At 57.5% G+C, this 230,686-nt stretch carries 219 protein-coding genes and 3 tRNA genes (1 of these 222 cut by a window edge); 185 read left to right on the forward strand and 37 right to left on the reverse strand.

Annotation, left to right across the window (positions count from 1 at the left end; translation table 11 throughout):
- Positions 1–366 (forward strand): hypothetical protein (locus J2Z49_RS00005; protein WP_307398684.1); only part of this gene is annotated, 366 nt, incomplete at its 5' end.
- A gap of 1 nt (position 367) precedes the next feature.
- Here the strand turns inward: J2Z49_RS00005 and gyrA are convergent.
- The 6 genes from gyrA to dnaA all read right to left on the reverse strand — a co-directional run bounded on the left by gyrA (position 368) and on the right by dnaA (position 8,887).
- Positions 368–2,794 carry a DNA gyrase subunit A gene (gene gyrA, locus J2Z49_RS00010; RefSeq protein ID WP_307398686.1) on the reverse strand — a complete coding sequence of 809 codons (2,427 nt, stop codon included), beginning with the start codon at positions 2,792–2,794 and terminating at the stop codon, positions 368–370.
- A 29-nt stretch (positions 2,795–2,823) separates the two neighbouring features.
- On the reverse strand, positions 2,824–4,719 hold the full coding sequence (gyrB, locus tag J2Z49_RS00015; protein WP_307399135.1) for a DNA topoisomerase (ATP-hydrolyzing) subunit B: 1,896 nt from the start codon (positions 4,717–4,719) through the stop codon (positions 2,824–2,826).
- 96 nt (positions 4,720–4,815) lie between these two features.
- Complete coding sequence (gene remB, locus J2Z49_RS00020) at positions 4,816–5,070, reverse strand: extracellular matrix regulator RemB (protein ID WP_307398688.1); 255 nt, start codon at positions 5,068–5,070, stop codon at positions 4,816–4,818.
- 4 nt (positions 5,071–5,074) lie between these two features.
- Entirely contained in the window at positions 5,075–6,184 is a 1,110-nt protein-coding gene (gene recF, locus J2Z49_RS00025) for a DNA replication/repair protein RecF (RefSeq protein WP_307398690.1), read from the reverse strand.
- Positions 6,185–6,212: 28 nt separating this feature from the next.
- A complete protein-coding gene (gene dnaN, locus J2Z49_RS00030) occupies positions 6,213–7,322 on the reverse strand; it encodes a DNA polymerase III subunit beta (protein WP_307398692.1) in 1,110 nt (369 codons plus the stop codon).
- A gap of 224 nt (positions 7,323–7,546) precedes the next feature.
- Positions 7,547–8,887 carry a chromosomal replication initiator protein DnaA gene (gene dnaA, locus J2Z49_RS00035; protein WP_307398694.1) on the reverse strand — a complete coding sequence of 447 codons (1,341 nt, stop codon included), beginning with the start codon at positions 8,885–8,887 and terminating at the stop codon, positions 7,547–7,549.
- 354 nt (positions 8,888–9,241) lie between these two features.
- On the opposite strand from dnaA, the gene rpmH reads away from it, so the two are divergent.
- From rpmH to J2Z49_RS00095, 12 genes are all read left to right on the forward strand, one after another.
- Positions 9,242–9,376 (forward strand): 50S ribosomal protein L34, encoded by a 135-nt coding sequence (rpmH, locus tag J2Z49_RS00040; RefSeq protein WP_013824550.1) that lies wholly within the window; start codon positions 9,242–9,244, stop codon positions 9,374–9,376.
- Between the two features lie 72 nt (positions 9,377–9,448).
- Positions 9,449–9,787, forward strand: coding sequence for a ribonuclease P protein component (rnpA, locus tag J2Z49_RS00045; RefSeq protein ID WP_307398698.1), 339 nt, complete (start codon positions 9,449–9,451; stop codon positions 9,785–9,787).
- Between the two features lie 6 nt (positions 9,788–9,793).
- Entirely contained in the window at positions 9,794–10,003 is a 210-nt protein-coding gene (gene yidD / locus J2Z49_RS00050) for a membrane protein insertion efficiency factor YidD (RefSeq protein ID WP_307398700.1), read from the forward strand.
- Between the two features lie 16 nt (positions 10,004–10,019).
- A complete protein-coding gene (locus tag J2Z49_RS00055; protein WP_307398702.1) occupies positions 10,020–10,706 on the forward strand; it encodes a YidC/Oxa1 family membrane protein insertase in 687 nt (228 codons plus the stop codon).
- Positions 10,681–11,301, forward strand: a complete 621-nt coding sequence (gene jag, locus J2Z49_RS00060) for an RNA-binding cell elongation regulator Jag/EloR (protein WP_307398705.1) — start codon at positions 10,681–10,683, stop codon at positions 11,299–11,301. Before J2Z49_RS00055 ends, jag begins: the two co-directional genes overlap by 26 nt.
- Positions 11,302–11,370: 69 nt before the next feature.
- Positions 11,371–12,756, forward strand: coding sequence for a tRNA uridine-5-carboxymethylaminomethyl(34) synthesis GTPase MnmE (mnmE, locus tag J2Z49_RS00065; RefSeq protein WP_307398707.1), 1,386 nt, complete (start codon positions 11,371–11,373; stop codon positions 12,754–12,756).
- 12 nt (positions 12,757–12,768) lie between these two features.
- Entirely contained in the window at positions 12,769–14,673 is a 1,905-nt protein-coding gene (mnmG, locus tag J2Z49_RS00070; protein WP_307398709.1) for a tRNA uridine-5-carboxymethylaminomethyl(34) synthesis enzyme MnmG, read from the forward strand.
- A gap of 59 nt (positions 14,674–14,732) precedes the next feature.
- Positions 14,733–15,452 carry a 16S rRNA (guanine(527)-N(7))-methyltransferase RsmG gene (rsmG, locus tag J2Z49_RS00075; RefSeq protein WP_307398710.1) on the forward strand — a complete coding sequence of 240 codons (720 nt, stop codon included), beginning with the start codon at positions 14,733–14,735 and terminating at the stop codon, positions 15,450–15,452.
- 98 nt (positions 15,453–15,550) lie between these two features.
- Positions 15,551–15,703: a DUF1540 domain-containing protein gene (locus J2Z49_RS00080; RefSeq protein WP_307398712.1), complete on the forward strand. Its 153-nt coding sequence runs from the start codon at positions 15,551–15,553 to the stop codon at positions 15,701–15,703.
- A 106-nt stretch (positions 15,704–15,809) separates the two neighbouring features.
- Positions 15,810–16,571, forward strand: coding sequence for a ParA family protein (locus J2Z49_RS00085; protein WP_307399138.1), 762 nt, complete (start codon positions 15,810–15,812; stop codon positions 16,569–16,571).
- A complete protein-coding gene (locus tag J2Z49_RS00090) occupies positions 16,564–17,439 on the forward strand; it encodes a ParB/RepB/Spo0J family partition protein (protein ID WP_307398714.1) in 876 nt (291 codons plus the stop codon). The genes J2Z49_RS00085 and J2Z49_RS00090 overlap by 8 nt, the downstream gene beginning before the upstream one ends.
- A 107-nt stretch (positions 17,440–17,546) precedes the next feature.
- Positions 17,547–17,891 (forward strand): hypothetical protein, encoded by a 345-nt coding sequence (locus tag J2Z49_RS00095; RefSeq protein ID WP_307398715.1) that lies wholly within the window; start codon positions 17,547–17,549, stop codon positions 17,889–17,891.
- Between the two features lies 1 nt (position 17,892).
- Here the strand turns inward: J2Z49_RS00095 and larC are convergent, their stop codons facing one another.
- Positions 17,893–19,092, reverse strand: a complete 1,200-nt coding sequence (larC, locus tag J2Z49_RS00100; protein ID WP_307398717.1) for a nickel pincer cofactor biosynthesis protein LarC — start codon at positions 19,090–19,092, stop codon at positions 17,893–17,895.
- A gap of 143 nt (positions 19,093–19,235) precedes the next feature.
- Between larC and J2Z49_RS00105 the strand changes: the two genes are divergently transcribed.
- Together J2Z49_RS00105 and J2Z49_RS00110 are read left to right on the forward strand one after the other, a co-directional pair.
- Entirely contained in the window at positions 19,236–19,883 is a 648-nt protein-coding gene (locus J2Z49_RS00105; protein ID WP_307398719.1) for a phosphoribosyltransferase, read from the forward strand.
- A gap of 121 nt (positions 19,884–20,004) precedes the next feature.
- Positions 20,005–20,238, forward strand: a complete 234-nt coding sequence (locus J2Z49_RS00110; RefSeq protein WP_307398721.1) for a YkuS family protein — start codon at positions 20,005–20,007, stop codon at positions 20,236–20,238.
- Between the two features lie 27 nt (positions 20,239–20,265).
- Here the strand turns inward: J2Z49_RS00110 and yyaC are convergent, their stop codons facing one another.
- Entirely contained in the window at positions 20,266–20,871 is a 606-nt protein-coding gene (gene yyaC / locus J2Z49_RS00115; RefSeq protein WP_307398723.1) for a spore protease YyaC, read from the reverse strand.
- 125 nt (positions 20,872–20,996) lie between these two features.
- On the opposite strand from yyaC, the gene J2Z49_RS00120 reads away from it, so the two are divergent.
- From J2Z49_RS00120 to J2Z49_RS00200, 17 genes are all read left to right on the forward strand, one after another.
- Positions 20,997–22,076 (forward strand): YkvI family membrane protein, encoded by a 1,080-nt coding sequence (locus tag J2Z49_RS00120; protein WP_307399140.1) that lies wholly within the window; start codon positions 20,997–20,999, stop codon positions 22,074–22,076.
- 77 nt (positions 22,077–22,153) lie between these two features.
- Entirely contained in the window at positions 22,154–22,756 is a 603-nt protein-coding gene (locus J2Z49_RS00125; RefSeq protein ID WP_307398725.1) for a CvpA family protein, read from the forward strand.
- Between the two features lie 82 nt (positions 22,757–22,838).
- Positions 22,839–24,233: an aminopeptidase gene (locus J2Z49_RS00130; RefSeq protein ID WP_307398727.1), complete on the forward strand. Its 1,395-nt coding sequence runs from the start codon at positions 22,839–22,841 to the stop codon at positions 24,231–24,233.
- Between the two features lie 18 nt (positions 24,234–24,251).
- Complete coding sequence (locus J2Z49_RS00135) at positions 24,252–25,145, forward strand: mechanosensitive ion channel family protein (protein ID WP_307398729.1); 894 nt, start codon at positions 24,252–24,254, stop codon at positions 25,143–25,145.
- Entirely contained in the window at positions 25,123–25,332 is a 210-nt protein-coding gene (locus J2Z49_RS00140) for a DUF951 domain-containing protein (RefSeq protein ID WP_307398731.1), read from the forward strand. Before J2Z49_RS00135 ends, J2Z49_RS00140 begins: the two co-directional genes overlap by 23 nt.
- A 467-nt stretch (positions 25,333–25,799) precedes the next feature.
- Positions 25,800–26,087: a 30S ribosomal protein S6 gene (rpsF, locus tag J2Z49_RS00145; protein ID WP_307398733.1), complete on the forward strand. Its 288-nt coding sequence runs from the start codon at positions 25,800–25,802 to the stop codon at positions 26,085–26,087.
- A gap of 78 nt (positions 26,088–26,165) precedes the next feature.
- Positions 26,166–26,585, forward strand: coding sequence for a single-stranded DNA-binding protein (locus J2Z49_RS00150; RefSeq protein WP_307398735.1), 420 nt, complete (start codon positions 26,166–26,168; stop codon positions 26,583–26,585).
- Between the two features lie 26 nt (positions 26,586–26,611).
- Positions 26,612–26,845, forward strand: coding sequence for a 30S ribosomal protein S18 (gene rpsR, locus J2Z49_RS00155; RefSeq protein ID WP_013824528.1), 234 nt, complete (start codon positions 26,612–26,614; stop codon positions 26,843–26,845).
- 217 nt (positions 26,846–27,062) lie between these two features.
- The gene (locus J2Z49_RS00160) at positions 27,063–27,386 is read left to right on the forward strand and encodes a MazG-like family protein (protein ID WP_307398739.1); all 324 of its coding nucleotides are present in this window, start codon (positions 27,063–27,065) and stop codon (positions 27,384–27,386) included.
- A gap of 4 nt (positions 27,387–27,390) precedes the next feature.
- On the forward strand, positions 27,391–28,371 hold the full coding sequence (locus tag J2Z49_RS00165) for a YybS family protein (RefSeq protein WP_307398741.1): 981 nt from the start codon (positions 27,391–27,393) through the stop codon (positions 28,369–28,371).
- Complete coding sequence (gene rplI / locus J2Z49_RS00170) at positions 28,371–28,820, forward strand: 50S ribosomal protein L9 (RefSeq protein WP_307398743.1); 450 nt, start codon at positions 28,371–28,373, stop codon at positions 28,818–28,820. Before J2Z49_RS00165 ends, rplI begins: the two co-directional genes overlap by 1 nt.
- Before the next feature lie 704 nt (positions 28,821–29,524).
- Positions 29,525–31,438, forward strand: coding sequence for a Lon family ATP-dependent protease (lonC, locus tag J2Z49_RS00175; protein WP_307398745.1), 1,914 nt, complete (start codon positions 29,525–29,527; stop codon positions 31,436–31,438).
- Between the two features lie 113 nt (positions 31,439–31,551).
- Positions 31,552–33,309, forward strand: coding sequence for a replicative DNA helicase (gene dnaB / locus J2Z49_RS00180; RefSeq protein ID WP_307398748.1), 1,758 nt, complete (start codon positions 31,552–31,554; stop codon positions 33,307–33,309).
- A gap of 383 nt (positions 33,310–33,692) precedes the next feature.
- Positions 33,693–35,087, forward strand: coding sequence for an NAD(P)/FAD-dependent oxidoreductase (locus J2Z49_RS00185; protein ID WP_307398750.1), 1,395 nt, complete (start codon positions 33,693–33,695; stop codon positions 35,085–35,087).
- A 7-nt stretch (positions 35,088–35,094) separates the two neighbouring features.
- Positions 35,095–36,378, forward strand: coding sequence for an adenylosuccinate synthase (locus tag J2Z49_RS00190; RefSeq protein WP_307398752.1), 1,284 nt, complete (start codon positions 35,095–35,097; stop codon positions 36,376–36,378).
- A gap of 197 nt (positions 36,379–36,575) precedes the next feature.
- Positions 36,576–36,651 (forward strand) — tRNA-Lys (locus tag J2Z49_RS00195).
- Positions 36,652–36,771: 120 nt separating this feature from the next.
- Positions 36,772–36,847, forward strand: a tRNA-Glu gene (locus J2Z49_RS00200).
- A 115-nt stretch (positions 36,848–36,962) separates the two neighbouring features.
- On the opposite strand, the gene asnB is transcribed toward J2Z49_RS00200, so the two are convergent.
- From asnB to J2Z49_RS00230, 6 genes are all read right to left on the reverse strand, one after another.
- Positions 36,963–38,807, reverse strand: coding sequence for an asparagine synthase (glutamine-hydrolyzing) (asnB, locus tag J2Z49_RS00205; RefSeq protein ID WP_307398754.1), 1,845 nt, complete (start codon positions 38,805–38,807; stop codon positions 36,963–36,965).
- A 213-nt stretch (positions 38,808–39,020) separates the two neighbouring features.
- Complete coding sequence (locus J2Z49_RS00210; protein ID WP_307398757.1) at positions 39,021–39,695, reverse strand: class I SAM-dependent methyltransferase; 675 nt, start codon at positions 39,693–39,695, stop codon at positions 39,021–39,023.
- A gap of 42 nt (positions 39,696–39,737) precedes the next feature.
- A complete protein-coding gene (locus tag J2Z49_RS00215; protein WP_307398759.1) occupies positions 39,738–41,321 on the reverse strand; it encodes a glycosyltransferase in 1,584 nt (527 codons plus the stop codon).
- Positions 41,321–42,820, reverse strand: coding sequence for a glycosyltransferase family 2 protein (locus J2Z49_RS00220; RefSeq protein WP_307398760.1), 1,500 nt, complete (start codon positions 42,818–42,820; stop codon positions 41,321–41,323). Before J2Z49_RS00220 ends, J2Z49_RS00215 begins: the two co-directional genes overlap by 1 nt.
- Positions 42,817–44,595, reverse strand: a complete 1,779-nt coding sequence (locus J2Z49_RS00225; protein WP_307398761.1) for a tetratricopeptide repeat-containing glycosyltransferase family 2 protein — start codon at positions 44,593–44,595, stop codon at positions 42,817–42,819. The genes J2Z49_RS00220 and J2Z49_RS00225 overlap by 4 nt, the downstream gene beginning before the upstream one ends.
- A complete protein-coding gene (locus J2Z49_RS00230; RefSeq protein ID WP_307398763.1) occupies positions 44,592–46,568 on the reverse strand; it encodes a tetratricopeptide repeat-containing glycosyltransferase family 2 protein in 1,977 nt (658 codons plus the stop codon). Before J2Z49_RS00230 ends, J2Z49_RS00225 begins: the two co-directional genes overlap by 4 nt.
- Before the next feature lie 130 nt (positions 46,569–46,698).
- Between J2Z49_RS00230 and J2Z49_RS00235 the strand changes: the two genes are divergently transcribed.
- The 63 genes from J2Z49_RS00235 to J2Z49_RS00545 all read left to right on the forward strand — a co-directional run bounded on the left by J2Z49_RS00235 (position 46,699) and on the right by J2Z49_RS00545 (position 108,827).
- Positions 46,699–47,571 (forward strand): DUF6385 domain-containing protein, encoded by an 873-nt coding sequence (locus J2Z49_RS00235; protein ID WP_307398765.1) that lies wholly within the window; start codon positions 46,699–46,701, stop codon positions 47,569–47,571.
- A 91-nt stretch (positions 47,572–47,662) separates the two neighbouring features.
- Positions 47,663–48,148, forward strand: coding sequence for a DUF6385 domain-containing protein (locus J2Z49_RS00240; RefSeq protein ID WP_307398767.1), 486 nt, complete (start codon positions 47,663–47,665; stop codon positions 48,146–48,148).
- Between the two features lie 46 nt (positions 48,149–48,194).
- Positions 48,195–49,013: a glycosyltransferase family 2 protein gene (locus J2Z49_RS00245; protein ID WP_307398770.1), complete on the forward strand. Its 819-nt coding sequence runs from the start codon at positions 48,195–48,197 to the stop codon at positions 49,011–49,013.
- Between the two features lie 165 nt (positions 49,014–49,178).
- Positions 49,179–49,586, forward strand: a complete 408-nt coding sequence (locus J2Z49_RS00250) for a carboxypeptidase-like regulatory domain-containing protein (protein ID WP_307398772.1) — start codon at positions 49,179–49,181, stop codon at positions 49,584–49,586.
- A gap of 90 nt (positions 49,587–49,676) precedes the next feature.
- The gene (locus J2Z49_RS00255) at positions 49,677–50,543 is read left to right on the forward strand and encodes a glycosyltransferase family 2 protein (protein WP_307398773.1); all 867 of its coding nucleotides are present in this window, start codon (positions 49,677–49,679) and stop codon (positions 50,541–50,543) included.
- 22 nt (positions 50,544–50,565) lie between these two features.
- Positions 50,566–51,471, forward strand: coding sequence for a glycosyltransferase family 2 protein (locus J2Z49_RS00260; RefSeq protein ID WP_307398774.1), 906 nt, complete (start codon positions 50,566–50,568; stop codon positions 51,469–51,471).
- A gap of 60 nt (positions 51,472–51,531) precedes the next feature.
- On the forward strand, positions 51,532–52,194 hold the full coding sequence (locus J2Z49_RS00265; RefSeq protein WP_307398775.1) for a glycosyltransferase family protein: 663 nt from the start codon (positions 51,532–51,534) through the stop codon (positions 52,192–52,194).
- 1 nt (position 52,195) lies between these two features.
- A complete protein-coding gene (locus J2Z49_RS00270) occupies positions 52,196–53,317 on the forward strand; it encodes a glycosyltransferase family 4 protein (RefSeq protein WP_307398776.1) in 1,122 nt (373 codons plus the stop codon).
- 87 nt (positions 53,318–53,404) lie between these two features.
- Positions 53,405–54,208 carry a glycosyltransferase family 2 protein gene (locus J2Z49_RS00275; RefSeq protein ID WP_307398778.1) on the forward strand — a complete coding sequence of 268 codons (804 nt, stop codon included), beginning with the start codon at positions 53,405–53,407 and terminating at the stop codon, positions 54,206–54,208.
- Positions 54,209–54,223: 15 nt separating this feature from the next.
- Complete coding sequence (gmd, locus tag J2Z49_RS00280) at positions 54,224–55,234, forward strand: GDP-mannose 4,6-dehydratase (RefSeq protein ID WP_307399142.1); 1,011 nt, start codon at positions 54,224–54,226, stop codon at positions 55,232–55,234.
- A 97-nt stretch (positions 55,235–55,331) separates the two neighbouring features.
- The gene (locus J2Z49_RS00285; protein ID WP_307398780.1) at positions 55,332–55,985 is read left to right on the forward strand and encodes a phosphoadenosine phosphosulfate reductase family protein; all 654 of its coding nucleotides are present in this window, start codon (positions 55,332–55,334) and stop codon (positions 55,983–55,985) included.
- A gap of 15 nt (positions 55,986–56,000) precedes the next feature.
- Complete coding sequence (locus J2Z49_RS00290; RefSeq protein WP_307398782.1) at positions 56,001–57,197, forward strand: sulfatase; 1,197 nt, start codon at positions 56,001–56,003, stop codon at positions 57,195–57,197.
- 27 nt (positions 57,198–57,224) lie between these two features.
- Positions 57,225–57,875 carry a class I SAM-dependent methyltransferase gene (locus J2Z49_RS00295; protein WP_307398784.1) on the forward strand — a complete coding sequence of 217 codons (651 nt, stop codon included), beginning with the start codon at positions 57,225–57,227 and terminating at the stop codon, positions 57,873–57,875.
- Positions 57,876–58,071: 196 nt separating this feature from the next.
- Positions 58,072–58,146, forward strand: a tRNA-Gly gene (locus tag J2Z49_RS00300).
- A gap of 155 nt (positions 58,147–58,301) precedes the next feature.
- Positions 58,302–58,802 (forward strand): CBS domain-containing protein, encoded by a 501-nt coding sequence (locus tag J2Z49_RS00305; protein ID WP_307398785.1) that lies wholly within the window; start codon positions 58,302–58,304, stop codon positions 58,800–58,802.
- Positions 58,803–58,997: 195 nt separating this feature from the next.
- Entirely contained in the window at positions 58,998–59,147 is a 150-nt protein-coding gene (gene scfA, locus J2Z49_RS00310) for a six-cysteine ranthipeptide SCIFF (RefSeq protein ID WP_307398787.1), read from the forward strand.
- A gap of 53 nt (positions 59,148–59,200) precedes the next feature.
- The gene (gene scfB, locus J2Z49_RS00315; RefSeq protein ID WP_307398789.1) at positions 59,201–60,556 is read left to right on the forward strand and encodes a thioether cross-link-forming SCIFF peptide maturase; all 1,356 of its coding nucleotides are present in this window, start codon (positions 59,201–59,203) and stop codon (positions 60,554–60,556) included.
- Positions 60,557–60,817: 261 nt separating this feature from the next.
- Positions 60,818–62,212: a M23 family metallopeptidase gene (locus J2Z49_RS00320; protein WP_307398791.1), complete on the forward strand. Its 1,395-nt coding sequence runs from the start codon at positions 60,818–60,820 to the stop codon at positions 62,210–62,212.
- A gap of 206 nt (positions 62,213–62,418) precedes the next feature.
- On the forward strand, positions 62,419–62,997 hold the full coding sequence (locus J2Z49_RS00325; RefSeq protein WP_307398793.1) for a tetratricopeptide repeat protein: 579 nt from the start codon (positions 62,419–62,421) through the stop codon (positions 62,995–62,997).
- A 270-nt stretch (positions 62,998–63,267) separates the two neighbouring features.
- On the forward strand, positions 63,268–64,188 hold the full coding sequence (locus tag J2Z49_RS00330) for a peptidase MA family metallohydrolase (RefSeq protein ID WP_307398795.1): 921 nt from the start codon (positions 63,268–63,270) through the stop codon (positions 64,186–64,188).
- A gap of 91 nt (positions 64,189–64,279) precedes the next feature.
- Positions 64,280–65,593 carry a UDP-N-acetylglucosamine 1-carboxyvinyltransferase gene (gene murA / locus J2Z49_RS00335; protein ID WP_307398798.1) on the forward strand — a complete coding sequence of 438 codons (1,314 nt, stop codon included), beginning with the start codon at positions 64,280–64,282 and terminating at the stop codon, positions 65,591–65,593.
- A 26-nt stretch (positions 65,594–65,619) separates the two neighbouring features.
- Positions 65,620–66,099: a 23S rRNA (pseudouridine(1915)-N(3))-methyltransferase RlmH gene (gene rlmH / locus J2Z49_RS00340; RefSeq protein ID WP_307398800.1), complete on the forward strand. Its 480-nt coding sequence runs from the start codon at positions 65,620–65,622 to the stop codon at positions 66,097–66,099.
- Positions 66,100–66,362: 263 nt separating this feature from the next.
- A complete protein-coding gene (locus J2Z49_RS00345) occupies positions 66,363–66,548 on the forward strand; it encodes an ATP-binding protein (protein WP_307398802.1) in 186 nt (61 codons plus the stop codon).
- Positions 66,549–66,671: 123 nt separating this feature from the next.
- Positions 66,672–68,087, forward strand: a complete 1,416-nt coding sequence (dsrA, locus tag J2Z49_RS00350; RefSeq protein ID WP_456151677.1) for a dissimilatory-type sulfite reductase subunit alpha — start codon at positions 66,672–66,674, stop codon at positions 68,085–68,087.
- Positions 68,088–68,108: 21 nt separating this feature from the next.
- Entirely contained in the window at positions 68,109–69,296 is a 1,188-nt protein-coding gene (dsrB, locus tag J2Z49_RS00355; RefSeq protein ID WP_307398804.1) for a dissimilatory-type sulfite reductase subunit beta, read from the forward strand.
- 83 nt (positions 69,297–69,379) lie between these two features.
- Positions 69,380–69,616: a dissimilatory sulfite reductase D family protein gene (locus tag J2Z49_RS00360; RefSeq protein ID WP_307398805.1), complete on the forward strand. Its 237-nt coding sequence runs from the start codon at positions 69,380–69,382 to the stop codon at positions 69,614–69,616.
- Between the two features lie 98 nt (positions 69,617–69,714).
- Entirely contained in the window at positions 69,715–70,341 is a 627-nt protein-coding gene (locus tag J2Z49_RS00365) for a tetratricopeptide repeat protein (protein ID WP_307398806.1), read from the forward strand.
- Between the two features lie 23 nt (positions 70,342–70,364).
- On the forward strand, positions 70,365–70,610 hold the full coding sequence (locus tag J2Z49_RS00370; protein ID WP_307398807.1) for an FmdB family zinc ribbon protein: 246 nt from the start codon (positions 70,365–70,367) through the stop codon (positions 70,608–70,610).
- Between the two features lie 19 nt (positions 70,611–70,629).
- On the forward strand, positions 70,630–71,739 hold the full coding sequence (locus J2Z49_RS00375) for a DVU0298 family protein (RefSeq protein ID WP_307398808.1): 1,110 nt from the start codon (positions 70,630–70,632) through the stop codon (positions 71,737–71,739).
- Between the two features lie 182 nt (positions 71,740–71,921).
- A complete protein-coding gene (locus J2Z49_RS00380) occupies positions 71,922–72,728 on the forward strand; it encodes a respiratory nitrate reductase subunit gamma (protein ID WP_307398809.1) in 807 nt (268 codons plus the stop codon).
- Positions 72,729–72,742: 14 nt separating this feature from the next.
- A complete protein-coding gene (gene dsrK / locus J2Z49_RS00385) occupies positions 72,743–74,125 on the forward strand; it encodes a sulfate reduction electron transfer complex DsrMKJOP subunit DsrK (RefSeq protein WP_307398810.1) in 1,383 nt (460 codons plus the stop codon).
- Between the two features lie 212 nt (positions 74,126–74,337).
- Positions 74,338–74,655 carry a TusE/DsrC/DsvC family sulfur relay protein gene (locus tag J2Z49_RS00390; RefSeq protein WP_307398812.1) on the forward strand — a complete coding sequence of 106 codons (318 nt, stop codon included), beginning with the start codon at positions 74,338–74,340 and terminating at the stop codon, positions 74,653–74,655.
- Positions 74,656–74,882: 227 nt separating this feature from the next.
- Complete coding sequence (locus J2Z49_RS00395) at positions 74,883–76,289, forward strand: cobyrinate a,c-diamide synthase (RefSeq protein ID WP_307398814.1); 1,407 nt, start codon at positions 74,883–74,885, stop codon at positions 76,287–76,289.
- Positions 76,290–76,484: 195 nt separating this feature from the next.
- The gene (gene sleB, locus J2Z49_RS00400; protein ID WP_307398816.1) at positions 76,485–77,204 is read left to right on the forward strand and encodes a spore cortex-lytic enzyme; all 720 of its coding nucleotides are present in this window, start codon (positions 76,485–76,487) and stop codon (positions 77,202–77,204) included.
- Positions 77,205–77,221: 17 nt separating this feature from the next.
- Positions 77,222–78,583 carry a germination protein YpeB gene (ypeB, locus tag J2Z49_RS00405; RefSeq protein ID WP_307398818.1) on the forward strand — a complete coding sequence of 454 codons (1,362 nt, stop codon included), beginning with the start codon at positions 77,222–77,224 and terminating at the stop codon, positions 78,581–78,583.
- Between the two features lie 334 nt (positions 78,584–78,917).
- The gene (locus J2Z49_RS00410) at positions 78,918–79,403 is read left to right on the forward strand and encodes an Lrp/AsnC family transcriptional regulator (protein ID WP_307398821.1); all 486 of its coding nucleotides are present in this window, start codon (positions 78,918–78,920) and stop codon (positions 79,401–79,403) included.
- A 118-nt stretch (positions 79,404–79,521) separates the two neighbouring features.
- Positions 79,522–80,802 (forward strand): aminotransferase class I/II-fold pyridoxal phosphate-dependent enzyme, encoded by a 1,281-nt coding sequence (locus J2Z49_RS00415; RefSeq protein ID WP_307398823.1) that lies wholly within the window; start codon positions 79,522–79,524, stop codon positions 80,800–80,802.
- An 82-nt stretch (positions 80,803–80,884) separates the two neighbouring features.
- Positions 80,885–82,399, forward strand: coding sequence for a sodium:solute symporter family protein (locus tag J2Z49_RS00420; protein ID WP_307398825.1), 1,515 nt, complete (start codon positions 80,885–80,887; stop codon positions 82,397–82,399).
- A complete protein-coding gene (locus J2Z49_RS00425) occupies positions 82,396–83,700 on the forward strand; it encodes a phenylacetate--CoA ligase family protein (protein WP_307398827.1) in 1,305 nt (434 codons plus the stop codon). Before J2Z49_RS00420 ends, J2Z49_RS00425 begins: the two co-directional genes overlap by 4 nt.
- 346 nt (positions 83,701–84,046) lie before the next feature.
- Positions 84,047–85,840 (forward strand): indolepyruvate ferredoxin oxidoreductase subunit alpha, encoded by a 1,794-nt coding sequence (gene iorA, locus J2Z49_RS00430; protein ID WP_307398828.1) that lies wholly within the window; start codon positions 84,047–84,049, stop codon positions 85,838–85,840.
- Positions 85,833–86,426 carry an indolepyruvate oxidoreductase subunit beta gene (locus tag J2Z49_RS00435; protein WP_307398830.1) on the forward strand — a complete coding sequence of 198 codons (594 nt, stop codon included), beginning with the start codon at positions 85,833–85,835 and terminating at the stop codon, positions 86,424–86,426. The genes iorA and J2Z49_RS00435 overlap by 8 nt, the downstream gene beginning before the upstream one ends.
- 50 nt (positions 86,427–86,476) lie before the next feature.
- Positions 86,477–87,994 (forward strand): SLC13 family permease, encoded by a 1,518-nt coding sequence (locus tag J2Z49_RS00440; RefSeq protein WP_307398832.1) that lies wholly within the window; start codon positions 86,477–86,479, stop codon positions 87,992–87,994.
- Positions 87,995–88,405: 411 nt separating this feature from the next.
- A complete protein-coding gene (locus J2Z49_RS00445) occupies positions 88,406–90,058 on the forward strand; it encodes an IS1634 family transposase (protein WP_307398834.1) in 1,653 nt (550 codons plus the stop codon).
- 39 nt (positions 90,059–90,097) lie between these two features.
- Positions 90,098–90,664: a CBS domain-containing protein gene (locus J2Z49_RS00450; RefSeq protein WP_307398835.1), complete on the forward strand. Its 567-nt coding sequence runs from the start codon at positions 90,098–90,100 to the stop codon at positions 90,662–90,664.
- A gap of 229 nt (positions 90,665–90,893) precedes the next feature.
- Positions 90,894–92,213, forward strand: a complete 1,320-nt coding sequence (locus J2Z49_RS00455) for a sulfite exporter TauE/SafE family protein (RefSeq protein WP_307398837.1) — start codon at positions 90,894–90,896, stop codon at positions 92,211–92,213.
- Positions 92,214–92,244: 31 nt separating this feature from the next.
- Complete coding sequence (locus tag J2Z49_RS00460) at positions 92,245–92,952, forward strand: hypothetical protein (protein ID WP_307398839.1); 708 nt, start codon at positions 92,245–92,247, stop codon at positions 92,950–92,952.
- A gap of 347 nt (positions 92,953–93,299) precedes the next feature.
- A complete protein-coding gene (locus J2Z49_RS00465) occupies positions 93,300–93,473 on the forward strand; it encodes a hypothetical protein (protein ID WP_307398840.1) in 174 nt (57 codons plus the stop codon).
- A 286-nt stretch (positions 93,474–93,759) separates the two neighbouring features.
- Positions 93,760–94,182, forward strand: coding sequence for a DUF1934 domain-containing protein (locus J2Z49_RS00470; protein WP_307398842.1), 423 nt, complete (start codon positions 93,760–93,762; stop codon positions 94,180–94,182).
- A gap of 10 nt (positions 94,183–94,192) precedes the next feature.
- Entirely contained in the window at positions 94,193–95,869 is a 1,677-nt protein-coding gene (argS, locus tag J2Z49_RS00475; protein WP_307398844.1) for an arginine--tRNA ligase, read from the forward strand.
- A gap of 69 nt (positions 95,870–95,938) precedes the next feature.
- Positions 95,939–96,112 (forward strand): XapX domain-containing protein, encoded by a 174-nt coding sequence (locus tag J2Z49_RS00480; RefSeq protein WP_307398845.1) that lies wholly within the window; start codon positions 95,939–95,941, stop codon positions 96,110–96,112.
- A 205-nt stretch (positions 96,113–96,317) separates the two neighbouring features.
- Positions 96,318–97,928, forward strand: coding sequence for a CTP synthase (locus J2Z49_RS00485; protein ID WP_307398847.1), 1,611 nt, complete (start codon positions 96,318–96,320; stop codon positions 97,926–97,928).
- A gap of 56 nt (positions 97,929–97,984) precedes the next feature.
- On the forward strand, positions 97,985–98,953 hold the full coding sequence (gene sppA, locus J2Z49_RS00490) for a signal peptide peptidase SppA (RefSeq protein WP_307398849.1): 969 nt from the start codon (positions 97,985–97,987) through the stop codon (positions 98,951–98,953).
- Positions 98,954–98,985: 32 nt separating this feature from the next.
- Complete coding sequence (locus J2Z49_RS00495) at positions 98,986–99,714, forward strand: Yip1 family protein (protein ID WP_307398851.1); 729 nt, start codon at positions 98,986–98,988, stop codon at positions 99,712–99,714.
- 104 nt (positions 99,715–99,818) lie between these two features.
- A complete protein-coding gene (locus tag J2Z49_RS00500) occupies positions 99,819–100,226 on the forward strand; it encodes a response regulator (RefSeq protein WP_307398854.1) in 408 nt (135 codons plus the stop codon).
- Between the two features lie 51 nt (positions 100,227–100,277).
- Positions 100,278–100,925 carry a hypothetical protein gene (locus J2Z49_RS00505; RefSeq protein ID WP_307398856.1) on the forward strand — a complete coding sequence of 216 codons (648 nt, stop codon included), beginning with the start codon at positions 100,278–100,280 and terminating at the stop codon, positions 100,923–100,925.
- A 109-nt stretch (positions 100,926–101,034) separates the two neighbouring features.
- Positions 101,035–101,895 carry a class II fructose-1,6-bisphosphate aldolase gene (locus J2Z49_RS00510; RefSeq protein WP_307398858.1) on the forward strand — a complete coding sequence of 287 codons (861 nt, stop codon included), beginning with the start codon at positions 101,035–101,037 and terminating at the stop codon, positions 101,893–101,895.
- A 65-nt stretch (positions 101,896–101,960) separates the two neighbouring features.
- The gene (gene fsa / locus J2Z49_RS00515; RefSeq protein ID WP_307398860.1) at positions 101,961–102,608 is read left to right on the forward strand and encodes a fructose-6-phosphate aldolase; all 648 of its coding nucleotides are present in this window, start codon (positions 101,961–101,963) and stop codon (positions 102,606–102,608) included.
- A 17-nt stretch (positions 102,609–102,625) separates the two neighbouring features.
- On the forward strand, positions 102,626–103,081 hold the full coding sequence (locus J2Z49_RS00520; RefSeq protein WP_307398863.1) for a DUF2062 domain-containing protein: 456 nt from the start codon (positions 102,626–102,628) through the stop codon (positions 103,079–103,081).
- A 182-nt stretch (positions 103,082–103,263) separates the two neighbouring features.
- Entirely contained in the window at positions 103,264–104,580 is a 1,317-nt protein-coding gene (gene rho / locus J2Z49_RS00525; protein WP_307398864.1) for a transcription termination factor Rho, read from the forward strand.
- Between the two features lie 493 nt (positions 104,581–105,073).
- Positions 105,074–105,436: a hypothetical protein gene (locus tag J2Z49_RS00530; RefSeq protein ID WP_307398866.1), complete on the forward strand. Its 363-nt coding sequence runs from the start codon at positions 105,074–105,076 to the stop codon at positions 105,434–105,436.
- Positions 105,437–105,673: 237 nt separating this feature from the next.
- The gene (locus J2Z49_RS00535) at positions 105,674–106,684 is read left to right on the forward strand and encodes a polysaccharide deacetylase family protein (RefSeq protein WP_307398868.1); all 1,011 of its coding nucleotides are present in this window, start codon (positions 105,674–105,676) and stop codon (positions 106,682–106,684) included.
- A gap of 24 nt (positions 106,685–106,708) precedes the next feature.
- Entirely contained in the window at positions 106,709–107,428 is a 720-nt protein-coding gene (locus tag J2Z49_RS00540; RefSeq protein ID WP_307398869.1) for a response regulator transcription factor, read from the forward strand.
- Positions 107,403–108,827 carry a sensor histidine kinase gene (locus tag J2Z49_RS00545; protein ID WP_307398871.1) on the forward strand — a complete coding sequence of 475 codons (1,425 nt, stop codon included), beginning with the start codon at positions 107,403–107,405 and terminating at the stop codon, positions 108,825–108,827. Before J2Z49_RS00540 ends, J2Z49_RS00545 begins: the two co-directional genes overlap by 26 nt.
- Position 108,828: 1 nt before the next feature.
- Here the strand turns inward: J2Z49_RS00545 and J2Z49_RS00550 are convergent, their stop codons facing one another.
- Complete coding sequence (locus tag J2Z49_RS00550; protein ID WP_307398873.1) at positions 108,829–110,670, reverse strand: APC family permease; 1,842 nt, start codon at positions 110,668–110,670, stop codon at positions 108,829–108,831.
- A 506-nt stretch (positions 110,671–111,176) separates the two neighbouring features.
- On the opposite strand from J2Z49_RS00550, the gene J2Z49_RS00555 reads away from it, so the two are divergent.
- Positions 111,177–112,079: a peptidoglycan DD-metalloendopeptidase family protein gene (locus J2Z49_RS00555; protein ID WP_307398875.1), complete on the forward strand. Its 903-nt coding sequence runs from the start codon at positions 111,177–111,179 to the stop codon at positions 112,077–112,079.
- Positions 112,080–112,214: 135 nt separating this feature from the next.
- Positions 112,215–113,459 (forward strand): radical SAM protein, encoded by a 1,245-nt coding sequence (locus J2Z49_RS00560; protein WP_307398876.1) that lies wholly within the window; start codon positions 112,215–112,217, stop codon positions 113,457–113,459.
- Here J2Z49_RS00560 and J2Z49_RS00565 read toward each other — a convergent pair.
- Entirely contained in the window at positions 113,443–114,759 is a 1,317-nt protein-coding gene (locus tag J2Z49_RS00565; protein ID WP_307398878.1) for a diguanylate cyclase, read from the reverse strand. The genes J2Z49_RS00560 and J2Z49_RS00565 overlap by 17 nt on opposite strands.
- A gap of 332 nt (positions 114,760–115,091) precedes the next feature.
- On the opposite strand from J2Z49_RS00565, the gene rpmE reads away from it, so the two are divergent.
- The 4 genes from rpmE to prmC all read left to right on the forward strand — a co-directional run bounded on the left by rpmE (position 115,092) and on the right by prmC (position 118,485).
- On the forward strand, positions 115,092–115,292 hold the full coding sequence (rpmE, locus tag J2Z49_RS00570; protein ID WP_013824439.1) for a 50S ribosomal protein L31: 201 nt from the start codon (positions 115,092–115,094) through the stop codon (positions 115,290–115,292).
- 127 nt (positions 115,293–115,419) lie between these two features.
- Complete coding sequence (locus J2Z49_RS00575; protein WP_307398882.1) at positions 115,420–116,322, forward strand: DUF1385 domain-containing protein; 903 nt, start codon at positions 115,420–115,422, stop codon at positions 116,320–116,322.
- Positions 116,285–117,358 carry a peptide chain release factor 1 gene (gene prfA / locus J2Z49_RS00580; RefSeq protein ID WP_307398884.1) on the forward strand — a complete coding sequence of 358 codons (1,074 nt, stop codon included), beginning with the start codon at positions 116,285–116,287 and terminating at the stop codon, positions 117,356–117,358. Before J2Z49_RS00575 ends, prfA begins: the two co-directional genes overlap by 38 nt.
- A 224-nt stretch (positions 117,359–117,582) precedes the next feature.
- Complete coding sequence (gene prmC, locus J2Z49_RS00585; protein WP_307398886.1) at positions 117,583–118,485, forward strand: peptide chain release factor N(5)-glutamine methyltransferase; 903 nt, start codon at positions 117,583–117,585, stop codon at positions 118,483–118,485.
- Here the strand turns inward: prmC and J2Z49_RS00590 are convergent.
- Positions 118,463–119,143, reverse strand: a complete 681-nt coding sequence (locus J2Z49_RS00590; protein WP_307398888.1) for a nickel/cobalt transporter — start codon at positions 119,141–119,143, stop codon at positions 118,463–118,465. The two genes, prmC and J2Z49_RS00590, sit on opposite strands and share 23 nt — an antisense overlap.
- A gap of 171 nt (positions 119,144–119,314) precedes the next feature.
- On the opposite strand from J2Z49_RS00590, the gene J2Z49_RS00595 reads away from it, so the two are divergent.
- The 4 genes from J2Z49_RS00595 (at position 119,315) to J2Z49_RS00610 (ending at position 122,554) form a co-directional block, all read left to right on the forward strand.
- Positions 119,315–119,740 (forward strand): Fur family transcriptional regulator, encoded by a 426-nt coding sequence (locus J2Z49_RS00595; RefSeq protein ID WP_307398889.1) that lies wholly within the window; start codon positions 119,315–119,317, stop codon positions 119,738–119,740.
- A gap of 187 nt (positions 119,741–119,927) precedes the next feature.
- Positions 119,928–120,878 (forward strand): metal ABC transporter substrate-binding protein, encoded by a 951-nt coding sequence (locus J2Z49_RS00600; protein WP_307398890.1) that lies wholly within the window; start codon positions 119,928–119,930, stop codon positions 120,876–120,878.
- Positions 120,875–121,618, forward strand: coding sequence for a metal ABC transporter ATP-binding protein (locus J2Z49_RS00605; protein ID WP_307398891.1), 744 nt, complete (start codon positions 120,875–120,877; stop codon positions 121,616–121,618). The genes J2Z49_RS00600 and J2Z49_RS00605 overlap by 4 nt, the downstream gene beginning before the upstream one ends.
- A gap of 51 nt (positions 121,619–121,669) precedes the next feature.
- A complete protein-coding gene (locus J2Z49_RS00610) occupies positions 121,670–122,554 on the forward strand; it encodes a metal ABC transporter permease (RefSeq protein WP_307398893.1) in 885 nt (294 codons plus the stop codon).
- A 70-nt stretch (positions 122,555–122,624) separates the two neighbouring features.
- On the opposite strand, the gene J2Z49_RS00615 is transcribed toward J2Z49_RS00610, so the two are convergent.
- On the reverse strand, positions 122,625–123,395 hold the full coding sequence (locus tag J2Z49_RS00615) for an ABC transporter permease (RefSeq protein WP_307398895.1): 771 nt from the start codon (positions 123,393–123,395) through the stop codon (positions 122,625–122,627).
- Complete coding sequence (locus J2Z49_RS00620) at positions 123,392–124,357, reverse strand: ABC transporter ATP-binding protein (RefSeq protein WP_307398897.1); 966 nt, start codon at positions 124,355–124,357, stop codon at positions 123,392–123,394. The genes J2Z49_RS00615 and J2Z49_RS00620 overlap by 4 nt, the downstream gene beginning before the upstream one ends.
- A 224-nt stretch (positions 124,358–124,581) precedes the next feature.
- Here J2Z49_RS00620 and J2Z49_RS00625 point away from each other — a divergent pair, with 224 nt between their 5' ends.
- The 24 genes from J2Z49_RS00625 to J2Z49_RS00740 all read left to right on the forward strand — a co-directional run bounded on the left by J2Z49_RS00625 (position 124,582) and on the right by J2Z49_RS00740 (position 144,035).
- Positions 124,582–125,673, forward strand: coding sequence for an L-threonylcarbamoyladenylate synthase (locus J2Z49_RS00625; RefSeq protein WP_307398898.1), 1,092 nt, complete (start codon positions 124,582–124,584; stop codon positions 125,671–125,673).
- Between the two features lie 50 nt (positions 125,674–125,723).
- Positions 125,724–126,257 carry a manganese efflux pump MntP gene (locus tag J2Z49_RS00630; protein WP_307398900.1) on the forward strand — a complete coding sequence of 178 codons (534 nt, stop codon included), beginning with the start codon at positions 125,724–125,726 and terminating at the stop codon, positions 126,255–126,257.
- Between the two features lie 30 nt (positions 126,258–126,287).
- A complete protein-coding gene (locus tag J2Z49_RS00635; protein WP_307398901.1) occupies positions 126,288–126,860 on the forward strand; it encodes a low molecular weight protein arginine phosphatase in 573 nt (190 codons plus the stop codon).
- A gap of 104 nt (positions 126,861–126,964) precedes the next feature.
- Positions 126,965–127,426 carry a ribose 5-phosphate isomerase B gene (gene rpiB, locus J2Z49_RS00640; protein WP_307398902.1) on the forward strand — a complete coding sequence of 154 codons (462 nt, stop codon included), beginning with the start codon at positions 126,965–126,967 and terminating at the stop codon, positions 127,424–127,426.
- Between the two features lie 37 nt (positions 127,427–127,463).
- Entirely contained in the window at positions 127,464–128,705 is a 1,242-nt protein-coding gene (locus J2Z49_RS00645) for a serine hydroxymethyltransferase (protein WP_307398903.1), read from the forward strand.
- 362 nt (positions 128,706–129,067) lie between these two features.
- Positions 129,068–129,505 carry a deoxycytidylate deaminase gene (locus tag J2Z49_RS00650; protein WP_307399145.1) on the forward strand — a complete coding sequence of 146 codons (438 nt, stop codon included), beginning with the start codon at positions 129,068–129,070 and terminating at the stop codon, positions 129,503–129,505.
- 66 nt (positions 129,506–129,571) lie between these two features.
- On the forward strand, positions 129,572–130,225 hold the full coding sequence (locus tag J2Z49_RS00655; RefSeq protein WP_307398905.1) for an HAD family hydrolase: 654 nt from the start codon (positions 129,572–129,574) through the stop codon (positions 130,223–130,225).
- The gene (locus J2Z49_RS00660; RefSeq protein WP_307398907.1) at positions 130,216–130,824 is read left to right on the forward strand and encodes a hypothetical protein; all 609 of its coding nucleotides are present in this window, start codon (positions 130,216–130,218) and stop codon (positions 130,822–130,824) included. Before J2Z49_RS00655 ends, J2Z49_RS00660 begins: the two co-directional genes overlap by 10 nt.
- Before the next feature lie 95 nt (positions 130,825–130,919).
- Positions 130,920–132,077: a non-hydrolyzing UDP-N-acetylglucosamine 2-epimerase gene (wecB, locus tag J2Z49_RS00665; protein WP_307398909.1), complete on the forward strand. Its 1,158-nt coding sequence runs from the start codon at positions 130,920–130,922 to the stop codon at positions 132,075–132,077.
- Between the two features lie 234 nt (positions 132,078–132,311).
- Positions 132,312–132,512, forward strand: a complete 201-nt coding sequence (locus J2Z49_RS00670; protein WP_307398911.1) for an AtpZ/AtpI family protein — start codon at positions 132,312–132,314, stop codon at positions 132,510–132,512.
- A gap of 6 nt (positions 132,513–132,518) precedes the next feature.
- Complete coding sequence (locus J2Z49_RS00675; protein ID WP_307398914.1) at positions 132,519–132,950, forward strand: ATP synthase subunit I; 432 nt, start codon at positions 132,519–132,521, stop codon at positions 132,948–132,950.
- 17 nt (positions 132,951–132,967) lie between these two features.
- Complete coding sequence (gene atpB / locus J2Z49_RS00680) at positions 132,968–133,708, forward strand: F0F1 ATP synthase subunit A (protein WP_407650022.1); 741 nt, start codon at positions 132,968–132,970, stop codon at positions 133,706–133,708.
- A 70-nt stretch (positions 133,709–133,778) separates the two neighbouring features.
- Positions 133,779–134,015, forward strand: coding sequence for a F0F1 ATP synthase subunit C (atpE, locus tag J2Z49_RS00685; RefSeq protein ID WP_307399149.1), 237 nt, complete (start codon positions 133,779–133,781; stop codon positions 134,013–134,015).
- A 109-nt stretch (positions 134,016–134,124) separates the two neighbouring features.
- Complete coding sequence (atpF, locus tag J2Z49_RS00690) at positions 134,125–134,619, forward strand: F0F1 ATP synthase subunit B (RefSeq protein ID WP_307399151.1); 495 nt, start codon at positions 134,125–134,127, stop codon at positions 134,617–134,619.
- Positions 134,613–135,155 carry a F0F1 ATP synthase subunit delta gene (locus J2Z49_RS00695; RefSeq protein ID WP_307398916.1) on the forward strand — a complete coding sequence of 181 codons (543 nt, stop codon included), beginning with the start codon at positions 134,613–134,615 and terminating at the stop codon, positions 135,153–135,155. Before atpF ends, J2Z49_RS00695 begins: the two co-directional genes overlap by 7 nt.
- A gap of 25 nt (positions 135,156–135,180) precedes the next feature.
- Positions 135,181–136,716: a F0F1 ATP synthase subunit alpha gene (gene atpA / locus J2Z49_RS00700; RefSeq protein ID WP_307398918.1), complete on the forward strand. Its 1,536-nt coding sequence runs from the start codon at positions 135,181–135,183 to the stop codon at positions 136,714–136,716.
- Between the two features lie 50 nt (positions 136,717–136,766).
- A complete protein-coding gene (atpG, locus tag J2Z49_RS00705) occupies positions 136,767–137,633 on the forward strand; it encodes an ATP synthase F1 subunit gamma (RefSeq protein ID WP_307398920.1) in 867 nt (288 codons plus the stop codon).
- 57 nt (positions 137,634–137,690) lie between these two features.
- Complete coding sequence (atpD, locus tag J2Z49_RS00710) at positions 137,691–139,094, forward strand: F0F1 ATP synthase subunit beta (protein WP_307398921.1); 1,404 nt, start codon at positions 137,691–137,693, stop codon at positions 139,092–139,094.
- Position 139,095: 1 nt separating this feature from the next.
- The gene (locus tag J2Z49_RS00715) at positions 139,096–139,497 is read left to right on the forward strand and encodes a F0F1 ATP synthase subunit epsilon (RefSeq protein ID WP_307398923.1); all 402 of its coding nucleotides are present in this window, start codon (positions 139,096–139,098) and stop codon (positions 139,495–139,497) included.
- A 281-nt stretch (positions 139,498–139,778) separates the two neighbouring features.
- Positions 139,779–140,753 (forward strand): stage II sporulation protein D, encoded by a 975-nt coding sequence (spoIID, locus tag J2Z49_RS00720; protein ID WP_307398925.1) that lies wholly within the window; start codon positions 139,779–139,781, stop codon positions 140,751–140,753.
- Between the two features lie 50 nt (positions 140,754–140,803).
- Entirely contained in the window at positions 140,804–141,535 is a 732-nt protein-coding gene (locus J2Z49_RS00725) for a M23 family metallopeptidase (RefSeq protein ID WP_307398927.1), read from the forward strand.
- Between the two features lie 404 nt (positions 141,536–141,939).
- Positions 141,940–142,188 carry a sporulation transcriptional regulator SpoIIID gene (spoIIID, locus tag J2Z49_RS00730; RefSeq protein ID WP_072869423.1) on the forward strand — a complete coding sequence of 83 codons (249 nt, stop codon included), beginning with the start codon at positions 141,940–141,942 and terminating at the stop codon, positions 142,186–142,188.
- Positions 142,189–142,354: 166 nt separating this feature from the next.
- Positions 142,355–143,398, forward strand: coding sequence for a rod shape-determining protein (mreB, locus tag J2Z49_RS00735; RefSeq protein WP_307398930.1), 1,044 nt, complete (start codon positions 142,355–142,357; stop codon positions 143,396–143,398).
- Between the two features lie 85 nt (positions 143,399–143,483).
- Positions 143,484–144,035, forward strand: a complete 552-nt coding sequence (locus J2Z49_RS00740) for a Uma2 family endonuclease (protein WP_307398931.1) — start codon at positions 143,484–143,486, stop codon at positions 144,033–144,035.
- Here the strand turns inward: J2Z49_RS00740 and J2Z49_RS00745 are convergent.
- Positions 143,980–144,333: an AbrB/MazE/SpoVT family DNA-binding domain-containing protein gene (locus J2Z49_RS00745; RefSeq protein WP_307398932.1), complete on the reverse strand. Its 354-nt coding sequence runs from the start codon at positions 144,331–144,333 to the stop codon at positions 143,980–143,982. The genes J2Z49_RS00740 and J2Z49_RS00745 overlap by 56 nt on opposite strands.
- Positions 144,334–144,720: 387 nt before the next feature.
- On the opposite strand from J2Z49_RS00745, the gene J2Z49_RS00750 reads away from it, so the two are divergent.
- Together J2Z49_RS00750 and J2Z49_RS00755 are read left to right on the forward strand one after the other, a co-directional pair.
- The gene (locus J2Z49_RS00750) at positions 144,721–149,112 is read left to right on the forward strand and encodes a S8 family serine peptidase (RefSeq protein WP_307398934.1); all 4,392 of its coding nucleotides are present in this window, start codon (positions 144,721–144,723) and stop codon (positions 149,110–149,112) included.
- Between the two features lie 113 nt (positions 149,113–149,225).
- The gene (locus tag J2Z49_RS00755) at positions 149,226–149,780 is read left to right on the forward strand and encodes a Uma2 family endonuclease (RefSeq protein ID WP_307398936.1); all 555 of its coding nucleotides are present in this window, start codon (positions 149,226–149,228) and stop codon (positions 149,778–149,780) included.
- Between the two features lie 34 nt (positions 149,781–149,814).
- Here the strand turns inward: J2Z49_RS00755 and J2Z49_RS00760 are convergent, their stop codons facing one another.
- From J2Z49_RS00760 to J2Z49_RS00770, 3 genes are all read right to left on the reverse strand, one after another.
- Positions 149,815–150,102, reverse strand: coding sequence for a DUF2442 domain-containing protein (locus J2Z49_RS00760; protein WP_307398937.1), 288 nt, complete (start codon positions 150,100–150,102; stop codon positions 149,815–149,817).
- A 253-nt stretch (positions 150,103–150,355) separates the two neighbouring features.
- On the reverse strand, positions 150,356–151,723 hold the full coding sequence (locus J2Z49_RS00765) for an anti-sigma factor family protein (RefSeq protein ID WP_307398939.1): 1,368 nt from the start codon (positions 151,721–151,723) through the stop codon (positions 150,356–150,358).
- A gap of 22 nt (positions 151,724–151,745) precedes the next feature.
- Positions 151,746–152,402, reverse strand: coding sequence for a sigma-70 family RNA polymerase sigma factor (locus tag J2Z49_RS00770; RefSeq protein ID WP_307398941.1), 657 nt, complete (start codon positions 152,400–152,402; stop codon positions 151,746–151,748).
- A gap of 391 nt (positions 152,403–152,793) precedes the next feature.
- Here J2Z49_RS00770 and J2Z49_RS00775 point away from each other — a divergent pair, with 391 nt between their 5' ends.
- Positions 152,794–156,108 carry a S8 family serine peptidase gene (locus J2Z49_RS00775; protein ID WP_307398943.1) on the forward strand — a complete coding sequence of 1,105 codons (3,315 nt, stop codon included), beginning with the start codon at positions 152,794–152,796 and terminating at the stop codon, positions 156,106–156,108.
- Positions 156,109–156,412: 304 nt separating this feature from the next.
- On the opposite strand, the gene J2Z49_RS00780 is transcribed toward J2Z49_RS00775, so the two are convergent.
- Both J2Z49_RS00780 and J2Z49_RS00785 read right to left on the reverse strand, forming a co-directional pair.
- The gene (locus J2Z49_RS00780) at positions 156,413–156,781 is read right to left on the reverse strand and encodes a nucleotidyltransferase family protein (protein WP_013824393.1); all 369 of its coding nucleotides are present in this window, start codon (positions 156,779–156,781) and stop codon (positions 156,413–156,415) included.
- Positions 156,771–157,289 (reverse strand): ribonuclease toxin HepT-like protein, encoded by a 519-nt coding sequence (locus J2Z49_RS00785; RefSeq protein ID WP_307398945.1) that lies wholly within the window; start codon positions 157,287–157,289, stop codon positions 156,771–156,773. The genes J2Z49_RS00780 and J2Z49_RS00785 overlap by 11 nt, the downstream gene beginning before the upstream one ends.
- 224 nt (positions 157,290–157,513) lie before the next feature.
- Here J2Z49_RS00785 and J2Z49_RS00790 point away from each other — a divergent pair, with 224 nt between their 5' ends.
- The gene (locus tag J2Z49_RS00790; RefSeq protein ID WP_307398947.1) at positions 157,514–157,990 is read left to right on the forward strand and encodes a hypothetical protein; all 477 of its coding nucleotides are present in this window, start codon (positions 157,514–157,516) and stop codon (positions 157,988–157,990) included.
- A gap of 50 nt (positions 157,991–158,040) precedes the next feature.
- On the opposite strand, the gene J2Z49_RS00795 is transcribed toward J2Z49_RS00790, so the two are convergent.
- The 4 genes from J2Z49_RS00795 to J2Z49_RS00810 all read right to left on the reverse strand — a co-directional run bounded on the left by J2Z49_RS00795 (position 158,041) and on the right by J2Z49_RS00810 (position 161,323).
- Positions 158,041–158,664 carry a Uma2 family endonuclease gene (locus J2Z49_RS00795; RefSeq protein WP_307398949.1) on the reverse strand — a complete coding sequence of 208 codons (624 nt, stop codon included), beginning with the start codon at positions 158,662–158,664 and terminating at the stop codon, positions 158,041–158,043.
- 353 nt (positions 158,665–159,017) lie between these two features.
- Positions 159,018–160,295, reverse strand: coding sequence for a transposase (locus J2Z49_RS00800; protein ID WP_307398951.1), 1,278 nt, complete (start codon positions 160,293–160,295; stop codon positions 159,018–159,020).
- 50 nt (positions 160,296–160,345) lie between these two features.
- The gene (gene tnpA / locus J2Z49_RS00805; protein WP_307398953.1) at positions 160,346–160,747 is read right to left on the reverse strand and encodes an IS200/IS605 family transposase; all 402 of its coding nucleotides are present in this window, start codon (positions 160,745–160,747) and stop codon (positions 160,346–160,348) included.
- A 309-nt stretch (positions 160,748–161,056) separates the two neighbouring features.
- On the reverse strand, positions 161,057–161,323 hold the full coding sequence (locus J2Z49_RS00810) for an AbrB/MazE/SpoVT family DNA-binding domain-containing protein (RefSeq protein ID WP_307398955.1): 267 nt from the start codon (positions 161,321–161,323) through the stop codon (positions 161,057–161,059).
- Between the two features lie 534 nt (positions 161,324–161,857).
- Between J2Z49_RS00810 and J2Z49_RS00815 the strand changes: the two genes are divergently transcribed.
- Positions 161,858–164,182 carry a copper amine oxidase N-terminal domain-containing protein gene (locus J2Z49_RS00815; protein WP_307398956.1) on the forward strand — a complete coding sequence of 775 codons (2,325 nt, stop codon included), beginning with the start codon at positions 161,858–161,860 and terminating at the stop codon, positions 164,180–164,182.
- Between the two features lie 312 nt (positions 164,183–164,494).
- Here the strand turns inward: J2Z49_RS00815 and J2Z49_RS00820 are convergent, their stop codons facing one another.
- Complete coding sequence (locus tag J2Z49_RS00820) at positions 164,495–164,893, reverse strand: DUF4351 domain-containing protein (protein WP_307398958.1); 399 nt, start codon at positions 164,891–164,893, stop codon at positions 164,495–164,497.
- 254 nt (positions 164,894–165,147) lie between these two features.
- Here J2Z49_RS00820 and J2Z49_RS00825 point away from each other — a divergent pair, with 254 nt between their 5' ends.
- The 16 genes from J2Z49_RS00825 (at position 165,148) to J2Z49_RS00900 (ending at position 184,240) form a co-directional block, all read left to right on the forward strand.
- The gene (locus tag J2Z49_RS00825) at positions 165,148–166,284 is read left to right on the forward strand and encodes a TolC family protein (RefSeq protein WP_307398961.1); all 1,137 of its coding nucleotides are present in this window, start codon (positions 165,148–165,150) and stop codon (positions 166,282–166,284) included.
- Between the two features lie 205 nt (positions 166,285–166,489).
- Positions 166,490–166,666, forward strand: coding sequence for a hypothetical protein (locus tag J2Z49_RS00830; protein ID WP_307398963.1), 177 nt, complete (start codon positions 166,490–166,492; stop codon positions 166,664–166,666).
- Positions 166,667–166,776: 110 nt separating this feature from the next.
- The gene (locus J2Z49_RS00835) at positions 166,777–167,238 is read left to right on the forward strand and encodes a MarR family winged helix-turn-helix transcriptional regulator (RefSeq protein WP_307398966.1); all 462 of its coding nucleotides are present in this window, start codon (positions 166,777–166,779) and stop codon (positions 167,236–167,238) included.
- A gap of 59 nt (positions 167,239–167,297) precedes the next feature.
- Positions 167,298–168,620 carry an efflux RND transporter periplasmic adaptor subunit gene (locus tag J2Z49_RS00840; RefSeq protein WP_307398968.1) on the forward strand — a complete coding sequence of 441 codons (1,323 nt, stop codon included), beginning with the start codon at positions 167,298–167,300 and terminating at the stop codon, positions 168,618–168,620.
- 13 nt (positions 168,621–168,633) lie between these two features.
- A complete protein-coding gene (locus tag J2Z49_RS00845) occupies positions 168,634–171,768 on the forward strand; it encodes an efflux RND transporter permease subunit (protein ID WP_307398970.1) in 3,135 nt (1,044 codons plus the stop codon).
- 145 nt (positions 171,769–171,913) lie between these two features.
- A complete protein-coding gene (locus J2Z49_RS00850; protein ID WP_307398973.1) occupies positions 171,914–172,576 on the forward strand; it encodes an HlyD family secretion protein in 663 nt (220 codons plus the stop codon).
- 21 nt (positions 172,577–172,597) lie between these two features.
- A complete protein-coding gene (locus J2Z49_RS00855) occupies positions 172,598–174,133 on the forward strand; it encodes a DHA2 family efflux MFS transporter permease subunit (protein ID WP_307398975.1) in 1,536 nt (511 codons plus the stop codon).
- 44 nt (positions 174,134–174,177) lie between these two features.
- The gene (locus J2Z49_RS00860) at positions 174,178–174,429 is read left to right on the forward strand and encodes a type II toxin-antitoxin system CcdA family antitoxin (RefSeq protein WP_013824370.1); all 252 of its coding nucleotides are present in this window, start codon (positions 174,178–174,180) and stop codon (positions 174,427–174,429) included.
- Complete coding sequence (locus tag J2Z49_RS00865; RefSeq protein WP_013824369.1) at positions 174,408–174,830, forward strand: PIN domain-containing protein; 423 nt, start codon at positions 174,408–174,410, stop codon at positions 174,828–174,830. The genes J2Z49_RS00860 and J2Z49_RS00865 overlap by 22 nt, the downstream gene beginning before the upstream one ends.
- A 55-nt stretch (positions 174,831–174,885) precedes the next feature.
- Positions 174,886–175,647, forward strand: a complete 762-nt coding sequence (locus tag J2Z49_RS00870; protein ID WP_307398978.1) for a WecB/TagA/CpsF family glycosyltransferase — start codon at positions 174,886–174,888, stop codon at positions 175,645–175,647.
- Positions 175,648–175,770: 123 nt separating this feature from the next.
- Positions 175,771–176,235 carry a hypothetical protein gene (locus J2Z49_RS00875; protein ID WP_307398980.1) on the forward strand — a complete coding sequence of 155 codons (465 nt, stop codon included), beginning with the start codon at positions 175,771–175,773 and terminating at the stop codon, positions 176,233–176,235.
- A 95-nt stretch (positions 176,236–176,330) separates the two neighbouring features.
- Positions 176,331–177,620 (forward strand): LCP family protein, encoded by a 1,290-nt coding sequence (locus tag J2Z49_RS00880; protein WP_307398982.1) that lies wholly within the window; start codon positions 176,331–176,333, stop codon positions 177,618–177,620.
- 112 nt (positions 177,621–177,732) lie between these two features.
- Positions 177,733–179,664 carry a DUF5693 family protein gene (locus J2Z49_RS00885; protein WP_307398983.1) on the forward strand — a complete coding sequence of 644 codons (1,932 nt, stop codon included), beginning with the start codon at positions 177,733–177,735 and terminating at the stop codon, positions 179,662–179,664.
- A 557-nt stretch (positions 179,665–180,221) separates the two neighbouring features.
- Positions 180,222–181,457, forward strand: a complete 1,236-nt coding sequence (gene csaB, locus J2Z49_RS00890; protein WP_307398986.1) for a polysaccharide pyruvyl transferase CsaB — start codon at positions 180,222–180,224, stop codon at positions 181,455–181,457.
- Positions 181,458–181,556: 99 nt separating this feature from the next.
- The gene (locus J2Z49_RS00895) at positions 181,557–183,110 is read left to right on the forward strand and encodes a stalk domain-containing protein (protein ID WP_307399153.1); all 1,554 of its coding nucleotides are present in this window, start codon (positions 181,557–181,559) and stop codon (positions 183,108–183,110) included.
- Positions 183,111–183,139: 29 nt separating this feature from the next.
- Entirely contained in the window at positions 183,140–184,240 is a 1,101-nt protein-coding gene (locus tag J2Z49_RS00900) for a PQQ-binding-like beta-propeller repeat protein (protein ID WP_307398988.1), read from the forward strand.
- Here the strand turns inward: J2Z49_RS00900 and J2Z49_RS00905 are convergent.
- On the reverse strand, positions 184,188–186,074 hold the full coding sequence (locus tag J2Z49_RS00905; RefSeq protein ID WP_307398989.1) for an FAD-dependent oxidoreductase: 1,887 nt from the start codon (positions 186,072–186,074) through the stop codon (positions 184,188–184,190). The genes J2Z49_RS00900 and J2Z49_RS00905 overlap by 53 nt on opposite strands.
- 154 nt (positions 186,075–186,228) lie before the next feature.
- Here J2Z49_RS00905 and fabZ point away from each other — a divergent pair, with 154 nt between their 5' ends.
- From fabZ to J2Z49_RS00935, 6 genes are all read left to right on the forward strand, one after another.
- Complete coding sequence (gene fabZ, locus J2Z49_RS00910) at positions 186,229–186,660, forward strand: 3-hydroxyacyl-ACP dehydratase FabZ (protein ID WP_307399155.1); 432 nt, start codon at positions 186,229–186,231, stop codon at positions 186,658–186,660.
- A gap of 166 nt (positions 186,661–186,826) precedes the next feature.
- Complete coding sequence (locus tag J2Z49_RS00915; RefSeq protein ID WP_307398991.1) at positions 186,827–187,894, forward strand: MraY family glycosyltransferase; 1,068 nt, start codon at positions 186,827–186,829, stop codon at positions 187,892–187,894.
- Positions 187,895–187,963: 69 nt separating this feature from the next.
- A complete protein-coding gene (galU, locus tag J2Z49_RS00920) occupies positions 187,964–188,833 on the forward strand; it encodes a UTP--glucose-1-phosphate uridylyltransferase GalU (RefSeq protein WP_307398993.1) in 870 nt (289 codons plus the stop codon).
- Positions 188,834–188,908: 75 nt separating this feature from the next.
- Complete coding sequence (locus J2Z49_RS00925) at positions 188,909–189,850, forward strand: SDR family oxidoreductase (RefSeq protein WP_307398995.1); 942 nt, start codon at positions 188,909–188,911, stop codon at positions 189,848–189,850.
- A gap of 271 nt (positions 189,851–190,121) precedes the next feature.
- Positions 190,122–190,859 (forward strand): YetF domain-containing protein, encoded by a 738-nt coding sequence (locus J2Z49_RS00930; RefSeq protein WP_013824355.1) that lies wholly within the window; start codon positions 190,122–190,124, stop codon positions 190,857–190,859.
- A 173-nt stretch (positions 190,860–191,032) separates the two neighbouring features.
- Positions 191,033–192,451, forward strand: a complete 1,419-nt coding sequence (locus J2Z49_RS00935; RefSeq protein WP_307399157.1) for a phosphoglucomutase/phosphomannomutase family protein — start codon at positions 191,033–191,035, stop codon at positions 192,449–192,451.
- Positions 192,452–192,478: 27 nt separating this feature from the next.
- On the opposite strand, the gene J2Z49_RS00940 is transcribed toward J2Z49_RS00935, so the two are convergent.
- The 3 genes from J2Z49_RS00940 to J2Z49_RS00950 form a co-directional block, all read right to left on the reverse strand.
- On the reverse strand, positions 192,479–192,625 hold the full coding sequence (locus tag J2Z49_RS00940) for a YvrJ family protein (protein ID WP_013824351.1): 147 nt from the start codon (positions 192,623–192,625) through the stop codon (positions 192,479–192,481).
- A 180-nt stretch (positions 192,626–192,805) separates the two neighbouring features.
- The gene (locus J2Z49_RS00945; RefSeq protein ID WP_013824350.1) at positions 192,806–193,039 is read right to left on the reverse strand and encodes a DUF2922 domain-containing protein; all 234 of its coding nucleotides are present in this window, start codon (positions 193,037–193,039) and stop codon (positions 192,806–192,808) included.
- Between the two features lie 504 nt (positions 193,040–193,543).
- Positions 193,544–193,768, reverse strand: a complete 225-nt coding sequence (locus tag J2Z49_RS00950) for a DUF1659 domain-containing protein (protein WP_307399000.1) — start codon at positions 193,766–193,768, stop codon at positions 193,544–193,546.
- Between the two features lie 275 nt (positions 193,769–194,043).
- Between J2Z49_RS00950 and metK the strand changes: the two genes are divergently transcribed.
- From metK to J2Z49_RS01030, 16 genes are all read left to right on the forward strand, one after another.
- Positions 194,044–195,234, forward strand: coding sequence for a methionine adenosyltransferase (metK, locus tag J2Z49_RS00955; protein ID WP_307399002.1), 1,191 nt, complete (start codon positions 194,044–194,046; stop codon positions 195,232–195,234).
- A gap of 131 nt (positions 195,235–195,365) precedes the next feature.
- Complete coding sequence (locus tag J2Z49_RS00960; protein ID WP_307399004.1) at positions 195,366–195,854, forward strand: hypothetical protein; 489 nt, start codon at positions 195,366–195,368, stop codon at positions 195,852–195,854.
- 68 nt (positions 195,855–195,922) lie between these two features.
- Complete coding sequence (locus tag J2Z49_RS00965; protein ID WP_307399006.1) at positions 195,923–197,611, forward strand: GGDEF domain-containing protein; 1,689 nt, start codon at positions 195,923–195,925, stop codon at positions 197,609–197,611.
- A 41-nt stretch (positions 197,612–197,652) separates the two neighbouring features.
- Positions 197,653–198,555 (forward strand): ComF family protein, encoded by a 903-nt coding sequence (locus J2Z49_RS00970; RefSeq protein WP_307399008.1) that lies wholly within the window; start codon positions 197,653–197,655, stop codon positions 198,553–198,555.
- Positions 198,556–198,900: 345 nt separating this feature from the next.
- Positions 198,901–199,098 (forward strand): cold shock domain-containing protein, encoded by a 198-nt coding sequence (locus tag J2Z49_RS00975; RefSeq protein ID WP_121450239.1) that lies wholly within the window; start codon positions 198,901–198,903, stop codon positions 199,096–199,098.
- 126 nt (positions 199,099–199,224) lie between these two features.
- Positions 199,225–199,746 (forward strand): ribosome hibernation-promoting factor, HPF/YfiA family, encoded by a 522-nt coding sequence (gene hpf, locus J2Z49_RS00980; RefSeq protein ID WP_307399011.1) that lies wholly within the window; start codon positions 199,225–199,227, stop codon positions 199,744–199,746.
- Between the two features lie 134 nt (positions 199,747–199,880).
- The gene (gene secA, locus J2Z49_RS00985; RefSeq protein ID WP_307399013.1) at positions 199,881–202,520 is read left to right on the forward strand and encodes a preprotein translocase subunit SecA; all 2,640 of its coding nucleotides are present in this window, start codon (positions 199,881–199,883) and stop codon (positions 202,518–202,520) included.
- A gap of 30 nt (positions 202,521–202,550) precedes the next feature.
- Positions 202,551–203,652, forward strand: a protein-coding gene (gene prfB / locus J2Z49_RS00990) for a peptide chain release factor 2 (protein WP_307399014.1) whose coding sequence is annotated in 2 segments (ribosomal slippage) — positions 202,551–202,619 and positions 202,621–203,652 — 1,101 coding nt in all. Because the reading frame shifts where the segments join, the coding sequence is not laid out codon by codon here.
- A 250-nt stretch (positions 203,653–203,902) separates the two neighbouring features.
- On the forward strand, positions 203,903–204,568 hold the full coding sequence (locus tag J2Z49_RS00995; protein ID WP_307399016.1) for a response regulator transcription factor: 666 nt from the start codon (positions 203,903–203,905) through the stop codon (positions 204,566–204,568).
- On the forward strand, positions 204,565–205,944 hold the full coding sequence (locus J2Z49_RS01000; RefSeq protein WP_307399018.1) for a sensor histidine kinase: 1,380 nt from the start codon (positions 204,565–204,567) through the stop codon (positions 205,942–205,944). The genes J2Z49_RS00995 and J2Z49_RS01000 overlap by 4 nt, the downstream gene beginning before the upstream one ends.
- Positions 205,945–206,071: 127 nt before the next feature.
- Complete coding sequence (locus tag J2Z49_RS01005) at positions 206,072–207,505, forward strand: HlyD family secretion protein (protein WP_307399019.1); 1,434 nt, start codon at positions 206,072–206,074, stop codon at positions 207,503–207,505.
- Positions 207,506–207,646: 141 nt separating this feature from the next.
- Positions 207,647–208,402 carry an ABC transporter ATP-binding protein gene (locus J2Z49_RS01010; protein WP_307399022.1) on the forward strand — a complete coding sequence of 252 codons (756 nt, stop codon included), beginning with the start codon at positions 207,647–207,649 and terminating at the stop codon, positions 208,400–208,402.
- A complete protein-coding gene (locus J2Z49_RS01015; RefSeq protein ID WP_307399024.1) occupies positions 208,399–209,616 on the forward strand; it encodes an ABC transporter permease in 1,218 nt (405 codons plus the stop codon). The genes J2Z49_RS01010 and J2Z49_RS01015 overlap by 4 nt, the downstream gene beginning before the upstream one ends.
- Before the next feature lie 47 nt (positions 209,617–209,663).
- The gene (locus J2Z49_RS01020) at positions 209,664–210,827 is read left to right on the forward strand and encodes a TolC family protein (RefSeq protein WP_307399026.1); all 1,164 of its coding nucleotides are present in this window, start codon (positions 209,664–209,666) and stop codon (positions 210,825–210,827) included.
- Between the two features lie 257 nt (positions 210,828–211,084).
- Positions 211,085–213,166 carry a diguanylate cyclase gene (locus J2Z49_RS01025; protein WP_307399027.1) on the forward strand — a complete coding sequence of 694 codons (2,082 nt, stop codon included), beginning with the start codon at positions 211,085–211,087 and terminating at the stop codon, positions 213,164–213,166.
- Positions 213,159–214,724 carry a methyl-accepting chemotaxis protein gene (locus tag J2Z49_RS01030; protein WP_307399028.1) on the forward strand — a complete coding sequence of 522 codons (1,566 nt, stop codon included), beginning with the start codon at positions 213,159–213,161 and terminating at the stop codon, positions 214,722–214,724. Before J2Z49_RS01025 ends, J2Z49_RS01030 begins: the two co-directional genes overlap by 8 nt.
- 123 nt (positions 214,725–214,847) lie before the next feature.
- Here J2Z49_RS01030 and J2Z49_RS01035 read toward each other — a convergent pair whose 3' ends face one another.
- Complete coding sequence (locus J2Z49_RS01035) at positions 214,848–215,324, reverse strand: CBS domain-containing protein (protein ID WP_307399029.1); 477 nt, start codon at positions 215,322–215,324, stop codon at positions 214,848–214,850.
- Positions 215,325–215,845: 521 nt separating this feature from the next.
- Between J2Z49_RS01035 and J2Z49_RS01040 the strand changes: the two genes are divergently transcribed.
- From J2Z49_RS01040 to J2Z49_RS01085, 10 genes are all read left to right on the forward strand, one after another.
- Positions 215,846–216,703: a YitT family protein gene (locus J2Z49_RS01040; protein WP_307399031.1), complete on the forward strand. Its 858-nt coding sequence runs from the start codon at positions 215,846–215,848 to the stop codon at positions 216,701–216,703.
- 158 nt (positions 216,704–216,861) lie between these two features.
- Complete coding sequence (locus J2Z49_RS01045; RefSeq protein ID WP_307399159.1) at positions 216,862–217,680, forward strand: transketolase; 819 nt, start codon at positions 216,862–216,864, stop codon at positions 217,678–217,680.
- Between the two features lie 20 nt (positions 217,681–217,700).
- Positions 217,701–218,645 (forward strand): transketolase family protein, encoded by a 945-nt coding sequence (locus J2Z49_RS01050; protein WP_307399033.1) that lies wholly within the window; start codon positions 217,701–217,703, stop codon positions 218,643–218,645.
- 145 nt (positions 218,646–218,790) lie between these two features.
- Complete coding sequence (gene ftsE, locus J2Z49_RS01055; protein WP_307399161.1) at positions 218,791–219,477, forward strand: cell division ATP-binding protein FtsE; 687 nt, start codon at positions 218,791–218,793, stop codon at positions 219,475–219,477.
- Positions 219,467–220,354 carry a permease-like cell division protein FtsX gene (gene ftsX, locus J2Z49_RS01060; protein WP_307399035.1) on the forward strand — a complete coding sequence of 296 codons (888 nt, stop codon included), beginning with the start codon at positions 219,467–219,469 and terminating at the stop codon, positions 220,352–220,354. Before ftsE ends, ftsX begins: the two co-directional genes overlap by 11 nt.
- Complete coding sequence (locus tag J2Z49_RS01065; RefSeq protein ID WP_307399037.1) at positions 220,347–221,507, forward strand: murein hydrolase activator EnvC family protein; 1,161 nt, start codon at positions 220,347–220,349, stop codon at positions 221,505–221,507. The genes ftsX and J2Z49_RS01065 overlap by 8 nt, the downstream gene beginning before the upstream one ends.
- Before the next feature lie 170 nt (positions 221,508–221,677).
- The gene (locus J2Z49_RS01070; RefSeq protein ID WP_307399163.1) at positions 221,678–222,838 is read left to right on the forward strand and encodes a S41 family peptidase; all 1,161 of its coding nucleotides are present in this window, start codon (positions 221,678–221,680) and stop codon (positions 222,836–222,838) included.
- A gap of 21 nt (positions 222,839–222,859) precedes the next feature.
- Positions 222,860–224,101, forward strand: a complete 1,242-nt coding sequence (locus tag J2Z49_RS01075; RefSeq protein WP_307399039.1) for a PDZ domain-containing protein — start codon at positions 222,860–222,862, stop codon at positions 224,099–224,101.
- A gap of 97 nt (positions 224,102–224,198) precedes the next feature.
- A complete protein-coding gene (locus J2Z49_RS01080) occupies positions 224,199–224,390 on the forward strand; it encodes a CooT family nickel-binding protein (RefSeq protein ID WP_013824306.1) in 192 nt (63 codons plus the stop codon).
- Between the two features lie 141 nt (positions 224,391–224,531).
- Positions 224,532–225,170: a uracil-DNA glycosylase gene (locus tag J2Z49_RS01085; protein WP_013824305.1), complete on the forward strand. Its 639-nt coding sequence runs from the start codon at positions 224,532–224,534 to the stop codon at positions 225,168–225,170.
- Between the two features lie 139 nt (positions 225,171–225,309).
- Here J2Z49_RS01085 and J2Z49_RS01090 read toward each other — a convergent pair whose 3' ends face one another.
- The gene (locus J2Z49_RS01090; protein ID WP_307399043.1) at positions 225,310–225,603 is read right to left on the reverse strand and encodes a DUF2508 family protein; all 294 of its coding nucleotides are present in this window, start codon (positions 225,601–225,603) and stop codon (positions 225,310–225,312) included.
- Between the two features lie 222 nt (positions 225,604–225,825).
- On the opposite strand from J2Z49_RS01090, the gene J2Z49_RS01095 reads away from it, so the two are divergent.
- From J2Z49_RS01095 to uvrB, 3 genes are all read left to right on the forward strand, one after another.
- Entirely contained in the window at positions 225,826–227,325 is a 1,500-nt protein-coding gene (locus J2Z49_RS01095) for a sugar ABC transporter substrate-binding protein (RefSeq protein WP_307399045.1), read from the forward strand.
- 156 nt (positions 227,326–227,481) lie between these two features.
- Positions 227,482–228,174: a YkgJ family cysteine cluster protein gene (locus tag J2Z49_RS01100; RefSeq protein ID WP_307399047.1), complete on the forward strand. Its 693-nt coding sequence runs from the start codon at positions 227,482–227,484 to the stop codon at positions 228,172–228,174.
- A gap of 42 nt (positions 228,175–228,216) precedes the next feature.
- On the forward strand, positions 228,217–230,259 hold the full coding sequence (gene uvrB, locus J2Z49_RS01105) for an excinuclease ABC subunit UvrB (protein ID WP_307399048.1): 2,043 nt from the start codon (positions 228,217–228,219) through the stop codon (positions 230,257–230,259).
- A 1-nt stretch (position 230,260) separates the two neighbouring features.
- On the opposite strand, the gene J2Z49_RS01110 is transcribed toward uvrB, so the two are convergent.
- A protein-coding gene (locus J2Z49_RS01110; RefSeq protein ID WP_307399050.1) for a Uma2 family endonuclease crosses the window boundary here: on the reverse strand, positions 230,261–230,686 show its 3' portion. The gene runs 138 nt beyond the window's last position; the window shows 426 of its 564 coding nt (coding positions 139–564); its start codon lies off the right edge, out of view; the stop codon is at positions 230,261–230,263.

Here is a 230,686-nt window from a genome sequence, read left to right on the forward strand (position 1 = left end):
CCAGGATCAAACTCTCCATTAATTCTTCAAGTCCGTCCATGCTCCTTCGGAATTACTGCTCGCCTTTCCTGCAAGGTTCAGGCCGCTTCCGCACCTCTTAAAGGCGCTTCCGCCATACCTTCCCCTTTCCTTCTTCCTCCCTGTTTAGTTTTCAAGGACCACTACCCGCGCTCAACGCGCAAGTGTAATTGTATCATAGCTTTTTTAGTTAAGTCAACAGGTAATTTTTATTTTTTTTATGGTCCTGCCGGTTACCCTTTTATAGGGCAACCCGGCGGACCCTATTTAGCGAGTGCAGGTTTAAATATACCACAGGGCCAAATGGCTGTCAACAATCAAATTAAGTTTTCGTTAAAAATATATTAAGTTATTCTTCGACGCTCACCAGGGCCGCGGCCACCAGTTTATCCCCCGGCGCTAAACGCATGAGCATTACGCCCTGGGTGGCCCGCCCCATGGTGGAAATGTCGCTGGCCTTGAGCCGGATAATAATCCCCTCGGCGCTGATCACCATGATTTCCTCGTCCGGTTTGACCACCTGCATGGCCACCACCGGGCCGTTGCGCTCGGTCACCCGGGCGCTGATGATCCCCTTGCCCCCCCGGGACTGGAGGCGGTAATCGGATACGGGGGTGCGTTTGCCGTAACCGTTGGCCGTGACTACCAGCACGTCCCCGTCCGGGCGAACGATGTCCATGGCCACCACCGTATCCCCCGGTTCCAGGGTAATACCCTTTACACCCCGGGCGTTGCGCCCGTGGGGATGCACTTCCTCCTCAGGGAAGCGAATAGCCAGCCCCTGGCGCGTGCCCAGGATAATTTCTTCCCGGCCGCTGGTAAGCTTTACCTCCACCAGTTCGTCCTGATCGTCAAGCTTGATGGCGATAATGCCGTCCCGGCGGGAAGTGTCGAACTGCTCCAGCTCCGTTTTCTTCACCACGCCAAAGCGGGTGGCCATGAAAAGATACAGCCCATTGCTGAATTCCCGAACCGGGATAACTGCGGTGATCCGCTCCTGCTGGCCGATATAGATCAGGTTGACCAGGGCCGTTCCCTTGGCCTGGCGCCCGGCTTCGGGAATTTCGTGCACCTTCAGGCGGTATACCTTCCCTCGGTTGGAAAAGAATAGGAAGTAGTGGTGCGTGCTGGTGATAAACAAATGGCGCACAAAGTCCTCTTCCTTGGTGCCCATGGCGGTGATGCCCCGGCCGCCGCGCTTCTGGCTCCGGTAGGTGTCCAGGGGCATGCGCTTGATGTAACCCTGGTTGGTAATGGTGATTACCACTTCTTCTTCCGGAATCAAATCCTCAGCTTCCAGGGTGGTGTCCTCGTCACTGATCACCGTGCGGCGGGGATCGGCAAATTTCTGCCGCATTTCGGTGAGCTCGTCTTTAATAATCTGCAAGACCTTCCGTTCATCGGCCAGCACACCCCGCAGGTAGGCAATCCTGTCCAAAAGCTCTTTGTATTCCTCTTCCAGCTTATCCCGCTCCAGGCCGGTCAGGCGCTGCAGGCGCATGTCCAGAATGGCCTGGGCCTGTTTTTCGGAAAGGCCGAATTTTTCCATAAGGGCATTTTTCGCTATTTCCACCGTCCGGGAGGCCCGGATGGTGTTGATGACCTCGTCAATGTGATCCAGGGCAATGCGCAGCCCTTCCACAATGTGCGCCCGGGCCTCGGCCTTTTCCAGATCAAAGCGGGTGCGCCGGACGACCACTTCCTTCTGGTGCTCCAGGTAATGGCCCAGCATCTGCCGCAGGTTCAATACCTGGGGCTGGCCGTCCACCAGGGCCAGCATGATTACCCCGAAGGTTTCCTGCATCTGGGTATGCTTATAGAGCTGGTTGAGGATCACCCGGGGCTTGGCATCCCGCCGCAGCTCAATGACAATGCGCATTCCTCGCCGGTCCGATTCGTCCCGCAGGTCGGTAATGCCGTCGATTTTCTTTTCCCGGACCAGCTCGGCAATTTTTTCAATCAACCGGGCCTTGTTTACCATAAAGGGCAGTTCGTGAACGATAATGGCGTTCCTGCCCCCGCCAATTTTTTCCATCGTGGCCTGGGCGCGCACCTTAATGGCCCCCCGGCCTGTCTGGTAGGCCTCCCGGATGCCCTGGCGGCCCATAATCTTCCCGCCGGTGGGGAAATCGGGTCCCTTGATTACCTGCATCAACTCCGGGATGGTGATGTCCGGGTTGTCGATCAGCTTGATCACGCCGTCGATTACTTCCCCCAGGTTGTGTGGCGGGATATTGGTAGCCATGCCCACGGCAATGCCCGAGGAGCCGTTCACGAGCAAGTTGGGTACGCGGGCGGGCAATACCGTAGGTTCCTCGGTACTGCCGTCGTAATTGGGGATGAAGTCGACCGTATTTTTTTCAATATCCGCCAGCATGGCCATGGTGATACGGGCCATGCGGGCCTCGGTATAGCGCATGGCCGCCGGAGCGTCGCCATCAACGGAGCCAAAGTTGCCGTGGCCGTCCACCAGGGGATAGCGGCTGGCAAAGTCCTGGGCCATGCGCACCAGGGCATCGTAAATGGCCATATCCCCATGGGGGTGGAACTTGGACATTACTTCACCCACAATGTGGGCGCTCTTGCGGTGGGGACGGTCGGGGGTAAGCCCCAGTTGGTGCATGGCGTAAAGAATGCGCCGGTGCACGGGTTTTAGACCGTCCCGCACATCGGGCAGGGCCCGACCCACGATTACGCTCATGGCGTAATCCAGGTAGGAATGCTTCATTTCCTCGTTGATGTCGATGGGAATTACCTTGCCGATGTTAACGGACAACAATGGTCACCTCAAAAAGTTATTTTTGCTTAGACATCCAGATTGCGCACGGCCCGGGCGTTCTGCTGGATGAACTCCCGGCGGGGCTCAACCCGGTCCCCCATGAGCATGGAAAAGATGGCGTCCGCTTCTATGGCGTCCTCTATGCTCACCTTTAAAAGGGTTCGCTTTTCCGGGTTCATGGTCGTTTCCCAGAGCTGCTGCGGGTTCATTTCACCAAGACCCTTGTAGCGCTGAATGGAAACCCCGTCGCGCCCGATTTCCTTGAGGATTTCCTCCAGCTCGGCATCGCTGTAGGCATACCGGTCAACCTTGCCCTTGCGAATGCGGTACAGGGGAGGCTGGGCAATATAAACGTAACCAGCCTCCAATAGAGGGCGCATGTAGCGATAAAAGAAGGTTAAAAGCAGGGTGCGGATATGGGCCCCGTCCACGTCCGCATCGCTCATGAGCAAGATACGGTGGTACCTGGCCTTGCTCAAGTCGAAGTCTTCCCCAATTCCCGTGCCCAGGGCCGTGATCAGGGCCCGGATCTCCTCGTTGGCCAGGATCTTGTCCATGCGCGCCTTTTCCACGTTCAAGATTTTTCCCCGCAGGGGCAGGATGGCCTGGAACCGCCGGTCCCGCCCTTGTTTGGCCGAACCGCCGGCCGAGTCCCCCTCCACCAGGTACAATTCAGTCCTGCTGGGGTCCCGGTCGGAGCAGTCGGCCAGCTTCCCGGGCAAAGAAGCGCTTTCCAGGGCGCTCTTGCGCCTGGTCAACTCCCGGGCCTTGCGGGCGGCTTCCCGGGCCCGGGCGGCGGTAATGGCTTTGTCCAGTATCCTGCGGGCAATGCTCGGGTTTTCCTCCAGGAAGGTGGCCAGCCCGTCGGCCACCACCGTATCCACAATCCCCCGCACTTCGCTGTTCCCCAGCTTGGTCTTGGTCTGGCCTTCAAACTGGGGCTCCGGTACCTTGACGCTGATCACCGCCGTGAGCCCTTCCCGGATATCCTCCCCTGTGAGGGCCGGGGTGCCGTTTTTTAAGAGGTTGTATTTTCTACCGTAGTCATTGACCACCCGGGTGAGGGCGCTTTTAAAACCGGCCTCATGGGTGCCCCCGTCCACGGTATGAATGTTGTTGACGTAGGAAAACAGGCTTTCCACGTAGCCCTCAGTGTATTGCAGGGCCACCTCCACCTGGACGTTTTCCCGTTCGCCAAAAACATAGATGGGCCGGTTGTGCAGGACTTCTTTATTTTTATTCAGGTAGCGCACGAAATCCCTGATGCCGCCGTCGTGCTGGTAGACGACCTCCTGGTCCGTCCGTTCATCCCGGAAGATAATTTTAATGCCCCGGTTTAAAAAGGACAATTCCCGGAGGCGCTGGCTTAAGGTTTCGTGGTTGAACACCAGCTCTTCAAAGATTTCTGCATCCGGCTTAAAAGAAACCTTGGTGCCCGTGGTCTTAGCCGTGCCAATGGTTTTCAACGAGGTAACCGCTTTCCCCCGTTCGTAACGCTGGTGATAAACGTGCCCGTCCCGGCAAATCTCTACTTCCAGCCACTCGGAAAGGGCGTTTACCACCGACACCCCTACCCCGTGCAGCCCCCCGGAAACTTTATATACGGTGCCGCCAAACTTTCCCCCGGCGTGCAGCATGGTGAGGACCGTTTCCACCGCCGGCAGGCCGGTTTTGGGGTGAATGTCCACGGGAATGCCGCGGCCGTTGTCAATAACGGTCACGCTGTTGTCCTTGTGGACAACCACTTCTATCCGGTCGCAGAAACCGGCCATGGCTTCGTCTATGCTGTTGTCCACCACCTCGTAAACCAGGTGGTGTAGACCCCGGGGACCGGTGCTCCCGATGTACATCCCTGGGCGGCGGCGGACAGCTTCCAATCCTTCAAGAACCTGGATTTCTTCCGCGCCGTAGCGATTGTTCATCTCCTGTTCCAGCAAGGCCGGGACCTCCATTTCTCAAAAACGAGTCTCTTTCCAACGCCTGTCACTAAAATTATAACCTTATTCTGGCATCTTCAGCTAATCTACAGTAAAAATTATCGCTTCCGCCCTTTTCTTTAAGGTGGAACAGGAAATAGGGGATACATATATTTGCTCACGGGTGAGTACATAGGATTTTTCCTTACCCTTTTCCGCGATTATCTGGATCGTCTTTTCGCCCCTGGCAATTTCCAGAAACTCCTGGGTGATGGGTGAGTGCTGTGCGCGCACATTTAATATGGCAATCACATCTTTTTTAGGAATGATCACATCGCCGCCGAGATGTACAAACAAAAATCTAACCCCCTTCATGAAGTACGTGCTCCCGGACGGTTATTAGCCGTCCGGAAAGGCCAGCAATATCCCAACCGGCGGATTGGCTGGTCGTCACGAAAACTTGCGTTTTCTTGCGGATGTGCTCGACCAACTGTTGCCTCCGGTATTGATCCAGTTCGGAAAAAACGTCATCCAGGAGGATGACGGGGTAATCCCCCGCAAAACGCCTTCCCAGTTCCAGCTGGGCCAGCTTCAGGGCTAACACCATGGTGCGCTGCTGCCCCTGGGAGCCAAAGCGACGGACGTCCTGGCCGTTGATGGTGGTGCCCAGGTCGTCCCGGTGGGGTCCAATTAGAGTTTGCCCCCGGGTTACTTCCTCGTCATACCGCCTGGATAATTCCCCCATAAAGCGCTCGCAGATTTCCGTTTCTCCCATTGGCCGTTCCAGGGGGAGGGATGAAAGGTAGGAAAGACCCGCCTTCTCGTCCCTTCCTCCTATTTGGCCGTAAATCTCCCGCACTATGGGTGAAAGCTCCGCCAGCAGGCGGCAGCGCCAGGCAATAATTTTGGCGCCAAAAGCCACCAGTTGCTGGTTCCACGGCTCCAGTTCCTGCCTGGTGCGTTGCTTTACCCTGATCCTCTGCAATAAATTGTTCCGCTGGGCAAGTACCTGCTGGTAGCGGCGAAAACAGGCCAAATAGCCCGCTTGCAGGGGCCCGAGTTCCTGATCCAGCCAGCGGCGCCGCACGGCAGGACTTCCCTTGATCATCAGCAGGTGATCGGGGGTAAACACCACGGGCAGCAGGACCGGGTCCGTAACCCGACCCGTGTTTGTGTTCAGGGGCTTCCTCTGTTTTTTTCCTTCGGCGGTCAGAAAAATAACCGTAGAGTTTTCCTGTTGCCCGGACCGGAAATTTATTTCCACCCGGCAAAAGGAACTGCCCCAGCGGATCATTTCCCTGTCCCGGCTGGTCCGGAAGGAGTGCCCGGTGAAACCAAAAAAAATAGCCTCCAGGAGGTTGGTTTTACCCTGGGCATTACCTCCCGTGATGACATTTATCAAGGGGTCAGGTTGCCAGTGTAACAGGGCATAGCCACGGAAATTTTCCAGACTGATGCGATCTATATGCACCTGATTCCTCCCGGGCTTCTGGCGCCCGCTACTCTTTAGGCGGTTTTGCCGGCAGCAGCAGGGACAGGTAATTCTCCTCCCCTGCCGGCCTTAGTACGGCCGCACTTAAGGAGCCGGTCAATTCCAGGCTCAATTCCTCGCTGCCCATGGCTCGCAGGCTTTCGACCATGTACCGGGCGTTAAACCAGATTTCCAGGGGTTTTCCTTCCACTATCCCGCTTACTTCTTCCCGGATCCAGCCGGCCTGGGTCTGCACGGAAACCACGCAGCCGTTCTCCTGTAGTGAGAATTGTACCACCGGAGTTCCTTCGCGCACAAGCAAGGAGGCCCTTTCCGTCGCCTCCAGTATTTCCCTGGTCGCCAGACGCGTGCGTGTGATGAACTCCCGGGGAATGACCTGTTCGTAAGGAGGATACTGGCCGGCAATTAACCGGGAGGCTATTTGAAGTGTTCCGGTGAGGAAGAAAATATGATTTTCCCCGCAGGCGATGGTTATTTCTTCCTCATCGCCGCCGATTAACCTGGCCACCTCGTTTAAAGTTTTCCCGGGAATGACGACGTTGATTTGTTGTTCCGGTTTCCGTTCCAGCTGAAAGCGGCGCACGGCCAGGCGGTAGGTGTCGGTGGCCACCAGCCGCAGCTGGTCTTCCTCTATCTGCATTAAAACGCCGGTGAAGATGGGACGCGTTTCGTCGCTGGAAACGGCAAAAAGCACCTGCCGTAACATCTCTTTAAGTATATCCTGGGCCAGGGAGAAATTGACTCCTTTTTCCACCGCCGGCAGACGCGGATATTGCTCGGGCTCGAACCCGTGAATGTTTACCTGGGAGGCACCGTAGATAATGGTAGTACTGGTGCTTTCCGGCAGGTTGTTGAACTGGATGGGCACGTCCGGCAGGTAGCGGACCAGATCCGCAATGTACTTGATGGGTAGGACTATCGATCCTTCTCTTTCCGTTTCCACGTTTACCGTGCACTGGATGGTTAGTTCCGTGTCCGACCCGGTGACAGTTAGCTGGTCGCCATGCACTTCAAAAAGGACGCCTGAAAGGATTGGCAGCGGCGAGCGTGGGGATACTGCCTTTTGCACCGTTCCTATGGCATGGGTGAGCGTCGATTTGTTGGTGGTAAATTTCACGGGTTTTCCCTCGCAATCATGATCGAGATCATCTTAATTTCTTTTACAGTAGTACAATATAGTTATGGCTGTGCACTTGTGGATAAGTACCGCTTTCTTTGGAAGACGGGTTAATAAATATATTTCTTGTCCTGTGGATAAATCCTTGTTAATTTTCAACCGGTTGTGATTGAACCGTAACTTGATTGATCAAACTCCTGGGGCCTGGTTGCGTTCAAATACCGCTATACTTCTTCTTTAATTTTTTGTCTTATTTCTTTGATGGCTTCTTCCAGCAGTGTGTCGGTAGCCATCTGGGCACTTATCTTCTCGCAGGCATGAAGTACTGTGGTATGGTCCCTTCCCCCGAAGGCGTCCCCGATTTGCGGCAGGGAGAGATCCGTTAACTCGCGGGTCAGGTACATGGCGATCTGGCGGGGAAAGGCCACGTTGCGGCTGCGCCTTTTGGACTTGAAATCGTCCGGTTTAAGACCGTAATAGGCGGCTACCTTTTCCTGGATTAACTGCGCCGTAATTTGTTTGGGCGACTTTCTTGGCAGGATGTCCTTCAGGATATCCCGGGCCAGCTGGGTGGTGATTTGCTGCTTGTACAGGGAGGCGTAGGCCACCACCCGGATAAGCGCCCCCTCCAGCTCACGTATGTTGGACGTGATTTGTTGCGCTATGTATTCCAGTGTTTCGTCGGGTACGTTGACGTTGTCCAGGTGGGCCTTTTTCCTCAGAATGGCAATTCTCGTTTCCAGGTCCGGCGGTTGGATGTCTGTTATCAGGCCCCATTCAAAGCGCGAGCGCAGCCGGTCTTCCAGCGTTGGTATTTCCTTGGGCGGCCGGTCGCTGGAAATGACAATTTGTTTGTTGGCTTCGTATAAAGTATTAAAAGTATGGAAGAATTCTTCCTGGGTGCGTTCCTTTCCGGCCAGAAATTGGATGTCGTCAATGAGCAGAACGTCCATGCCCCGGTACTTGTTGCGGAATTCCACCGCCCGCTTTTCTGCGATGGCATTGATCAGCTCATTGGTGAACTTTTCTGAAGTAACGTAAACTATACGGTTTTGGGTGCCCCGCTTCAGGATGTAGTGGCTTATGGCGTGCATCAGATGTGTTTTCCCCAGCCCAACCCCCCCGTAAATGAACAGGGGATTATAGGTTTCCGCTGGAGATTCGGCTACTGCCAGGCAGGCTGCATGGGCGAACCGGTTGCTGTTGCCCACCACGAAGGTATCAAATGTATAACGGGGGTTGAGGGTGCATGTTTCCGTGGCCACGGAAGGCGTTGATTTGCGTATTCTGTTGAGCAATCTTTCATTAACTTCTTCGGCGGGTAAAAATTGTACTTCGATTTCGTCCCTGGTGATTTCCTGCAGGTAATTTTTGATTATGGACGCATAGCGGGTGACCAGCCAGTCCCGGTAAAACTGGTTGGGGACCTGGATGAAAAATGTGCTCCGGTGAAACCCCAGGGGGAGAACCGATTCCTGCCAGATCTCATAGGTTTCGGCATCCAGACGCGGCTGGATATGGGCCAGGAGTTCGTCCCAAATCTCGGAGATATGAGTTTTTACCATATGAGGTGACCCCCACGCTCACAGTCGTTAATTAAAAATTTAAAAAAAGCCTCCGTAAACGACTTGACGGGGCTTGTCCCTTGGATTTTTTAGCATAAATATCGACAGCTTTATGCCCAACTTTACCCACAACCTGTGGATAATTTTTTCTCCGGTTGCTGGCGATTCAATGATATCAAATTTGTCGGTGCTAATCAACCGATAAAATGGCATCCTGTGGATAATTGTGTATATTGTGGACGGGCTATTGCCGTCCAGGGTTTTTTCTTGACTTAGGAAGGGTTTTTCCTATATAATAACTTGTGATGTGTCTGGTTTTTCCAGTCCGGGATGGTGGTGAGGAGGTGTGATGGGTTGAAGCGCACTTATCAGCCGAAAAACAGGAAGCGCAAAAAGATTCACGGATTTTTAAAGCGCATGTCCACCAGGGCAGGCCGCAATGTAATTAAGAGGAGAAGGCTGAAGGGAAGAAAAAGACTTACCGCATAAGGCCGCTTAATAAAAAGGTGGCCTTTTCGTAATTTGGTCGGGTGGTTTTGTGAGCGGGATTGATCCGTGGTCATGGAGATTTTAAAAAAGAAAAAAGATTTTCAACGGGTTTACCGGCGGGGTCATTCCGTGGTCAGCGGTGCCCTGGTGTTGTATTTATCCCGTAATCGAGGACGGGGCCGGCGCTTTGGTTTTTCCGTGAGTAAGAAAACGGGCAAGGCTGTTGTCCGGAACCGCGTACGCCGTGTTTTGCGCGAGATCTGCCGTCTCAATGAGGATTGGTTTCCACAAGATCATGATGTTGTGATCATCGCCCGCAGGGAGGCCGTGGGGAAAAACTTTCATGACCTGGCGGGACAGCTTTATAATCTAGCCCGGCGGGCCGTTCGCAAGATGACGCCGAAAGGTTGATCGCCCATGCGCGCTCTGGTTATCGCCGGACTGCGTTTTTACCAGCGTTTTATTTCGCCTTTAAAGCCGCCCAGTTGTCGCTTTTACCCTGTATGTTCCGAGTATGCCGTACAGGCCGTGGCTAAATACGGTGTGGCCCGCGGTTTGCTTTTAGCCCTGTGGCGTCTTTTGCGCTGCCATCCCCTTTGCCGGGGTGGCTATGATCCGGTTAAATAAGCAAGGAGGGGATGGTTTGTTTCAAGCTTTAGTTGATGGCATGACCGCTCTGTTAAACTGGCTGTATCACCTTACAGAGCTGGCTCATGTGGCAAATTACGGCCTGGCGATCATTTTACTTACCATTCTCATTAAGATTGTCCTTTACCCCCTGTCCGTCAAACAGATGCGCTCTATGGTGATCATGCAGCAACTGGCGCCCAAGGTTAAGGAGATTCAGGAGCGCTACCGCAATAAAGATCCCCAGAAGATGCAGCAAAAAATCATGGAACTGTACCGGGAACATAATGTAAACCCTATGGCCGGGTGCCTGCCCCTTTTGATTCAGATGCCCATTTTAATTGCCCTCTATCGCGCGCTTTTGCACTTTAATTACGCGGATCCTGCCCATGCCCGGTTCTTGTGGGTGAAAAATCTCAGTCAGGTGGGAGATCCTTATTTTATCCTCCCCCTTTTAGCCGGTTTGACTACCTATGTCCAATCGCGCATGACCACCAACATGACCGATCCCACCCAGCGCACCATGCTGATCGTCATGCCCATCTTTATTGCCTGGATTAGTGCTACCGTACCTGCAGGCCTGGCTTTATACTGGGTGATTTTCAATGCCGTTGGTATTGTCCAGCAGTATTTTGTGAACAGGCATACCCAAGGTTTGAAGGAGGCGCTAAACACCGGTGGAGGGAGTAGAGAAAACCGCTAAAACAGTGGACGAGGCGGTTTCCCTGGCGCTGGCTCAACTGGGAATTTCCCGCGAAGAAGCGGAAATTGAGGTTTTAGAGGAACCTTCCAGGGGTTTTTTGGGCCTGCTGGGCTCGCGACCGGCTCGGGTCAGGGTACGGGTCAAGGATACGCCATCGCGCCGGGCAAAGGAATTGCTCGATAAGCTTCTAGGGGCCATGAACCTCCCCGTAGACATGGCCATCGAGGAAAAGGAAAATAATGTGTTCATTGATATAGAGGGACGGGATGTGGGCATACTGATCGGCAGGAGGGGAGAAACCCTTGATGCCCTCCAGTACCTGTTAAATCTTTACGTCAACAAGAACAAAAGCCAGCGCTGCAAGGTATTTCTGGACGTGGAGGGGTACCGCCGGCGGCGGGAGGAAACCCTGCAGCGTCTGGCCCTAAAACTGGCCGAAAAGGCCAAACAGCGAGGCCGGAATGTGGTCCTGGAACCGATGACTTCCCATGAGCGCAGAATCATCCATACTGCCCTTCAGGGAAGGGACGATATTTATACCTACAGCGAAGGCGAGGAACCTTACCGCAAGATAATCATCTCCCCCAAAAAATAATAGTTTTCTCTGCCGTAGACCCAGCCGGTCTTAGCCGGGCTGGGTTTTTTCAAATGGTGGTGGTTTACCGTGTTGAATGATACCATTGCAGCCATTGCCACTCCCCTTGGCGAAGGGGCCATCGGTATCGTGCGTGTTTCCGGTCCCGGGGCCGTTGCCATAGCCGAAAAATTGTTTGTCAGCCGCACGGGCGCGGACTGGCGGAAGCAGGGCAGCCATCGCCTGTTTTACGGTGTGGTGGTGGATCCGGCCACCGGTCAGCCGGTGGATGAGGTTTTGCTGGGGGTGATGTATGCCCCCCGGACTTTTACCCGGGAAGATGTGGTGGAGTTTAACTGCCACGGGGGTATCGTGCCCCTGCGGCGGACCCTGGAACTGGTGCTGCAACACGGCGCCAGGCTGGCCGAGCCCGGCGAATTTACCCGGCGTGCTTTTTTGAACGGCCGCCTGGATCTGGCCCAGGCTGAATCCATTCTGGATATTATCCGGGCAAAAACGGAGGATGGCCTTGCGGTGGCCATGTCTTTGCTGGCCGGGGAGCTTTCCTCCCGGGTACGTGCCTTCCAGGATCAGTTGTTGGGCCTGGTGGCCCGGGTGGAGGCAAGCATCGACTTTCCCGAAGAGGGGATTGAAGAGGCCACCCGCGAGGATATGGTGAAATCGGTGCGCGCCGTCATGGGCGAGCTGGAGGAGCTCCTCCGGCAGGCCCGGTACGGAAAGGTTTACCGGGAGGGATTGCGCACTGTCATTGTAGGCCGGCCCAATGTTGGTAAATCATCCCTGCTCAACTCCCTCCTGCGGGAAAAACGGGCCATTGTTACCGAAATCCCCGGCACCACCAGGGATATCATCGAGGAAATGGTAAATATCCGGGGTATACCCATTCGCCTGGCCGATACGGCCGGGCTGCGGAATACCGACGACATTGTGGAAAGGATCGGCGTGGAGCGTTCCAGGGATCTGGTAAAAATGGCCGACCTGGTGCTGGTGGTTCTGGACGCCAGCACGGGATTGACGCCCGAGGACCGTTCCGTCCTTGAGCTGGTGCGGGAGCAGGCGGGGATCGTTCTGGTGAACAAAAGCGATATTGGCGATGGTGAGGCCCTGGCGCGGCAGGTGGGCCGGCTTTTCCCGGACAAGCCCGTAAAGGTGATCTCGGTAAAGACCGGCGAGGGACTGGACCAGCTGGAAGAGGCCATCGAAAAAATGGTTCTCGACGGCCGGGCGGTGACCTCACAACTGCCCCTGGTCAGCCATGTCCGCCACAAGCAGGCCCTGGCGCGCTGCTACGAACACCTGCAGGAAGTGCTCCGCGCTTTATCAGCCGGCGAAAACCTGGATTTGGCGGCCATTGATTTGAGGGCCGCCTGGGAAGCTTTGGGCGAAATTACCGGCACCACGGTTGCCGAGGATATCGTGGATCGGATTTTCCGGGATTTCTGTATAGGGAAGTGAGGTCTGGTTTGCGTGGAATACCTGGCAGGAAAATATGATGTGATCGTTGTGGGGGCGGGCCATGCCGGCTGTGAGGCAGCCCTGGCCGCGGCCCGCATGGGCTGCCGCACCCTGGTCCTGACGTTAAATTTGGATAATATAGCCCTGATGCCCTGTAACCCGGCCGTGGGCGGGCCGGCCAAGGCCCAGTTGGTGCGGGAGGTGGATGCCCTGGGGGGCGAGATTGGGCTCAACACCGACCGTACGGCCATTCAGATGCGCCTGTTAAATACCGCCAAGGGGCCGGCGGTGCGGGCCCTGCGGGCCCAGGCTGATAAGAAGCGCTACCAGTGGAGCATGAAGAAAGTTTTGGAAAACCAGGAGCGCCTGGACGTGAAGCAGGTCCTGGTGGAGCGTTTACTGGTGCGGGGCACTCGCGTGGAAGGGGTCGTGGGAACTACCGGAGCCAAGTTTCTGGCTCCGGTGGTGATCCTAACCACCGGGACCTATCTGAACGGCCGCATCATTATTGGTGACCTGGCCTATACCGGCGGTCCCAACGGCCAGTTTGCCGCCGTGGGATTGTCCGATTCCCTGCGGGAGCTGGGGCTGGAACTGGGCCGCTTTAAAACCGGCACTCCCGCCCGGGTGGACCGGCGGACCATAGATTTTAGCAAGCTGACCATCCAGCCGGGGGACGACCGCCTGCTGAACTTTTCATTTGTTTCCCCTGTGACCCGCCGGGAGCAGGTGCCCTGCTGGCTTACCTATACCACCGAGGAAACCCACCGCATTATCAGGGAGAACCTTCACCGCTCTCCCCTGTTCAGCGGTTTCATTAAGGGGACGGGTCCCCGCTATTGCCCTTCCATTGAAGACAAGGTCGTGCGATTTGCCCACCGTCCCAGCCACCAGGTGTTCATTGAGCCAGAGGGTCTGGATACGGTGGAAATGTACGTGCAGGGCATGAGCACCAGCCTTCCCGAGGATGTCCAGCTGGCCATGCTGCGCTCATTGCCCGGCCTGGAAAAGGTGGAGATTATTCGCCCGGGCTATGCCATCGAGTATGATTATCTCATTCCCACCCAGTTGAAGCTTTCGCTGGAGTGCAAGACCATAAGCGGTTTGTTCAGCGCCGGGCAGATTAACGGCACTTCCGGGTACGAAGAGGCAGCCGCCCAGGGCATTATCGCCGGCATTAACGCCGCCCGTTTCATCCAGGGTAAAGACCCGCTGATCCTGTCCCGCTCTGAAGCTTATATTGGCGTGCTGATCGACGACCTGGTCACCAAGGGTACCAACGAGCCCTACCGCATGCTTACCTCCCGGGCCGAATACCGTTTGCTTTTGCGCCAGGACAATGCTGACCTGCGGCTCACGGAAAAGGGTTACGAGGTGGGACTGGTAACTCCCGAACGGTACCGGGTCTTTGAAAAAAGGCGGCGCCTGATTAATGAAGAAGTTGACCGTTTGCGTCGCACCATGGTCGCGGTGGACGAAAGGGTGCAGGCGATACTGGAAGAGGCCGGCAGTTCCCCGCTGCAACAGGCTGCTTCGCTGGCCGCGTTATTGCGCCGGCCCGAGATTACCTACCGGCATATTAAGGAAATCGATCCGGAAGCCCCCGGGCTGCCTGAGGATGTGGAAGAAGAAGTGGAGATCCAGATTAAGTATGAAGGCTACATTAAAAAGCAGCAGGCCCAGGTGGACCGGTTTGAAAAGCTGGAAAACCGGCGTATCCCCGATGACATAGACTACTCTGTCATCAAGGGGCTGGCCACCGAGGCAAGGCAAAAGCTGGAGCAAATTCGACCCCGTTCCATCGGCCAGGCTAGCCGCATATCCGGGGTCAATCCCGCCGATATCGCCGTGCTCCTGGTGTACCTGGAGAGCCGCCACCGGGCGCAAAAGGCAGGAGAAGGTAATGAAAGACTATAGTAGCCATCGCCCATGGCCAATATCGTGCCTTTTGCGGCTTTTTAAGGGGGTAGTGCCGTTTGCATGAATTCAAGCGGTTGCTTCGTGACGCCGCCGGCGCTTTGGGCCTTTCCCTGACGGAAGCCATGTGTGAACGTTTTTTTCTTTATTACCGTTTGTTGATCGAGTGGAATGAAAAGTTTAATTTAACCTCCCTGGTGGAGCCCCGGGACGTGGCCATAAAGCATTTTATAGATTCTTTGACCTGCCTGCTGGTCCACAGCCCCGCTTATGGTGCAAGGGTCGTTGATATAGGAACCGGTGCGGGCTTTCCCGGTTTGCCGGTGAAAATAGCGCGCGGCGATCTGCACTTCACCCTGATTGAGTCGACGGGTAAAAAGGTTGCGTTTTTGCGCCACGTGGCCGGTGCTTTGGGTATGGCGTATATGGATTTGGCCTGCGGCCGCGCCGAGGTACTGGCCCGTCATGACCGTTACCGGGCCTCCTTTGACCTGGCTCTTGCCCGGGCGGTAGCTCCGCTGCCCGTTTTGCTGGAATATGCCCTTCCCTTTTTAAAAATGGGAGGTCATTTTATTGCCTTAAAGGGCCCGGCGGTACAGGAGGAACTGCCTGCTAGCAGCAATGCCTTGAATGTTCTGGGTGGTAATCTAAAGGTGGTTAAAACAATTTTTTTACCTTTAACCGGTGACGAGAGGAAACTGGTCTTAATTGAAAAAACAGAACCCACCCCGGAAAAATTTCCGCGGCGGCCGGGCATCCCGCAGCGCCGTCCGTTATAGTTTGTTCTGCGGTATCCTTGATTATAAAAATTTGTTTATCATACATACATAAACTAATGCGTGGTGGGGCAACTTAAATATTGGAGGTGAGGAGCCTTATGCCACAACAAATTAAATGTTCGGTTTCGGAGTGCCAGTACAACAGCGATTTGGCATGCGACGCTCCAATGATTCAGGTGGACCGCAACGGTGTAAGCAAGGCCAGTCATTCTCCTCAAACAAAATGTGAAACTTTTAAACCACGGGGTTAACACCGGGAATGGCCGCTGTTTTAGACAGCGGCCATTTTCTTGCAGGAACAGCCGCCGGTTCTGTTGAATATTTGCCCACATGAACCAGTTGAAGGAGTGGTTATCGTTGGGAAAGACCATTGCCATTGCCAATCAAAAAGGAGGTGTGGGCAAAACAACCACGGCAGTTAATCTAGCGGCATGGCTTTCCCTTATGGGAAAACAGGTCCTTTTAGTGGATGTTGATCCCCAGGGCAATGCCACCAGCGGCCTTGGCATTGATAAAGACCGGCTGCAGCTTTGCATTTACGATGCCATCATTGGCGGGCGGGATCTGGCCGATGTTTTTGTGGACTCCTCCGTGCCGGGTTTAAAAATAGTCCCGGCCACTATTGAGCTGGCCGGTGCCGAAATTGAGCTTGTATCCATGGCCGACCGGGAGCGCGTCCTGCGCAAGATAATTCAACCAGTACGGGAGCGATTTGATTTTATTTTTGTGGATTGTCCTCCTTCCCTTGGTTTACTTACCCTTAATGCCCTGGCAGCCGCAGACTCGGTTTTAATTCCCATTCAATGCGAATATTATGCTCTCGAGGGGGTTGGTCAGTTAATGAATACCATTCACCTGGTCCAAAGACGTTTGAACCCCCAACTGGAGCTGGAAGGCATATTGTTGACCATGTTTGACGGGCGGACCAACCTGAGCATTCAGGTGGTGGAAGAGGTAAAGAAATTTTTCCCGGGCAAAGTTTATAAGACCATAATTCCCCGCAATGTTCGCTTGAGTGAGGCCCCCAGTCACGGGCAGCCGATCATGATTTACGATCGCCGTTCCCGTGGGGCGGAGGTTTATCATGAGCTGGCTAAGGAAGTGATGGGCGTTGAGTAAAAAACGCGGTCTTGGCAGAGGGCTGGGCGCTTTAATCCCAGTGGTGCAATCTGAAGGTGAGGGTTCGCTGCAGGAGATCCGGGTGGACGATGTGCAGCCAAACCCCCGCCAGCCACGCCAGGCCATTGATCAGGAAAAAATTCAAGAGCTTGCGCTTTCCATCCGGGAGCACGGCGTTGTCCAGCCCATTGTGGTTCGGCCCATTCCCGGCGGCAAGTATGAGATCATAGCTGGAGAGCGTCGCTGGCGGGCCTGCCGCATCCTGGGCATGGAGTATATCCCGGCCGTTATCCGGGATTACGGCGATCTGGAGGCTTCAGCCATTTCCTTGATTGAAAATGTGCAGCGGGAAGACTTGAGCCCGCTGGAAGAAGCGATGGCCTACCGCAGGTTAATTGACGAGTTTGGGCTTACCCAGGAAGATATCGCCAGGCTGGTGGCAAAAAGCAGGCCTTTTATTGCCAATACCCTGCGTTTATTGAGCCTTCCCCCGGAAGTACAGGAAATGCTCAACGCGGGTCTGATTACAGCCGGCCATGCCCGGGCCATCCTTTCCCTGGATGATGCGGCCACCCAAATTGCCGCGGCCCGGGAAGTGGTTTCTGGTGGTTTAAATGTTCGTGAGACCGAGGAGCTGATCCGCCGTTTTTCCGCCGGAGATGATAAAAACCATTTGTCTGCCCCAAAACAGACATCTCCTTTTTCCCGTAGTAATGATGAGGAATTGGAATCTATGGAGGATATGCTTGGTGGTGCTCTGGGTACAAAAGTGCGTATCCGTTCCCGGCGGGGTGGCCGGGGAGTTATTGAAATTACCTTTGAGAGCCGGGCACAGTTGGATGAAATTATTAACCTGCTTATGAATTGATTTATTTTTTATTTTAGTTCTTGCAACAGGTCAATGAAACAATTTAAGGGTTTTAAAAATGTTTCACGTGTTACATGACGGTGAAACAACAATGCGGGGGATAGAGTATGGATGATTTTAAACTCGGCTTTTTGCTCGGCCTGCTGGTGGGAGAGGGCCATTTTGGCGGTGACGGCAGGCAACCACAGATAACCCTGCGCATGCACGCGCGGCACCACCGTCTTTTTGAGTGGCTGACTCAGAACGTTCCGGGCTCGCGCCTGTACGGTCCGTATACCCATGGCGGCCGTAACTACTACCAGTGGATGCTCAGGGGCGAAAGTTTGAAAAAAATATTACCCCTCCTTGATACGCTTCCGATTGCTGAAATTTCTCCAGTTACCTATGCCCGTTACGAAAAGATGAAGGCAGAATACGGCCTTTCCAGTGATCAAAAAACAAAGGGGTCTTAAACTAATCGTGAAGTTTATCCAGGGCCGCCTGCCGGGCGGCGTGGTAGATTTCCTGGATGGGGCGGCCCGAGCTCCCGGCCAGCCGGCGGCAGTCCTCGTATTCCGGACTGAGCTGCAGGGGATTATCCGGCTCCACATAGGCCACCTTCACCCCGACCTGCCCCCATGGTGTCTGCACCTGAATCTGATGCCGGTTGAGAACGCGTCGCCGCTCCTGCCTGATCCGTACCCCCAGGGTGGTTGTTTCCCGGAAAATAATGCCCAGCAGGGCTTCCTCCAGGGCGGGAGGGCAGAGAACCGTTAAACGGGTGCCGGGACGCCCTTTCTTCATGATGGTGGAAATAAGAAACACGTCCAGGGCGCCGGCCTGCCGCAACAGGTGATCCACGTACGGAAAAAACTCGGGATTCATATCGTCGATGTCAGTTTCTATGACCAGCACCGTATCGTCGCTACCGGGCGTTCCAGTGCTTGAGCCCTGGATGTCCTTCTTGCCCACAAATACCCGCAACAAGTTAGGAACAGGAAAACTGTGGGCGCCGATGCCGTAGCCGATGCCGGCAATTTGCATGGGCGGCAGCGGGCCAAATTCCGCAGCCAGCGTGGTGGCGATGGCTGCGCCGTCAGCAGTAACCAGTTCCCCTTCAGCATCTACCGTGTATACGGGAACCCCCCGCATCAACTCTGCCGTGGCCGGGGCCGGGACGGGCACAACGCCACCGGCACTAATCAGGGGGCCGTGGCCCACCGGCAAGGGGGAGCAGTAAACCCGCTCCACCTGTAGCATGAAAAGGGCCAGGCAACTGCCTGTTACGGCCAGGACGGATTTTATGAATTGCCCACCCTCAAAACAAACCTCCCGGGGGGAGATCCCCCGCACCCTGGCTTCGGCACAGGCAAGGCGCTCAAAAATGCGGACGACAGTATTTTTAATTGGCGCAGGCAGGGAACTTGAGGCAATGAGCCCCAGGACGTCGCCAAGCTGGTAAGAAGACCGGAACGGTGTATCCACGGAAAACAATAACCGGATCCCCCGCCAACCCCCCTTTATTTCTTCTGTGACCCTGACTTCAAAGCCGCTGAGATGCAGAAGATTGAGCTGGCTTATCAGCTCCCGGGCGTTTGCTCCCCCGTCCATTAAGGCCGCCAGGAGCATCTCCCCGCTGATACCACCCACACAATCAAGGTAGGCTATGTTCACGGCCTGAAAACCATCCTTTCACAGGGTTTTTTTGTGCGTTCACTTTGGTAAAAAATTTACGTTTGATTACCCCCGAATTTAAGTATACTCAAATCAGTGACATCGGCGATAGGTCCAGGATAAAAAAAGGTGGTGGCAGCCAGATGATTTTTTCCGACCGTGTTGAAGCGGGTAGAAAGTTGGCCAAAGAAATGGCTGGCGCCTGCAAGAACAACGGATTGGTGCTGGCCATACCCCGGGGAGGGGTGGTGGTGGGGGCGGAAATCGCCCGGTCACTGGGCATGCCCATCGACGTGATTATCCCCAGAAAAATTGGGGCGCCGCACAATCCAGAGGTGGCCATCGGAGCAGTGACGCAGGACGGAACAACCTTTTTCAACCATTCATTGCTTGCTTTTCTGGGGTTGGAAGAAAAAGATCTGACCGGTCTCGTGGAAGAACAGAAAAGGGAAATAAAAAGGCGGATGATCCTGTACCGGGGCGGGGTTGAATACCCGGATTACAGCGGGCGGTGCATTATCGTTGTTGACGATGGCATAGCCACCGGCTACACGGCGCAGGCAGCCCTGCGCTGGATCCGGCAAAAATTTAAGCCCCAGAAGCTCATTTTGGCCGTTCCGGTGGCGCCGCGGGACACCCTGGACCGGCTGGAAGACGAGGTGGACCATCTGGTGGTACTGGCAGTTCCGGACGATTTTTACGCCGTGGGGCAGTTTTACCGGGATTTCAGCCAGACCACCGATCAGGAAGTGATCCAGATATTAAAAGAAGGAACGGCTCAACAGGCGTAAAATCACCCGCTCTTTGCCCTCGTTTCGCGAGCAGGGATGGCAAAAGGCGGGAACTTCCCGGCGGGGTGAGTTAAAAAAGCATCTACCGGTCATACTAACAGAGAACGGGAGGTGCTTGAATATGGCCAAAAAAATTGCTGTGGAAGAAACCTTAACGGGGTTAAGGGAGCTCCTGCGGGAGCAGGGTTATACGGTGGTAAACCCCGGCAGCAATGAAAATGTCCTGGCCACGGTGGTTACGGGGCTGGATATCAACACCATGAACATGCAGGACATTACCACAAAGGTACCGGTGATTGATGCGGCCGGTAAAACACCGGACCAGATTTTATCAAGAATTAAAGAACTGGAATAATTAAAAACATCATAGAAGAAACCCGGGTCAAATTTCCCGGGTTTCTTTTTTAGTACAGAGGGATACGGTCTGCAATATCCCCTGGGTAATAACTTCGGCCATGCGCATAACCAGATTCAGCCTGGTGTTCTGCAGGACCAGGTACTCCATAAAACCGCCCACGTTAACAATGCCGGTGATATGAATCTCACCCACCGGAGGCAGTTTTTTATTTACTCCGGCTCCCGGGTGCAGGGCACCATCCCCTATGGTAATAAAGCCTACGCTGTCCACACTGCCCAGGGATGCATCCACGGCGATTACCAGGGGATTCTGGTGCACCCGGTAGATTTCATCCATCTTTTCCCGCAAATTGCGGGCATGCACCGGCTGGTCCAGGGTGCCGTAAACGGCAAAAAGATCCTGGCTGGTGGAGGCCAGCCTGGTGCCCACCAGCGGCCCGAGACAGTCGCCGGTTGACCGGTCGGTACCAATACACAAAAGAACCAGAGGCTGGCCGGACAGCCCGCCGTTTCGCTCCAGGCGGGCTAAAAGATCATAACCAAATTTTTTCGCCGCCATGGGATCTTCTATATGAACCCTTGTCTTTCCGCCGGCCATAAAATCCTGTATATCCTGGGCCTTGTCAACCATCTTGAATTCCCCCTGATTTGCCAATAACTAGTATATTTATTTCCCCCCAGGCCCGGAATTATTCCCGGGAAGTTTAATTTTGGTCAACCTGTCACCACCGATGCATAAGAATGGAAAAGGGGGTGGTGGACTTGCCGGGAAACGGTTGGTTCCGGCAATGGTTTCAGGTCAGTGCCCTTTATGTTGGCACGGTGATTGGTGCCGGGTTTGCCTCCGGACAGGAAATCATGCAGTTCTTTATTATTTATGGAGAAAAAGGGCTCTGGGGCGTCATTTTAGCAACCCTGCTCTTTGGCATACTGGGATTTCAGTTGATGACCTTCACTACGGCCCTTGGGTGCAGCAGTTACGCGGAACTGCTCCCGCTCTTGACGGGGCGCGGGCTGGCCCGGGTGGTAGATTGGCTGAGCCTGGCCATGTTGCCGGGAGGACTGGCCGTAATGCTGGCCGGTAGCGGTGCCTTAATCAATGAACAATTCGGCCTTCCCACGGAACTGGGGGCAATGCTGGCCGCACTGATCACGGCCCTGGTCATTTTGGGCGGGCTGGAAGGGGTACTCGTGGCAAACATGATCCTGGTGCCGGTGAAAGTATGCATTATCGCCCTGGTTTGCCTTCTCGCCGTTATTCACCACGGCGGGTGGCCTGAGCTTGCGGAAGCAGGCAGGCCACTGGCCGGTGCAGGCCGGCACTGGCTCTGGTCCAGCATACTTTACGTGTCCTACAACATGGTTGTGCCGCTGGCCGTATTGTCCTCACTGGGGCGCAGTGTGGAGCAAAGGCCGGGGGTTGTGGGAGGGTTTACCGGCGGGATTGCCCTGGGCATCACGGCAACTCTGGTCACCCTGGCGGGGCTGTTTTTTTATCCCCAGATAATACGCTACCAGGTGCCGCTTTTGTGTATTGCCGGCGGCCTCGGGGAAGGCTGGCGGCATGGGCTGGGTATGTTGATCTGGCTGGCCATTATAACCACCGCCATTGCGGACGCCCATGGCTTTGCCAGCCGGCTGGCTCCCGGCGGGGGCCGGTCCTACCGCCTGGTGGGTCTGGGGACTATTTTACTCACCCTTCCCCTGGCCAGGATGGATTTTACCCGGCTGGTACAAATACTTTACCCACTGTTTGGTTATGCCGGCCTGGTGATCACGGCTGGCCTCCTGATCACGCCCTTTAAGTTAAAGTGGCTCCTCAAGGACTGGAAATAGGGAGGAATCGGACAGGTGATGCGAGAAAAAAGATCTCCAAAAATAAAACGGGCAAAAAGAAAGGGCGGTTTGGTTTATTGAACTGGCTTGATTTGATTCTGCTGTGGATGATTGGCTGGTCGACATGGCGGGGCGTTCAAACCGGCCTGGTGGCCGGCCTGGCCAGGCTGTGCGGCCTGCTTGTAGGCCTGGTCCTGGCCAGGGAATTTCAGGCCCCCCTGGCGACATACCTCAGGCAGCAATGGCCCCTGGAGCAATGGCTTAATTCCTGGATTGCCTCCCCTGCCATTGGTTTGGTTCCCGGGCCCCTGTCGGGATGGAACCGGTATCTGGCCCAGGGCCTGCTTGAAGTACTGTCATTTGTGGTCATTCTGCTGGTTGTGGCCCGCTTGATCGGATGGCTGGGACAACTACTGGCCGGGGCAGCCAGGTTCAGCTTTCTCGGTCCCGTGGACCGCGCCGGCGGGCTGTTCCTGGGCATTGTCCGGGGGATCGTGGCGGCGGCTATATTATTGGCCGTGATCTTTGCCCTTCAGAATGCAGCCAGCTCCTGGCTTCCCGGTGAGCCCTTCCCATGGCTTGCCCGGGCAGTTGAGTCATCTCGCCTGGTTCAATTCCTGACCCCCGTTGTTGAAGCGTTACAAAAGCTGATACCCGTTTTTATGGCCCGCTATACCTAAAAAAGGGCCATGAAATGCTAAGTTGCCGGCAGTGGGGAAATAATACCTTCGTCTGGAGTACATTGATAGGGGGAGTGAAAAAATGACACAGAACAAAAAGAATCAATCCGGCACAACTCCGGTTTGGGCAAAGCTGAACAGCTCGGAGCGGGAGGAGGTAATGAACCTGGCGGAAGATTATCGACAGTTCGTCTCCGCCGCTAAGACGGAACGGGAAACCATCGACCTGGCTGTTACGACGGCTCAAAACAGGGGGTTTGTTCCGCTGGAACAAAGCGCCGCCCTGCAACCGGGAGAGCGGGTTTTTACCACCTGGCGGGGCAAATGCATGGCCATGGCCGTCATCGGCAGCGAACCCCTGGAAAAAGGTTTGAACGTTGTGGGCGCCCACGGGGACAGCCCCCGCCTGGATTTAAAACCGATGCCGCTTTACGAAGAGGCGGACCTGGCCCTGTTTAAGACCCACTACTACGGGGGGATTAAAAAGTACCACTGGGTTGGCATTCCCCTGGCCCTGCACGGGGTGGTGGTAAAGGAAGACGGGCAGGTGATCAAAGTAGTCATTGGAGAAAGGGAAACGGACCCGGTCTTTACCATAGCCGACCTGCTCCCCCACCTGGCCAGGGACCAGATGGAGAAAAAAATGGGTGAAGGGATTACCGGAGAGGGATTGAGCCTTTTGGTGGGCGGCCTGCCGGTAGCCGGCGGGGAGGTGCAGGAAAAAATCAAGCAAACCGTGCTCGATTATCTGAACCGGGAATACGGGTTGCAGGAGGAAGATTTTATCAGCGCGGAAATTGAAGCCGTGCCGGCCTGGCCGGCCCGGGATGTGGGTTTGGATGGGAGCATGATTGGGGCCTACGGCCAGGATGACCGGGTGAGCGTTTTTACCACCCTGAGGGCCATAGTGGACTTGCCGGCCCCATCGCGAACGGCGGTAGCCCTCTTCGTGGACAAGGAGGAAATCGGCAGTGTGGGCAATACCGGGATGTACTCGGCCTTTTTCACCAATTTTGTGGCCGAGCTGGCCGCCCGGATTGTTCCCCGGTACAGTGAGCTGGTTTTGCGACGGATCCTGGCCAGCTCCCGGGCCCTTTCGGCCGATGTGAATGCCGGGCTCGACCCCAATTATCCCGATGTAATGGATAAACTGAATGCCGCCCGGCTGGGGCACGGCGTGGTTTTGACCAAGTACACGGGCTCCGGAGGTAAAAAGGGGGCCAGCGATGCCCACGCCGAGTTTATGGGCCTGGTGCGACACCTGTTTAACCGGCATGGTGTGGCCTGGCAGAGCGGCCTTTTAGGAAAAGTGGATCAGGGGGGCGGCGGTACCATTGCCTATCTGCTGGCCATGCATGGCATGGACGTGGTGGACTGCGGGGTTCCCCTGCTGGGGATGCATTCACCCTTTGAGGTGGCCCACAAGGTGGACATTTACATGGCTTACCGGGGATACCGGGCATTCCTCGGGGCTTAAAGACGGAGGGTCGTTGCCATGGAAAGTATTTTAGGTTCACCAATGATGCAAGTGGTCCTGGCCCAGGTGGCCGCCGTTGACTGGGGTAAAGTATTAGGTACGGCCATCAAGATTTTACTCATCCTCGTGCTGGCCTTCGTGGTCATGCGCCTGGGCGACGCGGCTGTGGAACGTTTTTTCAATAACTGGAACAAGATTGGCCCCGTTGACGGCCGGCGGGCACAGACCCTGCGCACCCTGCTGAAAAGCGGCCTTCACTACACCGTCTACTTTATCGCCATGGTTACCATTTTGAACCTCTTCGGGGTGCGGGTCGAAGCCATCCTGGCCGGGGCCGGCGTGGTGGGCCTGGCCGTTGGCTTTGGCGCCCAGAACCTGGTCCGGGACGTGATCACCGGGTTTTTTATTCTGCTGGAGGACCAGTTTGCCGTCGGAGACTACATTACCGCGGCCGGGGTAAGCGGTACGGTGGAAGAGATGGGCCTGCGGGTGACCCGCCTGCGGGATTTTGGCGGGGAACTGCACATCATCCCTAACGGCCAGATTACTCAGGTCACCAATCACAGCCGGGGCAATATGCGGGCCCTGGTGGAAGTGGGCGTTGCCTACGAGGAAGACCTGGACCGCGTTACGGCTGTGCTGCAACAGGTCTGCGAGCAGGCTGCCCGGGACATGGCCGATATCATAGCCGAAGGCCCCCATGTGCTGGGGGTGGTAAATTTCGGTCAATCGGATGTGGTGTTCAGGATCATTGCCTACACCAAACCCATGCAGCAATGGTATGTGGAGCGGGAGCTGCGGCGCCGGATCAAAGAAGCCTTTGACCGGGAAGGCATCGAAATACCTTATCCCAGGCGGGTGGTGTTGAGCATGAGCGGAGGTGCAAGGCGTGATCAGGTATCAGGTTGGTGATGTGGTAAGAACGCGCAAGCCCCACCCCTGCGGAGGTGACCAATGGGAAGTGATGCGCACCGGGATCGATTTTCGTATCAGGTGCCTCACCTGCGGGCGGGTGGTCATGATCCCCCGGCCGAAGTTCGAAAAAAGCGTGCGGGCAATTGTGCGCTCGGGTCGGGATGATAATCAAACAGGAAAATAATGGGCTATACTATTTGCTCCATAGAGAACCGGATCTCTTCTCGGGGCCAAGGTATCTGAGATTGTACAGAATGGCTGCAGGTTGAGTTATCCCCACATTCCAACTACCCTGTTTTGGCTCCCGCTCGCTCCGGTGAGCCTCGCGGGCCAAACTAGTGCTCAGCTCAAAGCTCCGGCAGGCTTCCCGGCAAATTCGGCATCCTGCCTCAGTTGCCGGCCTCGGGCATCCAGCCCTCGGGCCTGCCTTCGCTTTTCGCCTCGCAAAGTTTGGCTGGCCGCTCGGCTCAAGTCGCTCGCTACCGAACCAAAACAGGGGCTTTAAAAAACTGGGGATACTTCAGTGGCTGCAGGTTGTTGCTATTTGGACATTATTATGCTATAATCTTCAAGTCAAATTTTTAACGTCATCCGCCCTGCTCTACCCCCAGGAGGGTAGGGCCAGCAGTCCAAAGGGAGGAGGTGTGTTCAGTGCGCAGCTATGAATGTGTTTTCATTCTGCGCCCGGATCTTGACGATGAAAGGGCCGGCGAGGTGGCGGAAAAGTTCAAATCTCTCGTAGAAAACCATGGCGGGGAAGTCACCAGGCTGGAGAAATGGGGCAAGCGCCGCCTGGCCTACGAAATCGCCCACACCCGGGAAGGCCTGTACATGATCATGCATTTCAATGCCGCTCCGGAGGTGGCCCAGGAGCTGGACCGGGTACTCAAGATCACGGAAGACGTGCTGCGTCACATCATTGTGCGCCAGGCGGCTTAAAAAATCTCCCGACAACCGACCGGTTTTAAAAACCGGCCTGCCCTGCCGGGGGGAGAATAAAACCGAGGCGGTGGAAAGATGCTCAATAAAATCATTCTAATCGGGCGACTGGTCAGGGAGCCCGAACTGCGGTACACGCCCAGCGGTGTGGCGGTGGCCAGATTTACCATAGCGGTGGACCGCCCCTTTGCCAACCGGCAGGGGGAGCGGGAGACTGATTTTATTGACATCGTGGTCTGGCAGAAGCAGGCGGAAATTTGTACGCAGTACCTGGGTAAAGGTCGGTTGGTGGCCGTGGAAGGCCGCCTGCAGATCCGTTCCTATGACGACAGCCAGGGAGTGCGGCGCAAGGCGGCCGAAGTGGTGGCCGAACAGGTGCGCTTCCTGGACCGGCCCCGGGAGGGCCAGGCTACTATAGGCGCCGGGAGCAATGACATTGCACTGGCTGAAAGTGGATACAGCGAAGTTAACTTCAGCGAGGACGATATACCCTTTTAAAAGCTATGCGGTAAGGGGTGACTTCATTGGCGAAGAGGGAAAGGGGACGCCGGGGCAAGAAACGCATTTGCAACTTCTGCGTGGATAAAATAGACATTATCGATTACAAGGATGTACCCCGGCTGAAAAAATACATTACCGAGCGGGGTAAGATTTTACCCCGGCGCATATCCGGGAACTGTGCCCGGCACCAGCGGATGCTGACCGTGGCCATTAAAAGGGCGCGAAACATAGCCCTCCTGCCTTTTACAGCCGAGTAAAACACGAAGGGGAACTGCCGGTTCCCCTTAATTTATTTGCGCCTGCTTAAGTTCTGTCTTTTATGTTAGAGAGTTGCTCCGTCATCAAAAGGTACCTGCCTTTAAAATGCCCTGCCAGCGAGGCCAGCAAATAACAGGCCCAAGTTAAGTGAAGGGGGCAGGAAAAGCAAGGTCGCTTCGCGAATTTACACCTGGATTACGCTAAGGGGGGCAGCCCATGTTCGGACCCCATCACCATCATGATACGGATATCGCCAAAAACATACGGGTAATTGAGTGGTTGAAGGCAGATTTACTGGCTTCCCTCTCTGCTTTGTTCAAAGCCATGCTGCGGGGTAATGAAGAACGGCTCATGGACGCCTTTAGCAGCATTATTATTACCTGTTACGTACTGGGGCGCCGGCTGGGGATTAGCTTTACCCGGATGGATCTCAAGCTGGAGTCCAAACTGCGCCAGGGTATAGAAGAGGAACACGAAATGGAACGGTGGTACGGGGATCTCTCCGCCCTGCTGGCCCACCTGGTAGAAAAAAAGAGGTGATCCCTTGGGTTCCCGGTTGCGCCATGACGCTCTGGTGGAGGGGGCGTTTTTTGCCGGCCTGACGGTGGTCATCGCCCTCCTTGGTCTTTTTATGCCACCGCTGTTTCTTTTGAGCAACCTCATCACCCCCTTGCCCCTGGCCGTGCTTGTGCGGAGGCAGGATCTCAAAACCGGTGCCTTAGCCCTGGCGGTGGCGACGGCGCTTTTATTCGTGCTTTACGGGCGACCGGTTACCGTGCTGATGCTGGTCATCCAGCTGGGCCCCCTGGGCCTTTTACTGGGGCTGCTTTTTAAAAACCACGTGCGGGCCGGTCCTGCCGTAGCGGTAGCCGCCGTGGTTGCGGCCGGGTTGACCCTGGTGACCCTTGTTTTGGGCTTTTTAATTACGGGTATTAATCCCCTGGCCATCGGGTCCCAGATGCACCAGGACGCAGACCATCTCCTCGGGTGGTACCGCCAGCAGGGCTTTATCGAGCCGGGGATGGAAGAGGAGCTGCGCCGCCTGCTCCAGGAAATGATGCAGCTGGCCGCTCTTTTGCTGCCGGCTAACCTGGTTATCTGGTCACTGGTTTCCACCTTCATCACCTATTACCTGGGGCAAGTGGTTTTCCGGCGCCTGGGATACGTGGTTACGCCCCTGCCTCCTTTCAGACAATGGCAATTTCCCTGGTACCTTGTGTGGGTCCTGATCCTGGGGCTGGCCTTTTTCATGGGGGGTGATGCCCTGGGGAAGCAAGTTTTTTCCGCTATCGGAAAGAACCTTTTATACATTGGGGCTTTTCTTTACCTGGTTCTGGGGTTGGCTGTGGTCAGCTTTTATTTTGCCCGCTGGCAGCTCTCCAGGGCGGTAAAAATCCTGCTGGCCGTGACCCTGCTGCTGTACTGGCCCTTTGCAGTCCTTATGCTGATCACCCTGGGTTTACTGGATTCCCTGTTGAATATCAGGCATTCAGGTCGTCACGGTGATAAAGGAGGGGATAAATAATGAAGGTTATCTTGCTGGAAGACGTGAAAAATCTCGGCCCCAGGGGTGCCGTGGTGAATGTTAGCGACGGCTATGCCCGGAACTTTTTAATACCCCGGCGGCTGGCGGTGGAGGCTTCGCCGGGGAAAATGAAGGAGCTGGCCCAGCAAAAGGCCGTCGAGGCCAGGAAAAAGGAAGAGGCCGAGGCACGGGCCAGGGAGCTGGCCGCCCGGCTGGATGGGCTCACCGTACAGGTAAAGGCAAAGGTCGGCGAGGGCGGCCGGTTGTTTGGCGCGGTAAACAGCAAGGATATCGCCGAAGCCCTGGAACGGCAGCACCAGATTGCCGTAGACAAGAAAAAGATCCTGCTCAAGGAACCCATCAAACAGCTGGGTGAACAAACCCTGGTGGTTAAACTTCACCCCAACGTACAGGCACAGGTCAAGGTAGCAGTAATTCCCGCAGAATAATGGTAAATATTTCAGTAAAACCGTTATGAGGAGGATGCGGCGCTGTCCGGAGCGAACGACGCAGCACACGCCGGTAACAGCACCCGGTGAACCCAGCACTCACTGGCAATAAAGCTCTTTCCAAGCCTGCTGTGACAAGATAGTAAGTTGTAATCTTTCCAGTATAGCATTTTCAGTGAGTGCTGGGCGGCTCGGCTCTCGAGGACGCCAAACGAAAGCAAATGGAAGAACACCTGTTGGTGACACATCGGGCAGTTTAATATGGTCGGGAGGTAATAGTGTCGATGGTAATCCGCAGAAGACCCAGCACTCACCGGCAATGATGTTCTTTCTAAGCTTGCTGTAACAAGATAGTAAGTGCAGAGCTTTCCAGTATAACTTTTTCAGTGAGTGCTGGGCGGCCCGAAGCGAGTATGGCAGCGGCATCGATTGTTTTTAGGCAATGCAAGCTTTTTCGGATGCCGCTGCGGCGAGAATTATTAGCTTTTGCGATAGATACTATTCTTGTCGGCGCGGAGCACTGGAGTGAGCGGGGACCCAGCACTCACTGAATTATTAGCTCTTCCCAAAACTTGATGTATCAATTAAACCTGAAACAGCGGGACCAGAGTCATATTTAGGTGAGTGCTGGGCCGCATCCAACCGGGTTCACTGAATATTTATGAATAATGCAGCAAGGCACGTAGAAAGGAGTAACCGGGGCAATGAAAGTTTTTTTGCATAAGTTCAAAGGCAGCAAGGAAGAACCCGGTGCCAGGCTCAAGGGAGTGGAACAACTTCGCCGCCAGGTGAACGCCCTCTATGGCCTGGTGGCCAACATCTATGGTTCGGATAAACTGGTTTTGCGGGCCGGGAAACTGAATGTCCTGCATTTAATGCGCTCTGAACGCCTGGAAGACAGGGTTCTGGCCCTTCAGAAGCTGGTGTTTGAGGATCCCACCCTGGATACCGTGCCCTGTATAGAGGAGATTCCGGCTATTTTAGAGCAAATCGAAGAGGAAATTGCCGATATCCTGGCCCGCCGTACGGTGGAAGATGAACTGGAGAAAAAAATCAGTGAAAAGCTGCAGCAAAGGCACGAAGAGTATGTAAAAGAAATTAAAATGCAGGTGCTCAAGGAAAATGCCGGTCCGGAAAATGCCCAGACCTTGAAGAAGCTCGCCATTTTGGAGAAGCTGGAGCAGAAGAAACTGGCCCGTTCGGCAATGGAAGTACTCCGCCCGGGGAATTTTTCGGAACTGGTGGGCCAGGAGAGGGCCGTGAAGGCGCTGCTGGCCAAACTGGCCTCCCCCTTTCCCCAGCACATTATTTTGTACGGGCCGCCCGGGGTGGGTAAAACTACCGCTGCCCGGCTGGCTCTGGAAGCGGCCAAGAACATCACCGGTTCTCCCTTTGCCAAGGATGCTCCTTTTGTGGAAGTAAACGGCACCGCCCTGCGCTGGGATCCCCGGGAGGTAACCAATCCCCTGCTCGGTTCGGTGCACGACCCCATTTACCAGGGTGCGCGGCGGGATTTAGCCGACAGCGGCGTGCCCGAGCCCAAGCTGGGCCTGGTTACCGAGGCCCACGGGGGTGTCCTTTTCATTGATGAAATTGGCGAAATGGATCCCGTGCTGCAGACCAAGCTGCTGAAGGTGCTGGAAGATAAAAGGGTCTTTTTTGACTCCCCCTATTACGATTCCCATGATCCCGCGGTGCCCCGGTACGTGCGCAAGCTTTTTGAGGAAGGGGCGCCGGCGGACTTCATTTTAATCGGGGCCACCACGCGGGAACCGGAGGAAATTAACCCGGCCATCCGCTCCCGCTGTGCGGAGGTTTATTTTGAACCCCTGACGCCGCAGGACATCGAGCGCATCATCAGGCAGGCGGCGGAAAAACTGGGGGTGCGGATGGACGAGCAGGTTCCCGGGGTGATCAGCCAGTACACCATTGAGGGGCGAAAGGCCATCGGTATCCTGGCCGACGCCTACGGCCTGGCCTGCTACCGGGGCGGGGGAGAAGTGGGGGAAGAAGGCATTACCTTGCAGGATGTCCATGAGGTAATTCAGGCCAGCCGCCTGAGCCCATACGTCCTGCGCAAGGCCTCCCCGGAGATGGAGGTAGGCAAAGTTTTCGGCCTGGGGGTAATGGGCTTTGTGGGTTCCGTGCTGGAAATTGAAGCGGTGGCCTTTCCGGCCCGTAACCAGGGCCAGGGTACCATCCGCTTTAACGATGCGGCAGGGAGCATGGCCCGTGATTCCGTTTTCAACGCCGCTTCCGTGCTGCGCAAAATTACCGGCGAGGACCTGGCCAGCTACGACGTGCACATTAACGTGGTCGGGGGAGGGCGCATTGACGGCCCTTCCGCCGGTGCGGCCATCTTCCTGGCCATTTTAAGCGCCATCCAGGAAAGACCCATTCCCCAGGACGTGGCCATTACCGGGGAGCTGTCCATTCAGGGGCGCATTAGGGGCGTGGGCGGTATCGTGGAAAAAATTTACGGTGCCCGCCAGGCCGGGATGCGCCGGGTGATTATCCCCGCGGAAAACAAAGGTGACGTCCCGGCCGGCCTGCAGGGGATAGAAGTCATTCCGGTGACCACGGTGGAGGAAATGCTGCAGCATATTTTCACCAGATAGCCAGTTGGACAAGGGCGGCAGTAGCCACCAAAGGAGCGGCTTGAAAAACTGCCGCCCGGGTATTTTCCCCAACGTCTTTTTAGTTTACTTACCAAGCGGACAGGTGAAGGACTGTGAGTGAAAAAAGACCGCCGCAAAACATAGATGCGGAACAATCGGTGCTGGGGGCCCTGTTCCTGGACCGGGAGGCCATACCCCGGGTGGCCCGGTTGCTCAAGCCCGAGGACTTTTACCTGGAGGCCCACCGGAAAATATATGAGGCCATTCTCGCCCTGGATGAAGCTGGCAAGCCGGTGGACCTGCTCACCGTGACCAACTACCTGCAGGAAAAGAAGCTCCTGGAACTCATCGGCGGGGTTACCTATGTGGCCTCCCTGGCCAACGTGGTTCCTACCGCAGCCAATGTGGAATACTATGCCCGCATTGTCGAGGAAAAGGCCATCCTGCGCCAGTTAATAGAAGTGGCCGAAAGGATCGCGGGCCTGGGCTACGAGGGCGGCGAAGACGTGGAGCGGCTGATGGACGAGGCCGAAAGAATGATCCTGGAACTGGCCGCCCGCCGTTCCACCGGCCTGTTTGTTTCCATAAAAGAAATACTGCAGCAAATTTTCGAGTACATCGAAGAGCGTTACCGCAACAAGGGAACGGTCAGCGGCATCGCCAGCGGGTTTACCGACCTGGACCGGTTGCTCTGCGGCTTTCAGCCCGGGGACCTGATCATCATAGCCGGCCGGCCGGCCATGGGCAAAACCAGCCTGGGCCTCACCATCGCCCACCAGGTGGCTTTAAAGCACCAGGTGCCGGTGGCCGTCTTCAGCCTGGAGATGTCCCGGGCCCAACTGGTGCAGCGGATGCTTTGCGCAGAAGCCATGGTGGACCAGCAAAAGGTGCGCAGCGGCTATTTATCCGCGGAGGACTGGGCCCGCCTTACCCAGGCGGCGGCCCGCCTGGCCAGGGCACCCCTGTACATAGACGACACAGCCATCCTTTCACCCCGCCAGCTGCGGGCCAAAGCCCGCCGGCTGCAGGCGGAAAAGGGCCTGGGGCTGATCCTGGTTGATTACCTGCAGTTGATGCAGGGCAGCCGCCGGGCGGAAAACCGCCAGCAGGAGATCGCGGAAATCTCCCGCTCCCTGAAAGGGGTGGCCAAAGACCTGAACGTGCCCGTACTGGCCCTGGCCCAGCTCAGCCGGTCGGTGGAGCAGCGGCAGGACAAAAGGCCCATCATGTCCGATTTGCGGGAGAGTGGCTGCCTGGCCGGTGAAACACTGGTGCAATTAGCCAGTGGACACCGGGTTCCAATCAAGGATTTAGTTCGGGAAAAGCAGCCTGTAAAGGTTATGGCCCTTAATGAAATAACATGGAAATTAGAGCCTGCCGCGGTTGGCAAGGTGTGGTGTACAGGGGTAAAACCTGTATTTCGACTTTGTACCCAGCTTGGTCGTGAAGTGCGTGCCACGACAAACCACAAGTTCCGCACTTTAGAAGGGTGGAAATGCTTAGGCGAGCTACAGCCAGGAGAGTTCATTGCATTACCCAGGTCGCTGGAAAGTGATGTTTTTTGGGATCGAGTGGTAAGCATTGAGCCCGATGGTATTGAAGAGGTATATGACCTTGAGGTTCCAGGACACCACAATTTTGTTGCGGCCGATATCATAGTGCATAATTCTCTCGAGCAGGATGCGGATGTGGTCATGTTTATTTACCGGGATGAGTACTACCGGCCCGATACGGAAAAGCGGGGCATAGCGGAAATTATTGTGGCCAAACAGAGAAACGGCCCCACGGGGCTGGTGGAGCTGGCTTTCCTGAAGGAATTCACCAGGTTCATGAACCTGGCCAAAGAGGAAGCACCGGGAGGGCCTGAATAGCAAGGTGTTCCGGTTGTAAAAAAAGGTTCCCCTTGCCCTGGCCCCTGTCATCTTCGCTGGTGATAACCGGGGAACTGTCGTTGAGCGGCAAATACCCACCACTGCGTCACTTCCGTGAACTGGGTGCGGTCCAGGGCCGGGAGATGCGTGTATCCCGGGCGCTGGTATTTCCTTTTTTAAATTTAATATGATAAAATAGTAGCGGATTAGGGGGTTTTTGGCGGTTCCAGTTTAAAAAGGAAAGGGCGTTTCTCTTGACATACCCCTGTCGCTTTGCTAAAATCAGTGTGTTTGGCATGGTGACCCGGGCAGTTGGGTTCTTTTTATGTTCTGAATGGTGAAAAAACGAACATGCCCGGGGGTTTGCTCAAGGAGGGATGAAAATGGAACAGGTTTACGATGTGATAATTGTCGGTGCAGGTCCCGACGGCATTTTTACTGCCCTGGAGCTGATCAGGCAAAAAAGCGGCTTGAAAATCCTCATGCTGGAAAAGGGGCGGGATTTGGAACAGCGCAAATGTCCCTCCAGAGAAAAAAATAACGCCTGTTTTCACTGCAATCCCTGCTCCACCATCTGCGGTTGGGGTGGCGCCGGAGCCTTCAGCGACGGCAAGCTGACCCTGTCCACTGAAATTGGGGGCAGCCTGGAGCAATATATCGGCGAAGAAGCTCTTGGCGAGCTGATTGATTATGTGGATAGAATCTACCGGGAATTTGGGGCGCCGGAAATGGTCTACGGCCTGGAGCATGCGGAAGCCATCGAGGAGTTTCAGCACCGGGCCGCCCAGGCCGAACTGAAACTCATCCCCGTGGCCATCCGCCATCTGGGTACCGGCCGGTGCCAGGAGATCCTGGCCCGCATGAAACAATACCTGCTGGCCGCGGGAGTGGAAATCCGCACCTCTTATCCGGTGGAGTCCATCCTGGCAGAAAATAATGAAGTACGGGGCATAATTACCGCCGGGGGAGAAATCATTTACGGTTGCCATGTGGTTCTGGCCCCCGGCCGGGAAGGAGCCGAGTGGCTGGCCAGGCAGGCCCAGATGCTGGGGCTGACCACGGTGGTCAACCCGGTGGATATCGGCGTGCGGGTGGAAGTGCCGGCGCCGGTGATGGAACCCCTGACCCGGGTCTTCTATGAAGCCAAGTTCATTTATTATTCCCGGGCCTTTGACGATAAGGTGCGCACCTTTTGTATGAACCCCTACGGTGAGGTGGTCATGGAGAATAACGACGGCCTGGTAACCGTCAACGGCCACACCCATGCCTACCGTAAAACCGGGAATACCAACTTTGCGGTCCTGGTCAGCAAAACCTTCACCGAGCCCTTTAAAGAGCCTATTGCCTACGGCAAGTATATCGCCAGCCTGGCCAACCTGCTGGGGGGCGGGGTTATTGTCCAGCGGCTGGGCGACCTCCTGGCCGGGAGGCGGAGCACGGAAGAAAGGATGCGCAAGTGCCTCACCGTTCCTACCCTGACTAGGGCCACGCCGGGAGACCTGAGCCTGGTCTTTCCCTACCGGCATCTGGTGGCCATTGTGGAAATGTTGAAAGCCATGGACGAAGTCGCGCCGGGAATCTATTCCCGTTACACCCTCCTTTACGGGGTGGAAGTGAAATTTTATTCTTCCCGCCTGGCCCTGACCCAGGGGCTGGAAACCCAGGTACAGAATCTCTTTGCCGCCGGAGACGGGGCAGGAGTAACCAGAGGTCTGGCCCAGGCGTCGGTGTCCGGGATCGTGGCGGCGCGGGAGATCCTGAAAAGAGTGGGGGGGTAAATAGAGCATGTCAACGTTAGTGCTGGTGGGTGCCCAGTGGGGAGACGAGGGGAAGGGCAAAATTACGGACTTTCTGGCTGAAAAGGCCGACCTCATTGTGCGTTACCAGGGCGGCAACAACGCCGGCCACACGGTGGTTGTGGCGGGCCAGCAGTTCAAGCTGCATCTGGTTCCTTCGGGCATCCTGTACCCCGATAAACTGTGCTTGATTGGAAACGGTGTGGTGGTTGATCCCGAGGTCCTCCTGAATGAGCTGGATAACCTGGCCGCCCGGGGGATTTCCACGGCCAACCTGCGCATCAGTCCCCGTGCCCATGTCATTCTCCCCTACCACCGGCGGCAGGACCAGTGCGAGGAAGAAAGAAAGGGCGACCGGCGCATCGGCACCACCTGCCGGGGCATCGGTCCGGCTTACACAGATAAGATTGCCCGGGTGGGCATTCGCATGGCCGAGCTGGTGGATGAGGAAGAATTTCCGGGCCTGCTGGAACGGAATCTCGAAAACAAGAACCAGATCTTCCGGGAGATTTACCATAGCAAGGAATTTAAGCTGGAGGACATTTTGCCCACCTATTTAAGCTATGGCCGCAGGTTGAAACCTTTCGTGGCCGATGTGTCCGTCATCGTGAACGAAGCCATTGAGCAGGGCAAGAAGGTCCTTTTTGAAGGTGCCCAGGGGACCCTCCTGGACGTGGATCACGGTACTTACCCCTACGTAACCTCGTCCCATCCCGTGGCCGCAGGGGCCTGCACCGGTGCGGGCATTGGTCCCACCCGCATTGACCGGGTGATGGGTGTGGCCAAGGCCTATGTCACCAGGGTAGGTGAAGGCCCCTTCCCCACGGAGCTAAAAGATGCTCTGGGGGACCATATCCGCACCCGGGGTGGGGAATTTGGCACCACCACCGGCCGGCCGCGCCGCTGCGGCTGGTTTGACGCCGTGGTGGCCCGTTATGCGGTGCGGATCAACGGCCTGGACTACCTGGCCATCACCAAGCTGGATGTACTTACCGGTTTGGAGACCATCCGCTTGTGCACCGCCTACCGCTACAAAGGGGAAATCTTAACCGAGTTTCCGGCCACCCTCAAGGTGCTGGCGGCCTGCGAGCCTGTTTACGAGGAATGGCCCGGCTGGCAGGAAGATATCAGCCGGGCCCGGCGCTATGAGGACCTGCCTGCCAGTGCCCGGCGGTACCTGGAGCGCATCACCGAGCTGGTGGGCGTTCCCATAGCCATAATTGGCGTCGGTCCCGGGCGGGAGGAAACCATTATTACCCGGGAGGTATTCTAATTCCCTTTGCCCGGTGGAAAAATATGAGGCCGGCGGCGACGATAACACCCCGCCGGTCTCAATAACATGAAAATCGCCATCATTTTAATTGTTAAAACTTAATGAACGACACTCCGGCCATGCAACAAGCAACCATAAAATTTTGTGTTGACACCGGTGTCCATCTATAGTATTATATCAACCGGTAATGCTCTTGTGAGCCATTAGCTCAGCTGGTAGAGCACCTGACTTTTAATCAGGGTGTCGGTGGTTCGAGTCCACCATGGCTCACCAAAATGGAAGTCAGAGGTCGGAAGTTGGAGGTCGGAGAAATTTTTGATTTTGTTATTGCCGGACAGTTGTGGTCGGCAATAAATCTGACTTCTGACTTCCGACGACTGACGACTGTTCTCTGGCCCCATGGTCAAGCGGCCTAAGACACCGCCCTTTCACGGCGGTAACGCGGGTTCGAATCCCGCTGGGGTCACCATTTTTTAAGCCCCGTGAATAAAACACGGGGCTTAAATTTTTTCTATTGCTTCTAAAAGTCAAGTAAGCCCGGGAGTTAGAAGACACGGCTAGACCGGACATTTACGCGATAATAGCTACCGCACCACCACCCGGTACTCCCTGAGCCAGGTATCAACCTGAATAAGGTAAGCCAGGAGCTGCGGCCCGCGCATCAGTTGGCCGTACCAGGGCCTGTTCATGGCCGGCGCATCCAGCCGGGCAAACTGGCGCACGGCCTCAACGTTGATAAAGGGCAGCAGGGGGGAGGTGGGGTCGTCCAGAATATCCAGGAGCCACCGGCGGACGGCCGCGAAATAGGCCGGGTGATGGGTCTTGGGGTAAGGGCTCTTGCGCCGCAGGAGCACCTCCTGGGGCAGCACCCCCGCCAGTGCCCGGCGCAAGATACCCTTTTCCATCCCCCCGCAGCTTTTCATCTCCCAGGGGATGTTCCAGGCGTATTCCACCAGGCGGTGATCGCAAAAAGGCACCCGCACTTCCAGCCCGGTGGCCATGCTCATACGGTCTTTGCGGTCCAGGAGGGTGGCCATGAACCAGTTGATATTCAGGTAAAATATTTCACGTATGCGTGCTTCACGGGGGCTTTCCCCCGGAAGGCGCGGTACTTCGGCCAGGGTATCCCGGTAGCGCTGCGCCACGTATTCCTCCGGCCGGATCATGGCCAGCAGTTCCGGTGACAACAAACGGGTCCGCTCTCCAGTATCAAGCGCCCAGGGGAAGGTTTGGGCGGCCAGGGCATCCTCCCTCCGGAACCAGGGATATCCGCCGAAAATTTCGTCGGCGCACTCGCCGGACAGGGCCACGGTGGCTTCTTTTTTGACCTCCCGGCAGAAGAGCAGAAGGGAAGCGTCCACATCGGCCATACCGGGCAAATCCCGGGCCCGCACGGCAGCGCTTAGCGCCTCCACCAGGTGTGGCGTGTCGATCAACACGGTCCGGTGGTGGGCGCCCAGAAAGTGCGACACCCGTTCTATCCACCGGGCATCGGAATCGGGCTCAAATTGATTGGGCCGGAAGTAACGGTCGTTCTCCACATAGTCCACTGAAAAGGTCCGAAGTCGCCCCGTACCGTTTTGCTGGAAAGCAGCCGCGGCAAAGGCTGAAATGGCGCTGGAGTCAAGGCCGCCGGAAAGCAGGGTGCAGACGGGCACATCGGCCACCAGCTGCCGCCGGACCGCATCCTGCAAAAGCCGGCCCACCTTATGGGCGGTGGTCTCCAGGTCGTCAGGATGGGGGTGGCTTTCCAGGGCCCAGTACCGGTAAATGTGCATACCCCGGCGGTTATAAACCAGGCAGTGGCCTGGCCTCAGCTCCTTTACTCCCCGGAAAACGCCGTGTCCCGGCGTGCGTCCGGGGCCCAAAACAAAGATTTCGGCCAGACCTTCGGCGTCCACCTCCGGTTGCACGCCTGGATGGGCAAGGAGCGCCTTCAATTCCGAACCAAAGATAAAAGCGCTACCCCTTTGGGTATAAAAAAGGGGTTTTACTCCCAGACGGTCCCGGGCCATAAAGAGGGTTTGATCCGCTTCACTCCAGATGGCAAAGGCGAAAATACCGTTCAAGCGCGGCACGCATTCTTTGCCCCACTCCATATAAGCCGTGAGTAACACCTCCGTATCCGAGTGGCCCTGGAAGCGATAACCCCGGGCTTCCAGCTCCGCCCGTAGCTCCGGGGTGTTGTACAGTTCACCGTTATAAATGATTATGTACCTGTACTCTCCCTTCCGGCGGGTCATGGGCTGCCCCCCGCCTGCGGGATCAACCACGATCAGGCGGCGGTGGGCCAGGGCGGCCCTGGGAGACAGCCACAACCCGGCGGCGTCGGGCCCGCGGCAGGCCAGGGCTGCCGCCATGTCCTCCAAAGTGGGGCGCTGGTGGGTGAGATCCACATCCCAGTCTACCCAGCCGGCAATGCCACACATTTGACTTTCCCCTCCCAATTTAAGCTCGTGCGAGCCAGCGAAATTCCAGCCGGGAAAAGGAAAGCGCCCTTCCGCAGCAGCTGATGTATGTACTGCGGGGGGCGCCTTTGCCCGGCCCGTATTAAATACTGTGGCAGCCCGTACGGCAGGTTCCGTACTCAAGCTCATATTATGCGGGGAAGCCTTGAAATGTGTCGAAGTGTTACGAAAAAATTACCTGGAGCTCGGGACAGGGCTTATGTCCTCTTTTCTAAGGACGGCTCTAAAGCAGTATAACCCGTAGGTTTCGGAATATAAAGCGTTCTCAGACAGCTCAAAGGATACGTCACCTGCAAAAGCCAGCCCGGTCTCGTATAAAACGCTTCTCAGGAATGCTAAATCAACGCTTGGATAATCAAGAGTCAATAATAGCAGCCCGTCGTCCTTAAGAGTTCTCCTGAATTCCTTCAGGGACAGCATAATGTCTTTTAAAGGTAAATGTTCAATCACAGAGATACAATAGATCTTGTCAAATTTTTTGTCTTCATAGGGCAGGTCTGTGATTGACGCCTTAACGTAGGATATACGTTTAAAGTACTTCATCGGAAAAAACCGTGCTGCGTCATATCCAAAATCTTTTAATATATCGCTCAGGATTGCTCCGGGAGATAAAATTCTTTCGTCAATATCACAAGCGTGAACTTCACGGCATACATCCGCCAAATAAAATTTAAACGGATGGCAAATACCGCAACCAGCATCCAAGGCGACATCGGCAGGTTCACAAAATTGTCTTGCCCATTCATATTCATAAAACCTACTCCACCAGTATGGTGGTAGCGGAAAGACAAGCTGCTCAATACGCGGGTCGTTCCGTAAAAAAAATCTGGATAGGAATTTACCGGACACCTTATCATCCCTTCCTTAACTTATCTTTACCGGGCCATGCACTTAAAGGTCTTCGGTCCAGCCCACCAGGTTTGGTTTAGGGTCAAGGATGGACAGATATTGACCAATTAGTCCGTACTGCCCCAGTGGGTCCAGCTTTTTGTAACGGTAGTATTTGGCCAGCCGGTCGGCAGGTTTTATCCATCCCAGGTGTTTCACCCGCAATGAGCTGGTGGCACCTCTAAGCTCAGTGATGTTATGGGGAAATCGCCCGCAGTGCTGGGGGGTTTCCCGCCACTGGTAGGGGAAACCGGGAACATACCTGACCATGAAGGGTCTGTAGTAGTGGTGGGCCTTCCAGTATTCGTCCTCGCGGTAATGATCTTCATCCCACATGTCGTAGAGGCGGAAATAATAAACCTCAATTTCCGGATTGGCAGCCAGGGACCTTAGCTCCTTTACCGCGCGCTCTTCAAAAATTTCATCGGCGTCTAAAACTAAAATCCAGTCCGGACCGGTTCCCACCGCCAGCTCCCAGAGCTGCTTGCGCAGGATGATTTCGTTATGAAAAGAGGGCTGCTTGTTGGAAACCAGGGTCAAGGGAATGTTTTGCAGGGTTTTTTTACACACTTCCACTGTATTATCCTCGCTGGCATCGTCTAAAATCACTGCACAATCGATGTACTGCGCCGCGTGCTTGAGAACCCTCTCAAGGTATCTCCCGGCTTCGTTTCTTACCAGCATAGCAAGGGTAATTTTACTTCCCCGTGTACCAGTCTCTTCATCAGCAGTTTGCAGCATGGCCGCGCCGGTCGGTGTATCCTTGCCGGCCGGAAAATATTTCTCTTTATACGCCTTCAAGCCCGCAAAATCAGACTCCCGGTATATATGGAACGGCGGGTAATGGGTGTCGGCATAGAGCTCCAACCCCAGGGCAGCCGCCCGAATGCAAAAATGCCGGTCCTCCCCGGTAAAACCCAGGTTATATATTTCGCTGAAGGAGACCCCCAACAGAATTGCCCTGCGGCTGATCAGGGTACAGGCACCCAGGCCGCCTACTTTATAAACACCGGGCTTTTGCAACGTCTCCAGAAATTCTTTCACCCGCCGGGCGATCTCCTTTTCGTCGAGCATCTCGCCCCGCTGCATGTGATACAGCCGGTACTGGTCGGCTACCCAGACCTGAGGAAGAGGGGTCATATCCGGTTCCCACCTGGTCCAGTAGACCTCGGAAACGATATCCTTTCCCAACCCCACCAGGTGGACCAGCGTTTTCGGGTGCAGCACCAGGTCCGAATCAACCAGAAACAAGAAATCAAAGCCACTGTTCCGGGCCAGATGGATAAAACGGTTCTTATATCCGGCCACTTTCCAGATTAAATCTTCCCGCCAGTGGTGGGTGTGCTCGTCACAGTGGTAAGCGTGCCCTGCACCGTTGCCGGGGAAGATATGAACGTTTTCTCTCCCGGCGGCAAACTCCCGCAGCAGGGTACTTTCCCTTTCGTTATCATCAATAAACGCGTATTCAACTTCTAGACCCGTGGTCTCCAGGTGCGAGAGGGACCACAGGAATTCTCTTAGTATGGACGGTTTCTGCCGGACTGGACTGGCGATGAGCACCCTTTGCATCCAGATCAATCCTTTCATCAAACGTTAAGGCTATTCAGTAGAGCAGGTGACCAGGGAGGACACAACCCCATGACCACCAGTTCCAGGGCGGATGAGGCCAGCCTGAGAAGTCCCTGGACGAAGGAAAACAATCCACACTCCAGATTCCGCTGCACCGCGCTGGCGTATAAAAGCATCCCGCTGGCGCCGGTAAGAAGGTAGTTGCCCAGCGGTTCTTGCCCGGGCCGGCTGGCCAGATACTGTTCCACCATAAGCTGGTATTCCCGGCAGGTCTCTATTAATTCCCGGCAGTTTCTGGAGTTAGACGGTTCGACCAGTATAAGCAGCGCCAGAACCATCGCCAGAGGTAACTCGCCAAGTTTGCACAGCTCTTTGTACAGGGCTTTTTTTCTGGATGGGGAAGCAAACCGGCTTAATGCCTGCCATTGGAGCCTGCCCCGACCCCGCTGTTTTAAACCCAGTATTTGGGTCAGCGGGTACAACATGTGCGGTGCAAGGAGTAAGGCGTGAAAGTACTCATCTTCTGCTTCCCCATACTGGCCCAAAAGATTATAGCTGTCCCCAAGCAAGGCGTGGATGTGGTAAGGGGGGAGAATCTGGGCTCCCGCAGTAAGGGCAAAACGCAGTTCCTCGATGGCCGTGTCGCAGCGGCCGTCATGCAGGGCCAAAAGTCCTTTGACCAGGTGCAGGTCCGGGTCGGCGGGCAGCATGGATAGGGCCCCGTCAAGCAAAAATGTTAACCTGTCCCTTTGACCGGTTCTGAAAAGCCCCAGGCACAGCGTGAGCAACAAATCACGGAAATAACCCTCGTTTCCGCGCATGAAAACCAGGGCTTTCTCCATGTGTTCAATGCCTTTTTTGATTTCCCCACACTGCAAGTGTTCGATGCCGAGGCTGTATAAAAGAAAAGGGTCATCAGGTTTATCATCCAGGGCCTTTTTAATTACGCAGATGTTACGCTGGTGCTTGTTTTTGACCTGCAAGTGCCGGTCGAGATAGCCAAAGTGGTAGATTAACAGATCCGAAAAGGCGAGGCCCCCTCCGGCGTTATGCTTTTTGATTGCCCCGGCTACCTGTTCATGGATGGCTCCGGTAAAACGATAGGCGGGTTTATTTCTAAACAACCGCACCACCTGGTCCTCGGCCATCCCTTCACCGTTTCCCAGGTAGCTGCGGATTTTCACGAAATACCCTTCTACACCCGGTGCGTCAAGGAGTCTGGCGAATTCCTCTAATTTAACTGGGGCCAGTATTTCATCAGCATCCAGGATCAGGATCCAGTCACCTGTGGCTTTACTAAGGGAGTAGTTTCTTGCCGCCGCAAAATCATCGCACCAGTGAAAGGTAAAAACCCTGGCTCCACTTTGGGCGGCCACTTCCTTCGTCCGGTCGGTGGAGCCCGTGTCGACCACGACGATTTCCTGCACCAGGTGCTGCACACTTTGGATGCAGGAGGCAATCCAGTGTTCTTCGTTTCTGGCAATCATGCACAGGCTCACCGGTAACCCGCTGCTCATGAAAATAACCCCCTGGCCGGGCCGCATTTGTAGTCCAGCATGTGACGGGCGGCGCTGGCTTTTTCTTTAAGGTAGGCACACAGGGCCATGCATCCCCTGGGAGACAGGCTGGTTAAAAGCTTTATTGTCTCTTGCGCCAGCCGGTGGTACCCCAATGAAACGCGGGCATTACCTGGTTCCAAAGGCCCGGGCCGGTAGCGCAGGCAGTTCTCCAGGATGGTCAGGGCCGTTTCAATGACTGCCGGCTCGCGGTTTTTTTCCGGCCGGCCGCACCTGGAACCGTTGCCGAGCAGCGAAATCAGGTTCAATAACGCCCAGGCCGGGCTACGCCCTTGTGGCCGCCGCCACAGGGAAATGGTCCTTATTTTCGCCAGGCGGTAATCTTCTTTGAGCATCAGGGCAACGATCTCGTCGACTGCCAGGGAGGGATCTATCTCACCACCGGCGTGCCGGATACGCTCCATAAGGGAAAGGGCATGCTCAAACCGGCCTGCATACACGCAAAACCGTGCCAGGCGCCGGACATGGCCTTCAGTTGGACTGCCGGCACCTGGGCCGGTTTCTTCAAAACACGCACAGGCCAGATCCGGAAAACCGGCCTCGAAGAACAGGTCGGCCAGCACTACTACCTGTTGGGGGTGGTTGAGGTGCCCGGCGGCTTTGAGATGGTCGAAGGCACCCTGTGGTCCCTTTTCAGCCAGGTGGAGCAGGAACAGGTTGTAGAGCGGATAAAGATAGGCAGGGTTTAATGCCAGGGCCTTCTCGTAACAGTTTTTAGCTTCTTTAAACCTGGCCAGTTTTTCGTGGCAGTAGCCCAGATGATATAACGACAGGAAGCTCTCCGTGCCGTTGGTATGGCTAAACAGGGGTGGCGGTTGGCCGAGATGCAGGGCCTCTTTAAACCATTTCAGGGCTATTTCATACTCCCCTTTTTCCTCGAACAGGATTCCTCCGTCGAAAAATAGATCGGTGTAAAAGGGATAGCGCTGGCTTTCTTCCATACATATACAGATGGCCTCATCAAGGTTCCCCAGCGCCCTCAAGCAGGCAATCACTAAACGGATGGCCGGCGCCCGGAACAGGATGTGCCCGTCCGTCAGCTGTTTTAAGGCTTCTTGAAGGTACGGGAGCGCCCGTTCAGCCTTGCCCAGGCCCAGCCATTCCACCCCCAGGTAATACTGTAAGAAGGGATTGGCGGGATCCGCAGCTACCGCCTGCCGCAGCAGGGCCAGATTGCGCCCTCGCTTGCGGTTGCGTTCTCTTTTGGATAAAGGCCTGTGCCAGATAACCGGGCCCTGTGCTGTGCCTACCGCTTCCGGGCGGCTAATCACCACCTGCTCATGGATGACCCCCTGGAAGCGGTAGCCGGCCTTGTTTCGAAACAGTCTGAGGACGAAAAACCGGTTGTAGTCACCGGGATTTTCAGTGGCCCGGTTATGGAGGGGCAGGAAAAAGGCCTCGTAACCGCTGTTGTTGTTTATAAGCGAGCGCAGGTCGCCCGGACTGGTATCCAGTTCTTCATCGGCATCAAGGGACAAGATCCAATCGCTTTTAGCCCGGGCAAGAGCATAGTTGCGGGCGGCGCTAAAATCACCGTGCCACGGGTAACGGTAGACCTTGCCGGTGTAACGGCGGGCGATCTCTACGGTACGGTCCGTTGAACCGGTATCTACAATAACTATTTCATCGACCGCCCCCTTAACGCTATCCAGGCAGACGGCCAGGTTTGCCTCTTCGTTGCGCACGATCATCGCTAAAGCTACAGTTGGGATCATATTTCCTGGTTTGCCTCCTCAAAGAGCCTGCGCAGAACCGGTAGTTCGGGGTATTTATCAATGGCTACCCGCAGGATTTCCCGGCGCATTTTTTCATAAAGCCTGATCAGGCTGACATAATACCGCGGTTCTGCTGGATCCTGCGCCAGGGCCCGTCTATAGAGTTCCCCGGCCTCGATGCAGGCGTTTTGACGCTCTTTAATTTCTGCAAGGGTAAAGAGTGTTTCGGGGCATTCCGGATAGGCCTCCAGGTAAAGACCCAGGTAATATTCTGCGGTCTTGAGGTGGCCGTACCGGTAAAATAGCTGGCCTACGGCCCGGGCGTTCTTGCTCAGGCACTCCCGGGATAAACCGTCTAACAGCGACTCGGCCCGTTCTTTCTCGCCCAGGTCAAGGGCACGCATTAGAATATCCAGGAGAAGGGACATTCCCTCGTCGCCCAGGGTGACTCCGGGCCCTCTGCGCCTGCCCGGGTAGTTTCGCAGCAGGCTCACCACCGCCCCCGTGTCCTGGGAAAGTCCGAGGGCAAACAGTTCTTCCACCAGGGGCAGCACTTTCCGGCGTTTTCCCTGGAACCAGAAGCACAGGATTTTATTTAATTTGGCCAGCGGGTAAAGCCGGTGGCCGGGGCCGAACCCCTCAAGGATGCGCAGGGCTTCCAGGTAACGCCTCAGCTGGATCAGGCAGATTGCTTTCCATAATAGAATTTCCGGTACGGCTTCCTGCTGGTCCATGCCCCGCTCCAGGTACTCCAGGGCAAGCTTGTAGGCGGACTGGCGGAAAAGGATTTGCCCCATCAGGAGGTTGGCCTGGGGAGTACAGAATTCACAAAGCTGTTCCAGGCATTTTTTTGCATAAACCGGATCTTCTTGTGGTTTTAAGAGGCGCGTGATGCTTTCCAGGGCGGGGGTGAAGTGGGGTTTGTCCCGCAGGCTCAAGATGTAATAACGCATGGCTTCTTCGTGGTTTAAAAAAACTTCCGCCAGCTGTCCCAGCTGGTAAAGGGAACGGAAACCCCGCGTCCCGCCGAAAGGTGCGTAGTGGGCCGGCTGTTCGGGCATGGACAGCGCCCTTTGGAAGAACTCATACGCCCGCCCGTAATCTTTTTGTTCGTAGCTGATCAACCCGCCGTAGTAATAGAGGTCTGCGTAGTTAGGAAAAAGATCCAGGCCGAGCTGGACAATTTCTAAAGCCTGTTCGGGCTTGCGGGCGGCATGGTAGGCCAGGACGATGTAACGCAGGAGTTTGGGCAGGTAGATGGTGTTCGGATCGATACCATTGGCCGCCCTGACCAGTTCTGCTGCTGCTTCATCAAACCTTTCCGCCCGGTACAGCTCCACACCGTAGTGATAGCGAAGGTGGCGGTTGTCCGGATTCCGGTTTAGCTCCTGGCTGAGCAGGGCCAGATTCCGGTTCTTTTTATCCTTTGCCTCAATTTGCCGGTCCAGGTAGCCGTAATGCAGGATCACCAGGTCTTCGGCAATCTGGTACCTGGCCTGGCTGTTTCGTTCTAAGATCACGTCTGCGATCTGTTCGTGGATAGCCCCGCGAAACCGGTAGTCCTTTCGGTTTTTGAAAAGACGGAAGACCAGGTCCGGGCAGGTTTCGACCCACCCCCCGTTGCCTACGTAGTTAATTATCTTGACAAAATAACCTTCTACATTCTTTTCGTTGGCCAGCCTGCGCAGTACTTCCCTGCTTTCACCGGCCAGTTCTTCATCGGCATCTAAAAACAAAATCCAATCTCCCGTGGCCAGTTCAAGCGAGGCATTGCGGGCGTCACTGAAATTGTCATTCCAGGGGAAAGATTGGACCAGGGCGCCAAATTCCCTGGCTATTTGACAAGTACCGTCGGTAGAGCCCGTATCTACAACAATTATTTCGTCCACGGTCCCGGCCACGCTTTGAAGGCAACGGCGGATGTTTTGTTCTTCGTCCTTTACAATCATGCACAAGCTGATTCTGGACTCCATGATCTCTCATACCTCATTCAATAAAATAGTTTTTTTGTTAATTTATGCACAGGGCCTGTAACCTTCCACAACTATGAAGAATACCCTAATAGCGGAACGTAAAAATTTACCATGCGAAGGAGGACAACTTATGCCAAACTATAAAATTTTTCAAGACAATCCAGATCAAGCGCGTATAAAAATCTTTGGCAGCCAGAATGTAGCCTTGAATACCGACTCAACAGGTAACCTGAGCATCACCAGCACCGGTCTGGCCGTTACCGCACCGGCGAACGGGTTGCTGGTGACGGCGCCGGCTACCGGTTTATCGATCACGCCGCCGGCCGGGGGTTTAACCATCACCAGCACCGGCCTGGCCGTCACCGCACCGGCGAACGGGCTGCTGGTGACGGCACCGGCTACCGGTTTATCGATCACGCCGCCGGCCGGGGGCCTGAGCATCACCAGCACCGGTCTGGCCGTTACCGCACCGGCGAACGGGTTGCTGGTGACGGCACCGGCTACCGGTTTATCGATCACGCCGCCGGTCGGGGGCCTGAGCATCACCAGCACCGGTCTGGCCGTCACCGCACCGGCGAACGGGCTGCTGGTGACGGCACCGGCTACCGGTTTATCGATCACGCCGCCGGCCGGGGGTTTAACCATCACCAGCACCGGCCTGGCCGTATTATCAAATCTGGTCACCACTGACGTATCGGCCACGAGGGCAAACGTTACAGACACTGCCGGAAGCCCCGATACCAGTTACACCGTTTTGAATCTCAGGACCTGGACGTTTGGCGTTGTTAACGCCTCCACAACGATTGCTCCCGCCACTGTTAAGCTGCAGATCAGCCCGGACGGCAGCAGCTGGATCGACGAGGCCGGCCCGGTTACCCTGAACACCGGCGATGTAACTACCCTTGTGTCTGCTATTTTCTTGAAATACGCACGTATATATTATGCTGCCGTCGACTCGAACAGCGCCGTGACCCTGAATATCTTTTTCCAGGGCCAGAGCTAACAACAAGGAGAAGGCCGCGGTTTTTCCCGCGGTCTTCCCGCTCCAGTTCTGCCAATGTTGACCGGGTATCTGATTATGGAGGTCTAAGTCTATGGCAAAAATTGGTGTCATGCCGGAAGATTCCAGGTTCGCACGGCAAAAAGATAACCTTGAGCACCTGGGTGTGCTGGGCATTTTTGCCGGGATTGTGCTGGGGGCTGTCGCCATTGTCTTATGCCTTATCTTATACCGCAAGCCCGTTCCCGAATGCCCTGAACCCGAGTTCACCAGTATTGTCCAGCGTAATCTGGTTAGCCGGGATGTAGAAGGTTTTAGCAAAAGCATTGATCTTTCCCGGATCCGGACCTTTTCTTTTCTGGTCCGCAATGATGGTCCCAATCCTGTGGTGGCCCAGACCGAGCTGAGTCCAGACGGAGTGACCTGGAGTTCCTTCGGGGAATCGTCGTACGTGATCGAGCCCGGGGATAAGCACCTTTTTGTCCCCCAGTTTTTCCTGCGATATGCCCGCATTAAATTCCGGAACAAGAAGCCGGGCATGGATACGTTGATTACCGTGTGGTTTCAGGGGCAGGGTTAAGGACAACCATTTCCCAGGGCAGGTGATAGAGGATTTGCCCTTTCTGATGGAAAAGGAAAAGCTTACCTCGATTATCATTCCCACAAGGAACCAGCTAAGCCTGACCGTGTTATGCCTGGAAAGCATTTTCAAGTACACCCCGGAACCGGTTGAAATTATTGTGGTGGACAACGGTTCCACCGACGGCACCCGGGAATACCTGTGCTCAGTGCCTGGAATCCGGCTGCTGGAGAACGGTCGCAACCTGGGTTTTGCCGCCGCATGCAACCGGGGCCTGGCCGTTGCCCGGGGCGACCATCTTTTGCTTTTAAACAACGATACCCTGGTAACCCCGGGGTGGTTGTCCGGGCTCATATCCCATTTAAAAAAGTATCCCGGCGCCGGGCTGGTGGGTCCCCTCTCCAACTGTGGCGGTGTAACGCAGACCATACCGTTAGCCCTGCCTTCCCTGGACCGGCTGGAGGAATTCAGCCGCCGGCTGGCACTGCAAAACCGGGGACAGTGCCACCCGGTCCCGGTGCTCAGCGGTTTTTGCCTGCTGTTCACGCGGCGGGTTTTGAATACCATTGGCGGGCTGGACCCCCGTTTTAACCCCGGGAATTTTGAAGATGACGATTTCTGCCTGCGGGCCAGGCTGGCCGGCTTTGTGCTGCTGGTGGCCGCAGACGTATTTGTATACCACTTCGGTCAGAAAACCTTTACCGGGGAAGGCATGGATTACCGGGCGGTCCTGCGGGCCGGCTGGGAAAAGTTCCGGCTTAAGTGGAAGTTGCCGCCCAATTTTCCACCGGAAAAGCGCCACAATTCTCCCCTGATCCTGAATCAAACCTTTGATCCCTGCCGGCATACGGTTCCGCTGGAGTAAAACAGCTCTACCCTTTAGCCAGAAGGGCGCTGTGCCGGTCCCCCCAAGTATGTTGCAGGTACCCGAATGTTTCAGGAAAGTATTACCACAGGGGATTCGAGCACCATATTTTAGCCCCTTCATAGTATGTTCATAGCAGAAATCACTCAAAAAGGAGTGTCCAGGATGGCTTTTCAACTAACCAGTTTTGACCTGGTTACCCCGCCCGGCGGGAGCCAGCAGCATTACGACTTTTTCATCCTCCCCGAACCCCGGGCGCTGGCCAGCGGGGTGGTGCGCCGGCCCGATGGTACGCCCGTGCCGGGAGCCGTGGTGGTCGTGTTTCGGAAGGAAGGGGATAAGCTGGGGCCCGTTATCGGTCACACCTTCACCGATCAGGACGGGCAGTTTTTCCTGGGACCCCTGGCTCCCGGGACCGAGTACAAGGTAAAGGTATTCTACATGGAAACCGGTGCTGTGCAGGACCAGGCCCAGGTGGTGGAGTCCGGTATTTTCCCGCCGGTCTTCCCGCTGCCTCCCGTAGCTCCATTTCCCACTGTAGCCCCGTTTCCTCCAGTTGCTCCGTTGCCGTAAGCAGGCCGGATCTCTCACGTGGCGTCAGTCCGGGGTAAGCATTTTTACCTTCTTTGCCGTTATCCTTTGCGAAGGGTGGTTGCTCCTTCTGTGCTTTTTTCCGTTATAATTCCCTGCCGTAATGAAGGGGATCATTTGCGGCGGACCGTCCAATCCATGATCCAGGCCCGGGGACCGGAGCAGGAAATTGTTGTGGTGGACGACGGGTCCACCGACGGGTGCTGTGATTTCCTGCGGTCCGGTAAAATGCCCGGTGTGCGGTTGGTTGAGGGGAAAAACCTGGGGGTGGCCGGTGCACGCAATGCGGGGGCGGCCCGGGCCACAGGAAAAATCCTTTGTTTTTGCGATGCCCACCTGGAATTGCCGCCCGGCTGGCTGGCGGCTCTGGCCCGCCCCCTCGGGGAGGGTATGGCCGAGGTGGTTTGCCCGGCCATGGCCGATTCCCGCCGGCCCCACGCGGTGGGTTACGGGGTTACCTGGGGAACCAACCTGCAATGGCAGTGGTTGCACCGCCGTCCCCCGGAACCTTCCTATGTCCCTCTGGCTCCCGGGGGATGTCTTCTGGTATCCCGGCGGGTGTACGAAGCGGTAGGGGGATTTGAAAGGGGTTTTTACGGGTTTGGTTTTGACGACCAGGAATTTTGCCTCAAAATCTGGCTTTTCGGTTTCCGGGTTATGGTGCAGCCGCAGGTACAGGTGCGGCATCTTTTCCGGGAGACCCACCCCTACCCGGTAGGGGCGGGTGAACTGCTGCACAATTTTTTGCGCATGACTTTTTTGCACTTTAACCGGAGGCGTCTGGCGCGGGTAATGGAGATGGTCAGGGGGCAGCCCGGATTTGCCGGAGTGATGGCAGGGCTGCTGGACAGCGATGTTTGGGAAAAGCGTAAAATTTATTTCCAGCGCCGACACTATGACGACGATTGGTTCATGGAGCGTTTTAAAATACCCTTTTAACGCCTGGAGTGGTTTACAACAGATGCATGAAGCATCCGCAAGGGGGTCAAAAGGTCTGGCTTCGGTAATTATTATCTGCCGGGATGAACTGCCCTATCTGGAGCAAACCATCCGCTTTATGCTTACCGTGCCTTCCGGTTGTCCCATGGAGATCATTGTGGTGGATGACGGCTCCCGGGATGGGTGCGCCGACTTTCTCCGGCGGGGGGGCGAGCTGAGCCGGCGCGTGCACCTTGTCGATGCCCCCGGTTTGGGGCCGGCCCGGGCCCGGAACCTGGGAGCCGCCCGGGCCAGGGGTGAGCTCCTGGTTTTTTGCGACGCCCACATCATTGTCCCCGGCGGCTGGCTGGGCGATCTGGCCCGGGCGGTGCTGGCCGGGCAGGCCCATGCCGTTTGCCCGGCCCTGGTGCATACGGAAAACCCGCACTTGGCCATCTACGGCGGCACCTTTAATAAAGACCTTTCCTGGGTGGGGCTGACCCTGCCTCCCCGCTCTCTTTCACCCGTGCCCCTGGCCCCCGCCGGCTGCCTGGCCGTGAGCCGGGAGGTTTTTTTAGAGGTGGGAGGATTTGAAGAAGGTTTCACCGGCTGGGGATATGACGATGTAGAATTTTCGCTGAAGTTATGGCTTTTTGGTTTTGTCGTGGCGGTAATGCCGTGGGTTAAAGTTATACACATCAGCCGCCCTTTAAAACCCTACCAGAGGCCGGGGGAGAATCTCACCCGCAACCTTCTCCTGCTGGCGGCCCTGCACTTCAACCCCCACCGCCTGGCCAGGGTGGCGGCAATGGCCAGGCCCTATGCGGGCTTTTCCGAAGCCTGGGCCCGGGCGAGTGAACCGGGCGTCTTAAAAAAACGGGATGAGTATTTTCGCCGCCGGGTGCACGATGATGACTGGTTTGTGAGTACCTTTGGCATGCCGGTTTAAGTGCGAGGTCCTTTTTCACCAGCAGGGCACAATAAGCATATCCTGGATGGAGGGTCTCTTGTGGAGCATTTTGCTTTTATCATTTGCAGCCAGGACGACGCCCGTTACCGCCGCTGCCTCCAGTACCTGCTGGCGCTGGAACGCCCCGACGTCCAGATGGAGGTCCTGCGGGTGGCGTCCCGGCACAGTATTGCGGCTGCTTATAACCGGGCGATGGAAAGGAGCGCGGCTACCTATAAGGTTTACCTGCACGACGATGTATTTATTTTAAACCGTCACTTCTGCCGGGACGTTTTGAAGATTTTTCGGGCGGACCCCTCCATCGGCCTTATCGGCATGTGCGGGTGCAAAAAGATACCGCCCAGGGGGATGTGGTGGGAGGGGAAAAGTTACGGCAAAGTTTCTCATGGGGACCCACCCCGGGTGCTCCTCTTTAACCAGCCCGCGGGCCTTTACGAGGTGGTGCAGGCGGTGGATGGCCTGCTCATGGTCACCCGCTACGATGTGCCCTGGCGGGAGGACATAATCGACGGTTTTCACTTTTACGATCTTTCCCAGTGCCTGGAATTTGCCCGCCGGGGATACCGGGTGGTGGTGCCACGCCAGGAAGAACCCTGGTGCTACCACCGGAGTCCGGGCAGGATTGATGCGGAATATGAGCGGTTAAGGCAGGTTTTCTTAAGGGAGTATGCCAAGGAATTATCTGGCAATCAGGTGGGGTAAGATGGCCAGCGTGTTGTTTATTGACGGAGTTCTTCCCTCATTCCCCCATCCCGAACGGGGATGGCGCGTTTTGCGTATTTTAAAAGCTATTGCAGAAGCCGGGCACAGGGTGGTTTACCTGTTGCTCCAGGGAGAGCGGTACGAAATCTACCGGCCAGTTTTTGAGGAAGCCGGTATTGAGTTTATGGTGGAAAAAGGAGCCCGGATCTGCCGGCAGGGTCCGGTGAAGTGCCGGGTGGTAGGACTGGACCAACTGGTGCAGGAAGTCCCCTTTCACCTTGCCTGCATTCATTTTGCGGCCAACGCCCTCGCGTGCATTCCGGTAATCCGCCGCCATTCCCCCCGCACCAGGATTGCCGTGGATACGGTGGATCTCGCCCATATCCGGTTGTGGCGGGAGGCCCTGGTTACCGGGCGGCGGGAGACGGTTGTAGAAGCCTACCGCCACTGGGAAATGGAAACGGCCGTTTTCCGGCAGGCCGATGCGGTTATTGCCGTTACCCCTCTGGAAGCCAAAATGATTTCCCGCCTGGCACCAGGTGTCAAAACAGTGGTCATTCCCGTTATTGCCGATGCCTGGCCACAGGTCAACCCCTTTTCCAGCCGCCAGGGCCTGCTTTACGTGGGAAACTTTTTTCACCCGCCCAATGCGGATGCCGTGTTTTACCTGGTCGATCACATCTGGCCCCATTTGCAAAAGGCCCTCCCCGGGGTGGACCTCTACATTGTGGGCCACAACCCCCCGCAGGAGATCCAGGCTCTGGTAAATGACGGGATAAGGGTGGTCGGCTATGTGCCCTCACTGGCTCCTTACTTTGAGCAGTGCCGCCTGATGGTAGCCCCCATCCGCTACGGGGCGGGGATAAAGACCAAGATAGTGGAGGCCATGGCCGCCGGTTTGCCGGTGGTGACCACCAGCATGGGTGCCGAGGGTATGGAGCTGCAGCCCGGTGAAAACGTGCTGGTGGCCGATGATCCCGTCTCCTTCAGCCGGGCGGTGGCCGCCCTTTATCAAAACCAGGCCCTGTGGGACCGCCTGTCTCAAAAAGGACGGGAGCATGTGCGCCGCCATTACAGTTTTCCCGTGGTGGCCCCGGCTATTTACAGTTTGCTGTCAAGCTGACATACCAGGCCGGTCAGGCGCTCATTAACAGATTGGCCAGCTAAAGAGAAAGGTAGGGTAAGATACAGGGATTCGAGGAGTGATGCCATGCTGGTTTCCATCATCATAGCGGTACACAACCAACTAGAACACATCCAAAACTGCCTGCGGGCATTGTGGAAAAACACCAGCCGTGTCTTCCCCTGGGAACTGATCATCGTGGACAACAACTCGGATAAACAAACGGCAGCCTGGCTGAAAACACTGGGGGGTGAGGTGCGCCTGGTTTCCAACTCCATAAATCTGGGCTTTGTCCATGCCTGCAATCAAGGGGCGGCAGCGAGCCGGGGCAAATACCTTCTCTTTTTAAACAGCGACACCCGGCCCCTCCCCGGCTGGCTGACGGCCCTGGTAGCTGCTTTGCAGGAAAACCCGCGGGCGGGGGCGGCGGGTGCCAGGCTGCTTTACCCCGACGGGAGGCTGCAGGAGGCCGGCGCCATCATCTGGAGGGACGGCACCGGCTGGAACTACGGCCGGGGCGACAATCCCGCCCTGCCCAAGTACAATTACCCCCGCCCGGTGGATTACTGTTCCGGCGCCTGTCTTATGGTCAGGGCGGACCTCTTCCGGGTCCTGGGGGGTTTTGATCCCCGCTATGCTCCCATGTACTACGAGGATGCCGATCTTTGCTTTGGCCTGCGCCAGGCAGGATGGGCCGTGCTTTATGTTCCGGGGGCTGCGGTCATCCATTACGACGGCGGAACCGCTGCAGCCGGCAACGGGGGATGGCGGCATTACATGGCCGTGAACAGGGAAAAATTCGTGGCCAAATGGAAGGATGTCCTGCGCTATCATTACCCGCCTTCCCCGGAGAACGTGGAGCGGGCCTGCTGCCGCCCTCTGGACGCATAAGGGGTGAGGGTAAAAGTGAAACGGGCATTGATTACGGGCATTACGGGCCAGGACGGCTCTTACCTGGCCGAGTTTTTACTGGAGAAGGGATACCGGGTTTACGGGCTGGTGCGGCGTTCCAGCGTGGGCAACCTGGAGAGAATCAAACACCTGGAAAAGGACCTGCGGCTCATCCCCGGCGATTTGACGGATCAGAATTCCCTGATTGCTGCCCTGGTGGAAGCCCGGCCCGATGAAGTTTACAACCTGGCCGCCCAGTCCTTCGTGGGAGTTTCCTGGCAGCAGCCGGTGCTTACAGCCCAGGTTACCGCCCTGGGGGTTACCCGCATGCTGGAGGCCATCCGTACCGTAAACCCGCGCATTCGCTTTTTCCAGGCCTCCAGCTCGGAAATGTTCGGCCGGGTACAGGAAACGCCCCAGTCCGAAAACACGCCCTTTTACCCCCGCAGCCCTTACGGCGTGGCCAAGGTTTACGGCCATTACATCACCGTGAACTACCGGGAGAGTTACGGCCTTTTTGCCTGCAGCGGTATATTGTTTAACCACGAATCGCCCCGGCGGGGCCTGGAGTTTGTTACCCGCAAGGTCAGCGACGGGGTGGCCCGCATCAAGCTGGGCCTGGCCGGTGAGCTTCGCCTGGGGAACCTGGAAAGCCGCAGGGACTGGGGTTATGCCGGGGATTACGTGCAGGCCATGTGGCTGATGCTGCAGCAGGATGAGCCCGATGACTACGTTATTGCCACCGGGGAAACCCACTCGGTGCGGGAACTGGTGGAGATTGCCTTCAGCCACGCCGGCCTGGACTGGCGGAAATACGTGGTTGTGGATCCCCGCCTTTACCGCCCGGCAGAAGTGGATCTGCTCCAGGGGGACTATTCCAAAGCCCGGTCCAAACTGGGCTGGGAGCCCCGGGTTTCCTTTCCCGAACTAGTGCGCATGATGGTGGATGCAGACCTGGCCCGCTGGGAAAAGATTCTGCGACAGGGCGTGCCGGAGGACACGGTTCGGGAAAAGGGGAAACCGTGACCTGGAAAATAACCTGTTCGGTAATTATACCCGGTGTTTGCGGTCGAAATGGTAAAAAGCTAAAAAATTTGGGTTGGATTTTCCAAGGAGGTACCCTATGCTCACGGAAAAGATTGAGCGTTCCAAAGAAATCATTGCTGCCGCGCTGGAGCAGGCCAAAGGGGCCATGGCGACCTTTTCCGGCGGTAAGGATTCCCTGGTGCTGCTTCACCTGATCCGTACCGTTCAAGGCGGTAAGATAGCCATACCCGTATTAAACATTGACACCGGGGTAAAGTTTCCGGAAATTTACCGGTTTATTGACAAGATGCGGCGTCTCTGGGGGTTTAACCTGGTGCGGGAAAACAACATCGGGGCCATTCCCCCGGAAGAAATTGGCCGGGACCAGGTTCAATGCTGTTACCGGCTGAAAACCGTTCCTTTAAAGCGGGCACTGGAAAAATACCGCGTCTCCCACCTTTTCACAGCCATCCGGCGGGATGAGCACCCGGCCCGGGCCGGCGAGGATTATATTTCCCCAAGGGAAGACCACATCCGCGTGCAGCCCCTGCTGCATTTCACCCGGGAGGATATCTGGGCCTACATCCGCCTGCACCACCTGCCCTACTGTTCCCTTTATGACCGGGGATATGTCAGCCTGGGCTGCCGGCCCTGCACCAGCCCGGCCGGTTCCGGTGAAGCGGAGCGCTCCGGGCGGGCTGCGGCCAAGGAAAGGGCTATGCCCGATTTAAGGCAACTGGGGTATTTTTGAGCGGGAGGAGTCTATATGTTCTTTTCCATACTGATGATTACCATTGATACCCTGCGGGCGGATCACCTGGGGTGCTACGGTTATCAACGGGAAACCTCGCCCCACCTGGATGCGCTGGCCCGGGAAGCCATTCTTTTCCGCCGGGCTTACTCTCCCTGTTCCTATACATTGCCGGCCCACGCTTCCATCATGACGGGGAAGTATGTGCCCCATCATTCAGTTGGTTACAAGCAGGGGGACGGAAAAATGGATCCCGACCGGGAAGTGACCCTGGCCGAAATCCTCCTGAGCCTGGGCTGGTCCACCGCGGCCTTTGTCGGTTGTGCCGTTCTGGATGGCCACCGGGGGCTTTCCCAGGGATTTGTCCTGTATGACGACGAGATGACCAGGGGAGAAGAAAATAGACCCCATGAGCTGGTGCGGGACGGCCCCCTTACTACGGCGCGGGCACTGGCATGGTTAAAAGACAACACCGGCAAACCGTTTTTTGTCTGGATACACTATTTTGATGTACACGGTCCCTATATACAACCTGCTCCTTTTAACACTTTTTTCAGGCCGGAGGACTACGGGAAAAGCCCCCTCTTGTTGCCGGTTGTGGACGAAGGAGAAACCGGGGGAATTCCCCGTTACCAGCTGCTGGCCGATGATTCCGACGGTGTGGCCAAACACCAGCATGATGTCCGTTTTTACCTGGCTCGATATGATTGCGGTATCCGGTATGAAGATCACATCGTGGGTGACTTGCTCCGTACCCTGAAGGAAATGGGCCTCTGGGATGAACTGATGGTCATTGTCACTGCCGATCACGGCGAGGCCCTGGGGGAAAACGGCGTCTACTTTTACCACGGTCTCACTTTGACCCCCGACCAGATTCATGTGCCCCTGATCGTCAAGATGCCCCGTTCCACTGGTCCGGCCGGCGTGCAGGTAGGCGTGCCGGTGAGTACGGTGGATATTATGCCCACGGTCCTGGAATTAATGGGGCTCGATTACAGCCACCTGGCTTTAGACGGGTTGCCGCTGCAGTATGCTTTAAACACACCGGACCTTGTGGCCCAAAGGGCCGTCCATAGCGATCTGGAATGCCAGGGAGCGCTTATCTGCGGAAAGGAGCTCCACCTCTGGCCCCGCACCCCCACCATAACCTCACCTGGCTATCTATATAACCCGTCCCTGGTTTCTGAAGAGATAAAAATTTACCTGTTCTGAATTCATACTGGAAGGGAGTATCAACCAATGAGCAATCCCGTGATAAGCGGTGAAAGGGCGGTTCCCGGGTTTAGTGACCCGGTTACCATGGCCGAACACCTGGCCCGCTACGAGTTTGCCCTGGCTTTTGTGGCCAGCCGGGAGGTGCTGGATGCGGCCTGCGGGGTGGGTTACGGCAGCCACATGATGGCCGAACGGGCGAAGAAGGTGGTGGGGGTGGATATTGATCCGGACTGCCTTGAGTATGCCCGGGACAATTACGCCCATCCCCGGGTTGTTTACCAGCAGGGGGATGTCTGCGCCCTCCCTCTTCCCGGCGGGAGCTTTGATGTGTTGGTTTCCTTTGAAACCATCGAACACGTTGCCGACGGGGAGGCCTGCGTCAGGGAGGCCTGGCGGGTGCTGAGGCCGGGAGGTCTCTACCTGGTTTCCACGCCCAACCGGCTGCTCATTTCGCCCGGCCGGGGACCCCAGGCCCCCCCGGTTAACAGCTTCCACGTCCGGGAGTACACCCTGGAGGAATTTCAAGAACTGGTAGGGAGCTATTTCCAGAACCTGCAACTTTTCCGGCAGAATCTCGAGGAAGAGGGGCGGGGCCGGGACCCGGCCGTAAAACCCCTTTTGCCCGGGGAGGGCGCCTGGTTTTACGTTATTGTCGGCGTCAAGGGGGCTGAATAAGGCGACGTCCAATCGTTTCAAAATGGGCTGGCGAAAATGCGCCATCCCTGGCCCGGACGGCCTCCGGGCCTTGCTTAGATTGGACGTGATGTGTTGCTCCCTGGGAACCTTTGTGAATGATAATCTGGCCAGGCCGTAAAGCCTGCCGCAATGATCTCTTGACTATTTTTTTGGAATTGCTATAATAAAAAAGTAAGCGGGTGTAGCTCAATGGTAGAGCATCAGCTTCCCAAGCTGAGGGCTGCGGGTTCGATCCCCGTCACCCGCTCCAATTTTTTATAAAGAAAAGGTTTAAGCCTCCCGTTCAGGCGGGAGGTTTTTTATAGCAGGCTATTATGCAGGCTAATCCATGTCAAAAGGCGGGGCCGGTGAGTTGCGGTAAGGTGCGGTAAAAGGCACATGATGAATAAAAAAGGAGGGGGCCGTATGCCTGAAACGAAAAAAGTTGGGGAGATCATGGTGCCGCTGTCCGAATACCCGGTGGTGTATGAGACCGATACCTTGAAGGATGCCATTAAGGTGCTTAGAAATTACCGCGCCGCCGGCCACGAGCACCGTTCCTTGCTGGTCTTCAGCAAGACCAGGAAAGTAGGGAATGAGGAGCAACTGGTGGGGATTCTTACCACCCGGGACATCTTGAATGCCATTAAGAAAAACCGCATGCTTTACGACAATACTGAACTCTTCACCATGTCCTGGGCCTTTTTCTACCGCAGGGAACCCCTCAATGAGCTTACCGTGACCAGGGTGGGGCAGGCCATCCGGCCCCTGGTCGATGCTTACGTGCAGGCTGACGATACCGTAACCAGGGCCATCGAACTGATGATGACCAAAAACGTGAATATCCTGCCCGTGTTCGAGGGTAAAAAAGCCGTTGGCATCATCAGGGCGATAGACCTCCTGGACTACATCGCCGGGATGCTGTAACGGATTCCAAATTTTACCTGTGACCCCTTTAAAGCGCCGCTTGACCGCCAGCTTTCACTGCGTTGAGCCTGCCTCTTGGTGCATGCCGCCCGTTAGTGGCTTCTGCCAAACTAAAGGCATCAGAATCTTGTCTGGCTGGCCTGGACCGGGGTATAATGTAAAAAGGATTAACATAAGGAGGCGGATTTGAATCCTATGGGCAAGCACATCAAAACCATCGGCCGCCCCTCCCTGGGCAAGACTGTTCAGGGCAGGGGTTGCGGGGAATGCCAGACTTCCTGCCAGTCGGCCTGCAAAACCTCCTGCACTGTGGGCAACCAGGCCTGCATGAAGGAGGACAAGTAATTAAAAAAACCTGATCCCGTCCGGGATGAGGTTTTTTTCTTGAGGGAAGGACTATGATCCACAAGTTTATCTTTGACGATCACCGCATTGTACTGGATGTCAACAGCGGTGCTGTGCACCTGGTGGATGAACTGACCTGGCACCTGCTGGACGATTACCCCCTTCATAATCACAGGGATTTGGCGGCCAAGTATTCCCATTGCTACCCGCCGTCTGAAGTAGAGGAGGCCATTGGGGAAATCGAAGAGCTGGTCCGGGAAGGCCTGCTGTTTTCTCCCGACCCCTTAAACGGCCATTATGAACCGGCGGGTAACGAGGTGGTCAAGGCCCTTTGCCTGCACCTGGCCCATGACTGCAACCTGGCCTGCCGCTACTGCTTTGCCGGGCAGGGTCATTTCGGCGGCTCAAGTGGGCTGATGCCTTTCGAAACGGGGCGGCGGGCGCTGGATTTCCTCCTTGCCGCTTCCGGCTCCCGGCAGCATGTGGAAGTGGATTTTTTTGGGGGAGAGCCGCTGTTGAACTTTTCCGTCCTGCAGGCGCTTGTGGAGTACGGCCGGCAGAGGGCTGCCCAACTGGGCAAGGTTATCAAGTTTACCGTGACCACCAATGCTTTGCTCCTCACCCCGGAGGTAGGCCGCTACTTAAACGAGCATGATCTGGCGGTGGTGCTCAGCCTGGACGGGCGGCAGGAAGTCCACGATGCCATGCGCATCTTTCCCGGCGGCAAGGGTTCCTACGGGCGGGTGCTGGATAATATCAGCCGCTTCGTTTCCTCCCGGCCGGGGGGTGAGTATTATGTGCGGGGCACCTTTACCCGCCATAACCTGGATTTTTCCCGGGATGTGCTGCATATGGCCGGCCTGGGATTTGAGCACATTTCCGTGGAGCCGGTGGTGGCGCCCTATGACAAGGAGTATGCCTTAAAGCCCCGGGACGTCCCCCGCATTTGTGCGGAATATGAAGAACTCACCCGGCAAATACTTGCCCGCGCCCGGAAGGGCCAGCGGATCAACTTTTTCCACTTTAACATCGACCTGGACGGGGGACCGTGCCTGCCCAAGCGCTTGACGGGGTGCGGGGCCGGGCGGGAATACCTGGCCGTCTCGCCGGAAGGAAAACTTTATCCCTGCCACCAGTTTGTGGGCCGACCGGAATACTGCATGGGGGACGTGGAAAAGGGTATCGTCCGCCCCGAACTGGTGGAAGAGTTTAGGGCCGCCCATGTGTACAACAAAGATGCCTGCAGGGACTGCTGGGCCCGTTTTTACTGCAGCGGCGGCTGCCATGCTAATGCCCATGCCTTTCACGGCAATATCTTTACGCCCTACGAAATTGCCTGTGCCCTGATTAAAAAGAGGATTGAATGCGCCCTGTATTTGAAGGCGGCTATGGCGAACGAAGATGCTTAAATCGCGGATCTCCCCCTGGCCCGGTATCAGCCCGGGCTACAATTATCGGCATAAATCTATAAAAATAAAAGCAGATTAGACCAAACTTACCTTATCTCGATCATAATTAGCTTTAATGGACAAAATTCATAGTGTTATTATACCCTTATCAGTTATATACTTATGTAGTGTTGGTGCGGCCTGACAAGCAACCTGTCTTTTGTATCCGGGTTGCCGGTTGTCAGGTTGTGCAGGAGTTTTTCACCAAAGGAGTAGACACTCATGACGCTTTCAGCGCCACCAACAGAGGATGGAAATGGCCGCAACGGCATTAAACAAGCGGTGCACCGGTTGCTGTTCGAGGATCCCCTGACTCCGGCCCAGGTAATCTGCCTGGTGGCCATTACCGTGGTGGTAATGGCCTACGGTTCTCTTATAACGCATGCTTCCGGCGGCTGGGCCCTGCTGGTGGACGACCGGGTGGTGGCCGTATGTTCCGACCGGGAGACGCTGGAGACAGCCATCCATAAAAAGTTCTATTTTGGGGAGTCTACCGGTGATCTCCTTCAGAGGGTGACCATCCGCCCAGCCGCTGTGGGAGAGGGACCGCTGTTGTTGTCGAACCGGCAACTGGAGGATACCCTTGCCCGGGCTTTGGGGGCCGGAGACAGGGGCACGGCGCTGGTAGTGAACGGCGCGATTAAGCTGGTGGTAGCCGACCGCGAAATGGCCAGCCGGTTGTTGGAAAAATTAAAAGAGCGGTACAGCGTTCCCGGGGCGGATGTTCGCCTGATGGAAGAGGTGAGCTTTAAAGAAGTGCGGGCGCCGGCACATGCCATTTTAGGGTTCGAGCAGGCCCTTGATTTCGTTTGCACTAGTGGGCGCCAGCTTGACCGCTACACCGTTCGGGCCGGAGATACCCTGTGGACCATTGCCGCCGGGGCAGGCATGACGGTGGAAGAGTTGCAGGCGGCGAACCCGGGTTTGACTCCCGAGAGACTGCAGGTAGGCCAGGAGCTCAATTTATCCCGCGCTGTGCCGGTGATCAACGTTCTGGCTACCGCGCGGCGCACCGAAAAGCGGGAAATTCCCTTCCCGGAGGAACGGCGGCGGGATAACAGCATGTATCGCGGCCAGCAACGGATTATACAGCCGGGGAAGCCCGGCCTGGAGGAGGTTACCTACCAGGTCGCCTACTTAAACGGCCGGGAAGTGAGCAGGGACGTACTGGACAGGCGGGTGATCAGGAAATCCGAGACCCGGGTGGTGGCGGTGGGTTCGCGGATGTTGCTGGCTTCCCGTTCCGGGACGGGGGGCAGGCTGGCCTGGCCCACGGTGGGGGCCATCGAGTCGCCCTTCGGGCCGCGCTGGGGACGGCTGCATGCAGGAGTGGACATAGCTGCGGGTACCAGCGCCCCGGTACGGGCCGCCGAGTCGGGACGGGTAGTCAGCGCGGGCTGGAATGGCGGCTACGGCTTGATGGTGGACGTTTACCACGGAGATGGGGTGATTACCCGTTACGCCCACCTGTCCAGGATTGAGGTGCGGGTCGGCCAGCGGGTGGAACGCGGCCAGGTGCTGGGACGGGTGGGGAGCACCGGCAATGCTACCGGGCCCCACCTGCACTTTGAGGTGCTGGTCAACGGGCGACCGGTGAATCCGGCGCGGTTCCTGTAAGGTATATTTTTAGCCACGTGGGTTATTAGCAGGGCGAAATCCCGTGTTTTAAAGGGATTACGCCCCTCCTTAACTGGATAACCTTGAGGAGGGGCGTTTTTTATGGGAAGTGGTGGGATTGGAAAAAATGATTGTTCCTTCAGTGCTATAAACAATTGTGGTATAATGGTCCGTAAAAATAGTTTGCGTGAAAGAGGGTTATAATCATGGCTTTTTCTTACCGTGAACGCAAGAAAAGGCGCCAGCAAATTGCCTTTATTATCCTCACCGTTTTTCTTTCCCTGGGTTTATTGGGGACTTCTATCGGCTGGTTTTTTAGCCTTCCTTCTACCAGCTCACCTTCCGGGGCGGAGCAGCCGTCCCCGGAAAAAATAATTGCGGATCTGGAGTCCCGGGCCAAAGCAAATCCGGAAGATGCTGGCATTGCCGCCCGGCTGGCCCGGGCCTACCTGGATGCGGGAAAGATGGATCAAGCTCTTAAAACCTACGAAAAAGTCGTACAACTGAAACCGGAAAACAGTGATTTTCGCATCGAGCTGGCCCTGGTGCAGTTTTTGCTTGGACGTTACGACGAGGCTGCAGCCAATTTTAAAGAGGAAATCAGGCGTCACCCCGGCAATGCCCGGGCCCACTATTATTACGGACAGGTGCTGGCCCTGGGGAAGGGAGACTACCAGGGCGGCATCCGGGAGCTGGAAAAATTTATTCAGCTTGCCGGTAAGGGGGATGACGTGGCCCAGGCGCGTAAAATGATCGAGGAGTGGAAGACGCATCTCAAAAAGTAAATATGCCGGGAACCGCCCATTACGACTGGAGCATGGTGTATCAACCGGTAACTGGCTTTCGGATAACGCCAGGCCCCGGCGGTTTAGAAGATCAGGTGACTGGCAGACCCGCGGGTTTGCCTTTAGTTTCCTCTAGGAGGAGGACTCCGCTGACGTTATAATTAATAAAGAGAAAAATCTAAAATAAGGGCCCCGGCAGGAGGCCCTTGTTTTTTAACTGGTTAATGAGCTAAATAGCCAATGGTAATTATTAATGGGAGGTAGGCACCTGTGAACATTTACCCCCTGATTAAGACGCAGCCTCCCCCCGGTACGGGGCGGCTTTTGCTCTGGATCTGGTTAAAAATAATGGCCGTTTTTATGGCCCTCGCGTTTGTCCTCGTCATACGGGTACCTGGACAAATACGCGGGTATATTTACAATATCTTTCGCGAGGCGGCCCGGGCGCAGGTGATGATCAGCACCCGCCATATGCTCACCCTTTCTGACGATCATTTCGTAGTGCGCTACTATCCCGGGGACGCCGACGGTGCCCTGCTGGTGTTAAAGACCGCCCGGGAGTTTTACCCGCTCGTGTCGCGGGACTTTCGTTTTTCCTCAAAGAAAAAGATCCCCCTGGTTGTCCATCCCACCCGGGAGTCGCTGAACGCCAGTTTTGGCTGGCCGGCCAGCGAAAGTGCCATGGGCGTGTACTGGGCGGGGGTGATCAGGGTTCTTTCACCCAACGCCTGGATAGATGCCCGGGACCCCCGGCAGGTGGAAGAGGTCTTTGTTGCCTCGGGGCCGGTGGCCCATGAGTTAACCCACCTGGTGGTGGACTATATCACCCGGGGCAACGTGCCCCGCTGGTTCACCGAGGGGGTCGCCCAGTACGAGGAATACAGGCTGACCGGCTTCCGCTTCGCCAGAACCGGGGATTTTGCGGGGCAGCCGCTTTATGACTTTGCGGAGATGGAGCGGGGTTTTGAACGGTTGCCCAACCAGACCCTCGCCTACTGGCAGTCCCTGGCGGCCGTGGAATACCTGGTGGAAGTCTATGGCGAGGAAAGCCTGCATAAAATTTTAGCAGCGCTGGGACAGGGACGGGATATGGATGGTGCCCTGCAACAGGTTGCCGGACAGGACCTCGACCAGTTCGCCGCCGGCCTGGGGTCCTGGCTGGGGCAAAAGCGGGATGGCAGGAGCAATTGATTGTTGGAAAAGCTGATTTTGTGGCAGGAATTGTGGAGGGGGATCGAGAATATAGGTTTAGTTTTTTTATGACGGGAGGAAAATGTTTCCTATGGATAAATTAGTTGTTGCCGGGGGAATATCCCTGCGGGGGCGGGTTGCCATTAGCGGGGCTAAAAACGCTTCCCTGGCTATTTTGTGTGCGGCCATCATGGCCAATGAACTGGTAACCCTGGAAAATGTCCCCGACATCAGGGATGTACAGGTAATGGTGGAGATCCTCCGTTCCCTGGGGGCCCAAATACACCGCACCACTCCCAGTGGCAGCTTGCGCATGCTCATGGCAAGCCCGCCTGCCCAAATGCCCCCCTACCACCTTGCGAAACAACTGAGGGCTTCCAATTTGTTGCTGGGTCCCCTGGTGGCCCGTTTTGGCCGGGCGGAAATCCCCCTCCCCGGAGGGTGCAACATTGGGACCAGGCCAATGGATTTACATTTCAAAGGCTTGACTGCCCTGGGAGCGCAGCTTTCCCTTGAACGGGGCACGGTGATTGCCCGGGCCGCCAGGCTGGAAGGGAACCGGGTATACCTGGATTTCCCCAGTGTGGGAGCCACGGAAAATATCATGATGGCTGCGTGCCTGGCGCAGGGACAGACGGTGATCGAAAATGCCGCCCGGGAGCCGGAAGTGGTTGATCTGGCCAACTTTTTGAACTGCCTGGGGGCCAGGGTGCGGGGAGCAGGCACCGATGTGATCAAAATCGAGGGCGTGGACTCCCTGGGCGGTTGCCTGCGCTATGCAGTTATCCCCGACCGCATTGAAGCGGGCACCTTTATGGTGGCGGCGGCTGCCACCCGGGGAGACGTGGTTTTAGAAAATGTCATCCCCCGTCACCTGGAACCATTGATTGCTAAACTGCGGGAGGCCGGGGTGGAGATAGGGGAAGAGGAGGACCGCATCCGGGTCAGGGCCAGTGGCCCTTTAAACCCCATCGACATTAAGACCATGCCCTATCCGGGGTTCCCCACGGACATGCAATCCCAAATGATGGCCCTGCTGTCCACCGTTCCCGGTACCAGCGTGATCGTGGAAAATATTTTTGAAAACCGTTTCAAAGTGGCCGATGAACTGAAGCGTATGGGCGCTCGGATCAAGGTAGAGGGCCGCCTGGCCGTGGTGGAAGGTGTGGAGCGGCTGCAGGGGGCCTGCGTCCGGGCTACGGACCTGCGGGCGGGGGCTGCCCTGGTGGTGGCCGGGCTCATGGCTGAAGGTGAAACCATGATCGGCAACGTGGCCTATATAGACCGGGGCTATTTCAAATTGGAAGAAAAACTGAAGATGCTGGGTGCCCGGGTCTGGCGTACTTCATCCGAAGCGGATGCCCCGGCGCAAAGCGGAACTACCAGGAAAAGCGCCCTGGTTTAAAAACTACAGGTTAACGGGAAGAGTCGATGCAAATTACGCTGCTGTGTGTTGGAAAATTGAAGGAAGATTTCCTGCGACTGGCCCAAAGGGAATACCTCAAGCGGCTGCAGTCCTACGCCCGGCTTGAGGTGGTGGAAACCAGGGAAGAGGCTCTGCCTCCAAGCGGTGAAAAGGGGGCAGTGGAGGCAGTTCTGAAAAAAGAGGGGGAGCACCTGTTACAGAGGATTCCGGACAACGGCTATGTGATCGCCCTGGACAGGGAGGGAGTAATGCTTTCCTCCGAGGAATTTGCCGGTTTTCTGCAAAACCTCCGTTTGCAGGGGCAGAGCAAGTTGTATTTTGTCATCGGAGGGAGTGCAGGGCTGGCCGGGACCGTCCTGGCCAGGGCCTCCATGCGGCTTTCCTTTTCTAGATTCACTTTTCCGCACCAGTTAATGCGCATTATCCTGCTGGAACAACTGTACCGGGCCTTTAAAATCATCCGTGGCGAGAAGTACCACCGTTAGGGATACAGGCCGAAAAAACGGATGACCAAAATGGAACCGGATTACAGCAGGAATATATCATTTTTTATTGAACTAAAAGAATAAGGAATTTAAGTTTTCTTTTGTTAAAGTTTTTTATCGTTAAATTGAGGTTTTTCGGGAGGAATAGGTTAAAACGCATCGAATTACTTAGTGTTGGAGGCCCGGTACAAAAAAGCCTGTGAGAAAGCTCGTGAGCAAAGGGACAAGTTTTTATTTCTAAAAATTTAAAGGAGGTTGGCGTGATGTACGTAGTAACTGTGGATCGCGACAAGTGCGAGGGTTGTGGCGAGTGCGTGGATTCCTGTCCGGGCAGCGTGCTGGAGATGAAGGATGGCAAGGCATTCGTGGCCAATTCCGATGATTGCCTCGGATGCGAAACCTGTGTTTCCGTTTGCCCGTCGGGAGCGGTGACGCTGGAAGAAAGATAGGTAAATTTAGCGGAAGAGGGGTGAGAGGGGAGAAGGGTGTTCTAGCTTTAGTTTCAGGTAAATTCAAGTATGGGAACTGCACAGGGCAAAGATACATTTAGCGTTAGTAAAGGAGGCGTGCTGATGTTTGAACCAAAGAGGCCTCAAAGAGAACTAAAGTATGAAGAGCTCCGGATTTATACTGATGAGGAACTGAACAACTTTACCGAAGAAGAATTAAAAGAATTTAAAATAAAGCACGAAATTCCCGCCGTGGAAGAGCTGGAAAGGGGACCCTGGCCCAGCTTTGTGGCCGATGCCAAGCAGGAGGCCCTGCGCCGCAGGAAGCTTGCCGACGACAGGATCATGATTGACCGGTACGTGGTGGAAGACCTGCTGGGTCAGTTGGAGCTTTCCTTTAAGGACGGCGAGACCCACTGGAAGCACGGCGGTATTGTGGGCGTGTTTGGCTATGGCGGTGGCGTCATCGGGAGATACTCCGATGTGCCGGAAAAGTTCCCGGGCATTGCCCATTTCCATACCATCCGTGTCAACCAGCCAGCCAGTAAGTTCTATAAGACCGACTTCCTGCGTGCCCTGTGTGACCTGTGGGAATACCGGGGCAGCGGTCTTGTGAATATGCACGGTTCCACCGGGGATATTATCCTTTTGGGAACCACCACCGAACAACTGGAGCCCATTTTCTACGACATGACCCATGAACTGGATCAGGACCTGGGCGGCTCCGGCTCCAACCTGCGGACACCCTCCTGCTGTATCGGTAAAGCCCGCTGCGAATGGGCCTGCTACGACACCCAGGAAATGTGCTATGAGATGACCATGCATTATCAGGACGAGCTTCACCGCCCGGCCTTCCCGTACAAGTTTAAGTTCAAGTTCGACGGCTGCCCCAACTGCTGCGTGGCTTCCATTGCCCGTGCCGATATTGCCTTTATCGGCACATGGCGTGACGACATCCGCATCGATCAGGAAGCCGTGAAGGCATATATTGCCGGCGACATTGTGCCCAGGGGCGGCGCCCACAGGGGCAGGGACTGGGGCAAGTTTGACATCCAAAAGGAAGTCATTGACCTTTGCCCGTCCCAGTGCATGTGGATGGAAGACGGTAAGCTGATGATCGACAACAAGGAATGTGTGCGCTGCATGCACTGCATTAACGTGATGCCGCAGGCGCTCAGGCCCGGCACGGATACCGGCGTGAGCATCCTGGTGGGTGCAAAAGCCCCCATCCTGGAAGGCGCACAAATTTCGCAGGTGATCGTGCCCTTCATGAAAGCGGAGCCGCCTTATGATAACGTTAAGGAAGTTATCGAGAAAATCTGGGAATTCTGGATGGAAGAAGGAAAGAACCGCGAGCGTGTTGGAGAGCTCATCCAGCGTGTTGGCTTGCCCAAGTTCCTGGAGGTAATCGGCCTGCCGCCTGCACCACAAATGATCAAGGCGCCGCGTGCCAACCCGTACATCTTCTGGAAGGAAGAGGACGTACCCGGCGGATTCACCAGAGATATCAAAGAGTTCCGGGCCAGACACAAGAGGTAAATAATTAAGGGGGTTTGTTGGATGGCTCTTTCCACTGGGAAATACGGTAAATTCGATCCGCAGAATCCAACCAAAGATAGGATTACGGATATTGGTCCGCGCCACTACTGGGAATTCTTTCCTCCCAGCATTCAAAAGAACTACGGCAAGTGGCTATACCACGAGATCCTCGAGCCGGGCGTGCTGGTACACGTTTCCGAAACCGGGGACAAGGTCTACACGGTCAGGTGCGGTTCGCCCCGCCTGATGACCGTACAGCACGTGCGGGAAATCTGCGATATTGCCGACAAATACTGCGACGGCTATGTGCGTTTCACCACCCGCAATAACATCGAGTTTATCGTTGACAGCCTTGAGAAGGTGGAAGCCCTTAAAAAGGATCTGTGGAGCCGCAAGTTTGTTTCCGGAAGCTACAAGTTCCCCATTGGCGGCACTGGGGCCGGCGTAACCAATATCGTGCACACCCAGGGATACGTACACTGCCACACCCCGGCCACTGATGCTTCTTCCCTGGTCAAGGCCGTGATGGACGAGCTGTTCGATTACTTCACGGGCATGACCCTGCCGGCCAAGGTGCGGGTGGCGGTGGCCTGCTGCCTGAACATGTGCGGTGCGGTTCACTGCTCGGACATCGCCCTGCTCGGCATTCACCGGAAGCCCCCCATCGTCGACCACGAAGTCATTGATCAGGTCTGCGAGCTTCCCCTGGTCATTTCATCCTGCCCCCTGGGCGCCATTTCGCCCGACAAGACCGAAGAGGGCAGGAGAACGCTCAAGATTAAGGTTGAGCGTTGCATGTTCTGCGGCAACTGCTACACCATGTGCCCGGCGCTGCCCATTGCCGACAAGGAGGGCGACGGTGTGGCCATACTGGTGGGCGGCAAACTCTCCAACGCGATCAGCGAGCCCAAGTTCTCCAAGGTAGTGGTGGCTTACCTGCCCAACAACTTCCCGCGGTTCCCGGAAGTGGTCCAGACCGTGAAGAAGATTGTGGAGGTTTATGCTGCCGATGCCCGGAAGCACGAGCGTCTGGGCGACTGGGCCGAGCGTATCGGCTGGGAGAAATTCTTTGAAAAGACCGGTATACCGTTTACCGAGCACCTCATCGACGATTACCGCCTGGCCTACGACACGTTCCGGACCAGCACCCAGTTCAAGTTCACGGAGGCGGCCTGGAACGTTTGCAGGGCGGCCGGTGGAATTGACTAAGTTCTGTGGCGGGCAGGCGTTCTTTAAAAACGCCTGCCCCGGTCACTTCTATTTATAGCAGGAGGAAAGGGTGGGAATTACCTATGATGGATGAGATTAAAAAAGCGATTTTAGAGTTTGCCGGCGCCAGCAAGAAAACCAGGTTCTACTTCAAGGATATGGAAAAGGCGGTGCAGGAAAAGATTCCCACTGCCAAGGCAAGGGAAATTAAGAAGGCTGCCAGCGAGCTGATCAATGAGGGCACGCTGATTTACTTCTCTACCGGCAGCACAACCATGTACGGCTTGAAGGATAGGTGCGCTTCCGACGAGCCACAATAAAAAAGCCTGATTATCCTTGTTTTGTTCTGATGGCGCTCGGAACGGCTTGCTATTCGCTACGAGTAGCGGCCTTAATTTTTGTAAAGTAGGGGGGTACGATGGAAAAAACTAACGACACGCAAGCATTTGTGGAAAAGCAGGTGAGCATGCTGCAGGAAAACCCCGGTTGTGCCAGCGCCAAGTACAACCTGGGCGTAATGCTCATGCAGCAGGGCAGGTTGGATGAAGCAAAAATTCTCTTTGAAGAAGCCATTGCCGACGGCACCAGGATGTTTGAGGCTTACGTTAACCTGGGCTATATATACTTTAAAAAGGGCGATCTGGATAAGGTCGAAGAGTGCAACCGCAAGGCGGTAGAAATAGAGCCCCGTTATGCCCGTGGTTATGCCAATCTGGGGTTTGCCTACCTGCAGATGGAAAAAACCGATGAAGCCATCGAAGTGCTCCACAAAGCCATCGAATTAAACCCCAGGATAGTTCAGGCGTGGTGCAACCTGGCCAACGCCTATCTCCAAAAAGGCGAACTGGATCAGGCCATAGAGACCAACCAAAAACTGCTGGAAATGGCACCGGATTTTTCACTGGGTCACAATAACCTGGCCTACGCCTACTACTTGAAGGGTGATATGGACCGGGCCGCCGAGCACCTGAAGCGGGCCCTGGAACTGGGATTTGAGGCGCACCCGGATTTTTTGAAGGAGATGGAACCATACCTCAAAAAATAAAAGGATGACAGGGGGAACTGCCTGTGCCCATCTACGAGTTCAGATGCCTGAATTGTGGCGGTCTTTTCGAAAAACTGTTTTTGAACCCCAATGAGCAGGTGGAAATTCGCTGCCCCCAGTGCCAGTCCGACTCCTTCGAGCGTGTGATCAGCCGGGTCAATTACGTGGACAAGACGGGAGCGGGCAGGAGCGTGCCGAAAGTGGTCACCAAGTCGTGCAGCCCGGGGAATACCTGCGCGACCTTTGAAATACCGGGGCCGGGTGAATAATAAACGCGGGGAGTCGATCATGAGGGGAAGACCTCCTTTAAAGGACTATATTCAAATACCCAGGTGTCCTTTCTGCGGCATGAACATTGAACGGCCTCAAGAGGTGGTGGCCACAGCAAACTCGCCCGGAGTGCCCGTGGGTTCCTGTACGTGCGGCGCGGTATATGCCTTTGACGTTTCGGGTCGGAACCTGGGTTCCGCCTTCATAGAGGCACTGGTGTTTGCGTGCAACATGGACTGGGATATGGCCTGGGGGCTGCTTCCGGATAAAGACTACCGGGAAGAGATCGTCAAAAATTACGACCCGCAAAATCACCTGATCATTCCGGGAGGTTTTTTTGAAGGCAGGAAAATTGCCGGAGCCCTTTATTTCATCAGGCTGAACAGGGATATGCTCGAGGTTACCCGCCGGAGTGTCACGAAGTTGCTGGACAGGCCCGCTATATCTCATGTGTCAGGGGAAAAGGCAGATTTTAATGAAGGGAAAAAAGTTTCCAAAAAAGAACTGGAGGCCTGGGTAAAGGAGTACCGGGTGGAAAGCGTGCTCCGGGCCGCCCGTCAGGACCACAAGATTCTCTGGCTGTTAAGGCGGTTGCTCTGTGCCGGTGACCCGCTCATCCGGATGCGGGCGGCGGATCTGATGGGCAAGGCGGCAAAAATAATTGTCCTGGCAAACCCCGGTATAGTATCCGAGCTTTTGAAAGCGCTGATAAATTCCCTGGCCGATACCGGTGCGTCGAGCTGGGCAACGCTCGATGCCGTGGGGGAAATTATGGGCAACTCTATAGATACATTTTCCGGTTACCTTCCCGCCTTACTGCCGCTTTTGCATGAGGACCATCTGCAGGCGGATGTCCTGAGGGCCCTGCACAGGATTGCCGCCGCAAACCCGGAACTGCTCAGGAAGTTTTCGTCCCTTTTTATCTCCTTCCTTGGCGACTCCAACCCGGAAGTGCGGGGTTATGCAGTCCTGATCCTCGGTGCCCTGGGGGAAACCGGCGCAAGGACGGAACTGGAATCATTGCGGGGGGACAACTCGGAAATAGCCCTGTACGAGAGCGGCCGGTTAATTAAAAAATCTGTTGGCAGGCTTGCGGAAGAAGCTTTAAGGGATATGAACCAGCTATAAGTAATTTTTTCTTGGAGCAGGAATCGCCAAAAGCCATGCCGAATAATCAATCGTGAAAGCTATTTTTTTCTATATAAAAGGCTATTAAGTCACACCGGTAGAAAGGGAGGGGTTTAATGGCGGGTCATTAAATAAAGCAGATACGGGCTGTGGGGGAGAAGTAAAAGAGGAGGTGTCGATTTGTGACCTACTTTATTGCCCAAATACTGCCCTATATAACGGTTACCGTTTTTGTTCTCGGGGTTGTTTACCGCCTCTGGCGCTGGGCGGCATCGCGGATCGTGCACAACATTACCCTTTCGCCCTTTCCCCAGACCAAAACAGAGGTTGCAGGCATTTACCTGCGGGAAATCCTGCTTTTTCGTAACGTCTTCAACTTCGACCGCCCGCTGTGGGTAGGCGCCTGGCCCATGCATATAGCTTTGCTCAACGTGATTGGCGGTCACGTGGTGGGCTTTTACTTCCTGGGCAAGCAGTTTGTTTACCTGGGGGCCTCTGAAGCCCTGAGCAAGTATTTATCCAACCTGCTGGGAACGGTTTTTGGAATAATCCTGCTGGCCGGGCTGCTGTACCTCTTGTACAGGCGGATTGCCATTGACAAGGTCAGGCAGGTGTCCAACCCGAGCGACTATCTCATGCTGCTTTTGCTCATTTCCATTGTATCCATAGGCAACTTCATGCGCCTGGTTCCGGAATACGGCATGCACTACGAACCGGTGAAGGAGTATTTTACCACTCTTATCCTGTTCCAGCCGGCAGCGATTCCCGAAGGTAATCCTTTCTTCATCGCCCACTTGTTGCTGGCCCAGATCCTGATTATGATCCTCCCCTTCAGCAAGCTGATGCACCTGTTTGGCATGTTCGGCATGCGCTGGATTGAAAACCGGGTCTATAAGGAGCCGGCACCCGGGTTGCCCAACGTAGACGTGGCCGCTGGCCGGGCCAGGGGAACCGGCCTTTCGTCCGCCGGCAGCACAGACGTGGCTTAGAGGGGGTGTAACAGTTGCCAGAGTACAAGGGTTTGAAAATGCCGGCAAAAGCCACAGCCGAGGAGATGCGCCAGATACACATCGAGCCGGTGCCCGATGATCAAAAGGTTGAAAAGGCCATCCAGTACCTGGACGAGATGCGCAAGAAGTTCCGTTCTTTCGTGCTGGCCATGGAGTCGTGCGTGAAATGCGGCCTGTGTGCCGAGAACTGCCATACCTATCTGGGGACCAGGGATCCAAACAATATTCCCACCAACCGGGCGGAGCTGATCCGGAAAATATACCGGCGTTACTTTACCCTGGAAGGGCGCTGGTTCGGTAAACTGGTGGGGGCGGAGGACCTGAACCTGGACATCATCGAACAATGGTATTCTTACTTTTACCAGTGCAACGAGTGCCGGCGTTGTGCCCATGTCTGTCCCTTTGGCATCGATACCTGCGAGGTGACCATGATTGGACGCCAGATCCTCCACTGGCTCGGCATTGTGCCCAAGCTTCACGCCAGTGTGGGGGCGGCCATGGAAAGGACGGGCAACCATACCGGCCTGACCAAGCCGGCCATTGTGGATACCCTGGAGTTTCTTTCCGAGGAAATTAAAGATGAGTTCGGCGTCGATGTGGAGTTCCCCGTGGATAAAGAGGGGGCAGACATCATGTACGTGCCTTCCTCCGCCGACTTCTTGCTCAACCCGTATACGTTGATGGGTGCGGGGATGTTCTTCACGTATATCGGCGCCAACTGGACCATACCCAGCACCATCACCGAGGCGGGTAATTTCGGCCTGCTTTTCGACCAGCAGCACACCATGCGGCACAACTTCACACGCCTTTTGCATGCAGCCCAGAAACTTGGCGTCAAGAAGATCGTCTGGGGCGAGTGCGGTCACGGCTGGCGGGCATGGAAGATGTACCTCCCGGGTATGGCCGATTTGCCCATCCGCTGGCCCATTACCCATATTCACGACGAAGTGGCCTACTACATTCGCACCAACCAGTTGAAGCTGGATCCCTACAAAATCGGCCGGCCGGTAACCCTTCACGACCCCTGCAACTACGTGCGGGCCTGCGGTCTGGCTGAAACAATGCGTACGGTGATCCGGGCATGTGTGGCCGATTTCCGGGAAATGTATCCGAACAAAGAAAACAACTTCTGCTGTGGCGGCGGTTCGGCCATACTCTTCGATGACCCGGAAATGTACCAGCTGCGCATAAAATTCTCCGCGAAAAAGGCCGAACAGGTCCGGGCCACCGGGGTGGGCAGGGACGGGAACGGCATCCTGTGTGCTCCCTGTTCCATCTGCAAGGCCCAGCTATATCCAATGGTAGAAGAGCACGAGCTGGGGGTTGAGGTTAAAGGTTTAATCGACCTCGTGGGTATGGCGCTGGTCTGGAAGTAAGCTGGAAAAAAACGAGTTTTCTTAAATCATTGACTTGTTTATTGAGGAATGATATTCTTTTAAGGGGGTGGTCGAGCTTATCTAAGCTCCTCAGGCGCCCGGCGGGGTTATTAGTAAATGCGGGTTATTAGTAAAACCGTATGATCTTTTTAGGGCCAGGGAAAAGTTAAATGTTAAGCACATATTGATAAACTAATGGAGGTGTTAACTGCATGCCATCCATCAATGTAAATGGCGTGGAAATCGAGCAGGACGAGGACGGATTCATTGTCGACCCGGGTCTTTGGAACGAGGACGTAGCCAAGGCGCTCGCTGCTCAAGAAGGTATCTCCGAGTTGACCGATGAGCACTGGAAGGTAGTCAACTACCTGCGCAACTACTACCTGCAGTTCCAGATCGCCCCCATGATCCGCAAGCTCTGCAAAGAGACCGGTTTCAGCCTTAAGAAGATCTACGAGCTGTTCCCATCCGGTCCGGCTAAAGGTGCCTGTAAAGTGGCCGGGTTGCCGAAACCAACCGGTTGCGTATAATAGCGGCAATACCAAAAACTTGCGTTTGTTGTTGATTCATTTGATGCGGTCGCCCGGCTTCAGGGCGACCAATGTATCTGCGAACTTCTTCCGGGGCACGGACTTAAGCATGAATGCCGGCAGGCGACGGTTTATCCGGCAGTTGTAGCTTATGGCTGTGCCCATTTCCTGGTACGGGGTGCTCTGCGTGAGGCATGGCATCAGTGCTATGAGGGATGTGAAACAAAATGCGGCAACAAAATATACCTCGCCTGGTGATTGGCGCACCCCGGGGTCGCTCTGGAAAAACCACGGTAACCATTGGCCTGCTGGCTGCCCTGGTCTATGCCTTAAAGCTGGTGGTGCAGCCCTTTAAAAAGGGACCGGACTTTATTGACCCCAGCTGGCTTAGTCGCGTAACCGGCCGGGCGTGCCGTAACCTGGATGGTTTTCTCATGTCCCGTGAAACAATCCGGTCTTCCTTTGTTCGCCATAGCCGTGATGCCGACGTGGCCGTGGTGGAAGGGGCCATGGGACTTTTTGACGGCGTGGACCTGGAGGGGAACGGCAGCACCGCGGCTATAGCCAGGGCTATAGCCGCGCCGGTGATTCTGGTGGTGGACACCACCAGGATGACCCGCAGTGTGGCACCCCTGGTACAGGGATTTATGCATTTCGAGCCCCAGGTAGCAATAGCCGGGGTAATCTTGAATCAAGTGGCCCGCCCACGCCACGAACAGATACTGCGCGGGGCCCTGGAAAAATACTGTGGAGTTCCGGTTCTGGGCGTAATCCCCAAGGGTAAAAAGTTAATCATTCCCGACCGCCACCTGGGATTGATTCCCGCCGGGGAGCGGGACGAACTGCAGCAGGCCCTGGTGGAAATTGCCCGGGTGGCCCGGGAATGTTTGGACCTGGAGGGTATTTTAGCCGTTGCCCGCCAGGCCCCACCGCTGGAAGTTAATTCTGGTGAAACGGGAGTTGTCAGGGAAGTATCGCGCACCGGTGGTCCATTGATCGGCGTGTTTCGCGACCGGGCCTTCTCTTTCTATTACCCGGAAAACCTGGAGGCCCTGGAGGAGGCGGGGGCAAGGCTCATTTTTATCGACTCCCTGCAGGATCCGGCGTTGCCGGAAGTGGACGCCCTGTACATTGGGGGCGGATTTCCCGAGGTATTTGCCGGGCAGCTGGAGACAAATGAGGGTTTACGGAAAGACGTGTGCCGGGCCGTTGAAGCCGGCCTGCCGGTGTATGCGGAGTGTGGCGGGTTGATGTATCTGGGCCGCCGGCTGACCTGGCAGGGCCGCACCTACCAGATGTGCGGCGCTCTGCCCTTTGATGTCGTGATGGATGATAAGCCCTGCGGCCACGGGTATGAAGTGGTGGAAGTTAGCGGGGAAAATCCCTTTTTCCCCACCGGCAGCCTCATCCGGGGGCATGAATTTCACCACTCCCGCCTGGTGAACATAGATCCGGGGTTGCGCTATGCCTTCCGGGTGGTGCGGGGTTGCGGCATAGACGGGGAAAAAGACGGTCTTACCTATAAAGGTGTTCTGGCGGCCTACAACCACATCCATGCCCTGGCCGTCCCCCAGTGGGCGGAAGCGCTGGTGAGCCGGGCGCGGCAGTGGCGCAGGACAACCAGTGCGACTTAATAGAAAAAAGCGGGGATAAGGGAGAGGCGAAATGGCGCCGCAGAGGGTACTCTGCGGCGCAACGCTTTTTCTGGGCGGGCACCAATGGGCCGGAATAATCAGGAGAAAGTCTGTGATTAAATTTTCCCGATCATGTTTTAATTAATTTCGGCTCATACTAAACTAACAATTTTACCAAAAAGGGGCTGGGGCAGGATGACGCTGGCGCTCGTTTCCTTCCGCCGTTCCGCTTTATTATTGCTGGTCCTGGTTGTTCTGGCCACGGGGCTGGTAATGGCCGCCGGGCAATCGCCGGCCCAGGAGCGCGCCCTTTACTTGGGGCTGAGTGGGGATGATGTGATCAGGGTGCAGCAGCGCCTGCTGGACTGGGGGTTCTATGACGGGCCGGTGGACGGCTTCTACGGCAGCGAAACCCAGCAGGCGGTGGTGGATTTTCAGTTGAACAACGGTCTCGTTCCCGACGGCGTGGTCGGTCCGGATACCTGGGCCGCCCTGGGCTTTCCCCCGGCGCCCGCGGCAGCACCACCCCCGGAACCAACGGCAGTCTCCCGGGGGGTGACCAACCGGGATGCGGTTTACCTGCTGGCCAGGGTTATTGAAGGGGAGGCGGCCGACGAGCCCTTTGAGGGTAAAGTGGCCGTGGGAGCGGTGATTTTGAACCGCACCAGGAGTGCGGCCTTTCCCCACAGCCTGGCGGGAGTCATCTTTCAGCCCCATGCCTTTGAATCGGTGAGCAACGGCCAGTACAACCGCCCGGTGAGCGAGGAGTCCCTGCGGGCAGCCATGCTGGCCATGAGCGGATGGGACCCGACGGGGGGAAGTCTTTACTTCTGGAATCCGGCCAAACCGGTGAACCCGTGGATCTGGACCCGGAACATCGTCACCCAGATCGGCCGGCACGTTTTTGCCCGCTAAAAGGAGGATCAGCGTTAATGAATAAGAGGTTTATGCTGTTGCCTTTAGTGGCCGGGGTATTGCTGGTGGGTGCCCTGGGGTACTGGGGCTACCAGCAGTTCACCGTGCGCCAGCGCCTGGAAACGGCTTTAAATAACAAGTACTACCGGGCCCTCTATGACCTGACGGAAAACGTCCAGAACATGGAAGTGCTGCTTTCCAAGAGTTTGGTGGCCGGTACGCCGGAAGCACAAAGCACCCTTTTTATGGAGCTCTGGCAGCGGGCCACGGCGGCCCAGGCTGATTTAAACCAGTTGCCGGTAGCCGACGCCCTCACCGGACGTACGGCCAAGTTCCTCACCCAGGTGGGTGACTACGCCCATTCCCTGCTCCAGCAGGCGGCCAGGGGGGAGATTGGGTCCGACCGGCAATGGGAAACCCTGAACCGCCTTTACCGGCAGTCCGCCGATTTAAACCTGGCCCTGCACGACCTGGAAGGCCGCATTGCCGATGGGCGGCTTTACCTGAACGAACTGGTGCGGGAAGGCGGCCGCACCCTGGGCCGGGAGGGCCCGCGCCTGGCCAACTCTAACTTCCAGGCCATTGAGAAGTATATGGAGAATTTCCCCACCCTGATCTATGATGGCCCTTTCTCCGATCACCTGGAAAAACGAACGGCCCGGGGCCTCACCGGAAAGAACATTGACAGGGACGAGGCCCGCAGGCGGGCGCTGGAACTGGTAGAAGGCAAGGGCAACTACACGGTGGAGCGGGTGGGAGAAGCCCGGGGCAAAATCCCCTCTTACCTGGTGGAACTGCGCCCTCAAAACGGCAATGGGGGAGGCAACATCACCGTGGCCATTACCCGGCAGGGCGGCCACCTGAACTGGATGACCAACGGACGCCAGATTGGCCGCCCCACCTGGAGCATTGAAAAGGCCAGGCAAAAGGCCCGGGAATACCTGGCTTCCCTGGGCTTCAACAACATGGTGCCGGTGTATCATGAACAGCAGAACGGCGTTGCCGTGTTCAACTTTGCCGCCATCCAGGACCGGGTGGTCCTCTACCCGGATCAAATTAAGGTGACTGTGGCCCTGGACAACGGCCAGATTCTGGGTGTGGAGGCTTCGGGCTATTTGATGAACCACACCCGCCGCGAACTGCCCCGCCCCCGGATCAGCCCGCAAGAAGCCCGGAGAAAGCTCAACTCCCGGCTGAAGGAAGTTAAAGGAGGCAGGCTGGCCCTCATCCCCGTCGGCCCGGATAAGGAAAAGCTGACCTATGAGTTTCAGGCCCGGCTGGACAGGGATCTCTTCCTGGTCTACATCGATGCCATGGATGGCAGCGAAGCCCAGGTACTGCGGGTAGTGCGCAACCCGGAGGGCATTTTGACGCTGTAAACCAATTACCTGTTGACAGCGGGGCAACCACATGTTAGTATTTTACTTAAACTTGATATGGCAGTAAGGGCCGTGAAGGGGAAGATGGGCGCGTTAACCATGCCAGCGAGCCGGGGAGGGTGCAAGCCCGGCTGGGGAAGTGCCCGTGCCGCCCCGGAGCCGGGGACCCAAAGGTGACCCCACCGAGTATGTCCTTTCCGGCAGCCCGCCGTTACCGGGCCCAGAGAGGGTCGCCTTTTTGTTGTGGGCGGCCAAATTGGGTGGTACCGCGAGACCGGGCTCTCGTCCCATTGGGGCGAGAGCCCTTTAACTTTGAAAGACAAGGGGTGAAGAGGTGAATACACTGGAATTGCTCGAGCTTCTGGAAGATAATGCCAGGCTTACACCGGAAGAAATAGCCGTCATGCTGCAGGCGGATGCAGGGGAAGTGCGCCGGGCCATCCAGGAGCTGGAACAAAATAAAACCATCTTAAAGTACATGACCCTGGTGAACTGGGAAAAAGCAGGCGAGGAAAAGGTTTCCGCCATGATTGAGGTGCGCATTACGCCCCAGCGGGATGTGGGCTTTGACGCGGTGGCCCGGCGCATTTGCCGGTTCCCGGAGGTGCGCAGCGTGCGCCTGATGTCCGGTGCCTACGACCTGGCCGTGTTTATCGAGGGGCGCACCATGCGGGAGGTAAGCCACTTCGTGGCCACCAGGCTGGCTACCATTGAAGGAGTGATCAGCACCACCACCCACTTCGTCCTCAAAACCTACAAACAGGATGGGGTTATTGTGGAAGATAGCGAGGAAGACCGCCGCCTGATCGTGTCTCCCTAGGTTGACGGGGTTTGTAAGCCCGGTTTTCGAGTGGCGGCTGCCACCGGAGGGTTTTGAGCGCAATGGGCGGTCGGCGCCCTTGAGTACATAACTGACTAAATGACGGGGAGGTACGTTAATGAACAAAACCTGGTGCGAGCGGATTAATCCCGTGGTACGGGATATGCCGCCCTCGGGCATTCGCCGCTTTTTCGATATGGTGGCCGAAACCAAAGGGGTAATTTCCCTGGGCGTGGGTGAACCGGACTTTGTCACGCCCTGGCACATCCGGGAGGCCTGCATTTACTCCCTGGAGAAGGGGTACACCATGTACACCTCCAACAGCGGCCTCCTGGAACTGCGCTATGCCATCGCCCGGGACTTGGCCGAAACTTACGGCGTAACCTATGATCCCAAAAGCGAGATTCTGGTGACGGTGGGGGTAAGCCAGGCCCTGGACCTGGCCTTAAGGGCACTGGTTTGCCCGGGTGACGAGGTGCTCATTCCGGAGCCTTCCTATGTGTCCTATGCCCCTACGGTGACTTTAGCCGGGGGAAAGGTGGTTTCCCTGCCCACCGGCATGGAACAGGGCTTTTGCCTGCGCGCCCACCAGGTGGAGGCGGCCATCACGCCGCGCACCAAGATCCTGCTGTTATGCTATCCCAACAATCCCACCGGGGCGGTGCTGGACCGGAAAACCCTCCTGGAAATTGCGGAAGTGGTCGTAGCCCACGACCTGATTGTTATTTCCGACGAGATTTATGACAAGCTGACCTACGTGGGCCAGCACACCTGCGTGGCCAGCCTGCCGGGGATGAAGGAGCGTACCGTTCTTTTAAACGGATTTTCCAAGTCCTACGCCATGACGGGCTGGCGGGTGGGTTATGCTTGCGGCCACGGGGATTTCATTGCCGCCATGACCAAAATCCACCAGTATACCATGCTTTGTGCGCCCATTACCGCCCAGATGGCCGCCCTGGAAGCGCTGAAAAACGGCCGGGCGGGGATGGAACGCATGGTACGGGAATATAACCGGCGTCGCCACCTGGTGCTGCATGCTTTCCGGGATATGGGGCTGCCCTGTTTTGAACCAAAAGGGGCTTTTTATGCCTTTCCGGAGATCAGGGTTACCGGCCTGACCTCGGAGGAATTTGCCGAGATCCTGCTGCAGGAGGAAAAGGTGGCCGTGGTTCCGGGTAACGCTTTCGGATCCAGCGGCGAAGGTTTCGTACGCTGTTCCTACGCCGCCTCGCTGGAGGATCTGGGTGAGGCCCTGCGGCGTATGGCTCAGTTGGTGCGCCGGCGGGGTGTCAGGCCGCGGGTGATTTCCACTCCCTCACGGCATCTCCCGGCGCGGGACGCGGGCGTGAGTGCAGCGGGCGGTGCTTCTTCCCGAATTTTTCACCCGGGCAGGAATTAATGCCCTGATGTAGAAATATTAAAAACTATGCCGGAACTTTAAGCCGGCGAAAATAAAAAAGCAGGATGGGAGGACGGCAGGAATGAAACTGCTGCTGTTGGGTCTTTTTGTGGGCGTGTTGCTTTACAGCGGCTACAGCAGTATGAGGCGCAACCGGACCTTGGGCGACTTCTTTTTAGGCGGGCGGGCCATGGGTCCCTGGCTATCGGCCTTTGCTTACGGCACCACCTATTTCTCGGCGGTAATTTTTATTGGCTACGCCGGCAAGGTAGGCTGGGGATTCGGTACGGCCGCCCTCTGGATTGTTCTGGGCAACACTCTGGTGGGAAGCCTGCTGGCCTGGCTGGTCCTGGCCCGGCGGACCCGGATTATGACCGCCCGGCTGGGGGCCATGACCATGCCGGAGTTTTTGGAAGCCCGTTATCAAAGCCGGGCCATGAAAATATATGGGGCTCTGGTGATTTTCCTGTTCCTGGTGCCATACTCCGCGTCAGTGTACATGGGTTTAAGCTATCTATTCAATCAGGTATTTGGCGTCCCGTACTTATATGCAGCATTGTTGATGTGCCTTCTGACGGCCCTGTATCTGGTTATGGGCGGATACCGCGCAGTAGCCCTAACCGATGTGATTCAGGGTATAATCATGCTGGCCGGAGTGGGCGTATTGCTTTACTATGTTCTGGGGGCCCCCCAGGTGGGAGGGTTGCTTCAGGGGCTCCACCGGCTGGCAGAAGTTGACCCCGGCCTGGTAAGCCTGGCCGGACCCCAGGGTCGCTGGCTGCCCCTGGCTACCCTGGTGATCCTGACCAGTCTCGGCACTTGGGGCATGCCCCAAATGGTGCAGAAGTTTTACGCCATCAAAGATGAAAAGGCCATCCGCCCGGCCATGGTGGTGTCCACCCTCTTTGCACTGGTGATTACCTTTGGAGCCTATTTCACCGGATCCCTCACGCACCTGTTCTTTGACAAATTGCCCGTGGACCCGGCCACCGGCAAGCCCACTCCCGACATGCTCATGCCGATCCTGATTCACAACACCCTCCCCGAACTGGGAGCCACGCTCATCCTCCTTCTGGTGCTCTCGGCGTCCATGTCCACCCTGGCGTCCCTGGTGCTGGTCAGCAGTTCGGCCATTTCCATAGACCTTGTACAAAGCTTGTGGCCCCACTGGGCTAAGAAATACGGCGTTTTCATCATGCGCGTGTTATGCTGCCTTTTTATTGCCCTTTCCCTGATCATCGCCTTGGTCAAGCCGGCAATTATCTTAAGCCTGATGGCCATGTCCTGGGGCACGGTGGCCGGAGCATTCCTGGCGCCCTACCTCTACGGCCTGTTCTGGCGGGGTACCACGCCTGCGGGGGCCTGGGCCGGCACTTTAACCGGACTGGTTTGTTCCGTAATCCTGTCCCTTTATTACCGGCTTGATCCGGGGGTTATTCCGCTGGTAGGATCGCTGGCCATGCTCATTCCCCTGGTGGTGGTACCCGTGGTGAGCCTGGTTACGCCTCCCCTTCCGGCACAGGCGGTGGAAAAGGCCTTTGGTCCGGTCAGGGAGGGACAGACATTACTGAAATGTAAGGAAGTGGAGAGTGCATGATCTGGGATCCAGAACATGAATGCATGGACAGGGAGAAGCTTCAGGCACTGCAGCTGGAGCGATTGAAGGAGACACTGCACCGGGTTTACCGGCGGGTACCCTACTACCGCCGGCTCTTTGACGCCCACGGCGTTCTGCCTGAGGATTTGTGCACTTTAAGAGATATCCAAAAATTTCCTTTTACCACCAAGGCAGCCCTGCGGGATAACTACCCGTACGGGCTCTTTGCTGTTCCGTTAAAAGAAGTGGTGCGGCTGCACGCCTCGTCGGGCACGACGGGGAAGCCCATCGTGGTGGGTTATACCAGAAGGGATCTGGAAACCTGGAGCGAACTGGTGGCCCGGGTTGTCACCCAGGCCGGGGTTACCGATGAAGATGTGGTGCAGATTACCTTTGGCTACGGCTTATTTACCGGCGCCTTCGGTCTGCACTACGGCCTGGAAAAGGTGGGAGCCACCATTGTCCCCGCCTCGGTGGGCAACAGCGAAAAACAAATCATATTGATGAAGGATTTCGGTACCACGGTGCTCGTGGGCACCCCGTCCTACGTGCTGCACCTGGGAGAAACCGCCCTTTCCATGGGTATTGATCCCGCGAGCCTGAAGGTACGGTTGGGGCTGTTTGGCGCCGAGGCCTGGAGCGAGGAAATGCGGCGGGAACTGGAGAAAATGTGGGGCATGAAGGCTACCGACAACTACGGCCTTTCGGAAGTGATGGGTCCGGGAGTGTGCGGGGAATGCACGGTGGCCCCCGGCCTGCATATTGCCGAAGACCATTTCCTGGTGGAAATTATCGATCCCGAAACCGGCGAAGCCCTGGATTACGGCCGGGAAGGGGAGGTGGTCATCACTACCCTGACCAAGGAGGCCTTCCCCGTAATTCGCTACCGCACCCGGGACATTTCCGTGATCAACCCGGAGCCCTGCCCCTGCGGGCGTACTACCGCCCGCCTGCGCCGGATTGCCGGGCGCACCGACGACATGCTGATCATTTCCGGGGTAAACGTTTTCCCCTCCCAAATTGAAAGCGTGTTGATGGAAATCGAAGGTATCTCACCCCACTACCAGATTGTAGTGGATAAGAAGGGTTATCTGGATTACCTGGAAGTGCAGGTGGAGATGACGGAGCAGGCCTTCACCGGCAGCTTCCGGGACCTGGAGGTCATGGAAGAAAAAATTCGCCGCCGGCTTCAGGCGGTGCTTTCCATCAACCCGCGGGTGCGCCTGCTGGAACCCCATTCCATTGAGCGCAGTCAGGGCAAGGCCAAACGGGTTATTGATAAGCGACCTAAAAAGCAGTAGCAGTTTGTATATAGCGTCGCAAAAAGGAAAGGGGCATGGGCGGCGGTCGTCGCTAAGGAGCACTGGAGTGACGGGAGACGACCGCCGCCTGAATGGTAAATGTTCAGTAAAACCGCTACCATAGGCAAGGTGCCGCGTTGTCCAAAGCGAACGACTTGCGGAGCACTGGTAACAGCACCCGCCCATCACTCACTGGAATACTAGGTCTTCGTAAAACCAGAGGTATCAATTGAACCTGAAATCTCAGGAGCAGAGCAATATTGTGGTGAGTGCTGGGCGGTACCAAAGCGGGTTCATTGAACATTTACTCCAAAGGATATGCGACAGTAACACATGGAGGTTTATCATGAAGGAACTAATGACGGGTAATGAAGCCATCGCCCGGGGAGCCTACGAACACGGCGTTACCGTAGGGGTTGGCTATCCGGGTACACCCAGCACCGAGATTTTAGAAAACTTCGCCCGCTACCCGGGGATAAAAGCCCAGTGGGCACCCAACGAAAAGGTGGCCCTGGAAGTGGGCATGGGGGCTTCCCTGGCCGGGGCCCGGGTGCTGGTGACCATGAAGCACGTGGGGGTAAACGTGGCGGCCGATCCCCTGATGACCGCGGCCTACACCGGTGTAAACGGCGGCCTGGTCCTGGTCTCCGCCGACGACCCCGGGATGCACAGTTCCCAGAACGAACAGGACAACCGTTTTTATGCCCGCTTTGCCCGGGTGCCCATGTTTGAACCGTCGGACAGCCAGGAAGCCCTGGATATGGTGGGGCTGGCCCTGCAGGTGAGCGAGGAGTTTGATCTGCCCGTCATCCTGCGCACCACCACCAGGGTGGCCCACTCCCAGAGCCTGGTGGAGCTTAAGGAGCGCAGGGAGGTGCCTTTAAGGCCCTACCGCAAGGACCCGAAAAAATGGCTCATGGTGCCCGCCTTTGGCCGCCTGCGCCGCCAGGCCCTGGAAGATCGGCTGCAAAGGCTAAAGGCCTACACCGAGATCACGCCGGTAAATTTCATTTCCTGGGGCAACCGCCGGGTGGGAGTAATCACCAGCGGCATCAGCTACCAGTACGTGCGGGAGGTTATGCCCGGGGCCTCCATCCTCAAGCTGGGGATGACCTTTCCCCTGCCACAAGGCCTGATCCGCCAGTTTGCCGCCGGCGTGGAGAGGCTTCTGGTGGTGGAAGAGCTGGACCCTTACATTGAAGAGTTCGTCCGGGGTCTTGGCCTCGAGGTAACGGGCAAAAGGATTTTCCCGGCCTGGAACGAGTTTACCCCCGGCCTTGTCCGCCGCAAGCTAAGGGAGGCGGGGATACCGGTGTTTTCGCCTGGTCCCGGGGAGGGTACGGCCGCCTGTCCCCTGGGACCCGGCGGTGAAATGGAGGAATTGCCTCCCATCCCGGGACGCCCGCCTGTGCTCTGCCCGGGGTGCCCCCACCGGGGAGTCTTTTATGTGCTGCATAAATTAAAGCTTCTGGTCACCGGGGACATCGGCTGCTATACCCTGGGCGGCCTGCCCCCCCTGGAGGGTATGGACACCTGCGTTTGCATGGGGGCCAGCATTGGCATGGCCCACGGCTGCGAACTGGCCGATTCCTCGCTGGCCCGCCGTACCGTGGCCGTCATCGGTGACTCCACCTTTTTCCATTCCGGCATCACCGGCCTCATGCACATGGTTTACAACGGGGGCCAGGGTACGGTAATTATTTTAGACAACCGCACCACGGCCATGACCGGCCACCAGGAACACCCCGGCACGGGCAAAACGCTCATGGGTGAACCCGCCCCCGCGGTGGATCTGGAAGCGCTGGTGCGGGCGCTGGGGGTCGGCCGGGTGCGGGTGGTGGATCCCCTGGATATCGCCGGGCTGAAGCAGGCCATCCAGGAGGAAGTGGCCGCCGGCGCCCCGTCGGTGATTATCGCCCGCCGGCCCTGCGCGCTGTTACAAAGGGAAAACCGCCCGCCGGTCCGGGTGGACGGCGAGGCCTGCACCGGCTGCAAGAGCTGCTTAAAGCTCGGCTGCCCGGCCATTTCCGTGCAGGACAAGAAGGCCGCCGTCGATTCCATTATCTGCACCGGCTGCGGGCTGTGCGTGCAGGTTTGCAAGTTTGGCGCCCTGAAGGAAGGGGGGGAAAACAATGGCTGAGGCACCTGGTGCGGCCCTGGCGCCGGTGGACATACTGATGGTTGGTGTAGGGGGCCAGGGAATCATCCTGGCGAGCAGGATCCTGGCCCACGCCGCCCGGGCGGCCGGGTACGATATTAAAGTATCGGAAATACACGGTATGGCCCAGCGGGGCGGCAGTGTGGTTACCCAGGTGCGCCTGGGGGAAAGGGTTTATTCTCCCCTCATTCCCGAAGGGCAGGCCGATATCATCCTGGCCTTTGAACAACTGGAAGCCCTGCGCTGGTTGGAGTGTGTGAAGGGCGGGGGTACAATCATTGTCAATAGCCAGATCATCCTTCCGGTTCCCGTACTGGCCGGAAGTGCCCGCTATCCCGAAAATATTATCACCCACCTTTCCCGCCGGGCCCATACCCTGGTGGTGGACGCCCTGGGCAAGGCCCTGGAGTGCGGTAATGCCCGGGCGGCAAACGTGGTGTTGCTGGGCAGCCTGGCCAGGCGAATGCCCATCCCGCTTTCCTGCTGGCTCAATGCCATCGAGAACTGTGTCCCCGCCCGTTACCTGGAGGTCAACCGGGCCGCCTTCCAGAGCGGTTTTGCCCTCTGAGTTAATGTTTTCGCCTTAAGCAACTACGAAAATGCCTGGGGTCGGGACTTATGGGCAAGCAAAAGGTTTTAAAGCTAAACGAATACCGGAAAAAGGAGAGGACGGTAACGGGCCTTGAACCCCTGGACAGCGGGGATGGGCGGAACCGCTACCATGCGCCCCTGGGGCGGCTAAAGACGTTTTTAAGAGAGCGAAAGTGGCTTCTGCTGGCGCTGCTTTTAACGGCCGTCATCTGCCTGTTACCCACCCCCGGGGGCCTGACCGTGGAGGGAAAGTATGCCCTGGGCCTTTGGGCTTTCGTCATCGTCTGTTTTCTGACCGAAGCGGTGCCCCTGCCCATGACCGCCATGCTTATCGGCTGCTACCAGGTTTTCACCGGCATCGCCAACTTTAGGGAGACTCCCCGCACCTTTATGGACGATGCCGTGGTTTTCATCATGGGCGTGTTGATGATGGGCGCCATGCTGATGAAATACAATATCCACAACCGGGTGGCCCTCTTCATGCTCAAATTATGCGGCACCCGCATTGAAAGGGTTATTCTGGGCATTGTGGCCTTTTGCGCCGTCAGTGCCGGCTTCATTACGGAGCACGCCGCGGTAATGATCATGCTCCCCATCGGGGTGGGCATTATCTCCTTAAGCGGTGGCTACAAAAAGGTGCCCAATTTGGCCAAGCTGATCATGCTTTCCATTTCTTACGGCGTGATCATTGGTGGTGTCTCTGCACCATCGGGGGGTGCCCGCAATGCCCTGATGCTGGGCTTTTTGAACAGCCTGGGCATCAATGTGGGCTACGGCCAGTGGATGCTCATGGTCATGCCCTTTACCCTGATCATGATCCCCATAGTTACTTACTGGCTACTGAACCTCTTTTCTCCGGAGATTACCGATCTGGCCGGGGCAATCCAGGCCATCAGGGAGGAAATGGAGGCCGATGGTCCCATGACCAGCCAGGCCCGGATGGCCCTGGCCATTTTTCTGGCGGTGGTGGCCGGCTGGATCTTTGCCAGCCAGCGCTTTGGGGTGGGCAACATTGCCATGGTGGGCATTCTCCTGGCGGCGGTATTGCGCCTGATCGACTGGAGCTACCTGCAGCAAAAAACCCAGTGGGGAGTGGTATTGCTTTACGCCGGGGCCATTTCCATGGGTAAGATGCTCATCACCACCGGCGCCGCTTCCTGGCTGGCCGGGCAACTCCTGCACCTGGCGGCGGCTGCCGAGGTGACCGAGGGGGTTTCCCTGCTGGCGGTTACCGCCACGGTAACCGCCCTGGTGACCAATACCATGGCCGACGGGCCCACGGTGGCCGTCCTCGGTCCCATATTTTTGAAGGTGGCCGAACTGTCCCAGACCTCACCCCTGGTCATTGGCGTGGCCACCTCCCTGGCTTCGGCCTTTTCCTACCTCCTGGTGATTGCCACTCCCGCCAACGCCATCGTTTACGGTCCCGGTTATTTGCAGGCTCAGGATTTTTTAAAGGCCGGGGGCGTGCTCTTTCTCATCTCCCTGGTCTTCACCGTTGTCTTTCTCGGCGGTTTCTGGTGGCACGTGCTGGGCGTCTGGTAGCCGTGGCTGTTCCTGGAACAGCCAGATTACACTCCCGTTCAAAGTAAAGCAATTGATGGAAGATTTTTAATTTAAAAAATAACCAAGTGAAATATTGCACAATGAACAGGAGTGTGTTATACTTGAAACAAAGCAAGGGAACAAAACCCAAAATGTGAATAATAGTACAACCTGAAATTAACGGCGCATTTTGTAGTGAACAGATGTGGTGAAAAGCCAGTAAACACAAGGGTTTTGGACCCTGGCGGATCGGAGCAAAAAGAGGATAAATGGAGTATGTGAACGCTGTAGCAATCCTGGGGAAATGCGCTGTTGTGTAGTGACAAATGACCCCCCTTACCGGCCGGGTTGAGGTTGGGGGGTACGGGTTCATTGAATATTTTACCAGGTTGACTTGGGGGTGATGTGCCCATGTTTTTCCGAAAAGTTACCAGCCGCAGCGGGGGGAAAGAATACACCTACCTGAAACTCATTGAAAACTACCGGGAAGGGAACAAGGTTAAACAGAGGGTAATCGCCAACCTGGGCAACCTGGAGAACCTGACGCCGGAAAAGGTGGAAGGCCTGATCGACGGCCTGGCCCGGATATGCGGTGTTTCCCGGCGGCCAGCCAGCATCGAGGCGAAGAAGGTTCTGCGCTACGGCGAGGTGCTGGCCATACACCGGGTGTGGGAGATGCTGGACGTGGGGGGAGCCGTGGAGGCCGCTTTTTCCGGTGAAAGGTACGACCCGGATACCGCCCTCCTGTTGGAACTGATGGCCATCAACCAGGTCATCAAGCCCCCAAATAAACAGGCCATTAGCGATTGGTACCGCTGCCTGTATTTTCCCGGAATGCAGGGCAAGGAATTTTTAGACCACCATTTTTACCGGGCGCTGGACGGCGTGGCCGGCGTAAAGGAAAGGCTGGAGGAGGAAATTTTCCGGAGGTTGTGTGCCTTTACCCGGATCAGCCGGGAGGTTGCTTTTTGCCTGCTGACCACAGCCACCGTTGAGCCGGCTCCCCGCAGTGAGCTTGACCATTCGCCCTATGGGCGTTATATTTTGGAAGCACCACTGGAGGAGCAACTGGTGTACCTGGGCATTCTGGTCAGCCGTGAGGGAATGCCCTTTGGGCACCGCATTTTGCACGAGGTGCCCGAAGAGGGGGACTTCCGGGAAATTATGCATCACCTGCAGACCGGGCACGGCACCCGGCAGTGTATCTTTGTGGGTGACCGCCGGCTGGTGGCCGGCCCTCACCTGGAGGTTCTGATGTCCCACGGCTACCATTACCTGGTTCGTCGCAAGGTCCAGTCGGAGTGGGAGTTAAGGTTATGTGAGCGGGAACTGGTGAATAACAAGGCGGAATTTAAAGAAGTGGACGGGGATCTATGGTATAAAGAAGCCGTGGAAGGGGGGGTGCGGTACCTGGTGTGCTACAGCCCAGCGGCGGCAAAGGAAAAGGTGATTGCCCTTGCGGAACGCCTGGATGAGGTGGAGGAAGAATTACGGAAACTGCAAAAAACGGTTGCGTCTGAACACCGTTCAGGCAAGAGGACCCTTCCCAGGGGTGCTGCCGTCCTGAAGGATAAATATTGCCGCCGCTATTTTGACTGGCATTACAACGAGGCCACCGGGGAGCTGACCTGGCGCCGCAAGGAAGACGTGATCACCCGGGAGGAGAAAACGGCGGGGGCCTTCCTGCTGGAAACCAACGCCACCCTGCTGGACGGCCGGGAATTACTGCTGGCATACACCCGCCTTGGCCAGCTCGGGGAATCCTTTAAAGAAATCAGGAGTTTTGAGGCCAGGCCGAAAGAATTCTACCGCGAACGAAACCTTTCCGCCAGTATTTTCGTATGCGTACTGGCCGCCATGCTGGAGAAGACCCTGGAAGGATTGCTCAGACGGGCAGGCATACCTCTTACCTCCCGCCAGGCCCTGGAATTGCTGGAGGAAGTGAAGGTGGCCATCAACCGGGTGGACGATGTGGAGCTGAAGTCGGTGACGAGCATAGAAAAAACCCAGGAAGAAATCCTGCAGGCCATCGGGGTGCCCGACCCCAGGGCGGTCGTGGTTTAGCCGCACCGGCCTGGCTCCCCGACGGGAGGAGGTGGACCCATGGAAAAAAAGGTTGGGGACATCATGGTGCCGATCGTGGAATTTGCCACGGTGCCCGCGGAATCAACGGTTAAAGATGCAGTGGCCGCCCTCAAAGCCTGCCGGGGCTACCCGCTGGTGCTGGTTCTGGAAAATGACAGGGCGGCCGGGATGGTCGGGCTGAAAGAAGTTCTCCGGGGGCTGGATCCGGTGATGTTCAAGAAAGCCACTTACGGTGGCTGGACCATCAACCCCGGCTGGAGGGAGCCCGTATTGTTCACGGGTCACATCCAGGAGCGTTGCGCGGCCCTGGCCGAACGGCCGGTTAAAGAAATCATGATACCCCTGCCGCGCCAGTTGAGGGCCCGGGACGGCATCGTTAAAGCTGCGCACATCATTCTCAGCACCGGGCAGGAACCGGTGCCGGTCTGGCAGGAAGACCGGCTGGTAGGCATGGTGGGTATGAAGGAGATTTTTGCCGAAATGGTGCGGGAGCTGGACAGAACCCGGGGTGGATCGCGAAGTAAAGTGATCTTTGCGGATCAATTCCGCCGGAAGGCCGGGGTAGTGACAAAAAATTACCCATGATAGTGATACATTTCACAATCTCAAAAAGCGGAGATGTCGAAGCCCTCGTGCTTGCGTCTTTGGAAAATGTCACTACGGTTTGTAGTGATAAAAAGATAGGGGGTGAGAGGGCCGGTGCGGAGAAGGGCAAAGGAACCGGCCGGGCCGGGAGGATCAAAAGAGAACTGGCAAGGCGGAATGTAGTGGTTGGAACGCTGGTTTGGGGGACTAATTTAAGGAGGTATCATCTATGGAAATGTTTAGAAGGGTTGCCGGGGGCGGTCTGGCTGCCGGTGAATTCCTGACCGCCCTGTCCCGGAAACAGGCCCAGTGGGAACTGGAAATGAGCCGGGTGATTTTGGGCCGGCGCTGGAAGCTCCTGCTGGTGGCTCTGTTCCCCGTCCTTTTGGGCCTGGGGATGGAGATGGCTTTGGCGGCCGGCCTCCCCGGGTACATCGGCGGGGATAAAGCCTACATGCCCAGCTTTGCCACCACCCAGATGTTTATCGGTCCGATCTTTGTCGGGGTTATGGCAGGCCTGATTACCGGCGTCATTGGTGCAGGCGGCGGCTACGTCCTTACCCCGGCGCTGATGAGCATCGGGGTGAAAGGGATTATGGCCGTGGGTACCGACCAGTTTCACCTCTTTGCCAAGGCAATCATGGGTACGGTCATTCACCGCAAGATGGGTAACGTGAACTTCTGGATTGCCGCGTGGTTCGTCCTGGGTTCGGTGACCGGGGCCTCCGTGGGCGGCGTACTGAACAGGGCCATCTACCAGAAAAGCCCCGCTTTAAGCGATGCCTTCATCAGCGCGGTATACGTGTTTATGCTGGGCATTCTAGGGATCTACGCCCTGGCCGACTGGCTCAGGATGCGTAAGGGTACCGCTGCCGGTGCCAGGTCTTCCGGTGCCGACGCCACCACCAAATTTGCCCGGTGGCTGCAGTCCATTCCTTTGAAGCCGCGGGTGAAGTTCGACGAGCACATTGTTCCCGGCGGACGGAGCATCGCCGTATATCCGATTATCATCTGCGGCTTCATCGTCGGCTTTGTCGCCGCCATCATGGGTGTGGGCGGCGGTTTCCTGACCTTCCCCATGATGGTTTACGGCCTTGGTGTATCCACCTTTACCACCGTGGGCACCGACATCCTGCAGATCATCTTCACCACCGGCTACTCCTCCATCACCCAGTATGCCATTTACGGCTACGTATTCTACACCGTGGCCATGGGCATGCTCCTGGGGTCCCTGGTGGGTGTGCAGATGGGGGCTCTGGTGACCAGGATGGTGAAAGGGGTTACCATCAGAGCCTTCTACGCCCTGACCATCCTGGCCGGTTTTGTGAACCGCATCTGCGCCCTGCCGGGCAAGCTGAACCAGGTTGGCTGGATCAGCATGAACAAGGCTACCGCTGCTTTGATCAACAGCGTGGGTACGGTGATCTTCTTTACCCTGGTAGGCATTTTCTCCCTGTGGATCCTGGCCGTGTTCTTCAAGGGCGCCGGTAAGCTCCGGGAAGCCGAGAGGCAGGCCCTCATGGCTGGCGGTGCAGGTGTAGGGCACTGAGGTAGCCCGTAAAAAAGGAGTGAAATCCGGTATGATTATACGGAAAAGGGAATTCTTTATCGGAATGGTGCTGCTCATCTCCTTCCTCGTGGTTCTGGCAGTAATGATGAGCCCGGTAATGAACGGCAGAACGGTCATCGGCTATGCCGACGACCTGTTTAACCAGTTGACCAAGGGTTCAACTTACCAGATTCCCGGTATAATGGGCAAGGCGAAGAAGTTTGAAGGCAAAAACTTTCAGGTATCCCTGAATGCCGGAAGTAAAGAAGAAGCGGAAAAAATGACGCGGCTCTTTACCGCTGCCGGCGCCACAGTGGTGGCACAGGGGCAAAAGCTGACGGTCAGCGGGGATCTGGGTAGGGTGGCCCGGGCGGCGCTGGCCGATGCGGATGTGGAGTTTAAAAACCAGGGCGACCGGATCAAATACCGTTACGGCCTGGAGTCCCGGGAAGTGATCTACTACTGGTGGAACCTTTTCAACGCTCTCCAAAAGCGCTACAAACTGGAAGCCCGCGCCAGCGAGATGTCCTTTGCGGGATCAGTGATGACCAAGGCCCTGGAGCCCGCCTATAACTTTGAAGGAATCCAGGCAGCCAAAGTGGCCGATAAAGCCGGCGTGACCACCTTCATGCTCGCCTTTTACGTCATCTACACCATGTGGTACGGTTTTGCCATGATGTTCATCTTCGAGGGGCTGGGCATTTCGGCCTCCGCCCACGGTGAAAAGGCAGAGGCCTGACGCCCGGCTCCGGGAGCCCGCCGGGTCGACGGCTGTACGTACCCGCGGGTGTTAAATAGAAAAAGAGCTTCAACAGGCGGTGCCTTCAACGGCACCGCTTTGTTTTTTTTGCTCCGGCAGAAATTAATGGAAAACGGGAGAACTTATTTTGTGCTTGTGAATCCTATCTTTTTGTCATCTGCCTATTGATTTCTGAAAATTTGGGACTATAATAAAATCAATAAAGCGCATATATAGTGCTTGTTAAATTTCGTACAAATTGTCACTACATATAAACCTTAGTTTTGTCACCACAAATCTTTTGCCAGGAAAAGCCCCACTTTAATTTTTAAACGGGGGGTATGAAAATGAACAAGGATCAATTACCGTCTTTAAGGGAGGAACCCCGGTGGCTGGAAAACCTGGGCCTGGCGGTAGACATCCTGGGAGTGGGCGCTATTATCAACCTGACCGCTTTGCTGGTGGTAAAAGTATTTATGAATGACTTTTACAACAGCGTAGTAGCCTTTCTCTTCCGTTAAAAGGGAGAGGTGTTGACTCACAGTCACGCGTATCTCACGGTTTGGCGGCAAAACAGGCATCAGTGGGGGGCCTGTTTTTGTTTTGCTCCAAAAACTGTAAAGAAAGTGTGCTGGCGGGAGCCGTTGAGGCCCTGCTTTTTGTTTTGCACCGGCCGTCCTGAAGCGGCCAAATTTTCAGCCGGAAAAAATAAATACCCTCTTTTTGCCCGGCGGAAAACAGGATATAATATTTAAAATTTAGTTAAGATGCCCTTGCCCGGCTCTTAAGGTGAAAGGATGATTGGTATTGCGCAAAGAGGTGCTGGTAACCATCCGTGGAACGCAGACCAATGACCTGGGGGAGCGGGAAACCATCGAACTGGTGACGAAAGCCAACTATTATCAGAAAAACCGTTCTTTTTACATCGTTTACAATGAGTCTGAAATTTCCGGCCTGGCCGGAACCACTACCTCTCTGAAGGCTGAACCCAGCCGGGTTACTTTAAACCGCATGGGTACGGCCGAAGTAAAGCAGGTTTTTGAAGAAGGAATTCACCATGAAACCAGTTACGTGACGCCTTACGGGTCAATGTGGATCCGGGTTCTGCCCTGGAAAGTAGAGGTGGACTTGACAGAGGTGGGCGGAAGTATTAATCTGGAATACGAGCTGGAATTATGCCGGCAAAGGATCGGTTACAACGAATTATCCATTACCGTGCAGGAGGTCTAGTTTCTAAAAGATGAAAGGTCTAGTCCAGGAGGTACGGGAACACCTGGCCGGTGCTCTGGAAAGGGCACTGGCTTCTGCTGTAAGCAGGGGTTTGCTGCCCGCGGTCACTCCCCCGGCATTTGTGGTGGAGGTACCCCGGGAAAAGGAGCACGGAGATTTTGCCACCAATCTGGCCATGCTCCTGGCCAGGTCGGCCCGTCTCGCACCCCGCAAGATTGCCGAGGCCCTGGTGGCCCATTTAGACCTGACCGGGATTTCGGTGGAAAAGGTAGAAGTGGCCGGACCCGGTTTTATTAATTTCTACCTGGCTCCCCGGTGGGTGCTGGCCGAGCTGCCCCGCATTATTGCGGCGGATCGCGACTATGGGCGGGTGAACCTGGGCAACGGTTCCCGGGTTCAGGTGGAATTTGTCAGCGCCAACCCCACCGGGCTTTTGCATATGGGCAACGCCCGGGGGGCGGCCCTGGGGGACAGCATTGCCGCCATTTTAGATTTTGCCGGTTACCGGGTAACCCGGGAGTACTACATCAATGATGCTGGCAACCAGATCGAAAACTTCGGGCGGTCCCTGGAAGCCCGCTACTTCCAGCTTCTCGGCCTGCCGGCTCAAGTGCCCGAGGAGGGCTACCACGGGGAAGATATTATCGACACGGTAAGGGGCTTTGTGGAGCGTTTCGGCGATCAATATCTGCACACTCCGGAGGAAGAAAGGCGTCGGGCCCTGGTGGATTACGCCCTGAAAGAGAAGCTGGCCGCCATCAAAAAGGCCCTGGAGGATTTTGGCGTCCATTATGACGTGTGGTTTTCCGAGAAGAGCCTCCATGAATCGGGGGCGGTACAGGAGGCCATCGATATCCTGCGCCGCCGGGGGTACCTCTATGAATATGAAGGTGCGCTCTGGTTTAAGGCAACGGAGTTCGGGGTGGAGAAAGACGAGGTGCTGGTGCGCAGCAACGGTGTGCCCACCTACTTTGCGGCGGATATCGCCTACCACCTGGACAAATTCCGCCGCGGCTTTGACCGTGTCATTAACATCTGGGGAGCGGACCACCACGGCCATGTGGCCCGCATGAAGGGGGCGGTGGCCGCCCTGGGCTACAACCCCGATGCCCTGGAAATTGTGATCATGCAGCTGGTGCGCCTGTACCGGGGTGGCGAGCTCGTGCGCATGAGCAAGCGTTCCGGCCAGTTTGTCACCCTGGAGGAACTGGTGGAGGAGGTCGGCAGGGATGCGGCCCGTTACTTTTTCGTGCTGCGCAGCGCCGACAGCCACCTGGATTTTGACCTGGACCTGGCCCGGGCGCAAACCAACGAGAATCCGGTCTATTACATCCAGTACGCCCACGCCCGCATCTGCAGCATTTTGCGCCAGCTTGACCGGGAAGCCCCTTTGCCGGAGCAGGTGGACCTGGGGCTTTTAAAGGAAGAGGCAGAACTGGCCCTGGCCCGCAAGCTGGCCGATTTCCCCGAGGAGGTGGCCCTGGGGGCAAAGGATCTGGCCCCCCACCGCATGGCCCGCTACCTGCATGAAGTGGCGGGACTGCTGCACAGCTTCTACAACAGCCACCGGGTGATTACCGGGGACGAGGCTCTGACCGCCGCGCGGCTGGTGCTGGTGGACGCCACCCGCATCGTCCTGCGGAACGGACTGCGCCTGCTGGGTCTCTCCGCCCCGGAACGGATGTGATTGTATTCTGGTTGCGGTGATTGCTGGGGAACGGAGCGAGCGCGTGCAAATGGCAGGCAAGTTTGGGGAGTGTGCTTGTTGTTAAAGGAACCTGTTCTGGCATTGATAACGGGTTTTTTGGCCGGTGCGGCCTTTGCCTGGTTAAAGTTGCCCGTGCCCGCACCCCCTACCATGGCGGGGGTCATGGGGGTGGTGGGCCTTTTCCTGGGCTACCTTGTGGTGACCCGCCTGGTGATCCGTTAGATCTGTTGACATGTCCTCTTGCCACGGCTAGAATAGGATAGGTATGAGATACCGTCGCAGGAACCGGGAAAAATTTCCGGCTGCCCTTTGGATAATCGTTGTAGCGGGTACAACCGCCGTGCCGTAAAAAACTTAGCCCGGGTTTTTCTGGCATATATTGCATATATCGTAAAAATTACAGCAATAATGTTGACAGGAGGCTATCATGGCCAAATTTATTTTTGTCACCGGTGGAGTAGTATCATCATTGGGCAAAGGTATTACTGCCGCTTCCCTTGGCCGCCTGTTGAAAAGCCGCGGCCTGAAGGTGGCCATTCAAAAGCTGGACCCTTATATCAATATTGATCCCGGTACCATGAGCCCCTACCAGCACGGGGAGGTTTTTGTTACCGAGGACGGGGCGGAAACCGACCTGGACCTGGGACACTATGAACGCTTCATCGACAGCAACTTGAGCCGGAGCAGCAATGTGACCACCGGGGGCATCTACTGGTCGGTGATCACCAAGGAACGCCGTGGCGACTACCTTGGTGCCACGGTGCAGGTAATTCCCCATATTACCAACGAGATCAAGGAGAGGATCCTGCGGGTTGCCGACGAATCCAATCCCGACGTGGTTATTACGGAAATTGGGGGCACCGTGGGCGACATCGAGTCCCTTCCCTTTCTGGAAGCCATCCGCCAGTTGCGCACCGACCTGGGCCGGGAGAACGTCATGTACATCCACGTTACCCTGGTGCCTTATCTCAGAGTAGCCAACGAGTTAAAAACAAAACCCACCCAGCACAGCGTGAAGGAGCTTCGCAGCATCGGCATACAACCCGACGTGATTGTCTGCCGTACGGAGCGCCCCCTTTCCCGGGAAATGGAAGAAAAAATAGCCCTCTTTTGCGATATTGACCCCCATGCGGTAATCCAGGCGGTGGACGCCCCCTCCATTTATGAGGTACCCCTGATGCTGGAGAGGGAGGGCCTGGGGGAAATAACGGTACAGCGCCTGGGCCTGGAATGTCATCCTCCCGAACTGACCGAATGGGAAGATATGGTCAACCGCATGAAAAACCTGCGGGAGAAAGTTACCATCGGCCTGGTGGGCAAGTACGTCTCCCTGCCCGACGCCTATTTCAGCGTGGCTGAAGCCCTGCGCCATGCCGGGCTCTACCATGGTGTCGCGGTGGACATTCGGTGGATCAATTCCGAGGAACTGGAATGCAAGCCGGTTGAAGATTATCTCCGTGATGTGGATGGGGTGCTGGTTCCCGGGGGATTCGGGGACCGGGGCATCGAGGGGAAAATCAAGGCCATCAAATTTGCCCGGGAGAAAAGAATCCCCTTTTTGGGCATTTGCCTGGGGATGCAACTGGCGGTGGTGGAATATGCCCGCCACGTTTTAAACTGGCCCGGGGCCAACAGCTCCGAATTTGATCCCCGCACCCCGTATCCGGTTATCGATTTGTTGCCGGAACAAAAGGAACTGGACCGCCTGGGCGGCACCATGCGCTTGGGTCGTTATCCCTGCCGCCTGGTACCCGGAACCCTGGCCCACAGGGCCTACGGAGAAGAAATTATTTACGAAAGGCACCGCCATCGCTACGAACTGAACAACACCTACCGGGACGAACTGTCCCGGGGAGGGCTGGTCTTTAGCGGTACGCGTCCGGACGGCTACCTGGTGGAAATTGTCGAACTGCCGGGGCATCCCTGGTTTTTGGGCACGCAGTTCCATCCCGAGTTTAAGTCCAGGCCCAACCGGCCCCATCCCCTTTTCCGGGACTTTGTCGGTGCTTCCCTGGCCTACCGGGGAAGCCGTGCTTAGCCCTGCATGGGATCAACCGGCCGGGTAAAGAATAGGCCTGTGGGAGGTTTTCTGGTGTGAAGAGAAGGATCGTGGCTGCCGTGGTGTGTGTAGCGGTTTTGTTTTCCCTGGGTGCCGGGCTGGTAAGTGTGCTTTCCCGTCAGGACAGGGGAATAAAAGTTCCCCGTGGAAACGGTGCGGTGGCCATAATTCCCATTACCGGTACCATTGTCAGCGGGCGGGCTACCCCGGGATTCTTTGGTTCAGGGACAGGCTCGGAGGATGTGATGGAGCGGCTGCGCCAGGCAGAGCAGGACCCGGCGGTTAAGGCCGTGGTGCTGCGGTTAAACAGCCCGGGGGGCACCGCTGCAGGCGCCCAGGAGATTGCCGCGGAAGTGGATAACCTGCGCAAAAGCGGCAAGAAGGTGGTGGCCTCCATGGGGGATGCCGCGGCCTCCGGGGCTTACTGGATTGCCAGCCGGGCAGATAAAATTGTGGCCAACCCCGGCACCCTTACCGGCAGCATTGGTGTAATCATGCAGACCCAGGACCTGCAGGGTTTGTACAACAAGCTGGGCATCAACACCCGTACCTTCAAAAGCGGCCCCTACAAAGACATGGGCTCGCCAAGCCGGCCGGTAACCCCCGAGGAACGGGACATCTTTCAGGGTATGGTTGATGACATTTACGACCAGTTTCTGCGTGCCGTATCTGAAGGCAGGAAGATGGAGCTGGACCGGGTGAGAAAACTGGCCGATGGGCGGGTCTATACCGGCCGGCAGGCTCAAAAACTGGGGCTGGTGGATGAGCTGGGCAACCTGCGGGATGCCGTGCGCCTGGCCGGCCGTCTGGCCGGGTTGGGTCCCAACCCCGTGACCACCGAGCTGGGTCCCCGCGGTTTCTGGTCGGAAATCCTGTCCGGGACGCTCTTACCCGGAGGGTTGGGCAGCGCTTTTCCGGACGACAAAACAGCCATCTGGCTGATCTGTCCCCCCTGCCTCCCCCCTGGCTCGGGGGGCGATGCGCTACGCTTTCCCGGTTCTTAAGGGGGACATTTTGAAAACGGAGGTGGTCATTGGTGGAAGAGCGCACCCGGACTCCCGGCGGGGTCTTTCCCCCCGGTGAAGATGTTCATGGCGTCCCGGTGGAAAATACGCTTCCCCCGGAGCCCCCGGTGGGCTTTCTGGATATCATTTACGGGGTCTTTTTTGACCCCCGGGCTACTTTCAGGCGGCTGGCCGACCGCCCGCCCCTTGGCCTGGCGGTTTTGATCTTTACCCTGGTCAACCTGGCCGGCGCCCTCATGGGAGCCCTGGTGGGGTACCGCCTGACCCTGTCGCCCGGCCATCCAGCCATGGGCATGAACTGGCTTGCGCCGGCCGCCCCCCTTGTGGTGGTGGGAGGCCTGGTCTTTCAGTATGTGAAGTGGGTGGTGGTAAGCGCCCTGCTGCACCTGACCGCCGGGTTGCTGGGCGGACGGGGCAAGGCTCCCGGAATTTTAACCGTAACCGCCCTGGCGGCATTGCCGGCACTGGCCATGATACCCGTTGATTTGCTGCTTTTGCTGCTGGATACCCGGGGCATGGCCTTAACCGTGATCACGGCGATTTCCGGACTGGCTGTTTTTATATGGGGTGTGGTGCTGGTAGTTCTGGGACTGATGGAGGTATACCAGTTTTCGGCGGGCCGCGCTTTACTTACGGTGCTGCTGCCACCAGTCGCTATTATCCTGAGCGGTATTGTTTTACTGGTGCTTTTTGCCGCGGGCCTTTCTGCTTTGTTTCCGCTGAACGGCGCACCCTGGTAAAAATTTTTTTCCGGTGGAAGGGATTTCTTACCCCCTGCCGAAACACTTCTTTAGCGTATTGCACCGTCAGGGTAAAGCCAGCTGCAGGCAGGGGGGGTTAGAGGTTGACGAGTTGCCGGTATCACCTGTTGGTAGTAGATGACCAGGCTGGAGTGCGCCGGATGCTCCTGGAGGCATTTAGCAGTGACGGATATGAAGTGGGCCTGGCCGTTTCTGGACTTGAGGCACTTCAGAAGCTTAAGCAAGGTGGTATAGACCTGGTGTTGCTGGACATGAAGATGCCCGGAATGAGCGGACTGGACACCCTGCGGGAAATTCGCAGGCTGAATCCTGATCTACCGGTGATAATGATGACCGCGTACGGGGAGCTTGAGCTGCTTGGTGAGGCAAAAAGGCTTGGGGTGCGGCATTATGTGAGCAAGCCTTTTGATCTCCAGGAAGTGCGTTATCTCGTCCGGGCTCTTCTGGCTGACAGGCGTCCAGCCAGGAGATACCTGGAGGTCATCAGTTAAAGGGAGTCAGCCAGAAGTTTTGCGAGGTTGCCGCGTGGGGGTTTGGTTTGAGTGGTCATTAATACCGAGACAACCCTGGTGATGCGTTGTCCGGAGTGCGGCAGGTTGGAGCGTCATAGGATATCCAGTTTTAGTCTTGTGGGCGATCGTTCCTCGCTGCGGATCAACTGTTCCTGTGGTGCGCTTAAGTTGTTGCTCACTATCCGGGGTAAGAAAGTGAACCTGCAAGTTCCCTGTGTGGTTTGCGGGGCCAGGCACGCCCGTTTGGTTAATGCCCGCACTCTTTGGCTTAGCGGGGACATCGACCTATTTTGCCAGGCCACCGGCCTGGAGCTGGGGCATCTGGGATCGGAGGACCGGATGCGCGACCGGGCCTGCGTGGATGAAGCCCTGGATGAGCTGGATTTTATGGCTGACAGCTTTTTTCATAACCGGGAAGTGATGTATGCAATTTTGAACCACGTGAACAACCTGGGTAGAGCCGGGAGGCTTTACTGCAAGTGTGGAAATCACCGCATTGAAGTGGATATCTTCCCCGATCGCCTGGAGTTACATTGTAGCCGTTGCGACAACCTTTACATAGTTTATGCGGAAACCAAAGAAGATCTGGATGCAGTAGGGCGTATCTGGAAAATAGAGCTGGTCGGGCATACTTTCACCCATCTGGGGCAAACCAGGAAAACGCCGCCGCAGCCGTGATTGGTAGCATTGTCCCCGCCGTAGCAAAGGCAGGGCGTGTGGTAACGGCGACCTGTATTAAGAAATTTTTCCCGGGGTATAATGGGAAAAAAAGAAGGGCGGGAAGGAAATGTCCCTTGTTCCGGTAAGTGTGCTGCTTAAGACGGCCGAGGTGGAAGGCTATGCCGTGGGAGCCTTTAACTGCAATAACCTGGAAATAGTTCAGGCCATCGTGGCCGCTGCCGAGGCGGAAAATGCACCGGTGATTATGCAGGCCAGTCAGGGGGCCATTAAGTATGCCGGCGTTGACTATATTGCGGCCATGGTACGGGTAGCCGCCCGGGGAGCCAGGATACCGGTAGCCCTCCACCTGGACCACGGTACCAGCTTTGACCAGGTCATGCGCTGCCTGGTGGCCGGTTTTTCCTCGGTGATGATCGATGGTTCCCACCTGCCCCTGGAGCAAAATATTGCCCTTACCCGCCGGGTGGTGGCGGCGGCCAGGCCGGTGGGGGTTTCCGTGGAGGCCGAGCTGGGCAGGATTGGCGGCGTGGAGGACGACATCGCGGTTACCGACCGGGAGGCCTTTTTTACCGACCCGGAGGAGGCCCGCTATTTTGTAGAACAAACGGGTGTAGATTCCCTGGCGGTGGCTATCGGCACGGCCCATGGCCGCTACAAAGGCGAGCCCAGGCTGGACTTTGACCGCCTGACCAGGATTAAAGAGCTGGTGCACATTCCCCTGGTACTGCACGGGGCTTCCGGCGTGCCCGACGAGGCCATCAGGGAAGCCGTCCGCCGGGGAGTGCGCAAGGTAAACATTGATACCAATATCCGGGAAGCCTTTGTGGGGGCGGTCCGCCGTAAGCTCGACGAAAATCCCCAGGAAATCGACCCCCGCAAGATCCTGGGGCCGGCCCGGGAAGCGGCCATAGAAGTAATCCGGGAGAAGATGCGGGTTTTTGGCTGCTCCGGGAAGGCCAGGGGATAAATAGCTATTAATTATCATTATTAATTATGAAGACAGATATTGCTAGCATTCAAGGAGGACTTTCCATGCAGCTTTTTCTCGACACAGCCAACGTGGAAGAGATCAAAAAAGCCTACGCCCTGGGGGTAATCAGTGGCGTAACCACCAACCCGTCCCTGATTGCCAGGGAGGGCCGGGATTTTGCCGAAGTGGTGCGGGAAATTACCGCCATTGTGGACGGGCCGATCAGCGCCGAAGCGGTGAGCACCGAAGCTGAAGGCATGATTGCAGAGGCAGAGGAACTGGCGGCCATCCATCCCAACATCGTGGTCAAAATCCCCATGACCGGAGAAGGGCTCAAAGCGGTGAAGTTCCTTTCCTCCAAGGGGATCAAAACCAACGTTACCCTGGTTTTTTCGGCCAACCAGGCTCTTCTGGCCGCCCTGGCCGGGGCTACTTATGTCAGCCCCTTTGTGGGCCGGCTGGATGATGTCGGCCACGACGGGCTGGAACTGATTCAGGACATCATGGCCATTTATAGCAATTACGATTTCCCGACCAAGGTTATTGCAGCCAGCATTCGCCACCCGGTGCATGTGGTCATGGCCGCCCGGGCCGGTGCGGACATCGCCACCGTGCCTTATAAAGTGCTCATGCAAATGCTCAAACACCCCTTAACCGATACAGGTATTGAAAAATTCCTGGCCGACTGGGCCACGGTTCCTAAGAAGTAAGATATCCCGAACAAACCATGCTCATAGCGCGCGTCAAGGTAAAGCTTCTGGGTTGGAAAAACTACCTGGCCGAAAAATATCATCAAGTAATGAACCTTCCCGACGCCCCGCACAAAATTGCCCACGGGGTCGCCCTGGGTACGGCTCTGGATTTTTTCCCTATTCCCCTGATCAGCATCCCCGTGGCTTACCTGCTGGCCCGGTCCTTAGGGGTAAACGCCATTGCAGCCGCCCTTTCGGCCACCTTTTTTAAGTGGGCCGTACCCTTCTTTTACGCCCTGAATTACCTGGTGGGCAGCACCGTCATTGGGGACATCCCGGCGGTTCCCGCCGGGGGTTCCCTGTCCACTTTCAAACAAATGGGATACCCCTTTTTAATTGGTGCAGTCATAGACGCTGCCCTCGCGTGGATCTTGATTTACTTCCCCGTACGCCGTCTGCTGGAAGTACGGCGGCTCAAAAAACGTTCCTGAGCACGTTTCCCCTCCTTGTGGATTCCCGGGTCAGCGGGGTTCCACCAACCAGGCCGGTTTCCCCTTAACTGCCTTAAAAGTTTATTATCAAACTTCATTTGTTTATAATGCGGTACAACTGGTTAGACGGCGGTCGTCCCGGGCCGCTCCTTAGTAAGTATTTGGAAAGGAAAGGATGCAGTGTGAATTATTCGGAACTAGAAGGCAAAACCATGCAGGAGTTGTACAAAATAGCCCGGGAGCTGGAGCTTACCGGGTATTCCCGCCTGCGCAAGCGGGAACTGATCTTTGAAATCATCAAAGCCCAGACGGAAAAAAACGGGCTCATTTACGCCCAGGGGGTGCTGGAGATACTCCCCGACGGCTACGGGTTCCTGCGGCCCTTCCAGTACCTGCCCAGCCACGATGATATCTACGTGTCTTCCTCCCAGATCCGCCGGTTTGACCTGCGTACCGGCGACCTGGTGGCCGGCCAGGTGCGGGGGCCCAAGGAAAACGAGCGCTACTATGCTCTGTTGCGGGTGGAACAGGTTAACGGTGTCGATCCGGAGAAAGCCGCCGAGAGATTGCATTTCGACGGCCTCACCCCCCTTTATCCCCAGAATCGGCTCCGCCTGGAGACCCAGCCTGACAAGATTGCCACCAGGATCATCGACCTGGTTGCCCCCATCGGAAAAGGACAGCGGGGTTTGATTGTGGCGCCGCCCAAGGCGGGCAAAACCATGCTCTTAAAAGAAATTGCCAACAGCATCACCCGGAATCATCCCGAAATTTACCTGATTGTGCTCCTCATTGACGAACGGCCGGAGGAAGTTACCGATATTGAACGCTCGGTGGACGGGGAAGTAGTGAGTTCCACCTTTGACGAGCCGCCGGAAAACCATGTGAAAGTGGCGGAAATGGTGCTGGAACGGGCCAAGCGCCTGGTGGAACACAAGCAGGATGTGGTGATCTTGCTGGACAGCATCACCCGGCTGGCCCGGGCGCACAACCTGGTGATCCCCCCCAGCGGGCGTACCCTGTCCGGGGGCGTCGACCCGGCCGCGTTGCACAAGCCCAAGCGTTTCTTCGGTGCCGCCCGCAATCTGGAGGAAGGGGGCAGCCTGACCATCCTGGCCACCGCTCTCATTGAAACGGGCAGCCGGATGGATGACGTGATCTTTGAAGAGTTCAAGGGTACGGGCAACATGGAGCTGATTTTGGACCGCCGGCTGGCGGAACGGCGCCTGTTCCCGGCCATTGACGTGCAGCGTTCCGGCACGCGCAAGGAAGAACTGCTGTTGTCCCGGGATGAACTGGAGTGGATCTGGTTTTTCCGCAAGGCTACCGTGGGTATGGCCCCCTGGGAGGCCATGGAGATGCTCGTGGAGCGCATGAAAAAAACCAGAACCAACGAAGAGCTCCTGCGCCTCTTCCGCACTGCCCGTAAAAGCGGTCCGGTGGTTCCCCCCGACAGGCCCCCCGATGTGCGCCGGGATATTACCCCCGAAAGCCAGTGACAGTTCGCTGCCCTCCAGCCTGTGGTACTTCCCCCTGCACCGGGGTAATTATTTCGTTTACTGGTGCCGCCCGGCACTCACCAGAATAAGGCTCTGCTCCTGGTATTTCAGGTTTAATTGACACCCCGGTTTTAGGAAGACCTACTATACCAGTGAGTGCTGGGTCCCCGCTCTCTTCCTGGCTTCCGCGCAAGATGCGCACCCCGGCTTGCTCCGGGCCGGCGCTTTTTTTTTGTCTCCCGGAGAAAAAGGGCGGTCGTTTTTTAGCCGCGCCGTGCCACTCGATCCGGGTTGTTTGTGCTTCTCCTGGTCCAGGATGAACGTTGCCCCCTGGTTTTCCAGCAGGGAAAGTTCGCTTACGAAGTGCCGGGTGGTGCCGGCCGGCCTGCGGACGGTAACCAGGTCTAAAGTTTTTACACTTTATTTACAAAACTGAGATGGAACATTAAAAAAGCATGTTTAGAATAGGGGGCAAGGGAGGGGGTGAGGAAACATGAACTTAAGGGAGAAACTCATCAAAGGTATAGCGCTAATCTCAATGGCCGCCTTTACTGCTGTTGCTCCGCTTGGCACGGTAGCCATGGCGGCGACGGCAAAACAACCGGTAAAACCTGTGGTGACGGCAACCAGGCGGGGAGCAGTACCGGCCAAACCGGCCAATCTCAAAGCAGGGGTGAAGAAGGCTGCTCCTGCGGTACCGGCAGCAAAGGCCAAGACGAAGTCAAACGTCAAGAAAAAGGTTGCAACCGGTAAGCCGGTTGCCGGAAAAAAAGTTGTACCCAAGAAGCCGGCCGTCCATAAGAAAGGGGTGGCGGTGAAAACCCCTGCAGTAAAGAAAACCGGGACTAAAAAATAGCCGCTGTTCAGTGCGGTGGTGAGGATGGGTTGATGAAACCTGTCCTATTTTTCTTTTTTACTTCTGACGTGGCTGAATCCAGGTTTGTCGCTTTTCTTCGATACCGGGGAGTTGTAAAATAAGAGCCAGATGGGAGTTTAATTCAGAGGTAGCCAGGGAATGAAAACCGAATTGATTTCCTGGCTTCCACAACTCCAGGTACAATAATTATATAAGGTAAAGCGAGAGAGGCGACAGATGAACCTTTTAGGAATGATCAGAACATTGCTCCTTCTCTTTACGCCGGGACTGATTCCCCTCTTCTTTCCAACCCATTCCAGCACCGTCAGTTTCCATCCGGGTTATCAAAATCATGTGGCCGTGCTCATGTACCATCACATCAGCAATACCGACCGCGGTTCGGCGGTAATCACTCCCCGGCTTTTTCGGGCACACCTGGATATTTTGCAAAAGGAAGGTTACCATGTCATTTCCACGGAAAGGCTGGCCCGGTTTCTGTCCGGAAAGGATAACGTCCCTCCAAAGGCGGTAGTCATCACCTTCGACGACGGGTATGAATCCTTCTATACATACGCCTACCCGGAATTAAAAAAAAGGAATATACCGGCCACCTGTTTTGTCATCGTGAAGTCTGCAGGCGACACGAAAGGCAGCCCGGGCTCCAGGCTTATCTGGAAACAAGTACCGAAGCTTACCTGGGAACAAATGCGGGAAATGCAGGCCCACGGCATGAGTTTTTATCCCCATTCCTATGATAGCCACTACCTGGCCAGGTTCGCCCCGGGTGTGCCCGCCGCCCGGCACATAAGGCCCGCCCTGGCAGGCCCGATCTGGCTGGATAAGCAAAACCGGCGGGAAACACGGGAAGAATATGAAGCCCGGGTAAGGGCGGATCTCCTCAAGGCAAAAGAAGTAATGGAAAAGGAGCTGGGGCGTCCCATGGACCAGTTTTGCTGGCCCTACGGGGTGGACAGCCCTACCGCGGCCAGGATTGCCCGTTCCCTCGGGTATAAATACCTCTATTATACCAGCAGGGGGTTGAACGGTTCCTGCATCACCGGCGGTCGCATCAGGCGCATCAATGCGGGCAGCCCTGATATCACCCCGGAAATTTTGATCCGTAAGATTGAACAATATGCGCTGCTTGCTTACGCTCAGCAGTGGTGCCCTTCCTTCATATTCCTCGATCCGGCGTTGCTTGAGCCGGCCTGTGTGGCCCTGGAGTTCTGGCAAGAAAGATTTTCGTGACAATGTTCCGGAGGTGATTGAAAATTGAAGTCCAGCCCCGAGGCAAATGTTTTAATTGTTGAGGATGATAGCAATATCGCCGAGTTAATCCGGCTGTACCTGGAAAAACACGGTTTTTCCAGTGTGATTGCTACCGGCGGTATGGAAGCTTTGAAAATCCTGAGCGGCAAAGATTCCGGTATCGACCTGGTAATCCTGGATTTAATGCTCCCCCTTATAGATGGGTGGGAGGTCTGCCGCTGGATACGGCAGCATTCGTCTTTACCGGTAATTATTCTTACCGCGAAAGGAGAGTTACAGAATAAACTGCGCGGTTTCGATCTGGGTGCCGACGATTATATCGTGAAACCCTTCGACCCACTGGAGCTGGTGGCACGGGTCAAGGCGGTTTTGCGCCGGACCGGAAACAAAGCCGAGCGTATAGAGTTGCCCGGTATAGTTATTGATTTGAGCAGCTATGTGGTAAAGGTGGGGGACGAGAGGGTGGAGCTGACTCCCCGGGAGACCCAGCTTTTATATCTTCTGGCCTCCCATCCCAACCGTGTCTTTACCCGCGAATCCCTCCTTCAGCAATTGTGGGGATTTAACTTTGAGGGTAATACACGAACTGTAGATGTACACATCAATCGAATTCGAGAAAAACTGGAGCGGTTCTCATGTGCCTGGCGCATCAAAACCGTATGGGGTGTGGGATATAAATTTGTCCTGGAGGGAAAAGATGCGGAAGTGGAGCATTTTTACTAAAATTCTCGTTTTCGGGCTCGGTATAGCACTATTTACTGCTCTGATCTTGAGCCTGGTTCTCTCTTCCCTGTTTTCCTATTACTTTTACCGTCAATATGAAGCTTCTTTGAAGGAAGACCTCCAGGAGGCTGCAAATTTAACCACAAAATACCTTCAAGGACAAATGGGGGTTAATGCTTATCATCGGGGAATGGACCTGATCACCCGTGTTGGGGGGACCAATTTTTACCTCCTGGACGCGCATGGCGCGGTTTCTTTTAAAACAGAAGGGAGCAGTGATTTTGCCCCCGGACAAAATGTACTGGCCGATTTGGTACAGCACGCCCGGGGAAACCAGATATATACCAGAATAGTAAGGGATCAAAAAGAACATTCTTTAGATATCGTGGTAGCGGCCACAAGACTTCCGGAAGGTACCATCATCGGCTTTTTCCCCGTGGCCGATATCAGGGAACCCGTTAGAGAAGTCATTCGTCTGGTCTGGCTGGCCGCCCTGGGAACTTTCACCCTGGCCGTCGTTCCGGCGCTCTTCTTTTCACGACACTTTACGCGACCTCTTGTCCAGATGAGCCGGGTTGCTTTGCTGATGGGGCAGGGGGACTTCAGCGCGCGTATTCAGGTGGAACAGGAGCGCCATGACGAAATCGGGCAACTTGCCCGGGCTCTAAACTTCATGGCGACACAACTTGAAGCACTTGAAAGAACCCGCCAGGATTTCCTGGCCAATGTTTCACACGAGTTAAGAACGCCGCTTACATCGATTCGCGGTTTTGTCCAGGGAATGCTGGACGGAACTATCCCGCCGGCAGGCCGGCCTGCTTACCTGGCCAGAGTTTTTGCCGAAACCGGGCGCCTGGCGCACATTGTGGATGATCTTCTCACCCTGGCCCGGCTGAAGAGCGGCCACCTGCGCTTTAACTGGGAGGACGTTTGTCCCGGGACAATACTTGCAGAAGTTGTGGAAATACTGACTCCACTGGCAGTCGAAAAAAAGGTGACTCTCGATTTCTCCACCAGTGTTGAAGGGTACATGACCCTCCGCGGCGACCGCTGCAGGCTGGCCCAGGTTTTTACCAATATAATCGACAACGCCATCAAGTTTTCGCCCGAAAACAGCAAAGTTATCGTGAGAGGCGAATGGAAAGCCAGCGGTTTTCTTGTCCGGGTGACAGATGAAGGGCCGGGCATACCACCTGCAGAACTACCTTATATTTTCGAACGCTTTTACACAGGCAACCTTTCTTCCGACCGGGAGTACCCAGGTACGGGGCTTGGCCTGGCCATAAGTAAACTCCTGGTGGAAAAACACGGGGGAAAAATAACCGCCGGCAACCGGCCGGGCGGCGGATGTGAGTTTAGCATTTTCCTTCCCGCACGCGGGCCGCAGGTTGCAGCCTGAACTACTTCTGCAGGTGGAAAGGCACCACCGAAACCACCACGTCCTGGTGGAAGATGAAATAAGTCCGCAGGAACCAGCCGGTCTGGTTGTGTAGTAAACGGTGCCACCACCTGCGGGTTTCAAATTCCGGGATCAGTATGGTAATAAAGTCGCCGGGCTGGCGTTTTTCACGCAACTGGTTAACAAAGTCGACTATAGGTTCCAGAATTGTACGGTATGGCGAATAACGGACAATCAGTTCCACGCCCGGATCCCAGCGCTGCCACTTTTCACGAACTTCCCGGCTGCTTTCTTCGTCCACACCTACATACAGGGCAATGATTTCAGAAGAGATGAGACGGGCATAGGCCAGGGTGTTCTCCACCACCCGGTTGACGCCGGCAACGGGCACCACCACCAGATTCCTGCCGGCAGGATGCCTTCTACTCCCTCCCCCGTAGCTTTCCCGGGGCAACCTCAATTGTTCCCGCATGTCCTGGTAGTGGCGGTAGATCTTTCGAAACATGGCAATCAATAGCGGAATGGCAACAGCCACCAGCCAGGCTCCGTAAATGAATTTGGTTACGGCGATAATGATCACCACAATGGCGGTGGTAACGGCACCAATGCCATTGATCAGTGCCCGGATCTGCCAGCCGGTGCCTCTTTCACGCCGCCAGTGGATAACCATGCCCGTCTGGGCGATGGTGAAGGAAAGAAATACGCCCAGGGCATAAAGGGAAATCAGGTGGCCGGTGTTGCCGTAATAGGCGAGGATGAACATGGCTGCCACTATGGAAAGCAAAACAATGCCGTTAGAAAAAACCAGGCGGTCGCCCCGGGCCGCCAGGTAGCGCGGCATGTAGCCGTCCCGGGCCAGCAGGGAAAGAAGCGGCGGTAAGCCGTTGTACGCAGTGTTTGCCGCCAGATAGAGGATCAACATGGTGGTGAACTGGATATAGTAGTAGCTCCAGTTATGGCCCAGTATGGCGAATGCCAACTGGGAAAGCATGGTTTGATTGGCCTGCGGCAGGAGATGATAGCGCATATACAGGAAGGTAATGCCGCCGAACATCAATCCCAGAATCAGGGCCATAATAAAAGTAGTCTTACGGGCGTTTTCCACCTCCGGGGGCTGAAACATGGTCACGCCGTTAGAAATGGCTTCCACCCCGGTCATGGAGCTGCACCCGCTGGCAAATGCTCGTAAAATGGCAAAAAGGGTGAAACCGTCCCAGGCAAACTTCATCGAAGCAGGAGGCAGAAAGGCCTCTCTTCCTGCAAGAGCCTGATAAACCCCAGCAGCCACCAGGATCAAAATGCCAAATATAAAACCATAGGTCGGGAACACAAAGACCGTTGATGATTCCCGGACACCGCGCAGGTTGATTAACATGAGCAGGCCAAAAAGCACTCCCAGGTCAATGGCAGTGCGGTAAGGAACAAGCAACGGGAAGGCCGAAATGATGGCATCAGTACCGGATGAAATACTCACGGCCACGGTCAAGGTGTAATCGATAAATAGAGAAGCTGCGGCAACAAGAGCAACGGTTTCACCCAGATTTTTTTTAGCCACCGAGTAAGAACCGCCGCCGCCCGGGTTGGCCCGGGCCACCTGGGCGTATGAGATACTGACAATGACCAGTAAAACGAGAATGGCAATGGCAATGGGAGCTGTAAACCCGTATAAGGCGGCTCCGGCGGCCGTCAAAACGGCAATGATCTGCTCCGGCCCGTAGGCCACCGATGAAAGGGCGTCCGACGAAAAGATGGCCAGCGCCTTCCAAACGGGCAGTTTCTCCCGTACCAGACTCTGGTTGGGCAGCGGCGCACCGATTAATAACCTTTTTAAAGTTCTAAACATCTCTCCGGTTAACCCCTCACTTCTACTCTCATTTGGACAAAAAAACCCCCCGCACACAACCACCGCTTTTCACCAACGAAACCGGCTTTAAAGCCTTGCGCCTCCCCCTCCTGCATTAAAACAATATCTATTCCAGTTCATTTTAGGACCGCGTTCTCGAACAGTCAAAAGCCGGAAAACAACCCAGCACAGTCCGGTCCAAACGCGGCTGCGGGAAAAAGGAAAATATCTGCCCATCTCAACGGGGGGCGTTATTTTTCAAATATTTTTATCACCGGCCAATTTCAACGCACTAAAACTGCAGGTTCTAACAGGCCACCGCCTGCCCCTGCCCTGCGGTACGCTGTTATTGGTTTTCTGTAATCCGGCCCATCTTTAAGCGTCACCTTTTCCTTAAAACTTTATACTGGCCCCTCATGTATAAAACGGCCCGCTTTTGGGCAATCCTCTTTTTTAGACTGCCTGATAACAAAACGGGATGAAGCAGTTGGAGGAGAGGACTGCACATGGGCAAGTTAGTTAAAAAGCGTCTGCGCAAATTAACCATATTGCTCGCAGCCGGGGCCGTCCTGGCGGTGTGCCTGCTGCCCGGGAGGGTGCCTCTCTATGCCGCGCCCGATGAGGCCATTCTCACCGGCGTGTCCTACGGCAACCTTCCCCGGGTAGAAACGGGCCCGCCTGCCGGTGACCGGCACGTGTACCGGGTGCGGCCCGGGGACACCCTGGAGGCAATTGCCGGCCGTTTCGGCCTGCCGGTAACCGCCCTGCAGGAAGCAAACGGCATCCGGGACGCCGACCTGATCGTGGAGGGACGGGTACTGCAAATTCCCGCCGGGGTACTTACACATACGGTATTGCCCGGCGAAACCCTTTCGGACATTGCCCGGCGCTACCAGATGCCGTTGGCCCGGCTGGTGGCCGTCAACGATTTATTGAATCCGGACCGGCTCGTTCCGGGACAGCAGGTGACCATCCCGGCGAGTTACCGGGACGACCTGGCGGCAAGAGCCGTCACGGCCGCCCTGCCGGTGGATCAACTGGCCTGGCCCGTGGTGGGGTGGGTAAGCTCCCCCTTTGGCTGGCGGGACGGCCGGCCCCATGAGGGGGTGGACATTGCCGCCGGGGAAGGCGAGCCCATCCGGGCGGTCCGCTCCGGCCGGGTGACCTTTGCCGGCCCCCGGGGAACTTATGGCAACACGGTCATTATTGATCATGGTGACGGCCTGGAAACCCTTTACGCCCACGCACTTCGGGTGCTGGTGGAGCCGGGACAGTGGGTGGAGGCCGGGGAGGTCATTGCCCTGGTGGGCAGCACCGGACGTTCCACCGGTCCCCACCTGCACCTGGAGGTACGCTTAAACGGCATACCCTATGACCCCCTGTTATGCCTCACCCGCACCAGGGTGTAAAGGCCCGCGGACAAAGCGGGCCTTTCGTTCGCCTGCAAATGGGTGTACGCCGGGGCTTTGTCATTGACCGGCCCCGGCCCCGTTGCTTATAATGGGGGGTGGTTTGGGGAATGTATTTCACGGGGGTTTTCAAGTGTGTATCGTCTGGTTTATGCCGACGCCGGGGGGCGTTTTTACGATCATCCTGAAATGGCTGCAGTTGGACGGACCGGGGACCGGTTTGTGGAAATAACCCCTTCCGATATGATGCCCCTGCCCCGGGGGGCTTCCCTGGTGCTCATTCCGGCCGGGAGCCCGGTGGGGCTCGACCGGCGGGGTAATTTTGTTCTGGTGGAAAGGGTGCGGGGAGTTTCCGTCTTTGCCGTGGCCGCCCTTTTACCCCAGGGTTACACCCGCACCCTCTTACCGGCCTACCGCCGCCCGGCAGGGAAAAAACCCCTGCCCCTTTTTGGCTATGCAGCGGTGGCCTGGCATAAGGATGGGTTGTGGGTGGCCGCGCGGCAAACGGACAACCCCTACCGCTGGGATCCCGGGCATTACAGTACCCCGGAGCTGGGGCGTTTGATTTCCGAGCGCCTGGGCCGCCATCCCGGGAATCCCGTCCTGGCCCAACTGGCCCGTTGCGCCCGGGAGTACTCCTGTTTTACCGCCCAGAATATTTTTTACCGTCGCTGGGAGGGAGGGGTACCCGTTTCCCCCAGTTGCAATGCCCGCTGCCTGGGGTGTATCTCCAGGCAGCCGGCCGAATGCTGTCCCTCCCCGCAGAAGCGGATTTCATCCGCTCCCCCGGTGGAAGCGGTGGTGGAGGTAATGGAGGAGCACTTAAGGAGCGCTCCCGGGGCCATCATCAGTTTCGGCCAGGGATGCGAGGGAGAACCGCTCCTGGCTGCCGGTACCATTGCCGCTGCCATTTCCCGGGTGCGGCGGCTGGTGTCCCGGGGGACTATCAATATAAACACCAATGCCGGCCATACTGCCGGCATGGAAAAAATCATCGCCAGTGGGGTTGACTCCATAAGGGTGAGTTTAATCAGCGCCAGACCTGATATTTATCGTGCCTACCACCGGCCGCACAATTACGATCTCCATGACGTGCGCCGTTCCATCGTGCTGGCCCGGCAGGCGGGGGTGTTTGTTTCCCTGAACCTCCTGGTTCTGCCCGGCCTGACCGACCGCGAGGAAGAGGTAAAAAGCCTCCTGGCCTTTATCCGGGAGACCGGGGTCCAGATGGTACAACTGCGCAATTTGAACATCGACCCGGACTACCTCTTCGGCCGCCTGCCTCCGGCCCGGGGGGACTTGACAGGTATAGGAGAGTTCATTACCCGGTTGAAGAAAGTGCCGGGTCTTCTGGTGGGGAATTTCAGCCGGGAGATGTAGCCGTGGCGTACCGGTTTCTGCCTTCTTTTTTGGCCCGGTACATGGCCCGGTCGGCGGCCAGGATCAAACCTTCGGCGTCCCGGGCGTGATCCGGGTAAACCGCTACCCCCAGGCTGATGGTCAGCCGTCCACCCGGCTGCTTTTCGCCGTGGGGGAAGGAGTGTTTTTCCACCTTCCGGCGCAGTTTTTCCGCCACGGTAACCGCCCCGGCCGGGTCCGTCTGGGGCAGCAGGATGATAAATTCCTCACCGCCATAGCGGTAGACGGTATCCATGTCCCGGATGCTGGAAACAAACAAACCGGCCAGCTGCCGCAGGACTTCGTCCCCGGCCAGGTGCCCGTTGGTATCGTTATAGTTTTTAAAGAAATCCACGTCGGCCATAATTAAGGCCAGGGGGGTGGAGTAACGTTTGGCCCGGGAAAGCTCCCGCTGCAGGTCAAGGGCCAGCTGGCGCCGGTTGAAAAGACCGGTCAGGGGGTCCCGGCTGGCCTGGTTTACCAGGGTGTCCGTCAGCTGCTTGCGCCGGATCAGGGAATGGGTGCGGATTAGCAATTCCCTTTTATCCACAGGTTTGATCAGGAAATCGTCCGCCCCGCATTCCAGGCCGCGGATTTTCTCCTCCCGTCCCTGGCGGGAAGTGATGAATACCACCGGGATGTCTTTTAAGCCGGTGTTCTCCTTCAGGTGCCGGCAGACTTCAAAGCCGTCCATGCCGGGCAGGACGACGTCCAGGAGGATCAGGTCGGGTCTTTGTTGTTCGGCTATACGCAATGCTTCCGCGCCGTCGGCAGCGGTAATTACCTCAATGCCTTCCCCGGCCAGGTACCCGGCCAGGATCTTGCGCTGCAGGGGGCTGTCCTCCACCAGGAGTACCCGGGCTGCCCCCCTGGGTCCCAGGGGCTGGTCGGCAAGTTGCTTTTCAAGCTGGCGCAGGGTAACCACCGATTTTAATCGCGCGGACAAATCCAGCCTGTTAATGGGCTTGTGCAATACCTCGTACACCCGTAACCACGGGCATTCGGGGAAGAGGTCCTGGGGACTGGTGATGAGAATTACCGGCAGGGCGTCCCCCTGCTCCTGTAAAAAAAGGGATAGGCAACCGGAATGGTGCTGCGGGTTTGGAGGTTCAAAGATGAGCACATCGGACCAACCCCGGCGAATGGCCTCAATGGCCTCCTCTTCCCGGATGGTGATGAGCAAATTAAACAGCTCATAATCCATTTGTGAAGCCACCGCCGTGATGGTTTCGTGGCTGCCGGACAACAACAATACCAGCGGGTGAAAAAAAAGGCCTGCCAAAGCAAAAACCTCCCATTTTGATGCTGAAATTAGTATTACAGCGATATTAATAGGCATTACTGTCGCGTGTGGCAAAACGCTGCTCTAAAAAGCAAAAGACCCCGGGCAGTTTCTCGCTGCGATCATGCCAGTTGTTTTAAACAACAAGGAATTGCTTCAAAGGGCTGTTTATTAATTGACTTAAATGGAAGGCTCCTGGGTCTACATATTACCTTATCATGAAATTTCGCTCAATTCAAGACTGACAAATCTTGCTCCATGTTATTCCCTATGTTATAATAATTAAGTATGCGATTAAGATGCAATGAGGCTTTAAGTGAGGTGATTTTCCAGTGAAGGAAGGCATCCACCCCAAATACGGGCCGGCGAGGGTAATTTGCGTCTGCGGCAACACCTTTGAAACCGGTTCGACCAAAAAGGAGCTCAGGGTAGAAATTTGTTCCAAATGCCACCCCTTCTTTACCGGTTCCCAGCGGACCGTGGAGACCAGGGGAAGGGCGGACCGGTTCCGCAAAAAATACGGCTTGAAGTAGGGTAGCAGAGCGGGGGCTCTGCTATTTGCTTGGAGACGCCGCCGCCCGTAAGAGCGTTTGACTTTTTTCGCGGCGGGATAAGCGCCGCCCCGGGCGGTTTCGCCTCCAGTAGGCGTAAGGGGAGAGGATGATGAGCGATTTTCAATACGGCGGGCAGGCCGTCATTGAGGGAGTAATGATGCGGGGGCCGGTATTAAGGGCCGTGGCGGTGCGGCGGCCAGACGCCACCGTTGTTCTGGATACCAGGCCCGTGGGTTCCCTGGCTGCCCGGTTCCCCGTGCTGAAATGGCCCCTCATCAGGGGAGTGGTGGTATTGATTGAATCCCTGGTCATGGGCCTGGAGGCCCTCTCCTTTTCGGCCAACCAGGCCGTGGGGGAGGAGGAACTGAGCACCCGCGACATTGTTTTAACCCTGGCGGTGGCCCTGGCCCTGGGGATATTTTTGTTCGTGATCCTGCCCGCCGGTCTCGCCCATTTCCTGGCCGGCTTTATGCGGGGGGCTCTGGTCCAGAATTTTGTTGAAGGAGTCATTCGTTTGGGCGTCTTTCTCCTTTATGTGGTCTCCATAGGGATGCTGCCCGATATCCGGCGGGTCTTTCAGTACCACGGGGCCGAACACAAGGTGATCAATGCCTACGAGGCCGGTGAGGAGCTTACCGTGCCCAGTGTACAGCGCCACTCCACCTTTCACCCCCGTTGCGGCACCAGTTTTATCCTCATTGTGCTGGTGGTGAGCATTTTTCTTTTCTCCCTGCTGGGCGAGCAGGTGCTATGGTGGCGGATTACCTCCCGCATTATGCTGCTGCCCGTGCTTGCGGGAGTTTCCTATGAACTGTTAAAGCTTTCGGCCAGGTACCCGGGCTTCTTCCTGTGCCGGCTTTTCATCGTCCCCGGCCGGTGGCTGCAGAGCCTGACCACCCGGGAGCCAGATGACGACCAGGTGGAAGTGGCCATCTCCGCCCTGGGAGCGGTGCTAGGAGGTGATGCAAGGCATGCTCGACAAACTGGACAGCCTGGAGCAGCGCTATGAGGAATTGAGCAACCTGATTGCCGACCCGGAAGTAATTAACGACCGGGCGCGCTGGCAGCAATATGTCAAGGCTCATGCGGAACTGGAAGAGATCGTCGGCGTGTACCGGGAGTATAAAAAGGTGTGCCGGGACATCCGGGAGGCAAAGGACCTCTTGCGGGAAAAGCTGGAGCCGGATTTCCGGGAGCTGGTGGAGACGGAGCTTGAGGCGCAGGAGGAGAAGAAAGAGGAACTGGAGCACAAATTAAAAGTGCTGCTGCTGCCCAGGGATCCCAATGATGAGAAGAACGTCATTATGGAAATACGCGCCGGTACCGGGGGGGAAGAGGCGGCCCTTTTTGCCGCCGACCTGTTTCGCATGTACACCCGGTATGCCGAGCGCCAGGGCTGGAAAATTGATCTGATGAATACCAGCTACACCGATCTGGGTGGCATCAAGGAAGTCATCTTTCTCATCGAGGGCAGGGGGGCTTACAGCCGGTTGAAGTTTGAAAGCGGCGTGCACCGGGTGCAGCGGGTGCCCACCACCGAGTCGGGGGGGCGCATCCATACTTCGGCTGCGACGGTGGCCGTCCTGCCTGAAGCCGAAGAAGTGGAAGTGGAGATCAACCCCAACGACCTGCGCATAGATGTCTTTTGCTCCACCGGACCGGGCGGCCAGTCGGTGAACACGACCCAGTCCGCGGTGCGCATTACCCACCTGCCCACGGGGATCGTGGTCTCCTGCCAGGACGAAAAAAGCCAGCACAAAAACAAGGAAAAGGCCATGCGGGTCCTGCGGGCCCGTTTGCTGGACCGGTTGCAGGAGGAGCAGCAGCAAAAGATTGCCTCCGCCCGCCGCTCCATGGTGGGTACCGGGGACCGCAGCGAGCGGATCCGCACTTATAACTTTCCGCAAAACCGCGTCACCGACCATCGCATCGGTTTAACCATCCACCGCCTTGAGGAAGTGCTCATGGGCGAGCTGGATGAAATTATCGACGCCCTGGTCACCACGGATCAGGCCCGGCGCCTGCAACAGGTGGATAACGCATAACTCGAGGAGGTAAATATTCAGTGAACACGATTGGGTGCGGTGCTGTCGGCGCGGAGCACTGGAGTGAGCGGGGACCCAGCACTCACTGGAATACTAGCTCTTCCCAAAACCTGATGTGTCAATTAAACCTGAAACACCGGGAGCAGAGTCATATACAGGTGAGTGCTGGGCCGCATCCTCGTTATAACGGTTTTACTGAATATTTACTCGAGGGGAGTTTTTTTATGAATATCGCCACCGCCCTGGCCAGGGCCAGGGCTTTCCTGCGCCAGAAGGGCATTGACGCCGCCCCCCTGGAGGCGGAGGTACTCCTGGCTCATGTTACCGGCATGGACCGGGTGGGTTTATACCGGGAGGCCGGCCGCCTCCTCACCCGGGAGGAGGAAGAAAAGTTCCAGGAACTTTTGCAGCGGCGCGCCGCCGGGGAACCGGTGGCCTACCTGACGGGTTGCCGGGAGTTTATGGGGCTTTCCTTCCGGGTCACCCGGGATGTACTCATTCCCCGCCCGGAAACGGAGCTTTTGGTGGAGGTGGCCCTGGAACTTTTGGCCGGCGGGGCGGTGCCGGGTGAAGAGCGGCTTTTCCTGGCCGATGTGGGCACGGGCAGCGGGGCCATTGCCGTCAGCCTGGCTTACTACCTGGACAAGGGCACCATCTATGCCACCGACATTTCCCCGGCGGCCCTGGCGCTGGCCGCCGAAAACGCCCGGCGGCACCGGGTGTCCGGCCGCATCATCTTTTTGGCCGGGGACTTGCTGTCCCCGCTGCAAAAAATCCTTTCTCCGGGCAGCCTGTCCCTGGTGGCCGCCAACCTGCCCTACATCCCCTCGGCCGCCGTTGGCCAGTTGATGCCCGATGTGGCCCGCTATGAGCCGCACCTGGCTCTGGACGGCGGCTGTGACGGCCTGGAGCTCTACCGGCGCCTGGTTCCCCAGGCCCGGGAGCTGCTGGCTCCGGGAGGTTACCTGCTCATGGAGATCGATCCCTCCCAGGCCCCTCTCATGGCCCGGCTGCTCCCGGAAGGCGCCTGGCGCTACGGGGTGCGGCGGGACCTGGCCGGCCGGGAGCGGCTGGTGGTGGCACAACTTATGGTTTCTTGTATGTCTAAAACGCCTTCCACGCTGTAAGTACACCGGTGAAAAAAATCAAGAGGCCGCTGGTTACCGTGAGCCAGCGCCATCTGCGCTGACCCAGCATGCTCTGGGCCAGGTGGGAAAGCTTCACGAACAAAAGCCCCACCCCCACCAGGGCCAGCGCCCCTCCCAGCCCAAAGGCCAGGACAAGGCTTAACCCCACCATGGGGGTGCCGCTGCCGATGGAGAGGAGCATCACCGTCAGGGCCCCCGGGCAGGGGACCAGGCCGCTGGTGACTCCCACCAGTAACAATCCCCAGCGGTCCCGGCGTACTCTGGTTCCTGCGGGCGGGCGTCCCGGCCGGCCGCAGTGGGGGCAGCAGTCACTCCGCATAAAAAGCAGCCGCAGGCCGATGAGAGCAATGAGCACGCCCGAGATCACCTGCAACCACACTCCCAGTTCCTGCCGGGGCATTCCCGCCGTCGCCACGGTGAACCAGGTAACCCAGCGGGCGCCCATCGCCAGGACAAGCACCACCAGGGTGTGGGTGGCTGCCGTGAACAGTCCCAATAGCAGCGCATCTACAGCCCGTCCCCGGGAAAGAACCAGGTAGGCCCCCATTATGCTCTTACCGTGTCCCGGTTCCAGGGCATGCAGGAGACCCAGGCCAAAGGCCGATAAATGGGTAATGCCGAAAGTCAAACCCCTCACCCCGACCGCAAAAATTCCCCCATTTATGCTGCCTCTATGACTGGACAGGACACTACAGCATATTCCCCGGGTATCATTTTTTAGAACAGCGGTTCTTGACAAAAGATGGGTTATTTGATTAAATAATAAATGCTAATACATTGGAATTATTCTGATCTGGGAGGCATACCTATGAAACTGGAGGAGGCGCTGCACAAGCTAAAAGCGCAGGGTGTGCGCCTGACACCCCAGCGTCAGGAGGTGTTACGCGTTTTGATCGAAGAGGCGGATGGGGAGGAGCACTTGAGCGCCGAGGAAATCTGGCGCCTGGTCCAGAAGCGCTACGCCAGTGTCAGCTTTGATACCATTTACCGCACTTTGCACCTGTTGACCCGCTGCGGCCTGGCCAGCGAACTGGATTTCTCCGACGGCTGCCGGCGTTTCGAATTTGCCGGTAATGGGCACCACCACCACCTGGTTTGCCTGAAATGCGGCCGGGCTGAGGAACTGCCCTTATGTCCGGAGGAGTGTCTGGCCCGGGTACAGGCGGAAAGGCCGGGGTTTAAAGTTACCGGCCATGCGTTTAAAATCTACGGATATTGCCAAAGATGTCAGTAAATACAGGTAGAACATTCAAGAGGCCGCTCTAACCAATTCTGCTTTAAAACAAGTAACAGGATACCAATTATGGTGCCGGGTGTTTTCGTATCCGGTTTTCGTGGTTTTAGTCGTTCCTCCGGGACGACCTTCGCCCTTGCCTGTTTTTGGGGTTCTGGCATAATACGTGTCTGGAGGGTGCAGGAACTTGAAAAAAAGGGTGCTTTTTTTGCTTGTTGCAGCCCTGCTGTTGTTCAATATACCCGGATGCGGCACCACTACTGCATCCGGCCCGCCGGCGGATGGGAAAATAGCGGTGGTGACCACCATCTATCCCCTTTACGATTTTGCCCGCCAGGTGGGGGGAGAACGGGTTGAGGTTACCAATCTTGTGCCTGCAGGGGTGGAGCCCCATGGATGGGAGCCAACGTCCCGGGACATGGTACGCCTGACTCAAGCGAAGGTTTTCATCTTTAACGGTGCAGGCATGGAACCCTGGGTGGAGCGGCAGTTGGGCATGCTTGAAGAAAAGGGGGTAAAAGTGGTCGAGGCCAGCCGGGGCCTGGATCTTATTACCGGCAGTCCCGGGCAAGGCCATGAACACCGCGCTGCTCCGGCAGGGGACACCGTTGTGGACCCCCATGTCTGGCTGGATCCGGTGCAGGCACAGGAAATAGTGCGGCATATACAGGATGCTTTTATCGCCGTGGATCCAGACCACGCATCCTACTACAAATCCCGGGCCGAAGAGTACATAGCCAAACTCCAGGATCTAGACCGGGAGTACCGGGAAGCCGCGCAAAGCTTCAAGAGCCGGGATATAGTTACCTCCCATGCGGCCTTTGGATACCTGGCCCGGCGTTACGGGTTGCGCCAGGTGCCGGTAATGGGTCTTTCTCCCGAGAGCGAACCCGATCCGGCCCATATGCGCGAGGTGGCGGCCTTTTGCCGGGAACACAATGTAAAGTACATTTTCTTTGAAACCCTGGTCAGCCCGAAATTATCGGAAACCCTGGCCCGGGAGGTGGGTGCCCGCACTCTTGTGCTTAACCCCCTGGGCGGACTCACGCCGGAAGAAATGGCCAGGGGTGAAGATTACCTGTCTGTGATGAGGCAAAACCTGGCCAATTTAAAGATTGCCCTGGGGGGTAAATCATGAACCTGGTAGAAGTAAAGGACCTTTCCTTTAGCTACGGTGAGGAAATGGTTCTCGAGCGTATTAACCTTACCGTGGCCAGGGGGGATTTTCTCGCCCTGATGGGCCCCAACGGTTCGGGTAAGACTACCCTGGTAAAGTTGATCCTGGGCTTGTTAAAGCCCCTTACCGGGGAGGTCAGGTTGTTTGGCAGCCCCGTGAACCGCTTTCGCCAGTGGCACCGGGTCGGCTACGTGCCCCAGAAGGCCACCAGTTTTGATGCCCGTTTTCCGGCAACGGTGGAAGAAGTGGTTTTTGCCGGCCGTTTTGGCCTTCTGGGCCCGGGGCGCCGCCCGGGGGAGGAGGACCGCCGGGCGGTGGAGGAAGCCCTGGAACTGGTAGGGCTCGGCGGTGCCGGGCACCGGACCATCGGCAACCTTTCCGGCGGGCAGCAGCAGCGGGTGTTTATTGCCCGGGCACTGGTGGGCAAGCCCGAATTGCTGGTGCTGGACGAACCGGTGGTGGGTTTGGACAGCCGGGCGCTTGATTCCTTTTATGCTTTGCTGGAGCGCCTCAACCGGGATATGGGCATCACCCTGATCACCGTGTCCCACGATACCGGCACCGTAGCCCGCCGGGTGGGCAAAGTGGCCTGTATCAACCGCCGCCTGATCTGCCACGGTACACCGTCCCAGGTATTGACCACCGCCAACCTGGCCCGTCTCTACGGGATACCGGTCCGGCGGGTAGCGCACGGCCACTAGACAATGCCGCGACTTGAGAGGATGACTCAAAAACAAAGAAGGGGATTCATTATGGGAGAAATTTTCTCATACGATTTTATGGTTCGGGCGCTACTGGCCGGGCTGGTAGTGGGCGTCCTCTGCCCGGCGGTGGGTGTGTTTCTGGTCATGCGCCGGTACGCCTTCATGGCCGATACCCTGGCCCACGTCTCCCTGGCCGGGGTGGCCCTGGGCATGATCCTGGGCATTTCCCCTTTTCTGACCACCCTGGCCGTGGTCCTGGCGGCCGCCCTGGGTGTCGAACGCCTGCGGGCCGCCGGGCGGTTGCACGGGGAGGCCGTCCTGGCCCTGATGATGAGCAGCGGTCTGGCCCTGGCCGTGGTTCTGATCAGCCTGGCCCGGGGCTTTAACATGGACGTTATGGGTTACCTTTTCGGCAGCATTCTGACCGTCGGTTCCGGGGATTTACTCCTTATCCTGGTGGTAGGGGCGGTAGTGCTAGGGTTACTGGCCTTCTTCTATAAAGAATTGTTTTTTATCTCCTTTGACGAGGAGTGTGCCCGGGTGGCCGGTTTGCCGGTGGACCGCCTGAATGTGCTTTTCATCCTGCTGGTAGCCCTGACCGTATCCGTAGCCACCAGGGTGGTGGGAATCCTCCTGGTGAGCGCCCTGATGGTTATCCCGGTGCTTATCGCCCAGTTGCTCTCCGGCAGTTTCCGGCGCCTGTTCTGGCTTTCCCTGGTCCTGGGTGTAACGGTTTGCTTCTGGGGCCTGGTTCTTTCCTACCACCTGGGCACGGCGCCCGGTGGTTCCATTGTCCTGCTGGCGGCGGCGTTTTTCGTCCTGGTCCAGGGCGGCACGGTCGCCTGGCGCGCCCGGCAGCGCCGCCGCCTGGTTAATGGAACGAAAGGAAAACTCCCCCTGGTGAAGCTGGGGGAGCGTGCGTCCGGCCCATGAGTTCATGATTGTGTTTTCAGGCGATGGATGTTTTTCACTTCCGCCTCCATGCGGGAGAAAGGGCAGGCAACTATTTAATCACCAGCCGGCGCATCAGGTAGAGGGGCAGGGGAAACAATACGGCGGTTAATGCCACCAGCCAGATGAAATCCCAGATTAAACCGGGATGCACCTGGCCCAGCACCAGGCTGCGTACCAGGTTGACCACGTGGTAAAGAGGGCTGGCCCAGGCCAGCTTTTGCATTATCCGGGGCAGGCCGCTTAAAGGGAAGAAGACTCCGGAGAAGAGAAAAAGGGGCGTCATGATCAGGGAGAAGAAATAATTGAAATTTTCTATGTTGGGCACCAGCCCCGTCCAGATCATGGAAAAAACAGCAAACAAAAGCCCCGCCACGGCCAGCACCGGGGGTACCAGCAACGCCCAGGGCGAGACCACCAGACCCAGGGCCAGGATTACCACCAGGATCACCGAGCCGTACAGGATACTTTTGAAGGTACCGTACAGTATTTCGGCCACGATTATGTCATCCATGCTTACCGGGGTGGCTACCATGGCGTGAAAGGTTTTCTGGTATTCCATGCGCACAAAGGTGCCGTAGGTACACTCGTAACTGGTGGCGAACATGGCCGAAGAAGCCACCAGCCCGGGAGCCAGGTAATTCAAATAGGGCAGTCCTTCCATGGGTTGTACGTAGGCGCCCAGGCCAAGTCCCAGTGCCGCAATGTACAGGAGGGGCTCGAAAAAGTTAAAAGAAAGGTTTGTTTTCCAGTTGCGGCTGAAAACGATCAGGTGGCGGCGCAGCACCTGCCATACCAGCGGGGAAACGTCCAGGAACTTCAAGCCTGCAACCCCCTTCCGGTGAGCTTTAAAAACACGTCCTCCAGGGTGGCGGGACGCAGCAAAAGTTGGGAAAAAGAGAGGGGCATGTCCTGCAGGGCCTGGAGGAGGGCCTGGCCGTTTTCCCGGGGGAAAAGGAAGAGGTTGTCCCCCACCGCCAGGTGGCCCCGGAGCAGGTGGTTCGTCCGGTCCACAACCATTTTTACCGGATCTTTGCAGTTTAGCGCCGGCTGGAACTGTTCGGTGCGCTCCATCCGGTCCAGGCCCACCTCCACCACTTCCCGGCCAATGTGTTTGGCCACCAGCCCCTGCGGGTCGCCCTCCTCCAGAATTTCGCCCCTATCCATGATCACCAGGCGGTCGCAGAGCTGGCTGGCCTCCTCCAGGTAATGGGTGGTCAGCAGCAGGGTCACCCCCCGCTCTTTCAGGCGGCGCAGGCGCTGCCAGACCAGGTGGCGCGCCTGGGGGTCGAGCCCCGTGGTGGGCTCGTCCAGGATCACCAGGTCGGGGTTATTGATCAGCGCCCGGGCAATGGTCAGACGGCGTCTCATGCCCCCGGAGAGGCGGTCCACCCTGTCGTTGGCCCGGTCGGCCAGGTCGAAAAACTCCAGCAGTTCCATGGCCCGGGTGCGGGCGGTGGCTGCCGGGATGCGGAAATAATTGGCGTAGACGAGCAGGTTCTGCAGCACTTTTAAATCCGGGTCCAGATTGTTTTCCTGGGGCACCACTCCCAGCCGGCTTTTTATTTCCCGGGGCTTTTTTTGTACATCCATGCCCAGGACGGTGAGCCTCCCGGAAGTAACGGGGGACAGGCAGTAGATCATATTCACGGTAGTAGTTTTCCCCGCCCCGTTGGGGCCGAGAAAGCCGAAGCACTCCCGGGGCCGCACGCGAAAGTCGATGCTGCGTACGGCCACTTTACCGTTGTATTCTTTAGTTAGCTTTTCGGCAACTATGACATCCATCCCTGTCTCTCCGGTAAATGTTGGCCTTAAAAAGATGCGGAATGCCCGTAACTTATTTCGCTTGGTTACCGGCCTTCAACCGGGGTGGTTCAAACTATATTCTATAACAAAACCGCCTTACCTACCATGGGCAATTTCCCGTGGTTGTATCTTTTTGGCGCCATTTTGTGGTATACTTTTTGTGGTATACTAACCGGTAAAGTTTCCAAAACGAAGGTATTACAATGGAGCGATCGAAGAATCCCGTTGGGCGGACGACGTACTGGATGGTGGATCCCGCCAGGCCCGATCCCGGGATCATGGCCCGGGCCGGGTTAATTTTGCGTCAAGGGGGGCTCGTGGCCTTTCCCACCGAAACGGTTTACGGCCTGGGAGCCAATGCCCTGGATGCCCTTGCCGTAGTCCGCATCTTTGAAGCCAAGGGACGCCCCCAGGACAACCCCCTGATCGTCCACGTGGCCGACCGGGAAACGGTGAACCGGCTGGCCCGCCGGGTGCCTGCCGGTGCCGGCAGGCTGATGGACGTTTTCTGGCCGGGCCCCCTTACCCTGGTGCTGCCCGCAGCACCAGTTGTTCCCCGGCAGGTGACGGCGGGACTGGACAGCGTGGGCATACGCATGCCCGGCCATCCCGTGGCCCTGGCCCTGATTGCGGCCGCCGGGGTGCCGGTGGCGGCGCCCAGTGCCAACCTTTCCGGCCGCCCCAGCCCCACCACCGCCGGGCACGTTCTGCAGGACCTGGACGGCCGCATTGAAGCCATCCTGGACGGCGGTCCCGCGGGGGTGGGTCTTGAGTCAACGGTACTGGATCTTACCGGGGATGTGCCCGTGATTCTCCGTCCCGGGGGTATAACTCGCGAGGAACTGGAAAAGGTTATTGGTGAGGTGCGGGTAGACCCGGGCATTGATGGCGTGCCCGGCTGTGGTTCTCCTGCCGGCGAATTTCGCCCCCGTTCGCCGGGCATGAAGTACCGGCATTATGCCCCCCGGGCCCCCCTGGTGCTGGTGGAGGGGGAGCCGGAACGGGTGGTGGCCCGGTTGAAGGAACTGGCCGGGGGTTACCGGTCCCGGGGTTTGCGGGTTGGGGTTCTGGCCACCGCCGAAACCGCCAGAGAATGCCAGGAAGACCGGGTGGTGGTGGCCGGCTCGCGGCAGGACCCTGCCGGCATAGCTTCCCGGCTCTTTGCCGCCCTGCGCCGGTTTGATGAACTGGGGGTGGACATCATCCTGGCCGAGGGTATCGAGCCCCGGGGTCTGGGACTTGCCGTGATGAACCGCCTGCGGCGGGCCGCGGGCAACCGCATTGAACGGGTGTGACTTCCGTCCCCGTTTTGGTGTATAGAAGGGGTTTTCTGGAGGCAACAGGGGTGAGTATTCCAACCTTACTTTTGCTGGCGGTAGCCCTGGGCACCGATGCCTTTTCCCTGTGCCTGGGCATTGGGATGACCGGGGTCAGGCGCCTGCAAATATTGCTCATTACTTTAACCGTGCTCCTTTTTCATATTGCCATGCCCCTTTTGGGCTTTGAAGCGGGGGAACTGGTGGGCGGATTGCTGGGCCGCGCGGCCACCACAGCGGGAGCAGTGCTGCTCCTTTACCTTGGCCTGCGCATGATCAGGGAAGCCTTTAGCGAGGAAGAACCGCGCGTTGTTTTGCTGAACAACTGGGGATTGTTTCTTCTGGGGGCCAGCGTAAGCATGGATGCCCTGAGTGTAGGTTTTACCCTGGGTACCCTGCGGACGCAGTTGCTTTTTACCGTGCTCACCTTCGGGCTGGTGGCCGGTCTCATGACCTTTTCCGGGCTGGTGCTGGGACGCTACCTTGGACAAATGGTGGGGGAAAGGGCGCGGCTTTTGGGCGGGTTGATCCTGGTGGGTATCGGGGTTAAGCTGTTTTTATAAATGGTGATGGCATTACCGGGAGGCGTGATCATGACCAGAAAAGTGCTCTTTGTGTGCACCGGCAACACCTGCAGGAGCAGTATGGCGGAGGCCCTGGCCAGGGACATGGTGGCCAGAAAGGGATTGCAGGGGGAGATTGAAGTTGTTTCCGCGGGGATAGCCGCCCTGCCCGGCAGCGAGGCATCGCCGCAGGCCGTGGCGGTGATGGAGGAAATGGGCCTGGATTTGCGATCCCACCGGGCTGCCCTGCTTACCCGCCGGGATGTGGAAGAGGCCGACCTGGTGCTGACCATGACTAAAAGCCACAAACAACTGATCCAGGAGCAGGCGCCGGACCTGGCGGGAAAAATTTTTACCCTCGCCGAATACGCCGGCAGGGGCGGTGATGTCCCCGATCCCTTCGGTGGACCGGTGGATGTTTACCGCCAGTGTGCCGGCGAGCTGCGTTATCTGATCTCCCTGGCCCTGGACAGGCTGGCCGCCGAAAAAGCCGGACTGGAGGAAGCGAAGCCGGATCAGGAATCTGCTCCGCCTTCCGGCGACCAGGCCGGGGCAAGCACCGACCAGGGAGATGTGCCGCCAGGCAACGGTCAAAAGGAATAACCCGGGCAGCCGGGGCCTGCAAAAATTGAAGCAGGAAAATAGCGTTTTTTGTAGAAAGAAACTGGTTGTATTTCTTCTCTTGAAAAAAGGGGTGAAGTTAACCCGTGCGGATTGCCCTGGCCGCCGACCACGGTGGCTTTCGTTTAAAAGAAGAGGTTATTTCTTTTTTGCAGGAGAACGGCATTTCCTTTCATGATTTCGGCACCTATTCGGAAGAAGCAGTAGATTACCCCGATTTTGCCCTTTTGGTAGCCGAGGCCGTACGCAGCGGGGAATACCAGTTGGGCATCCTTTGTTGCGGTACGGGCATTGGGGTGGCCATTGCGGCCAACAAGGTGCCCGGCATCCGGGCAGCCCTTTGCCACGATACCTTTTCCGCCCGGGCTTCCCGGGAGCACAACGACGCCAACATCCTGACCATGGGCCAGCGGGTAATCGGTCCCGGGCTGGCCCGGGAGATTGTCCGGGTGTGGCTGGCTTCCGAATTTGCCGGCGGGCGCCACGCCCGGCGGGTGGCCAAGATCGCCGAGATTGAAAAGAAATACGGCGGTTGCTGTGATCATTAGCCGCAAAAGCATGTCGTGGGGGAGGAAACTGTATAACATGGAAATGAACAGATCTTTAGCTGCAGTGGATCCTGAAATTGCCAGAGCAATTGAGCTGGAGCTGGGCCGCCAGCGCGATACCCTGGAACTGATCGCCTCGGAAAATGCCGCCAGCCGGGCGGTAATGGAGGCCCAGGGTTCAGTGCTGACCAACAAGTACGCCGAAGGTTATCCCGGGCGGCGTTATTACGGCGGCTGTCAGTTCGTGGATATTGCGGAGGAACTGGCCATTAACCGGGCGAAGGAACTCTTTGGTGCCGAACATGTCAATGTGCAGCCCCACTCCGGTGCCCAGGCCAACATGGCCGTTTATTTCGCCCTCCTGGAACCGGGGGACACCATCTTGGGCATGAACCTGGCCCACGGCGGTCACCTCACCCACGGCAGCCCATTGAATATATCCGGGAAATACTTTCGGGTAGCTTTTTACGGGGTGGAAAAGGATACAGGCCTGATCAACTACGAGAAGGTTTTTGCCGCCGCCTTTGAACATAAGCCGAAGATCATCGTGGCCGGGGCCAGCGCTTACCCCCGGGCCATTGACTTTTATAAGTTTCAGGAAATTGCCGGGGAAGTGGGGGCCTACCTGATGGTGGACATGGCCCACATTGCCGGGCTGGTGGCTGCCGGGGAGCACATGAGCCCGGTGCCTTACGCCGATGTGGTGACCACCACCACCCATAAAACCCTGCGCGGCCCCCGGGGGGGCATGATTCTGTGCCGGGCCAGGTACGCCGCGGCCATTGACAAGGCGGTCTTTCCGGGTATCCAGGGCGGGCCCCTGATGCACGTCATTGCCGCCAAGGCCGTAGCCCTCAAAGAGGCGCAGCAGCCGGAATTTAAGGAGTACCAGCGGCAGATCGTCAAAAACGCCCGTGCCCTGGCCCGGGCCCTGATGGACCGGGGCTTTGAACTGGTCAGCGGCGGTACCGACAACCACCTGATGCTGGTGGATTTGCGCAACAAGGGAGTTACCGGCCGTGAGGCGGAAACCGTCCTGGATTCCGTCGGCGTGACGGTAAACAAAAATGCCATCCCCTATGACCCGCAGCCCCCGGCGGTGGCCAGCGGGATACGCATCGGCACCCCGGCGGTGACCACCCGGGGCCTGAAGGAAGCGGATATGGAGACGGTGGCCGAAATCATCCACCTGGCTTTAAGCTTCCGGGATAATCCGGACAAGCTGAGCCGGGTGCGGGAAATGGTGGCCGGGCTGTGCCGCCGGTACCCGCTGTATTAGGCGAAACGCAAATAAACGTCAGTAAGAACAAGGATGCGGTGCTGTCCTCGCTCACTCCAGTGCTTCGCGTAAGATGCGCACCACGGTTCGCTTCGGGCCGCCCAGCACTCACTGAAAAAGTTATACTGGAAAGCCCTGCACTTACTATCTTGTTACAGCAGGCTTGGAAAGAGCATCATTGCCGGTGAGTGCTGGGTTCACCGGGTGCTGTTACCGGCGCTTTGCAAGTCGTTCGCTCCGGACAGCACCGCATCCAACTGGGTTCACTGAATATTTACAGCGAAACTATTGCCTGGTGTCGGGGTGCTAAGAGAGCAAGAGACCGGCGTCCCGCCGTTCCTGGAGACCGGAGGTGAGCAGCCCTGGTTAAAAGGCCTTCATTCGATGAGATTTATATGGAAGTGGTCGACGTTATTGCCCGGCGCTCCACCTGCCTGCGCAAAAAGGTGGGAGCCGTAATTGTGGTGGACCGGCGCATTATTTCCCACGGTTACAACGGGGTGGTCAGCGGGGCGGAACACTGCATTGATACCGGCCGGTGCCTGAAGGACCTGGCCGGCCGGGAAGACTACAAGCCCTGCGTCCACGCCGAGCAAAACGCCATCTGCCTCTGTGCCAAGCGGGGTCTGGCCGTGGGCGGCGGCACCATGTACGTCAACGCCGACATCTGCCTGACCTGTGCCAAGCTCATTGTTTCCTGCGCCCTGTCCCGGGTGGTGGTGCGCCGGGATTACCGGGGCACCGATGAGGGCATAGAATTCCTGCGCCGCCACGGCGTGCAGGTGGACCTGTGGGAGTGACCGGCCATCGCCAGACGAAAGGCAGCCCTTTTCGATATCGGAGCCACCCTGATTACCGGACCGGAAGTGTCCCCAACCAAACAAATTGCCCGGCTGCTGGGGCTGCCCCCGGGGCAGGACCGGCTGGTGGGGGATATAATTATGTGCCGGGAGTTTGCAGGCCCCCGGGAGGCCTGCGCGGCCCTGGGTGAAATTGTTTCCCTGGACCCGCAGCATAAAGAGGCCCTTTTGCGCCTCTGGACCGACCAGGAGATGGCCGCGGTGGAAATACCGGGCGCGGCTGGAGCCGTGTTGCGGGCCCGGGAACTGGGCTTTGCCGTGGGCCTGGTCTCAGACATCTGGGTTCCCTACTACCGGGCTTTTTTACGTGCCTGCCCGGGTATCGCTTCCCTGGTGGACTACGCCGCTTTGAGTTTTCGCCTGGGCAGGAAAAAGCCGGCAGAAGAGCTCTACCGGGCGGCCCTGGAGGCTCTGGATGCCGACCCCCGGCGTTCCGTCATGATCGGGGACACTTATGAAAAGGATATCCTGCCGGCCATAAACATGGGATTGGCCGCCATCTGGGTCCTGTCCCGTCCCGAGCGCGAGTACCCGGCCATGGCCCGGGTGTTATGGGGTGAATGGCCCCGGCCGGACATCATTGTGCGGGATACGAGCCAGCTTGCCAGGGCTCTGGAAGAACTTGAGCAAAAGAGGAGAGATACCTGTTCATGGAAATAACCAGAGTAGTACGCCATACACCCGGGGAACTTGTGGACAAGCTGCGCCGGGTTACCATGCTCACCGACCCGGACTGTTACATATACCGGGACGTTTTCATCTCCCTGGAAAAAATCCACACGAATTTTCTGGCCCCGGCCCAATCCTACGTCCTCACCGGTGAACTGCAAAAGGTGCGGGAGCTGAAGTGGGAACTGGCCCGCCACGGGTGCGACCTTTTCCACCTCGACGGGTATGTCACCCTTTACCTGGCAGGTTGCGACGAGCCGGTGGACCTCCTGCCGCCGGTCATCGAGGAATCCGTGGAGGCCGACGGGTCGGTATTCAACATCATCTGCGACGGTATGCACCGGGTCTACCTGGCCCGCCTGGAATGGATCGTTCCCCAGGTAATCTTTATCCGGGGCGTGCCCAAGGACAAGCCCTATTACGCCTATCCCCTGCCCGGGGGCTGGTCCCAGGTGGTTTTGCGGGAGGACCTGCCGCCGGGATTCATCAAAAAGTGGCACCGCATTGCCGGGTATAAATCCCTGTACCGCAACTTTAATTCCGCCTTTTACAATGTGGGTGGTCCCCGGGGGCACTTCCGCAAAGGATGAGGGGATGGAATTTGTTCCCTTATATTTCAAGGATAAGCCGCATATAGTTAATCCCGGGGTTCTGTCGTTTAATTACCCGTCCAAGGAGACAAACTATGCTCAAGGTTCTCACTGTTTTCGGCACCCGGCCGGAGGCCATCAAGATGGCCCCCCTCATCAAGGAACTGCAGCGCCACCCGGACCGGGTCCTCTGCCGGGTGGCCGTCACCGCCCAGCACCGGGAGATGCTGGATCAGGTGCTGCATCTTTTTCGGATTATTCCCGACCACGATCTGGATATCATGAGGCCCGGGCAGAGCCTCTTCGACATCACCCGCCGGGCCCTGGACGGCCTGGAGCAGGTCATGGCAAGAGAAAGGCCGGACCTGGTGCTGGTGCACGGCGATACCACCACCACCTTTGTGGCCGCTTTAACCGCCTTCTATTTTCAAATACCGGTGGGCCACGTGGAGGCGGGCCTGCGCACGGGGGACAAATATTCCCCCTTTCCCGAGGAAATAAACCGCCACCTCACGGCGGTGGTGGCCGACCTGCACTTTGCCCCTACCGCCACCGCCCGGGATAACCTGCTGCGGGAAGGGGTGGCCCCGGAAAAGATCTTTGTCACGGGAAATACCGTCATTGACGCCCTGCTGGCCACCGTGGACCCGGATTACCGGTTCGGCGATGCCCGCCTGGCCGGTATAGATTACCGGCGCCGGCGGGTGCTGCTGGTGACCACCCACCGCCGGGAGAACCTTGGCGAACCCATGCGGGAGATTTACCTGGCCCTGCGGGATATCGTTGCCCTTTATCCCGATGTGGAGGTAGTCTTTCCCGTGCATAAGAACCCGGCGGTACGCGGGATAGTGCAGGAGGTGCTGGGGGAACTGCCCCGGGTTCACCTCATCGAGCCCCTTTCTTACCAGCCCTTCGTAAACTTGATGAACCGCTGCTACCTGGTACTCACCGACTCGGGCGGGTTGCAGGAAGAGGCCCCGGCCCTGGGCAAGCCTGTACTGGTGCTGCGCAACACCACCGAACGTCCCGAAGCCATCCGGGCCGGTACCGTGCGCCTGGTGGGTACAACCCGGGAGGCGATTTTCAACGAAACCAGGCGCTTGCTGGAAGACGCAGCCCATTACCGGCAAATGGCCGAAGCGGTGAACCCCTATGGGGACGGCCGGGCTTCCCGGCGCATCTGCCAGGCCATTCTGTACCATTTCGGCTCGAGCGACGAACCGCCGGAGCCTTTTGTCACTCCTGAATATTAAGCTAAAGAGGTACGCCGGAGTACAATTAAGGCACGTAGTCGCCTGTTTAATGGCAATTCTTCTTATTCAAAAAAAGTCTTCCGGCGGTGAAGGAATAAACGACTTTATGTAGAACAATAACTTTGTGACGGGTGTAACGCAGCCGACATTTTTCTAACAAAAAGTGACAGGTTGCTGCACCCGCACCGGGAAAGGTGACCTACTATGGGCGAGCGCCGGGTGGGAGGTCGTATCATGGCGGCCCTTGCCCTTACCACCACCATCGGCATGGAAATGGCCGTCATGGTTACCGCCGGGTTTTACGGCGGCCGGTGGCTGGATCGCCAGTTACATACCGGGCCCTGGATGATGACGGCGGGCATCCTGCTGGGGACTGCCGCGGGCATCTGGGGGGTCGTCCAGACCGTGTCACGTTTTTTCAAAGAGTGGGGGTAAAGCCCTGTGCCTTCCTTACCGCCCATTCCCGAACTGGATAACCAGTTAAAGCGCACAACCCGCATCACCGGGGCGTTGCTCGTTCTGGTGTTGCTGGCCATTGCTGCCGACCCAGGGGATTCCCTGGCGTGGGGTCTTTTTCTCGGCCTGGCCACCGGGCTGTACAATACCGTCTCCCTGGCCCTGCGGATCAAGCGCCTGGGCTCGCTGGACAGGAGCGGTGCCCGGAGCTACATGCGCCAGGGTCTGATCATGCGCCTTGCGCTGGCGGCAGTCGTGGTTTTGCTGGCCGGCCGGGTGGCAAATGTAAATGTGTACTGGCTGGGGGCTGGCCTTCTGGCCGTCCCCTGTATTACCGCCGTGGACGCGGCTGTTCACGCGGCGCGCCAGAGCCGCTCTGAGGGGAGAGTGTTTTCCAGGATAGAAGAAAAAATTTAAAAAGAAGGAGGTGATAGTTGGTGAAAAGCCTGGAACAAATCCACGAGGAATTAAACGTGTGGGGGTTCCCCCACCATCCATGGGAATTTACCCTGGGCAACACCCATATTGTCCTCAATCCAAAAACGCTGGTAATGACCTGGATCGTCATGTTGCTGGTGATCGTCTTCACCGTGTCGGCCACCCGCAACATGAATATGAAACGGCCGGGTAAACTTCAGCTGATGGTGGAGGAGATCTTCCAGTTTCTGCGGGGCCTGGTCTACGAAAATATGGACCCGAAAAAGGGCGCAGGCTTGATGTCCCTGATCTTTACACTCTTCATCTTCCTTCTTTTCAGCAACCTCTGGGGCCTGGTTCCCACCATGATGTCGCCCACCGCCGATGTGAACACCACTGCCGGTATGGCCATAATGGTCTTCTTCCTCGTCCAATTCATGGGGATCCGCTACAAAGGGGCCGGGCATTTCAAGCACTTCCTGGAACCGTTTCCCTTCTTCCTGCCACTGACCATTGTTGAAGAACTGGCGAAACCGGTAACCCTGGCCTTCCGTCTATACGGGAACATCTACGGCGGCGAGGTTCTCATTGCGGTCCTGCTGGGGCTTTTAGGCCTGAACACCTTTATCTTCGGCGGGTTCATCCCCTCGGTGGTGTGGCTGGCCTTCAGTATCTTTGTGGGATTTATTCAGGCCTTTATCTTTACCATGCTCACCATTGCCTATATTTCTCAGGTGGTTAAAGAACACGAACATTGAGGTTTTTCCCATCTCTAAATAGAGATATGCCTTGCAAAGTGGAAATTTTGGGAGAAAGGAGGGGAAAGTGATGGAAGTGGGAGCTGCTGCTGCCCTCGGTACCTCTTTAGCCGTGGGTCTGGCCGCCCTGGGTGCCGGTATCGGCGACGGTCTGGTCACCGGCCGTACCGTGGAGGCGATGGCCCGCCAACCCGAATTAAGAGGTAACCTGCTGACCACAATGTTTATCTCTGTGGGTCTGATCGAGGCCCTGCCCATCATCGCGGTGGTAATTGCCTTCATGCTGTTTGGTAAAATCGGTGGTTAACGCAGGTAACGGTGGGTAAAAGGTGGCATAGCGGGTTAAGAGATCCAAACAACCTGCTATTGCCTCCCTTTTGTCCACGGCAACGGGTAGTAAGGAAGGAGGGGAACCGGTGGAAGCGCTGGGAATTAATCATACCCTGGTGGCCCAAATTATTAACTTTGTTATTTTGCTCATATTCCTTCGTTTAGTGGTTTACAAGCCCATCGTCAATATTCTGGAACAACGCCAGCAATATATAGCCAATAACGTGGCCGCCGCCGAAGAAGAGCGGAAACAGGCCGAAGCGCTGCGCCAGCAATACCTGGCCGAGATGCAAAAAGCGAGGGAAGAAGCCCAGGCCATCATCCAGCAGGCCACCAAGGCCGGTGAGGACAAGGCCCAGGAGATTGTTGAGGCGGCCAGAGCCGAGGCGCAGCGGCTCAAGGAGAGCGCCCTTGAGGAAATTGCCCGGGAGAAGGAGAAGGCGGTTGCAGAATTGCGCGACCAGGTGGCCTCGCTGTCCATCCTGGTGGCCCAAAAGATCATCAACCAGACCATCACCCCCGAAATTCAACACGGCCTGGTCCAGGAATTCATTAAAGAAGCGGGGGATCTGCCATGTTAAAGGGGGCCGTAGCGCAGCGTTATGCCCAGGCCCTTTATGACCTGGCCGAAGCGCAAGGTCTGGTGGATCAGGTAGAGCGGGAGCTAAGGGCAGTAAATCAGGTCATAGCCGATTCCCGTGAATTCCAAAAGGTGCTCTATCATCCCCGCATTACTGAACAGGAAAAGAAAGATGTGCTGAAAAGCATTTTCTCCGGCAAAATTTCCCCTATTACCGAGAACTTTCTCTTTTTACTGGTAGACAGGCACCGGGAAGCCTTCTTAAGTGATATTGTGGCGCATTATTCCAGCCTGGCCGACCGGGCCCGCAATATCGTGAAGGCTGAAGTAACCAGTGCCATCGAACTGACTAAAGAGGAGAAGCAAAAACTGGGGGAAGTTTTGAACAAGATTGCCCGCAAGAAAGTGCAGACCGCATACAGCGTGGACCCCGCGCTAATTGGCGGGGTGGTGGTGCGCATTGGCGACCGGGTTATCGACGGCAGCCTGCGTACCCGGCTGGCAGCCTTAAGAGAGCACCTCAGGCAAATAAGTTAAAGGCGATAGGGGTGAAATTAGGAGAATGAATTTGCGACCGGAAGAGATCAGCTCGATCATTCGGCAGCAGATTGAAAAATACCAGGCGCAAATTGAAATGCGCGATGTGGGCACCGTTATCCAGGTCGGTGACGGTATTGCCCGCGTCTACGGCCTGGAAGCCTGCATGGCCATGGAACTGCTGGAATTTCCGGCCCCCGAAGAGGGCGCTGAACCGACCCTGGGCATGGCCCTCAACCTGGAAGAGGATAACATCGGTTGCGTCTTGCTCGGTGCCTACACCCACATCAAGGAAGGGGACACCGTCAAGCGGACCGGACGCATTGCTTCCGTGCCCGTGGGGGATGCCCTGATCGGCCGGGTGGTCAACCCCCTGGGACGCCCCCTGGACGGCAAGGGTCCCATCAAAAGCGACAAGTTCCGTCCCATTGAACGTATTGCCCCCGGCGTGATCACCCGCAAGCCCGTGCACCAGCCCCTGCAGACCGGTTTAAAAGCCATCGACTCCATGATTCCTATCGGGAGAGGACAGCGGGAATTGATCCTCGGCGACCGGCAGACCGGTAAGACGGCCATTGCCGTGGACGCCATCATCAACCAGAAAGGCAAGGACGTCATCTGTATCTACGTAGCCATCGGGCAGAAAGCCTCCACGGTGGCCAACGTGGTGCAGCGCCTGCGGGATTTCGGTGCCATGGATTACACCATCGTGGTTTCGGCTACCGCCTCCGACCCGGCTCCGCTTCTCTTCATTGCTCCCTATGCCGGCTGCGCCATGGGCGAGGAGTTTTTAGAGCAGGGCAAACACGTGCTCATTGTCTATGACGACCTTTCCAAGCAGGCCGTGGCCTACCGCGAGCTTTCCCTGCTCCTGCGGCGTCCCCCCGGCCGTGAAGCTTATCCCGGCGACGTGTTCAACCTGCACTCCCGCCTGCTGGAGCGGGCCTGCAAGCTCAACGACGAACTGGGAGGCGGTTCCATAACGGCCCTGCCTATCATTGAAACCCAGGCCGGCGACGTTTCGGCCTATATTCCCACCAACGTGATTTCCATTACCGATGGCCAGATTTACCTGGAGCCCGACCTGTTCTACGCAGGTGTCCGTCCGGCCATTAACGTGGGTCTTTCGGTATCCCGGGTGGGCGGCGCCGCCCAGATCAAGGCCATGAAGCAGGTGGCCGGACGGCTGCGCCTGGACCTGGCCCAGTACCGCGAGCTGGCCGCTTTCGCCCAGTTCGGCTCCGACCTGGACAAGGCCACCCAGGCCCGATTGATCCGCGGCCAGCGCATGGTGGAACTGCTCAAGCAAAAGCAGTACGCTCCCATGGCGGTGGAAGACCAGGTTATGGTTATTTATGCCGGGGTAAACGGCTACCTGGACGACCTGCCGGTGGAAAAGGTGCTGCCCTTTGAAGAAGAGTTCTTGAACTACATGCACACCAGCCATCCGGAAGTGGGCGAAGCCATTGCCAGGACCGGCGAGCTGTCCAGGGAAACGGAAGAAAAACTGAAAGCGGCCATTGTCGAATTCAAGAAGGGTTTTGTGGCCCGGACGGCCTGATCTACGCTTCCCGGTCTTCCGGTAGTAGCGACGCGAGGTGGTGAAAAAGAGTGCCAAGTTTACGGGACTTGCGGCGGCGTATAAAAAGTATCAAGAGCACCCAGCAGATCACCAAGGCCATGAAGGCGGTTTCCGCCGCCAAGATGCGCCGGGCCCAGGAGCAGGTTTTGTCCGCCAGGCCCTACGCCCGCCGGATGAAAGACGTGCTGGGACGGGTGGCCACCGCTGCCGGCGGGGTGAAGCACCCCCTTCTGGAGGTGCGGGAGCCCAAAAGAGTGGCCTACGTCCTCATCACTGCCGACCGGGGGTTGTGCGGCGGTTTTAACGCCAACCTGATCCGCAGGACCGTTCAGGAGACAAAAAACATCAGCGCCGAGTTAAGCCTGGTCTGTGTAGGGCGTAAAGGCCGCGACTACTTCCGCCGCCGGGGTTATAATATCGCCCAGCAGTACGTGGGCCTGGGCGAGACCATCAAGCTGGGCCACGCCCAGGAGATTGCCCGCTACGTCATGGAGAAATATGCGGCGGGGGAATTTGATGCCGTCTACCTCATCTACAGCGAGTTTGTCAACGTGCTGGTACAGCGGCCCAGGGTGGTCAAACTCCTCCCCGTGGAACCTCCCGAGGGGCAGGAAAACGGCGAAGGTAAGCCCGGCAGGGTGGAGTATATCTTCGAGCCCTCGGCAGAAAGCGTATTGTCGGAGCTGTTGCCCATGTACGTGGAGAACATGGTGTTTCACGGCCTCCTGGAATCCAAGGCCAGCGAGCACAGCGCCCGCATGACCGCCATGGACAACGCCACCAAGAACGCAGGCGATATGATCGACAGGCTGACCCTGTCCATGAACCGGGCCCGCCAGGCTGCCATTACCAAGGAAATTTCCGAAATTGTTGGCGGAGCGGCGGCCCTGGAATAAACGTAGTCGTTCCCCGGGCTAACTCAAGCTTCGCGCGAAGGAGGTACGGAGTAGCTGATGAATGTTGGTCATGTAGTACAGGTCATTGGCGTAGTGGTGGACGTCCGATTTCCACCCGGCCAGGTGCCTGATATCTATAATGCCCTGAAGATCCGCCGCGAAGGGCAGGAGGACCTGACCCTGGAAGTGGCGCAGCACCTGGGCAACAACATCGTGCGCACTGTGGCCATGTCCTCCACCGACGGTCTGGTGCGGGGCATGGAAGTGATTGATACCGGCAAGCCCATCACCGTTCCCGTGGGGCGGGCCGTCCTGGGCCGCCTGGTGGACGTGCTGGGTGAGCCCATTGACGGTAAGGGTCCCATCAAGAGCGACTACCATTATCCCATCCACCGGCCCGCTCCGGCCCTGGCCGAGCAGTCCACCCGGGCCGAGCAATTGGAAACCGGTCTGAAGGTGGTCGACCTGCTGGTGCCCTTCTTAAAGGGCGGCAAGATCGCCATGTTCGGCGGCGCCGGCGTGGGCAAGACGGTTATCGTGATGGAGCTCATCAACAACATCGCCAAGCAGCACGGCGGTATTTCCGTGTTTGCCGGCGTGGGCGAGCGGACCCGCGAGGGCAACGACCTCTACCGGGAGATGACCGAAGCGGGCGTGCTGGACAAGACCATCATGGTGTTCGGCCAGATGAACGAGCCGCCGGGATGCCGCCTGCGGGTGGGCCTGACCGGGCTGTGCATGGCCGAATACTTCCGGGATGAGGAAGGGGCTGACGTGCTCCTGTTCATCGACAACATCTTCCGCTTCACCCAGGCCGGTTCCGAGGTTTCCGCCCTCCTGGGCCGGATGCCCTCGGCCGTGGGTTACCAGCCCACCCTGGCCACGGAAATGGGTCAACTGCAGGAGCGGATTACTTCCACCATGAAGGGTTCGGTTACTTCGGTGCAGGCCGTGTACGTGCCCGCCGACGACCTGACCGACCCGGCGCCGGCGACCACCTTTGCCCACCTGGACGCCACCGTGGTGCTCTCCCGGCAAATTGCCGAGCTGGGCATTTACCCGGCGGTGGACCCCCTGGACTCCACCTCCCGCATCCTGGACCCCAACGTGGTGGGCCAGGAGCACTACGAGGTGGCCCGGGGCGTGCAGAAGGTCCTGCAGCGCTACAAGGAGCTTCAAGATATCATCGCCATCCTGGGTATGGAAGAACTGTCGGACGAGGACAAACTGATCGTGGCCCGGGCCCGGAAGCTGCAGCGCTTCCTGTCCCAGCCCTTCCACGTGGCCGAGCAGTTTACCGGCCGGCCGGGCGTGTACGTGCCGCTGAAGGAAACCATCCGCGGCTTCAAGGAAATCCTGGAGGGCAAGCACGACGACCTGCCTGAAGAAGCGTTCTACATGGTGGGTACCATCGACGACGCGGTGGCCAAGGCGAAAAGCTTAGCAGAGGGAAGTGCGTAAAATGGCGGAAAAAACCCAACGCCTGGAAATTGTCACTCCCGAGCGCAAGGTATACAGCGGCGATGTCCGCTTTGTGGTGGTGCCGGGCGTGGAAGGCGAACTGGGCTTCCTGCCGGATCACGCTCCCCTGGTTAGCGCCCTGAAGATCGGCGTGATGAAGGTCCAGGAGGATAACAGGACCTTCAAGGTAGCGATAAGCGGGGGATTTGTCGAGGTACGGAACAGCCGGGTCACCGTCCTGGCCCGTACCGCAGAGCGGGACGACGAAATCGACCGGGAGCGGGCCGAAGCGGCCAAAGCCAGGGCCGAACAACGGCTGGCTGCCAGAACACCCGACATTGACGTGGTGAGGGCCGAGCTGGCCTTGAAGCGCGCCCTGGCCCGGTTGAAGGCCATATCTTAAGAACTACAAAGGCACGGCGTTGCCCGGAGCGAACAGGAATAAACATCTTTGGTACAGGTGGCAGTTAGTTCTGCCACCTTTTAGTTTTTGCTCGCCTGTAAATATTTAGTGGCCTCCTATGGTGCCGCTGGTAACGGTTTTACTGAATAATTACGCCCGCCCGGTATGAACAGGAAACTTTTGGGCAACAATGTGGGATAAGTACGGCCCGGACCCTGAAGGCATGTCCGCCGCGCCCGGAGCATATAAATTTCAACAGGTGGACAGGGGAGGTGGAGACGGTGCGCAGGCTGCTGCTGGGCTTGATCTGCGTGGTGTTGTCCCTCACCATGGGCCTGCCCGTGCTGGTGAATTACCTTTCGCCGGTCCGGATCCAGGAAAGGGAGACCCGGGTCCGCCTTTATGTCCATAGCACCGGCCGGATAGAAGAAATCCCCCTGGAGGAATACGTTACCGGGGTGGTGGCCGCCGAGATGCCGGCAGCATTTCCCATAGAAGCGCTGAAGGCCCAGGCGGTGGCTGCCCGCACCTATATTGTGCGCCGGTTGACCGCCGGCGGGGTACTGAATAACGAGCACCCGGGGGCCGACGTCTGCGACGACCACACCCACGGCCAGGCCTGGATTTCCCGGGAGGAGATGCGCCGGCGCTGGGGGACCGTCCGTTACTATGAGTACTACTATAAGATCAAAAAAGCGGTCGATGAAACGCGGGGGTTGGTCCTGACCTATGAGGGGCAGCTCATTGAAGCCGCCTACCACGCCTCCTGCGGCGGGCGGGGCACGGAAAGCGCCTCGGCAGTGTGGGCGGCTGACCTGCCCTACCTGGTAGGAGTGCCCTGCCCTTACGACGCCGACCCGGAACCCGTGCGCACGGTGAGTCTCCCGGTGACCCGGGTGGACCGGGCCCTGGGAGTGAACCTGGAAGCCGTGCCGGTTGCCGCCAGTAGTCACCCCGGCAGGGGAGAAAAAAATTTCGTCGAGGTACTGGAACGCACTCCCGCCGGCCGTCCTAAAACGGTACGCATCGGGGAGAAAAAAATGGCGGCTGCGGTGGTGCGGGACCTCCTGGACCTGCGCTCCGTCGATTTTAACATGATTTTAAAGGGCGACCGGGTGGAAATCACCACTCGTGGTTACGGCCATGCCGTGGGGATGTGCCAGTACGGGGCAAAGGGTCTGGCCGAGCACGGCTATACTTTTGACCGCATACTCAAGCATTACTACACCGGGGTGGAACTGACCCGCATAAATTAATGGCCAAATGGTCACAATATACCTGAAAGCTTTTGGCAGGAGTGATTGCGTTGTGGCCGTTTGGTAAGCGCCTTTCCGGGCAGGATCCTGTGGAAAAATACCGCCGATGGTTGCGCCGGTGGCTGCTGGGCAACTGGCTGCGCTATGCGGTGGTAAGCACCGTCGTTGTTGCCCTGGTGATGGTTTTGATCTGGGCCATGCTGAGCACCTGGCAGCCCACGGGCCCGGTTCCCGTACCGGCTCCGGGTAAAGACCGGGGGGTGCAGCTGATGCACTCCCAACCTTCTAAAACAACTCAACCAGTTGACGGAAAAGAACTGGTTAGGGACGATAGCGGCCGGTTTAAGATTTACGCCCCGGTGGACGGCCGGATGGTCCAGGCTTACGGGATGGGCTATTCCGAAGTCTACGGTGATTTTCGATTCAACCAGGCGGTCGCCTTTGGCGCCGGTGCCGGCGCCCTGGTAAAAGCGGCGGCTCCCGGGACGGTCAGGGCGGTGCAACCGGGGGCGGCCGTCGGGCAGTTTGGTGAAAAAAATGTTACGGAAACTTCAGGCAGCCCGGTTCCCCTGAGTTATACCGTCACCATAGATCACGGTTACGGCTGGCAGACGGTTTACAGGGGCCTGGGGGAAGTGCAGGTGAAGGCCGGCCAGCACCTGAGCGCCAGGGCTCCCCTGGGCACCCTGTCCCGGTCCGGGAAAGTGCTGGAGTTTACCCTGCTCAAAGACGGTGCCGCCCGGAACCCGGCCGGCTACCTGGTGGAAAACATTCACCGGTAGCAATCAGAGCCTTGGTTTGGCCCGCCCAGCACTCACTGTAACCAGAGTTCTTTGGTGGAATGATTACCTATGTGTAGTTTCAATCCCTGCGCAGGTACCCAGCACTCACCGTAACCGGGTTCTCTGGTGTTAATACTGCTAGCCATATGTGGCTTTGATCCCTGCGCAGGTACCCAGCACTCACCGTAACCGGGTTCTCTGGTGGTAATACTGCTAGCCATATGTGGCTTTGATCCCTGCGCAGGTACCTGGATCCGGTGAGTGCTGGGTGAGTGCTGGGTGAGTGCTGGGTGAGTGCTGGGTGAGTGCTGGGTGAGTGCTGGGTGAGTGCTGGGGTTTTTGGCAATTTACCTGCTCCCGGCGCATATATATTCTACTAGGTACCAAGCCGGGGAGGTAGGGCAATGCAGGAATACATCCAGAAAAGGGTGCTGGACATTTGCGCCTATATCCTGGAGACCAGGGCCACCGTGCGCCAGGCCGCACAGGTGTTTCAGGTAAGCAAAAGCACCGTGCACAAGGACATGACCGAAAGGCTGCCTTCTTTGAATAAAAAGCTGGCCCGGGAAGTAAGGGCCATCCTGGAACAAAATAAAGCCGAGCGGCATTTAAGGGGAGGAGAAGCAACGCGGAAAAAATATAAGGAAGCGTGAAAATTTTAAAGCCGGGCTAGAGGAATTTGGCTGTATATGTAGAAACCTAACCAAACGTGCCTGCCGGGAATAAAGACCCTACCCCCGGCCCGCATTGCGAGGGGGACAGGCCGGGCAGGTCCTTTTTAGCCAATTACGTGGTTGAAGTAAGAAAGGAGACCACCCCATGCTCGGCTTAAACAACGACATCGGCATCGATCTGGGTACCGCCAACGTACTGGTTTACGTAAAGGGAAAGGGCATTGTCCTGCGGGAACCCTCGGTGGTGGCCATAAACAAAGAAAATGCCCGGGTCATCGCGGTGGGTTCCGAGGCCCGGCGCATGCTGGGCCGAACCCCCGGCAACATTGTAGCCACGCGACCTTTACGGGACGGCGTCATTGCCGACTATGACGTGACGGAAAAAATGCTGCGCTACTTCATCAACCGGGCCGGTGGGAGAAAAGGCCTATTCCGTCCCCGGGTAATGGTCTGCATCCCCTCCGGCGTGACCAGTGTGGAGGAACGGGCCGTGCGCCAGGCGGCCATCCAGGCTGGTGCCCGGCAGGCCTACGTTATTGAGGAGCCGCTGGCGGCGGCCCTGGGGGCGGGACTGGATATTTCCGAACCTACCGGGACCATGGTGGTGGATATCGGCGGCGGCACCACCGATGTGGCCGTCCTTTCGCTGGGCGGAGTGGTATGCAGCCGGTCCCTGCGGGTGGGTGGGGACAGGTTTGACGAGGCCATTGTTCGCTACGTGCGCCGGGTGTTCAACCTGGCCATTGGGGAGCGCAGCGGCGAGGAGATCAAAATCAATATCGGCAGTGCCGACCCCGGGAATGCACCCCGGCGGGAAATGGAAGTCCGCGGGCGGGACCTGGTATCCGGCCTGCCCCGGGCGGTGGTCATCACCGCCCACCAGGTGCACGAGGCCATTTCCGAGAGCCTGGAGGCGGTGGTGGGCGCGGTGAAAGAAGTGCTGGAGCACACCCCGCCGGAACTGGCCGCCGACATAGTAGACAAGGGCATCGTCCTGACGGGGGGCGGGGCGCTGCTCCACGGCATCGACACCCTGTTGAGCCGGGAGACGGGCGTGCCGGTACATATAGCCGAAGACCCCCTCTCCTGTGTGGCCCTGGGAACGGGCCGGGCGCTCTCCATGTTAAACGTCCTCAGTGCCAACACCCCCCGCAAAAAACGGCTGTCAAATATGAAAAAGATCGGCTAAGGGGAAATCACCGGGTAAGTTTGACAGGCCTGCCCGGTGATTGTACAACAGTCAAAATAAGCGGCTGCCGGAAGGAGGAATTGCCGTGAGCCTGCCCGTACCTCCGGCGGGGGAGATAATCCTCACTTACGACGATTACCTGCAGTTGCCCGATGATGGAAAGCGCTATGAGATCCTGGAAGGGGTGCTGCATGTGACGCCCTCGCCCACCACCCGCCACCAGCGGGTGTGCCGCAACCTGCATTTCATTCTACACGCCCATGTTACGGAAAATAGCCTGGGAGAGTTTTTTTTCGCCCCGCTGGACGTGGTTTTCAGCAACATCAGCGTCACCCAACCCGACCTGCTTTATGTATCCCTGGAAAGGCAAAACGTGATCACTGCCGGCGCCCCTGACCTGGTGGTGGAGATTCTCTTCCCGTCCACATCAGGCGTTGATCAGGTCACCAAGGCCCAGGTTTACGCGCGCTACGGCGTACCCTACTACTGGGTGGTGGACCCGGAGGGAAGGACGCTGGACGAATTTCGCCTGGACCGGGGAATTTACATGCCGGTGCGCCGCTGGGAGCAAAACGCCCGGTTTACCCCGGAGCTGTTTCCCGGCCTGGTGGTGGAACTGGAAAAGGTCTGGGCATAAACAGGCCGTCATTTTCCACGGAAAATGACGGCCTATGGTTTTCTATGACGCCTCGCGCCCATTTGATGGCCGCCTCGACATCATCAGGGGTTATACCTTCCCTTTTAAACCTTTCCCTGATCGGTCTGGCAAAATCATCGAAATCATTGGGCGGCACCATTTTCTTTATTTCCACGCGGGAGCCCTTCTTCTCAAAAAGAATGTAGTCCCCTTTTTTGATGTTCAGGAATTTCCTCAACTCCAGGGGAAGGGTTACCTGTCCTTTTGTGGTTATCCGGGCGATGTAAAGTTCGCTCATAAAAATCATCCCCCTGGTAATACATTCTTGCTTGTAGGATATCATGACCTTTCTTATCAGTCAAGAACCGGGTTATGCACACATAGAACACCAAAATGACGCCCTGGATTATAAACGACTTCAGCCCCTCTCTTTCGATTGGCAATTTGTGTCGAAGTAAATGTGGAGGGAATTTTTTTGTCCAGAGCCGTGCCGGATGGAAACCTTTTGCCGCTTAAAAACGTCTATATGTTGGGAAGTCGGGGTGAGAGGGGGGGCGGTCATTAAGAAACAGTTAAGAAATTTAAGTTTTTACCCGTACCGGCAGGAAAGTCCATTTTCTGTGTCGAACTATCATTTCAGCCAGGAACAGGAAATAAGCCCTGCTCTTTTTAAGGAGACCGGATTATGCGCAAATGGTTTCAGCGTTACCGTCTGCCGGCGGTTTTACTTTTTCTGGCGGCGGGAATTGGTTTGCTTTTTGCCTTTGCCCTGCCGGGCGTAGAAAAGGCCAAGAACCGGGCCGATGCCGGAGCCCCGGGCGCCCTTCCCGGCGGCGTCGGGGAGGAACGGGACATCGGTACCGGGCCGGAAAGAAGGGGCCTGTATGCTCTATACCTTTCCCGGCACCTGCAGTCAACGGAGCTGGAGCAATTGCGCCGGCTGGCCGAAGTGGGCGATTTCACCGGCGGGGAAACGCTCGTTGTTCGCTGTGCTCCAAACCGGGTAAAGGACCTGGCGCCACTACCTTTTATAAAGGAAGTAAAACCGTATGCACCGGAGGAAAAGTTGAAAACTCTGGTGCAGGCCGGTTTATATGCTGATGAAAAGAGAGCTCTGGAAACTCCCGCTCAGGATGCGGCGAAATCCCCTGAACCAGCCCCCGCACTGGAAGGCGGCGCTTCCGGCATGGCGGGAGGAGCCGGCGGCAGCCAGATTACCGTCAACCTGGTGGTTTTTCACCCCCGGGACAAGGATGGCCTGGCCGCACTGGTGAAAGCCGGCGGGGGAGAGGTACTGCGGGGGCTGGATGAAGAGGGGAACGTGCTGCGGGCGCGCCTGCCCCGAAAGGAACTGCCTGAGCTGGCCTCCTCGCCCCTGGTGCTGCGCATCGAACCGTACGCCGCCCCGCGTTTCTTAAACGACCGGGCGGCCGGCATAGTGGGCGTAAGCCCCCTCCAGGCCCCGGGGTTTATCGCCCCCGGCGGTTTGAACGGCGCCGGTCAGGTGGTAGCCCTGGCCGACAGCGGCCTGGGAAGCGGGGAACTGGAGAACCTGCACCCCGACTTGAAAGATATTCCGGGGCAAAAACCAAAAGTAATCATGCTCAAGTCCTGGTCCGGCCGCTCAAAAGCCGATGACCCGGTGGGTCACGGCACCCACATGGCGGCCACCATAGCGGGAACCGGTGCCGCTTCCGGGGGGCAGTTTGCCGGGCTGGCCCCCGGGGCCAGCCTTTATTTTGAGGGTATCCTCAATAAAGAGGGGAAGATCGACCCCCCGGCGGACCTGACGGCCCTGTTCCGCCCCGCCTACGCGGCGGCCGCCCGCATTCACGTGGACGGCTGGGGCATTCCCGTGAACGCCTACCTGAGCAGTGCCGCCCGGACCGACGCCTTTGTGCGGCAAAACCCGGACTTCCTGGTTATCTTCGGTGCGGGCAACTCCGGGCCGGGTGCCGGGACCATCACCGTCGAGGCCAACAGCAAAAACGCCCTGGTGGTGGGGGCCAGTGAAAGTGTGCGCCCCTCCTTCGGACCCGCCAGCGACAATGCGGGGGAAGTGGCCTCCTTTTCCAGCCGGGGGCCGGCCAAAGACGGGCGTATCCGTCCCGACCTGGTGGCCCCGGGGACGGGCATTGTTTCGGCCCGTTCCCCCCTGGTAAAGGGGAATTTCCCGGCCAACCCGCAGTACACCCGTTTACAGGGAACCAGCATGGCCGCGGCCGTCACCGGCGGGGCGGCCGCCCTCCTGCGGCATTACTTCCAGCAGCAGGGGCTGAAAGCGCCCTCGGCGGCCCTGCTCAAGGCGGCCCTGATCAACGGAGCCGCCCCCGTGGACGGGGAAGGGGCGGGGTTCGGCCGCCTGGACCTGACCGCCACGGTGCTGGGACTCCGGGAAAAAACCTTCCTTTACGCCGATGAATCCGCCTCCCTGGCCGCTGGGGAAAGTAAGACCTACCACTTCACGGTGGAAGATACCACCCGCCCCTTCAAGGCCACCCTGGCCTGGACCGACCCTCCCGCCGAGCCGGGAGCCGGCCGCGCGCTGGTGAACGACCTGGATCTGCTGGTGGTCGGCCCGGACGGCAGGGAATATTTGGGCAACGATAAGGGGGGGGGCAGGCGGGACGACCGTAACAATGTGGAACAGGTGTTAATACCTCACCCCGCCAGGGGCACGTATACGATTATAGTGCGGGGCACGGATGTACGCCGGGGCATAAAACCCGCCTCACCGCCTGGCCAGGATTTCGCCCTGGTTTACGGCCAGCCCCTGGCCAAAAAGGTTATTGCCGGCGTGGATGAAAAAAGCCGCCGGGTGCGCTTTACCGACGGCACCGCGGCTACATTTCCCGAACAGGGACATATCGCCCTGGGCAGCAAAACCCCGCCCTGGACCATCAATCATGCCCTGCCCGGCGCGGAAGTTTATTTAGGTGACGGAAACCGCATTCTCTACCTGGTAGGCCGTGTCTGGCGGCAGAATGCGGCGGAACTGCTGCCCCTGGCCTCCGGAACTCTGATCCAGGAGGCCAGTCCCCGGGCGCGGGAAGGTGGCTTTTACCTGGACCGGCGGGCGGAAAGCCCCCTGTGGGTCAACGACAACCCGGCCGGTGTGCGGGATATTCCCCCGGGTGTCCGGCTGTGGGCTTCCATCAATCCCACCACCCAGATGGCCTGGCGGGCCTGGGCCTGGTTCCGGGAAGAGGAAGGGATTGTTGACCGGGTGGATGAAGAGCACGGGCAGATTTACCTGCTGGGGCGGCAGGAGCCCTACCGGCTGGCTGCCGGCGCCGCCTGCGCCTTTGATGACCGGCTGGCATCCGCCAGTCCGGAGGATTTGCCCTACGGTTACCCGGTGGCCGGAGATCCTTCCCAGCTGGCACCGGGGATGAGAGTACGGCTGATGCTTTCCCGGGGCGGGGATGAGGTGCTCTACCTGGCGGCACAGCGCACCCTGGCCGTAGGTACTGTGGAGGAGATGGATCCCGGCCGGAGCTGGTTGAAGCTGCAGGGGGCCGGGCGTTACCGGCTCATGTCCGGCCTTCCGGTAACCCTGGACGGGAGGGTAGCCTCCCCCGCCGATATCGCACCGGGTGACCATGTATGCCTGATTTTGGCGGGCGACCAGGCCGTATCCCTCGACGCCCACCGGCAGGTAATCTACGGGCAGGTGGTGTTTTATAAGGAAGAAAGCAACTCCATCCTCCTGGTGGACAGCAGGAATAAAATGCGCTCCCTGGCCGTTAACCCCGGCACCCTCTTTTTCCGGTGGGGCCGGCCCGCTGAGCCTTCTTCATTGCTGCCGGGAGAATGGGTGCGTGTAACCCCGGCCGGGGATGGGAGCAGCGCCCTGCGGGTGGATGTGGCCGGAGTGGCCGCCGGCGGCAACGCCCGGCTGGCCGGGCTGGACCCGGGCCGGGGAACGGTTAAATTCTCCGGTGATCAGGAAGGCCTGCTTTCCTTGCACACCCTGATCACCAAAAACGGCTATCCCGTGGGCGTGGAAGACCTCCTGCCCGGGGAAGAGGTGGAATTTGCCATTCTGGCCGGTCTCCAGGGGGAAACGGGGGTGGTGGCGGCCATCAAGGCCCGTTCCCGCGATGGAGTGCCGGCTCCCTCCCTGCAGGCCGCCTGGCGGCCCGAAGGCAACGGTTTTGTGGTGAAAGGTAAAACTTCAGCCGGCAAAATCTATATTTATCCCAAAGAGGGCGGGCCCGTGCCGGCCGCACCCGACGGCCGGGGCTACTTCGAAGCCCGGCTGCCCCGGAATGCCGGTGACACCATCCTGCTGGTGGCCGTGGACCGGCGCAACGGGGGCGTGGCTGGTGAATACCTGACCGTGCCCCTGGAAGCCCTGTTCAGCGACCTGCAGGGCCACTGGGCGAGAAAGGAAATCGGGGAACTGGCTCAACTGGGGCTGGTCGGCGGTTATCCCGGCGGGAAGTTTTACCCGGAAAAGACCATCACCAGGGCGGAATTCACCCTGATGGTGGTGCGGGTGCTGGGATGGGACGGGGGCAGCAGCGGTGCTTCCCCCGGAATTTCCCTACCCTCCGACCTGCCACCATGGGGGGAAAAAGGGCTCCGGGAGGCCCTCCTCCGGGGGATAGTTTCCGGCTACCCGGACGGAACCTTTAAGCCGGGCCGGCCGGTCAACCGGGCGGAAGCGGCGGCCGTCCTGGCCCGGGTGCTGCAGGTGACCGGCCTGGTTGGAGAGGGCGGGGAAGCCGGCAGCACCGGGGTAGGTCGCCATATACAAAACACAGGTACTTCCTCCGCCCACGGTGGTGCTTCCGGAGAAACGGGAGATGCAGCTTCCGGTGTGCAGCCCCGGCCCCCGGCCGCCCCGGGCGGTCCGGGTACCCCGGTTTCGGCAAAGACGAGCTCCTCGCCTTCTTACCAGGACTGGTACGCCGTACCGGCCTGGGCCCGCTCCGCCGTGGCCCTGGTTACAGCCTCGGAGCTAATGGGCGGCTATCCCGACGGGCGCTTCGGCCCGGTGGAGCCCCTCACCCGCGCCCAGGCGGCAGTGATTGTCTGGCGTTTGCGGACGTTGATAACAGCCTCCAGATGAGGCTTTTCTTTTTTTTGTTCCAATGTTAAAATTCGTAAAAGGAAAAGTTCACTCCATAAGGAATGTACCGTGGACGCAACGGCACAAACGCCGGGTTAAAAGGGGAGTTGAGAATGGAAGGTTTAACCATCCTGACGGACCGCCGTTACACCTATGAAGATTACTTGAAACTGGATGATGACCGTGATTACGAAATTATCGGGGGGAAACTGATTGTGGTACCCAGGCCCAGACCGCGTCACCAGAAAATTGTCTCCCGCCTGGTTACTGTGCTGGAGGGTTACTTGCGGCAAAAGCGTGCAGGGGAACTGTATTTAGACGTTGACGTGCTTTTCGGTGACCAGGTGGTTTCCCCCGACCTGGTGGTTATTTTAAAAGACCGTCTTTCCATTGTCCAGGAAACCAATATCAGCGGCGCCCCGGACCTGGTGGTGGAAGTTCTTTCGCCCTCCACGGCCAAGTACGACCGCAAGGAAAAAAGCCAGCTTTATTACGCCGGCGGTGTGCAGGAATACTGGCTGGTGGACCCGTCCCTGCAGCTTGTGGAAGTGTTCGTACGGGGGGAGAAGGATTGGAACCGCAGCGGGATTTACGACGAAGGGGAGACGCTGGTTTCCCCCCTGTTGCCCGGGCTGGAAATTGAACTGAAAGATATTTTCATGGAGTAGAGTAATATTTGTTTTCCCATAAAATTAATAGGGGTTAAAAACTTTTAGCCGCATCTTCCCCTGGCAACTTGAAGGGGGCACTTTTTTCATACAATACAGCGGGATCCAGATCAGCTCCGTTGGGCCAGGTTATGGTCCCGGCATCTGGGTCAACCTTGACCTGTTTGAAAAATGCCGGGTTCTTTAAGGGTTCAAAAACAGAACCTTTAATAAACGGCTTGATATCTATAATGCGATACTCGTCATTATCAAATTCAAGAATAAGGTGGTAATTTTTCAGAGGATAAACGCTCTTGACCTCGCGTAACATAAATTTTATCACGGTAGTCACCCCTTATTCAGGTGGATTAACTCGAAATAACGGTTCCCCGGCCTGTGCCCGCCTCCAGTTCTCCAGCAAAGCAGCGGATTCATTTCGGATCCAGGAGGCTGCTATTGACTGGATTCTACAAAAAAGTAACAGTAAATTAATTGTTGTCATTGGTAGCTAAACTTGTCGAGCATAAATTTATAAAAAAGTTCGGCCGAGGTTAAGCCGAACTTCTTTTATGCCGACCTTCTTGTGCCTTTCCCTGCTACTCCTGCAGCCACACCACCACTACCTGCCGGCCCGCCTCCTGGTCCCACGCGGCCAGTTGCTGTTCCAGGGACTTGATCTCCCGGTCCAGGGCGGCGATATCGGCTTCTTCGGTCATTTGGTTGCGTTTGGCTATGAGAGCCTGGTAACGGTCCAGGGTGGAGGCGAACTGCTGGGAAATGTCCTGGCTCTGCTGCTGCCGGTCCATCACCCGCCCCAGGCCGGATGCCGTGGCGGTGAATGGCCCGGCCTGTTCCACCGGAACCACAAAGCGCAGGATTTCCACCGTATGCCCATCCACCCGCTGCCGGCCGAAACTCTGGCAGCTGCTGTCCCCCGCTGCGGCCAGCAGTGTCTTTTTCGCCGCCTGCAGGTCGGCCACCTGCACCTTTAACAGCGTGCTTTCAATGGTGCGGGTCTGGTTCAGGAATACCCGCGGTTCAATGGAGGTGCCGGTGCCGGTTTTGTTAATTACAGGCTGTCCGGTATTGGCTGCGATAGCAACGCGCTGTTTACTGTCGCTTTGCCGGGGCTGTTCAGGCCGGCTCTTCTGTACTCCCCCGTTTGCGGCCCGGCCGGAAGCAGCCGGTTCCTTGGAACGATCGCTTTCTTTATTTGCCTTATCGACCCCGTTCCGGTGCTCGCCGGGCTGGTTTTCCTGTCCACCGGGGGTTTGGGTTTCCCGGGGGCCGTTGTTTAAATTTGCTTGCACATCCTGACCAGGCTTATCCGCATTTGCAATAGTGCCACCCTTGCCCGGGGCCTGCCCGCTCCGGCCGGTGTTATCCACCACCACGGGCGAACTGTTTAACACCTCCGGTGGCCACCAGTGGCGGGCGGCAAAGCCGGCGGAACCCGCCAGCAATATGATCACCGCAGCCGCTGCCGCCACACCTTTGCGCCAGGCGCCGGAAAGCTCCTGCCACCAGCTTCCGGGCGTCCATACTCTCCGGGTGGCGTCCTTTCCCCGCCCGGCTCCGGGCAGCGGGCCGGCGGGGATAATTGCCGCCTTCCGCTGCTTGCCGGAGGCGGCCGCCCCGGCCGGTATACCTGTACAATCCGCCGCCAGTTGGGAACCGGCAGGGGTATCGCCTGCGCTGCAGGCCGCCTTACCGGATAGGGATTCCTTCAGGCGGGACATTACCTGTGCGCTGAATCCTTCCGGCGGTGCCACCGCTCTGGACATGCCCATCAACGCCATGGTTATGGCCTGCCACTCGGCCACTTCCCCGGCACAGGCCGGGCATTCCCGCAGGTGTTCCTGCAGATAGCGGGCTTCTTCATTTGCCAGCTCCCCGTCCAGCCAGGGGTAAAAAAGTTGTCTTGCCTCCCGGCATTTCATGGTGTTCACCTTCTTGTCGCGCATCCCCCTGCCCCGGAAAGGTCACTCACCTGGTCCGGCCTGCGCCGGCACCTTCTTTTAAAACTACCGCCGGCCCGTGCTTGTTTTTCCCGCCCGGCAACGCCATTCCCGCTTCGCAGGCCAGGGCGGATACTCTTTTTTTCAAGGCATCACGCGCCCGGTTCAGCCGGGACTTCACCGTGCCCAGGGAAAGATCAAGCATCCGGGCTATTTCGTCATAGCTGTAGCCTTCTACTTCGCGCAGGATGAGCACGGCCCGCTGCTCGGCGGGCAGCTCCTTCAAGGCCCTGCCCACCAGGCCCCGGAACTCCTTTTCCTCCAGTTCCTCCTCCGGGTCGCCGGCAGCAGCCGCCACCTCCCGGGTAACTTCCCCGTCACCGGTATGTACTGGTTCGTCCAGTGAAATAAGGGTCACATTACCGCGCCGCCGCTTCATGTTCAGCCAGAGGTTGACGGTAATGCGGTGCAACCAGGTGCCGAAATCCGCCTCAAAACGGAAACCGTCCAGGGAGCGGAACGCCCGGATGAAAACCTCCTGGGCCAGATCCTGGGCATCGGCATGGTTGCCGGTTAGCTGGTAGCTCAGGGTGTATACCCTTTGCTGGTACATCTGCACCAGCTGCTCAAAAGCCACCAGGTCCTGTTCCTGGGAACGCTGGATCAGGTGTTTGACGGCATCCAATGGGAAGCCACTCCTGCAGATGCCCCAAACCTCACCTTACTTTTTAGACACCTTTTCACGGCCAAAAGTTCCGGCCGGCAAAGGGTTTTGGGGCAAAAATACTTAATATTTATACGCGATGATAGATTATTTTTAGAGGTAATTCTCCTGCCATTACTTACCGGATGTCGCAGGAAATTACCTCCATGCAGGGTACATTACGGTTCTATTTCATACTATTTCATATATAATACCATGTTCCCTCCCACCGGGGCAATTGGTTAACTATAAAAACAATAAATATGATTAACCATGAAAAATATCCTGATTGCGGATTGGTGACGGAGGAAAATCATAGAAACAATCGAAATATATCTTCCGGCAACGATTTTGGGGGAAGGAGATGAATGTATTGAAGTTTCGTGAAGCCATTGCCACCATTTTGACCGCCGTGCTGCTGCTGGCGGCTGCGGCCGGACCGGCGTCCGCGAGCCCTCTGCCTTTGCTGCCCGGCGCTAAGGGCGGGAAGAATGCGGTACCGGCGCCCTATGTGCCGGGCGAGGTGATCGTCAAGTTCAAGCCGGGTGTCAAGGCGGCAGAAGCCAAAAGCCGGCTGTTTACCGCCCACAAGGGGCTGGGCCTGGCAGAAAAGAAGGCCCTGCCCAGCGGCGCTTCCGTTTTCAAAACGGACGAGGACGTGCCGGAGGCCATAGAGGCCCTGAAGAAAGACCCCCAGGTGGAATATGCACAGCCGAACTACATCTACCGTCCATGCCAGGTAAACGATCCGCTGTTTGAGCGGCAGTGGGGCCTGGTGGATGAAGTCTATGGAACAAAGGTTTCCCGAGCCTGGAATTATACCATGGGAGACCCGGGCGTTGTCGTCGCGGTCATTGACACCGGGGTGGATTATAACCATCCCGACTTAAAAGGCAATATGTGGCATGATCCAGTTTCGGGAGCGCCGGGATACGATTTCTTCAACAACGACGATGATCCCATGGACGATTTCGGCCACGGCACCCACGTGGCGGGGATCGTTGCGGCGGTTGCAAACAACAATAAGGGCATTGCCGGGACGGCCCCGGGTGTGCGGATTATGGCCCTAAAAGCGGCAGACGCCTACGGCTCTTTTACCACTGCTGCCATTGTGTCAGCCATAGATTATGCGGCACGCCACGGGGTGAAAGTGGTGAATATGAGCTTTGGTTCCTGGCCCTCGGATGATCCTCAGAACCCTACCAAATATTTCGATCGCGCTCAATATGATGCCATTGGCGCGCATCCTGACATTCTTTTCGTGGTTGCATCCGGGAATGAAGCCAATAATAACGATGAGTTCCCCGTTTACCCGGCCTGTTACGATCGCCCGAACACTATCTATGATGAAACCACGTACAAATGGGTGACACTGCCGGCATTGCTAAACGTCATTTCCGTTGCGGCTCTGGCTCCGAACGGCAGTATGTCATCTTTTTCGAATTTCGGTACTCAATCAGTTACCCTGGCCGCCCCGGGGGAAGGCATTTTAAGCACCGTGCCCACCTTTGACGGTGCCGGTGTGGCCCTGGCGGTTTATGACGAAGTCTATGGAGATAGGGTGATGTTGTGGGGCTTCGGCGCGGAGGCCCTGAGTACAGCCGGTGCGGTTTATGACAGTGTGGTGCGGGCTATATACAACTTCCTGGGCATAACCCCTGAGGAAACAAAAAACAAACCCCTGCTGGTGGTGGACGATGATCAGTCGGGTGAAGAAATAAATACGCCATATGGCTCGTTAACTCTGCCCGACGTAAGCAACTTGTATCTTAACGCCCTCTCCACGGCAGGCTACGTTTACACAACCTGCCGGGTAGCTTCCGGTGGAGATTGTCCTCCGGTGGATGCGGCGGCCTATGCGGGCGTGCTCTGGTTCACCGGCCTGGCGCCGGGGAGCGCCTGGCACTGGGATGGGAGCTCTGGATTGGTTGTTGACAGCCCGAACCTGACGGTGAACGACCGGGTCTACCTGGCTGGCTACCTGGAAAACGGGGGCAGGCTTTTCTTAAGCGGGTGGGCTGCAACTGCCGGTGCCGGGGATTTTGTGAATGATTATCTTCATGCTCAAATGACCGGTCAATCGTACAACCTGCTGGCCGCCGAGGGCCTGGCAGAACCGTACGAGGGGGTTTCTTATGACTTTGCTTTTCCCGCATATTTCTCCCTTTTCCTGGTGGATTCACCTGCAGCGAAAATTGCCTTGCGCCCGCAGCCTTACGCTTCCTGGGACGGCACCTCCATGGCCGCGCCTTTTGTTTCCGGCGGGACGGCGCTGGCCCTGTCCCTGCGCAATAACCTCGGCCCTGCCGAGCTGATAAAAATATTGAAGGATAATGTAACTACTTTAAGTTCCCTGAACGGATTGGTATCCTCCGGCGGCACGCTGAACCTGGAGAAGGTCCTCACCCACGTTAACACCCTGCCTTCGTCTACTGGTGGCAGTGGTGGCGGAGGAGGCGGCGGTGGTGGCGGCGGCGGTGCTCCGGCCCCGCAGCCGAAGGTCGAACCTGCTCCGGGAACTGCGGAACTGAAAGCCACGGGTGAAGCCCAAAAGACGGAAGTTTTAAACGGCCTGGTGTCCATCGACATTCCCGCCGGTGCACTGCCCAAAGATGCCAGCCTCACCGTTGCGGTGGCCACGGAAACTCCGGCCGGTGCCCCTGCCGGAGCTATAGCGGCAAGCCCGGTGCTGAGCTTCCAAACTTCCGCGCCCCTGGCCAGACCGGTGAAGGTCGGCATCAAATACGATTCATCCAGGCTGGGAAGCCTGGACCCGCGAATGCTTCAGGTTTTCCGGCAGAACGACGACGGAACCTGGGTGGCGGTGGGCGGCAGGCTGGACCGGGAAAAGGGAGCCGTGGTGGTGGAACTCAGCCACTTCTCCAGCTACGCCGTCTTCGCCCTCAAAAAGACCTTTAATGACGTTGCGGCCCACTGGGCGCAGAAGGACATCGAGCTTATGGCTGCCCGGGGAATTACCGGCGGCTATGAGGACGGCACTTTCCGGCCCGGGAAGCCGGTAACCCGGGCCGAGCTGGCCGCGCTGCTGGTGAAACTCCTGGGCCTATCCGAAATGCGGCCGGAATCTCCCACCTTTGCCGACGTTGAACCGTCCGCCTGGTACTACGGGGCGGTGGAAGCGGCCGCCCGGGCCGGGCTGCTTGCGGGTGACGGGCGCAACTTCCGGCCGGACGCCACCCTCACCCGGCAGGAGATGGCCGCCGTGGCGGTACGCCTGGCCGGACTGACCGGCAGTGCTCCTGCGGCCAACTTTGCCGACGAGAAAGAAATAGCCCCCTGGGCGCGGCAGGCGGTGGCCGCCGCTTATGCCCGCGGCCTGATGCGGGGCGTGGGTGACCGGTTGTTTGCACCCGGGTCCATGGTAACCAGGGCGCAGTGCGCCACGCTTCTGGCCCGCCTGGGTGACCGGCTGGGACTCTTCGAGGAAGCCGTCACCCTGGAAGGCAGGCTCGTGATGAGCACCGTCGAGCGGCCGCACTATGAGCTGCTTGTGGGAGGCAGGAACTACGTTTTACTCGAAGACCGTTCGGATCAGGTTCTCTCCCTGTGGCTCAAGGCCCACCTGGACCGGAATATACGGGTTAAGGGTTACCTCGTCCCGGGACCCAACATCTACATGCGCGGTCCGGTCCTGCGGGTGATCGATGCCGGTTCAACCAGTCTGTAAGGAAAAGGGGCGGGTTTTCCGCCCCCAAAAATTTCTATATTGCTGTGTTCCGGTGGTTGTTGCATGCGTTCTCTCATGATAAGATTAAATTATAACAGGTGCGGGCAACTTTAATTTGACGGAAGCCTCCCCTGAAAGGATGTGTTGCCTTTGAGCACGGTGGCCAAAAAGCTCAGCGCGCTGGAAAAGGCCATGATGGAGCTGGCCTCGATATGCTAAGGCCGGTGCAGCAGGAAAAGGCCGCCCGGGAGCAGGATAAATGATCAACCAGCGCGCTGGCATCATCGAAAAGGCAGCCGGGCAGCTAAATTTCCACGCCATGCCGGCGGATGTTTTCCCTCAGTTCCGGCCCGGCCGCTTCCATCAACACCAGGTCCACGGAAAAAGGTTCCGCTGCCGCCAGTACATCGGCATAGAGCCGCCAGAAATCCGCCTCCCGGGGCAGGCCCGCCACAGCCAGGTCGATGTCCGAATGCTCGTCAAACCGGCCGCCTCCGGCCAGGGAACCGAAAAGCCAGACCCGGCAGCCGCCATGCCGGCGGACTACACCGGCGGCCCGTTTGGCGGCGGCCAGGGCCAGCTCTTTTCTTTGAGCCAGTTCCTTTTTACGCTGCTCCCGCCTTTTTAAAAGCCCGGCCCGCATTTCAGCCAGATCCTGCTCACTATAGGCCATGGGGATCACCACCGTTTTGTTCCCTGTCGTCCGCCTCCGCCAGCATATCCAAAAAGGAATTAATTGTCCGCTGAAAATGTTCCACCGTATCCGGCATGGCTTTAACCAGGGATTCCATGCGCTCCCACTCCAGATCAAAACCGTAACGGTGGCGAAAACGGTGGCGGAAGCTCAAAAAAGGGGCCAGCTCACCGGCCAGTTCGCTGGTTATTACCGGGGGGCGAATCCCCTTCAAAGGCAGGGTCATTTGCTCCAGCAGCAGCCTGTGCCAGCTTTCACTTTTGGGAGCGGTCCTGTCTATTTCCTTGGCGATATGCAAAAAAATCTTTTCGCACCCGGAATAAAAATCGTGCAGAATAGAGCCGAGGGCGCGCAGGATGATGGTGTTTTTTACCGGCCTGTTTTTATAGGGCTTTAGCGTCTTTTGCAGTTCCTCGCTCAGCCGTTCCAGTTGCTGTAACTCCAGGCGGATGCGGGATTCCAGTACAAGGAGTTCGGCAGTCACCATAAAACACCTCTTGAAACAATATTATATCACCAATCGCTCCGGGCCGTTAACCGATATCAGCACCGGGATTTACGGCCTTTATAATTGCTTCCCGGACCACTACCTGGTAAAATGAAGATGGTGATATAGATGACCGGCGGCATGCCAAAAACTCCCCGCTCCGTATGTAGAAAAAATAAGGACGCTGGATGAATATGCCCTGGGCATGATTCTGGACAACATCTTTGAAATCAACAGCCTTTCCGAGCTGGAGGAATACCTGTAAAGGGCACCTGCGTAAAATCCGTGGCGTTTTACCTGTTGATGTTGGCCTGGTGGAGGAGGTTTATATGGGACTCGATGTATTCGCCATATATCCCCTGCAAGAACCTGTTTCCGAAAGAAGGCTTAATAAGGCAATAGTGGCCCCTGATGAATTATTTGAGGGGATCGTTCTCAAAGGTTCAGGTCGCGCCGGAAGCTCTTTTCGCGGCCGCCCTTATGAAGACTATGTCGTTGAAGTAACGGGAAATTCTTTATACTTTTTTTACACAGCTCCTGATGAAGTGAAAAAAATGGCAGAAAAGCTCGAATCCGGGGCAGAAGAAATAAGCGACGAAGATTTAAAGGAACTCGAGTTGACAAGGGAAGATGTCCGGAACCTCGCCCGCTGGTTTAAAATTGCGGCCGCTAACGGTTTCGCTCTGCACGGTTCATTCTAAGGTTTTCATTGGTCGCATCATTATTTACAGGTCAAGAAAAAGCCCGGGGATTACAGCACCAGCCCTTCAGGCAGGCGGAATATTTCTTCCCCGTTGGCGGAGAAACCGGGAAGAAGGGGAGAGCTAAGTGTATCTTCCGGGCCGTACGCGCCGGCCAGAAGCCACCCCTTTTCCCCCGCACTGAATATTTCCACGGTCTGGGCGGAAGGATCCACCACCCAGTACTCCTTCACGCCGTGTTTCAGGTAGAGCCTGCTTTTTTCCAGCCGGTCGCGGCGCCCCGAGGCCGGTGAGAGAACTTCCACCACCAGATCCGGCGCGCCTTTCAAACAATTTTCAGTGAGCAGGTCAAAGCGCTCCCGGGAAAGATAGAGGACGTCCGGCTGTAGAACCAGGTTGTCGGCCAGCACCACATCGAAAGGCGCAAATAATACCAGCCCCATGTTGTGCTTATCTACGTAGGCCCGTAATAGCCCGCCGACGTTGGCCGCTATGTACTGGTGCAAAAAACCGGGCGAAGGTGTCAAAATCAGTTCCCCCTCGATCAATTCGTACTGCCGCCCGTCGTCGATTTGCAGGTAATCGGCGTAAGTCAGTGTTCCCCGGAGGGAAGATTCCCTGGGTGCTGTCCCGGTCACTGAAATCACTCCCCGCCTTTCTATTCCCTTTGCCATTCTTGAACCTCCCCCCACTAAAGTGGGAGGATTCCGGGTTTTACTTCCCGTGAACTTCGTGCCTGCCCCGGGTACGCGGTCGTAGAAGTCTCTGGGCCGTAGGCCCGACTGCATACCGGCGGGAGATGGACCTGCCGTGACGAATTACGCCGTATCTTACCGGGTGCAAGCAGCCAGCGGGTTCGTGCCTGATCCACTATACCACCACGCAATTACCTCCACTAAACTGCGTCCGTTAACCCGATACGTCAAGACTCCTGGGTAGAGCGTAGTGTAGGTGGCATGGACGCCCTCCCGTTGCCGGGAAGGTCTTCCGGACAGGTTTGGAACCCGCCCGGCACGAGATAAAATCTTTATGAGCAGTACTTGAGCCGGAACGCAGTCCCGATTCCCAAACTGCCCACAAAGTCGGAATTTATGTCGCGCACTCCGCAATTAGTACACTTCGCCAGGTCGACACCTTTTACTTCCTTCCCGTCCCGGCCCTTGTTGTACCGCCGGATGGTTAACATCCCGCAGTACGGACACCGGGCAGAAGTGTTTTTAGCCGGCACCCGGCAGGTGACTATGCCTTCGTGCAGTGCCTTGTAGCGCGTGTACCGGAATATCCGGCCTTTTACCCAATAGTTAAACTTCTGGTTCAGGTAGTGAGATTTGGTACCCTTCTCCGGCTTTAAATCATCTAAATACTCGAAAACAATAATTTTGGCCCCGTGATGTTCAGCAAAATCCACGATTTCCCGGGATACCCGGTGAGCTATGTCGTCGTTCAGGTTGGATACTTTGTTCCATAAATCTTTGGCAAACCGCTCACCTTCGGGAATAACCCCGGCTTGCATTTGCAGGTTGACTATCTTCTCCAGGTACCGCTTCCTAAGGTGGTTGTCCTTCGCGCCGGAGATGAACTTCGCCGCGTAGACCCTGCCTTTGGTATCCTGGATGGTCATCACCGCGTGGCGCTTTATGCCCAGATCGACCAGACAGATTTTAAGAGAGGGGTCCTTAACGAGTTTCTCAATCTTTTTCAGGTTTAATTTTGCCACCCGCACAATAGGTACGTGCAGCTCCCAGCCGGTCGGTTTTTTCACCAGCATGGGAGAACCTGCGGCGTAACCCGGAGGGACGACAAACGGCTGCAAAAGCGCAATTTTCCGGTAAGTGTAAGACCTGCCGGTGAACATTTTGAGCATTATATGGTGGGAATCTTCCCACTTGTACTCGGTGCCGTAGTAGGACAACCAGCAGTTGTCGTCCTCCGGATATTGCGGCGGACGCTCCGTAAACTCAATGGGTTTCTTGCCTGCGGCGATGCGCCTGGCATTCCTCTCTTCGTGCTTGCGCTTTCTCTCCTCCCACTTTTCGTAGCCGGTTCTCCATGCCAGGGCCTTGCCGTGGGCCTCGGCGATGGCGTTCCTCCGCAAGCCGGAGGGGAAATTGGGAAATTCTTCGTCGAAAGGATACTCCGCATTCGGGTTGTCCTCCGTCCTGTGCGTCAGATGCTCCGCCATCTTGAGCCACTGGCTGTGTCCGATTATCTCCTGGTGTTCCTGAAACACCTGAAGATAATAAGAAACCACCTGCCGGTACTGCATAATAGTACAGGCGGCCTGTTCCTCTGCGCTGGCCGGCATAAGCAGGTTGTACCGGAATGTTTTTATGAACCCGCGCAGGTGCGGCATTTTTAATCGCCTGCCTTTTGGTTTTCGATGTACTTCTTGACTGTCTCTTCGGAGATGTGCCCGACGGTACCCACATAGTAAGAAGGATTCCAGAGGTGCCCGCCCCAGAGTTGCTTTTTCAGCTCCGGGTGCTTTTTGAACAGGAATCTGGCCGAAACGCCCTTGAGGGCTTTGACCATGTCGGCAATCAGGTGGTTGGGCGTGGCGGTCACAAATAAGTGCACGTGGTCGGGCATAACTTCCATTTGCTCGATAGAAAAATTGTTGTCGCTGGCAATGTGTAAAAACAACTCCTTGAGGTCTTCCGCTATTTGACCGGTCAGAACAGGTTTCCGGTACTTGACACACCAAACGAAATGGTAGCCGATCTGGAATACACTGTTGCGGTTACGTTGGAGTTCCATGATAAGTATTCCTCATTATTAAATGTTTCTTCTATTGTAACATATGCGTAATTGGTAAGCAACGATAACCGAGGAAAAATTTAGCCGTGCCTAACTCCCCACTGAAGTGGGAAGAATGCGGCACGGCAGATCTTCGAAATGGTTTCTTCAATCCAGACGATCCAGGGAAGATGCGCACCGACTGCGTTGAACAGGCGGCGGTCGCCCGTGACCAGCTTTACGTTTCTGGATGCGGCCAGGACAAACGAGACGTAACAATCAAAGTAAGAGTTCAAAATAACACGTTGGTATCAAGCATTACTCGCACAGTCAATCTCCCGCCGGGTAAAGTTTCTTGATCAGTTGTTCCCGCACGGCCTCGACCTCCCGCTCCAGATCTTCTCTGGTATATCCTTTCTGGCGGGCTTCGGCTTCCAGCTCCTCCAGAAGACTATCCAGGGGAAACACAGGTTCCAGAACCACTCTGCCCCTGTCAGCATACACCCGCAGTTTGGTTTTGGGCGTGAGACCCAGGGCATCGCGGATGGGTTTGGGAATTGTCACCTGACCTTTAGGAGTTGGAGATACGAACTCCACATGCATCTCTCCTTTGGTGGTTTTCTTACTATAGTCTAGCATGAATTCATAGAGTAAACAATTAGGAAAGAAGGTGCGCAACCCGGCTCGCGGTCGCGGATACCACCAGGTCCACCAGTAGTCCTGATAACATCTTCGTGTATCATCGACGAACTTTAAAAACATATCCCTTGACGCGGACTATTTGGCAATCGATGTTTGCATAGTGCCGGCGGCCCTCGAAAAAAATTTTTTTCTCCCGGGTGGAACTTTTTCATCCTTCCAGTTGTCTAACTAACCAGGTAACCGAGGAAGGCCCGTCCAGTGCAGGAGGAATTCTGGGTGGCGGTGTAGAATATACCTTCCCCGGTGAGTCGCTGGTTAATGAGGGTGCCACTGCACCCGGAGGAACAGAGTGGCAGCACGCAACGCAGCCCGGACGCACCAGGAGATGGGAAAACGGAAAAGGGGGGATGGACGGCAGGAAAAGCCCTTGCCAGGTAAGACGTGGAAAGAAATCAACAAGAAACACTTTCTAAAGGAGGTTAAAACTGGATGCGTAAATCCAGGAAACTGATTGCCATCCTGGCCACCCTGGCCATGCTGGCAACCCTGCTGGTGCCGATGGTCGGACCGGCGGCGGCGGCGACAACCTATGGCGTCAGCACTGTAATGCCGGTTTCTGCTGGTCAGGACAACACGCTATCAACATATCTGCAGATCTCGATGGATACGACTACGGCACTCGCCTCTACGGGAAGTAAGGTTGTCTTCTCGCTACCGTCCAGTCCGTCCGGTTTCGCACTGAAGCTGGATACAGCAAACATAAAAACCACCGGTGCATTCGCAGCGAGTGATGTGGGTATTACGCCTTCTACTATTAACACTACCCCTGCTTCTGAATTCACTGTGACTCTTAGCGGGCCTACTAATACGACCACCACGGCTACGACCAGCACCATTAGCATTCCTATCACGATGCTGAGGGTTCCTGGAGGAGCCACCGGGGACATTAAGCTCACCGCCTCCGCGCCGCCCGGCTCGGTCTTCTCCAACGGCGAGATCGTGATCGCGACTGCCGGCTCCGGGCAGGTGACCCTCGCGGCGGAGAGTGTCGAGTCGATCAGCTCCGACGCTGATCAGAAAATCGGGGTAATCGACATCAAGGAAAATATGGGCGGGGCGCTCAAGGATTCCGGCAGCGACGCGGCCGTGAAGCTGACTCTCCCGCCAGGGTTCACATGGGATACTTCGGCTAGTTATCAACCCAGTGTGAGTGCGACGTGGGGTAATCTTGGTATCTCCGCCGTAAGTACAAATCCGAGCACACCACCCACGAACAGTCTGTACTTCACGACGGGCAATAGCGGCCGCGAGCTGGCCATCCACGTGCCTTCGGGTGCGGCTTCGACTCAGGCCACCTTCCTCAAGCTGACGGCTTACATCAATGTTGACGAGAGCGTGGCCAAGAAGGGTGACGTTACCATCACAATCAGCGGTGCGGCTACCGTGTCTCCGTCGTCCTTGGTGGTTGCCAAGTATGGTGAGTACGGGCTGAGTGTCAGCGCACTTACGTCTCCTGACTTGGTGGCAGGTAAGGCTGCTCAGAAGATCGGTAAGTTCCAGGTCGCTGAGGGCTTAAAGGGTAGCCTGATCAAGGACCGGACCATCACCCTGACCCTGCCGGATGGTGTGAAGTGGGCGGCCAAGCCGGTCATTGACGCCAGCGCATCCACTCTGGCAGGTATCGATCAAAGTGCAGTCGATAACAGCTGGCAGGCCGTAGGTTCCGATGGGCGTACCATCAAGGGTACCATTAAATTCACGGGATCTGCGACCTCCACGACTGACGCAGCGACGCTGGTGTTTAAGGACGCGAAGGTTACTGTGTCACCCGCATTCGCCGGCAATCTTGACGTTACTGTTGGCGGCAGCCAGGGCCTGACCGGTACCATCACAGTCGGTAAGGTTGCTGCCGGTGTGAATGTTAAAGCTTCTTCTACACCGGACGTCAAGATCGGCCTCAGCGATCAGGCAACGGGAGATGTCTCTATCACTGAAGTGGCCGCTAGCAACATCAACAGTACTATAACTTACACCAAGGATAATGCTTCACTCGGAACTGGCACAGTTGATAGTGATTCAAGTAATACCCAAGCTCAGATTGTTCTTGAGTTACCTTCGGGCGTGACCTTCAGCAGCACACCCGCTGTCAGTGTAGTGGAGGGCGATCTGCAGATTGACACGCCTAAGACTCAGAACGACAGCCGCGAGTTGGTAATTCCGGTCAAGAGCACGAGCACCAAGCCGTCCACAATCAAGATCAGCGGGATTAAGTTGACGGTCGACCGTACCGTCCCAGAAGGAGTACTGGTGCTGAAGGTTAAAGGCACGGCCGTGAATGAAACATTGGATTCGAGCGGTAAAGATACGTACTTCCCCGGGGCTACGACGGTTGCCAAGGCGATCATAGCCAATTGCGTCACGCCCGCCCCCGGTGAGCAGAAGTCTACCGTGGTCTTCAAGGTCGGCGACACCAAGTTCACCGTGAACGGTGTGGAGCAGACCATGGATGTGGCCCCGTACGTGAAGAACGGCCGGACCTACGTCCCCGTGCGTTACTCCGCCGAGGCCGTGGGTGTGGCTCCTGAGAACATCCTCTACAGCGGCGGCAAGGTGACCCTGCTCAAGGGTGATAAGGTCGTGCAGTTCACCATCGGCAGCAACGTTATGCTGATCAACGGCGTGGCCGTCACCATGGACGTCAAGGCCGAGGTCACTAACGGCCGGACCATGCTGCCCTTCCGCTGGGTTGCCCAGGCCCTGGGTGCCAGTGTGGATTGGGACCCGAACAGCCAGGCCGTCACCATGACCCTGTAAGCTTCTAAAGCAAGCCGGGCTGGAACTCCTGACGATTCCAGCCCGGTTTTTTCTTTTGCTGATTTTTACTTGTCGGTTACAACCATTCGAAGCTCTGAACCACGATTATTCCCTTTTCCTTCGCCCTTTTCACAACTCAGTGGGAACTGAAAACGGCAAGGATGGCGGTGGTCGGCTTGAACACGTTAAGGGACACCCGCGGCGGTAAGATGCAGCGGGCATGGCGAAAAGCGGGTGCAGGGGAGGGACCGGGTACGTGTAAAGGGCGCCGGCTGGGGAGGGTACGGGATAATTACGGGATGAAGGTGACGGTTAAAGGTACTCCTCCAGGTCGGAGAGAGTGTTTATTTCAAAGATGTTTTCCAGGATCAGCCCCAGGGCGTATTCATCCAGGGACTTGATTTTATCCACATAATGGCGGGGCACTTTCTTGAACTTTTTGTGCAAAAGCTTCAAAACACTCTCCCTGAGGGTTTCCTGCCGGCCTTTTTCCATGCCCTTCTCAATGCCTTGCTGTATTCCCTTTTCGACACCCTTTTTGAAAATCCGCTGATAACCGGCCGATTCTTCGATATTCAGCATGGTTTCTACCTCCCGGAAGATTTGTTCGATAATTTTCTTTTCAAAGTAAAGGCCGGCAAATATCTCCGCCCGCAGGAGCGTTTTTCTTTTTTCCTCCGAGGTGGCGGGAGCCTGCACAATATCCAGCACGCATTCTCGTAACCAATTTGATTTTAACAGATACGGCAATGGGTGGCAACACAATCTGCCCGCCCTTTTTGTCCTTGCTGGTTTCCCTGACCATTGCTTGCCCCTTGGAATGATGTGAAAATCATGGTCCCCGAGGACGAAAAAACCTTGACTGCACCTGTTTGCCAGGGGTATACTGGGGGTGAAAATTAGTTAAACGGTTTAACAATAATTTAACAAGTTTAAAACCGGACAGGAAAAAGGAGGGCTGAAACTTGGGCCGCATTCTCACAGTGCTTATCCTCATAGCTTCTTTGCTCGTTCCACCCTATGCCTGGGCCAAAGAGCCGGCGACGCCCGAGCTGACCCTGAACCAGGCGGTAGCCCTGGCGCTGGCGCACAGCGAATCGGTGAAGAAGGCGGAAAAGGATGTGGACCGTACCTACGAATGGCGCGTATACAGGTCGGAACAACTGGATTACACGCCTCTGGAACCCCCGGGCAACCCGAAGGTGGAAATAGCCTGGAGCAACCTTCTGACCGCCGACCTGACCTGGCGCATGTCCAAGAAAAGTTTGACCGCCGAGCAGGACGAGGTGGCCCTGGACGCGTGCAAAAAGTACTGGGATGTACTGAAGGCGCATGAAAAGGTGCGGGCGGCGGAAGAAGGATTGAAAAAGGCCGACTGGGAGCTGCGCAGGGCGCGGGCCAATTTCCAGGTGGGGATGATCCCGCAGGCCGCCCTGGTGGCGGCGGAAGCACAGATGGCCCAGGCTAAGGCAGCCCTGGAAGCGGCGAAAAACGATCTCGATAACGCCTATGCCTCTTTCAACCGGCTGGTGGGTCTGTGGCCCCAGGACCGTCCGGTGCTGGTGGACGGGGTGAACTTTAATCCGCTGCAGGTGTCCGACGTGGAAACCGAGGTGGGCCGGATAGTGGACGAGAGCCCCACCGTCTGGCTGGCCAATGAAAAGGTGACGCTGCAAAAGTACCTTGAGGACATGATGTTTTACACCGGTGAATACCGGCCATATCAGGCGAGAAAAATCGAGGTGGAGCAGGCCGAGCTGGATGCCGCCAGCGCCAAGAAGATGCTGGAAGAGGTCACCCGGTCCCTCTACTACAAGGCCAAAAGCCTGGAAGAATCCTACCAGGCCCTGCAGGAGGGGGTAAAAACCGCCGAGGAAAACCTGCGGGTGACGAAGGTGAAATACGACGTGGGTATGGCCACCCGGGCCGAGGTGGCGGCCGCCGAGGCAGCCCTGGCAGAGGCGAAACAAAAGGCGCTGGAAACAGCCTGCCAGCACGCCTACCTCAAGCTGGCCTTTGAAAAGCCCTGGGCCTACATCAGCCTGGCCGTCGCCGGTAGTGGGGCAAGCGGCAGCGGTTCTCCGGGAAATGCTCAGGGTTAGCCTGGCAGTGATGAAAAGACCCCTGTCCTCTAAAAGGGCAGGGGTTTATAGCTTGGGGTTAACGGTTGTAAACAGCCAAAAGCGAACCGCCGATTCCTAAAAATTTCATTTCTTCAACTTCCACAACTAATTTTTCTTTTCTTCTAAGGTAAGTAATCCTCCAGATCAGCCAGGGTGTTTATTTCAAAGATTAACAGATACGGCAATGGGTGGCAATATAATCTGCCCGCCCTTTTTGTTCTGGGACAAGGTGGCCCTGGACGCGTGCAAAAAGTACTGGAATGTATACAACGCCTATGCCTCTTTCAACCGGCTGGTGGGCCTGTGGCCCCAGGACCGCCCGGTGCTGGTGGACGGGGTGAACTTATCGTTCCAGGATTAGATTCTTAATAACCACATCTTTTTCTGTTGACAGGGTCTTCCTCGCATACATATACTTAACTTAGTGAATTTTTTGCAACGTTAAATTTTTTAACGGGAAGGGTGACGGGGGTGAACAACCAAAAGTTGTCCGCCTGCCTGGACAGGCTGGAAGATGTTTTCAACCAGGTGGCCAGGCGGCTTCACGCCGAGCTGGACCACCACCTGCTGGAAGGTTTGACCGGCAACCAGTTCTGGGTGCTCAAACGTATCCTGCGCCGGGGGCGTATGAGCGTGTCCGAGGCGGCCGAGGACATGGGGGTATCACTGAGTGCCATTACTGCGCTGGTGGACAGGCTGCACCGGGCCGGTTTCGTGCAGCGCCGCCGGGACGAGGGCGACCGGCGGGTGGTATGGCTTGAACTGACGCCCAGGGGGGAGGAGGTTGTGCGCTCGTGCGTGGCCGCCAAGCGGCGGGTCATGGAGAGATATTGGGGTCAATTGCCGGAGGAAGACCTGGAGCAGCTGGTATGCATTTTAGAAAAATTACTGGTGATTACTAGCCGCGAGGGTTCACCGGGCGGATGTCATTAGGTCATTCACAGAATAAGACGAAAACTTTAATCTATTTCAGGGTGGGGAGAGTGCAGAAGGTGAAGTTAAACAGGCTTATTCTGCGGGATTGTAAAGACAGGGTCCAGTTACATAATGGCCTGCCTGCAAAACGGGCAGGCAGGCACAGGCCTGCATCCGTCAGGCCGGCATCACGCTTGAGCATGTTTTTGCTGGTAATGTTTCTGGTTGGACTGCTGCTGGCTGCGGGCTGTGGCTCAAAGCAGCCGGCCGGCAATCAGGCGGCGGCCGGTGCTTTAGCAGTCAGCACGCAGAAGGCGGAACCGGGGACGCTGGACAATGTTCTCATTTTCAGCGGTAAGCTGGAGGCGCTGCAGTCGGCCGATGTGGTTTCTAAAGTGCCCGGCAAGGTGGCGCAGGTACATGTGGATGTGGGCGACCGGGTGAGCGCCGGACAGGTGCTGGTCACCCTGGAAAATAAAGATCTGGCCGACCGGGTGGCTCAGGCGGAGGCAGGGGTGAAGCAGGCTTCCGCGGCCCTGTCCCAGGCGGAAGCAGGTCTGAAGTCGGCCCAGGCCAACCTGTCCAATGCCCGGGCCAATTATGCGGTGGCCGAGGCCAACTACAAGCGGGCTCAGGAGTTGCTGGCTACCGGGGCTATTCCCCAGGCCACCTTTGAAACCCAGTACGAACTTCCCTACAAGCAGGCGAAAGAGGCAGCAGAAGGTACTGCCCCCGCCCAGGTGGAACTGGCCCGGGCACAGATAGAGCAGGCCCGGGCGGCCCTCTCCAGTGCCCAGGTGCAGCTGGCCCTGGCCCGGCAGGCCTACGAGGACAGCTTTATACGGGCGCCTTTTTCCGGCGAGGTTACCGCGCGCCATGTGGAGCCCGGTGAAGTGGCATCCACGGCAGCACCGGTCATCTCCATGGTCAACCTGGACAAAGTGGTGGTCAAGGCCACCGTTGGTGAGAATTATATCAATCAGTTAAAACAAAACCAGGAGGTGCAGGTGAAAGTACAGGCGGCAGGAGAACATCCCTTCAAAGGGGTGGTAACCAATATTGCCCCGGCAGCGGATCCGGTGACCAAATCATTCCCCATTAAAGTGCAGGTAGACAACCCCAACCATGTTCTGAAGCCGGGTATGTTTGCTGAGGTGCAGCTGTCCAGAACGCAGCAGAAATTCCTGCTGGTGCCGCGGCAGGCGGTGGTGAGCGAGCAGGGTAAAGAATTCGTCTGGGTGGTGACAAACGGTACGGTCAGCAAGCGGGAGGTAAAGACGGGAGATTCCGACAGCCGCAATATTGCCATTACTGCCGGTTTAAAGGAAGGGGAAGAAGTGGTGACGGCCGGCATGGAGAATCTGAAAGACGGGGCAAAGGTGACGGTGAGAAACGGTTAGAGGGGATAATTAAATGAAAATTACCGATATATCCATCAAGCGCCCCATGCTGGTGGCCGTACTGGTAACGGTGGCCCTGATCCTGGGAGGGGTTTCCTTAAGCCGGCTGACCATAGACCTGTTCCCCGATCTGGATCTGCCCGTGGGTGCGGTGATTACCACCTGCGAGGGGGTAGCGCCGGAAGAGATTGAGAACCAGATTACCAAACCGCTGGAATCCGTCCTGAGCACGGTGAACAACCTGGACAGCATTAGTTCCACCAGCAGCATGGGGCGGTCCGTAGTTATTGTGCGCTTTAAATGGGGTACCGACATGGACTATGCCTCCCTGCAGATGCGGGAAAAGGTGGATATAATCCGCCGTTCCCTGCCCGAGGATGCCGACGACCCGCTCATCTTGAGGATGGACCCCAATATGTTTCCCATTATCCAGCTGTCCCTGGCCAGCAACGACCCGGCCCGGTTAAAGGATCTGGCCGACGACGTGATTCAGCCCCGCCTGGAGCGGGTGGCCGGCGTGGCCAGCGTCTGGACGGCGGGCGGCTATGAGCGGGAAATCCGGGTGTTTGTGGACCCGGTGAAGCTGCAGGGTTACGGTCTGGCTTTAAACCAGCTGACCGCCGCGCTGCGGGCCGAAAACATGAATGTTTCCAGCGGTACGGCCCGGGAAGGAACCATGGATTACCTGATCCGGGTAACGGGGGAGTTTAAAAACCTGGATGAAATCCGGCAGGTTGTGATAGATAGCCCCGGTGGGACACCTATTCATATCGGGGACGTGGCCCGGGTTGTGGACGGGCAGAAAAAGGTTACCCAGCTGAGCCGGGTGAATGGTGAACCGGCCATGGCCATGTATATCAACAAGCAGAGTGATGCCAATACGGTACAGGTGGCCCGGGCGGTAAAGAAGGCCATTGCCCGGCTGGAACGGGATCTGCCGGAGGTACAGTTTCGCATTGTTGACGACCAGTCAAAGTTCATCCAGCAATCTATCAATCATGTGGTGCGGGAGATTGTGGTGGGCGGCATCCTGGCGGTGCTGATTATCTGGATTTTCCTGCGCAACCTGCGCAGCACCCTGATCATTTCCACGGCCATCCCCATTTCCATCATCATCACCTTTGTTCTGCTCTATTTTTGCGACATGACCCTGAACCTGATCACCATGGGGGGGCTGGCCCTGGGCGTCGGCCTGATTGTGGACGACGCCATCGTGGTGCTGGAAAACATCTACCGGCACCGGCAGCAGGGACTGGGGATGGTGGATGCGGCCCGGGTGGCCACCGATGAGGTGGGCGGGGCGGTTATTGCTTCTACCCTGACCCCCATTGCCGTATTCCTGCCGGTGATCTTTGTTCAGGGGCTGGCGGCCCAGTTATTCACCCCCATGGCTTTAACGGTGAGCTTCTCCATTTTTGCCTCGCTGATGGTGGCCTTAACCCTGGTGCCGCTGCTGGCTTCCCGTATGCTGGTGCTGGAAACGGCAGGGGAGGGAGAGGTGCGGGGATGGCGCCGGATATACCGCCTTTCGGAGCGCTGGTTTAATAACCTGGACGCCGCCTACCGGCGCCTTTTGTCCTGGGCCCTGGGCCACCGCCGCCGGGTGATTCTGACTGTGGCGGCAGGGCTTGTTTTAAGTGTGCTGGCCATTCCCCTGGTGGGTCTTGAGCTGATGCCCCGGATGGACCAGGGGAAAATCAATATCACCATTGAAATGCCTAAAGGTACGGCCCTGGATGAAACCAACCGGGTTTGTACGGAAATCGAAAAAATTGCCGGGGCCATGCCGGAAGTGAAATCTATTGCCACCGGGGTGGGGTATACCGGCAGCCGGATGAGTGGCGGTACCACCGATACGGCCCAGATCAGCCTGGAACTGGTGGACCGGGCGGAACGTAAATTATCGGCCGACCAGCTGGCGGAAAAATTACGCCGGGAACTGAAAAGTATCCCGGGAGCCGAGATCAAGGTCAGCGCTCCGACCAGCAGTTTTGCCCAGGGCAATTTTATCCAGGGCAGCGGTACTGCTCCCGTGGATGTCCGGATCATTGGTGACGACCTGTACGAACTCACCCGTCTGGGGGAGCAGCTGGCTTCCCTGGTAAGGCAGGTGCCCGGCACCCGCCAGGTTACTTCCAGTCTGGAGGAAGGCCGGCCGGAAGTGCAGGTGCACGTGCACCGGGACAGGGCGGCCATGTACTGGCTGACCCCGGCCGAGGTTGCTTCCACGGTGCGTACGGCCATTGACGGCGTGGTGGCCACCCGCTACCGGGTGGGTGGGGATGAAATAGATATCCGGGTAGAGCTGGATACGGCAGACAGCACCCGCCTGCAGGATTTGAACCACCTGGAAATCATGTCTCCGGCGGGGACGAAAATTCCTCTTACCCAGGTGGCAGATCTGGTGCTGGCCCGCGGGCCCAATGAAATCCAGCGGGAAGACCAGTCGCGGATCGTCTCGGTGACGGCGGAGTTGGCCGGCAGAGACCTGGGCAGCGTGATCAGGGACATCCGGGCCAGACTGCCTGAACTGGACCTCCCCCCCGGCTACCTGATTGATTTTGCCGGCGAGCAGGAGCAGATGCAGGAGACCTTCAGCGCTCTGGGGCTGGCCCTGATCCTGGCGGTGGTGCTGGTTTACCTGGTGATGGTGGCCCAGTTTGAATCACTGCTCCAGCCCTTTATCATCATGTTTTCCGTGCCGGTAACGCTCATCGGGATTGTGTTCAGCCTGCTGGTGACCGGGCGGAGCTTCAGCCTGCCTGCGTTCATCGGGGTGATCATGCTGGTAGGCATCGTGGTCAAAAATACCATTGTGCTTATCGACTATGTGAATAAACTTCGTTCCCGGGGAATGAGCCGTGAGGAGGCCATTTTAAAAGCCGGCCCCACCAGGCTGCGTCCCATCCTGATGACGGCCCTTACGGCCATCCTGGCCATGTTCCCCATGGCCCTGGGGCTGGGCGAGGGGTCCGAGGCGCAGGCGCCCATGGCTACGGTGGTGATTGGCGGGCTGGCCTTTTCCACCCTGATCACCCTGGTGCTGGTGCCTGTGGTTTACACCCTCCTGGAAGACCGGCTGGCTCGCTGGCGGAACCGGCGGGCAGGAAAAAGGGGTGTGGAGCTGGAAGCCGGAGCAGGGCACTGAGCTGGTAGGAAAGGAAAAAGCATAAAGCATAAAGCATAGAAAAAACCCGGTGCTGCCCCAGGCTGGCAGAGAGGGCCAGGCACCCTTTTGTAAACCTGTCCTCCTGCCGGCTTGAGGGAAGCCGGGGCATGTATTTGGGAGGGCGTTGGATGTGAAAAATAAAAGGCTTGTTTTCATCGTGGCTGCGGTCATGGTGATTGCCCTGGCCGCCGTAACCTCTTACTACTTGTATATGAACCGCTACTACGTCACTACCGAAGATGCCCGTATCGACGGCGATATTTACCGGGTGAGTCCCCAGGTGTCCGGTAAATTGCTGGAGATAAACGTAGAAGAAGGACAGGCGGTCAGGGCCGGGGATATCGTTGCCCGCCTGGACGATACCACCCTCTCCCCGGGGGCCAACATTGACCTTGCGGTGGTGCGGTCACCCGTAAGCGGCGTGGTGGTTAAAAAGGTGGCCCATGTGGGTGAAATTGCTGCCCCGGGGCAGCCCGTAATCATGGTTGCAGATCCGTCAGCCCTCTATGTCACCGCCAATATCGAGGAAACCGACCTGAAAAAGGTGCGTCCGGGTCAGAAGGTGGACATCACCCTGGACGTCCTGCAGGGGTATAAATTCACGGGCCATGTGGTTCGCATTGGCAGGGCCTCCCTTTCCACCTTCTCCCTTCTGCCCACAACCAACACATCCGGCAGCTTTACAAAAGTGGTACAGCGCGTGCCGGTAAAAATTGTATTTGATACATACCCTCCACATTATGTAGAGATAGGAACAAATGCCTACGTGAAAATTCATATTCGCTGATGGAGCGGAGGTTATGGCCCGATGTCTGCGGATAGGTTAGCAACAACCGGTGAAAGCAGGTTTCCCTGGCGGGAACTGTTTATCCTTGTTATCGGCCCTTTTATGTCTATACTGGACGGCAGCATTGTCAATGTAGCCGTGCCCAAAATCATGGCTGTTTTTGGTGTGGGAACGGATGAAATTCAGTGGGTTTTGACCGCCTACCTTCTTGTCAGCGGTGTTGTAATTCCGCTGAGCGGTTACCTGGGGGATGTGTTCGGTTACAAGCGCATGTACATCTTTACGCTGGCATTTTTCACCCTGGGGTCATTATTATGCGGCCTCTCCTGGAGTAATACCTCACTTGTTGCGGCCAGGGTATGCCAGGCCGTGGGGGGCGGGATGCTTGTTCCCATCAGCATGGGCATGCTTTTCAAGGTGGTGCCCCGGGGACAAATGGGGATGGCCATGGGGATCTGGGGCATATCGGCCATGATGGCCCCTACCATCGGCCCCACCCTGGGCGGCTACCTGGCGGATAACTTCTCGTGGAACATGATTTTTTTCATCAACCTGCCCGTCGGCCTGATCGGCATGTTTTTGGCGGTCGTATTTCTGCGGGAAACGCCCCTGCTTAAAGCCAGGTTTGACCTTCTCGGATGCTTGTTGTCCAGCGCCGGCTGTTTTGCCCTCCTGCTGGCCCTGAGCGAAGGGCAGGACAAAGGATGGACTTCCCAGTACATTGTCACCCTGCTGGTGGCCGCCTTCTTTTCCCTGCTCATGTTTGTGCTGTGGGAGCTGGGTGAAGAAGATCCCCTGCTGGACGTGCGTATGCTGGCCAACCCGGTTTTTGCGGTCAGCCTTTTAACCACCGCTGTTTTATCCATCGGCCTTTTCGGTGGTCTTTTTTTGATGCCCATCTTTACTGAAAACCTGCTGAACCTGACACCGACGCAGACGGGCTTGCTCTTGATGCCTGCTGCACTTACCAGCGGCCTGATGATGCCCATCAGCGGCCGCTTGTACGATAAAATTGGGGCAAAGCCGCTGGCCCTAGTGGGGCTGTCGGTGGTTGCCTTTACGACATGGGAGCTTCATAAAATAAACCTTGACATTTCCACGCACTGGCTGCAAATGATGATGATGTACCGGTCTCTGGGTATGGGGCTGGCCATGATGCCCATCAGCACCGCTGGCATGGAGGCCGTTCCGGCCAGGCTTTCCGGGCGGGCGTCATCCCTTAACAACCTGGTGCGCCAGGTTGCCGCTTCTTTTGGCATTGCCATTTTTACTTCTCTAATGACCAAACGCCAGGTTTATCATTTTAACTGGATGAGGGATGATTTTGGCTGGTCCTCCCCGGTGGCTTATGGAGCCCTCCAGCAGGTTAAGCAGGCCCTGGCCCTGTCCGGGGACGGCGCCCTGGCCGTCTTCGGCATGGTTGCCCAGCGGGTGGCCATGGCCAGCGCCATTGCAGACTGTTTCATTGTCAGTGCCCTGATGGTGGCTGTGGCCATACCGCTGTCCCTGTTTTTAGGTAAAAAAGTGAAGGTTGCGGGGAAGGGTAAGGTTGCTTGACGGTAGGGTTGCCGGGTAGTATTATGGGGTGGGAGGTGAAGGGTATGAAAACTGTAAAGTTATCGATTACCCTGCCCAAGGATCTTGTTGACCAGATGAAAAACCTCACGACGAATATAAGTTCCTTTATTGCTGCCGGAATGAGGGAATATGTTTCCCGGGAACAAAGCCGGCGGGCGATTAAAGAAAGCGCCGGTGCCTGGTCCGATGAAAACCACCCTGAACTGCAAACTGTTGTAGATGTAGAAAAATATGTACGTGAGGTTAGATCAACATGGCGGCGTGCAGAACATTAGGCTGCCTGCTGGATACCAGTGCGGTGATTTTACACCTGCGCAATTTTCCCGGGATGAAAGAACTTTTGCTCGAACTGCTCGATGCCCGGGGGCAGCTTGCCGTTTCAACGGTTACCCTGGTCGAAGTCTGGCAAGGAGTAAAGGCGGGGGAAGAAGGCAAAACCCGCCGCTTTTTTGAAGGAGTATCAGTAATCCCTCTGGATGCCGAACTGGCAGAAAAAGCGGGTGAACTGGCCCGGTCCTTGCGGGAAAAGGGTTTTACCATTGAACTGGCCGATATTATTATTGCCGCAGCGGCGCTGGCAGCAAAAGTACCGGTTTTAACGACCAACCGGCGCCATTTTTCATTTGTTGACGGCCTCGAGGTGTTGGAAATTAACACAATGCTTGCCGGTCGTTGAATGGAACCAAATGGGGCTGTAATTCGTCTATTAGCGTGGGAGGGTTTCGGAGTCCATGCACATAAACCTCCTGGGTGCACGGGTTGATGCGGTCGATCTGGCCGGGGCGGTTGAGCGGGTGGCTGCTTTTGTGGCCACGGGACGCCCCCACCAGGTAATTACCTTAAACCCGGAAATTTTGTACCGTGCCCAGCAGGAGCCGGAACTGCTGGCCTTAATCAACCGGGCCGACCTGGTTACCGCCGACGGCATCGGCATCGTCTGGGCGGCAAAGGTGGCCGGCACCCCCGTACCCGGGCGGGTAACGGGCATCGATCTCATGCTGGCGCTGGTGTCCAGGGCCGCCCGGGAGGGCTGGCGCATCTTTCTGCTCGGGGCCGCGCCGGGAGTGGCGGAGGAGGCCGCCCGCCGGCTGAAGGAAAAACACCCGGGACTTGTGGTGGCCGGCACGCAGCACGGCTATTTCAAACCGGCCCCCGTTACTACAGGGACCGGGGAAACAGGTGTGACGGAATGGGACGTGGTGGAACAGATCCGGGCGGCACAACCCGACCTCCTTTTTGTGGCCCTTGGGGCCCCAAAACAGGAAAAATTCATCGCCCGGCACAAGCAGGCCCTGGGTGTGCCTGTGGCCATGGGCGTTGGAGGCAGTTTTGACGTAATTGCCGGCCGGGTGGCCAGGGCTCCAGTGTGGATGCAGCGCCTCCACCTGGAATGGCTGGGACGGCTGCTCCGGGAACCGCGCCGCTGGCGCCGCATGCTGGTGCTGCCCCGCTTTGCCTGGCTGGCCTGGCGGAAAGCGCGGTTGGGGAAATGATTAAGGCTCACCGGAGCGAGCGGGAGCCGGAACAGGGTAGCTGGAAAGAGGGGATAACTCAGGCAGGAAAGAGAAAGCTTTTGTCGAACCTTTAATTAATTGTGGCCATTGGAGGGGATTCAAATGGGAAAAAAATGGCCTGCCGTGGTGGCAGCCGTGTTATTGTTCGGGCTGCTCGCGGTTGGGGGATATGCCCGCCTGGCCGGGGCGGCGGTTGGCGGGGAACCGGGTTCCGACGCCGATCCCCTGGTAAGCAAGAGTTTCGTGGAGGAATATGTGGCCAGATATGTACGCGAAGCCCTGGGCGAAAGGCAGGGCGGCGGGGATTTCCAGTGGCTGGTGACCACCGTGCCTGCCGGGCAGGAGTTTACCGGCGGTGAGGGAATGGAATTTATCCTGCGTTCCGGTAAGGCTGTGGCCGTGGATCCCACGGGCAGCGGGATACCGGATGTCACCTCCGGCACCAATCTGACCGCCGGGAAGGCGGTGGCTCCCAACCACCTGTACATCATTCCCAGGGCCGATGGCCGGGGCTTGCGTGCCCAGACCAGCGTGATTATCATGTACCGGGGTGCGGCCGGTAAATAGGCCGGCCGTTATTACCCGGCTGGAAAAAGCGGGGTGTTGGTATGGTTAGACGCAGGCGGAGGTGGAGACCAAAGCCCCTGTTCCTGCTTTTATTAATGCTTTTTCTGGCGGGGGGAGGCTATTTACTGGCAGGCTATCTCGGCTTGAGCTGGCCGGGATTGCTTGCCGGTCCCGAGAACAATGAGGCGCAGGCCGGTCAGCCCCCAGGGTCCTTTACCGTGCTGCTCCTGGGTACCGATGCCAGGCCCGGGGAAAAGGTGGGCCGAACCGACAGTATTATTGTGGCCAACGTGGATGGTGAGAAAAAGCGCATTGCCTTGTTGTCCATACCGCGGGATACCCGGGTGGATATTCCCGGTCACGGGACGGATAAAATCAATGCCGCCGCTGTTTACGGCGGGCCGGCGCTGACCTGCGAGACTGTCTCCAACCTCATCGGGATGCCCGTGCAGTATTACGCCCTGGCCCGCTGGGAAGGGTTCAAGAACATCGTGGACGTTCTGGGCGGCGTGACCATCGACGTGGAACGGAACATGTATCATTACGATAGTTCCGACGGCCGTCAATACGCCATCAACCTGCGCAAGGGGGTACAGCGCCTGGACGGCGATAAGGCCCTGCAATATGTTCGCTTCCGGGGAGACCCCCTGGGGGACATTGGCCGCACGGAGAGGCAGTTGAAGTTTTTAAAGGCCCTGGCCGGGGAAGTGATGAAACCATCCACCCTGGTGAAACTGCCCCGCCTGGTGCCGGAAATAAACAAAAGCGTGGAAACCAACATGGGCTTCAAGCAGATGCTGGCCCTGGCCCGGGCGGCCAGGTATTTCGACCAGGCCGAGATCGTCACCCAGACCCTGCCCGGGCGGTTTCTGGATTTAAGGGGCGTCAGCTACTGGTATGTGGATCCGGCGCAGGCCCATGAGGTGGCCCTGGCTCTCTTTGAAGAGGGGCGGGTGACCCAGGTGGTGCAGGGGTCCACGGTCAGCGAGGGGGGACCTTCTTCCGGCCCGCCCGCGCGCAGGACGGGGACGGGCCAGCTGGCCGCCGGTGAGCCGGTGGTGACCCGGCCTGCACCGCCTTCGCCGGCAGTGCCGCCGGTCCTTCCTGGACTGGAAACAAATTCACCGGGCAGCGAACCGGCGACCGGTGATAGTTCCAGCAGCGGTGCACCTGCAGGCAGTACGCCGGGGCAGGATAACGCCCCGTCTCCCGCCGATCAACCGGGCAACGGTGGAGAGACCGGTGACGGCAGCTCTTCTCCGCCTGTAGCGCGTACAAAAACGGGTGGAACACAAAAGCCGCCCGCCCCAAATGCCGGAAAACAGGGCGGTGATACCGGCGGGGGCATAGAAATTATCCCCATTCCCAGCGGAAGTACCAGTTAGCATTTACAAAGGTTTCCGTACGCCTCCTGCAGCACCAACTTGCAGTGCCCGCAGGAGGCTTGTCTTGTGACTGCGGTGTCAGGAACATTTTTCTATGCTGGAGGTCATTTATATGAGACAACGCTGGTACCCCGTGTTGCTGGTGTTTCTTTTGGTTTCGGGTATGATCGCGGCTGGCGCGGCCGCCTGGCAGCGCTACCGGGTGGAGGCCGGTTTTCGCAGCGTGGAAGTGGCCATGCCCTACGAGGATCTCAACGCCCTGGCCCGGCTGTCGGGGCGGGATACCCTGGAAGTTATGCGCCTTTTCCGGGAACGGGGGCTGACCACAGTGCTTTTTAAGGAGCCCACGGTGGACGAACTGCGCCGTACAGGGGAAATAGCGGTAATGACCGGCCAGGAGCTGCAGTTAATGTCGCCCCACTGGCTGGGACGGTTGCGGGAAGGTGGGGAAGTAGCAATGCAGGACACCTACCTGGTCACCTCCCGGGAGGAAACCTTCCGGCGCCTGCTTGCCCAGCTCGAGGCCAAGACTTCCGGGACCCGGGGTTACCGGCCGGCGCCGGGGGTTTACGTGGTGCGCACTTCTGCCGACCCCGGCCTGTTGTCACAACTGGGTCTGGGTTTTCCGGACGGCCCCCTGCAGGATAGCGCCCGGGCCGGGTTGCTGGCCATGGTTCAGGTGCGCAACTGGCCCGGGGCTACCGCCCGGGGAATTGAGCAGGCCCTGGCGCCTTTGAAAGAGATCCCCAACCTCTCTGTCCTGGCCTTTAACGACGACACCCTGCCCGGCTACCCGCAGAAACTGCGGGCGCTGGCCCGGGTGGTGGACCGGCTGGGCGTGCCGGTGGCCCAGATTGAATTTTACCCCCAGAAAGGCCTTGATAAGCTTGGGGTGCTGCTGGACAAGGATGTGGTGCGCCTGCACAGCATTCCCCCCAGGGACATGAGTCGTTACACCCCGGCCGAAGCACTGGAACGCTACAGGCTGGCCGCCGCCGAACGCAACATGCGGGTGCTGCTGGTGCGGCCCTTCCCGGGGGCGGGAGCCCGGGACGTGCTCCAGGAAAACCTTGATTATATAAGCAGCCTGAAAGAGGGTTTACAGCGGGAAGGCCTGGTGTTGGGACAGGCTTCCACCCTGCCGGCTCTGCCCGTCTCCCGCGCGAATCTCTTCGTCATGGGCCTGGGGGTTATTGCCGGCGGCCTTTTGCTCGCCGGGCGCCTGGGGTTGCGCCGGGGGGAAATATGGCTTCTGCTCCTGGCGGTGGCGGCCTGGGCCGGTCTTTTGGCGGCGGCTCCATCACTGGCGCGCAAGCTGATGGCCTTAGCGGCGGTCATCATTTTCCCCAGCCTGGCTCTAGTTACCAGCGTGAGCGCCCGGGGTGTCCCCGCCCTGGAAAGTGCAGGCATGCTTTTGCGTACCACCCTGGCTTCCCTGCTGGGCGCGCTTTTTACCGTGGGCCTTCTGGCGGACGCCGGGTTCATGCTCATGCTGGACCAGTTCAGCGGGGTTAAGCTGGCCCACCTGGCGCCGTTGTTGCTGGTGGCGGGGGTGTTTTTCTTCCTGTCCGGCCCTGCAGAACCCTTTGGAAAGCGCCTGGAGAGGACGTTGAACCAGCCGGTGCTGGTCAAGTGGGCCGCCCTCGCCGCATTGCTCCTGGCGATTCTGGCCGTTTATCTCGTGCGTACGGGCAACGAAGGGCAAGTGGCCACCTCCGCCCTGGAGCTGAAGTTCCGGGGATTCCTGGATGTCGTCCTGGGAGTGCGCCCGAGAACCAAGGAATTTTTACTCGGCCACCCCGCTTTGATGCTGTTGTTTTACACCGGCTACCGGGACAACCGCTTCCTGCCCCTGCTGCTGCTGGGGGCCATCGGCCAGGTCTCCCTGGTGAATACCTTTGCCCATATCCACACACCGCTTCTGGTTTCCCTGATGCGGCTGGTCAACGGCCTGTGGCTGGGGATTCTGGTGGGCCTGGCGCTCATCCTGGTGGTAAACCTGGCCGGGCACTGGTGGCGCAGGTTCTCCCCGGGGGACAATTAGAGTATATCAGTAAAACCGTGTTGTTAACTACAAAGGCACGATGTTGTCCAGAGCGAACGATTTTGCGCCCAGCACTCACCGGAAAGTTATACTTTTTAAGACTGATGTAACAGGTTGTAAGCGCTGCCCTTTCCAGTATATCTTTTTCAGTGAGTGCTGGGGAGGACGCCAACGAAACCAAGCGAGAGTAATGTAGAAGAACCACATCGGGTGGAAAAAGTAGATAGCATAAAGACAGTATCGATGGCAATCCGCAGAAGACCCAGCACTCACTGAATCAATGATTTCTTTAAGTACAGATAGCGAGCATGTACAATATGTCTTCCGCAAAGCAATCCTTCACCGGTGAGTGCTGGGCGGCCCGAAGCGAACCGAGGTGCGCATCTTACGTGGAGCATATGAGTGAGCGGGACCCAGCACTCACTGGAACACTAGCTCTTCCCAAAACCTGATTTGTCAATTAAACCTGAAACACCGGGAGCAGAGTCATATTGTGGTGAGTGCTGGGCCGTGCCTTAAGTTGGAAAGTGAATTCGGGTGAAAACGGGGGTGTGGTTATGGCAGCCGGTGAAGGGCCGGTGGTGGCCATTTCCGGTTATTACGGTTTCGACAACCTTGGGGATGAGGCGGTCCTCTACAGCCTGCTGGAGGCCCTGCGGGAGGTGTGTCCCACCGTCCGCCCGGTGGTCCTTTCCCATGCCCCTGAAAGAACCAGTGCCCTTTACGGCGTAGAGGCGGTAAACCGCTGGCGGGTGGGGGAAATCTACCGCGCCCTCACCAGAGCCGATCTGCTGCTCAGCGGCGGGGGCAGCCTGCTGCAGGATGTCACCGGCCTCAAAAGCCTGGTTTACTACCTGGGGGTGGTCTGGCTGGCCCGGCGCCTGGGCAAGCCGGTGGTTTTTTACGCCCAGGGCATCGGCCCCGTAAAAAGTAAAACCGGCCGGCTGTTGATGCGCCTGGTGGCCAACGATGTACAGCTCATCACCGTGCGGGACGAAAATTCCGCCCGGGACCTGGCGGAAATGGGGGTAACCCGGCCCCCGGTGGAGGTTACCGCCGACCCGGTGCTGGGTCTGGACCCGGCCCGGGCGGATAGGGAGAAAGGGATGGAGATCCTGGAAAGGATGGGTATTCTCGAACCACAGGTTAGCAGTGATGAGGGGGACAACTCCCGCCCTTGGGATGGAGATGGAACGGTTCCCGGTGAAGGATGGGGTATTGAGGGGACACCTGCACCTGTGGCGGGAGTATCGGTGCGGGAATGGCCCGGTTTTGGGGAGAAACAACAAAAGGCCCTGGCCCGGGTGTGCGACGACCTCTGTCACCGGGGCTACCGGGTGCTTTTCATCCCCCTGCAGTACCCCGAAGATCTGGCCGTGAGCCGGGAAGTGACCGCCATGATGCGGGAGCGGGCCGCCGTCCTGGACCGGGGGCTGACCGTCGGTGAGGCGGTTTCCCTGGTTGCCTGCCTGGACCTGCTCATCGGCATGCGGCTGCACGCCTTGATTCTGGCGGCGGTGATGGGTGTACCGCCGGTGGGAATAAGCTACGACCCGAAGGTCGACCGTTTCCTGGAACAGTTGGGGCTGCAGCCTGCGGGGCAGGCAGCCGGCCTGGAGTACGCCGCCTTGAGCCGGGCAGTGGATGAGGTTCTGGCCGATCCTGCCGGGTTCAGGGCCAGTCTGGCCCGGATGGTCGGCCCCTTAAGGGAACGTGCCCGGGCCACCGCCCGGCTGGCCGGCGCATTAATGGAATTTGGAGGTCGGAAGTCGGAAGTTAAAAAATTCGATTAGTTAAACTCGCCCCGGGCGAAAAATTTTTTGCCCCTTTGCACTGGAAAAATTACGAAGGCGAGGCATTGTTTATCTGGGGAGGTAATTCTATTGAGTGGTGTGAAAAAAATAGCCGCCATCCTGCTCGGGGGGGCTTTTTTCTGGGGCAGCATGGCCGCCTTTGCAATTCAACCGGCCAGGGCGGATAGTGCTGCCGCCGGTTCCCAGGCCGTACAGACCACGGTTGTGGGCAGGCCGGCACCGCAACCCCTGGTTTCCAGGCCGCCTGCCGGCCAGATCCAGATCCTGGCCCCTGGTGTGCGCTATTACCCTATTTCCGGCCGCACCTGGCAGGGTGAACCCCTGAAGGGGCATGTGGTGGAGGTAGACCCCGGCCAGGCCCTGCTGGAGGTGCGGGTGGCAGTGGGCGGTGACGCCCTGGGCAATAAGGAAACATTGAGCCAGATGGCCGCCCGGCACGGGGCGGTGGCCGCCGTAAACGGGGGATTCTTTGATCCCTCCCGGGGACACCCCATCGGCAGCCTGGTCCAGGACGGCCAGCTCCTGGCCACCTCCGAGATTTTGCGCACCTCCATTGGTATCACCGGGCGCAACCAGATCCAGCTTGGTTACTTTGCGCCCCGGGTGAGTGTACGTTTTGGCTCGTCCGAGCCCCTTGCGGTGGCGCGGGTGAATACTTCTCCCGCATCCAAGGGCATTACCCTTTACACCCCGGCCTGGGGTGAGCGCGCCGGTTCCGCCGGTGACGCTATTGATGTGGTGGTGCGCCCGGAGACAGAAAAAAGCAACCGGTACATAGTTTCGGAAATTGGCTACGGGGGTAGCCCCATACCGCGGGACGGGTATGTACTCACTTTCCGGGGTGGCGCAGTGGGAGAAGCTGCCGCCCCGGCCGTGGGTACCCCGGTGATCCTGCAGTTTGACTGGGGTCCCGGATGGGATGGGCTGAAGCACCTGGTTACGGCCGGGCCTCTTCTGGTGGATGAAGGACAGCCCGTGCTGCAGGCCATTATGGAAGGGTTCCGGGGCAGCGTCCTGGAACCGGCACCCCGCACGGCCATCGGTGTAAACGGCAAGGGTCAACTCCTGCTGGTGGAGGTGGACGGCCGGCTGAAAGATTGGAGCGCCGGTATCACCCTGGAGGAGCTGGCCTACTTGATGACCGAGCTGGGAGCGGTGCGCGCCGCGGCCCTGGACGGGGGCGGTTCCAGCGGCCTGTGGGTTAAGGGCAAGCTGGTCAGCCGGCCATCCGACGGTCGTGAGCGGGGACTGGCCAACGCCATCCTGGTGCTCCGCCAGGTGCCGGTTTACCTGAATGGCAAGCGCCTCTTCTTTGACGTCCCTCCCGTAGTGGATAAAGGGCGCACCCTGGTACCCATGCGGGGGATTTTCGAGGCCCTGGGGGCCACGGTGCACTGGGATGAAAAAACCAGAACCGTAACGGCAACCCGCGGTGGGCGTACGGTCAGCCTGACCCTGGGAAAGGGAGAAGCTCTTGTTAACGGCAAAACATTGCCCCTGGACGCCCCGGCCCGGGCGGTGGAAGGACGCACCATGGTTCCCCTGCGCTTTGTGGGCGAGGCCCTGGGGGCCGCCGTTACCTGGCAAAACGCCCCGCCGGCGGTAATAATTGAGGCAAAGTCAACTGGTTAGCCAAGATAAGTGAAAGGTGAGGATCACCCATGATCATAAGGGCAAATAAGTTCCTTGCGGCCGTTCTTGCCATATTCCTGGCCGTCGGCACCCTCCTTCCCTTACCTGTTCTGGCCCAGGAAGCGGCGGTGGAGGTGGATTACCGGGACGACATTACCGTTAACCACCCCTACTACGTGGAGCAGCTGCCTGACGGCAACCTGCTCATGACCCGGGTGGGACACCAGTCCCCGGCGGTGGTGGAAATCACCCCGGCCGGGCAGGAGGTATGGTCGTACCAGGGCGTCCAGGCCGCTGCGGCCCGGCGCCTGGCAAACGGCAATACCCTCATTGCCGATTCCGGTGCTCCGGGCCGTCCCTTTGTGCCCCGGGTAATAGAAGTGAATCCGGCCGGCAAGGTGGTCTGGGAGTACCGGCTGCCTTCCCCGGCCCGGGCACCCCGCTATGCCCAGCGCCTGTCCGGCGGCAACACCCTGATCACCCTGCCCTACCAGATTATCGAGGTAACCCCGGACAAAAGGGTGGTCTGGTCCTACGGCTGGGGCAGGCCGGTGCCGCCGGGCACGCCGGGTCACCTGGCCAACCCGGTGCAGGCCGTCCGGCTGCCCAACGGGCATACCCTCATTGTGGACCAGGGCTTTACCGGGGGGCGGGTGCTGGAAATCGACGCTAAAAAGCGGGTGGTCTGGCAGGTGGGTGATGGTACGTATGGCCCGCCTCCCGCCATACAAAAGGCTGCGCCGGACGCAACGGGGAATAACGAAGATCAAAACGGCAAAACTATCGTTCCCGGCCGGTACGGGGCAACCGCCAGCACTACAGCGGCAACTGAAAAAGTCAGGCTCAAGCGCCCCACGGGTGCTACTCGTCTTCCCAACGGGAACACGCTCATCGCCGATGCCGGCACTTCCACCTTGTTAGAAGTATCTCCAGACCGGCAGATTATCAGTTCCTGGTCCTGGATGGGCGCGCTGGCCGGCCTGCCCGTGATGAACCAGTGGCTGGTCACTCCCCTGGACCAATCCAGGGTGATCGTACCCCTGACGCTGACCAGTTCCAAGTCCCGCGTGCTGGTGGTCACTTCTCCAGCCTTGCTCCCATACGGCGCAGGGTTTGCTGGACCCAGCTGATCTGGGCGGGGCCGAAGCGGGCCGGTGCCTCGCCGTACAGGACGGCCCGGGCCGCCGCCGCCCCCGCCGCATCCCCCAGCACGCATAAATTGGGAATAACCCGGATTTCTGCCCAGGCCAGGGAGGAAGCACCGGTGGCATACCCAGGCACCAGCAGATTTTCGGCCTGGCTAGTGACCAGCATGCGGTAGGGAAGGTAGACGGGGTTCTGCGGCTCTCCGCCCTGCCGCTCCCAGTCGGGGCGCACGGTTCCCGTAACCGGCCAGGTATATACGCCGTTTTGTTTTAAATCCCGGTAGGTGTAAGCGTTGATATCCATGGCGTAATAGCCCAGGCCGATGCGGGTGGGGTAGTTGGCCGCATCGGCCGCGGGCGAGGGTATCCGGGAATTATTTACGGTTACTTTTGCAGCACCGGTTTTACCGGCCCGTCCCCGGATGCCCGCCCGGCCGGCCCCGTCCCCTGCTCCCTGGCAGGCCTTTGCCGTCAGGGCATAGTTTGTGTTCTCCGTTCCATGGCCCACCTTTTCTGCATCCAGGGGCAGGTGAATGGTTTCCCGCAAGTAGAGCATATCCCCTACCACCAACTCTCCCCGGCTGTCCCGCACTGGTTCCGCCCCGGCAAAACCGTAACGTTGCCCCGTGGCATGGTTGACTGCGTAAAACTGCCGCAGTGCTTCCAGAAAGGCCGGGTTTTTCAGCATCTCCCTGGCCTTGAGCCGGGCGGTGTCCACATCCAGGTAGTCTTCACGTACGGCGGGATAGCGGGCAGTGCCCCGGTCCCGCAGGCAGGCCCGGCCGTCCACGTTGAAAACCACCAGGGCGTTCACCCACCACTGGGAGCTGTCCCGGCCGTCGGAGGCGGCGTTTAACGGCTTTAGGGCAAAGCCCCGGGGGGCGTAGCGTTCATTAAAGGCCCTTACCACCGGGTTTTCCCTGAAAGTGCGGCAGCCTCCGGTAATACCCCAGCCGCCGCGGGGATCACGGACAAAGGTCAGGTCGCCTAATTTAAGCACCCTTCCCGTTTTCAAAAGGGGTACTTTCACGCCCCTGACCTTAAACATCAGGGTGGCTGCCTGCTGGCGGGCCAGCCCCGCGGTGATGATGCGGGTTGTTTTTTGTTCCTGCGGTAAGTCCCGTTCCGAGTCGTCAAGGTACCCTGCCGGCCAGTCGTAGCGCCCGCCGGTGGTGGCGACTCCCGCCAGGCGTGTCAGGCGGCCATCGTCCGAAGCGTCCACAAATACCTGCCCCTTCACCCGGCGCACGTCGCTGCCCCAGCGGGTTACCCCGTTCCGGTCCGGGAAAACTTCCCGCAGAACCAGCTGTGCAATGCGCCGGGGGTGGCCGGTATAATCTACCGCTTCTATATCGTGGCACCAGAGAATAGAAATATTATCGTGTGCCGCCAGGTCCGCCCGCAGCAGGGTGGCCATGGTTCCCGGATGGTAAAACTGCCCGGTCTGGCCGTACCAGCGGGCGAAGGAACCTTTAGCCACCAGTTGCCCCCGCCAGAACCGGAGATCAAAAAAATTTTGCCCGCCGGTGGTGCCGATACTGCCCAGGGCCGGTACGGGATCCGGTACCACCAGCAGGATGGACTTTTGCGGGGCGGCCAGGGCGGCGGTGCGGGCTGCGGCACAGCCGGCAAAGCTGCCGCCGTAGATCACAATGTCGTATTGTTCTACCCTGCCGGTTACGCCGGCGTTGTACCGGGCGGCAGGCAGGAGGAGGGATAGGAAGAAAAGGATTGGCAAAAGGGATGTAAAAAGGCGGCCGCCGGCAGAATGCCACGGCCGGTAACCGTTTCCACGCAAGGGCCAGGTTTTGTTGTCCATACCATTGCCACCTTGTCGTAAATTTTGTCCGGCAAAAGGGTTGGCCGGGAGGGAGACTCCTGTGGTATAATATTCCTGTTTTAAGCTAAAAGCTTTTGGCGGTGATCCGCCTGCAGGGAAAGGAGTGTCAGCCCGGCTGCGGCCGGGAAAACGCATGCTGGACGTACAGTTGATACAAAAAATTCTACCCCACCGCTACCCCTTCCTTCTGGTGGACAGGATTGTGGAGGTGGAAGAGGGAAAGCGGGCCGTGGGCATTAAAAATGTCACCATCAACGAACCCTTTTTTGCCGGGCACTTTCCCGGCCATCCGGTGATGCCCGGGGTGTTGATTATTGAAGCCATGGCGCAGGTAGGGGCGGTGGCTCTCCTGCAAATGCCGGAGTTTGCCGGAAAGCTGGCTCTTTTTGCCGGTATCGATAAGGCCCGGTTCCGCCGCCGGGTAGTACCCGGGGACCAGCTGCACATTGAAGTCCAGATTCTCAAAATGCGCGGGAGCATTGGCAGGGCGGCGGGGCGGGCCATGGTGGGGGACCAGCTGGCGGCCGAAGCGGAGCTCATTTTTGCCGTAGAACAGGGAAGTTAATCAAATTTTCCTTGAGCAGGCAATAAGTTAAAAAAGCTTGTCCAGAATCCACCGCACCCCAATTATCACCCTCCGACATCATATAGCGCAGTTTGTAGATATAAAGTTCATAATGGTACAATACCTCTGATACTACGGGTTATTGTCGTTAGCGGAGGGATAAAGCTTGCTCAAAATGTTGCTGGGCCTGTTGCTGGCCGGCGGGATTACCCTGACGGCAACCCCCTGGGTGCGGCGGCAGGCCTTCCGTTGGGGAGCGGTGGACCGGCCCAATGCCCGCAAGGTGCATAAGGATGTCATGCCGCGATTGGGTGGTCTGGCGGTATACGCAGGTTTTGTTACGGCCGTTCTGGTCACCATACAGCCCACCCGCAGTCTTTACGGGCTGCTGCTGGGGATGACGTTGATCATGCTCCTTGGTGCGCTGGATGATCTCCGGGGTCTCTCGCCCCGGGTGAAGCTGGCCGGGCAGGTAGTTGCGGCAGTGGTCCTGTTGCCTCTGGATGTGCAGGTGTATTTTGTTACCAATCCCTTTAACGGCCATATAGTCGATCTCGGTTGGCTGGGTATTCCCATCACCATTTTCTGGGTGGTGGCGGTTACCAACGCGGTCAATTTAATTGACGGGTTGGATGGTCTGGCCGGCGGCGTTTCCTGTATTGCCGCTTTAACTATGGCAGTGGTGGGCTGGACACAGTGGCAGGTCTTTGGTGCCGCAGGGCAGCGGGAGGTAATCATGCTGGCCTTAATGCTTGCTGCGGCATTGCTGGGCTTCCTGCGCTACAATTTTCATCCGGCTAAAATCTTCCTTGGTGACTCCGGCTCCATGCTGCTGGGTTATACCCTGGCCGTGATGGCCATCATGGGCTTGACCAAGAGTGTAACTGCCGTTTCTGTGCTGGTGCCCCTGGTTATTCTGGGCATCCCCCTGCTGGATACCTTCTTTGCCATATTGCGCCGCTACCACAGGCACCGGCCCATCTTCCAGCCGGATAAGGAGCACCTGCATCATCAACTGCTGGCCCTGGGACTTTCCCACCGGCAGGCCGTCCTGGTGATTTATGGCATCAGCGCCCTGCTGGGAGGCAGCGCGGTGGTATTGAACCTGGTGGCTACCGATCAGGCCCTGGCCCTGCTGGTTATACTGGCCGTTGTGGTCATTGCCGCGGCAAACAAAGTGGGCGTGATTGGTAGAGCTCCTGAGAAGGATCGACAGATGTCGAGCAGGTTATAGATTGGGTCACAGCAGCGGTCCTGCCACGTTGGAGGACCGCTTAATTTTACATGATGGGGGTGTTGCTTTTTGCAGATCCGTAAGGCCATTATTCCGGCGGCCGGTTTGGGTGTACGTTTTTTGCCGGCCACCAAAGCACAGCCCAAGGAGATGCTGCCCATAGTCGACAAGCCCACCATCCAGTACATCATTGAAGAGGCGGTGCGTTCAGGCATTGAAGATATTCTGATCATTACCGGCCGCCATAAGCGGGCCATAGAGGATCATTTCGACAAGTCTCCAGACCTGGAGGAGCAGTTAAGGGCCAGGGAGAAGCTGGGGCTGCTGGAACTGGTTCAGGATATCAGCGAAATGGTTGATATATATTACGTGCGGCAAAAGGAACCCAGGGGCCTGGGCCATGCCGTATACTGCGCCCGGAAGTTTATCGGCAACGAGCCCTTTGCCGTACTCCTGGGCGACGATATCGTACGCAGCAGGACGCCGTGTTTGAAGCAGTTGTTAAACCTCTACGAAGAAATGCCCGGCACCATCCTGGCGGTGCAGGAAGTGTCTCCGGAAGACGTCAGCAAGTACGGGATCCTGGACGCCGAGCCCATCAGGGAAGGCGTTTACCGGGTGCGGGATCTGGTGGAAAAGCCTGCTCCCGGGGAGGCTCCCTCCCGCCTGGCCATCATGGGCCGTTACATAATTGACCCGCGTATCTTTGAGATACTGGCCGAAACACCCCCCGGGGCGGGCGGGGAAATCCAGCTTACCGACGCCTTAAGGGTGCTCTGCCGGGAGCAGCCCGTGTACGGCCTGGCCTTTAAAGGGCGGCGCTACGATGTGGGAGATAAGCTGGGCTACCTCAAAGCCATGGTGGAATTTGCCCTGGACCGGCCGGATCTGGGTGAAGAATTTGCGGCCTATCTCAAGGAGATTGCCCGGACCCTCTAAGGGCCCGGCAGGTTACGGGAGCCGGTTGCAAAGGCCGGCTCCTGCTTGGTTCACTGAAGACGAAAGGAGTTAATCATGCGGGTTCTGGTTACCGGCGGTGCCGGTTTTATTGGGTCCCATGTGGTGGAACAACTGGCGGCATGCGGGGCAGATGTTGCGGTGCTGGATGATCTCTCCCGGGGCAGCCTGTCCAACCTGCACCCTGCGGCCAGCCTCTATCATGGAGATATCCGGGACGAAGAGTTTGTGCGGGAAACCCTGGAGCAGTTCCGGCCCCGGGTGGTCATTCACCAGGCGGCCCAGGTGGACGTTCAGGCTTCCCTGGACGATCCCGCCCGGGACGCCGCAGTAAACATTGGCGGCACCATCCACCTGCTGGAGGCGTGCCGGCGCACCGGGGTGGAAAAGGTGATCTATGCCTCCTCGGCGGCTGTTTACGGGGATCCCCTCTACCTGCCTGTGGACGAGGAACATCCCGTTCGCCCCCTGGCAGGGTATGGCATTTCCAAGCATACGGTGGAACACTACCTGGAAGTTTACCGGGGGCTTTACGGGCTGGATTACACCGTGCTGCGCTACGCCAACGTTTACGGCCCCCGGCAGGACGCCACCGGTGAGGGGGGGGTGGTGGCTGTTTTTGTCCACCGCCTGCTGCAGGGTGAAGCTCCCTGTATCTTTGGGGACGGCGAGCAGACCCGGGATTTCGTTTACGTGGGGGATGTGGCCGCGGCAAACCTGGCCGCCGTCAAAAAAGGCAGCGGCCGGGTGCTTAATGTGAGCACCGGCCGCGCCACGTCGGTGAACGATCTATTCCTGCTGCTGCAACAAATTACCGGGAGCAAAATAAAAGCCCGCTACTGCCCGCCCCGCCCGGGGGACATCCGCCACAGCTATTTATCCTGCGACCTGGCGCGGAAAACCCTGGGCTGGCGGGCCCTCACGGACCTGGCCGCCGGTTTGAACTTAACCGTGGAGTGGCATAGAAAAGAAAGGCGCCTATTTATGAGCGGTTCTTGAGCTCCTGTGGCTGAGCGGGGCCTTGCTTTTCCGGCTTTCTCTAACCTGCCGGAGATATTCTTCAAACATCTTTTGTTTCTTTTCAAGCTGTTTAAGCAGTTTCTGGCTGTTCATGCATTACACCCTCCCAGGGGGTATTGTTACCATAATATGGTTGAATTATACCCCGTTTGCAAAGTGTTCCCGGATGTCCCGGCCTTCAAGAGGTATAAATTCCCTGACCCCCGGTAAACTAAGGCCTGTAAATTAATACTGACGGAGGGAAGGGAAGATGAATCCTTATTTACAAATTCTCATCCGGGGTATCGGGGCCTTTCTGGGGGTGCTGGTGATCACCCGGGTGGTGGGTAAAACCCAGGTGGGCCAGCTTACGGTCGCAGATTTTGTCAATGCCATTGTAATCGGCTCTATAGCTGCGGCCATGGTTACGGATTTAAAAGAAAACGGCTGGTATTATGCCTTCGGCCTGCTGCTTTTTGGCCTTTTGACGGTTATTTCGGAGTATGCCTCTTTAAAATACCGCCCCCTGCGCAAGTTAATTGAAGGCGAACCTACTGTGGTCATTCATAACGGCAAGATCCTGGAAAATAACATGAAAAAGTTAATTTACAATGTGGATGACCTCATGATGCAGTTGAGGGAAAAAAATGTGTTCAATATTGCCGATGTGGAGTTTGCCGTGGCCGAACCCAACGGGGGGCTGAGCGTGCTGTTGAAAAGTCACAAGCAACCTCTTACTCCCAGCGATATGCAGATACCTACCAAGTATCAGGGCATTCCTTCGGAGTTGATTGTGGACGGTGTAGTAATCCAGCAAAACCTGAAGCAAAACAACCTCACCGAGGACTGGCTCTACCGGGAGCTGGAAAAGCAGGGCATCAAATCCGTCAAGGATGTCATGTACGCCAGCCTGGACGCGGAAGGCAAATTGTATGTGGACAGAAAAGAAGACACCATGCAGCATGTTACAGATATTACCGACAAACTTCCCGGCAAAATGCCACAGTAGGGACACCGGGAATAAGGAGTCGGGCGGTGGTGGTAGAATCACCATTAATATGGAGGTTAGAGGTCGGAAGTCGGAAGTCGGAAAAGAGGTAGGAATTCGCGCAGCGAATTCCTACAGCAGTTCCGGCCTCTGACATCTGACTTCCGACGTCCGAATTAGAGGGGGGACTTAACCTGGCAACCAGAATTTCCTTCGGTACCGACGGCTGGCGGGGCATTTTGGCCCGGGATTTCACCTTTGATAATGTGGCCCTGGTGACCCGGGCGGTGGCCGATTACCTTGAAGCCCACCATCTGGCCGGACGAGGGGTGGTGGTCGGTTACGACAACCGTTTCCTGTCGGAACAACTGGCCGCCACCGTGGCCGGCGTCTTCACCGGGCGGGGTATTCCCGTCTATCTTACCGGAAGGGCCACTCCCACCCCCGTTACTGCCTTTGCCATCAAGGAACACCGGGCCGGGGGGGCCGTAATGCTGACGGCCAGTCACAACCCGCCCGAATATAACGGTTTTAAGTTTATCCCGGAATATGCCGGGCCGGCCCTGCCCCACATTACCCGGGAGATTGAAGATAATATTCACCGCCTGCAGGCAACCGGGGAACACGAAGGCGGTCCGGCTGAACCTTCCGGGGAAGCTGCTCAAAAGATCGACCCCCGGCCTGCTTACTTCCAGCACATCACGAAGCTCATTGATCTTGACGCCATTAGAAAGGCCCGTTTAAGGATTATCGTGGATCCCATGTACGGGGCGGGTATCGGTTACCTGGAAGATATTCTGGCCGGTGAGGGGATCGAGGTGGAAGCAATCCATAACCGGCGGGATCCCCTTTTCGGCGGCAGTCTCCCCGAGCCGACCGGAAAGTCCCTGGGAGAGCTGCGCTCCCTGGTCCTGGAGCGTGAGGCCCATCTGGGCCTGGCCCTGGACGGTGATGCCGACCGCTTCGGCATCATTGACCGGGACGGCACCTATATCGCACCCAACCTGTTCCTGCCCCTGCTGTACTACCACCTGCTCCAGACCCGGGGTGAACGGGGGCCGGTGGCCCGCACCGTAGCCACCACCCATTTGCTGGACCGCCTGGCCCGTGCTTTTAATCAAGAAGTTTACGAGACACCCGTTGGCTTCAAATACATCGGCCAGCACCTGCTGGAGAAGAACTGCCTTTTAGGGGGGGAAGAAAGCGGCGGGTTGTCCATCCGCGGGCACATTCCGGAAAAAGACGGCATCCTGGCCGGGCTTCTGGCGGCGGAAATGGTGGCCGCCCACGGCAAAAGCCTGACCGGCCTGGCCTACGAGGTTTGGTCCCGTTTTGGCCGCCTGTACAGCGAGCGGCTGGACATTCATACGTCGGCGGAAGAAAAGAAAAGGGTCCTGGGTGTATTAAAGGACCTTTATCCTCCGGAAATTGGCGGCTTGAAGGTGGAGCGGCGCATCGCCGTGGATGGGATCAAGCTGGTGCTGGAAAACGGCGCCTGGGTGCTGGTGCGGGCTTCGGGCACCGAGCCCCTTTTCCGTATTTACGTGGAGGCCAGTACTGAAGAGGAGCTGCGCCGTCTCCAGCAGGCCGCGCGGAGCATGCTGGGGCTGTAAACCACGATTCCTATCTCGCCGGGCTTGCTACTTCCGCAGGGCGTTCACCGCCTGGGCAAGCCCGGCGATGCTGGCGGCCAGGTTCTCCAGCTTGGTTTCAATACGCACCAGCAGGTAGGCGGTGACCACAATGGGAAAACCCAGGTTGCCTACTGCCTGCAAAATGGTTTCCACAAGGCAGCACCTCCGGATATGAGAAGTGAGAAGTGAGAGGTGAGAAGTGGGATTAAGAAGGCATTCGGCTAAAGCCGAATACCAACCTTGGAATCCCTTCTTACGTCTTCTAAAGTTTGTGGCCCGGGGAGGCCGGCCCCCGGCTGTGTTGCCGGGGGCCGGGATATTGAAGGGGATGGTTTAGGCCGGATCGTACAGGTCGTTGGTGGTGCGGTCGACGATCTGCACATCCTGCTTGGATACCAGGGCGCCGCCGCCGGTGAGAAAGACGTTCCTGCTGATGATCAGGTCCATTACGGCTTCAATTTCGGCGGCGGTAACGTTATCCCGGGGGTTGTCCAGGCTGATGGTGAAGTTGGAGCCGCTTTGATTTTTAAAGACCATGCGCAGGGTCTGGGTGGTGGTGACAGCCACGAGAATGCACCTCCTTATTGTTTTGGCGTAAATATTCAGTGAACCCGGTTGGATGCGGCCCAGCACTCACCTAAATATGACTCTGCTCCCGGTGTTTCAGGTTTAATTGACACATCAGGTTTTGGGAAGAGCTAGTATTCCAGTGAGTGCTGGGTCCCCGCTCACTCCAGTGCTCCGCGTAAGATGCGCACCGCGGCTCGCTTCGGGCCGCCCAGCACTCACTGAATAAGCCATACTGCGAAAGCCAAATTTTCTACTGTCTTTTGCATTTGCCCTGGAATGAGCATTTTTGCCGGTGAGTGCTGGGTTGCCGGGTGCTGTTACCGGCGTGTGCTGCGTCGTTCGCCCCGGACAGCGCCGCATCCTCTTCATAACGGTTTTACTGAATATTTACGTTTTGGCCGGCTTTTAGTCGTGCCAGGGGAACCTGCTTTCTAATCGACAGGGGGGATCAACAGGCGGGGCCTGTATCCAAACCGGCCCCGCCTCCCTATGCGCCAACCATTACACCTGCACCAGGCGGGCGCTGTCAATCCGGTTCACGCCGGCCAGGGGGTATTCCTGCAGCCCGGCCAGGGCCTGGGCCACATCAAAGAGATCCTGGTCGGCGGCATCGGGGCGCACGTTATTCAGGTTTTTATTGCGGTAGACCGGGTTGCCCTCCCCGTCAAAGCCGGTTTGCAGCACCAGCCGCAGGACCGTGGTGCTGGGAACCTTGCTCACAGCCATAACGTGAAACACCTCCTTGAGCTTTGACCGAACACGTGTTCGCCTTTATGGCTTTATTATACCCCGGGCAGGGGGTACCGTCAAGGCCATAATTTGTCAGTTCATGTCTAATTTTGGAGCATTTCTATTTTAGGTACTTGTTGTATACCAGAATATGGTTGGCCAGCGTTGCTGCCGATTTTCAAGGTTGATGTCGATTTAATTTGACACTATTCGGGCTATTTGCTAGAATAGTCGTGGCAGTTTTTGCCCGCAGGACATGGAGGTGAATTGTATTGGCCAGGAGGCTGTTTACTTCAGAATCAGTTACCGAAGGCCACCCGGATAAGGTGGCCGATCAGATTTCCGATGCCATTCTGGATGAGATTATTGCCCGGGACCCCGACGCCCGGGTGGCCTGTGAAACGCTGGTCACCACCGGTTTGATTCTCGTGGCCGGCGAGATTACCACCAAATGTTATGTGGATATCCCCCGGATTGCCCGGGAAACGGTGCGGGAAATTGGCTATACCCGGGCCAAATACGGCTTTGACTGCGACACCTGTGCGGTGGTCACTTCCATTGACGAGCAATCGCCGGATATTGCCATGGGCGTGAATAAGGCCCTGGAGGCCCGTTCCGGGGAGATGACCGATTCGGAAATTGAAGCCATTGGTGCGGGGGACCAGGGTATGATGTTTGGTTTTGCCACCAATGAAACAAAAGAGTTCATGCCCCTTCCCATTGCCCTGGCCCACCGGCTGGCCCGCCGGCTGGCCACGGTCAGGAAGACCCGGGAACTGCCCTACCTGCGCCCGGACGGCAAGGTGCAGGTGACGGTGGAATATGAAGACGACCGGCCGGTGCGCATTGATACGGTGGTCATTTCAGCCCAGCATCACCCCCGGGTTCCCCTGGACCAAATCCGGGAAGACCTGATCGAAAAGGTTGTCCGGCCGATCATACCGCCGGAGCTGCTCAACTCTACCACCCGTTACTTCATCAACCCCACCGGTCGTTTTGTCATTGGTGGTCCCCAGGGGGATACGGGGCTGACCGGGCGTAAAATTATTGTGGATACCTACGGCGGTATGGCCCGCCACGGCGGCGGCTGCTTTTCCGGTAAAGATCCCACCAAGGTGGACCGTTCCGCCAGCTATGCCGCCCGCTACGTGGCCAAGAACATCGTGGCCGCCGGGCTGGCCGATAAGTGCGAGGTGCAGCTGGCCTACGCCATCGGCGTGGCCCGTCCGGTGTCCATAATGGTGGATACCTTCGGTACCGGCAGGGTCAGCGAAGAGCTTCTGGTCAAGCTGATCCGGGAACATTTTGACCTGCGCCCGGCCGGAATCATCAAAACCCTGGACCTGCGGCGGCCCATCTACCGCCGTACCGCCGCCTACGGCCACTTCGGCCGCACCGACATCGACCTCCCCTGGGAGCGCACCGACAAGGCCGAGATCCTGCGCAAGGAAGCGGGAGCGTAGGAGACCAGGCATATAGACATTGACAGCGCCGCATCCAACCGGGTTCACTGAATATTTACATTTAAACGCCGGGTAACCCTATCACCCCCGTTCGCGGTCCTGCATATGGTGGAGCAGGGGCGAATACGGGGGTGATTGACTTGCTGGTGCAGTTTCTCCTGGCGCTCTGGCTGGTGTGGCTCGTGCTGGTAGTGGTGAAGGTGTGCCGCCTGGTTCTGGTTTGCCGCCGTTATGCCGGGCATAGCCGGGGAAAACTGGTGTTGCTCCTGGGCAACCAGGATCAGGCCTGCGAGGGGTTTTTACGCCGGCTGGCTTTTGGATGTGAACTTTTGTTTCCCCGGGTGGAAATGGCCGTGGTGGTGGATGAACACAGTTGCGACGATACCTTTGGGATTGCCCGCATCCTAGGCCGCAAGCTGGGCTTCAGCGCCCTGCGGGCGAGGGAAACCAGCGGTGAGGAAAAGGCGGCCCTTTCGGCCATGCTGGTGCGCCTGCCGGGAGAACCCCGGAACGGCCTGGTTGGTGGGAAAAAACCCACCTGGTATTACGATGCCCGGGGATTACAGGGCCGGAACCTTTTACGCACACCCGTATTGCGGCAGATGGGCTGGGCGGCCTGAGGAACAGGGAGGAGGTAAACGACCTTTTCTTGTCGAAATAAACCCTTGAGGTGAGGAGTTTGAAGGGCATGCGTCGCATTACCCACGTTGCCTACACCTGGCTGGTCATCGGCCTGGGTGCGTGGGGCCTGGCGCGCCTTTTTTCTTTTCTGGACCTGGATTACGGCAGGCATTTTCTCGTTTTCATCGTCCTGGGGGTAGCCGCCGAGTGGCTGGCGGTCAACTTTCCCCACGGCCGGCTGTCGGGGGGTTTTGCACTGGTTCTGGCCACCTTTATCCTTTTTGATGCGCCGGCGGCGGCCTGGACCGGGGCCCTGGCCACCCTGATCAGTCAGGGGTTTTTGCCCCGGGGCAATCCCCTGCGGGCCGTTTTTTTCAATGCCGCCCAGCATGTGCTGGCGGTGATGGCCGGAAACTACGTTTTTCTCCGGGTTGCCGGTGCTGCCGGCAACCGGCTTACGGTGGAACTGGCCGCCGGCCTCCTTGCCTTTTCGGGGGCCTACTTTCTGGTGAATCACCTGCTGGTCTCTTTGTACGTTGCCCCCAGGAGATCCCTTTACCCCCTGCTTTCCTGGTGGGATGCCCTGCGCTGGGACGGGTTTACCTGCCTGTTCAGCATTCCCATAGGGCTGCTCATGGCCTTTTTGTACCGCGAAGCAGGTTTGTCCGGTGTGGTTCTCCTTTTCCTGCCCGTTCTGGTGGTACAGTTTGTCTTACGGTTATACGTGCATATGGAGCTGGTCAACAGGGAATTGCTGGCCCTCTACCACGTGGCCCGGGGATTGAGCCAGAGGCTTGATGTGCAGGAAATGTTGGACCTGGTGCTTAAAGAGACCCGCCGGGTGGTATCTTATCACAGCGGGGTGATTTACCTGTGGTCTGAGGACAGGCGGTATTTAGAGGCCCGGGCGGCTGCCGGTCCTTTCAGGGAAAAATTATGTAAGAGCGTGGTTTTTTCAGGGGAAGGTTTTATCGGCTGGGTCTTAGAAAACGGTGAGCCGGAAATTGTTCACGATGTGCGGGAAGATCCCCGGGTTCGGCAGGAACCGGGATTATTCCAGGTGCTGCGTTCTTTAATGGTTATTCCCCTTTCGGCCGACACAGGGAAGGTGGGTGTTCTGGTTATCGGGGATAAACGCCCCTTTGCCTTTAATGAAAACCACCTGCACACCGTTTCCGTCATTTGCGGCCAGGCGGCGATGGCCATTGCCAACGCCATCTTAATGGAGCGCCTGGCGGAAAGCGCCAATACCGACGGCCTGACTGGCATTTACAATCACCGTTATTTCACTTACCGGGCCGATGTCGAGTACCGGCGCACCCGGGATGCCGGGCTGCCCCTGGCGCTGATCATGCTGGATGTAGATAATTTCAAGCTGATCAACGACCGCTTCGGGCACGTGGCCGGGGATGCGGTGCTGGTGGAACTGGCCGGGCTCCTGCGGGATGCCGTGGGTGAGGCGGGGGTGGTTTGCCGGTACGGTGGGGAAGAATTTGCCGTCCTCCTGCCCGGCTATGATGCCGCCCGGGCCGGTGCCCTGGCCGGGGAACTGAGGCGGCTGGTGCGGGAACATCATTTTGCGGTAGAGGGCATGCCCCGGCAGGTACGGATCAGCCTGGGGGTAGCGGCCTGCCCCCGGGATGCGGTGGATGTAACCACGCTGGTGCAACGGGCCGACCAGGCACTTTACGGGGCCAAAAAAGCAGGCAAAGATCGCGTGATGCTGTACGAGCAGTTAGCCGAACTGCCGCGGTAGTGAGAAGTGGGAGGTGAGAAGTGGAAAGTGGGAAGTAAGAAGTGAGAAGTGAAAAGTGGGAGCTGATCGGGGTGCACCGTCTTTTAATCCCCCTGCGGGAACTGTGGAGCGATTTTCTGGATCTATTATTTCCCCCGTCCCGGGGGTGTCCCCTCTGTGGTGCCCCGGCGGAAGATGGAGAGCTTTGCCCCAGGTGCCGGGAGATGTTTTTAGACAACAGAATGCCGGTTGGCTGTACTATTTGCGGCTGCTTTCAGAGGCCGTCAGGAAAAAGAACCGGCACTCATGGTGAGGAGCCCGGAGGGTCTGGCAGTGGGGCTCTTGTCACAACTTCCCGGTCTACCGGCCGGGGCGGTGCTCCTTTCCCGCACCTGCTCTGCCCCCGGTGTGGGTCCGGGCGCCCTCCCTTTAACGCGGCCCGGGCCGTCGGTCCCTACGAAGGCGTGTTGAAAGAAGCTGTCCTGCGCCTGAAGTTTCGCCGGGAGCGGGGACTGGCACGCCCCCTGGGACGTCTTTTGGCCGCGGTGGCCCGGGAAATAGTTCCCCCTGGAACGCTTCCCCTTGTGGTCCCGGTGCCCCTTTCCCGGAAACGCATGCAGGCCCGGGGGTTTAATCAGGCCGAATGGCTGGCCCGGGAACTGTCCCTGACGCTGGGCTGGTCCCTTGTGCCGGCCCTGCGCAAGGTGCGGGAAACTCCTCCCCAGACCGGGCTATCCCGCGCGGACCGTTTGAGCAATCTGTCAGGCTGCTTTGCTGTTGCCCCGGACGTTCTGCTGCCGGGGCGGGTGGTGCTCCTGGTGGATGATGTTTTCACCACCGGCTCGACCGTCCGGGAATGTACAAGTACCCTTCTTGCGGCGGGTGCGGCGGGGGTCTACGTGGTCACCGTGGCTGCTCCTTTTTGTTCGCGTGATTTGACAGCGGGTTCGCCGGGGGAGGCATAAATGTAACTTAATGTGACAAAATTTTTGCTCACCAACAGTTTATCCAAATCCGAAAGGGTTGTCCGGCGGGTTATTAACAGGCTTATCCACATTATCCACAGCTTTTTCATCCACAGGAAACTTTTCCACAGGCGTTTTTCGACATGGCGATCCCGGTTGGACGGTGCCGGGTGCCGTTTTCAACTGTGCGCAGCTCCTGGAATTTCTCCGGCCGGAGGCGGTGGGTTCAGGAGTAACGTATGGTCGATTACATGGCAGGCCTTGACATCAGGGGTTAAATATGTTAGTATTCACCTGCGTGTGTGTGCAAGCACCCACGGGATTTTATGCTGGGAGGAATGTTTCATGCAGGGAAGAGTCAAGTGGTTCAGCGCCGAGAAGGGTTACGGTTTCATCGAGAGGGAGGACGGCAAGGATGTCTTTGTTCACTTCTCGGCCATCCAGGAAGAAGGGTTCAAAACCCTGAACGAAGGTCAGCTCGTGGAGTTTGATATCGTCGAGGGTGCCCGTGGGCCTCAGGCGGCCAATGTGGTGAAGTTATAAGTTTAGGGAGCAGAACCCCGGCCCGGTGGCCGGGGTTTTTGGCATTTTTGCCAGGCGACAGGCAGGAATTCCGGCTATTTTCGGGAATAATATTAATACCAGGGACCAGAAAGGAGAGGGTGCCAGATGAAAGTACAGGTACGGGGCAGGAACGTGGAAGTAACCAACGCCTTGAAGGAGTATGTGGAAAAGCGCCTGGGCAAGCTGGTGAAGTATCTCGACCTGATTGAAGAGGCGCAGGTAACCCTCACCGTGGAAAAGGATTCCCACCGGGTGGAAGTAACCATTCCCATCAACGGCATCATTTTGCGGGGCGAGGAAAGCACCGGCGACATGTACGCCTCCATCGACCTGGTGGTGGAAAAGCTGGAAAAACAAATCGAGCGCTATAAGGGCAGGCTGTACCGCCGCCTGGGCCGCCAGAACACGGAGGTGAAAGCCGGGGACAATAAAAAGGAGGAAGACGGCCCCCAGATTGTGCGCACCAAGCGGTTTGCCATGAAGCCCATGTCCGTTGACGAAGCGGTAATGCAGATGAACCTTCTGGGGCACAGCTTTTTTGTCTTCTCCAACGCGGATACGGAAAAAGTCAACGTGGTGTACCGGCGCAGGGACGGCAACTACGGCCTGATCGAGCCCGAGTTTTAAAGGTTTTACCCTCTAGAAATCCGCCGGCAGCAGCCTGTACTTGAAACCGTCCCCGGCGGGTGCTACAATAAATACCGGAGTTACTTTGGAAGAGGAACCTTTACGGTTCCTCTTATTTACGAAGGGTGATTTTTATGCTCAAGTTGCTGCGCAACTGGCTGGATGACAACGCGCGGGAAATAAAGCGTTTGCAGCGGACGGTAGATCAGATAAATGCCCTGGAGGGGGAAATTTCTGCCCTTTCCGATGGGGATTTGCGCGCCAAAACCGGGGAATTCAAGGAGCGCCTGGCCAGGGGCGCCACCCTGGACGATCTCCTGCCCGAGGCTTTTGCCGTGGTGCGGGAGGTCAGCCGGCGGATCCTGGGCATGCGCCATTTTGACGTGCAACTGATGGGCGGCATTGTCCTGCACCAGGGAAAGATTGCCGAAATGAAAACCGGTGAAGGCAAAACCCTGGTGGCCACCCTGCCGGTCTACCTCAATGCCCTTACAGGCCGGGGTGTCCATGTAGTTACGGTAAACGACTACCTGGCCCGCCGGGACAGCGAGTGGATGGGCCGGATTTACAAGTTTCTGGGTCTTTCCGTGGGGCTCATCGTGCACGGGCTGGATACGGCAGAAAGGCGCAGGGCCTATGCCGCCGACGTGACCTACGGCACCAACAACGAATTCGGCTTTGACTACCTGCGGGACAATATGGCCATCCACCCGGACCAGCTGGTGCAGCGGGAGCTTTTCTATGCCATCGTGGACGAAGTGGACAGCATTCTCATCGACGAAGCCCGTACGCCCCTGATCATTTCCGGCCAGGCCGACAAGGCCACCGATTTGTACTACACCTTTGCCCGCCTGGTGCCCCGGTTGCAAAGGGACGTTGACTACACGGTGGACGAAAAGGCCCACTCGGTCACTCTCACCGAGGAGGGCGTGGCCAGGGTGGAAAAGATGCTGGGGGTGGAAAACCTCTACGACGACCGGCACATGCAGTTGACCCACCACCTGAACCAGGCCCTGAAGGCCCATGCCCTGATGAAGCGGGACCGGGACTACGTGGTCAAGGACGGCCAGGTGATCATTGTGGACGAATTCACCGGCCGGCTGATGTTCGGGCGCCGTTACAGCGACGGCCTGCACCAGGCCATTGAAGCCAAGGAAGGGGTGCGGGTGGAGCGGGAGTCCCAGACCCTGGCCACCATCACTTTCCAGAACTACTTCCGCATGTACGAAAAACTGGCCGGGATGACGGGCACCGCGGCCACGGAGCAGGAAGAATTCCGCAAGATCTACGGGCTGGACGTGGTGGTTATTCCCACCCACAAGCCCATGATCCGCAGGGACCTGCCAGACGTGGTCTACAAAACCGAGCAGGCCAAATTCCGGGCGGTGGTTGAGGAAATTGCCCGCCGCCACGCCACCGGCCAGCCGGTGCTGGTGGGCACCATCTCCATCGAAAAGTCGGAGATCTTAAGCCGGATGCTCAAAAAGCGGGGGATTCCCCACCAGGTGTTGAACGCCAAGTACCACGACAAGGAAGCCGAAATAGTGGCCCAGGCCGGCCGGCTGGGAGCGGTGACCATTGCCACCAACATGGCCGGCCGGGGTACCGACATCCTCCTGGGGGGGAACCCGGAATTCCTGGCCCAGGCCGAGCTGCGCCAGCAGGGGTACGACCCGGGTGACGATGATCCCCGGGTGCGGGAACTTTACCGGGCCACCCTGGAGAAATACAAAAAGATTACCGATGAGGAACACAAGCGGGTGGTGGCCCTGGGCGGCCTGCACATCATCGGCACCGAGCGCCACGAGAGCCGGCGCATTGACAACCAGCTGCGGGGCCGGGCGGGACGCCAGGGGGACCCCGGCTCAAGCCAGTTCTTTATTTCCCTGGAAGACGACCTGATGCGCCTGTTCGGTTCGGAGAACATTGCCGGGATTATGGACCGGCTGGGCATTGAAGAAGATATGCCCATCGAGCACGCCCTGGTTACCAAATCCATCGAGACGGCCCAGAAGCGGGTGGAAAGCCGCAACTTTGACATCCGCAAGCACGTCCTGCAGTACGACGACGTGATGAACCAGCAGCGGGAAGTGATCTACCGCCAGCGGCGGCAGGTTCTCATGGGTGAAAACCTCAAGGAAGTCGTCCTGCAGACCATCGCCCAAACCGTGGAGCGGGCGGTGGACACCTACTGCCCCGAGGGAGTGCACGAGGAGGAATGGGACCTGGCGGGGCTTTTGCATTATGCCGAGCAGCTCTTCCTCCCCGGCCACAAGCTTACCCCCGGGGATTTTACCGATATGGGGCGCCGGCAAATTGTCGAAGAGCTCAAGGAGAAGGCCCTGGCTGCCTACGAGGCCCGGGAGTCGGAGCTGGGCGCCGAGGTGCTGCGGGAGCTGGAGCGGGTTCTGCTGCTCCGCATTGTGGACGAAAAGTGGATGGACCACCTGGACGCCATGGACCAGCTGCGGGAGGGGATTGGCCTCCGGGCGTACGGGCAAAAGGACCCCCTGGTGGAATATAAATTTGAAGCCTACGAGATGTTCCAGAACATGATTGCCAGCATCCAGGAGGACCTGGTCCGCTACATCTACCGGGTTAACGTGGTGCAGGCTCCCCAGCCGCAGCAGCGGCAGTTGGTGGAAAACCGCTACCAGGAGGAAGGCCCCCGGCAGCCGGTGCGGCGGGAACAAAAGGTGGGCCGCAACGATCCCTGCCCCTGCGGCAGCGGCAAGAAATACAAGAAATGCTGCGGCCGGGCGGCGGCAGGTTAAAGCCATCAAATAATAAGAGGTGAACAGGTTATGTACGCCGAACTGTCCCGGGAACTGGAGAACCTGGGTAAACGCATCGAAGAATTGAGGGTTTCTCTTTGACATTGCCCAAAAGGAAGAGGAAATAAAGCGCCTCGAGGAAGCCATGCTGGACCCGGGCTTCTGGAATGACCCGGAACAGGCCCAGCAGGTGACGCAGAAGCTGGCCGCCTTAAAAGACCGGGTGGCCCGGTACCGGGAACTGACCCGGGGCCAGGAGGACCTGGCCGTCCTCCTGGCCCTGGGGGAAGAGGAGGAGGACGAGGCGGTGGCCCGGGAAGTGGCCGGGGAGCTGAAGAAGCTTGCCCGGCGGGTGGAGAAGATGGAGCTGGAGGTGCTGTTGAACGGCCCCTACGACCGGGGGAATGCCATTGTCTCCCTCCATGCCGGGGCCGGCGGCACCGAAGCCCAGGACTGGGTGGAGATGCTCCTGCGTATGTACACCCGCTGGGCGGAGGAAAAGGGCTATCGGGTGGCCATCATGGATATGCTGCCCGGGGATGAGGCGGGCATAAAAAGCGTCACCTTTTCCGTGGCCGGACCCAACGCCTACGGCTACCTGCGGGCGGAAAAGGGCGTCCACCGGCTGGTGCGCATTTCCCCCTTTGATGCCGCCGGGCGACGGCACACTTCCTTTGCCTCGGTGGATGTGCTGCCCGAGGTGGAAGAGGATATACAGGTGGAGATCAGGCCCGAGGACCTGAAAATCGACACTTTCCGCTCGAGTGGTGCCGGCGGGCAGCATGTGAATAAAACCGACTCGGCGGTGCGCATCACCCACCTGCCCACGGGCATTGTGGTCCAGTGTCAGAGTGAGCGTTCCCAGATTGCCAACCGCAACGCGGCCATGAAACTGCTCAGGGCTAAGCTGCTGGATCTGGAAATAAAGAAAAAGGAGGCCGAACTGGCCGCCCTGCGGGGCGAGCAGGCGGAAATTGCCTGGGGCAACCAGATCCGCTCCTACGTCTTTCATCCCTACAGCCTGGTCAAGGACCACCGCACCGGGGTGGAGGTGGGCAACGTCCAGGCGGTCATGGACGGGGAAATAGACGAGTTTATCTCCGCCTATTTGCGGCAGAAGGCAAAAGGTTAGAACCAGTGCGAAGAGCACTGGTTTTTTACAATTTCCCACAATTCCTTGATAATTTTTCCGCATTCCACCTGTATATTTTAAGTGTGGTGGGGCTTGGCAAAGAAGGACCGCGTATGGGAATCCCGGTTTACCCAACCCTGACAAGGAACTGGCTGCCATGCTGTCGAAAACAGAATGACAGGAAGCCGGACTCTCTTTTCGCAAGAGAGTCTGGCTTTTTGGTAAAATGGAAAAAAAGGGGGATTGGCACTTGTTTCGTGTTTTCCTGGTTGAAGATGAAGTAAATTTAAGTAAAATATTAACTTCCTACTTAGAAAAAGAGGGCTGGGAAGTACGGTCCTTTAATGATGGGCAGTCCGCCCTGCAGGCCATGGGTGAGCACCCGCACCTGTGGATACTGGATATCATGCTTCCTGATATTGACGGTTACCAGCTCCTGCGCAGCATCAAAGAGGCGTCGCCGGACGTTCCGGTTATCTTCATATCGGCCCGGGATGCCGATCTGGATCGGATCATAGGCCTGGAGATGGGAAGTGACGATTACCTGGCAAAACCATTTTTACCCCGGGAACTGGTTATTCGCGTGCACCGTCTCCTGGAACGGGTTTACAAATCAACGCCGAAAAACCCGTTGATCGACCTGGGTTCCTATGTCCTGGATGAAGACAGGCGCATAGTTCTCAAGGGGCGGGAGAGCATCGAATTAACATCAAAAGAATTCGACCTTCTTTTGTATTTTGCCAGGCACAGGGGACAGGCCCTGTCCCGGGAGCAGATTATCAACCGCGTATGGGGGGTGGATTACGTCGGCAGCGACCGGGTCGTAGACGACCTGGTGCGGCGGCTGCGGAAAAAAATGCCGGACCTCCGCATCGAAACCATATATGGCTTTGGATACAGGATGACGGTCAAATGAAAAAAATTTCGCTGACGGTAAAAATGTGGCTGGCCCTTTCGCTGGTCAGCCTGCTGGTGTATGTGATTGTCATACTCATCATGCCCTTTCTGATCCGCAACTTTTTTACGGTTAGCATGATGGGGCCACAAGCGCCGCCGGAAAGACCGCCTGAAAAAAATGCCAGGGGGGGGAATATTGCCCCCGGGCCATCGCCCGGACCCTCTGTTCTGGGCAGGCCGGACTTTCGGATTCGTGATTTTATTGTTTTAGCAGACGGGACAACCATACCCGCAGAGGTTAAACAAATGTTTTCATCTTCGTTTATCCAGGAAATCCTGCAAAACGCGGTATCCCAGCAAACATCCACACATCTGTATGAATATGACCGTGGTCAGGAAAAGATTCGCTATGTCATAAGAAAAGAGCAGGCTTACGGGCGCCCTCTGTATCGGGTTGCGCTTATAAGAAAGTCGGAAGAAGACAGATTTATAAAAACATTATTGTTTAACTTTATGGTATTCACCGGTATTGCTCTGATAATCAGCTGGTTTGCTTCTCTTTTTATTGCCCGCTACCTGACCCGGCCGCTGATTCAAATGGAAAAGCATGTTAAGCGTATTGCCGGCCGCAACTGGCACGAACCCCTGGATGTAAAGCGGGGTGATGAAATAGGCCGGCTGGCCCGCTCCATTGAGATTATGCGCCGGCAGCTTGTTCGCCAGGATGAAATGCAGCAGTCCATGCTGCAGAATATCTCCCACGAGTTGAAAACACCGGTCATGGTAATCCGCAGCTATGCCCAGGCCATCCAGGACGGGGTCTACCCCAAGGGCGATCTGGCCGGCAGCATCCAGGTGATCGACGAGGAAGGTGCACGCCTGGAAAAGCTGGTTAAACAGTTGCTTTATTTAACACGACTTGATTACCTGGCCACGCGGGAAAGGGTTCAAAAAGAGGTAAAATTGAACACGCTGGTTGAAAATATAGTGCAGCGTCTGTGCCCGCAACGGCCGGAAATATCATGTCAGCTGGATTTGCAGCCGGTAAGTATTTCTGGAGATGAAGAAGTTCTGCGGGTTATGATTGAGAACCTGCTGGAAAATCACCTGCGGTATGCGGTTTCGCGTCTTGAGATCAGCCTCGGGTTAAGCGATGAAAAAACGGAGATGGTCCTCTCTTTCTGGAATGACGGTTCCAGGATTGAGCCCCACATCCTCGACCAGTTGTTCCAGCCTTTCCATAAAGGGCGGGAGGGCAAATTCGGGCTGGGGCTGACCATAGTCCAGCGGATCGTAAAAATGTACCGGGGAGAGATCAACCTGAAAAATGAGAGGGGCGGTGTATCTTCGACGGTTAAAATCCCCATTGAGGGACGTAAATTAACTGGTTGTTAAATTGGAATGCGGGGGGAGCGTCATGCAAAGCGAGCCCAATTTCTTTTTGAAACAACTAAATATTCTTTCCAATGGCTTAAAAAGAAGAAAAATAATAATTGGAATATCGGCAATTGTTATCCTTGCGGTGGCAGGTTTTTATGTTCTGGGAGGAGCCAGAAAAGCAGAGGGCAATTACATTACCGAAACAGTTAAGAGGGGTATCATCACCAGTACTATTTCGGCCAGCGGCATAGTGGAGCCGGTAAATACTGTTTCGTTAAGTTTCAAAAACGCGGAAGTAATTAAGAAAATATACGTAAAAGTAGGCGATCGCGTTGCTGCAGGGCAGCTGCTGGCCGAACAGGATACTGCCAATCTGGAGGCACAGGTAAGCCAGGCTTCGGCAAATTTGAAGGGAGCGACCGCCAAACTGGAACTCTTAAAGAAAGGCGCGAGGCCGGAAGAAATAGCCCAGGCCGAGGCAAACGTCAGGATGGCCCGGGCGAGCTACGACCTGGCAAAATCCAGCCTGGAGCGGTATCAACAGTTTTATCAGGAAGGATACATTTCACAAGCCGACCTTGACAAGGTAATTTCCGACTATGCCACCGCGGAGGCTAAATTAAAGCAGGCTGAGGAATCCTTGAAGCTGCTCCGGGCGGGTAATCGCCCGGAAGACATAGCGGTGGCCGCTGCCCAGGTGGAAATCAGCAGGGCGCAGCTTCAGTTGGCCAGAAAAGATCTGGCGGAAGCAAAATTGTTCAGCCCTATAGACGGCATTGTAAGCCAAATAAACGGTTCGGAAGGCCAGCGGGCTGCGGCTAACAACAACAATACCAGTGGAGGCGGGTTCATTACTATTATTTCGGAAGCCCTGCAGGTCAAGGCCCAGGTTAACGAAGCTGACATTGGCAGGCTGAAGGTTGGACAAAGGGCAGAGTTTACGGTTAACTCCTTCCCCAATAAAACCTTCACCGGCAGGGTGAGCAGCATCTCCCCCCAGGCGTACACGGAATCAAACGTGCAGCTCTATGATGCGGTTATCCAGCTGGACAAAAACCAGCAGGGATTAATGGCTGGAATGCCAGCAAACGTGAACATAATTGTTGACAGGCACGAGAACACCCTCACCATACCGAAAGGCGCCGTTGCTTACGCTGTCAGTTACCTGAATAAAATGAGACAGGGGGGTACCTTGAAACGGGAATCGTCCGGCTGGTTCGGCAGCGGCCGACCGAACAGTTTCCAGACCGTCGGTAGTGCCGGTTCCGGTCGCGGCGGCGGCAGCGGCAATGCAGCAGGGACATCCGGGCCGGCAAAAGGAAATGAGCAGGGACAGCAGGCTGTCGTCCTTGTCCTGGACAAATCCGGCAAACCCGCGCCCCGGCGGGTGGTGTTGGGGCTGGCGGACCTCACAAGCCATGAAGTTCTGGAGGGTCTTGATGAAGGGGACAGGGTGGTGGTAGGATCCCTGGGCCAGGAAACTACCGGTGTACGCAGTCAGGGCAACAACCCGCCGTTTATGCCCGGCGCCGGAGGCGGCGGTATGCCTCGCGCTGGAGGCGGTGGAATTCGCTGACCGGGGCGGCCGGTTTGACTCGCAAGCGAGCCCGAATCCTTATTTGACAAACGATAGGGGGTAAGCGAAAGGTTTCGCCGCGACATAACAGGTGATTTCACTGAAAGGTTACAGAAAAACAGCTTCGGGTGGTGATGCGGTATGGCCGGGAAAACGGCGATCGTGCTGGAAAACATCAAAAAAGTATACAACATGGGGGAAACCCAGATCTTCGCCTTGAAGGGTATCAGCCTGACCATCCGGGAAGGTGAAATGGTTGCCATCATGGGTCCTTCCGGTTCGGGCAAGAGCACCCTCCTCAACATTATGGGCTGCCTGGACAGGCCTACCGGGGGAACCTATTACCTGGGCGGCGAGGATGTTTCCCGGCTGAACAGAAACCAGTTGGCCCTTATCCGCAACAAAAGGATTGGCTTTGTTTTTCAGAGTTTCAACCTGCTGGGAAGGTTCCCCGTACTGGCCAATGTTCAATTACCGCTTGTATATGCCGGGGTGGGAAAAAAAGAAATGGCGGACAGGGCAAGGGAGGCCCTGGACTGGGTCGGGATGTTAAAATATGCAGATCACTATCCCGGTCAATTGTCGGGGGGCCAGCAGCAAAGAGTCGCCATAGCCCGGGCCCTGGTAAACAACCCTTCCTTAATCCTGGCGGACGAGCCTACGGGTGCCCTTGATTCAAGAACAAGCATAGAAATTATTTCGGTAATTCAGAGATTGAATATCGAAAAAGGCATCACTGTGGTGATGGTTACCCATGAGAAAGACATCGCCCTCTACTGCCGCCGCCTGATTAATGTGAAGGACGGCCGTATTCTGGGCGATACCCCGGTGGCAAACCCGGGGAACGCCGCCGAGGATCTGGCAGCCATTCCGGAAGAAAGGGAGATGGATGCTTGAACTTTATTCATAATTTGGAAGTGGCCATGAACGGCTTGAAAGCAAATAAGATGAGATCTTTTCTGACAATGCTCGGCATCATCATTGGCGTCGCCGCAGTCATAATCATGATCTCCCTGGGGCAGGGCGCCAGTAAAAGGATTGCCGGCCAGATTGCCAGCATGGGATCAAACCTGCTTATAGTCTTCCCCGGGGCCGGGCAGGGACCTGTACGCGGGGCATCGGGCAGCGTCAACACCCTCACCCTGGAAGACGCAGAAGCCATAGCCGGGCTGAGTATGGTGGCCCATGTGGCACCGGAGTTGCCCACCAACGCCACCCTGAGTTATGCCAGCCAGACCTGGACCGCCCGGGTTGTCGGCACCACCCCGGAAATGCAGGTGATAAAAGATTGGCCTGTGAGCGCAGGGTCGTTTTTTACCGGAGATGACATAAGAAGTGCTGCCATGGTGGCGGTTCTGGGCAAAACGGTGGTTGACAACCTTTACCTGCCGGGCACCAATCCGGTGGGTTCAACGATCAGGATAAACAAATTACCCTTTACCGTCGTAGGGGTTCTTGCCCCCAAGGGCGCTTCCCTGATCGGTGAGGATCAGGATAACGTCGTGTACATACCGGTAAGTACGGCCCAGAAAAGGTTGATGGGTGTAAATTATGTTCGCCTGATCAATGTTCAGGCCGAAACTCCGGAAAGTATGGATTTAGTCCAGAGCAGCATAGAAAACCTGCTGCGGGAGAGGCATCACGTGGCCGGTACCAGCTCCGACGACTTTAATGTGCGCAATTTAACTTCCGTCCTTGAAACCGCTGAAAGCACCACTGCCGTTATGACCCTGCTCCTGGCCAGTGTGGCGGCCGTGTCCCTCCTGGTGGGCGGTATAGGAACCATGAATATTATGCTGGTTTCCGTTACGGAGAGGACAAGGGAGATTGGCCTGCGCATGGCCGTGGGAGCAACCGAAAGCAATATCCGCAACCAGTTCCTGGTGGAAGCCCTGGTTCTCTGCCTGATAGGGGGGGTTGCGGGAATTCTCGTCGGGATCGCCGGGTCCAAAATAATCTCAAAAGCTTTCGGGTGGCCGACGTTTGTTACAGTGTATTCTGTCTTATTATCCGCAGGTTTTTCGGCAGTTGTTGGGGTTTTCTTCGGGTATTACCCTGCCAAAAAGGCGGCAGGCCTGGATCCCATCGAAGCACTCCGCTTCGAGAGGTAGAACCACCCTTGTTTAAAATTACTTTGGCAAAGATGGGAGGTATGGTTTTGATAAAATGGATTTTGTCAATTTTGATGGCAGCTCTGGCCTTTTTAAGCGTGCTGCAGCCTGCAATGGCCGGGGAGCCCGCCCGGCCCGAGCTTTCGTTGAACAAGGCCATAGAGATGGCTATCACACAAAACAAGGCGCTTAAAAAAGCCGAACTGGAAATAAAACGCACTGAAGCGCTGCGTGATGAAGCGGCGGACCAGCTTGACTTCACCCCCACCGGGGGCAGCGGTTACGACCCGCAGGTGGAAGCGGCGTGGGCTTCCCTGTTACAGGCGGACCTGACCTGGCGCATGTCCAAAAAAAGTTATGATGCCCGGCTCGACGGCATCACCCTGGCTGCATGCCAGCAGTACTGGAATGTATTAAAAGCCCAGGAAAATGTAAAGGTAAAGGAACTGGCCGTGGAGCTGGCCCGCCTGGAGCTGCAAAAATCCCAATCGGCGTACCGGCTGGGTTTGACCGGTAAGTTGAACCAGAGCAACGCGGCAGGCGGGACGGTGGCTTCCGTTAAGGGGCTGGAACAGGCCGGGACGGATGTCGCTAAAGCAGAAAGCGAACTGGCGGCAGCGCAAAATGAACTGGATAAAGCGTATGTAAAGCTGAATCAACTGGTGGGACTGCATCCCGGGGACCGGCCGGTTCTGGTTGATAAACTGGAGTTTTACCCGCTGCAGGTATCAGACCTGGACACCGAGGTGAACCGGGTGCTGGAAAGCAGCCCGTCCGTGTGGCTGGCTGAACAGGAGGTCACCCAAAAGAAATATACGGCCGACCTGTTGTGGGCCAGGGGGCAGTACACTCCCTACGATGCCCGACAGGCGGAAATGGAGCAGGCCGAAGTGGATGCCCGGAGCGTCAGAGATACCGTCGAAATGCAGGTGCGTGACCTGTACCACACCCTGAAAAGCCTGGAGGAATCTTACAAATCAGCGGAACAGGCGGCGGCTACGGCCGGGGAGGAGCTAAAGGAAAAACAAGTCATGTACCGGCTGGGCCTGGCAACCAGGGCTGATGTACTGGCGGCGGAGGTCAATCTGGCCGGGGCGAATTACACGCTTACAGATCTCGCCGCACAGTATGCCTACAACAAGATGGTGTTCCAGAAACCCTGGGCACCTGCGTACAGCGACACCGGCGGGTCGTCTCCCGGCGGCATGTGATTCCACTTTCCCTAAGCCTTATTGCGGCTGCAGCCGCGTGGCGGTGGGACTGGCGGAAAACGGGGGGTGTCCCCGGTTTTCCTTATCTTGATGTGAAATTAAGCAATATTTAAAAAAATCTTTTCAAATTTAACGGTTTTTGCAGCCCGAATTATTGCATTGACCTTTTTGAGGCTTTGACAAAATGTTTATTATATCACATGCTGGGTATGTGAAAAATCATACATTCACAATTTCTGGGGAAAGGGGCGGGGGTAATGGCTTCCGGGGATTTCCCGCGGGCAAAGCTGATGCTGGGAGCCCTGCTGGTGGTGCTGGCCATCTGGGCTTTCCAGCTTGTCTTTTTCCACCTCGCCTTCGGTCAAACGGAAAAAACCTTCGGCGAGAGGATGGAGAAGCTGATCCTGTCGGCCCGGCTGGTGGAGCTCACCTCCCGCAGTACCCTGCTGCCGGAAGAAGAAGCCCGGCTGCGGTCTTACGCCCGGCGCCTGGCGGAGTTGACCCGTACCCCCCGGGGCCGGGAACTCTCCCGCCGCCTGGCCGAAGCGGTGGATCGCTTCCTTTCCCGGCCTCCGGCCTTGCGGGCTCCGGCTCGTGCGGAACTGGCGGAACTGGCCCGGAAAAACGACGCCTTCCAGCGCCGCAGGCTTGAGGAGGAGGTTGCCCTTGCCGGGAGGGATTTCCGGCGCCTCTTCGGCGTGGTGGCGGCCACCAGCGGGGCTGCATTTTTGCTGAGCGGGGCCGTGGTGGGCCTGTTGTGGATATGGCTTTTGCGCCAGATGGAATTGAATCGCCTGGTGGTCAGGTGCACCCGCAACGCCGTGCTGGTGGGCGACCGGCATGGCAGGGTAGCCCTGGTTAACCCGGTTTTTGCCGGGCTGGCGGGGAAAGCACCCGGAGAACTTACCGGTCTTCCCCTGGAAGCTGCGGGGCCGACGGGGGCGCTTCTGGCCCGCCGCATCAAGAGGGGCGAGGAGGTGATCGGGCGGGAAGTGCTGTGGCAGACTGCCGACGGGTGCCCGAAGTGTTTTTCCGTGGACGTGATCCTCTTGAAGGACCGGGACAACCGGGTGCGGGGCGGCGTGGCCGTATTGAGGGATGTCACGGCCCAGTGGAGGGAGCGGCAAAAGGCCGAGCAGGAAAAAGCCGCCTTAAAAGAGATGGCCCGGCGTGATCCCCTCACCGGGCTGTTAAACCACGGGGCGCTGATGGAACACCTGGAGGTGCTGGTGGGAAAGGCGCTGAACGAAAACCGGCCCCTCGCCTTTTTGATGCTCGACCTGGACCACTTTAAAATCTACAACGATACCCTGGGCCACCCCGCCGGCGACAGGCTCCTGCGGGAATTTGCCCGGTTGCTGGAGAAGAACGTGCGCGCGCAGGACCTGGTGGCCAGGTACGGCGGCGACGAGTTTGCCGTGATTTTACCCGACACCGACGGGGCCGGCGCCTACCAGATTGCGGAACGGCTGCGCCGGGAAGTTGCCGCACACCCCTTTCCGGGGAGGGAGGTGCTGCCCGGGCGCTGCCTGACCGTTTCCATCGGGGTGGCCGACACCACCTGTGCGGGGACGAATTCCGCGGAGCTTTTAATTAAAGCCGCCGACGAGGCCCTTTACGTGGCCAAACTGGGTACCCGCAACCGGGTGGAGCTTTACCACAGCGCCCTCTCCGAGATCAAGCAGGCCATGCAGGGGGACCAGCGGGAAGCCCTGCTGGTGGCCGTACGCACAAACCTCCTCTTCCTCCATATGCGGGACCACTACACTTATCATCACTCCGAGCGGGTGGTCGGGTACGCGAAGATAATCGCCCGGGAGATGGGCCTCTCCCCTGACGAAACGCGGATGCTGCGCATTGGCGCCGTCCTCCACGACATAGGCAAGGTGTGCGTCCCCCCGGAGATTCTCACCAAAGAAGGACCCCTGACGCCGGAAGAGTGGGAGGAGGTGAAAAAACACCCGCAGCACGGGGTGGGGATTCTGGCGCCCTTTTCCCTTCCCGCGCCGGTAATCGAGATCGTGCTGCACCACCACGAGCGCTACGACGGTACGGGCTACCCGGCGGGCCTGAAAGGTGAAAAAATACCCCTTTTCGCCCGCATTGTCAGCGTGGCCGACGCCTTTGACGCCATGATTGTGGACCGGCCCTACCGCCGGGCCCTTTCCCTCCCGGCCGCCCTTGAGGAACTGCGGCGCTGCGGGAAATCCCAGTTCGACCCGGAAGTGGCCCGGCGGTTTGCCCGGGCAGTGGAGGAGGGAGCGCTGGAAGAGGGGCAACCGCTGCAAGCTGACAACCATGAAAAACAAGCAGAACCGGGAGGGATGAAGGGTGTTTAAAGGGCTGCGGGCACAGTTTTTAAGCGGCTTCGCCGTGGCCACCCTTTTTGCGGTGCTGGTTTGCGGGCTGGTCATTTACCTGGTGAACCAGAGCATGGCCGATTTAATAGAGGTGGAAACTGTCAACGAGAGGGCCCATCTGGCCTCAAAAGTTGCCGAGCTGGGTTACCAGAAGAGCGCTTCGGCGCGCGGCTACCTCCTTTACGGGACCCCTGCATATTACGAGCAGTGGGAGAACGCCACCGCCGAGCAGGCTAAAACGCTGGAGCACCTTTTGAGCATTACCCGCCGGGAAGAAAACAGGGTGCTGGTGAGGCAGATGCTCGAGGCCTGCCGCCGTTACGACGATTTCGTGCGGGAGCAGGTGATGACCCCGGCCCGGGCGGGGAACCGCGAGGCGGCGCTGAAAGCGGCCCGGGACCGGGGAAAGGACCTGGCGGACGAAATGTTTGCGGCCACAAAAAATTACCAGGCCAAGCGCGCCAACGAAATAGCCGCGCTGCAGGAGCGGGTGCTGGCCCGGGTTAAGCCCGCCCGGAGTGCAGCCGTTCTCTTCACCCTGGCCGGCCTGGTGGTGGGTGCGGGTATTTGCCTGTGGCTGGCCAGCCGGGCAGCGCGGGCGGCCGGCACGCTGGCCTCCGCCGCGGCGGCTGCCGCCGCGGGGGAACTGACCCGCAGGGTGGATGTGAGGCGCAGCGATGAGCTGGGCCGGCTGGCCGACGCTTTCAACCGGATGATCGAGCAGCTCCGTGCCCTGGTGGGGAAGGTGGCCGAAACGGCCGCCGAACTGGCCGCCCAGAGCCAGGAGCTGGCCGCCGGCACCGAACAGGTAAGTGCGGTCACCCAGAGCACGGCTGCCGCGGCTGCCCAGATTTCCGCCGGTGCCCGGGAAGCTGCCGCCAGCGGCGAGCGGGTGGCCGGCACAGCCGGGCAGGTGGAGGCAGCGGCCGCGGAAGGCATTAAGGCAGTGGAGGCCGCCACCGCGCAGGTAGAGGAGATTGCCCGCATTTTCCGGCAAAACAGCGAGCTGATGCGGGCGCTGGATGAGCGCTCGGCACAGATTGGGGCCATTACCGAAGCCATTGCCGGCATTGCCGACCAGACCAACCTGCTGGCCCTGAACGCCGCCATTGAGGCGGCCAGGGCCGGCGAGCACGGGCGCGGTTTTGCCGTGGTGGCCGAGGAGGTGCGCAAGCTGGCCGAAAGCAGCGCCAGGGCCGCCCGGGAGATAGACGGGCTGGTGCGGTCCATACAGCAGGATACCCGGCAGGCCGTCCAGGTAATGGAGGAGTCCGCAAGCGCCGTGCAGCAGGGAGCGGAATCGATGGAAAGCACGGGAAACAGGCTGCGCGAGATCCTGGCCCAGGTTACCGGGGTCCTGCAGGCCACCCGCGATATGGCCCGGATTGTCGAGCAGTTCAGCAAGAGCAGCCAGCAGCTCAGCGGCGCCGCCCAGGACACTGAAAACGCAGTCCAGCAGACATCCCAGTTGGCGCAGGAGCTGGCCAGGCGGGCGGAAGACCTGAATGTGGCGGTGAGTGTTTTTCGCCTGGCGTAAAGCCGCAGGAAAATATCGTGGAGCCGGGGACACCCCCGGTTTTCTTTTACAGAATTCCGGGCGGTAAGGCCCGCCGGCTGACGCGTGGCGATTTTCTTCAAGGTGCTTCCGAACGGGGAAGCACTAATTTTTTAAAAAATTGGCCAGGACATCAAGTATATCTATCGTCCGGACAACCCCCACGACCCTGCCTTCCCTGTTGAAAACGGGAATATGGTTTACCTGGTTGGTTAGAATAATGCGCGCTACTTCTTGAATAGGGGTGTTTTCGTCAACAAAAACCTTTACGACGGGCCGCATTACCTTTTTCACCTTTGTATTCTTTAGCCGCTCCCTTTCAATGCGCACAAAGAAGGTTCCCCAACTGTCTGCAGTCCATAGGTCTTCTTCTACGCCATAGGCGGCCAGGGCCTTCAAGATTGTTCTGGTAGTTAAAAAGCCCACTATGTTGCCGTGCTCATCCAGAACGATTAGAGTGCGGTAACCCCTGGGGACGGCGTTTCCAAACACCTCCAGGGCGTGCCTTAAACTGTCGTCGGCATTAACGGAGGCATAGTTGGAAATGGGCACCATAATATCTTTGGCCAGGCGTCCGGGCATTTTATTCCCCCCTCGTCTGATTGTTGATGGTAATAGAATAATAAATCTTTTTGATTAAACTTTTCAACAAACCGGGGCCGAATCGTTGTTTTTAAAGCCCGGCGCTGAATGAAAAAAAGGCGAAAATTTCACAAAGATTGGCGAACGTCTGCCCTTAAATAAATAATCACCTCCTCATCAGGCCACCCTAGTGGGGAGGAGGTGTTTTTATGCTCAAAACGCACAATCTTTATAACAGGGGAAAAGTTCGCGGCATCCTCAGCCTGTACTTTCCGCCACCGTTTAAAGTCTCCAGATTGACCACCCAGAATTTCCCCGAAAAGACCAGCAATACAATCCTGGGCAAAGCAAGGAACCCGGAGAATCCATAAACATTTTTTGTTACCTGATGCAGGAATCTGTTGCTTCGGTGAGAATAAATATACTCTGTGTTTTTAATAGGGCTGCCTTGTTCTGGTTAAGATAAACCTGGTATGTTCTGGCTTTAAACCAGGGGGCCCTATTTCTATTTTTTACTGGAGATGGCAAGTGCGTTTATGGCCATTCTAAGCGAGTTTTTGGGAGTGACGCTGGGGGTGATCCTGACCGCCCTCGGTCTGGATCTCTTCCTGGTGCCGAACAAAATTGCCGCCGGGGGGGTAAGCGGCCTGGCTACAGTCTTCCACTATCTGACCGGTGCCCCCGTGGGGATGACCATGCTGGCTTTAAACGTGCCCCTTTTTGCCCTGGGCATTTACCGCCTGGGGCTGAAGTTTGGTTTCCGCTCCCTTTACGGCACCATCAGCCTGTCCCTGGTGGTGGACGCGCTGGCTCCCCATCTCCCCGTGCCCACCCGCGATCCCCTGCTGGCCGGCATCTTTGGCGGGGTGCTCACCGGCCTGGGGCTGGGTCTGGTTTTTCGCTACCGGGGCACCACCGGCGGCACCGATCTGGCCGCCGCCATTTTGCGCACCTACACCGGCGCCAATGTGGGTCAGCTTCTTTTCCTGGTGGACGGCATGGTCGTGATGCTGGCCGGGTTTACCTTTCACTCCTGGGAGCTGGCCATGTACGCCCTGATCACCATTTTTGTTACCGCCTGGCTGATCGACCTGGTGCAGGAAGGGATTAGTTACACCAAGGCCTTCTTCATTATTTCCGAACGGACAGAAGAAATTGCCGCCGTGGTGCTGCGGGAATTAAACCGCGGGGCTACGGCTTTAAAGGGCCGGGGCATGTACACCCGTATGGAGCGGGACGTATTGCTGGTGGTGGTCAACCGCTCCGAGGTGACCCGCCTGAAAGATCTAATCTACCGGGTGGATCCCCAGGCCTTTGTCATCCTGGCCGATGTACATGAGGTGCTGGGGGAAGGGTTTAAGCAGTGGCAGGGCTCGTGAATGAGTAAATATATGGTTTTGTAATTAATACGCGTTTTAATACGCGTTATGGGGCATGGTGCACCGGTTTCAAGTGAGCACTCAGGCAACCCCGGGGGGTGGGAAGCCGGTGTACGTAAAGCGTGCCCGTAAAATTTTTCGTCCAGGGAGTGTTCAAGATGGATGGGGAAAAAATTAAAAGGCTGGAAGAGAAGGCCCGGGAAATCCGCCGGCACATTATCCGCATGACCGGTGCCGCCGGTTCGGGCCACCCCGGAGGGTCTTTGTCCAGTGCCGATATTGTAACCGCCCTCTACTTCGAGGTAATGCGCATTGACCCCAAAAATCCCCGCTGGCCCGGCCGGGACCGCTTTGTCCTTTCCAAGGGGCATGCCGCGCCGTTGCTCTATGCGGCTCTGGCGGAAAGGGGATTTTTCCCCGTGGAGGATCTCCTCACCCTGCGCCGCCTGGGCAGCCCCCTGCAGGGGCACCCGGACATGAAGAAATTGCCGGGAGTGGAGATGTCCACCGGCTCACTGGGCCAGGGGTTGGCCTGTGCCAACGGGATGGCCCTGGCGGCCAGGCTGGACGGCCGGGACTACCGCGTTTACGTTCTTTTGGGCGATGGGGAGATTCAAGAAGGCATGGTCTGGGAGGCGGCCATGGCGGCGGCCCACTACCGGCTGGACAACGTAACCGCCTTTCTGGACCACAATGGCCTGCAAATTGACGGGCCAGTTGCCAGGGTGATGTCCGTGGAGCCGGTGGCCGAGAAATGGCGCGCCTTTGGCTGGGACGTGCAGGTGATTGACGGCCACAACATGGAAGAAATTCTCCAGTCGGTGGAAAAGGCCCGGGCCGTGCGGGGCAAACCCCAGATGATTGTGGCCGAAACGGTGAAGGGCAAGGGGGTATCTTTTATGGAGAACATGGTGGAATGGCACGGCGTGGCCCCCAAACCCGATGAAGTGGAACGGGCCCTGGCCGAGCTGGCTTAAAAAAGGGGAGGTATTGAGCCATGAAAAAGATTGCCACCCGGGATGCCTACGGTGAGGCCCTGGTGGAGTTGGGGCGGGAAAACCCCGATGTGGTGGTGCTGGACGCGGACCTGGCCAAGTCCACCAAAACCATTGGGTTCGCCAAATACTTCCCGGAACGCTTTTTCGATATGGGCATAGCCGAGCAAAACATGATTGGTACGGCCGCCGGCCTGGCTGCCGCAGGAAAAATTCCCTTTTGCAGCACTTTTGCCATCTTTGCCACCGGCCGGGCCTTTGAGATAATTCGCAACAGCGTGGCCTACTCGCGGCTCAACGTCAAGATTGCCGCCAGTCACGCCGGCATCACCGTAGGGGAGGACGGCGGCTCCCACCAGTCGGTGGAGGACATCGCCCTGATGCGGTCCCTGCCCAACATGACCGTGTTCGTCCCCGCCGATGCGGTGGAAACCCGGGCGGCGGTGCGGGCGGCGGTGCAAATCCAGGGCCCGGTTTACATCCGCCTGGGGCGTCCGGGTGTGCCCGTGCTGCACGGGGACGATTTTCATTTCGAGCCTGGCCGGGCGGTAACCATGCGGGAAGGCAATGACGCCACCATTATTGCCACCGGGATTATGGTGGCCACCGCCCTGGAAGCCGCCGGCCTGCTGGAGCAGGAGGGTATCCGGGTGCGGGTGGTCAACATGCATACCATCAAGCCGCTGGATGAGGAGGCGGTGATTGCAGCCGCCCGCGAGACGGGGGTCATCGTTACCGCCGAGGAGCATTCCGTCATCGGCGGCCTGGGCGGGGCGGTGGCGGAAACCGTCTGTGCCCGCCATCCCGTGCCCGTCTACCGGGTGGGCGTCCCCGATGTTTTTGGCGAATCGGGCAAGCCCGGGGAGTTGCTGGAAAAATACGGCCTGACTGCCGCGCACCTGGCGGCCAGGGTGCGGGAAGCAGTAAAAAGGAAAGGCAACAAGTAAAATATTACATTTTATACAACCCCTCTCTTTCCGGGAGGGGTTGTCTGCTTTTTTCTGGTTTTTTAAGAGGATTTCTGGAGAGATTGTCGAAGTGTATACGAAAAAGCTTGTGCAGCATGGTTTTTGACGTAACTGAGGTGGGATGATGATCCGTTTTTACGGTGTGACCAAAATCTACCCCAACGGGGTTAAAGCCCTGGATAATGTGAACCTGCATATAAAAAAGGGTGAGTTTCTTTTTCTCATAGGTCCCAGCGGGGCGGGAAAATCCACCCTGACCAAGCTGATTTTCCGGGAAGAACTGCCCACCCGGGGGCAGGTCCTGTTTAACGGCAGGAACGTGGCCCGCCTGCGGTCCCGGGAGGTACCCTACCTGCGCCGTAAGATCGGGATGGTTTTTCAGGATTTCCGTTTGCTGCCCCAAAAGACGGTTTTTGAGAACGTAGCCTTTGCCCTGGAGGTAACCGGGGCCTCCTCCCGGGAGATTAAAAGGCGTGTCCCGGAGGCGCTCAAACTGGTGGGCCTTGAGGGTAAGGCCGGCGTGCTGCCGGCGCAGCTTTCCGGAGGGGAGCAGCAGCGGGTGGGTATTGCCCGGGCCATTGTGAACAACCCCGTACTGCTCATTGCCGACGAGCCAACCGGCAACCTGGATCCGGAAACTTCATGGGGGTTGATGGAGTTATTCCAAAAAATAAACAATAATGGAACCACTATCCTAATGGTTACCCACGCCCGGGATATTGTGGATGCCATGAAAAAACGGGTGGTGGCCCTGGAATCCGGGCGCATTGTGCGGGACGAGGAAGGCGGGGGGTACCGCAATGAGGATTAGAACCCTCGTCTACTATTTCCGGGAGGCCTTTTTATCCATTTTTAGGAATAGCTGGCTGTCTCTGGCCGCGGTGGGTACAGTGACCATATCCCTGCTTATTTTGGGCTGTTCCCTGCTGCTGGTGGTGAACACGAACCAGCTTGCAGATCACCTGGAATCCAGCCTGGAAATCAGCGCTTTTTTAAAGGACGGCCTTAAAGACGAGGAAATCCGGGAGTTAAACGATAAAATCCGTTTCCTCCCCGGCGTGGTACAGGTGCAGTTAATTTCCAAAGAGCAGGCCCTGGAGGAATTGCGCCGCAGCTTCGGCTCGCGCAAGGAGATTTTGGACGGCCTGGAGGGGGATAATCCCCTGCCCGACACCTTCCGGATCAAAACCCGGCGGGCAGATCAGGTGGTGGAAGTGGCCCAGAAGGTTGCCTCCATGGCCGGGGTAGAGAATGTGCGCTATGGCCAGGGCGTGGTGGAGAAGCTGGTGGTGGTGACGCACTGGGTGCGGGTGGCCGGAATAGGAGCCATGCTCCTGGTGGGTGCGGCGGCGGTATTCTTAATTTCCACTACCATTCGCCTGTCGGTGTTTGCCCGCCGGCGGGAAATCGGGATTATGAAGTACCTGGGGGCCACCAACTGGTTTGTGCGTTTTCCCTTTTTAATTGAGGGGATGGTCCTGGGACTGCTGGGGTCTTTGCTGGCGGCCGTTCTGGTTTACACCGGGTATTTGTCGCTGGTGGAACATCTGGCCCGGGCCATGCCCTTCATCCCCCTGGTTTCCGACGGGCAGGTCCTGTTCAGCCTGCTGGGGGGTCTGGTGGGGCTGGGGCTGTTTATCGGTGCCCTGGGCAGCACCATATCCATTCACCGGTTTTTAAATGTTTAGTTTTTTGGGGGGAGATGGTTTGAAAGGTCTTACCGGCAAGATCGTGGCCCTGGGGCTGGTTCTGGCCCTGTCCGGGGCCGGAATGGGCGTGGCTCAGGGGGCCAGCTTGCAGGAAAAGTTAAAGGAAACCAGGCAAAAGCTTTTCCAGGAGCAGCAAAAGGTGCGGGAATCAAAACAGGAAGTGCGCGGCTACGCCGACCGGGTGGCCGACTCGGAGCGGGCCATCGCTGCTGCGGAGCAGCGCATCCGGGAGCTGGATAAAAACCTGCAGGTGGCCCTGCGCGACGTAAACCGCGCCCGGCAGGAACTGGCCGAAGCCGAAGCGAAGCTTGAGGAGAGCCGCCGGGTGATGAAACAGCGCCTGCGGGATATCTATCAGTGGGGAGAAATTGATTACCTGGAAGTGCTCCTGGCCGCCCGGGATTTCAGCGACTTTATCAACCGTTACGAGCTATTAAAACGAGTGGTGGCCCGGGATGCGGCCATAGTGGACGATTTTTCGGCCCGGCGCCGGGAGGTGGCCGAAAAGAAGGCCCGCCTGGAGGAGCAACGGGACCGCATTGTGGCCTTGATCAGGCAGCAGCAGGCGGCCCGGCAGCAGTTGGTGGAGCAGCAGAGGCAGCAAAAGATACTGCTGGCCCAGGCGCAGCAGGAATTGAGCCGGCATGAGGAAGAGGCGGAAAGGTTAAAGGCCCAGGAGCAGGAAATTTTGCGGCAGATCGCCCTGGAAAGGGCCCGCAGCCATCCCTCGGCGCGCCGGGGCAGCGGTGTGATGACCTGGCCGGTGCCCGGTTACTCGTCCATTTCCTCGGGGTTTGGCTCCCGCCGCCACCCCATTCTGGGTTATGTGCGCTTGCATAACGGCATTGACATCCCGGCTCCCACGGGTACGCCGGTGGTTGCCGCCGAGGAAGGAACGGTCATTTACGTTGGCTACATGAGCGGCTACGGCAATATGGTCATGCTGGATCACGGCGGTGGGATAACCACCCTTTACGCCCACCTTTCGGCCCAACTGGTTTCTGTCGGCCAGGATGTGAAGAAAGGGCAAACCATTGCCCGGGTGGGCAGCACGGGAATGTCCACCGGTCCCCACCTGCATTTTACCGTGATGGTCAACGGTTCGCCGGTGGATCCCACGGGTTATTTGTAACTGTGATCCCTGCCGCGATTCCGGATATTCCGGAGCCGCGGTTTATTGTTTTTTCCCGGGTTTGAACCATTCCGGTTCATTTGTCCGGCAACTGTTGTAATTGCCCCGGCGTTGTTGTAGTATAATACGTGTGTACAGGAAAGATAAGGCAGGTGGGTGTCAAGGTGGGCATGACAACTTATCACCGGACGAGGAACAGATGGATCCGCTGGCTGGCCGCCCTGAGTGTCGTGGTTTTTTTAATTATCGCGGCTTTTGGGAGTGTGCTGGCCAGTAACTATAAGCACCTGGGGACCCTGTTCCAGGTTATTAGCCTGGTACGTACCAGGTACCTGGAGCCCGTGAGTGCCACCACCCTGGTGGACGGGGCCATTCGCGGCCTGGTTGAGTCTTTAAACGATCCTTATTCGGTTTACCTGGACCCCGGGGAATATGCCCGCTTGCAGGAGCAAATCCGGGGCAGCTTTGGCGGCCTGGGCATTCTGGTGGGCATCAAAGAAGAACACCTGACGGTGATGCGTTCCTACCAGGGCACGCCGGCCTACCGAAAGGGGATCAAACAGGGGGATGTGATTATCCGCATTGACGGCCGGGATGCCCGGGGGATGGACCTGGATACGGCTGTGAGCCTGATGCGCGGGCCGGTGGGCACGGAGGTCAAACTGACCATTGCCCGCAAGGGAGTGCCTCAACCCTGGGATGTAAAGCTGGTCCGGGAGGAGATTAGCGTACCTACCGTGGAGGGCAGAATGATACCGGACAAAGGGATCGGTTATATTTCCCTGACCCAATTTACCGAAAAAACACCGGAAGAACTGGAGGCCACCATTTCCCGCTTGAAAAAAGAAGGAATGCGGGCGGTTCTCCTGGACTTGCGCAACAATCCGGGGGGTGAGCTGCGCTCGGCAGTAAAGGTGGCCAGCTATTTTATCCCCAGGGGGCCGGTGGTTTACATCCAGTACCGTTCGGGCCGGGAGGAAACATATACCTCCGAAGGCAAAAACCTAAACCTGCCTCTGGTGGTGCTTATTAACCGGGCCAGTGCCAGTGCCGCGGAGATTCTGGCCGGGGCCGTTAAAGACACCAGAGCAGGTATCCTGGTGGGGGAAAAAACCTTCGGCAAGGGCATTGTGCAAACGGTATTTGATCTGGACAACGGTGCCGGTCTGAAACTAACCACGGCCCGTTACCTGACCCCCTCGCGCCACGACATCCATAAAAAAGGGATTATGCCGGACGTGGTGGTGGAACAGGAGCCCCAGGCGGAAGTAGACCTGCAGCTGGAACGGGCCATTGAAATCCTGGAAAGCAAGATGACCAGAGCCGCCTGACGTGGAAAGAGTGGTGAAAAAATGTTCCCCTTTAGCCAGATATTGCCGGCCATTATTGCCACCCTTGCCACTGTGTTTTTCGACCCCCTGTTCTGGGTGGTGGTGCTGCTGGTGGCCCTGCAGTACCGGCGCATGGCCGCCGCCAGGAGGGAATTTTTCGGTCTGCCGGGTACTGGCGGGGTGTGGCGTGATACCCTGGCCGCCACGGGGTACGGTCTTCTGGGCGGCCTTCTGGGCAGTTTCCTCATGGTGCTTATCGGGCTTTCCCTTACAGGCTCCGGGTTAATTTATCTCTGGCCGGTGGCCATTTTATTAATGCTGATCAATGCCCGGTTTCTTTGTTTTGCCTATGCCGGGGGGGTGCTGTCGCTCAGCAACCTCATTTTCGGCTTTCCGGAAGTACACATCGCCCAGGTGCTGGCCCTGGTGGCTGTTTTACACCTGGTGGAAAGCGCGCTGATTCTGGCCAGCGGCCACCTGGGAGCCGTACCGGTTTATTTTAAATCGCCTGCAGGGCAGGTGATCGGTGGGTTTACTTTACAGCGTTTCTGGCCCATTCCCATTGTTGCCCTGGCTGTGGTCGGTCCGGCGGCGGTACAGCAGGGGGTGGCCATGCCCGATTGGTGGCCCCTGCTCAAACCGGGAGTTAACGGTGATGCGAAGGATCTGGTCTACGCCCTCATCCCGGTGGTGGCCGGGCTCGGTTACGGGGACCTGGCCATTTCCCGCAGTCCGGGAGAGAAGAGCCGCCTTTCGGCCCTTTTTCTGGGTGCATATAGCCTCTGCCTGCTTCTCCTGGCGGTACTTTCCCAATATGTTCATGGTATGGCTTTTCTGGCCGCCCTCTTTTCCCCCCTGGGTCACGAAATGGTCATCTATATCGGCAAAAAAGTGGAATTTTTGCGGCGCCCCCTCTTTGTACCCCCGCCCCGGGGGGTAGGGGTGCTGGACGTGGTACCGGACAGCCCGGCCTGGCGGGCGGGGATTCGCCCGGGTGATGTGGTGTTGTTCCTGAACCAGCACCAGGTAAATTCCCGCCCCGAACTGGAGATGGCTCTGGCCAACGTTTGGGGTCCGGTGGAGGTGCAGTTCCTGCACGGGCCGGAGCGGGCCTTTCACCGGGAGGTGGTCTTCCGGGCCCCGGGCCGGCCCTTTGGTTTTGTACCCGTACCTGACGGCAGTGAGGAAGCCGTCATGGACCTCTCCACCGCCGGCCCCCTGGGGCGCTGGTGGCAGGATTTCTGGCGGCGCATCAGGCGTTAATCTTTCTGCAGTACTGCCCTCGAAACCGGGTATAATTTGCCGTTGACACTCGCCGGAAGCCGGGGCTATAATCGTTTATGAAAAGGTGGTGTGGCGTATGTGTGAAGCAAACGCTTACCTGCGTAAGGACGGCAAAGAAGAACTCTTTTTAGAAAATGTGGACCGGGTGATCCCCCACGAGGACGGGATTTTGCTGGAGGACATCTTCGGGCGGCGCAAAATAGTGAAGGCCAAAATTGTGGAGCTGGCCCTGGTGGATCACCGCATTATTTTAGAGAAAGAAGAATAAGCAGCATGACAAAGGCTTAAAGCGAAAGGGGCAGTGAAACCTGCCCTTTTTCTTTAGTGGCGTAGCGAGCGGAGCGAACGGCGTATAAACAGGCATACAGTTATTTTTTCCGGGTTAGTCTTTAATGGCGGGGTGAGATAGTTGTTCTGGTTGCAGGAAAGCCTGTTCGGCGACCCCGGGTGGGATCTCTCCGGGATAAACGATATGGCCGTCCTGGAAGAAAAGGTCAAAACATGCAACCGCTGCGGCCTGCGGGCGGGCTGCCAGGGAGTGGTTTTTGGCGAGGGCAACCCCGCGGCCAAGGTGGTGCTCTGCGGAGAAGGGCCGGGGGCTGATGAAGATCGTTTGGGCCGGCCCTTTGTGGGAAAAGCCGGCCAATTGCTGGACAAGATTTTAGAGGCCTGCGGCTTCGGGCGTTTTGAGCATGTTTACATACTGAACACCGTAAAATGCCGGCCTCCCGGCAACCGGATACCCACCGAGGAGGAGCGGGCGGCCTGCCGTCCCAACCTGGAGGCCCAGTTGCGCATTTTACAGCCCCGGATCATGGTCCTGCTGGGAGCCACCGCCCTGCAGGCCGTCCTGGATCCCCGGGGGCGCATTACCCGGGACCGGGGGCGCTGGGTGGAAAAAAACGGGGTCTGGATCATGCCCACCTATCACCCGGCGGCCTTGCTGCGCAATCCCAACTTGAAAAGGGATACGTGGGAAGATTTCAAGCAGGTGGTGGCCAAGTACCGGGAGCTGATCGACCCCAACCACTACTCTCCCCACTGCTGAAATTGCCACGGCGCGACGAGGGACGGCCGTTACCTGTACGAAAAAACAAGGCCGGTCCGAAGTAAGCCGCGGTGTACCTCTTACGCGGAACATATGAGTGAGCGGGATAAAGCCGCAACTTAAGCGAGTTGGCTAACACTTAGCTAGTAGTTCTGACAGGTCCCGGCAGGTCCGGCGGCCAGGCGGTAACGCCCCTGCGCCGGGCCTGGATTAAAAGCGCGATGAATCTCCGCTCCGCAGTATTAATCTTGAAAATTACATAATCAACCATTTCATTGTCCACCAGGTGAAATTCCCTTAAGGCTTCCTGCCAGTCCCGGCGGGCCTCGTCAATGATCTCCACCAGGGTGGGCATCCGGCGCTGGCAAAACGAATCCATCCATCTTAAAAAGCTCCTGAGCAGTGATTTCCAGAGAACCAGCAGTTTATTCAAGTGGGACCACCTCCCATAACCTATGGTTATGAGCCTGTAGCCCCCTGTAGAAGGGCTTTTTTGTTGAACGCAAAAAACCCAATAATCAATTATATTTCCAGCGGCACATAAGCATAATACGCTTTAAGGATGCATTCCACGCGAGGCAATTTCGGATTCATCAAGAACTGGGGATATTTCAGATGGTAACTTACCTGGACTTTCACTGCAGGGGGCTTGAGAATGATGGGCCGGTACGCCGGGTGGAAGAGGGCCGGGCTGCCTGTTTTCCTGGCCGCCTTGCTGATGTTAACCGGATGTCCCGGGCGGGGTGAAGAGCAGCAAATAACCCCCCAGTTGCGGATTGCCGTTAGCCTGGCCGATATGCAGCGGGACGGCAACCAGATCATCAAGCAGGTGATGAACCGGCGCAGGCGTGAGGAAAAGGTGGTCATCACCTGGCTGGATGCGAAAAACGATCCCGTGCAGCAGGAAAAACAGTTGCAGCAGCTTGCCGGGCGGCGGGTTAAAGCCGTGGTACTTCAGGCGGTGGACCCGGCGGGTGCCCCCCGTCTTGTGCGGCAGCTCGTACAGAATAATATCAAGGTGGTGGCCCTGGAAACCCTGCCCACCAATACCCCGGTGGATGCCTACGTGGCCTCAGATCACGCCAGGGCGGGAGAGCTGCAGGCCCGGTTCATTGACGAGGCCCTGCGGCAGGCCGCCGGTATGCCTGCCGGGCCGGGAACTTCCTCCGGCGGCCAGGGCCGGGGGGGCGGCCAGGGCGATCAGGCCAGCGGCAGCCAGGGGCAGGGTGCCGCCCAGATGACCATGCCCGGCAGGCAGCTTCCTTCCAGACGACCCCTTAACGTAATGATCCTGGCCGGTGATCCCCGGGACAACGTTACCCGGGAAGTTATGGCCGCGGCCCGGAAAGCGCTGGAGGCCAACCCTCAGGTGCGGGTGGTGGAAGAGGCCCGGCAACCGGGAAATCAGCCGGCCATGGCCAGCCTTGCCGTGCAGCAGGCCCTGGCCAAGTTCAACAATAAAATTGATATTATTCTGGCCAGTGACAGTCGGCTGGCCATAGCCGCGGTGGAGGTCCTCAAAGCCGCGGGCTTAAACAACCGCGTGCTTACAGTGGGGGTGGGGGCCGATAGGGAGGCTTCCCGGGCCCTGCTGGCCGGGGAGCACGATGCGGAAGTGGACACCAGGCCCGATTTGCTGGGGCAGTACGCCCTGGACGCGGCGGTAGGCCTGGCCAAAACAGGGCACTGGCAGTACGACACCCGGGTGACCAGCGGCGATTACAGCATTCCGGCCCGTATTGTACCCGTGCGGTTGATTCAGTCCGCCAACGCTTATTTGCTGCAGGAGCGCTGGGGAAAAGAAGTAGTCCACAAGCAGGGCGGCACCCGGAGCCAGGGTGAAAGTCAAACTGGAGGAAGCGATCAGAGCGGGGGTTCCTCCGAACAGGATAGTCAACAGGCTCAGGGGGGCGACCAGGGCGGCCAGGCCGGTGGGGGTAAACAAAAGCCCCGCACCACTTTGCGCATTACCACCCGCGAGGGGAAAACGGTGGAGGTGCAGATACAGGGCGAGGTGGAGCGCATTGAAAGTATGGAGGGCGGCCGGGCCGGCCTCCAGCAGCAAATGCCCATGCCGGCTGGAGGAGCCGGCGGCGGTGGCGGCGGTCCCGGCGGAGGAGGCGCCGGCGGTGGAGGCGGTGGAGGCGGTATGTAAGCAAAGCGGCACTGCCTTTGAAAAAACTGGATAACAAAAGACCATCTCCCCGGGAAGAGGAGATGGTCTTTTTGCACCCGGACCGCAAAATATAGTATAATACTTCGTTACAGGGCAATCTGGTTATCTGGTTACTTAACGGGAGGAGAACCCCTTTTGAAAGTACGCATCAACGACTGCCTTCTGGGCGGAAAGCCGGCCTATGATGTTCAAATAATTGACGAAGGCGCCACGGTGCAGGATTACCTGGATGCCTTAAACGATTTTATCCGGGAACACTGTCCTCCCTGCAACGGCTGCACCGGATGCTGCTGGGAGCGGGTCCCCCTTACCTACCCCGATGTGGCTGCTTTCCTGCGGGACGGCCGGTTCGGGCGGCAGTTCCAGGGGCTGCCCGCGGCCCTGTCATCCTTCCTGCAGCAGTACGGTTACGTTTACGTAGAAGGGCCGGTGGTGGACATCAGCCTGGGGTTTAAATCCGACGGCTCCTGCATTTTCCTGGATACCCGGCGGGGCCGGTGCTCCATTTATCGCCTGCGCCCCATGGTCTGCCAGACCTACATCTGCCGCCGGGCCACCTGGCGGGCCAGGGAGCTCAGGGGCGTGGTGGTGAATGCCGGCATGGATGAACTGGTCCGGCGCTGGCTCCTGGAGGGCCGCCGCTGCGGCCGGCCGCCGGTGATCCACGAAGGCCGGCGGCCCCACCCCCGCCTGCGGGATTACCATCCCGGAGCTTTCAGCGGCAGGGAGCGTTTTGCAGAGGTCCGGTTGAAGAGTCTCTGCCCGCCCGGGCTGTGGCGGGAATTGTATTGTTTGCCTGGAACTGGCTCCAGCCCCATTGACAGGTAATTAAAAGGGGGATAGAATCAATTAAGAAGCGGGGTGGTAAAGTTGTCTTACCAGGAGCGTCCTTTCAAACTGAAATCGGATTTCCAGCCCCGGGGCGACCAGCCCGGGGCCATTGCCCGGCTGGTGGAAGGGCTGCAAAAGGGCTACCCCATGCAAACCCTTTTGGGTGTCACCGGTTCCGGGAAGACCTATACCATGGCCCAGGTAATCCAGACGGTGCAGCGCCCCACCCTGGTGCTGGCCCCCAACAAGACCCTGGCCGCCCAGCTCTGCAGCGAGTTCCGGGAGTTTTTTCCCGAGAACGCGGTAGAATACTTTATCAGCTATTATGACTATTACCAGCCCGAAGCCTATATACCGCAGACGGATACCTATATCGAAAAGGATTCCTCCATCAACGACGAGATAGATAAGCTGCGCCACTCGGCCACCTGCGCCCTTTTTGAGCGGCGGGACGTGATCATTGTAGCCAGCGTATCCTGCATCTACGGTTTGGGTGACCCCGAGGAATACCGCACCCTGGTGCTCTCCTTGCGCAAGGGAGGTACCTATGACCGGGATGCGGTGCTGCGCAAGCTGGTGGAGATCCAGTACGAGCGCAACGATGTGAACTTCACCCGGGGAAAATTCCGGGTGCTGGGGGATGTGGTGGAGGTCTTCCCCGCCTCCTACACCGAAAAGGCCATCCGTATCGATTTCTTCGGGGACGAAATCGAGCGGTTGCTGGAGTTCGACGTGCTCACCGGGGAGATCATCGGGGAACGCCAGCACGTGTCCATCTTCCCGGCCAGCCACTACACCGTTTCCCGGCCCCGCATGGAAAGGGCCATCGCGGCCATTGAGGCCGAACTGGAGGAGAGGCTGGCCGAGCTGAGGAAACAGGGCAAATTGCTGGAGGCCCAGCGGCTGGAACAGCGGACCCGGTACGACATCGAGATGATGCGGGAGATGGGTTACTGCAAGGGTATTGAGAACTACTCCCGCCACCTGACGGGCCGGGCTCCCGGGGAGCCCCCCTATACCCTGCTGGACTACTTCCCCCAGGACTTCCTGCTCTTCATTGACGAGTCCCACGTGGCGGTGCCCCAGGTGCGGGGGATGTACGAGGGCGACCGCTCCCGCAAGGCGGCCCTGGTGGAATACGGCTTCCGCCTGCCCTCGGCCTTTGACAACCGGCCCCTCAAGTTTGAGGAGTTCGAGCGGAAGATCAACCAGGTCATCTTCGTCTCCGCCACCCCCGGCCCCTATGAACTGGAGCGCAGCAGCCAGGTGGTGGAGCAGATCATCCGGCCCACCGGGCTGGTGGACCCCGAGCTTTCGGTGCGACCCACCCGGGGCCAGATTGACGACCTGGTGGCGGAGATCCGGCAGCGGGTGGCCAAAAACCAGCGGGTGCTGGTGACCACCCTGACCAAGAAAATGGCCGAGGATCTCACCGACTACCTGCGGGAGCTGGGCATCAGGGTGCGCTATATGCACTCGGAGATCAACGCCATCGAGCGCATGGAAATTGTGCGGGACCTGCGCCTGGGGGTCTTTGACGTGCTGGTGGGGATCAACCTTTTGCGGGAGGGCCTGGACCTGCCCGAGGTCAGCCTGGTGGCCATCCTGGATGCCGACAAGGAGGGCTACCTGCGCTCCGAGCGCTCCCTGATCCAGACCATCGGCCGGGCCGCCCGCAACGCGGAGGGCAAGGTGATCCTCTATGCCGATCGCATTACCGAATCCATGGACCGGGCAATCAAGGAAACAGAACGCCGGCGCCGGATCCAGATGGAATATAACCAGAAACACGGCATTATCCCCCGCACGGTGGTCAAGGGGGTGCGGGACGTGATTGAGGCCACGCGTGTGGCGGAGCCAAAGGCCGCTTACCAGGCCAAGGATAAGCCCCGGCCGAAGAAGCGGACCAGGAAAGAGCTGAAGCAATTGATTGCCCGCCTGGAAAAGGAAATGCGGGAAGCCGCCCGCCATCTGGAGTTCGAAAAGGCGGCGGAGCTGCGGGATGCGATCATCGAATTGCGGCTGGAGCTCCAGGGACTCGACAGGCGCCTGGTGCCCGTAGGGGAAGTGGTGGGGGAGTAGATCAGGCCCACACCTTCGAAAGGTCTACGACCAGTCCCGGAAAAATTTCCGGTTTAAAGAGTTCGTTACCGGTGACCCGGCTGACCAGGGTGTAGGCCCCTTCCTCCAGGCGGTACTCTTCCACCGTGGTGGTGTCGGGGTCAACCAGCCAGTAATAGCACACCCCGTAAAGGGCGTATACGTGGGCTTTGGTGATCCTGTCCCTGCGGGAAGTATTGGGGGAAAGGATTTCCACTACCAGGTCGGGGGCACCGGCAATGTTTTTCTCGGTTATAATTTCCGCCCTGGCGTGGGAGACAAAAATGAGGTCCGGTTGGGCAATGCTGATATTGGAAAAGATCACGTCCAGGGGAGCATCGAAAACCTCCCCCAGGTTGTGTTCAAGGACATAAGCGTCGACAATCCGCTGCAGGTTGCGGGAAACCCG

This window comes from Desulfofundulus luciae, assembly GCF_030813795.1.
Taxonomy (GTDB): domain Bacteria; phylum Bacillota; class Desulfotomaculia; order Desulfotomaculales; family Desulfovirgulaceae; genus Desulfofundulus; species Desulfofundulus luciae.

Bases quoted from the DNA above. Each gene is read 5' to 3' on its own strand.
- J2Z49_RS00345 (WP_307398802.1), top strand. From the start codon at position 66,363: ATGTACGTAGTAACTGTGGATCGCGACAAGTGCGAGGGTTGTGGCGAG.
- yidD (WP_307398700.1), top strand. From the start codon at position 9,794: ATGCGCGCTCTGGTTATCGCCGGACTGCGTTTTTACCAGCGTTTTATT.
- J2Z49_RS00765 (WP_307398939.1), bottom strand. From the start codon at position 151,723: ATGCGCGACAAGAAGGTGAACACCATGAAATGCCGGGAGGCAAGACAA.
- J2Z49_RS00610 (WP_307398893.1), top strand. From the start codon at position 121,670: ATGGGAGAAATTTTCTCATACGATTTTATGGTTCGGGCGCTACTGGCC.
- dsrA (WP_456151677.1), top strand. From the start codon at position 66,672: ATGTTTGAACCAAAGAGGCCTCAAAGAGAACTAAAGTATGAAGAGCTC.
- J2Z49_RS00595 (WP_307398889.1), top strand. From the start codon at position 119,315: ATGAAACTGGAGGAGGCGCTGCACAAGCTAAAAGCGCAGGGTGTGCGC.
- J2Z49_RS00930 (WP_013824355.1), top strand. From the start codon at position 190,122: ATGAATCCTTATTTACAAATTCTCATCCGGGGTATCGGGGCCTTTCTG.
- J2Z49_RS00130 (WP_307398727.1), top strand. From the start codon at position 22,839: ATGACACAGAACAAAAAGAATCAATCCGGCACAACTCCGGTTTGGGCA.
- J2Z49_RS00095 (WP_307398715.1), top strand. From the start codon at position 17,547: ATGGATGATTTTAAACTCGGCTTTTTGCTCGGCCTGCTGGTGGGAGAG.
- rnpA (WP_307398698.1), top strand. From the start codon at position 9,449: ATGGAGATTTTAAAAAAGAAAAAAGATTTTCAACGGGTTTACCGGCGG.
- J2Z49_RS00375 (WP_307398808.1), top strand. From the start codon at position 70,630: ATGAGGGGAAGACCTCCTTTAAAGGACTATATTCAAATACCCAGGTGT.
- J2Z49_RS00750 (WP_307398934.1), top strand. From the start codon at position 144,721: ATGCGCAAATGGTTTCAGCGTTACCGTCTGCCGGCGGTTTTACTTTTT.
- J2Z49_RS00185 (WP_307398750.1), top strand. From the start codon at position 33,693: ATGGAACAGGTTTACGATGTGATAATTGTCGGTGCAGGTCCCGACGGC.
- hpf (WP_307399011.1), top strand. From the start codon at position 199,225: ATGAAAGTACAGGTACGGGGCAGGAACGTGGAAGTAACCAACGCCTTG.
- J2Z49_RS00415 (WP_307398823.1), top strand. From the start codon at position 79,522: ATGAACAAAACCTGGTGCGAGCGGATTAATCCCGTGGTACGGGATATG.
- J2Z49_RS00270 (WP_307398776.1), top strand. From the start codon at position 52,196: ATGGCCAGCGTGTTGTTTATTGACGGAGTTCTTCCCTCATTCCCCCAT.
- J2Z49_RS00815 (WP_307398956.1), top strand. From the start codon at position 161,858: ATGCGTAAATCCAGGAAACTGATTGCCATCCTGGCCACCCTGGCCATG.
- gyrB (WP_307399135.1), bottom strand. From the start codon at position 4,719: ATGAACAATCGCTACGGCGCGGAAGAAATCCAGGTTCTTGAAGGATTG.
- J2Z49_RS00105 (WP_307398719.1), top strand. From the start codon at position 19,236: ATGATTTTTTCCGACCGTGTTGAAGCGGGTAGAAAGTTGGCCAAAGAA.
- J2Z49_RS00520 (WP_307398863.1), top strand. From the start codon at position 102,626: ATGCTCATAGCGCGCGTCAAGGTAAAGCTTCTGGGTTGGAAAAACTAC.
- J2Z49_RS01045 (WP_307399159.1), top strand. From the start codon at position 216,862: ATGGATGGGGAAAAAATTAAAAGGCTGGAAGAGAAGGCCCGGGAAATC.
- ypeB (WP_307398818.1), top strand. From the start codon at position 77,222: ATGAATAAGAGGTTTATGCTGTTGCCTTTAGTGGCCGGGGTATTGCTG.
- J2Z49_RS00755 (WP_307398936.1), top strand. From the start codon at position 149,226: ATGGAAGGTTTAACCATCCTGACGGACCGCCGTTACACCTATGAAGAT.
- spoIIID (WP_072869423.1), top strand. From the start codon at position 141,940: ATGCAGGAATACATCCAGAAAAGGGTGCTGGACATTTGCGCCTATATC.
- J2Z49_RS00325 (WP_307398793.1), top strand. From the start codon at position 62,419: ATGGCTTTTTCTTACCGTGAACGCAAGAAAAGGCGCCAGCAAATTGCC.
- J2Z49_RS00235 (WP_307398765.1), top strand. From the start codon at position 46,699: ATGCCAAACTATAAAATTTTTCAAGACAATCCAGATCAAGCGCGTATA.
- J2Z49_RS00150 (WP_307398735.1), top strand. From the start codon at position 26,166: ATGCTCAATAAAATCATTCTAATCGGGCGACTGGTCAGGGAGCCCGAA.
- ftsX (WP_307399035.1), top strand. From the start codon at position 219,467: ATGAGGATTAGAACCCTCGTCTACTATTTCCGGGAGGCCTTTTTATCC.
- argS (WP_307398844.1), top strand. From the start codon at position 94,193: ATGAAAGGTCTAGTCCAGGAGGTACGGGAACACCTGGCCGGTGCTCTG.
- atpD (WP_307398921.1), top strand. From the start codon at position 137,691: ATGAATGTTGGTCATGTAGTACAGGTCATTGGCGTAGTGGTGGACGTC.
- J2Z49_RS00795 (WP_307398949.1), bottom strand. From the start codon at position 158,664: ATGGCAAAGGGAATAGAAAGGCGGGGAGTGATTTCAGTGACCGGGACA.
- J2Z49_RS01040 (WP_307399031.1), top strand. From the start codon at position 215,846: ATGGCAAGTGCGTTTATGGCCATTCTAAGCGAGTTTTTGGGAGTGACG.
- J2Z49_RS00260 (WP_307398774.1), top strand. From the start codon at position 50,566: ATGCATGAAGCATCCGCAAGGGGGTCAAAAGGTCTGGCTTCGGTAATT.
- dsrB (WP_307398804.1), top strand. From the start codon at position 68,109: ATGGCTCTTTCCACTGGGAAATACGGTAAATTCGATCCGCAGAATCCA.
- J2Z49_RS00925 (WP_307398995.1), top strand. From the start codon at position 188,909: ATGCGGGTTCTGGTTACCGGCGGTGCCGGTTTTATTGGGTCCCATGTG.
- J2Z49_RS00785 (WP_307398945.1), bottom strand. From the start codon at position 157,289: ATGGTGACTGCCGAACTCCTTGTACTGGAATCCCGCATCCGCCTGGAG.
- J2Z49_RS00545 (WP_307398871.1), top strand. From the start codon at position 107,403: ATGCGGAAGTGGAGCATTTTTACTAAAATTCTCGTTTTCGGGCTCGGT.
- J2Z49_RS00420 (WP_307398825.1), top strand. From the start codon at position 80,885: ATGAAACTGCTGCTGTTGGGTCTTTTTGTGGGCGTGTTGCTTTACAGC.
- atpA (WP_307398918.1), top strand. From the start codon at position 135,181: ATGAATTTGCGACCGGAAGAGATCAGCTCGATCATTCGGCAGCAGATT.
- J2Z49_RS00395 (WP_307398814.1), top strand. From the start codon at position 74,883: ATGCGGCAACAAAATATACCTCGCCTGGTGATTGGCGCACCCCGGGGT.
- J2Z49_RS00360 (WP_307398805.1), top strand. From the start codon at position 69,380: ATGATGGATGAGATTAAAAAAGCGATTTTAGAGTTTGCCGGCGCCAGC.
- J2Z49_RS00275 (WP_307398778.1), top strand. From the start codon at position 53,405: ATGCTGGTTTCCATCATCATAGCGGTACACAACCAACTAGAACACATC.
- J2Z49_RS00240 (WP_307398767.1), top strand. From the start codon at position 47,663: ATGGCAAAAATTGGTGTCATGCCGGAAGATTCCAGGTTCGCACGGCAA.
- J2Z49_RS00670 (WP_307398911.1), top strand. From the start codon at position 132,312: ATGGCGGCCCTTGCCCTTACCACCACCATCGGCATGGAAATGGCCGTC.
- J2Z49_RS00445 (WP_307398834.1), top strand. From the start codon at position 88,406: ATGTTTTTCCGAAAAGTTACCAGCCGCAGCGGGGGGAAAGAATACACC.
- J2Z49_RS00110 (WP_307398721.1), top strand. From the start codon at position 20,005: ATGGCCAAAAAAATTGCTGTGGAAGAAACCTTAACGGGGTTAAGGGAG.
- J2Z49_RS00510 (WP_307398858.1), top strand. From the start codon at position 101,035: ATGTCCCTTGTTCCGGTAAGTGTGCTGCTTAAGACGGCCGAGGTGGAA.
- J2Z49_RS00900 (WP_307398988.1), top strand. From the start codon at position 183,140: ATGATCATAAGGGCAAATAAGTTCCTTGCGGCCGTTCTTGCCATATTC.
- wecB (WP_307398909.1), top strand. From the start codon at position 130,920: ATGCTCAAGGTTCTCACTGTTTTCGGCACCCGGCCGGAGGCCATCAAG.
- J2Z49_RS01010 (WP_307399022.1), top strand. From the start codon at position 207,647: ATGGCCGGGAAAACGGCGATCGTGCTGGAAAACATCAAAAAAGTATAC.
- sleB (WP_307398816.1), top strand. From the start codon at position 76,485: ATGACGCTGGCGCTCGTTTCCTTCCGCCGTTCCGCTTTATTATTGCTG.
- J2Z49_RS00620 (WP_307398897.1), bottom strand. From the start codon at position 124,357: ATGGATGTCATAGTTGCCGAAAAGCTAACTAAAGAATACAACGGTAAA.
- J2Z49_RS00220 (WP_307398760.1), bottom strand. From the start codon at position 42,820: ATGAGCAGCGGGTTACCGGTGAGCCTGTGCATGATTGCCAGAAACGAA.
- J2Z49_RS00285 (WP_307398780.1), top strand. From the start codon at position 55,332: ATGCTCACGGAAAAGATTGAGCGTTCCAAAGAAATCATTGCTGCCGCG.
- J2Z49_RS00530 (WP_307398866.1), top strand. From the start codon at position 105,074: ATGAACTTAAGGGAGAAACTCATCAAAGGTATAGCGCTAATCTCAATG.
- J2Z49_RS00080 (WP_307398712.1), top strand. From the start codon at position 15,551: ATGCCACAACAAATTAAATGTTCGGTTTCGGAGTGCCAGTACAACAGC.
- rlmH (WP_307398800.1), top strand. From the start codon at position 65,620: ATGCAAATTACGCTGCTGTGTGTTGGAAAATTGAAGGAAGATTTCCTG.
- J2Z49_RS00535 (WP_307398868.1), top strand. From the start codon at position 105,674: ATGAACCTTTTAGGAATGATCAGAACATTGCTCCTTCTCTTTACGCCG.
- J2Z49_RS00800 (WP_307398951.1), bottom strand. From the start codon at position 160,295: ATGCCGGCCAGCGCAGAGGAACAGGCCGCCTGTACTATTATGCAGTAC.
- J2Z49_RS00635 (WP_307398901.1), top strand. From the start codon at position 126,288: ATGACCAGAAAAGTGCTCTTTGTGTGCACCGGCAACACCTGCAGGAGC.
- J2Z49_RS00425 (WP_307398827.1), top strand. From the start codon at position 82,396: ATGATCTGGGATCCAGAACATGAATGCATGGACAGGGAGAAGCTTCAG.
- atpE (WP_307399149.1), top strand. From the start codon at position 133,779: ATGGAAGTGGGAGCTGCTGCTGCCCTCGGTACCTCTTTAGCCGTGGGT.
- J2Z49_RS00190 (WP_307398752.1), top strand. From the start codon at position 35,095: ATGTCAACGTTAGTGCTGGTGGGTGCCCAGTGGGGAGACGAGGGGAAG.
- J2Z49_RS01050 (WP_307399033.1), top strand. From the start codon at position 217,701: ATGAAAAAGATTGCCACCCGGGATGCCTACGGTGAGGCCCTGGTGGAG.
- J2Z49_RS00780 (WP_013824393.1), bottom strand. From the start codon at position 156,781: ATGGCCTATAGTGAGCAGGATCTGGCTGAAATGCGGGCCGGGCTTTTA.
- asnB (WP_307398754.1), bottom strand. From the start codon at position 38,807: ATGTGTGGCATTGCCGGCTGGGTAGACTGGGATGTGGATCTCACCCAC.
- J2Z49_RS00605 (WP_307398891.1), top strand. From the start codon at position 120,875: ATGAACCTGGTAGAAGTAAAGGACCTTTCCTTTAGCTACGGTGAGGAA.
- J2Z49_RS00845 (WP_307398970.1), top strand. From the start codon at position 168,634: ATGAAAATTACCGATATATCCATCAAGCGCCCCATGCTGGTGGCCGTA.
- J2Z49_RS00855 (WP_307398975.1), top strand. From the start codon at position 172,598: ATGTCTGCGGATAGGTTAGCAACAACCGGTGAAAGCAGGTTTCCCTGG.
- J2Z49_RS00745 (WP_307398932.1), bottom strand. From the start codon at position 144,333: ATGAGCGAACTTTACATCGCCCGGATAACCACAAAAGGACAGGTAACC.
- J2Z49_RS01025 (WP_307399027.1), top strand. From the start codon at position 211,085: ATGGCTTCCGGGGATTTCCCGCGGGCAAAGCTGATGCTGGGAGCCCTG.
- J2Z49_RS00160 (WP_307398739.1), top strand. From the start codon at position 27,063: ATGTTCGGACCCCATCACCATCATGATACGGATATCGCCAAAAACATA.
- J2Z49_RS00435 (WP_307398830.1), top strand. From the start codon at position 85,833: ATGGCTGAGGCACCTGGTGCGGCCCTGGCGCCGGTGGACATACTGATG.
- rplI (WP_307398743.1), top strand. From the start codon at position 28,371: ATGAAGGTTATCTTGCTGGAAGACGTGAAAAATCTCGGCCCCAGGGGT.
- J2Z49_RS00880 (WP_307398982.1), top strand. From the start codon at position 176,331: ATGCTTTTTCTGGCGGGGGGAGGCTATTTACTGGCAGGCTATCTCGGC.
- J2Z49_RS01075 (WP_307399039.1), top strand. From the start codon at position 222,860: ATGTTCCCCTTTAGCCAGATATTGCCGGCCATTATTGCCACCCTTGCC.
- J2Z49_RS00460 (WP_307398839.1), top strand. From the start codon at position 92,245: ATGATTATACGGAAAAGGGAATTCTTTATCGGAATGGTGCTGCTCATC.
- fabZ (WP_307399155.1), top strand. From the start codon at position 186,229: ATGCTGGACGTACAGTTGATACAAAAAATTCTACCCCACCGCTACCCC.
- J2Z49_RS00865 (WP_013824369.1), top strand. From the start codon at position 174,408: ATGGCGGCGTGCAGAACATTAGGCTGCCTGCTGGATACCAGTGCGGTG.
- J2Z49_RS00695 (WP_307398916.1), top strand. From the start codon at position 134,613: ATGTTAAAGGGGGCCGTAGCGCAGCGTTATGCCCAGGCCCTTTATGAC.
- scfB (WP_307398789.1), top strand. From the start codon at position 59,201: ATGATCCACAAGTTTATCTTTGACGATCACCGCATTGTACTGGATGTC.
- yyaC (WP_307398723.1), bottom strand. From the start codon at position 20,871: ATGGTTGACAAGGCCCAGGATATACAGGATTTTATGGCCGGCGGAAAG.
- scfA (WP_307398787.1), top strand. From the start codon at position 58,998: ATGGGCAAGCACATCAAAACCATCGGCCGCCCCTCCCTGGGCAAGACT.
- J2Z49_RS00450 (WP_307398835.1), top strand. From the start codon at position 90,098: ATGGAAAAAAAGGTTGGGGACATCATGGTGCCGATCGTGGAATTTGCC.
- J2Z49_RS01080 (WP_013824306.1), top strand. From the start codon at position 224,199: ATGTGTGAAGCAAACGCTTACCTGCGTAAGGACGGCAAAGAAGAACTC.
- csaB (WP_307398986.1), top strand. From the start codon at position 180,222: ATGGCAGCCGGTGAAGGGCCGGTGGTGGCCATTTCCGGTTATTACGGT.
- J2Z49_RS00975 (WP_121450239.1), top strand. From the start codon at position 198,901: ATGCAGGGAAGAGTCAAGTGGTTCAGCGCCGAGAAGGGTTACGGTTTC.
- J2Z49_RS00555 (WP_307398875.1), top strand. From the start codon at position 111,177: ATGGGCAAGTTAGTTAAAAAGCGTCTGCGCAAATTAACCATATTGCTC.
- prmC (WP_307398886.1), top strand. From the start codon at position 117,583: ATGAATATCGCCACCGCCCTGGCCAGGGCCAGGGCTTTCCTGCGCCAG.
- J2Z49_RS00860 (WP_013824370.1), top strand. From the start codon at position 174,178: ATGAAAACTGTAAAGTTATCGATTACCCTGCCCAAGGATCTTGTTGAC.
- J2Z49_RS00225 (WP_307398761.1), bottom strand. From the start codon at position 44,595: ATGATCCCAACTGTAGCTTTAGCGATGATCGTGCGCAACGAAGAGGCA.
- J2Z49_RS00660 (WP_307398907.1), top strand. From the start codon at position 130,216: ATGGAAATAACCAGAGTAGTACGCCATACACCCGGGGAACTTGTGGAC.
- lonC (WP_307398745.1), top strand. From the start codon at position 29,525: ATGAAAGTTTTTTTGCATAAGTTCAAAGGCAGCAAGGAAGAACCCGGT.
- J2Z49_RS00320 (WP_307398791.1), top strand. From the start codon at position 60,818: ATGACGCTTTCAGCGCCACCAACAGAGGATGGAAATGGCCGCAACGGC.
- J2Z49_RS01095 (WP_307399045.1), top strand. From the start codon at position 225,826: ATGATGGGCCGGTACGCCGGGTGGAAGAGGGCCGGGCTGCCTGTTTTC.
- J2Z49_RS00625 (WP_307398898.1), top strand. From the start codon at position 124,582: ATGGAGCGATCGAAGAATCCCGTTGGGCGGACGACGTACTGGATGGTG.
- ftsE (WP_307399161.1), top strand. From the start codon at position 218,791: ATGATCCGTTTTTACGGTGTGACCAAAATCTACCCCAACGGGGTTAAA.
- J2Z49_RS01000 (WP_307399018.1), top strand. From the start codon at position 204,565: ATGAAAAAAATTTCGCTGACGGTAAAAATGTGGCTGGCCCTTTCGCTG.
- J2Z49_RS00575 (WP_307398882.1), top strand. From the start codon at position 115,420: ATGATGAGCGATTTTCAATACGGCGGGCAGGCCGTCATTGAGGGAGTA.
- J2Z49_RS00550 (WP_307398873.1), bottom strand. From the start codon at position 110,670: ATGTTTAGAACTTTAAAAAGGTTATTAATCGGTGCGCCGCTGCCCAAC.
- mreB (WP_307398930.1), top strand. From the start codon at position 142,355: ATGCTCGGCTTAAACAACGACATCGGCATCGATCTGGGTACCGCCAAC.
- J2Z49_RS00950 (WP_307399000.1), bottom strand. From the start codon at position 193,768: ATGGCTGTGAGCAAGGTTCCCAGCACCACGGTCCTGCGGCTGGTGCTG.
- J2Z49_RS00250 (WP_307398772.1), top strand. From the start codon at position 49,179: ATGGCTTTTCAACTAACCAGTTTTGACCTGGTTACCCCGCCCGGCGGG.
- J2Z49_RS00365 (WP_307398806.1), top strand. From the start codon at position 69,715: ATGGAAAAAACTAACGACACGCAAGCATTTGTGGAAAAGCAGGTGAGC.
- J2Z49_RS00870 (WP_307398978.1), top strand. From the start codon at position 174,886: ATGCACATAAACCTCCTGGGTGCACGGGTTGATGCGGTCGATCTGGCC.
- J2Z49_RS00965 (WP_307399006.1), top strand. From the start codon at position 195,923: ATGCGTCGCATTACCCACGTTGCCTACACCTGGCTGGTCATCGGCCTG.
- J2Z49_RS00305 (WP_307398785.1), top strand. From the start codon at position 58,302: ATGCCTGAAACGAAAAAAGTTGGGGAGATCATGGTGCCGCTGTCCGAA.
- J2Z49_RS00905 (WP_307398989.1), bottom strand. From the start codon at position 186,074: ATGGACAACAAAACCTGGCCCTTGCGTGGAAACGGTTACCGGCCGTGG.
- J2Z49_RS00455 (WP_307398837.1), top strand. From the start codon at position 90,894: ATGGAAATGTTTAGAAGGGTTGCCGGGGGCGGTCTGGCTGCCGGTGAA.
- J2Z49_RS00215 (WP_307398759.1), bottom strand. From the start codon at position 41,321: ATGAAAGGATTGATCTGGATGCAAAGGGTGCTCATCGCCAGTCCAGTC.
- J2Z49_RS00230 (WP_307398763.1), bottom strand. From the start codon at position 46,568: ATGGAGTCCAGAATCAGCTTGTGCATGATTGTAAAGGACGAAGAACAA.
- tnpA (WP_307398953.1), bottom strand. From the start codon at position 160,747: ATGGAACTCCAACGTAACCGCAACAGTGTATTCCAGATCGGCTACCAT.
- J2Z49_RS00245 (WP_307398770.1), top strand. From the start codon at position 48,195: ATGGAAAAGGAAAAGCTTACCTCGATTATCATTCCCACAAGGAACCAG.
- J2Z49_RS00830 (WP_307398963.1), top strand. From the start codon at position 166,490: ATGGGTGGCAATATAATCTGCCCGCCCTTTTTGTTCTGGGACAAGGTG.
- murA (WP_307398798.1), top strand. From the start codon at position 64,280: ATGGATAAATTAGTTGTTGCCGGGGGAATATCCCTGCGGGGGCGGGTT.
- J2Z49_RS00715 (WP_307398923.1), top strand. From the start codon at position 139,096: ATGGCGGAAAAAACCCAACGCCTGGAAATTGTCACTCCCGAGCGCAAG.
- secA (WP_307399013.1), top strand. From the start codon at position 199,881: ATGCTCAAGTTGCTGCGCAACTGGCTGGATGACAACGCGCGGGAAATA.
- iorA (WP_307398828.1), top strand. From the start codon at position 84,047: ATGAAGGAACTAATGACGGGTAATGAAGCCATCGCCCGGGGAGCCTAC.
- prfA (WP_307398884.1), top strand. From the start codon at position 116,285: ATGCTCGACAAACTGGACAGCCTGGAGCAGCGCTATGAGGAATTGAGC.
- J2Z49_RS01035 (WP_307399029.1), bottom strand. From the start codon at position 215,324: ATGCCCGGACGCCTGGCCAAAGATATTATGGTGCCCATTTCCAACTAT.
- J2Z49_RS01070 (WP_307399163.1), top strand. From the start codon at position 221,678: ATGACAACTTATCACCGGACGAGGAACAGATGGATCCGCTGGCTGGCC.
- J2Z49_RS01065 (WP_307399037.1), top strand. From the start codon at position 220,347: ATGTTTAGTTTTTTGGGGGGAGATGGTTTGAAAGGTCTTACCGGCAAG.
- J2Z49_RS00485 (WP_307398847.1), top strand. From the start codon at position 96,318: ATGGCCAAATTTATTTTTGTCACCGGTGGAGTAGTATCATCATTGGGC.
- J2Z49_RS00135 (WP_307398729.1), top strand. From the start codon at position 24,252: ATGGAAAGTATTTTAGGTTCACCAATGATGCAAGTGGTCCTGGCCCAG.
- J2Z49_RS00390 (WP_307398812.1), top strand. From the start codon at position 74,338: ATGCCATCCATCAATGTAAATGGCGTGGAAATCGAGCAGGACGAGGAC.
- J2Z49_RS00645 (WP_307398903.1), top strand. From the start codon at position 127,464: ATGGAAATGAACAGATCTTTAGCTGCAGTGGATCCTGAAATTGCCAGA.
- J2Z49_RS00440 (WP_307398832.1), top strand. From the start codon at position 86,477: ATGGGCAAGCAAAAGGTTTTAAAGCTAAACGAATACCGGAAAAAGGAG.
- fsa (WP_307398860.1), top strand. From the start codon at position 101,961: ATGCAGCTTTTTCTCGACACAGCCAACGTGGAAGAGATCAAAAAAGCC.
- J2Z49_RS00465 (WP_307398840.1), top strand. From the start codon at position 93,300: ATGAACAAGGATCAATTACCGTCTTTAAGGGAGGAACCCCGGTGGCTG.
- J2Z49_RS00875 (WP_307398980.1), top strand. From the start codon at position 175,771: ATGGGAAAAAAATGGCCTGCCGTGGTGGCAGCCGTGTTATTGTTCGGG.
- dnaA (WP_307398694.1), bottom strand. From the start codon at position 8,887: ATGGTAAAAACTCATATCTCCGAGATTTGGGACGAACTCCTGGCCCAT.
- J2Z49_RS00885 (WP_307398983.1), top strand. From the start codon at position 177,733: ATGAGACAACGCTGGTACCCCGTGTTGCTGGTGTTTCTTTTGGTTTCG.
- J2Z49_RS00290 (WP_307398782.1), top strand. From the start codon at position 56,001: ATGTTCTTTTCCATACTGATGATTACCATTGATACCCTGCGGGCGGAT.
- J2Z49_RS00295 (WP_307398784.1), top strand. From the start codon at position 57,225: ATGAGCAATCCCGTGATAAGCGGTGAAAGGGCGGTTCCCGGGTTTAGT.